Annotated in this window: 201 protein-coding genes, 1 tRNA gene, 1 rRNA gene and 1 riboswitch (1 of these 204 cut by a window edge); of the genes, 117 read left to right on the top strand and 86 right to left on the bottom strand. The window is 69.2% G+C overall.

From position 1 onward, the window contains the following. Window positions 1–397, top strand: the 3' end of a protein-coding gene (locus H0B54_RS07075) for a bactofilin family protein (protein ID WP_188259774.1). Its footprint begins 443 nt before the window's first position; the window shows 397 of its 840 coding nt (coding positions 444–840); its start codon lies beyond the left edge, outside the window; it ends in the stop codon at window positions 395–397. 98 nt (window positions 398–495) lie between these two features. On the opposite strand, the gene nth is transcribed toward H0B54_RS07075, so the two are convergent. Further along, a complete protein-coding gene (gene nth / locus H0B54_RS07080; protein WP_246472389.1) occupies window positions 496–1155 on the bottom strand; it encodes an endonuclease III in 660 nt (219 codons plus the stop codon). Between the two features lie 93 nt (window positions 1156–1248). Here nth and H0B54_RS07085 point away from each other — a divergent pair, with 93 nt between their 5' ends. Continuing rightward, window positions 1249–1761, top strand: a complete 513-nt coding sequence (locus H0B54_RS07085) for a DUF2244 domain-containing protein (RefSeq protein ID WP_246472390.1) — start codon at window positions 1249–1251, stop codon at window positions 1759–1761. 89 nt (window positions 1762–1850) lie between these two features. Further along, entirely contained in the window at window positions 1851–2753 is a 903-nt protein-coding gene (locus H0B54_RS07090) for a methylated-DNA--[protein]-cysteine S-methyltransferase (protein ID WP_188259776.1), read from the top strand. A gap of 19 nt (window positions 2754–2772) precedes the next feature. Here the strand turns inward: H0B54_RS07090 and dapB are convergent, their stop codons facing one another. Continuing rightward, window positions 2773–3570 (bottom strand): 4-hydroxy-tetrahydrodipicolinate reductase, encoded by a 798-nt coding sequence (dapB, locus tag H0B54_RS07095; protein WP_094301416.1) that lies wholly within the window; start codon window positions 3568–3570, stop codon window positions 2773–2775. A gap of 71 nt (window positions 3571–3641) precedes the next feature. After that, window positions 3642–4619, bottom strand: coding sequence for a zinc ABC transporter substrate-binding protein ZnuA (gene znuA / locus H0B54_RS07100; protein WP_188259777.1), 978 nt, complete (start codon window positions 4617–4619; stop codon window positions 3642–3644). An 89-nt stretch (window positions 4620–4708) separates the two neighbouring features. Between znuA and znuC the strand changes: the two genes are divergently transcribed. Both znuC and znuB read left to right on the top strand, forming a co-directional pair. After that, window positions 4709–5521 (top strand): zinc ABC transporter ATP-binding protein ZnuC, encoded by an 813-nt coding sequence (znuC, locus tag H0B54_RS07105; protein WP_211109237.1) that lies wholly within the window; start codon window positions 4709–4711, stop codon window positions 5519–5521. Then, entirely contained in the window at window positions 5514–6302 is a 789-nt protein-coding gene (gene znuB / locus H0B54_RS07110) for a zinc ABC transporter permease subunit ZnuB (protein WP_094301414.1), read from the top strand. Before znuC ends, znuB begins: the two co-directional genes overlap by 8 nt. A 3-nt stretch (window positions 6303–6305) precedes the next feature. Here the strand turns inward: znuB and H0B54_RS07115 are convergent, their stop codons facing one another. After that, window positions 6306–7190 carry a LysR family transcriptional regulator ArgP gene (locus tag H0B54_RS07115; protein ID WP_188259778.1) on the bottom strand — a complete coding sequence of 295 codons (885 nt, stop codon included), beginning with the start codon at window positions 7188–7190 and terminating at the stop codon, window positions 6306–6308. Window positions 7191–7297: 107 nt separating this feature from the next. Between H0B54_RS07115 and H0B54_RS07120 the strand changes: the two genes are divergently transcribed. Beyond that, window positions 7298–7897, top strand: a complete 600-nt coding sequence (locus H0B54_RS07120; protein ID WP_188259779.1) for a LysE/ArgO family amino acid transporter — start codon at window positions 7298–7300, stop codon at window positions 7895–7897. Between the two features lie 60 nt (window positions 7898–7957). On the opposite strand, the gene H0B54_RS30175 is transcribed toward H0B54_RS07120, so the two are convergent. Beyond that, on the bottom strand, window positions 7958–9262 hold the full coding sequence (locus H0B54_RS30175; RefSeq protein WP_188259780.1) for a methyl-accepting chemotaxis protein: 1305 nt from the start codon (window positions 9260–9262) through the stop codon (window positions 7958–7960). Between the two features lie 348 nt (window positions 9263–9610). Between H0B54_RS30175 and H0B54_RS07130 the strand changes: the two genes are divergently transcribed. The 6 genes from H0B54_RS07130 (at window position 9611) to H0B54_RS07155 (ending at window position 15347) form a co-directional block, all read left to right on the top strand. Then, a complete protein-coding gene (locus H0B54_RS07130; protein WP_188259781.1) occupies window positions 9611–10381 on the top strand; it encodes a (Fe-S)-binding protein in 771 nt (256 codons plus the stop codon). A 4-nt stretch (window positions 10382–10385) separates the two neighbouring features. Continuing rightward, window positions 10386–11822, top strand: coding sequence for a LutB/LldF family L-lactate oxidation iron-sulfur protein (locus H0B54_RS07135; RefSeq protein ID WP_188259782.1), 1437 nt, complete (start codon window positions 10386–10388; stop codon window positions 11820–11822). A gap of 2 nt (window positions 11823–11824) precedes the next feature. Beyond that, a complete protein-coding gene (locus H0B54_RS07140; RefSeq protein WP_188259783.1) occupies window positions 11825–12511 on the top strand; it encodes a LutC/YkgG family protein in 687 nt (228 codons plus the stop codon). A 138-nt stretch (window positions 12512–12649) separates the two neighbouring features. Then, window positions 12650–13222 carry a Smr/MutS family protein gene (locus H0B54_RS07145; RefSeq protein WP_188259784.1) on the top strand — a complete coding sequence of 191 codons (573 nt, stop codon included), beginning with the start codon at window positions 12650–12652 and terminating at the stop codon, window positions 13220–13222. 12 nt (window positions 13223–13234) lie between these two features. After that, window positions 13235–13639: a helix-turn-helix domain-containing protein gene (locus H0B54_RS07150; protein ID WP_188259785.1), complete on the top strand. Its 405-nt coding sequence runs from the start codon at window positions 13235–13237 to the stop codon at window positions 13637–13639. Window positions 13640–13805: 166 nt separating this feature from the next. Continuing rightward, complete coding sequence (locus H0B54_RS07155; RefSeq protein ID WP_188259786.1) at window positions 13806–15347, top strand: PAS domain S-box protein; 1542 nt, start codon at window positions 13806–13808, stop codon at window positions 15345–15347. 10 nt (window positions 15348–15357) lie between these two features. Here the strand turns inward: H0B54_RS07155 and H0B54_RS07160 are convergent, their stop codons facing one another. From H0B54_RS07160 to H0B54_RS07175, 4 genes are all read right to left on the bottom strand, one after another. Then, on the bottom strand, window positions 15358–16179 hold the full coding sequence (locus H0B54_RS07160) for a shikimate 5-dehydrogenase (RefSeq protein ID WP_094301404.1): 822 nt from the start codon (window positions 16177–16179) through the stop codon (window positions 15358–15360). A 28-nt stretch (window positions 16180–16207) separates the two neighbouring features. Beyond that, window positions 16208–17545: an ATP-dependent protease ATPase subunit HslU gene (gene hslU, locus H0B54_RS07165; protein ID WP_188259787.1), complete on the bottom strand. Its 1338-nt coding sequence runs from the start codon at window positions 17543–17545 to the stop codon at window positions 16208–16210. A gap of 22 nt (window positions 17546–17567) precedes the next feature. Next, window positions 17568–18116 (bottom strand): ATP-dependent protease subunit HslV, encoded by a 549-nt coding sequence (gene hslV / locus H0B54_RS07170; RefSeq protein ID WP_094301402.1) that lies wholly within the window; start codon window positions 18114–18116, stop codon window positions 17568–17570. 84 nt (window positions 18117–18200) lie between these two features. Beyond that, window positions 18201–19757, bottom strand: coding sequence for a serine protease (locus H0B54_RS07175; RefSeq protein WP_188259788.1), 1557 nt, complete (start codon window positions 19755–19757; stop codon window positions 18201–18203). 148 nt (window positions 19758–19905) lie between these two features. Between H0B54_RS07175 and hisB the strand changes: the two genes are divergently transcribed. The 7 genes from hisB (at window position 19906) to H0B54_RS07210 (ending at window position 24110) form a co-directional block, all read left to right on the top strand. Further along, entirely contained in the window at window positions 19906–20529 is a 624-nt protein-coding gene (hisB, locus tag H0B54_RS07180) for an imidazoleglycerol-phosphate dehydratase HisB (protein WP_149165385.1), read from the top strand. 51 nt (window positions 20530–20580) lie between these two features. Continuing rightward, the gene (gene hisH / locus H0B54_RS07185) at window positions 20581–21225 is read left to right on the top strand and encodes an imidazole glycerol phosphate synthase subunit HisH (RefSeq protein WP_188259789.1); all 645 of its coding nucleotides are present in this window, start codon (window positions 20581–20583) and stop codon (window positions 21223–21225) included. 2 nt (window positions 21226–21227) lie between these two features. Next, the gene (locus H0B54_RS07190; protein ID WP_094301400.1) at window positions 21228–21770 is read left to right on the top strand and encodes a GNAT family N-acetyltransferase; all 543 of its coding nucleotides are present in this window, start codon (window positions 21228–21230) and stop codon (window positions 21768–21770) included. Between the two features lie 14 nt (window positions 21771–21784). Then, the gene (gene hisA, locus H0B54_RS07195; RefSeq protein WP_188259790.1) at window positions 21785–22534 is read left to right on the top strand and encodes a 1-(5-phosphoribosyl)-5-[(5-phosphoribosylamino)methylideneamino]imidazole-4-carboxamide isomerase; all 750 of its coding nucleotides are present in this window, start codon (window positions 21785–21787) and stop codon (window positions 22532–22534) included. Next, window positions 22534–23331 (top strand): imidazole glycerol phosphate synthase subunit HisF, encoded by a 798-nt coding sequence (gene hisF, locus H0B54_RS07200; RefSeq protein WP_188259791.1) that lies wholly within the window; start codon window positions 22534–22536, stop codon window positions 23329–23331. The genes hisA and hisF overlap by 1 nt, the downstream gene beginning before the upstream one ends. A gap of 7 nt (window positions 23332–23338) precedes the next feature. Further along, a complete protein-coding gene (locus tag H0B54_RS07205; protein WP_188259912.1) occupies window positions 23339–23680 on the top strand; it encodes a phosphoribosyl-ATP diphosphatase in 342 nt (113 codons plus the stop codon). A 61-nt stretch (window positions 23681–23741) separates the two neighbouring features. Further along, window positions 23742–24110 (top strand): histidine triad nucleotide-binding protein, encoded by a 369-nt coding sequence (locus H0B54_RS07210; RefSeq protein ID WP_014238910.1) that lies wholly within the window; start codon window positions 23742–23744, stop codon window positions 24108–24110. A 124-nt stretch (window positions 24111–24234) separates the two neighbouring features. Here H0B54_RS07210 and H0B54_RS07215 read toward each other — a convergent pair whose 3' ends face one another. The 3 genes from H0B54_RS07215 to H0B54_RS07225 form a co-directional block, all read right to left on the bottom strand. Next, a complete protein-coding gene (locus H0B54_RS07215; protein ID WP_188259792.1) occupies window positions 24235–25077 on the bottom strand; it encodes a DUF1206 domain-containing protein in 843 nt (280 codons plus the stop codon). Between the two features lie 103 nt (window positions 25078–25180). Then, on the bottom strand, window positions 25181–26386 hold the full coding sequence (gene mltA / locus H0B54_RS07220) for a murein transglycosylase A (protein WP_188259793.1): 1206 nt from the start codon (window positions 26384–26386) through the stop codon (window positions 25181–25183). Between the two features lie 13 nt (window positions 26387–26399). Next, window positions 26400–27074, bottom strand: a complete 675-nt coding sequence (locus tag H0B54_RS07225) for a Tim44/TimA family putative adaptor protein (protein ID WP_172428310.1) — start codon at window positions 27072–27074, stop codon at window positions 26400–26402. Between the two features lie 243 nt (window positions 27075–27317). Between H0B54_RS07225 and H0B54_RS07230 the strand changes: the two genes are divergently transcribed. Continuing rightward, window positions 27318–27926 carry an FxsA family protein gene (locus tag H0B54_RS07230; RefSeq protein WP_188259794.1) on the top strand — a complete coding sequence of 203 codons (609 nt, stop codon included), beginning with the start codon at window positions 27318–27320 and terminating at the stop codon, window positions 27924–27926. Window positions 27927–28026: 100 nt separating this feature from the next. Next, window positions 28027–28524: a protein-export chaperone SecB gene (gene secB, locus H0B54_RS07235; RefSeq protein ID WP_035670309.1), complete on the top strand. Its 498-nt coding sequence runs from the start codon at window positions 28027–28029 to the stop codon at window positions 28522–28524. A gap of 155 nt (window positions 28525–28679) precedes the next feature. Here the strand turns inward: secB and rho are convergent, their stop codons facing one another. Continuing rightward, window positions 28680–29936: a transcription termination factor Rho gene (gene rho / locus H0B54_RS07240; RefSeq protein WP_094301393.1), complete on the bottom strand. Its 1257-nt coding sequence runs from the start codon at window positions 29934–29936 to the stop codon at window positions 28680–28682. 360 nt (window positions 29937–30296) lie between these two features. Here rho and H0B54_RS07245 point away from each other — a divergent pair, with 360 nt between their 5' ends. Beyond that, window positions 30297–33068: a cation-transporting P-type ATPase gene (locus tag H0B54_RS07245; protein ID WP_188259795.1), complete on the top strand. Its 2772-nt coding sequence runs from the start codon at window positions 30297–30299 to the stop codon at window positions 33066–33068. Window positions 33069–33084: 16 nt separating this feature from the next. Here H0B54_RS07245 and hemJ read toward each other — a convergent pair whose 3' ends face one another. Then, window positions 33085–33513 (bottom strand): protoporphyrinogen oxidase HemJ, encoded by a 429-nt coding sequence (hemJ, locus tag H0B54_RS07250; RefSeq protein ID WP_188259796.1) that lies wholly within the window; start codon window positions 33511–33513, stop codon window positions 33085–33087. Between the two features lie 49 nt (window positions 33514–33562). Further along, window positions 33563–34588: a uroporphyrinogen decarboxylase gene (gene hemE, locus H0B54_RS07255; protein WP_188259913.1), complete on the bottom strand. Its 1026-nt coding sequence runs from the start codon at window positions 34586–34588 to the stop codon at window positions 33563–33565. A gap of 448 nt (window positions 34589–35036) precedes the next feature. Between hemE and H0B54_RS07260 the strand changes: the two genes are divergently transcribed. Genes H0B54_RS07260 through dnaQ form a run of 5 tightly spaced genes read left to right on the top strand, consistent with a single transcriptional unit; the run spans window position 35037 to window position 38650 of the window. Then, a complete protein-coding gene (locus H0B54_RS07260) occupies window positions 35037–35885 on the top strand; it encodes a pyruvate, water dikinase regulatory protein (RefSeq protein WP_188259797.1) in 849 nt (282 codons plus the stop codon). Next, the gene (locus H0B54_RS07265; RefSeq protein ID WP_188259798.1) at window positions 35882–36490 is read left to right on the top strand and encodes a Maf family protein; all 609 of its coding nucleotides are present in this window, start codon (window positions 35882–35884) and stop codon (window positions 36488–36490) included. The genes H0B54_RS07260 and H0B54_RS07265 overlap by 4 nt, the downstream gene beginning before the upstream one ends. Then, on the top strand, window positions 36487–37326 hold the full coding sequence (locus tag H0B54_RS07270; RefSeq protein WP_188259799.1) for a shikimate dehydrogenase: 840 nt from the start codon (window positions 36487–36489) through the stop codon (window positions 37324–37326). Before H0B54_RS07265 ends, H0B54_RS07270 begins: the two co-directional genes overlap by 4 nt. Window positions 37327–37335: 9 nt before the next feature. Then, on the top strand, window positions 37336–37980 hold the full coding sequence (coaE, locus tag H0B54_RS07275; protein WP_188259800.1) for a dephospho-CoA kinase: 645 nt from the start codon (window positions 37336–37338) through the stop codon (window positions 37978–37980). Beyond that, window positions 37973–38650: a DNA polymerase III subunit epsilon gene (gene dnaQ, locus H0B54_RS07280; protein WP_094301386.1), complete on the top strand. Its 678-nt coding sequence runs from the start codon at window positions 37973–37975 to the stop codon at window positions 38648–38650. The genes coaE and dnaQ overlap by 8 nt, the downstream gene beginning before the upstream one ends. 151 nt (window positions 38651–38801) lie before the next feature. Here dnaQ and H0B54_RS07285 read toward each other — a convergent pair whose 3' ends face one another. Genes H0B54_RS07285 through H0B54_RS07295 form a run of 3 tightly spaced genes read right to left on the bottom strand, consistent with a single transcriptional unit; the run spans window position 38802 to window position 42327 of the window. Continuing rightward, window positions 38802–39776: a quinone oxidoreductase family protein gene (locus H0B54_RS07285; protein WP_188259801.1), complete on the bottom strand. Its 975-nt coding sequence runs from the start codon at window positions 39774–39776 to the stop codon at window positions 38802–38804. A 21-nt stretch (window positions 39777–39797) separates the two neighbouring features. Continuing rightward, window positions 39798–40304 (bottom strand): methylated-DNA--[protein]-cysteine S-methyltransferase, encoded by a 507-nt coding sequence (locus tag H0B54_RS07290; RefSeq protein WP_188259802.1) that lies wholly within the window; start codon window positions 40302–40304, stop codon window positions 39798–39800. Between the two features lie 4 nt (window positions 40305–40308). Continuing rightward, window positions 40309–42327, bottom strand: a complete 2019-nt coding sequence (locus H0B54_RS07295) for a thioredoxin domain-containing protein (protein WP_188259803.1) — start codon at window positions 42325–42327, stop codon at window positions 40309–40311. Window positions 42328–42481: 154 nt separating this feature from the next. Between H0B54_RS07295 and H0B54_RS07300 the strand changes: the two genes are divergently transcribed. The 8 genes from H0B54_RS07300 (at window position 42482) to H0B54_RS07335 (ending at window position 50296) form a co-directional block, all read left to right on the top strand. Next, the gene (locus tag H0B54_RS07300) at window positions 42482–42733 is read left to right on the top strand and encodes a DUF6489 family protein (RefSeq protein ID WP_014238933.1); all 252 of its coding nucleotides are present in this window, start codon (window positions 42482–42484) and stop codon (window positions 42731–42733) included. Further along, window positions 42730–43089 (top strand): (2Fe-2S) ferredoxin domain-containing protein, encoded by a 360-nt coding sequence (locus H0B54_RS07305; RefSeq protein ID WP_094301382.1) that lies wholly within the window; start codon window positions 42730–42732, stop codon window positions 43087–43089. Before H0B54_RS07300 ends, H0B54_RS07305 begins: the two co-directional genes overlap by 4 nt. 34 nt (window positions 43090–43123) lie before the next feature. Next, window positions 43124–44455, top strand: coding sequence for a tRNA uridine-5-carboxymethylaminomethyl(34) synthesis GTPase MnmE (gene mnmE, locus H0B54_RS07310; protein WP_188259914.1), 1332 nt, complete (start codon window positions 43124–43126; stop codon window positions 44453–44455). Between the two features lie 109 nt (window positions 44456–44564). Beyond that, window positions 44565–46433, top strand: a complete 1869-nt coding sequence (gene mnmG / locus H0B54_RS07315; protein WP_188259804.1) for a tRNA uridine-5-carboxymethylaminomethyl(34) synthesis enzyme MnmG — start codon at window positions 44565–44567, stop codon at window positions 46431–46433. Next, window positions 46433–47047, top strand: a complete 615-nt coding sequence (gene rsmG / locus H0B54_RS07320) for a 16S rRNA (guanine(527)-N(7))-methyltransferase RsmG (protein WP_188259805.1) — start codon at window positions 46433–46435, stop codon at window positions 47045–47047. Before mnmG ends, rsmG begins: the two co-directional genes overlap by 1 nt. A gap of 49 nt (window positions 47048–47096) precedes the next feature. Continuing rightward, window positions 47097–47891 carry a ParA family protein gene (locus H0B54_RS07325; RefSeq protein ID WP_094301379.1) on the top strand — a complete coding sequence of 265 codons (795 nt, stop codon included), beginning with the start codon at window positions 47097–47099 and terminating at the stop codon, window positions 47889–47891. After that, window positions 47891–48802 (top strand): ParB/RepB/Spo0J family partition protein, encoded by a 912-nt coding sequence (locus H0B54_RS07330; RefSeq protein ID WP_188259806.1) that lies wholly within the window; start codon window positions 47891–47893, stop codon window positions 48800–48802. Before H0B54_RS07325 ends, H0B54_RS07330 begins: the two co-directional genes overlap by 1 nt. Before the next feature lie 114 nt (window positions 48803–48916). After that, a complete protein-coding gene (locus H0B54_RS07335; protein ID WP_188259807.1) occupies window positions 48917–50296 on the top strand; it encodes an esterase-like activity of phytase family protein in 1380 nt (459 codons plus the stop codon). A 23-nt stretch (window positions 50297–50319) separates the two neighbouring features. Here the strand turns inward: H0B54_RS07335 and holA are convergent, their stop codons facing one another. The 4 genes from holA to H0B54_RS07355 form a co-directional block, all read right to left on the bottom strand. Further along, a complete protein-coding gene (gene holA / locus H0B54_RS07340; protein ID WP_188259808.1) occupies window positions 50320–51342 on the bottom strand; it encodes a DNA polymerase III subunit delta in 1023 nt (340 codons plus the stop codon). Between the two features lie 48 nt (window positions 51343–51390). Continuing rightward, window positions 51391–51825 (bottom strand): LPS assembly lipoprotein LptE, encoded by a 435-nt coding sequence (gene lptE / locus H0B54_RS07345; RefSeq protein ID WP_246472391.1) that lies wholly within the window; start codon window positions 51823–51825, stop codon window positions 51391–51393. A 130-nt stretch (window positions 51826–51955) separates the two neighbouring features. After that, window positions 51956–54526: a leucine--tRNA ligase gene (leuS, locus tag H0B54_RS07350; RefSeq protein WP_188259810.1), complete on the bottom strand. Its 2571-nt coding sequence runs from the start codon at window positions 54524–54526 to the stop codon at window positions 51956–51958. A 124-nt stretch (window positions 54527–54650) separates the two neighbouring features. Further along, window positions 54651–55190, bottom strand: coding sequence for a DUF3576 domain-containing protein (locus H0B54_RS07355; protein ID WP_014238944.1), 540 nt, complete (start codon window positions 55188–55190; stop codon window positions 54651–54653). A gap of 343 nt (window positions 55191–55533) precedes the next feature. On the opposite strand from H0B54_RS07355, the gene H0B54_RS07360 reads away from it, so the two are divergent. Further along, a complete protein-coding gene (locus H0B54_RS07360; protein ID WP_188259811.1) occupies window positions 55534–56706 on the top strand; it encodes a porin in 1173 nt (390 codons plus the stop codon). A 386-nt stretch (window positions 56707–57092) separates the two neighbouring features. Beyond that, entirely contained in the window at window positions 57093–58250 is a 1158-nt protein-coding gene (locus tag H0B54_RS07365) for a porin (protein ID WP_188259812.1), read from the top strand. 116 nt (window positions 58251–58366) lie between these two features. Here the strand turns inward: H0B54_RS07365 and H0B54_RS07370 are convergent, their stop codons facing one another. Continuing rightward, a complete protein-coding gene (locus H0B54_RS07370; RefSeq protein WP_188259813.1) occupies window positions 58367–58903 on the bottom strand; it encodes a hypothetical protein in 537 nt (178 codons plus the stop codon). Between the two features lie 111 nt (window positions 58904–59014). On the opposite strand from H0B54_RS07370, the gene H0B54_RS07375 reads away from it, so the two are divergent. Next, window positions 59015–59722 (top strand): YggS family pyridoxal phosphate-dependent enzyme, encoded by a 708-nt coding sequence (locus tag H0B54_RS07375; RefSeq protein WP_188259814.1) that lies wholly within the window; start codon window positions 59015–59017, stop codon window positions 59720–59722. Window positions 59723–59741: 19 nt separating this feature from the next. On the opposite strand, the gene H0B54_RS07380 is transcribed toward H0B54_RS07375, so the two are convergent. From H0B54_RS07380 to ribA, 3 genes are all read right to left on the bottom strand, one after another. Then, on the bottom strand, window positions 59742–60263 hold the full coding sequence (locus H0B54_RS07380; protein WP_188259815.1) for a L,D-transpeptidase family protein: 522 nt from the start codon (window positions 60261–60263) through the stop codon (window positions 59742–59744). Between the two features lie 35 nt (window positions 60264–60298). Next, window positions 60299–61294, bottom strand: a complete 996-nt coding sequence (locus H0B54_RS07385; protein ID WP_188259816.1) for a hypothetical protein — start codon at window positions 61292–61294, stop codon at window positions 60299–60301. A gap of 165 nt (window positions 61295–61459) precedes the next feature. Continuing rightward, on the bottom strand, window positions 61460–62617 hold the full coding sequence (ribA, locus tag H0B54_RS07390; RefSeq protein WP_172428287.1) for a GTP cyclohydrolase II: 1158 nt from the start codon (window positions 62615–62617) through the stop codon (window positions 61460–61462). A 227-nt stretch (window positions 62618–62844) separates the two neighbouring features. Here ribA and H0B54_RS30180 point away from each other — a divergent pair, with 227 nt between their 5' ends. The 4 genes from H0B54_RS30180 (at window position 62845) to H0B54_RS07410 (ending at window position 66036) form a co-directional block, all read left to right on the top strand. Beyond that, entirely contained in the window at window positions 62845–63348 is a 504-nt protein-coding gene (locus H0B54_RS30180) for a glycosyl transferase (RefSeq protein WP_188259817.1), read from the top strand. A gap of 94 nt (window positions 63349–63442) precedes the next feature. Next, window positions 63443–64132 (top strand): response regulator transcription factor, encoded by a 690-nt coding sequence (locus H0B54_RS07400; RefSeq protein ID WP_188259818.1) that lies wholly within the window; start codon window positions 63443–63445, stop codon window positions 64130–64132. Window positions 64133–64237: 105 nt separating this feature from the next. Further along, window positions 64238–64681 carry a DUF2231 domain-containing protein gene (locus H0B54_RS07405; RefSeq protein WP_211109239.1) on the top strand — a complete coding sequence of 148 codons (444 nt, stop codon included), beginning with the start codon at window positions 64238–64240 and terminating at the stop codon, window positions 64679–64681. Then, entirely contained in the window at window positions 64678–66036 is a 1359-nt protein-coding gene (locus H0B54_RS07410) for a PQQ-dependent sugar dehydrogenase (RefSeq protein WP_188259819.1), read from the top strand. Before H0B54_RS07405 ends, H0B54_RS07410 begins: the two co-directional genes overlap by 4 nt. Window positions 66037–66051: 15 nt before the next feature. Here H0B54_RS07410 and H0B54_RS07415 read toward each other — a convergent pair whose 3' ends face one another. Next, complete coding sequence (locus H0B54_RS07415; RefSeq protein WP_246472392.1) at window positions 66052–66783, bottom strand: hypothetical protein; 732 nt, start codon at window positions 66781–66783, stop codon at window positions 66052–66054. 257 nt (window positions 66784–67040) lie between these two features. Between H0B54_RS07415 and H0B54_RS07420 the strand changes: the two genes are divergently transcribed. Beyond that, window positions 67041–67916 carry an MBL fold metallo-hydrolase gene (locus H0B54_RS07420; RefSeq protein ID WP_188259820.1) on the top strand — a complete coding sequence of 292 codons (876 nt, stop codon included), beginning with the start codon at window positions 67041–67043 and terminating at the stop codon, window positions 67914–67916. A 147-nt stretch (window positions 67917–68063) separates the two neighbouring features. Beyond that, entirely contained in the window at window positions 68064–68879 is an 816-nt protein-coding gene (locus tag H0B54_RS07425; protein WP_188259821.1) for a YcbK family protein, read from the top strand. A 3-nt stretch (window positions 68880–68882) separates the two neighbouring features. Here H0B54_RS07425 and H0B54_RS07430 read toward each other — a convergent pair whose 3' ends face one another. The 9 genes from H0B54_RS07430 to H0B54_RS07470 all read right to left on the bottom strand — a co-directional run bounded on the left by H0B54_RS07430 (window position 68883) and on the right by H0B54_RS07470 (window position 80755). Continuing rightward, window positions 68883–70052, bottom strand: coding sequence for an ABC transporter permease (locus H0B54_RS07430; RefSeq protein WP_094301361.1), 1170 nt, complete (start codon window positions 70050–70052; stop codon window positions 68883–68885). Then, window positions 70049–71047, bottom strand: a complete 999-nt coding sequence (locus H0B54_RS07435; RefSeq protein ID WP_119507538.1) for an ABC transporter permease — start codon at window positions 71045–71047, stop codon at window positions 70049–70051. Before H0B54_RS07435 ends, H0B54_RS07430 begins: the two co-directional genes overlap by 4 nt. 4 nt (window positions 71048–71051) lie before the next feature. Further along, entirely contained in the window at window positions 71052–72944 is a 1893-nt protein-coding gene (locus H0B54_RS07440; protein WP_211109240.1) for an ABC transporter substrate-binding protein, read from the bottom strand. After that, complete coding sequence (locus H0B54_RS07445; protein ID WP_188259823.1) at window positions 72944–74842, bottom strand: ABC transporter ATP-binding protein; 1899 nt, start codon at window positions 74840–74842, stop codon at window positions 72944–72946. The genes H0B54_RS07440 and H0B54_RS07445 overlap by 1 nt, the downstream gene beginning before the upstream one ends. Further along, on the bottom strand, window positions 74839–75411 hold the full coding sequence (locus H0B54_RS07450; RefSeq protein ID WP_188259824.1) for a hypothetical protein: 573 nt from the start codon (window positions 75409–75411) through the stop codon (window positions 74839–74841). The genes H0B54_RS07445 and H0B54_RS07450 overlap by 4 nt, the downstream gene beginning before the upstream one ends. A 3-nt stretch (window positions 75412–75414) precedes the next feature. Then, complete coding sequence (locus tag H0B54_RS07455; protein WP_211109241.1) at window positions 75415–76221, bottom strand: polysaccharide deacetylase family protein; 807 nt, start codon at window positions 76219–76221, stop codon at window positions 75415–75417. A 202-nt stretch (window positions 76222–76423) separates the two neighbouring features. Beyond that, entirely contained in the window at window positions 76424–77593 is a 1170-nt protein-coding gene (locus H0B54_RS07460) for a glycosyltransferase family protein (RefSeq protein ID WP_188259825.1), read from the bottom strand. A gap of 38 nt (window positions 77594–77631) precedes the next feature. After that, a complete protein-coding gene (locus tag H0B54_RS07465) occupies window positions 77632–78087 on the bottom strand; it encodes a cyclic nucleotide-binding domain-containing protein (protein ID WP_014238969.1) in 456 nt (151 codons plus the stop codon). 28 nt (window positions 78088–78115) lie between these two features. Next, on the bottom strand, window positions 78116–80755 hold the full coding sequence (locus H0B54_RS07470; RefSeq protein WP_188259826.1) for an ABC transporter ATP-binding protein: 2640 nt from the start codon (window positions 80753–80755) through the stop codon (window positions 78116–78118). Window positions 80756–80948: 193 nt separating this feature from the next. Between H0B54_RS07470 and H0B54_RS07475 the strand changes: the two genes are divergently transcribed. From H0B54_RS07475 to H0B54_RS07495, 5 genes are read left to right on the top strand one after another with little or no spacing between them, the layout of a single operon-like run. Further along, window positions 80949–82205, top strand: coding sequence for a glycosyltransferase family protein (locus H0B54_RS07475; RefSeq protein ID WP_246472393.1), 1257 nt, complete (start codon window positions 80949–80951; stop codon window positions 82203–82205). Beyond that, window positions 82202–83476, top strand: coding sequence for a glycosyltransferase (locus tag H0B54_RS07480; protein ID WP_188259827.1), 1275 nt, complete (start codon window positions 82202–82204; stop codon window positions 83474–83476). Before H0B54_RS07475 ends, H0B54_RS07480 begins: the two co-directional genes overlap by 4 nt. A gap of 41 nt (window positions 83477–83517) precedes the next feature. Beyond that, window positions 83518–84498, top strand: a complete 981-nt coding sequence (locus H0B54_RS07485) for a sensor domain-containing diguanylate cyclase (RefSeq protein WP_188259828.1) — start codon at window positions 83518–83520, stop codon at window positions 84496–84498. Between the two features lie 31 nt (window positions 84499–84529). Beyond that, a complete protein-coding gene (locus H0B54_RS07490) occupies window positions 84530–85732 on the top strand; it encodes a glycosyltransferase family 4 protein (RefSeq protein WP_188259829.1) in 1203 nt (400 codons plus the stop codon). Further along, entirely contained in the window at window positions 85729–86313 is a 585-nt protein-coding gene (locus H0B54_RS07495; protein WP_188259830.1) for a histidine phosphatase family protein, read from the top strand. The genes H0B54_RS07490 and H0B54_RS07495 overlap by 4 nt, the downstream gene beginning before the upstream one ends. 9 nt (window positions 86314–86322) lie before the next feature. Here H0B54_RS07495 and xth read toward each other — a convergent pair whose 3' ends face one another. Both xth and H0B54_RS07505 read right to left on the bottom strand, forming a co-directional pair. After that, window positions 86323–87117 carry an exodeoxyribonuclease III gene (gene xth / locus H0B54_RS07500; protein ID WP_188259831.1) on the bottom strand — a complete coding sequence of 265 codons (795 nt, stop codon included), beginning with the start codon at window positions 87115–87117 and terminating at the stop codon, window positions 86323–86325. A gap of 41 nt (window positions 87118–87158) precedes the next feature. Next, window positions 87159–87842: a fumarylacetoacetate hydrolase family protein gene (locus H0B54_RS07505; protein WP_094301350.1), complete on the bottom strand. Its 684-nt coding sequence runs from the start codon at window positions 87840–87842 to the stop codon at window positions 87159–87161. Window positions 87843–88240: 398 nt separating this feature from the next. Between H0B54_RS07505 and H0B54_RS07510 the strand changes: the two genes are divergently transcribed. Next, window positions 88241–88735 carry a MarR family winged helix-turn-helix transcriptional regulator gene (locus H0B54_RS07510; RefSeq protein ID WP_094301349.1) on the top strand — a complete coding sequence of 165 codons (495 nt, stop codon included), beginning with the start codon at window positions 88241–88243 and terminating at the stop codon, window positions 88733–88735. Between the two features lie 88 nt (window positions 88736–88823). Here H0B54_RS07510 and H0B54_RS07515 read toward each other — a convergent pair whose 3' ends face one another. Beyond that, window positions 88824–89585 (bottom strand): gamma-glutamyl-gamma-aminobutyrate hydrolase family protein, encoded by a 762-nt coding sequence (locus H0B54_RS07515; RefSeq protein WP_094301348.1) that lies wholly within the window; start codon window positions 89583–89585, stop codon window positions 88824–88826. A 305-nt stretch (window positions 89586–89890) separates the two neighbouring features. Between H0B54_RS07515 and speD the strand changes: the two genes are divergently transcribed. Then, window positions 89891–90304 (top strand): adenosylmethionine decarboxylase, encoded by a 414-nt coding sequence (gene speD / locus H0B54_RS07520; RefSeq protein WP_425490020.1) that lies wholly within the window; start codon window positions 89891–89893, stop codon window positions 90302–90304. After that, the gene (gene speE, locus H0B54_RS07525; RefSeq protein WP_188259832.1) at window positions 90301–91167 is read left to right on the top strand and encodes a polyamine aminopropyltransferase; all 867 of its coding nucleotides are present in this window, start codon (window positions 90301–90303) and stop codon (window positions 91165–91167) included. Before speD ends, speE begins: the two co-directional genes overlap by 4 nt. 12 nt (window positions 91168–91179) lie before the next feature. On the opposite strand, the gene H0B54_RS07530 is transcribed toward speE, so the two are convergent. Both H0B54_RS07530 and H0B54_RS07535 read right to left on the bottom strand, forming a co-directional pair. Beyond that, window positions 91180–92685, bottom strand: a complete 1506-nt coding sequence (locus H0B54_RS07530) for an alpha/beta fold hydrolase (protein WP_188259833.1) — start codon at window positions 92683–92685, stop codon at window positions 91180–91182. 339 nt (window positions 92686–93024) lie between these two features. Next, window positions 93025–93777 (bottom strand): SDR family NAD(P)-dependent oxidoreductase, encoded by a 753-nt coding sequence (locus H0B54_RS07535; RefSeq protein WP_211109243.1) that lies wholly within the window; start codon window positions 93775–93777, stop codon window positions 93025–93027. A gap of 149 nt (window positions 93778–93926) precedes the next feature. Between H0B54_RS07535 and H0B54_RS07540 the strand changes: the two genes are divergently transcribed. Continuing rightward, window positions 93927–94604 (top strand): TetR/AcrR family transcriptional regulator, encoded by a 678-nt coding sequence (locus H0B54_RS07540; RefSeq protein ID WP_188259834.1) that lies wholly within the window; start codon window positions 93927–93929, stop codon window positions 94602–94604. A 79-nt stretch (window positions 94605–94683) separates the two neighbouring features. Here the strand turns inward: H0B54_RS07540 and catB are convergent, their stop codons facing one another. Next, entirely contained in the window at window positions 94684–95319 is a 636-nt protein-coding gene (catB, locus tag H0B54_RS07545; protein WP_188259835.1) for a type B chloramphenicol O-acetyltransferase, read from the bottom strand. 319 nt (window positions 95320–95638) lie between these two features. On the opposite strand from catB, the gene H0B54_RS07550 reads away from it, so the two are divergent. The 4 genes from H0B54_RS07550 to H0B54_RS07565 all read left to right on the top strand — a co-directional run bounded on the left by H0B54_RS07550 (window position 95639) and on the right by H0B54_RS07565 (window position 97995). Continuing rightward, complete coding sequence (locus H0B54_RS07550) at window positions 95639–95839, top strand: hypothetical protein (RefSeq protein ID WP_137139539.1); 201 nt, start codon at window positions 95639–95641, stop codon at window positions 95837–95839. Window positions 95840–96233: 394 nt separating this feature from the next. Then, window positions 96234–96635, top strand: a complete 402-nt coding sequence (locus tag H0B54_RS07555) for a MarR family winged helix-turn-helix transcriptional regulator (RefSeq protein WP_188259836.1) — start codon at window positions 96234–96236, stop codon at window positions 96633–96635. Window positions 96636–96732: 97 nt separating this feature from the next. Continuing rightward, window positions 96733–97212 carry a YchJ family protein gene (locus H0B54_RS07560; RefSeq protein ID WP_188259837.1) on the top strand — a complete coding sequence of 160 codons (480 nt, stop codon included), beginning with the start codon at window positions 96733–96735 and terminating at the stop codon, window positions 97210–97212. A 21-nt stretch (window positions 97213–97233) separates the two neighbouring features. Next, the gene (locus H0B54_RS07565) at window positions 97234–97995 is read left to right on the top strand and encodes a YkgJ family cysteine cluster protein (protein WP_188259838.1); all 762 of its coding nucleotides are present in this window, start codon (window positions 97234–97236) and stop codon (window positions 97993–97995) included. 1034 nt (window positions 97996–99029) lie between these two features. Here H0B54_RS07565 and H0B54_RS07570 read toward each other — a convergent pair. From H0B54_RS07570 to murJ, 3 genes are all read right to left on the bottom strand, one after another. Continuing rightward, window positions 99030–99647: a pyroglutamyl-peptidase I family protein gene (locus tag H0B54_RS07570; RefSeq protein WP_188259839.1), complete on the bottom strand. Its 618-nt coding sequence runs from the start codon at window positions 99645–99647 to the stop codon at window positions 99030–99032. Window positions 99648–99672: 25 nt separating this feature from the next. Further along, on the bottom strand, window positions 99673–100671 hold the full coding sequence (gene trpS, locus H0B54_RS07575) for a tryptophan--tRNA ligase (protein ID WP_149649978.1): 999 nt from the start codon (window positions 100669–100671) through the stop codon (window positions 99673–99675). A 61-nt stretch (window positions 100672–100732) separates the two neighbouring features. After that, window positions 100733–102307 (bottom strand): murein biosynthesis integral membrane protein MurJ, encoded by a 1575-nt coding sequence (gene murJ / locus H0B54_RS07580; protein ID WP_188259840.1) that lies wholly within the window; start codon window positions 102305–102307, stop codon window positions 100733–100735. A gap of 194 nt (window positions 102308–102501) precedes the next feature. Here murJ and H0B54_RS07585 point away from each other — a divergent pair, with 194 nt between their 5' ends. From H0B54_RS07585 to H0B54_RS07595, 3 genes are all read left to right on the top strand, one after another. Beyond that, window positions 102502–104997, top strand: coding sequence for an ATP-binding protein (locus H0B54_RS07585; RefSeq protein ID WP_188259841.1), 2496 nt, complete (start codon window positions 102502–102504; stop codon window positions 104995–104997). Window positions 104998–105179: 182 nt separating this feature from the next. Beyond that, entirely contained in the window at window positions 105180–106292 is a 1113-nt protein-coding gene (locus tag H0B54_RS07590) for an ABC transporter substrate-binding protein (RefSeq protein WP_094301335.1), read from the top strand. 212 nt (window positions 106293–106504) lie between these two features. Further along, window positions 106505–106906, top strand: a complete 402-nt coding sequence (locus tag H0B54_RS07595; RefSeq protein WP_188259842.1) for a hypothetical protein — start codon at window positions 106505–106507, stop codon at window positions 106904–106906. A gap of 66 nt (window positions 106907–106972) precedes the next feature. On the opposite strand, the gene H0B54_RS07600 is transcribed toward H0B54_RS07595, so the two are convergent. Next, a complete protein-coding gene (locus H0B54_RS07600) occupies window positions 106973–107905 on the bottom strand; it encodes a replication protein RepA (RefSeq protein WP_014238998.1) in 933 nt (310 codons plus the stop codon). 663 nt (window positions 107906–108568) lie between these two features. Here H0B54_RS07600 and H0B54_RS07605 point away from each other — a divergent pair. Further along, window positions 108569–109147, top strand: a complete 579-nt coding sequence (locus tag H0B54_RS07605; protein ID WP_188259843.1) for a phosphatase PAP2 family protein — start codon at window positions 108569–108571, stop codon at window positions 109145–109147. A gap of 10 nt (window positions 109148–109157) precedes the next feature. On the opposite strand, the gene H0B54_RS07610 is transcribed toward H0B54_RS07605, so the two are convergent. After that, the gene (locus H0B54_RS07610; protein WP_188259844.1) at window positions 109158–111959 is read right to left on the bottom strand and encodes a [protein-PII] uridylyltransferase; all 2802 of its coding nucleotides are present in this window, start codon (window positions 111957–111959) and stop codon (window positions 109158–109160) included. Between the two features lie 238 nt (window positions 111960–112197). Between H0B54_RS07610 and H0B54_RS07615 the strand changes: the two genes are divergently transcribed. Then, window positions 112198–112518, top strand: coding sequence for a hypothetical protein (locus H0B54_RS07615; protein ID WP_094301331.1), 321 nt, complete (start codon window positions 112198–112200; stop codon window positions 112516–112518). A 22-nt stretch (window positions 112519–112540) separates the two neighbouring features. Here the strand turns inward: H0B54_RS07615 and H0B54_RS07620 are convergent, their stop codons facing one another. Further along, entirely contained in the window at window positions 112541–113077 is a 537-nt protein-coding gene (locus tag H0B54_RS07620; RefSeq protein WP_172428283.1) for a hypothetical protein, read from the bottom strand. A gap of 210 nt (window positions 113078–113287) precedes the next feature. On the opposite strand from H0B54_RS07620, the gene mutS reads away from it, so the two are divergent. Beyond that, window positions 113288–115930: a DNA mismatch repair protein MutS gene (gene mutS / locus H0B54_RS07625; RefSeq protein ID WP_188259918.1), complete on the top strand. Its 2643-nt coding sequence runs from the start codon at window positions 113288–113290 to the stop codon at window positions 115928–115930. A gap of 198 nt (window positions 115931–116128) precedes the next feature. On the opposite strand, the gene H0B54_RS07630 is transcribed toward mutS, so the two are convergent. Together H0B54_RS07630 and H0B54_RS07635 are read right to left on the bottom strand one after the other, a co-directional pair. Beyond that, window positions 116129–116311, bottom strand: a complete 183-nt coding sequence (locus tag H0B54_RS07630) for a hypothetical protein (protein ID WP_188259845.1) — start codon at window positions 116309–116311, stop codon at window positions 116129–116131. 76 nt (window positions 116312–116387) lie between these two features. Next, window positions 116388–116915 (bottom strand): STAS domain-containing protein, encoded by a 528-nt coding sequence (locus H0B54_RS07635; protein ID WP_188259846.1) that lies wholly within the window; start codon window positions 116913–116915, stop codon window positions 116388–116390. Between the two features lie 128 nt (window positions 116916–117043). Then, a riboswitch (SAM riboswitch) is annotated at window positions 117044–117123 on the top strand. A 76-nt stretch (window positions 117124–117199) separates the two neighbouring features. On the opposite strand from H0B54_RS07635, the gene metZ reads away from it, so the two are divergent. Further along, window positions 117200–118408, top strand: a complete 1209-nt coding sequence (metZ, locus tag H0B54_RS07640) for an O-succinylhomoserine sulfhydrylase (protein WP_188259847.1) — start codon at window positions 117200–117202, stop codon at window positions 118406–118408. 111 nt (window positions 118409–118519) lie between these two features. Further along, window positions 118520–119035 (top strand): phasin family protein, encoded by a 516-nt coding sequence (locus H0B54_RS07645; RefSeq protein ID WP_094301327.1) that lies wholly within the window; start codon window positions 118520–118522, stop codon window positions 119033–119035. Between the two features lie 93 nt (window positions 119036–119128). Here the strand turns inward: H0B54_RS07645 and H0B54_RS07650 are convergent, their stop codons facing one another. Continuing rightward, complete coding sequence (locus tag H0B54_RS07650; protein ID WP_188259848.1) at window positions 119129–120319, bottom strand: penicillin-binding protein activator; 1191 nt, start codon at window positions 120317–120319, stop codon at window positions 119129–119131. Between H0B54_RS07650 and rsmI the strand changes: the two genes are divergently transcribed. The 4 genes from rsmI to gshB are packed head-to-tail and all read left to right on the top strand — an operon-like array spanning window position 120313 to window position 123478. Then, window positions 120313–121254 carry a 16S rRNA (cytidine(1402)-2'-O)-methyltransferase gene (gene rsmI / locus H0B54_RS07655; RefSeq protein ID WP_425490021.1) on the top strand — a complete coding sequence of 314 codons (942 nt, stop codon included), beginning with the start codon at window positions 120313–120315 and terminating at the stop codon, window positions 121252–121254. The two genes, H0B54_RS07650 and rsmI, sit on opposite strands and share 7 nt — an antisense overlap. Further along, the gene (locus tag H0B54_RS07660) at window positions 121251–121619 is read left to right on the top strand and encodes a YraN family protein (RefSeq protein WP_059399012.1); all 369 of its coding nucleotides are present in this window, start codon (window positions 121251–121253) and stop codon (window positions 121617–121619) included. The genes rsmI and H0B54_RS07660 overlap by 4 nt, the downstream gene beginning before the upstream one ends. Window positions 121620–121652: 33 nt before the next feature. Then, window positions 121653–122486: a transglutaminase family protein gene (locus H0B54_RS07665; protein WP_188259850.1), complete on the top strand. Its 834-nt coding sequence runs from the start codon at window positions 121653–121655 to the stop codon at window positions 122484–122486. Between the two features lie 35 nt (window positions 122487–122521). Next, window positions 122522–123478 (top strand): glutathione synthase, encoded by a 957-nt coding sequence (gshB, locus tag H0B54_RS07670; protein ID WP_188259851.1) that lies wholly within the window; start codon window positions 122522–122524, stop codon window positions 123476–123478. 34 nt (window positions 123479–123512) lie between these two features. Here gshB and H0B54_RS07675 read toward each other — a convergent pair whose 3' ends face one another. Then, entirely contained in the window at window positions 123513–124406 is an 894-nt protein-coding gene (locus tag H0B54_RS07675) for an SDR family oxidoreductase (protein ID WP_188259852.1), read from the bottom strand. Window positions 124407–124516: 110 nt separating this feature from the next. Between H0B54_RS07675 and H0B54_RS07680 the strand changes: the two genes are divergently transcribed. Beyond that, the gene (locus tag H0B54_RS07680; RefSeq protein WP_188259853.1) at window positions 124517–125356 is read left to right on the top strand and encodes a helix-turn-helix transcriptional regulator; all 840 of its coding nucleotides are present in this window, start codon (window positions 124517–124519) and stop codon (window positions 125354–125356) included. A 4-nt stretch (window positions 125357–125360) separates the two neighbouring features. On the opposite strand, the gene H0B54_RS07685 is transcribed toward H0B54_RS07680, so the two are convergent. The 5 genes from H0B54_RS07685 to rph all read right to left on the bottom strand — a co-directional run bounded on the left by H0B54_RS07685 (window position 125361) and on the right by rph (window position 130400). After that, window positions 125361–125867: a dihydrofolate reductase gene (locus tag H0B54_RS07685; RefSeq protein ID WP_188259854.1), complete on the bottom strand. Its 507-nt coding sequence runs from the start codon at window positions 125865–125867 to the stop codon at window positions 125361–125363. Window positions 125868–125899: 32 nt separating this feature from the next. Continuing rightward, window positions 125900–127591: a methyl-accepting chemotaxis protein gene (locus H0B54_RS07690; protein ID WP_188259855.1), complete on the bottom strand. Its 1692-nt coding sequence runs from the start codon at window positions 127589–127591 to the stop codon at window positions 125900–125902. A 188-nt stretch (window positions 127592–127779) separates the two neighbouring features. Then, the gene (gene hemW / locus H0B54_RS07695) at window positions 127780–128946 is read right to left on the bottom strand and encodes a radical SAM family heme chaperone HemW (protein ID WP_188259856.1); all 1167 of its coding nucleotides are present in this window, start codon (window positions 128944–128946) and stop codon (window positions 127780–127782) included. Next, on the bottom strand, window positions 128934–129536 hold the full coding sequence (gene rdgB / locus H0B54_RS07700; RefSeq protein WP_188259857.1) for an RdgB/HAM1 family non-canonical purine NTP pyrophosphatase: 603 nt from the start codon (window positions 129534–129536) through the stop codon (window positions 128934–128936). Before rdgB ends, hemW begins: the two co-directional genes overlap by 13 nt. Window positions 129537–129680: 144 nt before the next feature. Further along, window positions 129681–130400, bottom strand: coding sequence for a ribonuclease PH (rph, locus tag H0B54_RS07705; RefSeq protein WP_094301317.1), 720 nt, complete (start codon window positions 130398–130400; stop codon window positions 129681–129683). 163 nt (window positions 130401–130563) lie between these two features. On the opposite strand from rph, the gene hrcA reads away from it, so the two are divergent. From hrcA to H0B54_RS07720, 3 genes are all read left to right on the top strand, one after another. After that, complete coding sequence (gene hrcA, locus H0B54_RS07710) at window positions 130564–131604, top strand: heat-inducible transcriptional repressor HrcA (RefSeq protein WP_094301316.1); 1041 nt, start codon at window positions 130564–130566, stop codon at window positions 131602–131604. Between the two features lie 64 nt (window positions 131605–131668). Beyond that, complete coding sequence (gene grpE / locus H0B54_RS07715) at window positions 131669–132277, top strand: nucleotide exchange factor GrpE (protein WP_094301315.1); 609 nt, start codon at window positions 131669–131671, stop codon at window positions 132275–132277. A gap of 269 nt (window positions 132278–132546) precedes the next feature. Next, the gene (locus tag H0B54_RS07720; RefSeq protein ID WP_014239024.1) at window positions 132547–132912 is read left to right on the top strand and encodes a response regulator; all 366 of its coding nucleotides are present in this window, start codon (window positions 132547–132549) and stop codon (window positions 132910–132912) included. A 35-nt stretch (window positions 132913–132947) separates the two neighbouring features. Here H0B54_RS07720 and H0B54_RS07725 read toward each other — a convergent pair whose 3' ends face one another. Beyond that, entirely contained in the window at window positions 132948–133844 is an 897-nt protein-coding gene (locus H0B54_RS07725; protein ID WP_188259858.1) for a DUF1848 domain-containing protein, read from the bottom strand. A gap of 93 nt (window positions 133845–133937) precedes the next feature. Between H0B54_RS07725 and H0B54_RS07730 the strand changes: the two genes are divergently transcribed. Further along, window positions 133938–134453 (top strand): hypothetical protein, encoded by a 516-nt coding sequence (locus H0B54_RS07730; RefSeq protein WP_094301313.1) that lies wholly within the window; start codon window positions 133938–133940, stop codon window positions 134451–134453. A 212-nt stretch (window positions 134454–134665) separates the two neighbouring features. Here the strand turns inward: H0B54_RS07730 and H0B54_RS07735 are convergent, their stop codons facing one another. Continuing rightward, the gene (locus tag H0B54_RS07735) at window positions 134666–134869 is read right to left on the bottom strand and encodes a hypothetical protein (protein ID WP_014239027.1); all 204 of its coding nucleotides are present in this window, start codon (window positions 134867–134869) and stop codon (window positions 134666–134668) included. Between the two features lie 400 nt (window positions 134870–135269). On the opposite strand from H0B54_RS07735, the gene dnaK reads away from it, so the two are divergent. The 3 genes from dnaK to H0B54_RS07750 all read left to right on the top strand — a co-directional run bounded on the left by dnaK (window position 135270) and on the right by H0B54_RS07750 (window position 140080). After that, window positions 135270–137339 (top strand): molecular chaperone DnaK, encoded by a 2070-nt coding sequence (gene dnaK / locus H0B54_RS07740; RefSeq protein WP_281389995.1) that lies wholly within the window; start codon window positions 135270–135272, stop codon window positions 137337–137339. A 161-nt stretch (window positions 137340–137500) separates the two neighbouring features. Next, complete coding sequence (gene dnaJ / locus H0B54_RS07745; RefSeq protein ID WP_188259860.1) at window positions 137501–138643, top strand: molecular chaperone DnaJ; 1143 nt, start codon at window positions 137501–137503, stop codon at window positions 138641–138643. Window positions 138644–138952: 309 nt separating this feature from the next. Beyond that, entirely contained in the window at window positions 138953–140080 is a 1128-nt protein-coding gene (locus H0B54_RS07750) for a diguanylate cyclase (protein WP_188259861.1), read from the top strand. A gap of 9 nt (window positions 140081–140089) precedes the next feature. On the opposite strand, the gene H0B54_RS07755 is transcribed toward H0B54_RS07750, so the two are convergent. Beyond that, window positions 140090–142615, bottom strand: coding sequence for an ABC transporter permease (locus tag H0B54_RS07755; RefSeq protein WP_188259862.1), 2526 nt, complete (start codon window positions 142613–142615; stop codon window positions 140090–140092). 162 nt (window positions 142616–142777) lie between these two features. After that, window positions 142778–143512, bottom strand: coding sequence for an ABC transporter ATP-binding protein (locus H0B54_RS07760; RefSeq protein ID WP_188259863.1), 735 nt, complete (start codon window positions 143510–143512; stop codon window positions 142778–142780). 4 nt (window positions 143513–143516) lie between these two features. Here H0B54_RS07760 and H0B54_RS07765 point away from each other — a divergent pair, with 4 nt between their 5' ends. From H0B54_RS07765 to thpR, 4 genes are read left to right on the top strand one after another with little or no spacing between them, the layout of a single operon-like run. Beyond that, a complete protein-coding gene (locus H0B54_RS07765) occupies window positions 143517–144254 on the top strand; it encodes an arylesterase (protein ID WP_246472395.1) in 738 nt (245 codons plus the stop codon). 6 nt (window positions 144255–144260) lie between these two features. Further along, entirely contained in the window at window positions 144261–145436 is a 1176-nt protein-coding gene (locus tag H0B54_RS07770; protein WP_188259864.1) for an FIST signal transduction protein, read from the top strand. 13 nt (window positions 145437–145449) lie between these two features. Then, entirely contained in the window at window positions 145450–146493 is a 1044-nt protein-coding gene (locus H0B54_RS07775) for an NADP(H)-dependent aldo-keto reductase (protein ID WP_188259865.1), read from the top strand. 16 nt (window positions 146494–146509) lie between these two features. Then, window positions 146510–147046 carry an RNA 2',3'-cyclic phosphodiesterase gene (thpR, locus tag H0B54_RS07780; RefSeq protein WP_188259866.1) on the top strand — a complete coding sequence of 179 codons (537 nt, stop codon included), beginning with the start codon at window positions 146510–146512 and terminating at the stop codon, window positions 147044–147046. A gap of 15 nt (window positions 147047–147061) precedes the next feature. Here thpR and H0B54_RS07785 read toward each other — a convergent pair whose 3' ends face one another. After that, window positions 147062–148312, bottom strand: a complete 1251-nt coding sequence (locus H0B54_RS07785) for a UbiH/UbiF/VisC/COQ6 family ubiquinone biosynthesis hydroxylase (protein ID WP_188259867.1) — start codon at window positions 148310–148312, stop codon at window positions 147062–147064. Between the two features lie 319 nt (window positions 148313–148631). Between H0B54_RS07785 and glnK the strand changes: the two genes are divergently transcribed. The 5 genes from glnK (at window position 148632) to H0B54_RS07810 (ending at window position 154753) form a co-directional block, all read left to right on the top strand. Continuing rightward, window positions 148632–148970, top strand: a complete 339-nt coding sequence (gene glnK / locus H0B54_RS07790; RefSeq protein ID WP_035670687.1) for a P-II family nitrogen regulator — start codon at window positions 148632–148634, stop codon at window positions 148968–148970. 351 nt (window positions 148971–149321) lie between these two features. Continuing rightward, window positions 149322–150554, top strand: a complete 1233-nt coding sequence (locus H0B54_RS07795; RefSeq protein WP_246472396.1) for an aminotransferase class I/II-fold pyridoxal phosphate-dependent enzyme — start codon at window positions 149322–149324, stop codon at window positions 150552–150554. Window positions 150555–150640: 86 nt separating this feature from the next. After that, window positions 150641–153163, top strand: coding sequence for a DNA translocase FtsK (locus H0B54_RS07800; protein ID WP_188259869.1), 2523 nt, complete (start codon window positions 150641–150643; stop codon window positions 153161–153163). A gap of 156 nt (window positions 153164–153319) precedes the next feature. Continuing rightward, entirely contained in the window at window positions 153320–153982 is a 663-nt protein-coding gene (locus H0B54_RS07805) for a LolA family protein (RefSeq protein ID WP_188259870.1), read from the top strand. Between the two features lie 150 nt (window positions 153983–154132). After that, the gene (locus tag H0B54_RS07810; protein ID WP_188259871.1) at window positions 154133–154753 is read left to right on the top strand and encodes an HdeD family acid-resistance protein; all 621 of its coding nucleotides are present in this window, start codon (window positions 154133–154135) and stop codon (window positions 154751–154753) included. Window positions 154754–154757: 4 nt separating this feature from the next. Here the strand turns inward: H0B54_RS07810 and H0B54_RS07815 are convergent, their stop codons facing one another. Then, window positions 154758–156290, bottom strand: a complete 1533-nt coding sequence (locus H0B54_RS07815) for a YifB family Mg chelatase-like AAA ATPase (protein ID WP_188259872.1) — start codon at window positions 156288–156290, stop codon at window positions 154758–154760. Window positions 156291–156852: 562 nt separating this feature from the next. Then, complete coding sequence (locus H0B54_RS07820; protein ID WP_188259873.1) at window positions 156853–157407, bottom strand: hypothetical protein; 555 nt, start codon at window positions 157405–157407, stop codon at window positions 156853–156855. Window positions 157408–157662: 255 nt separating this feature from the next. On the opposite strand from H0B54_RS07820, the gene H0B54_RS07825 reads away from it, so the two are divergent. From H0B54_RS07825 to H0B54_RS07840, 4 genes are all read left to right on the top strand, one after another. Beyond that, a complete protein-coding gene (locus H0B54_RS07825) occupies window positions 157663–158409 on the top strand; it encodes a creatininase family protein (RefSeq protein WP_188259874.1) in 747 nt (248 codons plus the stop codon). Between the two features lie 100 nt (window positions 158410–158509). After that, window positions 158510–160021, top strand: coding sequence for an ABC transporter substrate-binding protein (locus tag H0B54_RS07830; protein ID WP_188259875.1), 1512 nt, complete (start codon window positions 158510–158512; stop codon window positions 160019–160021). Between the two features lie 40 nt (window positions 160022–160061). Continuing rightward, window positions 160062–161009, top strand: a complete 948-nt coding sequence (locus H0B54_RS07835) for an ABC transporter permease subunit (RefSeq protein ID WP_188259876.1) — start codon at window positions 160062–160064, stop codon at window positions 161007–161009. Then, window positions 161006–161851: an ABC transporter permease gene (locus H0B54_RS07840; protein WP_246472397.1), complete on the top strand. Its 846-nt coding sequence runs from the start codon at window positions 161006–161008 to the stop codon at window positions 161849–161851. The genes H0B54_RS07835 and H0B54_RS07840 overlap by 4 nt, the downstream gene beginning before the upstream one ends. 72 nt (window positions 161852–161923) lie before the next feature. On the opposite strand, the gene gpt is transcribed toward H0B54_RS07840, so the two are convergent. Further along, the gene (gene gpt, locus H0B54_RS07845; RefSeq protein WP_094301294.1) at window positions 161924–162424 is read right to left on the bottom strand and encodes a xanthine phosphoribosyltransferase; all 501 of its coding nucleotides are present in this window, start codon (window positions 162422–162424) and stop codon (window positions 161924–161926) included. 170 nt (window positions 162425–162594) lie between these two features. On the opposite strand from gpt, the gene H0B54_RS07850 reads away from it, so the two are divergent. Then, window positions 162595–162671, top strand: a tRNA-Arg gene (locus H0B54_RS07850). Between the two features lie 77 nt (window positions 162672–162748). Here H0B54_RS07850 and H0B54_RS07855 read toward each other — a convergent pair. Continuing rightward, the gene (locus H0B54_RS07855; protein ID WP_094301293.1) at window positions 162749–162928 is read right to left on the bottom strand and encodes a hypothetical protein; all 180 of its coding nucleotides are present in this window, start codon (window positions 162926–162928) and stop codon (window positions 162749–162751) included. Between the two features lie 657 nt (window positions 162929–163585). Here H0B54_RS07855 and H0B54_RS07860 point away from each other — a divergent pair. Further along, window positions 163586–164137 (top strand): YgjV family protein, encoded by a 552-nt coding sequence (locus H0B54_RS07860; RefSeq protein WP_188259878.1) that lies wholly within the window; start codon window positions 163586–163588, stop codon window positions 164135–164137. 57 nt (window positions 164138–164194) lie between these two features. Here H0B54_RS07860 and H0B54_RS07865 read toward each other — a convergent pair whose 3' ends face one another. Next, window positions 164195–164710, bottom strand: a complete 516-nt coding sequence (locus H0B54_RS07865) for a YciE/YciF ferroxidase family protein (RefSeq protein ID WP_014239055.1) — start codon at window positions 164708–164710, stop codon at window positions 164195–164197. A gap of 211 nt (window positions 164711–164921) precedes the next feature. Between H0B54_RS07865 and H0B54_RS07870 the strand changes: the two genes are divergently transcribed. Continuing rightward, window positions 164922–165368 carry a PA2169 family four-helix-bundle protein gene (locus H0B54_RS07870; RefSeq protein ID WP_246472398.1) on the top strand — a complete coding sequence of 149 codons (447 nt, stop codon included), beginning with the start codon at window positions 164922–164924 and terminating at the stop codon, window positions 165366–165368. A 24-nt stretch (window positions 165369–165392) separates the two neighbouring features. On the opposite strand, the gene H0B54_RS07875 is transcribed toward H0B54_RS07870, so the two are convergent. The 5 genes from H0B54_RS07875 to H0B54_RS07895 form a co-directional block, all read right to left on the bottom strand. Then, window positions 165393–165599 carry a DUF1289 domain-containing protein gene (locus H0B54_RS07875; protein WP_188259880.1) on the bottom strand — a complete coding sequence of 69 codons (207 nt, stop codon included), beginning with the start codon at window positions 165597–165599 and terminating at the stop codon, window positions 165393–165395. A gap of 99 nt (window positions 165600–165698) precedes the next feature. Beyond that, window positions 165699–166232 (bottom strand): ferritin-like domain-containing protein, encoded by a 534-nt coding sequence (locus tag H0B54_RS07880; protein WP_188259881.1) that lies wholly within the window; start codon window positions 166230–166232, stop codon window positions 165699–165701. After that, a complete protein-coding gene (locus H0B54_RS07885; protein ID WP_014239059.1) occupies window positions 166229–167071 on the bottom strand; it encodes a 2-oxoacid:ferredoxin oxidoreductase subunit beta in 843 nt (280 codons plus the stop codon). Before H0B54_RS07885 ends, H0B54_RS07880 begins: the two co-directional genes overlap by 4 nt. A 20-nt stretch (window positions 167072–167091) precedes the next feature. After that, window positions 167092–168813 (bottom strand): 2-oxoacid:acceptor oxidoreductase subunit alpha, encoded by a 1722-nt coding sequence (locus H0B54_RS07890; RefSeq protein WP_188259882.1) that lies wholly within the window; start codon window positions 168811–168813, stop codon window positions 167092–167094. A gap of 226 nt (window positions 168814–169039) precedes the next feature. After that, window positions 169040–169732: a sulfite oxidase-like oxidoreductase gene (locus H0B54_RS07895; protein WP_188259883.1), complete on the bottom strand. Its 693-nt coding sequence runs from the start codon at window positions 169730–169732 to the stop codon at window positions 169040–169042. Between the two features lie 338 nt (window positions 169733–170070). Here H0B54_RS07895 and H0B54_RS07900 point away from each other — a divergent pair, with 338 nt between their 5' ends. Continuing rightward, the gene (locus tag H0B54_RS07900; protein ID WP_188259884.1) at window positions 170071–171948 is read left to right on the top strand and encodes a sensor histidine kinase; all 1878 of its coding nucleotides are present in this window, start codon (window positions 170071–170073) and stop codon (window positions 171946–171948) included. A gap of 136 nt (window positions 171949–172084) precedes the next feature. On the opposite strand, the gene H0B54_RS07905 is transcribed toward H0B54_RS07900, so the two are convergent. Both H0B54_RS07905 and aceA read right to left on the bottom strand, forming a co-directional pair. Continuing rightward, window positions 172085–172648, bottom strand: coding sequence for a DJ-1/PfpI family protein (locus H0B54_RS07905; RefSeq protein WP_188259885.1), 564 nt, complete (start codon window positions 172646–172648; stop codon window positions 172085–172087). 666 nt (window positions 172649–173314) lie between these two features. Then, entirely contained in the window at window positions 173315–174592 is a 1278-nt protein-coding gene (gene aceA / locus H0B54_RS07910) for an isocitrate lyase (protein ID WP_094301284.1), read from the bottom strand. Between the two features lie 188 nt (window positions 174593–174780). Between aceA and H0B54_RS07915 the strand changes: the two genes are divergently transcribed. From H0B54_RS07915 to H0B54_RS07925, 3 genes are all read left to right on the top strand, one after another. Next, window positions 174781–176223, top strand: coding sequence for a helix-turn-helix domain-containing protein (locus tag H0B54_RS07915; RefSeq protein WP_188259886.1), 1443 nt, complete (start codon window positions 174781–174783; stop codon window positions 176221–176223). 182 nt (window positions 176224–176405) lie between these two features. Continuing rightward, complete coding sequence (locus H0B54_RS07920; protein WP_103040096.1) at window positions 176406–177179, top strand: ferredoxin--NADP reductase; 774 nt, start codon at window positions 176406–176408, stop codon at window positions 177177–177179. 189 nt (window positions 177180–177368) lie between these two features. Next, window positions 177369–179180 (top strand): glycoside hydrolase family 17 protein, encoded by a 1812-nt coding sequence (locus tag H0B54_RS07925; RefSeq protein WP_188259887.1) that lies wholly within the window; start codon window positions 177369–177371, stop codon window positions 179178–179180. Window positions 179181–179227: 47 nt separating this feature from the next. On the opposite strand, the gene H0B54_RS07930 is transcribed toward H0B54_RS07925, so the two are convergent. Further along, entirely contained in the window at window positions 179228–179938 is a 711-nt protein-coding gene (locus H0B54_RS07930; RefSeq protein ID WP_188259888.1) for an orotate phosphoribosyltransferase, read from the bottom strand. A 269-nt stretch (window positions 179939–180207) separates the two neighbouring features. Here H0B54_RS07930 and H0B54_RS07935 point away from each other — a divergent pair, with 269 nt between their 5' ends. Continuing rightward, complete coding sequence (locus H0B54_RS07935) at window positions 180208–181842, top strand: response regulator (RefSeq protein ID WP_188259889.1); 1635 nt, start codon at window positions 180208–180210, stop codon at window positions 181840–181842. A 62-nt stretch (window positions 181843–181904) separates the two neighbouring features. Here the strand turns inward: H0B54_RS07935 and H0B54_RS07940 are convergent, their stop codons facing one another. The 4 genes from H0B54_RS07940 to H0B54_RS07955 all read right to left on the bottom strand — a co-directional run bounded on the left by H0B54_RS07940 (window position 181905) and on the right by H0B54_RS07955 (window position 187602). Continuing rightward, window positions 181905–184205 (bottom strand): mechanosensitive ion channel family protein, encoded by a 2301-nt coding sequence (locus H0B54_RS07940; protein ID WP_246472399.1) that lies wholly within the window; start codon window positions 184203–184205, stop codon window positions 181905–181907. 186 nt (window positions 184206–184391) lie between these two features. Further along, on the bottom strand, window positions 184392–186098 hold the full coding sequence (locus H0B54_RS07945; protein ID WP_188259891.1) for an oligopeptide/dipeptide ABC transporter ATP-binding protein: 1707 nt from the start codon (window positions 186096–186098) through the stop codon (window positions 184392–184394). After that, window positions 186095–186895 (bottom strand): ABC transporter permease subunit, encoded by an 801-nt coding sequence (locus H0B54_RS07950; RefSeq protein WP_188259892.1) that lies wholly within the window; start codon window positions 186893–186895, stop codon window positions 186095–186097. Before H0B54_RS07950 ends, H0B54_RS07945 begins: the two co-directional genes overlap by 4 nt. Continuing rightward, window positions 186895–187602 carry an ABC transporter permease gene (locus H0B54_RS07955; RefSeq protein WP_188259893.1) on the bottom strand — a complete coding sequence of 236 codons (708 nt, stop codon included), beginning with the start codon at window positions 187600–187602 and terminating at the stop codon, window positions 186895–186897. The genes H0B54_RS07950 and H0B54_RS07955 overlap by 1 nt, the downstream gene beginning before the upstream one ends. Before the next feature lie 384 nt (window positions 187603–187986). Between H0B54_RS07955 and H0B54_RS07960 the strand changes: the two genes are divergently transcribed. From H0B54_RS07960 to H0B54_RS07970, 3 genes are all read left to right on the top strand, one after another. After that, window positions 187987–190296, top strand: a complete 2310-nt coding sequence (locus H0B54_RS07960) for a VTT domain-containing protein (RefSeq protein ID WP_343068913.1) — start codon at window positions 187987–187989, stop codon at window positions 190294–190296. Further along, window positions 190293–191105, top strand: a complete 813-nt coding sequence (locus H0B54_RS07965; RefSeq protein ID WP_172428774.1) for an endonuclease/exonuclease/phosphatase family protein — start codon at window positions 190293–190295, stop codon at window positions 191103–191105. Before H0B54_RS07960 ends, H0B54_RS07965 begins: the two co-directional genes overlap by 4 nt. A gap of 293 nt (window positions 191106–191398) precedes the next feature. Beyond that, a complete protein-coding gene (locus tag H0B54_RS07970) occupies window positions 191399–192619 on the top strand; it encodes a polyhydroxyalkanoate depolymerase (protein WP_188259895.1) in 1221 nt (406 codons plus the stop codon). Between the two features lie 48 nt (window positions 192620–192667). Here the strand turns inward: H0B54_RS07970 and H0B54_RS07975 are convergent, their stop codons facing one another. Further along, window positions 192668–193753: a COX15/CtaA family protein gene (locus tag H0B54_RS07975; RefSeq protein ID WP_188259896.1), complete on the bottom strand. Its 1086-nt coding sequence runs from the start codon at window positions 193751–193753 to the stop codon at window positions 192668–192670. A gap of 193 nt (window positions 193754–193946) precedes the next feature. Between H0B54_RS07975 and H0B54_RS07980 the strand changes: the two genes are divergently transcribed. After that, window positions 193947–197441, top strand: a complete 3495-nt coding sequence (locus tag H0B54_RS07980; RefSeq protein ID WP_188259897.1) for a pyridine nucleotide-disulfide oxidoreductase — start codon at window positions 193947–193949, stop codon at window positions 197439–197441. 138 nt (window positions 197442–197579) lie between these two features. On the opposite strand, the gene H0B54_RS07985 is transcribed toward H0B54_RS07980, so the two are convergent. Next, the gene (locus H0B54_RS07985) at window positions 197580–198071 is read right to left on the bottom strand and encodes a lysozyme (RefSeq protein ID WP_188259898.1); all 492 of its coding nucleotides are present in this window, start codon (window positions 198069–198071) and stop codon (window positions 197580–197582) included. 139 nt (window positions 198072–198210) lie between these two features. Next, window positions 198211–198474 (bottom strand): usg protein, encoded by a 264-nt coding sequence (locus tag H0B54_RS07990; protein ID WP_094307191.1) that lies wholly within the window; start codon window positions 198472–198474, stop codon window positions 198211–198213. 297 nt (window positions 198475–198771) lie between these two features. Here H0B54_RS07990 and groES point away from each other — a divergent pair, with 297 nt between their 5' ends. From groES to H0B54_RS08025, 7 genes are all read left to right on the top strand, one after another. Further along, entirely contained in the window at window positions 198772–199062 is a 291-nt protein-coding gene (groES, locus tag H0B54_RS07995; RefSeq protein WP_014239088.1) for a co-chaperone GroES, read from the top strand. A 52-nt stretch (window positions 199063–199114) separates the two neighbouring features. Next, window positions 199115–200758: a chaperonin GroEL gene (groL, locus tag H0B54_RS08000; RefSeq protein WP_094307190.1), complete on the top strand. Its 1644-nt coding sequence runs from the start codon at window positions 199115–199117 to the stop codon at window positions 200756–200758. 210 nt (window positions 200759–200968) lie between these two features. Continuing rightward, the gene (locus H0B54_RS08005; protein WP_188259899.1) at window positions 200969–202660 is read left to right on the top strand and encodes a catalase; all 1692 of its coding nucleotides are present in this window, start codon (window positions 200969–200971) and stop codon (window positions 202658–202660) included. 237 nt (window positions 202661–202897) lie between these two features. Next, complete coding sequence (locus tag H0B54_RS08010) at window positions 202898–203902, top strand: cytochrome-c peroxidase (protein ID WP_281389996.1); 1005 nt, start codon at window positions 202898–202900, stop codon at window positions 203900–203902. A gap of 83 nt (window positions 203903–203985) precedes the next feature. Further along, a complete protein-coding gene (locus tag H0B54_RS08015; RefSeq protein WP_188259900.1) occupies window positions 203986–205134 on the top strand; it encodes a NapC/NirT family cytochrome c in 1149 nt (382 codons plus the stop codon). A 109-nt stretch (window positions 205135–205243) separates the two neighbouring features. Then, on the top strand, window positions 205244–205507 hold the full coding sequence (locus H0B54_RS08020) for a hypothetical protein (protein ID WP_035670820.1): 264 nt from the start codon (window positions 205244–205246) through the stop codon (window positions 205505–205507). Between the two features lie 123 nt (window positions 205508–205630). Next, a complete protein-coding gene (locus H0B54_RS08025; RefSeq protein ID WP_188259901.1) occupies window positions 205631–206863 on the top strand; it encodes a BaiN/RdsA family NAD(P)/FAD-dependent oxidoreductase in 1233 nt (410 codons plus the stop codon). Between the two features lie 152 nt (window positions 206864–207015). On the opposite strand, the gene H0B54_RS08030 is transcribed toward H0B54_RS08025, so the two are convergent. Beyond that, window positions 207016–209208, bottom strand: coding sequence for a PBP1A family penicillin-binding protein (locus H0B54_RS08030; protein WP_188259902.1), 2193 nt, complete (start codon window positions 209206–209208; stop codon window positions 207016–207018). A 207-nt stretch (window positions 209209–209415) separates the two neighbouring features. Here H0B54_RS08030 and H0B54_RS08035 point away from each other — a divergent pair, with 207 nt between their 5' ends. After that, a complete protein-coding gene (locus H0B54_RS08035) occupies window positions 209416–209727 on the top strand; it encodes a polyhydroxyalkanoic acid system family protein (protein WP_014239097.1) in 312 nt (103 codons plus the stop codon). A 6-nt stretch (window positions 209728–209733) separates the two neighbouring features. On the opposite strand, the gene pspF is transcribed toward H0B54_RS08035, so the two are convergent. Further along, complete coding sequence (gene pspF / locus H0B54_RS08040; RefSeq protein ID WP_188259903.1) at window positions 209734–210735, bottom strand: phage shock protein operon transcriptional activator; 1002 nt, start codon at window positions 210733–210735, stop codon at window positions 209734–209736. 164 nt (window positions 210736–210899) lie between these two features. Between pspF and H0B54_RS08045 the strand changes: the two genes are divergently transcribed. The 4 genes from H0B54_RS08045 (at window position 210900) to pspC (ending at window position 212549) form a co-directional block, all read left to right on the top strand. Beyond that, window positions 210900–211046, top strand: coding sequence for a hypothetical protein (locus H0B54_RS08045; protein WP_014239099.1), 147 nt, complete (start codon window positions 210900–210902; stop codon window positions 211044–211046). A 46-nt stretch (window positions 211047–211092) separates the two neighbouring features. Continuing rightward, window positions 211093–211764, top strand: a complete 672-nt coding sequence (gene pspA, locus H0B54_RS08050; RefSeq protein ID WP_094307184.1) for a phage shock protein PspA — start codon at window positions 211093–211095, stop codon at window positions 211762–211764. 110 nt (window positions 211765–211874) lie between these two features. Further along, window positions 211875–212102, top strand: coding sequence for an envelope stress response membrane protein PspB (pspB, locus tag H0B54_RS08055; RefSeq protein ID WP_094307183.1), 228 nt, complete (start codon window positions 211875–211877; stop codon window positions 212100–212102). A gap of 45 nt (window positions 212103–212147) precedes the next feature. Beyond that, entirely contained in the window at window positions 212148–212549 is a 402-nt protein-coding gene (gene pspC, locus H0B54_RS08060; RefSeq protein ID WP_094307182.1) for an envelope stress response membrane protein PspC, read from the top strand. Between the two features lie 72 nt (window positions 212550–212621). On the opposite strand, the gene H0B54_RS30185 is transcribed toward pspC, so the two are convergent. Continuing rightward, window positions 212622–212744 carry a hypothetical protein gene (locus H0B54_RS30185; RefSeq protein WP_014239103.1) on the bottom strand — a complete coding sequence of 41 codons (123 nt, stop codon included), beginning with the start codon at window positions 212742–212744 and terminating at the stop codon, window positions 212622–212624. 420 nt (window positions 212745–213164) lie between these two features. Then, on the bottom strand, window positions 213165–214718 hold the full coding sequence (locus H0B54_RS08065) for a diguanylate cyclase (protein ID WP_188259904.1): 1554 nt from the start codon (window positions 214716–214718) through the stop codon (window positions 213165–213167). Between the two features lie 334 nt (window positions 214719–215052). On the opposite strand from H0B54_RS08065, the gene H0B54_RS08070 reads away from it, so the two are divergent. The 3 genes from H0B54_RS08070 to H0B54_RS08080 form a co-directional block, all read left to right on the top strand. Beyond that, window positions 215053–215523, top strand: coding sequence for a DUF411 domain-containing protein (locus tag H0B54_RS08070; RefSeq protein WP_188259905.1), 471 nt, complete (start codon window positions 215053–215055; stop codon window positions 215521–215523). A 113-nt stretch (window positions 215524–215636) separates the two neighbouring features. After that, window positions 215637–216341, top strand: a complete 705-nt coding sequence (locus H0B54_RS08075; protein ID WP_188259906.1) for a phosphatase PAP2 family protein — start codon at window positions 215637–215639, stop codon at window positions 216339–216341. A gap of 494 nt (window positions 216342–216835) precedes the next feature. After that, a 16S ribosomal RNA gene (locus H0B54_RS08080) occupies window positions 216836–217096 on the top strand; the annotation flags it as partial.

Raw genomic sequence — 217096 nt, forward strand, 5'->3', positions numbered from 1 at the left:
CCTGATCGTCGGCCGCGACATCTCGCTGAACGGTGAGATCGGGTCCTGCGACGTGCTGGTCGTGGAAGGCACGGTGGAGGCCAAGCTGCGCGACGGCCGGTCCATCGAGATCGCCGAGACCGGCCTGTTCAAGGGCGCGGTGGAGATCGACGAGGCCGACATCGGCGGCCGCTTCGAGGGCGACATCATCGTGCGCGGCCGCCTGACCGTGCGCTCCACCGGCAAGATCAACGGCTCGATCAAGTACGGCGAGCTGGCGGTGGAGGCCGGCGCCCTGCTGAACGGCGAGATCGGCAAATACACTCCGGCGGCCAAGCCGGCCGTGGCCCCCGCCGCCCCGGCGGAAGCGGCCGCCCCGGCTCCGGCGGCGCTGGACCCCATCGTGGTGGACGGCTAAACGCCGTTAAACACGGTTTCACGATCAAGCCCGGCGGGGATCGCTCCCTCGCCGGGCTTTTTCTTTTTCCAGTTATCGCGGGCGTTTCACGGGAAACATCACACCACGGCGGGCGGCAGCACCTTGTCCTTGAAGCCGCACAGGTCGCTGACCGGGCAGACGAGGCAGTCGGGCTTGCGGGCCTTGCAGACGTAGCGGCCGTGCAGGATCAGCCAGTGATGGGCGTGCCGGCGGTAGGCCTTGGGAACCACCTTCAGCAGCTTCGCCTCCACCGCGTCGGGCGTCTTGCCGGGGGCGAGGCCGGTGCGGTTGCCGACGCGGAAGATGTGGGTGTCCACCGCGATGGTCTCCTCGCCGAAGGCGACGTTCAGCACCACGTTGGCGGTCTTGCGCCCGACGCCGGGCAGGGTTTCCAACGCCTCGCGGTCGCGCGGCACTTCGCCGCCATACTGGGCGACCAGGATCTCCGACAGCTTGATGACGTTCTTGGCCTTGGTGTTGAACAGGCCGATGGTCTTGATGTAGCCGCGCAGCCGCTCCTCCCCCAGCTCCACCATCTGCTGCGGCGTGGTGACGATCCGGAACAGCGGACCGGTGGCCTTGTTGACCCCCACATCGGTGGCCTGGGCCGACAAGACGACGGCGACCAGCAGGGTGTAGGGGTTGATGTATTCCAGCTCGCTCTTCGGCTCCGGGTTGGCGGCGCTGAGGCGGCGGAAGAATTCCTGAACGGCGGCGGGCTTCATGGCGCGCAGCATAGCGGGACCCTGGCGGTCCATGCAAACATGGCGAATGGGCCGACACGCCGGGTGGAACGCGCGCCCGAGCCACACCAGTTTGTGTCCATGACCATGGCCCGTCATACCCTGCCCCCGGCTCCCCGCGTCTTCTTCGACGCGATCCTGCACCCCCACCGCAGCCTGGGGCGGCACGGCTTCCGCGTTCTGATGGGGGTGGTGATCCTTGTCAACCTGCTGATCGCCGGGATCTTCGCCGCCAACGGGGCGTGGCCGGTGGTTCCCTTCTGCGGGCTGGACGTGTTGATCCTCTGGCTGGCCTTCCGCGTCAACAACCGCTCCGCCCGGCTGTACGAGCGGGTGCGCCTGACCGACACCGACCTGACCGTCCAGCGCGTCGCCTGGAACAAGCCGGAGCGGCGCTGGAGCTTCCAGCCCAACTGGCTGCGCGTCACCATGGACGACCCGCCCCGGCACGGCAGCCAAGTGACCCTCACCTCGCACGGGCAGTCGGTGACCGTCGGCGCCTTCCTGACGCCGGACGAGCGGGCGGACTTCGCCAAGGCGCTGCGCGGCGCGCTGGCGCGGTGGCGCAGCACCCCCTGCCGTCCCGAACCGGTGCCCTGACCGCCTGTAGGATTGCGCAAGAAACGGGTTGGTCGGCCCGCTCCGGCGGCGCATCCTGCGCCGGTCATGGAGCCTGGGAGAGAACCGCCATGCCGTGCCTGAACCCCGCCGAAGATCCAGTCGACGCGCGGCGCCACCGCGCCATCGCCGCCGCCATCCGCCACCTCGTGGACCACTGGCAGGACCAGCCGGGACTGGACGAGCTGGCCGCGGTCGCCGGCATGAGCCCCTTCCACTTCCAGCGGCTGTTCACCCAATGGGCGGGGATCAGCCCGAAGCGGTTCCTGCAGTTCCTGACGCTGGACAACGCTAAGCGCTTGCTCGCCGCGAACCAGAGCGTGCTGGACGTGGCGCTGGACGTCGGGCTGTCCGGCCCGTCGCGGCTGCACGACCTGTTCGTCGCCTGCGAGGCGATGACGCCGGGCGAGTACAAGGCGCTCGGCGGCGGGCTGACCATCCGCTGGGGCCTGCACCCCACCCCCTTCGGCCCGTCGCTGGTCGCCGCCACCGAGCGCGGCGTCTGCTGGCTGAGCTTCGCCGAGGAAGAGGACGGGAGCGACGCGCTGGCCGAGATGGCTGCCGCCTGGCCCGCCGCCCGTCTGGTCGAGGATGCCGACGCCACCCGCCCGGTCGCCGCCCGCGCCTTCCGCTGGGACGGCGCCCCAAGAAACGGCGGAGCAGGGGGTGAACCGCTGCGTCTGCTGATGAAGGGCACCAATTTCCAGATCAAGGTGTGGGAGGCGCTGCTGCGCATCCCTTCGGGCGCCGTCGTGTCCTACGAGGACGTGGCCCGCGCCATCGGCCAGCCGACCGCCATGCGGGCGGTGGGGGCGGCGGTGGGGCGCAACCCGGTCTGCGTGCTGATCCCCTGCCACCGGGTGATCCAGAAGTCGGGGATCATCCACAACTACCGCTACGGCGTTCCCCGCAAGCGCGCCCTGCTCGCCTGGGAGCAGGGGCACGCCCTGCCGGAGGACGAGGCCGCGGCTTAAGGACCGCGGCCTGAGGGGATCACATCCCCAGCACGTCCTTCATGCTGTAGAGGCCGGGCTGCTTGTCGTTGGCCCACAGCGCCGCGCGGACGGCGCCCTTGGCGTAGATCTGGCGGCCCGACGCCTTGTGGGTCAGCTCGATCCGCTCTCCGTCGGCGGCGAAGACCACCGTGTGGTCGCCGATCACGTCACCGCCGCGCAGCGTGGCGAAGCCGATCTCGCCGCGCGGACGGACGCCGGTGTGGCCGTCGCGGACCTTCTGCCAGACATCCTCCAGCGCCACCCCGCGCCCCGCCGCCGCCGCCCGGCCGAGGCCGAGCGCGGTGCCCGAGGGGGCGTCCACCTTGTTGCGGTGGTGCATCTCCAGGATGTCGATGTCGTAGTCGTCGCCCAGCGCGCGGCCCACCTGCTCGACCAGCGCCAGCAGCAGGTTGACGCCCAGCGACATGTTCGGCGACTGGACGATGGGCGTGTGGGTGGCGGCCTGGGCGATGGCCTCCTGCTGGGCCGGGCCGATGCCGGTCGTGCCGATGACCAGCACCGTTTCCGACTGGGCGGCCAGCGCCGCGTGGCGGACGCTGGCGTCGGGGCTGGTGAAGTCGATCACCGCGTCGGCCTCGGCGAACAGCGCCGCCGCGTCGTCGATGGCGGTGACGCCCAGCGGCTCGAGGCCGGCGAGAACGCCGATGTCCTTGCCGAGCGCCGGGCCGCCCACCCGCTCCGTGCCGCCGGCTAGCGTGCAGCCCGGCGTGGCGGCGATCTCGCGCACCAGCATCTGCCCCATGCGCCCCGCGCACCCGACGACCCCGATCTTCATGCCTGCCTCCCTGGGAGAATTCCGACACGGGTCTAGCACAGCCGGGGGCAAGGCTTAAGCGCCGAGAAGCATCAGGACCCCAGGCAGTCCTTCAGCGACGCGGCGATGCTGCGCATCAGCGCGGGGTAGAGGCCGGGGCCGTCCTTCAGATCCGCCCCTTCGGGGTCGAGCACGCCCTTCTTCGCCGGGGTGCCCTCGACGATGGTGTTGACCAGGGCCGGTTCGAACTGCGGTTCGGCGAAGACGCAGGCGGCACCGAGGCCGCCGATCTTGGCGCGGATCTCCGACAGCCGCTTGGCCGAGGGGCGGCGTTCCGGGTTGACGGTGATGGCGCCGACGCCATTCAGGCCGTACTGCGCCTCGAAATACTGGTAGGCGTCGTGGAAGACGACGAAGGGCTTGCCGGCCACCGGCGCCAGCGCCGCCTTCAGCTCCGCGTCCAGCGCGTCGATGGAGCGGGCGGTGCGCTCGGCGTTGGCGGTGTAGGCGGCGGCGTTGGCCGGGTCCTTGGCCGACAACGCCTCGGCGATCGCCGCGACCATGGCGCGGGCGTTGGCGGGGGAGAGCCAGATGTGGGTGTTCACCTCGTCATGCCCGTGCTCGTCCTTATGGCCGTGCTTGTCGTCATGCTTATGGTCGTGGTCGTGCTTGTGTTCATGCCCATGGTCGTGGGCCTCCCAGGCGCCGCCCTCGCGGGCGTCGAGCAGGGTGACGCCCGGCGCCTCCAGCAGCGCGACAGATGTCGCCTTCTTCGCGTTCGCCGTCACCGGCTTGTCGAGGAAACCCTCCAGTTCCGGCCCGATCCAGAAGACGAGATCGGCGGCGGCCAGCGCCTTCGCGTCCGACGGCTTCATGGCGTAGGTGTGGGGGGACGCGGCGCCACGCACGATCAGCGCCGGCTCCGCCACCCCCTCCATCACCGCGGCGACCAGGGAATGGACCGGCTTGATCGAGGCGACGACCTTCGGCGCCTCGGCCAGCGCCGGAAACGCGGCGCCCAGGGTGGCAACAAGGGCAAGGAGCGGCAGGGGACGCATCGCGGCGCGCATGGGTGGGTTCCTCATCGTCTGACTGGACAGCCGGGTCTTTCCGGCGCATAGCTGTCTTCGTTTCCAGCAATGTCACGTTATAACATAACATGTCAATCCATCACGCGGCCCCCCACGCGGTGCGATCGCCGGTCCTGTCCCTGGCCCCTCCCCTGATCGGCACGAAGGGACTGACGGTGCGGCTGGGCGGGCGGACGATCCTCGACCGCGTGGACCTGGAGGTGCGGCCTGGAGAGATCGTCACGCTGATCGGCCCCAACGGCGCCGGCAAGACGACTCTGGTGCGCGCCGTGCTGGGCCTCGTCCGCGCCTCGTCCGGGGTGGTGGAGCGGCGCCGGAGCCTGCGCATCGGCTACATGCCGCAGCGCCTGACCGTCGACGCGACCCTGCCGCTGACGGTCCGCCGATTCCTGGCGCTGTGGCGTCCGGTGACCGAGGCGCGCATCACCGCGGCGCTGGAGGAGGCCGGCGTCTCCCACCTCGCCGCCAGCCCGGTCCAGACGGTGTCCGGCGGCGAAATGCAGCGGGTGCTGCTGGCCCGCGCCCTGCTCGGCGATCCCGAGCTTCTCGTGCTCGACGAGCCCGACCAGGCGGTGGACGTCCATGGGCAGGCCGAGCTGTTCGGGCGGATCGAGACGCTGCGCCGCACCCGCGGCTGCGGCGTGCTTCTGGTCAGCCACGACCTGCACACGGTGATGGCCCGCACCGACCGCGTGCTCTGCCTGAACGGCCATGTCTGCTGCCAGGGCGCGCCGGAGGACGTGCGGCGCCACCCGGAATACCGCGCCCTGTTCGGGGGTCACGCCGACGCGCTGGCCGTCTATGTCCACCACCACGACCACGCGCACGCCACCGACGGCGCCGTGGTGCCCGGCCATGACGGGGACTGCTGCCATGGATGACTTCGTTCTGCGCGCGCTGGCCGCTGGCTGCGGCATCGCGCTGGTCGCCGGCCCGCTGGGCTCCTTCGTGGTGTGGCGGCGCATGGCCTATTTCGGCGACACGCTGGCCCATTCCGCCCTGCTGGGGGTGGCGCTGGGCTTCCTTCTGGGCGTCAACCCGCTGATCGGCGTGGTCGGGGTCTGCGTCGCGCTGGCGCTGGCGCTGGTTGGGCTGCAGCGGCGCCGGGCGCTGGCCTCGGACACGGTGCTGGGCATCCTGTCGCATTCGTCGCTGTCGCTGGGCCTCGTCGCCATCGCCTTCCTGGAGACGCTGCGCGTCGATCTGGTCGCCTATCTGTTCGGCGACATCCTGAGCGTCACCACGGCCGATCTGGCCTGGATCTACGCGGGCGGCGCCGCGGCGCTGGGCGGGCTGCTGCTGCTGTGGCGCCGGCTGCTGGCGGTGACGGTGGACGAGGATCTGGCGCGGGTGGAGGGCATGCCGGTCGAGGCGCTGCGGCTGGCCTTCATGTTGCTGATCGCGCTGGTGATCGCGGCGGCGATGAAGATCGTCGGCATCCTGCTGATCACCTCGCTCCTCATCATCCCGGCGGCCGCCGCCCGCCGCTTCTCCCGCACGCCGGAGGCGATGGCCGCCCTGGCCTCGGTCTTCGGGATCGCCGCGGTGCTGGGCGGCCTGCTCTCCTCGCTGAACTGGGACCTGCCGGGCGGGCCGAGCATCGTGGTCGCCGCCGCCGCCCTCTTCCTGGCGAGCATGATGGTGCCGGTGGCGAACCGGTAAGCGTCAGACTTGCGTCAAGCGGGCGCGCGCTGTCGTCAACACCGAGCGCGTGATGTCGGCCAGGGTGCGGCTGGCGATGCGGCTGCGCTGCCAGAACAGCGGCACGTCGAGCGGCTGGTCCGGCACCAGCGCCACCAGCCGCCCGTCGCGCAAAGCGCCGGCGACCAGCGGCTCCGGATTCATGCCCCAGCCGAGCCCGGCCAGCGCCGCGTCCACGAAGGCGTGGGTGGAGGGCATCCAGTGAGTCGGCGAGGCGATCTCCACCCCGAAGGCCTGCCGGGTCCACTGCGTCTGAAGCCGGTCCTTGCTGTTGTAGGTGAGGCGCGGCGCGCGGGCCAGCGACGCCGCCTCCACCCCATCCGGAAAATGCCGCCGCAGGAAGTCCGGGCTGGCCGTCGCCACGTAGCGCAAGGCACCCAGCGGGGTGCTGTCGCAGCCTTGCACCGGCTGGGCGCCGGACGTCACCGCCGCCAGCACCTCCCCCCGGCGCAGCCAGTCCGCGCTGTGCTCCTGGTCGTCGAGGACGAGGTCGAACAGCACGTCCGGCGTCCCGGCCATCGCCGCGACGAACCATGTGGCGAGGCTGTCGGCGTTGACCGCCATGCGCACCGTCACCGCCGGCCCATCCTGCGGCACGCCGGGAAGCCCGTCCCGCAGCTCGCTCTCCAGCAGGGCCACCCGCTCCGCGTGCTGGCTCAGCCGCAGGCCGGCGGGGGTGCCGGTGCAGGGCGATCCGCGCACCACCAGGATCGTCCCCATCCGCTCCTCCAGCAGCTTCACCCGCTGCGACACGGCGGAGGGGGTGACGTGGAGCTGCGCCGCCGCCCGCTCGAAACTGCCGGTGCGGACGACCGCGGCCAGCGCAGCGAGCAGGGCGTAGTCCAGCATGGATTAGCGTTCCTTAATCAGCATAAGGGACTTTAGTTATTCTAATCCGGGCGGCGATGGTAGGGGAACGGCCTCCGCCAACGATGTCGCCACCCTGTGAGGCCGCCATGCTCTCCGCCTTCCTTCCCGGCCTTCTGCTGGGTCTCAGCCTGATCGTCGCCATCGGCGCGCAGAACGCCTTCGTGCTGCGCCAGGGCCTGCGCGGGGAGCATGTGCTGGCCGTCTGCGCGACCTGCGCGGTGTCGGACGCCCTGCTGATCCTGGCCGGAGTCGGCGGCTTCGCCCAGGCCGCCCAATGGCTGCCCTGGCTGGAGACGGCGACCCGCTACGCCGGGGCGGCCTTCCTGCTGGTCTACGGGCTGCGCAGCTTCCGCTCGGCTTGGCGGGCGGGCGGCGCGCTGGACCCGGCGGCGGCGGTCCCGGCGGGCCTCGGCGCGACGCTGGCGACCTGCCTGGCGCTGACCTGGCTGAACCCGCACGTCTATCTGGACACGGTGGTGCTGGTCGGGTCGGTGTCCACCCAGTTCGCCGAGGGCAAGCACGCCTTCGCGCTGGGGGCGATGACCGCGTCCCTTCTGTTCTTCTTCGCGCTGGGCTACGGCGCGCGCCTGCTGCGGCCCGTCTTCGCCCGGCCCGGCGCGTGGCGGGCGCTCGACACCGGCATCGGCGTCGTCATGTGCACGATCGCGGTGACTCTGGTGGCCTGAGCCGAAGCATCGTTCCCAAGGGGCCGGCGCAGGGACCCCCTTCCCCGCGCCGGATGTCCATCAGGACGCCTTCAGCGCCTGCAGGAAGGTCTCGACCTGATGTTTCAGGCTGTCGGACTGACCGGACAGGTCGGACGAGGAGCGGATGACGAGGGTGGAGGCCTGCGCCGTCTCGTTCGCCGCCACGCTGACCGCCTCGATGCTGCGGGCGATCTCGTCGGTGCCGCGGGCGGCCTGGGCGACGTTGTTGGAAATCTCCTGCGTCGCCGCCGCCTGCTCCTGCACGGCCGAGGCGATGGTGGTGGAGATCTCGTTGATCGACCGGATCGTCTCGCCGATGCCCTGGATGGCGCCGATCGTCTGGTTGGTCGCCGCCTGGATGCCGGCGATCTGGGCGGAGATGTCCTCGGTCGCCTTGGCGGTCTGGTTGGCGAGGCTCTTGACCTCGCTCGCCACCACGGCGAAGCCCTTGCCGGCCTCTCCGGCCCGCGCCGCCTCGATGGTGGCGTTGAGCGCCAGCAGGTTCGTCTGGCCGGCGATGCCCTGGATCAGCTTCACCACGTCGCCGATGAGCTGCGCCGACTGGGCGAGGCTGTCGGCGGTGCCGCCGATCTGCTCGGTGCGCGACACCGCCTCGCGGGCGATGGCGACCGACCGCTCGACCTGCTGGCCGATTTCCCCGATGGAGGCGGAGAGCTGCTCCGCCGCCGCGGCCACCGCCTGGACGTTGGACGCCGCCTGGGCGGTGGCGCTGGCCGCCTCCGCGCTCTGGCGGGTCGACCGTTCCGACAGCGCGCCGAGCTGGCGCGACACGCCCTGCATCTCGGTCGAGCTGCCGGACACCGCCTGCACCACGCTCTTGACCTTGGCGTCGAAGTCGGCGGCGAGGGAGCCGGCGCGCTGGCGCATCTCCTCTTCCTCCTGGACGTCGATCAGCGAGCCGCAGGCGCGCAGTGCCACGCCCGCCGCGTTGCGCCGGCAGCCGCCGATGGCGCGGAACCAGCGGTAGGAGCCGTCGCGCATCTTCACGCGGTAGCGCACGTTGAAGGGCGTGCGGCCGCTGGCGTCGCCCAGGAAGGCGCCGAAGGCGGCGAAGGTCGGTCCGCTGTCGTCCGGGTGCAGGCGGTCCGACCAGGAGGTCATCAGGTTCGGGAAGTCCTGCTCCCCCTCGAAGCCGAGCAGGCGGCGGAACTGCCCGGACCAGGTCCAGCGGCTCTGCGGATGCGCCGGGTCGCCGTTGTGGAACACCGCATCCCACAGGCCGACGCCGGCGTGGTTGCCATAGAGGTCGAGCGCTTCGGTCAGCTCGGCCAGTTCAGCGCCGCGCCCGTTGCCGCCAGCGGACCCACCCCGGAAAAAACTCATCAGACTCATCGCCTTGCCCCCTCCCCCTCGCACGATAACTGGTACAACCATTAGCAGAGCCCCATGACCGCCACCATCGGACGGCCTGTTCTCCTATACGGAAAATAAGTGAATTTAGATTTCATTTTGGTAAAAACTTTTCCCATGTTCTCCAAAATAGAAAGCATGTTTGTCGTATTGTTTGCTTCAATTTCTATTTGATTTGCTTTTCTTCTTGGCTGCACAACCCTCGGCTGTTTCGCGGCGTGGCGCGACCGGACACCGCCGGTCCGGCCCGTTGCCATCCCCAACAGGACGACCTACAGTCGCCAGCGTGAGGGGATCAGCACACAAGAAGAACAGGACACCATGGCCGACACCCGCCCCGCCCCCAAAGTGGGGCTGTTCGTCACCTGCCTCGTCGATGTCTACCGTCCGACGGTCGGCTTCGCCGCGGTGAAGCTGCTGGAGGACGCCGGCTGCACGGTCGAGGTGCCGGCCTCCCAGACCTGCTGCGGCCAGCCCGCCTTCAACGCCGGCGACCGGGCCACCGCGCGGGATCTCGCCCGCAGCACCATCGCCGCCTTCGAGGGGTTCGATCACGTGGTCGTCCCCTCCGGCTCCTGCGCCGGGCAGATCCGCAAGCATTACCCGGAGCTTCTGGCCGACGACCCGGCCTGGGCGGCGCGCGCCCGGCACCTGTCGGCGCGCACGCACGAGCTGGTGTCCTTCCTGACCGACGTGCTGGGGGTGACGGACACCGGCGCGCGCTACGACGGCACGATCACCTACCACGACAGCTGCTCCGGCCTGCGCGAGCTGGGCATCAAGGAGCAGCCGCGCCGCCTGCTGGCCAAGGTCGAGGGGCTGACGCTGAACGAGCTTCCGGGGGCGGAGGTCTGCTGCGGCTTCGGCGGCACCTTCTGCGTCAAGTACCCCGACATCTCCAACCGCATGGTCGAGGCCAAGACCGCGGACATCAAGGAGACGAAGGCCGACACGCTGCTGGCCGGCGACATGGGCTGCCTGCTGAACATGGCGGGCAAGCTGAAGCGCGAGGGCTCCGCCATCCGCGTGCGCCATGTCGCGGAGGTGCTGGCCGGCGTCACCGACACCCCTCCCATCGGTGAGAAGGCATAAATCCATGCAGCCGACCACCCACGCCTTCCCCGAGAACGCCCGCAAGGCGCTGAGCGACGAACGGCTTCAGAAGGTCCTGGCCATCGCGCCCGCCGGTTTCGTCAACCGCCGCAAACAGGCCGCCGACCGGCTGCCGGAGTTCGAGGCGCTCCGTGACCAAGGCCGCGACCTGAAGAACCACGTGCTGGCCAACCTCGACACCTATCTGGAGGCTTTCGAGAGCAAGGTCACCGAGCAGGGCGGCCATGTGCACTGGTGCCGCACCGACCAGGAGGCGCGCGACGCCATCCTGGGCATCTGCCGCAAGGTCGGGGCGAAGACCGTCACCAAGGGCAAGTCGATGATCTCCGAGGAAATCGGGATCAACGACTACCTGGAATCCAACGGCCTGACCCCCATCGAGACGGACCTCGGCGAATACATCATCCAGCTCCGCCGCGAGCCGCCCAGCCACATCATCGCCCCGGCCTTCCACCTGTCCAAGGCGGACGTGGAGGGCACCTTCCGCCAGGCCCACACCGACCTGCCGGCGGACCGCGTGCTGGACGAGCCCAAGGTGCTGATCGCCGAGGCGCGGCAGGTGCTGCGCCGCAAGTTCCAGCAGGCCGACGTCGGCATCACCGGAGCCAACATCATGGTGGCGGAGACGGGCTCGACCGTCATCGTCACCAACGAGGGCAACGGCGACCTGACGCAGACCCTGCCGCGCGTCCATGTGGTGATCGCCACGATCGACAAGGTGGTGCCGACGCTGGAGGACGCGGCGCTTGTGCTGCGCCTGCTGGCGCGCTCCGCCACCGGGCAGGAGGCGTCGGCCTACACCACCTTCTCCACCGGGCCGCGCCGCCCCGGCGACCTCGACGGGCCGGAGGAGTTCCACGTCGTTCTGCTCGACAACGGGCGGTCGGCGCTTCTGGGCACCGAGTTCCAGGACGTGCTGCGCTGCATCCGCTGCGGCGCCTGCATGAACCATTGCCCGGTCTACGGCTCGGTCGGCGGCCACGCCTACGGCTGGGTCTATCCGGGGCCGATCGGGTCGGTGATGCAGCCGGCCCTGCTCGGCGTGAAGGAGGCCGGGCATCTGCCCAACGCCTCCACCTTCTGCGGGCGGTGCGAGGCGGTCTGCCCGATGCGCATCCCCCTGCCCAAGATGATGCGCCACTGGCGGGAGAAGGAGTTCGAGCAGAATCTCCAGCCCGCCGCGATGCGCCGGGGGCTGGCCCTCTGGGGCTGGTTCGCGCGGCGCCCGGCGCTGTACCACGCCGCCACCCGCATGGCGGTGCGGGCGCTGGGGGCGCTGGGCCGCGGCAAGGGACGTTTCGCCAGCCTGCCGCTGGCCCAGGGCTGGACGCAGCACCGTGACATGCCGGCGCCGGAGGGCAAGACCTTCCAGCAGATGTGGGCCGAGAAGAAGCTGGCCGAAAAGAAGGGAAAGCGCTGACCATGGCCGACACCGGCTCCGCCCGCGCCCAGATCCTGGGCGGCATCCGCAAGGCGCTGAACTCCGCCGAGGGGTCCGAGGAGGCGCGCCGGAGGCTCGCCACCCACCCGCGCAACCTGATCCCGGCCCGCGCCCAGCTTCCCCACGACCGGCAGGTCGAGCTGTTCGCCGCCATGGCGACGGAGGTCTCCGCGACGGTGGAGCTGCTGGGCGGGATGGCCGAGGTGCCGGCGGCTGTGGCCGACTATCTGGCCGGGCTGAACCTGCCCGCCGAGGTCCGCGTCGCCCCGGACGCCGCGCTGGACCCCATCCCCTGGGACCAGCGCCCCACCCTGACCGTGACCAAGGGGCGCGCCCGCGACAGCGACGGCGCGTCGCTGACCGGCGCCTTCGCCGGGGTGGCGGAAACCGGCACGCTGATGCTGTTGTCCGGAGCCGAGCGGCCGACCACGCTGAACTTCCTGCCCGACACCCACATCGTCGTGCTGAAGCGCGGCCAGATCGTCGGCACCATGGAGGATGCCTGGGACCGCCTGCGCGCCGCCGGGGGGGCGGATGGCGGGAGGGGAGCCCTGCCCCGCACCGTCAACTTCATCACCGGGCCGTCGCGGACCGGCGACATCGAGATGCGGATCGAGCTGGGCGCCCACGGGCCGCGGCGCCTTCACATTCTGCTGGTGGAGGATTGACACGGCTGAGCGTTCAAGGGTTTATCGCTGAGTAACCCGCGCCGGAACCCGTGTTTAGCCGTGCCCCTGCATAACCGTGCTTGACCCGACCCGCCCTTCGACCCGCGCGCCCGGACGGGCCGCGCCGAGGTCCCTGTCATGAGCCGCCGCCGCTCGGTCTCCACCGAGGAACGGCGGCTGTGGCGGATCGCCATGCGCGATGCGGAACCGATGCCGGGCCGGACCATTGAAGACCCCGATCCCCCTGCCGTCCCCGCGGGCGAGCCGGAACCGGTCGCCACCACCGCCTCCCCTCCCCCCACCCTGCCGCCGCGCGGCGGCGTGCCGAAGGGCGGGCGCCCGTCGCAGCCGCCGCTGAAGGTCGGCAACCTCGACAACATCGACCGCCGCACCGCCGACCGTTTCTCGCGCGGCGAGATGGAGATCGACGGGCGCATCGACCTGCACGGGATGAGTCAGGCCCAGGCCCACGGCGCCCTGTCCGGCTTCGTCCACCGCGCCTGGCACGAGGGGCGGCGCTGCGTGCTGGTCATCACCGGAAAGGGCACTTATACCGGCGGGGCCGGCGTGCTGCGCCAGTCGGTGCCGCGCTGGCTGGCCGACGCCTCCCTGCGCCCGATGGTTCTGGCGGTGCGCCCGGCGCAGCCCCGGCACGGCGGCGAGGGGGCGCTGTACGTCCTCGTCAAGCGGCGGCGCGACCATCACCGATAGGATGGGGCCGCGATGACACCCTTCGGCGAACGGGTCCGCGCCCTGCGCGAGGGCAAGAGCGTGACGCTCAAGCAGATGGCCGCGGACCTGCACATCTCCTCGGCCTATCTGTCGGCGCTGGAGCATGGCAAGCGCGGCCAGCCCTCCGCCCAGCTCGTCCGGCAGATCTGCGCCTATTTCGGCATCATCTGGGACGAGGCGGAGGAGCTGGAGCGGCTGGCCGACCTGTCGCACCCGCGCGTGACGGTGGACACCGCCGGACTCACCCCCAAGGCGACCAAGCTGGCGAACCGGCTGGCCGAACGCATCCACGACCTGGACGATGGAACGCTGGACCGGCTGCTCCTTCTGCTGGACGAGGCGCCGGCCCGTGGCGGCGCGGCGGTGCGGCGGCGGGCGGTTCCACGGCGGCGGTAGAACGGTCGGCGGGAGCGTCGCAACGCCCCGATTTGCCTTGTGGGTTAATCAGTCGCACCTTCGGCATCGGCGACCGGACGTTTCGCGTTCGCTTTCGCCGCACCGAATCCCTTACCATCCGGCCCGGGTTGCCCCGAAGCCAGGCTTGACCAGACGGGATTATCGTATGACCGCCGAGGTCGGGTCCGTGATGCCGCAGGATGGCGTGACGGACGCCCTGTTCCGCACCATCTTCGACAGCGCGTCGGTCGGCATGGTCGTGGCCGCGCCGGACGGGCGGATCCTGGCCGTGAACCCCGCCTTCGCCAGCAGCCTCGGTTACCGGCCGGAAGACATCGCCGGACGGCATCTGGCCGACATCACCCACCCGGAGGACTGGGCCTGGGAAAGCCTGCGCTTCGGCCGGGTGGTGCGGGGCGAAGCGGCGCCGGGCCCTTTCGAGAAGCGGTTCCTGCGCGCCGACGGCGGGGCGATGTGCGCCGCCGTGCGACCGTCCTGCCTGCACGGCCCCGACGGGCGGGTGCGGGCGCTGGCGGCGGTCATGGAGGACGTGACGACCGTCCGCGCCGCCGACGAGGAACTCCAGCGCAGCGAGGCGCGCAACCGCGCCATCGTGGAACAGGCGGTCGAAACCATTCTGACCGTGGACTCCCGCGGCGTCATCCTGGCCGCCAACCAGGCCGCGGAACAGCTTCTCGGCTACGATCCGGATGAGCTGACCGGCCAGCACATCACGATCCTGATGCCGCCGGAGGAAGCCGCGAAGCACGCCGGCTACATGCGCCGTTATAACGAGACGGGGGTGCGGCAGGTCATCGGCGTCGGGCGGGAAGTGACCGCCCTCAGGCGGGACGGCACCGCCATGGTCGTCTGGCTGTCCCTGTCGGAGATCGACCTGCCGGGCTTCCACGTCTTCGTCGCGATGCTGCGCGACCTCAGCGCCTTCAAGGCCGCCGAGCGGGCGCTGATCGAGGCCAAGGAGGCGGCGGAGCTGGCCAACCGCGCCAAGACCGCCTTCCTCGCGAACATGAGCCACGAGCTGCGCACGCCGCTGAACGGCATTCTGGGCTTCGCCGACGTGATCCACCAGCAGATGCTGGGGTCCCTGGAAAACCCCATGTACGTCAACTTCGCGGCGGAGATCAAACGGTCGGGCGAGCTGCTGCTGGCCAACATCAACGACCTGCTGGAGATGGCCACCATCGAGGCCGGTCAGGTCGATCTGGAGGAGGCGCTCTGCGACTTCCGCGACGTGGTGGTGTCCTGCGTCCGTCTGGTCGCCAAGCGGGCGGAGCGCGGCAAGCTCCATGTCGAGGCCGACATCGCCAGCGAACTGCCGCCCCTGCTCGCCGATCCGCGGGCGCTGAAGCAGGTGCTGCTGCACCTTTTGTCCAACGCCATCAAGTTCACGCCGGAAGGTGGGCGCATCGGCGTGTCGGCCCGCGTGGATTCCACGGGCGCCCTGGTGGCGGAGGTGTTCGACAGCGGCGTCGGCATCCCGGACGACCGTCTGGAAACCGTCTTCCAGCCCTTCTTCCAGGGCGATTCCTCCCTGGCCCGCCGGTTCGAGGGCATCGGGCTGGGCCTGTCCATCGCCAAGTCGCTGGTGGAACGGCACGGCGGCCGGCTGGAGATCCGTTCGCTGGAGGGGATCGGCACGTCGGTGGTCATCCACCTGCCGAAGGACCGCTTCCTGACGGACTGGTGAGCGGGCGCGCCTATCCCGCCCGCGAATAGGCGGCGGCCGCCGCGACCTGCGCGTCGCTCGGACGCACCCCGGTGTAGAGCACGAACTGCTCGAGCGCCTGCAACGCGATGACCTCCGCCCCGGTGATGACCGGCTTGCCGGCGGCGCGCGCGGCGCGGATCAGCGGCGTTTCCGCGGGCATCGCCACCACGTCGAACACCCAGGCGGCGGACCCGATCAGCGCCGGGTCGAAGGCCAGCGCCTCCGCGTCGGGGCCGTTGGCCATGCCGAGCGGCGTCACGTTGACCAGCAGGCCCGGGGTGAGGCCGGTGGTGTCGGCTTGCCAGCGCACGCCATACTCGTCGGCCAGCCGGCGCCCCGTCACGTCGTTGCGGGCGACCACCGTGCCGTCGGCAAAGCCGGCGTCGCGCAGCGCGCACAGCACCGCCCGCGCCATGCCGCCGCTGCCCCGCAGCGCGAAGGTCAGGTCCCGCGGCACGGCGTGGCTGTCGACCAGGGAACGCACCGCCCGGTAGTCGGTGTTGTGGCCGGTCAGCCGCCCGCCGTCGTTGACGAGGGTGTTGACCGATTGCAGCCCCGCCGCCGACGGGTCCAGCGCGTCGAGGAAGGGGATGCAGGCCTCCTTGAAGGGCATGGACACGCCGCAGCCGCGGATGCCCAGCGCCCGGATGCCGGCGATGGCACCGGGCAGGTCGTCGGTCGTGAAGGCCTTGTAGAGAAAGTTCAGGCCGAGCGCTTCGTACAGGTGGTTGTGAAAGCGCGTCCCGATGTTGCTGGGCCGCCCCGACAAGGAGATGCAGAGGCGCGTGTCCTTGTCGACGGCGTGAGGCATGGTGGCCCGCTTCCTTACAGAATGATCCTTAGAGGATGAACTTGGACAGGTCGGCGTTCTTGGCGAGGCCGCCCACCTGGGCGCGGACGGTCTCCGCGTCGATGGTGACGGTCTGGCCGGCCTTGTCGCTGGCGGTGAAGCTGATGTCCTCCAGCAGCCGTTCCAGGACGGTGTGCAGGCGCCGCGCCCCGATGTTCTCCACCGTCGCGTTGATCTCGGTGGCGAGGCGGGCCAGTTCGTCGATGGAGTCGTCGGTGAAGACGAGATCGACCTCCTCGGTCTTCAGCAGCGCCTTGTACTGCTTGATCAGGCTGGCTTCCGGCTCGGTCAGGATGCGGCGGAAATCCTCCTGCTCCAGCGCCTTCAGCTCGACGCGGATCGGCAGGCGGCCCTGCAGCTCCGGCAGCAGGTCCGACGGCTTGGACAGGTGGAAGGCGCCCGACGCGATGAACAGGATGTGGTCGGTCTTCACCGCGCCATGCTTGGTGCTGACGGTCGTGCCCTCGATCAGCGGCAGCAGGTCGCGCTGCACGCCCTCGCGGCTGACGTCGGCGCCGCCCTTGTAGTCGGAACGGGCGGAGATCTTGTCGATCTCGTCAAGGAAGACGATGCCGTTCTGCTCCACGGCCTGGATCGCTTCCGAAACGACCTTTTCCTGGTCGAGCAGCTTGTCCGACTCTTCCGCCATCAGAACGGTGTAGCTCTCGGCGACGGTCATGCGCCGGGACTTGGTGCGCCCGCCCAGCGCCTTGCCGAAGATGTCGTTCAGGTTGAGCATGCCCATCTGGGCGCCCGGCATGCCGGGGATGTCGAAGGTCGGCAAGCCGCCGGCGGTGTCGGCCACCTGGATCTCGATCTCGCGGTCGTTCAGCGTGCCCTCGCGCAGCATCTTGCGGAACTTCTGCCGCGTCTCCGGGCTGGCGTTCTCGCCGCACAGCGCGTCCACCACGCGCTCCTCCGCGCGCAGCTCCGCCTTGGCGGCGACCTCCTTGCGCAGCCGCTCCTTGGTCAGGCCGATGGCGGCCTCCACCAGATCGCGGACGATCTGCTCGACGTCGCGGCCGACATAGCCAACCTCGGTGAACTTGGTCGCCTCGACCTTCAGGAAGGGCGCCTGGGCCAGCTTCGCCAGGCGGCGGGCGATTTCCGTCTTGCCGACGCCGGTCGGGCCGATCATCAGGATGTTCTTGGGCAGAACCTCCTCGCGCAGCCCCTCGGGGAGCTGCTGGCGACGCCAGCGGTTGCGCAGCGCGATGGCGACCGCGCGCTTGGCCTCGTGCTGGCCGACGATGTAGCGGTCGAGTTCGGAGACGATCTCGCGCGGGCTGAAGGCGGCGGTGGCGGCGGCGATGCTGGGGGCGGACATGGCGTGGGACCCGGTCTGAGGGTTAGAGCTTTTCGAGCGTGACGTTCTCGTTGGTGTAGACGCAGATGCCGGCGGCGATCTTCATCGCCTTGCGGGCCACGGCCTCCGCGTCCAGACCATCGATGTCGACCAGCGCGCGCGCCGCCGACAGGGCGTAGGCGCCGCCGGAGCCGATGCCGATCAGCCCGTCCTCCGGTTCCAGCACGTCGCCGTTGCCGGTCAGGATCAGGCTGACGTTGCGGTCGGCCACGGCCATCATGGCCTCCAGCCGGCGCAGGTAGCGGTCGGTGCGCCAGTCCTTGGCCATCTCGACGCAGGCGCGCAGCAGCTGGCCGGGGTGCTTCTCCAGCTTGGTCTCCAGCCGCTCGAACAGGGTCAGCGCGTCGGCGGTGGCGCCGGCGAAGCCGCCCATCACCGTGCCGCCGGCGAGCCAGCGCACCTTGCGGGCGTTCGATTTCATGACCGTCTGGCCGACGGACACCTGGCCGTCGCCGGCAATGACCACCTGCCCGTTCTTGCGGACCGAGAGGATGGTGGTGCCGTGCCACTGGATGGGATCGTGGGAAGTCATCGGGACCGTGGTCTAAGGAAGAAGCGCCCGTGCCCGAACGGTCCGGCGTAACGCCGGCCGACATAGGCACATCGGAACACGGGTCTATGTGGGGGGACGGCGGGTCCCGTCAAGTCTGCCGTCACGGGGCGGTATCCCACGGGACGGAATTGGCCGGGGAGCGAGCTGCGTGACCTCCACCCCCAGGCGGGCCAGCGCTTCCATCACCGGGACGAAGGCGGACAGGCCATGCGCGGCACCCGGCAGCGGACCGGAACGGGCGACGCCCAGCAGGTTGCCCGCCTCGTCCACCAGCGGATCGCCCGGCGCCGGGTCCGGCCCGGTCAGGTCGGCCTGGAGCAGCGTGGCCTCCTCCCCCGGCGCGGCGTCCGGATCGGCGCGCCGGGCCGCCAGGAGCCCAGCCGCCGCGTCGTCGCCGCGGTTCAGCACCGCCATCACCGGCTCGCTGACCGCCGGAGCGTCCAGACGCAGCGGGGCCGCGCGCAGCCGGGCCGGCACGCGGACCAGGGCGATTCCGCCGGACCGGTCCCGCGCCATCACCGTGCCGTCCAGCGACACCGCGCGGGACGGCGCCACGGTGACGGTCACGTCCAGCCCGGCGTCGAGCGTCAGCAGAAGCGACTGGCCGTCCAGTTCCCCCAGCACGATCCCCCGGCCCTTGCGCTCTTCCGGTCCGACGCGAACCGTGGCGGCGGACACGCGGGCGGCGGGATCGTCGGCGTATCCTTGGAGCGGGTCGGCGATGCGCAGAATCAGGGTCGGGAGACGCGTTTCCTCCAGGAAAGGAGCCGGCCCGCTGGAGGCGCCGCCGGGATCGACCGTCGCGGTTGACACCACAGCCGGTCCGGTTGACACCGGCGGAGCGGCACTTGACACTCCCGCCACCCCACTTGACACTACCGGGGCCGCACTTGACGCTCCTGAGGGTCCGGTTGACACTCCCCCCCGGCCACTTGACACTATGGCGGGGCCACTTGACGCTATCGCCCCGCCCCGCGACACCGCGGCGCGGAAGCCGGGGTCGGCGCCCAGCGCCTCCACCGCCGTTGCGAAGGCCTCCTCGATCAGCAGAACGTCGCCCTGCGGCACGCCGCTGTCCTTGCGGGCCACCCCCGTGGTGGTGACGCGGTGGACGAGCCGCCCCGTCACGGCGTCGTAGACCGCCCAGTCCACCCGCAGGCTGCCGATGCCGGACACCCCCTCGCTGCCCCCCGTCAGCCAGCTCCGGCGGCGGCACAGATCGCTGTTCACCGCGCGCAGGTCGCCGCGCAGGATGTAGCGGGCGCGCTTGCGGTCGAACTCCGCCTCGTAGTCGCTGCCCTGGACGCCCGCCACGTCGTAGCCGGCGTCGGCCAGAACCTCGGCGAAGCGTTCCTGGAAGGTGGAATTCTCGTGCAGGCTGCGCCCGCTGGTCCAATAGACGTCCTCATAGGGCGGCCAGCACTCCAGCGCCCAGACATAGCGCCCCGTCACCATGCCCCGCCGCATGGAGCCGAGCGACAGGCCGTCGAAGCGAACCGGCTCCGTCGAACCGCGGGCGACGGGCGGTGCCTTGCGGGTCTGCGGCAGTTCCCCGCCCATGCAGGCGGCCAGCCCCAGCAGGGCGGCGAGGGACAGGAAAAGGAGTCCGGGCGTCGGCATGTCCGGTGGCATATCCCATTATGCGCGTTGAGCGTGCACAAAATCATGAACACACACGCATTATGCGGCATCTCCACCGACGGTCATAGGCGTTTTCGGAGGCTGCGCCTCTGGCGCGCCCGCGCGCTTCCTGATAAAACCCGGACTCATGGACCAGAGCCTTGCCAATGGCGTCCGCCGCGCCTCGATCGAGCGGAACACCACCGAAACCCGGATCCGGGTCGCCGTGAATCTGGACGGCACCGGCGTCTATGACGTGAAGACCGGCGTCGGCTTCCTCGACCACATGCTGGAGCAGCTGTCGCGCCACAGCCTGATGGACCTGTCGGTGGCGGCGGAGGGCGACCTGCACATCGACGCCCATCACACGACCGAGGACAGCGGCATCGCCATCGGTCAGGCGGTGGCGAAGGCGCTGGGCGACCGCAAGGGCATCCAGCGTTACGGCCACGCCTACATCCCGATGGACGAGACGCTGACCCGCGTCGCGCTGGACTTCTCCAACCGGCCCTACCTGATCTGGAAGGTGTCCTTCAGCCGCGACAAGATCGGCGACATGGACACCGAGCTGTTCCGCGAATGGTTCCAGGCCTTCGCCATGGCCGCGGGCGTGACGCTGCACGTCGAATGCCTCTATGGCGAGAACAACCACCACATCGTGGAAAGCTGCTACAAGGCGCTTGCCCGCGCGCTGCGGGCCGGGATCGACATCGACCCGCGCAAGCGCGACGCCGTGCCCTCCACCAAGGGGACGCTGGGCGGCTCCCTCTAAAAAACCGGCGGCTTCGACAAGGCCGGCGCTCTGTCACAAGGTCCTCGTTTCATGGAAACCGTTGCGCTGATCGATTACGGCTCCGGCAACCTGCGTTCCGCCGCCAAGGCTCTGGAGCGCGCGGCGGCGGGGTGCCACGCCTCCTTCCAGGTCCTGGTGACCTCCGACGCCGACGCCGTGCGCAAGGCCGACCGCGTCGTCCTGCCGGGCGTGGGCGCCTTCGCCGACTGCAAGCGCGGCCTGTCGGAGGTCCCCGGCATGCTCGACGCGCTGGACGAGGTGGTGCACGGCAAGGGCCGTCCCTTCCTGGGCATCTGCGTCGGCATGCAGCTGATGGCGGAGCGCGGGCGCGAATACGGCGTGACCGAGGGGCTGGGCTGGATCAAGGGCGAGGTGGTCAAGCTGGAGCCCGCCGACCCGACGCTGAAGATTCCGCACATGGGCTGGAACGAGCTGGACATCCGCCGGGAGCACCCGCTGCTGGCCGGATTGCCGGACCGCGCGCACGCCTATTTCGTCCACTCCTACCGCTTCGCCGTGGAGCGGCCGGAGGACGTGATCGCCAGCGCGGATTACGGCGGCCCCTTCGCCGCGGTGGTCGGGCGCGACAATCTGGTCGGCACCCAGTTCCACCCGGAAAAGAGCCAGGAGACCGGCCTCACCCTGGTCGCCAATTTCCTGACCTGGCGGGTCTGACCATGGCCGACGTCTCGGTCGAACGCATCGACACGCTGAAGACGGGCGACCTGCACGACCTGTGCGACGCCGCCGACGACGCCATCAAGGCGGGCGGCGGCTTCGGCTGGGTCGAGCCGCCCGCCCGCGAGATCATGGAACGCTTTTGGAAAGGCGTTCTGGTGGTTCCGGAGCGCATTCTGTTCGTCGGCCGGCTGGACGGCGTCATCGCCGGCTCCGCCCAGCTGATCAAGCCGGCCCGCAACAACGAGGCGCAGGCCCACGCCGCCACCCTGACCACCAGCTTCGTCGCCCCCTGGGCGCGCGGCCATGGCCTCGCCCGCCGGCTGACCGTGGCGGTCGAGGAGGAGGCGCGGGCGTCCGGCTTCCGCGTGCTGAACCTCGACGTGCGCGAGACCCAGACCGCGGCCATCGCGCTCTACGAGGATCTGGGCTTCAAACGCTGGGGCACGCATCCCTTCTATGCGCTGGTGGACGGCAAAAGGCTGGCCGGACATTTCTATGTGAAAGACCTTACCCCCGACACGCTTCACGACACGCCATAGGACGAGACACCGCGATGATCATCTATCCCGCCATCGACCTCAAAGACGGTGCCTGCGTTCGGCTGCTGCGCGGCGAGATGAGCCAGGCGACCGTCTTCAACACCGAACCCGCCGACCAGGCCCGCCTGTTCGAAAGCCAGGGCTTCGAATGGCTGCATCTGGTCGATCTGAACGGCGCCTTCGAGGGCAAGCCGGTCAACGGCAAGGCGGTCGAGAGCATCCTGGGCGCCGTGACCATTCCGGTGCAGCTGGGCGGCGGCATCCGCGACCTGAAGACCATCGCCATGTGGCTGGAGAAGGGCGTCAGCCGCGTCATTCTGGGCACCGTCGCCCTGCGCGAGCCGGAGCTGGTCCGCGAAGCCTGCAAGGAGTTCCCCGGCAAGGTCGCCGTGGGCATCGACGCGCGGGAAGGTTACGTGGCCGTCGCCGGCTGGGCCGAGACCTCGACCATCAAGGCGCTGGATCTGGCGCTGAAGTTCGAGGACAGCGGCGTCGCCGCCATCATCTACACCGACATCAACCGCGACGGCGCCATGGGCGGCGTGAACGTCGAGGCGACCTCCGACCTCGCCTTCCACCTGACCACGCCGGTGATCGCGTCGGGCGGCGTCTCCTCCATCGACGATCTGATCGCGCTGAAGAAGGAGGAGGACACCGGCATCCAGGGCGTCATCTGCGGCCGCGCGCTCTACGACGGGCGCATCGATCCGAAGACCGCGCTGGATCTGCTCTCCGCAACTCCCGTCACCGGAAAGGCCGGCTGATGCTCAAGATGCGCGTCATCCCCTGCCTGGACGTCAAGGACGGGCGGGTCGTCAAGGGGGTCAACTTCGTCGATCTGATCGACGCCGGCGACCCTGTGGAGCAGGCCCGCGTCTATGACCGGGAGGGGGCGGACGAGCTGACCTTCCTCGACATCACGGCCAGCCACGAGAACCGCGACACCATCTACGACGTGGTGCGCCGCACCGCCGAGCAGGTGTTCATGCCGCTGACCGTCGGCGGCGGCGTGCGCACGGTGGAGGACATCCGCAAGCTGCTGCTGGCCGGCGCCGACAAGGTGTCGATCAACACCGCGGCCATCCACCGTCCGGAGTTCGTGCAGGAGGCGGCGGAGAAGTTCGGCGCCCAGTGCATCGTCGTCGCCATCGACGCCAAGCAGGTCGAGCCGGGCCGCTGGGAGATCTTCACCCACGGCGGGCGCAAGGCCACGGGCATCGACGCCGTGGAGTGGGCCAAGCGCATGGAGTCCTACGGCGCCGGCGAGATCCTGCTGACCTCGATGGACCGCGACGGCACCAAGAGCGGCTTCGACCTCGCCTTGACCCGCAAGGTGGCCGACGGCCTGCGCATCCCGGTGATCGCGTCGGGCGGCGTCGGCACGCTGGACCATCTGGTGGAGGGCATCCGCGAGGGCCACGCCACGGCGGTGCTGGCGGCTTCCATCTTCCATTTCGGCACCTACACCATCGGGCAGGCCAAGGCGGCGCTCGCCGCCGCCGGCATCCCGGTGCGTCCGGCGCGGGCCGTGTCCTCCACGGCGGAGGCCGCTCATGTCTGACGACAAGATGTCCGACGACAAGGCGGCCGCCACCGCCGCGGTTCTGGACCGGCTCTACGCCACCGTCCAGGCGCGCAAGGGTGCCGATCCGGAGACCTCCTACACCGCCAAGCTGTTCCACCGCGGCACCGCCAAGATCGCCCAGAAGGTCGGCGAGGAGGCGGTGGAGACGGTCATCGAGGCGGTGCGCGGCGACAAAGCCGCGGTGGCCTCGGAATCGGCGGACCTGCTCTATCACCTTGTGGTGCTGTGGGCCGACGCCGGGCTGGAGCCCGCCGCGGTGTGGGAGAAGCTGGCCCAGCGCGAGGGCACCAGCGGAATCGCCGAGAAGAAGGCGCGCCAAGCCTAAATCGATCAAGCCTAAATCGATCAAGCATCAACGAGATAAAGGCGGAAGGGGAAACGACGCGATGGCCAAGACCTACGATCCGAACAACGTCTTCGCCCGCATCCTGCGCGGCGAGATCCCGTGCAAGAAGGTCCTGGAGACCGAGCACGCGCTGGCCTTCCACGACATCAACCCGCAGGCCCCGACGCACATCCTGGTGATCCCGAAGGGCGCCTACGTCGACATGGACGACTTCAGCGCCCGTGCCACGGAGGCGGAGATCGCCGGCCTGTTCCGCGCGGTCGGCGAGGTGGCGCGCGGCGCCGGTGCCGCCGAGCCCGGTTACCGCATCCTGTCCAACTGCGGCGAGGACGCGAACCAGGAGGTTCCGCACCTGCACATCCATGTCTTCGCCGGCCGCCGCCTGGGCCCGATGATCACCAAGGGATAAGCTTCGGCACGACGATCCACGTGAAACATCGGCCCGAAACATCAGCCTGAAACAGAAGGGCGCCGGGGAAACCCTCGGCGCCCTTCTCATTTTGCTCCAGTCCCTTTTTGGTTCGGTGCTGTGTTCACACCACGGCGCGGATCTGCCGCTCCGCCGCTTCACCGTCGATGCGGCGGTAGACGGCCTGGACGACGCTGAAGGCGCCGAAGGCGAACAGCCCGGCCGCCACAACGCCGAGCAGCCAGGGGCCGTAGGGCTGCTGCTGGAGGAACTGCAACGCCTTGAGCAGCCCGCCGGATTCCGACGAATCCGACTGCCACGCGGCCACCATGAAGAAGCTGCCGACCAGCGCGAAGACCAGAGCCTTGGCCGCGAAGCCGAAGCGGCCGATCGGACAGATCACCTTCATGGTGTTCGGATCGGCGTCCAGTTCACGGCGGAAGCTGGCCTTGTAGGCCTTGATGGCATGGGCGACGGCCGCGCCGATGATGACGGCGCCGACCGCGGCGACCAGGACGCGGCCCATCGGCTTGGCCAGCAGCCACGCCGTCCAGTCATGGGCCGCCGCCTCGCCATCGCCGCTGCCCCCGCCGCGCCCGGCCAGGAGCTTGATGGCGAAGATCGCCAGACCGGCGTGGATCACCCCGGCGACGACGAAGCCGGCGCGGACCACCAGCCCCTTGGGCGAGGTCCCGATATGGTCGACGTCCAGCACCGCCTGCATGACCCGCCACAGCGCGTAACCGGCCAGACCGAGCGCGGTCAGCGCCAGCAGGACCGAGCCGAAGGGGTTCTGGAACAGCTCGACCAGCGCGCCCTTGGTGTCGGTCGGCCGGTTGCTGCCATAGGCCGCCGTCACGGCGAACCAGCCGACGATCAGATAGACGAGGCCGCGCGCGGCGTAGCCGAGCCGCGCCAGCCCTTCGATTTCGTTGAGCCTGTCGATTTGGCGCTTGAGCGGGGTCATGGCCCCCTCCCCCCGTGTGTCAACCAGAGCCGCCGTCATCGGCGCTGGTTGACACAACCGAAACCGCTGCGCTTCGGTTCCTCAGCGGGGAAACAGGCGGCGGTCAGCTCGCCGGGGCGACGGTCTTCGGCAGCAGGACGTAATACTCCCCGGCGCTTTTCATCACGCCGGCCTTCTCCTCCGCCTCCGGACCGTGGCCCCAGAAGACGTCACCGCGGACCGGGCCGCGGATGGCGCCGCCGGTGTCCTGGGCGATCAGCAGGCGGCGCAGCCGCGTCCGGGCGTCCAGCGGGTCCTCGGCGTCCAGCCAGACCGGCACGCCGTAGGGCAGGAACTTGGAATCGACGGCGAGGCTGCGTCCCGGCGTCAGGGCGACGTTCTGAGCGCCGTTCGGCCCCTCCCCCTTCAGCTCCTGGAAGAAGACGTAGGAAGGGTTCTTGTTCATCAGCGCCGCCGCCTCACCGGGGTTGGCCTGGAGCCAAGCGCGGATGGTCTGCAGCGACACCTCCTCGCGCTTCAGGGCGCCGCGGTCGATCAGCTCCCGCCCGATGGCGACGTATTTGTGGCCGTTCTGGGCGGCGTAGCCGACGCGCGTCTCGGTCCCGTCGGGGAAGCTGACGCGGCCCGACCCCTGGATGTGCAGGAAGAAGGTGGCGATGGGGTCCTGCAGCCAGACCAGCTCCAGCCCCTTCCCGCTCAGCGCCCCGGCCTCGATGGCGGCGCGGTCCTCGAAGGGCTTCAGCCGGCCCGCCGTCACCCGCCCGGCGATGCGCTCACCCTTCCAGCGGTCGGCGAACTCGCCGAGATCGACCATCACCAGATCGGCGGGACGCTTGTAGAGCGGCACCGGAAAGGCCGGGTCCGGCGTCCGGCTGCCCTTCAGCTCGACCTCGTAATAGCCGGTGAAGAGGCCGCGCCGCTCGGCGTTGTTGGCCGCGGCGTAGGGGGTGAACCACGTCTCGAAATAGGCGCGGGCCGCCGCGTCGTCGCCAAGCGGCAGCTTGGCCAGCTCGGCGCAGGGTCCCTGCCAGTCCGCCGCCTTGCCGCCGACCCCGTCCGGGCCGATGGAGCGGTCGGCGGCCAGCGCCTTGACCTTCGCGCAGGAGCGCTGGAAAGCCGGAATGGCCTCCGCGACGCGGTCGGCGCTCCAGCCGGGCAGCGCCGTGAAGGCGACCGGGGTGAGGACCAGCTTTTCGGGCGGCGGGGGCGGCGGCGCCTTGGCCTCCTCCTCCTTGCGCTCGCAGCCAATGAGAAACGCCGCGGCAAGGACTGCCGCGGCGCTGAGACGAACAACCGGATGAGAGAGCATCAGAACCGATCGGTCATTGAGGGGTGCGGGTTTCGACGAGCGCCCAGTTCGGGTCGCTGGCACGGGTGTTGCGGGCGAAGGTCCAGATGTCCACAGCCTCGACCACGGCGTTCGGATCACCGTCCACCACGGCCCCGGCGCTGTTGCGCACGACGTTCATCTGCTCCGACACGAACTTCACCGTGACCAGCGCGGTGCGGCCGTCCATGCGGGCCTCCACCACGTCGGCGTCGGTGATCGTCTCGATGCGGGTCTCCAGCGTCTCGCCCGCCGACTGGCGCTCGCGCACCGCACGGGCGAAGTTGTCGTAGACCTCGTCCGACAGCAGCGGGCGCAGGGTCGCCGTGTCGCCCTTGGCGAAGGCCTCCACGATCATCTGGAAGGCGCCGCGGGCGCCCTGCAGGAAGTACTTCTCGTCGAAGCTGGGGTCGGCGGCCTTGATCTGCTCCAGCGCGGTGGCCAGCGACACCGGCTCGTCGGGCGACGGGGCGGCGTTCGGCAGGGGCCGCTCGCGGTTGGGCATAGCGACCACGTTGTCGGGCTGGTTGTTGGGGCGGGCCGTGAAGGGATTGGGCCGCTGACGTTCCTCACCGGTGCGGCGGCCGAGCACGCTGCGCAGCCGGTACACGAGAAACGCCGCGATCATCGCGAAGATTAGGATCTCGACGAACACAAACCCATCTCCCATCATCCATCCTTCCGGGTGACTGAAGGCCGGCCCCGAAATCACCGGCCCCGCTTGATCCACTACTGGATCCTCCGGCGGGTGAGCATTAAGTGTACCGGAACGCTGCCGGGACCAGCTCCCAGCTCGCCCTCTCCGCCGAGGATTTCACCCGATGACCCGTGCCGGAGCTGTTCTTCCAACCAAAGATCGGGTGACGTACCCTGGTGTAGATAGGCCCTCGGGGTTGAAAGAGCAAGGACGGCCATGAATCCACTGTTGCTGTTGTTCCTTTTGCTGCCGATTGCGGAAATCGCGACCTTCATCGAGGTCGGAGACTGGATTGGCGCCGGCCCGACGGTCGGGCTGGTGATCCTCTCCGCCATCCTCGGGTCCGTACTGCTCCGTTGGCAGGGCCTGTCCGTCCTGAAGCGCGCGCAGGAGGCGGCGGAGCGTGGCGAGAGCCCGGTCGGCGCCGTGTTCGAGGGATTCTGCGTCGTCGTTGCCGGTCTGCTGCTGATCATCCCCGGCTTCCTGACGGACATCGTCGGGATTCTGCTGTTCGTGCGCCCGGTCCGCAACGCCTTGGGCCGCTGGCTGTTCGACCGTATGAAAGGCGCCGCCTCCTTCCAGATGCACGGCCGTATGGGCGGCCAAGGCTGGAGCAGCGGCCGCAATCCGAACGGCCCTCACGGCGGCCCGCGCAACCGCCCGCCGCCGGGCGTGATCGACGTCGATTACCAGGAGGTCGACCCCGACGGCGGCCATCCGGGAAGCGCCGGTCCGGCGGACCGCGACGGGCCGGACGACACGCCCAAGCTCGGTGACTCCCGCTGGGCGCCGCCCGGCTCGCCCTACCGCAACGACCGCGGGTGAAACGCACCGGTTTCACTTTGTGGAGCCCGCGGTTCCGTGCTAGCCAGCGGGTCTTGAAGACCTTTCCATCGTGATGCCGCCCCGCGGCCAGGAGTTGTCCATGTCCGATCAGCAGATCAACGGTCAAGATCAGGAAGCCGCCTCGTCGCTGCCGATGCATGTGCTGGCGCAGTATGTGAAGGACCTGTCCTTCGAGAACCCCAACGCCCCGCAGAGCCTGCTGCCCGGCCAGCCGCAGCCGCAGGTCAACATCGGCGTGGACGTGCAGGTTCAGCCGATGGGCGAGGACGTCTACGAGGTCGTGCTGAAGCTGCATTGCGAGGCCAAGCAAGCCGAGGCGACCGCCTTCCTGGTCGAGGTCGCCTATGGCGGCCTGTTCCAGCTTCCGGGCCTGCCGCAGGAGCATCACCGCCCGGTGCTGCTGATCGAGGCGCCGCGGATGCTGTTCCCCTTCGCCCGCGCCATCGTCGCCGGTTGCACCCAGGACGGCGGCTTCCCGCCGCTGATGATCAACCCGATCGACTTCGTCGATCTGTACCGCCGTCAGACCGCCGGCCAGCAGGCCCAGGCCGAAGAGGCGCCGCAGTCGCCGTTCTGATGCCGCCGTTCTGATGCCGCCGTTCTGATAGCTCCGTTCTGATCCGGGCCATCGGTTTCGGACAAACAAAAAGGCGGGAGGCTCCACCGGGGCCTCCCGCCTTTTTTCGTGCCCACCCCCGCCCTTGAACCGGACGGGGGTGAGAAAACCGCCAACTACTGATTCATGGACTCGAAGAACTCCGAGTTCGATTTCGTGTGCTTCAGCTTGTCGACCAGGAAGTCCACCGCGTCGGTCACGCCCATCGGCATCAGGATGCGGCGCAGGATCCACATCTTGGAGATGGTGCCCTTGTCCACCAGCAGTTCCTCCTTGCGGGTGCCCGACTTGGAGATGTCGATGGCCGGGAAGGTGCGCTTGTCGGAGAGCTTGCGGTCCAGCACGATCTCAGAGTTGCCGGTGCCCTTGAACTCTTCGAAGATCACCTCGTCCATGCGGCTGCCGGTGTCGATCAGCGCGGTCGCGATGATGGTCAGCGAGCCGCCCTCCTCGATGTTGCGGGCGGCACCGAAGAAGCGCTTCGGGCGCTGCAGCGCGTTGGCGTCGACACCGCCGGTCAGCACCTTGCCCGATGAGGGAACGACGGTGTTGTAGGCGCGGGCCAGACGGGTGATGGAGTCCAGCAGGATCACCACGTCGCGCTTGTGCTCGACCAGCCGCTTGGCCTTCTCGATGACCATCTCGGCGACCTGGACGTGGCGCGTCGCCGGCTCGTCGAAGGTGGAGCTGATGACCTCGCCCCGCACGGAGCGGGCCATGTCGGTCACCTCTTCCGGACGCTCGTCGATCAGCAGGACGATCAGATAGGCTTCCGGGTGGTTGGTGGCGATGGAATGGGCGATGTTCTGCAGCATCACCGTCTTGCCGGTGCGCGGCGGGGCGACGATCAGCCCGCGCTGGCCTTTGCCCAGCGGCGCCACGAGGTCGATGATGCGGCCCGTGAAGTTCTTCTTGGTCGGGTCGTCGACTTCCATGCGCAGCCGCTCTTCCGGATAGAGCGGGGTCAGATTGTCGAAGTTAATGCGGTGGCGGACCTTGTCCGGCGCATCGAAATTGATCGTGTTGACCTTGAGAAGGGCGAAATAGCGCTCGCCATCCTTGGGCGCGCGGATCTGCCCCTCGACCGTGTCGCCGGTGCGCAGGCCGAAGCGGCGCACCTGGCTGGGGCTGACATAGATGTCGTCGGGGCCGGGAAGATAGTTGGCCTCCGGCGAGCGCAGGAATCCGAAGCCGTCCTGAAGAACCTCGAGCACGCCGTCGCCGTAGATCGGAACATCGTTTTCCGCCAGCTGCTTGAGGATGGCGAACATCATGTCCTGCTTGCGCAGCGTGCTGGCGTTCTCGATCTGCAGTTCCTCCGCGAACGCCAGCAGTTCGGCGGGGCTCTTGCACTTCAGCTCTTGGAGATGCATGGGGGTGCCTTAAGGGAATCGGTCATGCGAGGGGGAGTGCCAGAGGTCCCGGGCCGGCGCAGGGTGCGTCGGTTGAGCGTCGGACGGCGCTGAAGGCTGGGAATGCCTGTCGGACGTCGCGCCCAGATCGTTGGGGAGGGACGGAACGGCGGATGTAGGATGGGTGCCCGCGAGGCTTGCCGCCCCGTGGTGGGAAAGATGGTTAGCGGAACGCCGTCTGCAAGTCAAATGAAAGCGAATTCTTGGAAACGGAGCGGAATCGCGCGCGTCTTCGTCCGGGTCACGATGCCGCATCCCCTGTTATCCAGGCAACCGGGGCACGACCTGGACGTTCAAGACAGAAGCGGTTTGGTTGACATCATGAGCCCGCATGACCGTTCCGGATCCGGAACCATCGTTGCTCCCGAAGCCTCCACCGATCCCCTGCCCTGGCACGCCCAACCGCCGGACCAGGCCTTGGCCGCGCTGGACAGCCCCGACGACGGGCTGACGCCCGACGAGGCGGCGGAGCGCCGGCGCCGACACGGCCCCAACCGGCTGACCCCTCCGCCCCGCCGGTCGGCGCTGATGCGCTTCCTGGCGCAGTTCGACAACCTGCTGATCTATGTGCTGATCGGTGCCGGACTCGTCACGGTCGTGCTGGGCGAGTTCGTGGACGCCGCGGTGATCGCCGGCGTGGTGCTGATCAATGCGGCCATCGGCTACGTCCAGGAAGGCAAGGCGGAGCAGGCATTGGACGCCATCCGCAACATGCTGTCGCCGCAGGCGGTGGTTCTGCGCGGCGGCCATCAGGTGACCGTGCCGGCGGAGGATCTGGTCCCCGGCGACCGGGTGCTGCTGGCCTCGGGCGACAAGGTGCCGGCGGACCTGCGGCTGGTCCGCGTCAAGGGCCTGCGCGTGCAGGAAGCGGCGCTGACCGGGGAATCCGTGCCGGTCGCCAAGTCCGCCGACGCGGTGGCCGTGGACGCTCCCCTGGCGGAGCGCGGCGGCATGGCCTATTCCGGCACGCTGGTGGCCCAGGGACAGGCCACGGGCGTCGTGGTGGCCACGGGTGACAAGACGGAGCTGGGCCGCATCGGCACGCTTCTGGCGGGCGTGGAGGAGCTGACCACGCCGCTGCTCGCCCAGATGGCCGTCTTCGGGCGCTGGCTGACCATCGGCATCCTGGCGCTGACCGCGCTGACCTTCCTCTACGGCTCGCTGGTGCGGGGGGAGCATTGGGCGGACATGGTGATGGCCGCGGTCGGTCTGGCGGTGGCGGCGATCCCCGAAGGGCTGCCCGCGGTGATGACGATCACGCTGGCCATCGGCGTCACCCGCATGGCCCGGCGCAACGCGATCATCCGCCGTCTGCCGGCGGTGGAGACGCTGGGCTCGGTCGGGATCATCTGCTCCGACAAGACCGGCACGCTGACCCGCAACGAGCTGGTCGTGCAGACCGTGGTGACCGCCGCGGGCGATTGCGCGGTGACCGGCACCGGCTACCGCCCCGAAGGCGAGTTCCGGCGCGACGGCAAGGCCCTGGACCCCGGCGCCGATCCCGTGCTGACCGAGCTGGCCCGCGCCGCCCTGCTGTGCAACGACGCGGAGCTTCAGCGCGAGGAGGACGGCGGCGATGGCAAGGGCGATGGTAGCGGCGGCTGGACGGTGGCCGGCGACCCGACCGACGGCGCGCTGCTGGCGCTGGGCGTGAAGGCCGGACTGGACGCGCGGGAGGAGGCCGCCCGTTGCCCGCGTACGGACGTCATCCCCTTCGAGTCCGAACACAAGTACATGGCCACCCTGCACCACGACCATGAGGGGCACGGGGTGCTGTACGTCAAGGGCGCGCCGGAGCGCGTTCTGTCCATGTGCGCGCACGTACGGGCCGCGGACGGCGGCAGCGCGCCGCTGGACGCCGGCCATTGGCTGGCGCGGGTGGAAGATCTCGCGGCGCGCGGCCAGCGCGTCCTGGCGCTCGCCGCCCGCCCCGCACGGACCGGCCAGACCGTGCTCGACATGGACGACGTGCGGGAGGGGCTGACCCTGCTCGGGCTGTGCGGCTTCATCGACCCGGCGCGGGAGGAGGCCGTGGCGGCGGTGGCCCAGTGCCAGGCGGCCGGAATCCGCGTCAAGATGATCACCGGCGACCACGCCGGCACCGCCCAGGCCATCGGGCGGCAGTTCAATCTGTCGGGCGACGCGGTGTCGGGAAGCGAGCTGGACCGGCTGGACGACGCGGCGCTGGTCGACGTGGCGCGCGACGCCGACGTCTTCGCCCGCACCACGCCGGAGCACAAGCTGCGCCTCGTCCGCGCGCTCCAGACGGCCGGCCACACGGTCGCCATGACCGGCGACGGGGTGAACGACGCCCCCGCCCTGAAGCGCGCCGACGTCGGCGTCGCCATGGGCTGCAAGGGGACGGAGGCCGCGAAGGAGGCCGCCAGCATGGTGCTGGCCGACGACAACTTCGCCTCCATCGCCCACGCCGTGGAGGAAGGAAGGACCGTCTACGACAATCTGCGCAAGACGATCCTGTTCATGCTGCCGACCAACGGCGCCCAGGCGCTGGTGATCCTGGTCGCCGTGCTGGCCGGCTACACCCTGCCGATCACCCCGGTCCAGATTCTCTGGGTCAACATGGTCACGGCGGTGACGCTTGGCTTGGCGCTGGCCTTCGAACCGCCGGAGGCCGCGGTGATGAAGCGCCCGCCCCGCCCGCAGGACGAACCGATCCTGCCCGGCTTCCTGATCGGGCGCATGGTGCTGGCGATGGCGCTCCTGGTCGCCGCCAGCTTCGGATTCTTCCTGCTGCACGAAGGGCACGGCGACCCGACGCCGGTCGCCCGCACCATGGCCGTCAACGCGCTGGTGATGGGGGAGATCTTCTTCCTGCTGAACGCCCGGGCGGTCACCGCCTCGGTGCTGAACCGGCAGGGGCTGTTCGGCAGCCGTCCGGTGTGGATCTCCATCGGGCTGATGCTGGTCTTCCAGCTCGCCTTCACCTACGCCCCGCCCCTGCAGAGCCTGTTCGGCACGGCGGCGGTGGACTGGACCCAGTGGGTGGCGATGACGGCGGCCGGTCTGGCGATCTTCCTGGCGGTGGAGGCGGAGAAGGCGGTCACCCGCCGGGTGATGGGGCGGCGGGGCTGACCGCCGCCCCGTCCCCTCAGAACGGCTTCACGATCACGAAGATGACGATGCCGATCATCAGCAGGGTCGGCGCCTCGTTCCACATGCGGAAGAAGCGCTGCGGGCGGGTGTTGCGGTCCGCCTCGAAGTCCTTGCGCCAACGCGCCATCATCATGTGCGTGCCGGTCAGGGCCAGGACGAACAGCAGCTTGGCGTGCAGCCAGCCCTGCTTCATCCAGGCCGGCTCCATCACGATCATCGTGATTCCGAAGAGATAGGCGGCGCCCATCGCCGGATTCATGATGGCGCGCAGCAGGCGGCGCTCCATCACCTTGAACCGGTCCGAGGATTCGGAACCCGGCGCCGTCTCGCAATGGTAGACGAACAGCCGCGGCAGATAGAGAAGCCCGGCCATCCAGGCGATGATGCTGATGACGTGCAGAGCCTTGACCCAGAGATAAAGCACCGGTCTTCCCTTCCCTTCCTGTTGCGCGCTTTTTTAATCCACCAGGGCCTCAGCCGCGGTTCGGCCAGTCCTTGATCAGACGGGCCAGCTCGGCGACATGGTCCGGCGGCGTGGTCTGAATCACGCCGTGGCCCAGGTTGAACACGAAGGGCTTGCCGGCGAGCGTCTCCAGAATCTCCGATGCGGCACCGCGCAGGGCTTCGCCACCGGCGGCGAGCATGATCGGGTCGAGGTTGCCCTGCACCGGCAATTTGGATTGCAGATTCCCGGCCGCCCAAGCCACTGGGACGGTGGTGTCGAGCCCGACCGCATCCACCCCACTGCCCGTGACGTAAGCCTCATAGGAGAGGCCCGCACCGCGCGGGAAACCGATGACCGGAATCGAGGGGTGGCGCGCCTTGACCCGATCCACGATCCGCCGCGTCGGCTCGATCACCCACCGGCGGAATTCGCCGGCCGGCAGGACGCCTGCCCAGCTGTCGAAGAGCTGGACCACCTCGGCACCGGCCTCGATCTGGGCGCACAGGTAATCGGCGGTCACCTCGACCAGCAGATCCATCAGCGCGCCGAATCCGGCGGGATCGCCGTAGGCCCAGCGCTTGACATGGGCGTACTCCTTGGACCCCGCCCCTTCGACCATGTAGCAGGCGATGGTCCAGGGCGCCCCGGCAAAGCCGATCAGCGTGGTGTGCGCCGGAATCGCGCTGGAGAGGCGGCGGACGGTCTCGTAGACCGGCTCCAGCCGCTCGTGGAAGCGGTGCCGCGACAGGCGCTTGAGGTCGTCCACGCTTCTCACAGGGTCGAGCTTCGGCCCCTCGCCTTCCTGGAAGGCCAGAGGCTGGCCCAGGGCGTGCGGCACCACCAGGATGTCGGAGAACAGAATCGCCGCGTCCATGTCGTAGCGGCGCAGCGGCTGCAGGGTCACCTCGACCGCGTGGTCGGGGTTGTAGCACATGTCCAGGAAGCTGCCGGCCTTGGCGCGCAATTCCCGATATTCCGGCAGGTAACGGCCGGCCTGGCGCATCAGCCAGAAGGGCGGGCGCTGACGCACCTCGCCGGCAAGGGCTGCGAGCATCGGCTTGGCAATTTCGGACACGGCCTCGGACACGGCGGATCGTTCCCCTGTAAGTGAATCGGGTCTGCGGGTTGTCTCCCTCCTACTCAGTATTCTTTTTAAGAAGAGAAAGGAAGAAGGGGTGGTGGGAGCCTGTGGAAAACGGGAATCCCCGCTTTGCGTGGAATCGTCCACAGGCCGGACGGCGCGCTGTGGACGAAAATCGGATTCTGTGGACGACTCCGGACGCTTTCGCCGGAAACGGCGGAAATGCTATATTGGGAAGCCTGGGAATCCCGTGGATAACATGGTCCGCGGGAGTCATTGTACCCATGTTCCGGAGAGGGCGCGCGGATTGTCCCGAAGGGGGCGCCAGCGGGGGCGACGAGTCCCGCCCGGAGGGACAGAATCCAGGAGATCCCCGTTGTCCACAGATTCGGACGGGTTCTCCACAACACGTTGGGGACGGATGAGACAGTTCCATCTGCATCTTGTGTCGGACGCGACCGGCGAGACGATCAACAGCGTCGCCCGCGCCTGCGTCATCCAGTTCGACGATGTTCGCCCGGTCGAGCATTTCTGGAACCTCGTGCGGACCGAGCGTCAGCTCGACATGGTTCTGGAGGGCGTTCAGGAGAATCGCGGCCTCGTCATGTTCACGCTGGTGGACGAGAAGCTGCGCCGCCGCCTCCAGGATTTCTGCCGCGAGGTGCAGGTCCCCTGCATCCCGGTGCTCGACCCGCTGATCAACGCGCTGGCCGCCTTCCTCGGTGTGGAATCGCAGCGCCAGCCCGGCCGCCAGCACGCCTTGGACGCCGAGTATTTCGGGCGCATGGACGCGATGGACTTCGCGCTGGCGCACGACGACGGCCAGTCGAGCTGGGACCTGCACGAGGCCGACGTGATCCTGATGGGCGTGTCGCGCACGTCGAAGACGCCGACCTGCATCTATCTGGCGAACCGCGGCATCAAGGCGGCGAACATCCCGATCGTCCCGGGTTGCCCGATGCCGCCGGAGATCGAGAAGCTGACCCGGCCGCTGGTCGTCGGCCTGACCAAGGACCCGGACCGCCTGGTGCAGATCCGCCGCAACCGGCTGAAGCTGCTGAACCAGAACGAGTCCTCGACCTACGTCGATCCCGAGGTGGTGCGCGCCGAGGTCACCGACGCCCGGCGCATGTTCACCCGGCGCGGCTGGCCGGTGATCGACGTGTCGCGCCGCTCCATCGAGGAGACGGCGGCCGAGATCATGATGCTGCTCGCCCGCCGCCAGACCGGGGGCCTGCCCGGCGTCGTTCCCGAAGGGCCGGTGACGTGAGCGGAGCGGTTCCCACCGTCGTCCTCGCCTCCGGTTCCCGCACGCGGGCCGAGATGCTGGAGCGCGCCGGGGTGCGCGTCACCCTCGCCCCCGCCGCGGTGGACGAGGAGGAGATCAAGCTGGCCGCCCGCGCTGAGGGCGCCCCGGTCGAGGATGTGGCCGAGGCGCTGGCCGAGCTGAAGGCGCAGCGCGTCACCCGCAAGCACCCCGGCGCGCTGGTGATCGGCGCCGACCAGATGCTGGAGTGCGAGGGCCGCTGGTTCGACAAGCCGGCCGACCGCGATGCCGCGCGGGTCCAGCTGCAGGACCTGCGCGGCAAGACGCACCGGTTGGTGAGCTGCGCCGTGGTGATCCGCGACGGCGAGCGGCTGTGGCACCATGTGGACCGCGCCCGCCTGGCCATGCGTCCCTTCAGCGACGTCTTTCTGGACTCCTATCTGAACGCGGCGGGCGACGACGTTCTGGGGTCGGTCGGCGCCTATCACCTGGAGGGGTTGGGTGCGCAGCTCTTCCACCGGGTGGACGGCGACTTCTTCACGATCCTCGGGCTGCCGCTGCTGCCGCTGCTCGGGTTCCTGCGGGTGCATGGGGTGATAGCGGAATGACGATCAGCGGCAAGGCGACGCTGGCCGGGGTGATGGGCTGGCCGATCGGTCATTCGCGCTCGCCCCGGCTGCACGGCTATTGGTTGGAGCATTACGGCATCGACGGCGCCTATGTGCCGCTGGCCGTTCCGCCCGACCGGATCGAGCAGGCCATACGCGCCCTGCCCGCGCTGGGCTTCCGCGGCTGCAACGTGACGGTGCCGCACAAGGAGGCCGCTTACCGCACGGTGGATCGGCTGGACGCCACGGCCAAGCGGATGGGCGCCGTCAACACCATCGTGGTCGGAGAGGACGGGTCGCTGGAGGGCCGCAACACCGACGGCTTCGGTTTCATCGAGAACCTGAAGAGCGGCGCACCGGGCTGGAAGGCCGCGGACGGGCCGGCGCTGGTCATCGGAGCCGGTGGTGCGGCGCGCGCCGTCGTCGCCTCGCTCCTCGACGAAGGGGCGCCGCGGGTCTGGCTGGTCAACCGCACGCGGGCGCGGGCGGAGGAATTGGCGGCCGACATCGGCGGCAACATTGAAACCGCCGATTGGGTTTCACGTGAAACCCTCCTCGAAGGGGCGGCGCTGGTGGTGAACACGACGACCCAGGGCATGACGGGCCAGCCGCCGCTGGAGCTGAACCTGCGCGCCCTGCCCGGCTCCGCCGTCGTCACCGACATCGTCTACACGCCCCTGTTGACTCCACTTCTGACCGCCGCGCAGGCCCGCGGCAACCGCGTGGTGGACGGCGTCGGCATGCTGCTCCACCAGGCCCGCCCCGGCTTCGCCGCCTGGTTCGGCCGGGAGCCGGAGGTGACCGAGGGGCTGAAGGCCGCCGTTCTCCAGGGCTGAGGTCGCGCGATGATCGTCTTGGGACTGACCGGCTCCATCGGCATGGGCAAGAGCACGGCGGCGCGCATGCTGAAGCGCATGGGCGCGCCGGTCTGCGACAGCGACGCGGTCGTCCATGGGCTGATGGGGCGGCGCGGCGCGGCGGTGCCGGCCATCGAGGCGGCCTTCCCCGGTGTGGTTGTGAATGGTGCCGTGGACCGGCGGGCGCTGGGCACCGCGGTCTTCGGCAACCCGGCGGCGCTGAAGCGGCTGGAGGCGATCCTCCACCCGGCGGTGCAGGCGGCACAGCGGCGCTTTCTGAGGCAGGCGGCGCGCCGCCGCGTCCGCGTGGCGGTGCTCGACATCCCCCTGCTGTTCGAGACCGGCGGGGAGCGCAAGGTGGACCGCACCGTGGTGGTCACCGCCCCCTTCCTGGTGCAGAAGTCACGGGTGCTGGCGCGGCCGGGCATGACGGCGGAGAAGTTCGCCGCTATTCTGGCCCGGCAGATGCCCGACGCGGAGAAGCGGCGGCGCGCCGACCATGTCGTCAACACCGGCGACGGGCGGCGGGCCACCCGGCGGGCGCTGCGCAACATCCTCGCCGACGTGAAGCGGCGCCGCGGACGGCAATGGCCGCCGCGGGGATACCAGCCCGGACAGGTGGTTCATGCGTGAGATCGTCCTCGACACGGAAACAACCGGCTTCAAGCCCGAGGAAGGGCACCGGCTGATCGAAATCGGCTGCGTCGAGCTGCACAACCACGTCGCCACCGGCAAGACCTTCCACTGCTACGTCAACCCGGAACGCGACGTGCCGCCGGACGCCGTGGCGGTGCACGGGCTGACGACGGAGTTCCTGTCGGACAAGCCGCTGTTCAACGACGTGGTGGCGGAGTTCGTGGCCTTCATCGGCGACGCGCCGCTGGTGATCCACAACGCGGCCTTCGACATGCACTTCCTGAACTGGGAACTGCGGATCGCCGGCTATCCAGTGATGCCGAAGGACCGGGCCATCGACACGCTGCTGATGGCGCGGCAGAAGTTCCCCGGCGCGCCGGCCACCCTGGACGCGCTCTGCAAGCGCTTCGGCGTCGACAATTCCAGCCGCACCTACCACGGCGCGCTCCTCGACGCCCAGCTTCTGGCCGAGGTGTATCTGGAGCTGCGCGGTGGGCGTCAGGCCGGTCTGGCGCTGGCCTCCGGCCCGGCGGCGGGCGGTCCCGCGGCGATCCGCATCGACCGCCCCTACCGCGCCCCGCGCGCCCATGCCCCCAGCGAAGAGGAACTGGCGGCCCATGCGGAGCTTCTCAAGAAGCTGAAGAACCCGCTCTGGGCCGCCGAGTGAGTTGTTCCCTCTCCCGTCCCGGGAGAGGGTGGCCCGAAGGGCCGGGTGAGGGTCGCACGAGGATCAAGGCACCGATCCTTGCCAATACCCTCACCCTCCCACGCTCACGCGTGGGTCCCTCCCTCTCCCGGGGCGGGAGAGGGCTTCAAAATTACGGCAGCAGCACCGTGGACCCGGTCGTCGCGCGGGACTCCAGCGCCCGGTGGGCCTCGGCTGCGTCGCGCAGCGCGAAGGTCTGGCCGACGTTGATGGTCACTCCGCCGGAATGCACCACCTCGAACAGGTCGGCGGCGCTGGCCATCAGGTCGTCGCGCTTGGCGACGTAGCTGAACAAGGTCGGGCGCGTGACGTAGAGCGAGCCCTTGGCCGCCAGCACCTGGAGGTCCAGCGGCGGGACCGGGCCGGACGCCGCGCCGAACAGCACCATGAAGCCGCGGGGACGCAGGCAGTCCAGGCTGTCCATGAAGGTCGTCTTGCCGACGCCGTCATAGACCACCGGCACGCCCTGCCCATCTGTCAGGTCCTTCACGCGGTTCACGAAATTCTCGCGCGTGTAGACGATGGGATGGTCGCAGCCGGCGGCGCGGGCCAGCTCCGCCTTCTCGTCGCTGCTGACCGTGCCGATCACGGTGGCGCCCAGATGCTTCGCCCACTGACAGAGGATCTGGCCGACGCCTCCCGCGGCGGCCTGGACCAGGATGGTGTCGCCCGGCTGCACCGCGTAGGTGGAGCGCAGGAGGAACTGCGCGGTCATGCCCTGGAGCAGCATGGCGGCGGCCTGCCGGTCCTCGATCCAGCTCGGCAGCGGGATCAGCCGGTCGGCGGGGGCGAGGCGGGATTCGGCGTAGGCCCCGATCAGCGGCGCGTAGCCGACCCGGTCGCCGGGCTTCAGCGTCGTCACGTCCGGTCCCACCGCCTCGACCACGCCGGCGCCCTCGGTCCCGATGATGGCGGGAAGCTGCGGCAGCTTGTAGGCGCCGGAGCGGTGATAGGTGTCGATGTAGTTCAGCCCGACGGCGGTCTGGCGCAGGCGCACCTGACCGGGGCCGGGGTCGCCCACCTCGATCTCGTCCCAGCGCAGCGCTTCGGGTCCGCCGTAGTCGTGGATGCGGATCGCGTGAACCATGGTGGTTGGTCCCTTCCCTTTTTATAGAAGCTGAAGCTCCAGCGTATCGCCGGCCTGTTCCGCTGTCACCCGGTACCGCCGTTCGTGGCGGAGCAGCCAATCCTTGGTCCGCAAGCCGCCCAGGCCGGAATAGCCGCCAGGCGCGCCGCCGCCCCCGACGATGCGGTGGCAGGGGATGATCACCGGGATCGGGTTGGCTCCGCAGGCTCCACCCACGGCGCGCGGCGCCGTGTCCAGCATCCGCGCGACGTCGCCGTAGGTCAGCACGCCGCCATAGGGGATGGCCTGCATGGCCGCCCAGACCTTTTGCCGGAAGGCCGTCCCGCGGGGGGACAGCGGCAGGTCGAAATCCAACCGCGTCCCCGCGAAATAGTCGCGGAGCTGGCGCGCCGCCTCCTCCAACACGGGGTCCGGCCGGTCGTCGCCCAGCCGTCCCCAGTCGAGCGCCACGATGGCACCGGCTGAGCTGGCGACGGTCAGCAGGCCCAGCGGGCTGTCGATGGTCAGGCTGCCGGATGACTGCGCCATGGATTCATCTCCGGCTCAGGGCGTCGGCCAGCGCGTCGGGCGCGGTCACCGGGGGGGAGCAGGTCATGCCGGTGCAGACATAGGCGGTCGCCGCCCCGCCCTGCATGCCCTTGCCGTGGGCCGGATGCCCGGCGGGCAGATCGGTTCCCGGCGGCAGGACGGTGAGGATGCGGTCGGGAAGCGGACGGTCGAGCACCGCGCGGCGCAGCGTCGCGGTGTCCAACCCCTGCGGGTCGCCGACGATGACGATCTGCAGGGCCTTCTGGAGAAGCTCCGCCGCGTTCAGATAGGTCGGCAACGGGAAGAAATTGCGGCTCAGCTCGCCGGAGAAGGCGGCGGCCAAGGCGTCCGCCCGCTCCCGATAGGCGGCCTCGCCGGTGCGGTGGTGCAGCGTCGCCAGCACGGCCAGCATGGTGCCGTTGCCGCTGGGGGTCGCCGCGTCGCCGGCCGACTTCGTGCGGACGATCAGGTCATCGGCGTCGTCCGCCGTGTAGAAATAGCCGCCGGCCTGGGCGTCCCAGAAATGCGCGTCGAGCACCCGCACCCAGGCCCGCGCCTGCTCCAGGGCGCCGGTGTCGCCGGTCGCCTCGTGCAGGGCGAGCGCGCCGCGCGCCATGTGGGCGTAGTCGTCCAGCGTCGCCCGGTGCTTGAGCTGCCCGGCCCGCCAGCTGTGCAGCAGCCGCCCGTCCTCGGTCATGCGGTCGCGGACGAAGGCGTAGGCGCGCTGCGCGGCCGCGATCCATTCCGGCTCGTCGAAGACCATGCCGGCCTGGGCGAGGGCCGCGATCATCAGGCCGTTCCAGTCGGCCAGCACCTTGTCGTCCCAGCCCGGCTTGATCCGCTTTTCGCGCTCCCGCCAGAGGATCGCCCGCTGTTCGGCCAGCGTCGCCTCGGTCTCGGCGTCCAGCGCCTCGATGCGGTGCAGCCGGTTGAGGATGGTCGCCCCCTCCCAGTTGCCCTGCGGCGTGACGCCGTAGGCGCGCTTGAAGACCTCGGCGCCGGGGCCGAGCAGCCGGTCGATCTCCTCCTCGTTCCAGATGTAGAAGAGTCCCTCCTCGCCCTCGCTGTCGGCGTCCTGGGTCGCCGCGAAGCCGCCGCCCTCGGCGATCATCTCGCGCAGCACCCAGCCCACCGTTTCACGGATGCGCGTCTCGAACAGCGGCTCCCGCTCCGCCTGCCAGACCAGCGTCATCAGGTCGAGAAGCTGGGCGTTGTCGTAGAGCATCTTCTCGAAATGCGGCACCAGCCACATCTCGTCCACCGAATAGCGGGCGAAGCCGCCGCCCAGATGGTCGTAGATTCCGCCCTGGCACATGTGGGCCAGCGTGTTGGTGACCGCCTCGCGGTAGGGCTCCTTGCCGGTGCGCAGCCAAGCCCGCCACAGCAGCGTGAAGATCGGCACCTGGGGGAATTTCGGGGCGTGGCCGATGCCGCCGTGGAAGGGATCGACCTCGCGGACCAGCCGGTCGGCGATCTGGTCCAGCATGGCGAGGTCGACCTCCCCCGCCGCCCGGTTCTCGGCCAGCTTGCCCAGCGCGTCCTTCAGCGCGGCGACGTTGCGGGTCACGTTCTCCGGCTTGTTGCGGTAGGTCTCCGCCACGCCGCGCAGCACGTCGGGGAAGCCGGGACGCCCGTAGCGCGACGCCGGCGGGAAGTAGGTGCCGCCCCAGAAGGGCTCGGCCTCCGGGGTCAGGAACATGGTCAGTGGCCAGCCGCCCTGCTGCCCCAGCATGGCCAGGGCCGACTGGTAGATCTGGTCGACGTCCGGCCGCTCCTCCCGGTCCACCTTGATGTTGACGAACAGCTCGTTCATCAGCGCGGCGATCTCCGGGTTCTCGAAGCTTTCGTGCGCCATCACGTGGCACCAGTGGCAGGCGGCGTAGCCGACCGACAGCAGCACCGGCTTGTTCTCGCGCTTGGCCCGTTCAAAGGCGTCGCGACCCCAGGCCACCCAATGGACGGGGTTGTCCTTGTGCTGAAGCAGGTAGGGGCTGGTCTCCCGGCCAAGCAGGTTCGCGGGCATGAGAAGCGTTTCCGGTCTGTGGCGTGATTGAGAATAAACTGGCGCGGCGGTGCCGTTGCGCCAGGGCTTCCTATCTGTATAGTGGGGCATGAGCCGAAGCGGCGCTCAACCCTTAATTTCCTGCGTACCGCGCGCTTTCCAAGGGAATGGGGCCATGAAGATCACCATCGACATCGACTGCACACCCGAAGAGGCGCGCCACTTCCTGGGCCTTCCCGATGTGAAGCCCATGCAGGACGCGATGATGCAGGAGATCCAGGATCGGATGCAGGCCTCCCTGCTCGCCATGGACCCTGAGACAATGATGAAGACGTGGCTGCCGGCGGGAATTCAGGGCATGGAGCAGCTTCAGAAAATGTTTTGGTCCCAGATGGCCGCCGCCATGGGACAGGATGGACGCAAGTGACCGATCCGAAGCCGTACTTCGAAGCCCATGTTTTCTCCTGCACCAACCGCCGCCCCGATGGTCACAAGCGCGGCTCCTGCGCCGCCCGCGGTTCCGAAAAGCTCCGCGACTACATGAAGGCCCGTGCCCGCGAGCTGGGCTTGGACGGCCGGGTGCGGATCAACGCCGCCGGTTGCCTGGACCGTTGCGAGTTGGGTCCGGTGCTGGTCGTCTACCCGGAGGGTGTCTGGTACACCTACCGTTCCTTCGCCGACGTGGACGCGATCCTGGAGACGCATCTGGTTGGTGGTGACCGTGTGGAGCGGCTCATGCTGAGGCCAGAACAAAAGGAATTGTTGCCGGAACAGGTCGGATGATCGTTCCGGATCCGGCACGATGACAGTTGGTACGATGATCCCGACCATTTTCGCCCTCGCCACCGCCCCCGGCCGCGCCGGTGTGGCGGTGGTTCGCGTTTCGGGCCCGGTCTCCGGCGACGCGCTCGCTGCCCTCACCGGCAAGCCCCTGCCCGCACCCCGCATGGCCACGCTCGTCCGGCTGCGCGATCCCAAGACCGGGGAAGCGTTGGATGACGCGCTGGTCCTGCGCTTCACCGCCCCCCGCAGCTTCACGGGCGAGGATGTGGTGGAGCTGCATCTGCATGGCGGGCGCGCCGTGGTCGCTGGCGTGGTCGAGGCGCTGTCCACCCTGCCCGGCCTGCGCGTCGCCGAACCCGGCGAGTTCACCCGCCGCGCCTTCGAGAACGGCAAGCTCGACTTGACCGAGGCCGAGGCGGTCGCCGATCTGGTGGACGCCGAAACCTCGGCCCAGCGCCGCCAGGCTCTGCGCCAGATGGAAGGCGCGCTCGGCGCGCTCTATGATGGCTGGCGGGAGCGGCTGACCCGGTCGCTCGCCCACATCGAGGCTGACATCGACTTCCCCGACGAGGATCTGCCTTCCGGTGTGTCGGACGCCGCGCGTCCCGTGCTGGACGCCCTCGCCGCCGAGATCGACGCCCATCTTGACGACCGGGGCCGCGGGGAACGGCTGCGCGAGGGGCTGCACATCGCCATCGTCGGCGCGCCCAACGCTGGCAAGTCGAGCCTGCTGAACGCCCTCGCCCGTCGGGAGGCCGCCATCGTCTCGGCCCGCGCTGGCACCACCCGCGACGTGATCGAGGTCCATCTCGACCTCGGCGGCTACCCGGTGGTTCTGGCCGACACCGCGGGTTTGCGCGAGGCGGCCGCCGACGAGGTGGAAGAAGAAGGCATCCGTCGCGCGCTCGACCGCGCCGCCCGTGCCGACGTGAAGGTCGCCGTGTTCGATGCCACCGCCATTCCCGCGTTCGACCCGGCGACGGTCGCCCTGCTCGACAAGGACACGGTCGTGGTCCTGAACAAGACGGATGTCGTCGAAGCCGGAGTGCCGATGGTCGGCGACTGGGAGGCGGTTGCGGTCTCGGCCCGGACCGGTGCCGGCCTGCCGGAGCTGGAGCGCCGTTTGACAGCCTTTACCGCCGACCGGCTGGCGGGCAGCGGCGCCCCGGCTCTGACGCGCGCCCGGCACCGGTCCGCTCTCGAAGAGTGCCGGGATGCCCTGCGCCGAGCCCTGACCGCCCCACTGCCGGAGTTGATGGCGGAGGATGTGCGTCTGGCGAGCCGCGCCCTCGGCCGCATCACCGGGCGGGTCGATGTCGAAGACCTGCTGGACGTGATCTTCCGGGATTTCTGCGTCGGCAAATGAGCCGAAGATGGCGTGACAAAGGCGCCGCGCCGCTCTGTTTCACGTGAAACACGGGCTGCGCGGCGTCGCGGCGCTTGGCGTCCGGCGCTGACTCGGCTATGGTCCGGCCATGCGAACGTTCGACGTCATTGTTGTCGGCGGAGGCCACGCCGGTTGCGAGGCTGCCGCCGCTGCGGCGCGCATGGGTGCGCGCACCCTGCTGCTCACCCACAAGCTGGACACCATCGGTGAGATGTCCTGCAACCCGGCCATCGGCGGGTTGGCCAAAGGGCATCTGGTGCGCGAGATCGACGCGCTCGACGGTGTCATGGCCCGCGCCATCGACCGCGGCGGCATCCAGTTCCGTATTCTGAACCGCAGCAAGGGACCCGCCGTCCGCGGCCCGCGCGCCCAGGCCGACCGCAAGCTCTACCGGCAGGCGGTGCAGGCGATCCTCGCGGAGCAGCCGAACCTGTCCATCGAGGCTGGCGGCGCCGAAGACCTGACCATCGGCGACGACGGGCGGGTGACCGGTGTGGTCACCGGTGCCGGCGAGACCCTCGCCGCGGGAGCCGTGGTGCTGACCACCGGCACCTTCCTGCGCGGCCTGATCCACATCGGCGAGGAGACGACCCCGGCGGGCCGCGTCGGCGAGGCTCCGTCCATCGGTCTGTCCGACACGCTGGCGCGTTTGGGCTTCCCGCTCGGGCGCTTGAAGACCGGCACCCCGCCGCGGCTCGACGGCAAGACCATCGATTGGGACGCGCTGGAGAAGCAGCCCGGCGACACGCCGCCCCCGCCCTTCTCCTATCTGACCGACCGCATCGACACGCCGCAGATCGACTGCGCGATCACCTGGACGACGCCGGAGATGCACGCGCTGATCCGCGGCAACCTCCACCGCGCGCCGATGTATTCCGGGCAGATCCAGAGCACCGGCCCGCGCTACTGCCCATCCATCGAGGACAAGGTGGTGCGCTTTGCCGACAAGGAGCGCCACCAGATCTTCCTGGAGCCGGAAGGGCTGGACGACGACACGGTCTACCCGAACGGCATCTCGACCTCCCTGCCCCGCGACGTCCAGCTCGGCTTCCTGAAGACGATGCCGGGGCTGGAGCGCGCGGTGATGATCCGACCCGGCTACGCCATCGAATACGACTTCGTGGACCCGCGTGAGCTGAAGCCGACACTGGAAACCCGCCGGAGCCCCGGCTTGTTCTTCGCCGGCCAGATCAACGGCACCACCGGCTATGAGGAAGCGGCGGCGCAGGGATTGATGGCCGGCATCAACGCGGCCCTGTTGGCTGGCGGCTCGGCGGAGGGCTTCGTGCTCGATCGCGCCGACGCCTACATCGGGGTACTGGTCGACGACCTGATCACACGGGGCACCAACGAGCCCTACCGGATGTTCACCTCGCGCGCCGAGTACCGGTTGATCCTGCGCGCCGACAACGCCGACCAGCGGCTGACGCCGAAAGGCCTCGCGATCGGCTGCATCGGGTCGGCGCGGCGTGATGCCTTCACGGCGAAGGCCGAGGCGCTGTCCGCCGGCCGCACTCTGGTGCGCGCCCTCCAGGCTACCCCGGCGGAGTTGCAGCGGCAGGGCATCGCCGTCAATCAGGACGGCGTGCGCCGGACCGCTGCCGATCTGCTGCGCTATCCCGACCTCGATCTCGCCACCCTCGCCCGGCTGTGGCCGGAGCTGTCGGCGATCCCCGCCGACGTCGTCGAGCAGCTGGAGATCGATGGGAAATACGCCGGCTATCTCGACCGGCAGGAAGCCGACATCCGCGCCTTCCGCAAGGACGAAGCCCTGGAGCTTCCCGACGATCTCGATCCCGACACCATCGGCAGCCTGTCGGCGGAGATCCGGCAGAAGCTGCGGCAAGCCCGCCCGGCAACTCTGGGCGCTGCGGCCCGCATTCCGGGCATGACTCCGGCGGCGCTGGTTGCCCTGCTCCGCCATGTGAAACGGCGCGACGTGAAGGTGGCCGTCTGATGAGCCTGTTCGATGCCGCGGCCTTTCAGGCGGAAACCGGTGTTTCACGTGAAACGCTGGATCGGCTCGCCGCTTATGAGGCGACGCTGCGCAAGTGGCAACCGAAGATCAATCTGGTCGGTCCCTCCACCCTGCCCGACGCTTGGCGTCGGCACTTCCTCGACTCCGCCCAACTTTATCCGCTCCTTCCCGAAGGGGCTCGGGTGCTGGTCGATCTCGGCAGCGGCGCCGGCTTCCCCGGCTTGGTCCTGGCCATCATGGGCGTGCCGGAGGTCCATCTGGTCGAGAGCGACTCCCGCAAATGCGCATTCCTGCGCGAAGCGGCGCGCGTCGCCGGCGCGTCGGTCACCGTGCACAACAAGCGGATCGAGGCGGCGCCGCCGATCTCCGCCGACGTGGTGACCGCCCGCGCCCTGGCGCCGCTGAACGATCTGCTGAATTGGGCCTATCCCTTCCTGCAGGACCGGGGTGCGGCACTGTTTCCCAAGGGGCAAAATGTGGCGGACGAATTGACCGATACCACCAAACATTGGAAGATGCGGACCGAGCGCTTCGACAGCCGCACCGACCCCACCGGAACCATCCTGCGTGTGAGTGGTATCGCCCGTGTCTAAGACCGCGACTCTGATGCATTCCCGCTCCGAGGCTTCCCGAGAGGCTGACATGCCCTCTGCCCTTCCTTCCGCTCGCGTCATTTCGATTGCCAATCAGAAAGGCGGCGTGGGCAAGACCACGACCACCATCAATCTGGCAACCGCCCTGGCCGCCATCGGCAAGCGCGTTCTGGTGATCGACCTTGATCCCCAGGGCAACGCCTCCACTGGCCTCGGCATCCCGCGCGCCGACCGGCGCGTCGGCATCTACGACGTGCTGTTCGACGGCATGCCGCTGGAGGATGCCGCGACGGTGTCGACGGTGCCGAACCTGTCGATCATCACCTCCTCCGTCGATCTGTCCGGCGCCGAGGTCGAGTTGGTCACCTCCGAGCGGCGGGAGTTCCGGCTGCGCGAGGCGGTGGACAAGAGCGCGCTGGAATACGACTACGTGCTGATCGACTGCCCTCCGGCGCTCGGCCTGCTGACGCTGAACGCGCTGGTCGCCTCCCACGCCGTGATGGTGCCGCTGCAGTGCGAGTTCTACGCGCTGGAGGGCCTCAGCCACCTCGTCCGCACCATCGAGCGGGTGAAGCGCGCCTTCAACCCAGACCTCGACATCCACGGCGTCGTGCTGACCATGTTCGACAAGCGCAACAATCTGTCCGACATGGTGGCCGCCGACGTTCGTGGCTTCTTCGGGGAGAAGGTCTACGACACCGTCATCCCGCGGAACGTGAAGGTGTCGGAGGCGCCGTCCCACGGCAAGCCGGTGCTGATCTACGACATGCGCTGCCCCGGGTCGCAGGCATACATCCATCTGGCCGGCGAGGTGCTGCGCCGTGAGAAGAGGCTGAGCGCGTGATGGAGGATACCAAACGTTCGGACGGCGGTGCCCGCCGCGCCAGCCTGGGCCGCGGCCTCTCCGCCCTGTTCGGCGAGGCGGCGGAGGACTATTCGGCGCTCGACAAGGTGCGCCAGTCCAAGCAGGTGCCTATTGAGTTCATCCATCCCGGCAAGTACCAGCCGCGCCGCACCTTCGACGATGAGGCGCTGCAGGGGCTGGTCGAGTCGATCCGCGACAAGGGCATCCTCCAGCCTCTGCTCGTCCGTCGAGACCCGGAGACGACCAACTCCTATGAGTTGATCGCCGGCGAACGCCGCTGGCGAGCCGCACAGATCGCCGGCCTGCACGAGGTGCCGGTCGTCATCCGTGAGCTGTCGGACCGTGAGGCGCTGGAAATCGCGCTGATCGAGAACATCCAGCGCCAGGACCTGACGCCTCTCGAAGAGGCCGAGGGTTACAAGCGTCTGATGGAGGAGTTCGAACACACACAGGAGGATCTGGCGCGCTCGGTCGGCAAGAGCCGCAGCCACGTTGCCAACATGATGCGCCTGCTCGCCCTGCCCGACCCGGTCAAGGGCATGGTGCAGGAGGGGGCGCTCAGCGCCGGCCATGCCCGCGCGCTGCTCACCTCCTCCGATCCCGTGTCGGTGGCGCGTGAGGTGGTCAAGCGTGGCCTGAACGTCCGCCAGACTGAAGACCTGATGCGCGGCAGTGCGCCGGTCAAGACCAAGAAGGCTGGCGGACGTGGCGGTGCCACCACCGACCCGACGCTCAAGGACGTCGATCTGGTGAACCTGGAGGAGGAGATCTCCGCCCGCATCGGGCTGAAGGTCGCGATCACCCCGCAGGGCAAGGGCGGCTCCATCACCATCCATTATCAGACGCTCGACCAACTCGACGACGTGCTGCGCCGCCTCGGCGGTGAGTAGGCGGTCGCGGAACCAAACTGTCACTTTAGTGAAACGACACTAACATGAACTCCCCCTAAACAGGGTCGTCCGGCCGCATCGGCGCGGCCGGAGCCGACACAGAGGGGGAGATTCATGAAGCCCATCCACGGCCTGTGCCTTGCCGGCCTTACCGCGGCCCTGATTGCGGGGCCGGCTTTTGCGGACCAGAAATTCCCGGCGGAGCTGACCGGGCACGGCATCATCGACGCCGCGACCTTCGTCGCCCCGCCTGCCGACGCGCCGGACCTGTTCCGTACCTCCGGCAAGTTCACCGCCGCCGACCGCAAGCGCGTCGACCAAACCCGCAGCATCGAAGGCATGTCCTTCCTGTCCGCTCCCGGCGCGGCGCGCGGCACCGGCATGGCGCTGCCCTTCGACGGTCAGCCGGTTCAGGGCTTCTCCGGCATCAAGGCGCTGGGCGACGGGACCTTCATGGTGCTGACCGACAACGGATTCGGCAGCAAGGGCAACTCCGCCGACGCCATGCTGAGCGTGCACAAGCTGACCATTGATTGGAAGACCGGCAAGGCGGCGGTGGCCGAGACGCTGTTCCTGCGCGATCCGGACCGCAAGGTCCCCTTCCCCATCGTTACCGAGGCGACCAAGGAACGCTATCTGACCGGCGCCGACTTCGACGTCGAGAGCCTGCAGATCGTCGGCGACCGGATGTATTTCGGCGACGAGTTCGGCCCCTACATCCTGGTGACCGACCGGACCGGCAAGCTGCTGTCCCTGCATGAGAGCAAGGTGGATGGCAAGCCCGTGCGCTCCCCCGACCATTACGCGGTGTCCACCCCGGCGGTGCCCGGCGCCGTCGGCTTCGAGGTGCGCCGCTCGCGGGGCTTCGAAGGAATGGCCGCTTCCAAGGACGGCAAGTTCCTCTACCCGCTGTTCGAAGGCCCGCTGTTCAACGCCCAGCTCGGGACCGGCGGTGCGTGGGAGACCAAGGACGGGCGGGAGTATCTGCGCATCGCCGAATTCGACGTCGCCAAGGGTGACTTCACGGGCCGCAGCTTCAAGTATCGGCTGGAAGCCAATGGCAACAACATCGGCGACTTCAACATGATCGACGCCACCACCGGCCTGATCATCGAGCGCGACAACGGCGAGGGCAACCCGGCCCAGGGCTGCACCGGCCAACCCACCCCGGATTGCTTCAACGTCCCGGCCCAGTTCAAGCGCGTCTACAAGATCGACTTCGCCCAGGTCGATGCAGAGGGCTTCGTGAAGAAGGTGGGCTATGTCGACCTGATGGACATCGACGATCCGAAGGGCGTTGCCCAGCTCGGCGGTGACAAGGGCAAGTTCACCTTTCCCTTTGTGACCATCGAGAATGTCGATGTGGTGGACGCTGAACACATCGTCGTCGGCAACGACAACAACCTCCCCTACTCCTCGGGCCGCGCGCTGGGCAAGCAGGACCACAACGAGCTGATCCTGCTGCGCGTGCCGCAGTTCCTGGCCGTGAAATAAAGGTCGGCGAAAGAACGAAAACCTCAGCGCCGCGCCAGCGAGGCGAGCTGGAAGAGGACGCGGGCGCAGAGCGTTTGGTCGGGCATGTTGGTGCGTTTGCAGTCCGCTTCGGCCTCGACCAGCCGGTCCAGCGCCTGCCGCACCAGCGGCGCGGGCCAGCGGCGGGCCTGACCGGTCAGCCGCGGCTTCATCTTGAAGAACACCGGCGGGCGCAGCGCCTCCACCGCGGCGTCCGCCGACTTGCCCGCCGCCACCTGCCCGGCGACCAGCTGCAGACGCTGGAAATGACGCTGGGCGGCGCGCAGGATCGGCACTGGGGACATGCCCTCGGCGAACAGCCGGGCCAGCGAGCGGTCGAGCGTGGCGAAGTCACCCTCCGCCGCCGCCCAGATCGGCTCGTCCAGCGATAGGGCCGCGCTGTCGCCGACGCAGGCCTGGGCGTCCTCCAGCCGGACGCGCGTTTCCGTGCCCATGTAGAGCGCCAGCTTCTCCATCTCGCCGCGCGCCACCATGCGGTCGCCGACCAGATTGCCGGCGAGGAAGGACAGGGCGTCGGGGTCGGCGGTCAGGCCGTGGCCGTGCAGGATGTCGGCGATGACCCGGCCAAGCGCGGCCTCCTCCTCCACATAGCAGGGAATGGCGACGGCACCGTCCGCTCCTTCGAACAGGGTGCGCAGCTTCGATCGGTTGCCGAGGTCGCCGGCTTCGACGAGGACGAGGCTGTCGCCGGGCGGTAGGTCGGCCAGAAAGGCGGTGAAGGCGGCGGTGACATTGTCCTCCGCCTCGCGCACGCGGATCAGGCGGCGGCCCCCGGTGAAGGACAGGGCGGCGGCCTCGTCGGCCAGACGTGCCGGATCGTCGGCGACGGCGCGGCCCAGCATCTCCGTCACGCGGAAGGGATCGGACAGGTCGGCGACCACGGTGCGGCCCAGCCCCATGGCGCGGTCGCGCACCAGACCGGTGTCCGGGCCATAGAGCAGGACCGCGCGGATCTTGGGATCGGGGCTGCGCAGGAAGCCGTCGATCGCCCGGGCTTGCAGCTTCACGAAGACACCGTCGGTGGTGGAGGACCGACCTCCGTTATCCAGTGCGGATCAGGATTTGCGGCCGAGTTCGGCGGCCACGCGGGTGGTGATCTCGTTGGAGATTTCCAGGATCGCGCGGTCGTAGGCGTTCTCGACCGTGGCGAGGGCGCCATACTGCTGCTCCAGCACGTTGTAGCTGATGAAGGAGCGCGCGTTGGCCTGGAACAGGATCTTTCCCGTCGCCGCGTCGATGAGCTGGTAGGGAGCGTTCACGACGAGCTGGGCGCGGGTGGCGGTGGCGTCCTTCTGGAGGGACAGCTTTTGCTCCGACGCGGTCAGCGTGGTCTGCAGCCGGTAGAGCGGGGCGGCGGGACGGCCGTCGGCGTAGAAGCGGTCGATCAGGTGGTTGCGCAGCTTCTGGCCATAGCGGTCCGGGATGAGCCCGATGTCCACCTGCTGAAGCTCGGCGGCGCCGATGCTGTTGGCCCCGACGGTCCCATACATGGGCTGGAAACCGCAGGCCGCCGTGGCGAGCACCGCCGGCGCGAGCAGGGCAAGGGTTAGAAGCCCCCGCCGCCGGACGCCGGCTCTCCCGTTATGACCGTTGTCGTTATGGCCATTGTCGTTATGGAGGTCAGACGACGACATTGATCACCCGGTTCGGGACGACGATGACCTTGCGCACCGGCTTGCCCTCCAGGGCGCGCTGGACGTTCGGGTCGGCCAGGGCGGCCTGCTCCGCGGCGTCTTTCGCCATGTCGCGCGGCAGTTCCAGCGTGGCGCGCAGCTTGCCGTTGACCTGGACCGCCATGGTGACCGAATCCTCGACCACCAGGGCGGCGTCGGCCTGCGGCCAGGGCTGATTCACCAGCAGCGTGTCGTGGCCGAGCTGCGCCCACAGCTCCTCGGCCAGATGGGGCATCATCGGGGCGATCAGGCGGACGGTGGCCTCGAACCCTTCGCGCAGGACCCAGGCTTCGCCCTCGCCCGTGCCGTCCAGCTCGGCCAGGGCGTTGGACAGCTCGCGCACGCGGGCCACCGCCTTGTTGAAGCGGAACTTCTCCAAGTCCTCCGAGATGCCGGCGATGGCCTTGTGCACTTGGCGGCGGGTGGCCTCGGCCTTGGCGCTGAACGCTTCCGGCTTCGGCGCACCGGCGTCCGGCAGAGCGACCGGCGATTCCGTCACCATCCGCCACAGGCGGTTGATGTAGCGCCAGGCGCCGTCGATGCCGGCTTCCGTCCATTCCAGGTCGCGCTCCGGCGGGCTGTCGGACAGCATGAACAGGCGGGCGGCGTCGGCGCCGTAGGTGCCGATGATGTGCGCCGGGTCCACCACGTTCTTCTTGGACTTCGACATCTTCTCGACGCGGCCGACGGTCACCGGGCCGTCGTTGTCGTTGCGGATGTAGTCGCCGAGATCGTTCTTCCGGATGTCGGTCGGAGCCAGCCAGGCGCCGGTGCCGGCGTCCTTATAGGTCTCGTGGTTGACCATGCCCTGGGTGAAGAGGCCGGCGAAGGGCTCCTCCACGTTCAGGTAGCCGCACTGCTTCATCGCCCGCGTCCAGAAGCGGGAATAGAGCAGGTGCAGCACGGCATGCTCGATGCCGCCGATGTACTGGTCCACGGACAGCCAGTAGTCCACCGCCTCGCGCGTGAAGGCGACGTCCTCGGCCTTGGGCGAGCAGAAGCGGGCGAAGTACCAGCTCGACTCGATGAAGGTGTCGAAGGTGTCCGTCTCGCGCACCGCCGGCTTGCCGCAGGTCGGGCAGCTCGTGTGCTTCCAGGTCGGGTGGTGGTCCAGCGGGTTGCCGGGCTTGTCGAAGGTCACGTCGTCCGGCAGAACGACCGGCAGATCCTGCTGCGGGACCGGGACGATGCCGCAGCTCTCGCAGTGGATGACCGGGATCGGGCAGCCCCAGTAACGCTGGCGGGAGACGCCCCAGTCGCGCAGACGGTACTGGGTGGTGCGCTCGCCCTGCCCCTGCTCCTCCAGCCGCTTGCCGACCTCCTGCTTGGCCGGCTCGACCTCCAGCCCGTCGAGGAAGCGGGAGTTGCGCAGCAGGCCGGGGCCGGTGTAGGCCTCGTCGCCGACCGTGAAGGCGGCGGGATCGGCGTCCGCCGGAATGACCACCGGCTTGACCGGCAGGCCGTACTTGCGGGCGAAATCCAGGTCGCGCTGGTCATGGGCCGGGCAGCCGAAGATGGCGCCCGTGCCGTATTCCATCAGCACGAAGTTGGCGACGTAGACCGGCAGCTCCCAGGACGGGTCGAAGGGATGCTTCACCCGCAGTCCGGTGTCGAAGCCGCGCTTCTCGGCGGTTTCGATCGCCTCCTCGCTGGTGCCCAGACGGTTGCACTCGGCGATGAACTCGGCCAGCGCGGGGTTGCCGGCGGCCAGCTCGGCGGCGAGCGGATGGTTGGCGGAGATCGCCGCGAAGGAGGCGCCGAACAGCGTGTCGGGCCGGGTCGTGAAGACCTCCAGCTTGTCCGGCCGTCCGACGAGGTCGAAGCGGAAGCGCACGCCGGTGGACTTGCCGATCCAGTTCTCCTGCATCAGGCGCACGCGCTCCGGCCAGCGGTCCAGCGTGTCCAGCCCCTTCAGCAGCTCCTCGGCGTAGGCGGTGATCTTGAGGAACCACTGGGACAGCTTGCGCTTCTCGACCAGCGCCCCGGTGCGCCAGCCGCGGCCGTCGATCACCTGCTCATTGGCCAGGACCGTGTTGTCGACCGGATCCCAGTTGACCCAGGACTCCTTGCGGTAGGCCAGGCCTTCCTTGAGGAAATCCAGGAACATCTTCTGCTCGTGGCGGTAATACTCCACGTCGCAGGTGGCGATCTCGCGGTCCCAGTCGATCGACAGGCCCATCGTCTTCAGCTGGGCGCGCATGGCCGCGATGTTCTCGCGGGTCCATTTGGCCGGGTGGGTCTTCTTCTCCAGCGCGGCGTTCTCCGCCGGCAGGCCGAAGGCGTCCCAGCCCATCGGGTGCAGCACGTTGAAGCCGCGGGCGCGCTTGTAGCGCGCGATCACGTCGCCGATGGTGTAGTTGCGGACATGCCCCATATGGATGCGCCCCGACGGGTAGGGGAACATCTCCAGGACATAGTACTTCTCACGGGAAGCGTCCTCGCGCGCGGTGAAGCAGCCCTGCCGCTCCCACTCGCCCTGCCACTTCGCTTCGGTTTCCTTGACATTGTAACGCGACATGACCGCAGACGCCGTTCCGTGAATTTCGTGGGTCTTGATAAATAAGGCGCCGTTGGCCGGGTGACAGGCGGCGGCGCGATAACCGCGCCCTGCCCCGCCCCGCTTGCCCGGCCGGCGCCCGCGCTCAGCGCGCCGCGGCCTGCTGCGCGACGCGGATCTGGCGGGCGCGGGTCAGCACCGCGTCCTCCAGCGTCGTCGCCGTCTCCGGACCGACCGCGCTGTCGCGCCAGTCCGACCCGGCGCGCTGCTGCTTGAACACCGACACCCGCACGCCGTCGGCGCGGAGCTGGCGGTCCATGATGTACAGGTTGACCTTGAAGCGCTCGTTCGGGGTGTCCGGCGGCGTGTACCAGTCGGTCAGGATGACGCCGCCGAACGGATCGGCGGAGACGATCGGCATGAAGGACAGCGTGTCCAGCGAGGCTCGCCACAGGAAGCTGTTGACGCCGATCCCGTTGGGATCGCCCTGCTCGGCGCCGTTGCGCTTGTTCTTGCCGAACAGGCTGAAGCCGCCGTCGGTGCCGAGAAGGCTGCCGAACTTGTATTCCTTCTTGATCTGCTCATCGACGGTTTCCGTCTGGCCGCCCCAGCTGGAGCAACCGGCCACGGCGAGCGACGCCGCGAGCACGACGGGGGCAAGGCGAAGGACACGGGAACGGCGCATGGTCGGAACCTGGATCAATAAATTCGGGGTACCGCGCACGAGACCGCGGCGGATGCCGGTGAAAAGACCATAAAAGCCCGCCCGCGGCAACAGCCGATGCGGAGCGCAGCCTGTGCCTTTGCTGTGTCCGGGGCGATGCCGGAGCCCTGCGGAGGGGACAGCGCGGGCGGCGGAATTTCAACGGCGGTGCACAATCAAGGTGTGTTCCGTCGGACACACTGTTCCTTCATTGCTGCAACTTTGCGATTTCCGGCTTGCTGGCGTCCCCGCATCTGCGTACCACAGAGCCAGCCAGGACGTTAACCGGGCTGAAAATTCTGCTGCCAGGATGGAGGCAACAATCATGAACCGTTATCTGCTCGCGGGCTGCGCCGCTGCCGCTCTGGCTCTGGGTGCCGGCGCCGCCAACGCTCAGGCCAAGTTTGAAGTCAAGGTCGGCGGCGACGCCTACTTCGAAGGCGGCTACGTCAACGAGGACCGCGACGAGGGTGCCCGTTCGGTTGACTTCCGCAACCGCTTCCGCGTCATCGTGACCCCGACCGCCAAGGCCGACAACGGCCTGGAGTACGGCGGCCGCATCCGTATGCGTGCCAACTCGGGCGCCAACAACGCCCGCACGATGGACGCCGACCGCGGCTACATCTTCGCGCAGGGCGCCTTCGGTCAGGTCCAGATGGGCGTGACCAACTCCTTCAACGACGCCACCTACGTCACCGCTCCGCAGGATTACCTGCAGCTCGGCATCTATGACGGCGTCGCCGCCTGGATCGGCCAGACCTCGGACATCGGTGGCGGCCTCGCCGGTCTGAACGGCTCGCTCCTGAGCCAGTCGCTGGTCGTCGAGAACAACGCGACCAAGATCGTGTACTTCTCGCCGCGCTTCGCCGGCCTGCAGGTGGGCGCCAGCTACACCCCGCGCAACGACGACTCGCACGCCTCGGTCAACCGCGCTGACCTGACCCCGGTCACCGCCACCGGCCGCGGCTTCTCGACCACGTTCGAGGACCTCGTCGAAGTCGGCGCCAACTACAGCAACACCTTCGGCGGCGTTTCGCTGAAGGCCAGCGCTGGCTACTACTGGGGCAGCGCCGCCGGCACGACCACGGTCGGCGCCAGCGTCGAGGACCTGAACGCCTGGCAGGTTGGCGCCCAGGTCGGCTACGCCGGCTTCTCGCTCGGCGGTTCGTACACCGACTTCGGTGAGTCGGGCCAGATCCAGACCGCGACCTCGGACAACGAGAAGAGCCGCCTCTGGGTTGTCGGCGCTCAGTACACCGCCGGCCCGATCGTCGTCGGCGCCAACTACAAGAACGGCAAGGACGCCGGCAGCCTCTACACCGCTGGCGACCGCACCCTCGAAGTCTACGAGTTCGGCGCCGGCTACACCGTCGCTCCGGGCCTGACCCTGCAGGCTCAGTACGACTACTTCAAGGCCGAGAGCGACCTGAGCTCGGCTGCTGTGGACCTGGACAACGACGGTCACGTCGTCCTGCTCCGTACGGTCCTGGCGTTCTAATCTGCGGTCATCCGTGGATGGAGAAGGGCGGTGGCTTCGGCCACCGCCCTTTTTCTTTGCCCATGCGTCCTGCCGTCACGCTGCGCCTTTACCGTGCACTTTTCGCCGCCGGTCCGTCGTTCGCTATGGCGCGTTTCGGTGCGTAAAGTTTGTTCACAGCGCCCAAAATCTGGCCAAGCAATGTGCTATATTTACGGCATACGGGAAAAACCGTTTGTCTACAGATACTTATGACTGTGTCTGAATGGCAACTGTGTTACAGTTGCACTGTTGTCCCTGTCGAATCGCTCTTGCCGGGTAAGCGAACGGGTGGCTTAGTCATTGATGGGAAGCACAACCGCACGGCTCCGGTCTCCTTGGGAGCCTGCTAGAAGGATGGACCATCAATGAAGCGTTCTCTTGTTACGGGCTGCGCAGCCATCGCGATCATCGCCTGCAGCGGCATGGCTTCCGCCCAGACCAAGTTCGAGGTCAAGATCGGCGGCGACGCTTTCTTCCAGGGCGCCTATGTCGAGCAGGACCGTGACGAAGGCACCCGCTCCACGGAGTTCGCCAACCGCTTCCGCGTGACCGTCACGCCGGTCGCCACCGCCGACAACGGCCTGGAGTACGGCGGCCGCGTCCGCATGCGCGCCGCCAACGGCGCCGGCAACGTCCGCACGATGGACGCCGACCGCGCCTTCATCTTCGTGAACAGCGGCTTCGGCACCCTGCAGGCCGGCACGATCAACGGCCTGTCGGACGAGTTCGGCCTCATCGGCCCGAACGTCGAAGGCATCGCCGGCGGCCCGGACAACAACACGGTGGAGTTCCTGGGCGGGTCGCAGACCTACTCGCTGCTGCCGACCACCACCAACAACTTCCGCGCCTTCGCGTCGGGCGACGTCGGCACCAAGGTCATTTACCTGACTCCGACCTTCGCGGGCATCCAGGGCGGCATCTCCTACACGCCGCGCACGGGCGACTCGCACACCTCGATCAACCGTCGCCAGGACAACGGCGGCTTCCAGGACGTCGTGGAAGTCGGCGGCACCTACACCAACGAGTTCGGTGGTTTCACCGTCGGTGCCAGCGCCTTCTACCAGTTCGGCGATGCGGTCGATGACGGCACCGGCGCCGGTGCCACCCGCTTCGAGGAGCTCAACTCCTACCATGTCGGCCTGAACGTCGGCTTCGGTGACTTCAAGATCGGCGGCAGCTACGCCTACAGCGGCGAGAGCGGCTACGACAAGTCGCTGACCGTGAAGGAGAAGCAGGACATCTGGATCGTCGGCGCCCAGTACACCGCCGGCCCGTTCATCCTGGCCGCCAACTACTCGCAGTCGCGTTCGAACGGCACCAGCCCGAACACCGGCCTCGTCGCCCCGGTCAAGGCCGAACTGTATCAGGCCGGCGTGACCTACACCATCGCGCCCGGCCTGACCACGGGCCTGGAGTACAGCTACCTCGACCTCGACTCGAAGCTGTCGACGGTGGACAATGGCGGCATCAGCCCCGACGACCGTGCGCACATCATCATGATCGACACCCGCCTGGCCTTCTGATCGGCTTTGCGGCACAGCTGACGAAAACGGCGGCGGATACCCATCCCCCTCCGTTTGACTTTGTGTGCCCCGTGGGTGTGGCCCCGGTGTGGGTCCGGGCCGGGCTGTGATCGGCCTTACTTCTTGGTGGCTTGCGCGGCTTCGGTTTCGCAAAGCAGCATGATCGCCGCGTCCTCCATCGGCGTCCAGACGGCCAGCAGGCGCTTCTTGGCTTTTTCGGCGGTGTAGGCGGTGGTCCCCGGATCGCGGATGCTGCGGACCTTCACCTCCCCCATCTTCCAGCCGGCCTTGCGGAAGCCACTCAAGGTGGAATCCAGGATCTGGTCGCGGCGGGCGTCGTCGCCCTTCTTGAACTCCCACCCATAGCTTTCCAGCTTGGTGCAGCGCCGGTTGATGTCGGCGGCGGCCACACCCATGAACTCCTTGTAGGTGCCGTCGTCCTGCAACGGGAAAGGCTGGTCGGAGAAAGACACCTGGGCGATGGCCGATCCCGCCACCTTCTTCGGGGCCTCCTTTCCAGCGGCTTCCTTTCCAGGGGCGGGCTTGCCGGAATTCTGGGCTCCGGTGCCTTGGGCAAGGGCGCTGCCGGCCGTGAACGGCGCGGCCCCCAGCATCAGCGCCGACAGGATCAGGGGACGCATCCAACCACGCATGCCGTGTTCTCCTCGGGGTGCTTGCGTTTCGTCGGTCCGTCCGTTACCACGCCCTCCGGTCCCTGTACAGGCAGGCGCCGCAGAAGGGGCCGCACAAGGGGGAGGACCGGCATGTCCGCTTCGCACACTCATACACCAGACGGCACCGTCACGGCCCGGCTGGACACTGTCCGCCGCTCCATCCTGGAGGGCTGCGCCGCCAGCGGGCGCGCTCCCGGCGCGGTGACCCTGGTCGCCGTCTCCAAGACCCACCCGGTCGAGGCGGTGGAGGAGGCCCTGGCCGCCGGCCAGCGCGTCTTCGGCGAGAACCGCGTGCAGGAGGCCAAGGCGAAGTTCCCCGCTCTGCGCGAGCGTTTTCCGGATTTGGAACTGCACCTGATCGGTCCGCTCCAGACCAACAAGGTCAAGGACGCGGTGGCCCTGTTCGACGTGATCCAGACGGTGGACCGGCCCAAGCTGGCCGAGGCCTTGGCCGAGGAGATGGCGCGCAGCGGGCGCCGCCCGCGCTGCCTGATCGAGGTCAACACCGGCGAGGAGCCGCAGAAGGCCGGCATTCCGCCGGCGGAGCTGGACGCCTTCCTGGCCGCCTGCCGGGACAGCTGGAACCTGCCGGTGACCGGCCTGATGTGCATCCCGCCGGTGGACGAGGAACCGGCGATGCATTTCGCCCTGCTCGCCGACATGGCGCGCCGCGCCGGCCTGCCCGAGGTCAGCATGGGGATGAGCGGCGATTACGAGACGGCGATCCGCTTCGGCGCCACCCATGTGCGGGTCGGCACGGCGATCTTCGGGGCGCGCGCCTACCCCGCCGCCGGATAACGGCGTTTCGGCCGCACCTCTATTCCGCGGTGTCCGCCACGGTCAGCGTGGTGCCCGGCGCGCAATCCTTGAGAAGCCGCAGCAGGTCCGGCAGGGGCAAAGCGACGCAGCCCGCCGTGGGCACGCGGTCGGGCCGCGCCACGTGCATGAACACGGCGCTTCCCAGTCCCGGCACCACCGGATCGTCGTTGTGTCCCATCACCACGATGACGTCGTAGACGTGGTCATCACGCCACAACTCCTCGTGACTGGCGGCGTAGGGGCGTTTGACCGGGCGGTTGTAGGCGGCGTCCGCGGGGTCGTCGCACCAGCCGTCTTCGGGTGAGATGGGAGACACCGGCAGGCCCGTCTCGGGCCGCGCCAGCCGGTCGTCGCGCCACAGCACGCGGCGCAGCGCGAAGCGGCCGACCGGGGTGGCGCCGTCGCCTTCCCGCTTGTCGGACCGGATGCCGCCGCGGCCCAGGACGCACCGGAACGAACCGCCCGGCCAGTCGAGGCGACCTTCGGCCGGCGGGTTCTCAAGACGAACCGTGATCTCCATCGCCCTTTCCTCACCCGCTTCCGGGGTCATCGCGCTCAGCCCGACACCCGCAGGCTGGGCGCCGGGGCCTGCGCGGCCCGCCGGCCCTGCTCGTACTTGGCCAGATTGCGCATCATCGTCTCAGACAGCATGTCCGGTGTCACGGGCGCGAAGGCGTTGCTGTTGGCGGCCGTTGGGGTGGCTTTTGCCGGGGCGGCGTTCGCCTGTGCTGGCGCGTTGGGCGACGCGTTCGCGGCCCCGGTTCCGGCCGTGGCATCCGGTTGGGCCGCGGGCGCCTGGGCCTCCGTGGTCTTCCTGGCGCCGGAGGGAGCCGCCGTTGCGGCAAAACCGATGGTGGAGGGATGCGGCTTGGCGGCGGCGTATTTGGCCATCAGGCTGCTCGCCAGCGGGGTGTCGCGCGCCGGCATGCGCGAGGGATGCGGCGTGCCGGACTCCGCCAGGCCATCGCGCCCGGACCCGGTCACCGCCGCCCCAACCCCATGCGACGGTGCGGTGGAACGCTTGGCGTCCGGCAACTCCGCCGTGACGGTGCGGGCCGGTTGGGCGGCCGGCGCCGCAGCGGCCATGGCCGGCGCCGAGGTGCCGGCCATGGCGTCCGGCAGGGCCGCGACCGCGGTGGCTCCGGCGGTGCCGGCGGGCGCATGGCCGGCCTCCTCGCCGCCGAAGCCGAGCGACGCCATGATCTGTCCGCCGATGTCCTTGCCCTGGGCCTGTTCCACCACCGCGTTGGCGATGGACGCCATGCCGCCCAGCGGGCCGCCGAACAGGATGCCGCCGATGACCTTCGACGACGGCTTGATCGTGTCGCCGGTGACCTCACGATAGACGGTGTTGACGAGGGGGATGTGCTGAAGCGGGTTGATGATGTCCAGGAAGTCGCCGAAGGACATCTCGGCGTCGGCCTCGTACCGGTCGGGGCTGTCCCGGCTTTCCATCACCGTGAGGGCGGGAGTCGCTTGGGCCGGCGACCGCTCGCGCTGCACCGGCCGCGAAGCGGCGGCGGCGTCGATGGTGGTGGCGTCGATGGCCATGGGCGGTCTCCCGTCGCGGTGTCCAGCCCTACCCTAAGCAACCGGCGTGCCAGCCTCTTGGGCTGAAATTCCGCCTCCTCGGGCGCGTTCGGGCTCGGATCCGGGCCGCGCCCCGGCAAGAGCTGCCGGGCGGGAGGCGTTTCCTGCCCCCTGAAGACTCGATTCTCAGAACATGTGCCCGCTGCGCTCCGCCTTGGTGCGCAGATAGCCTTCGTTGTGGCCGTTGGACGGGAAGATGTGGGGAACGCGCTCGACCACCTCGATCCCGCAGCGGGCGAGTTGGCGCAGCTTCTCCGGGTTGTTGGTCATCAGCCGCACGGCGGTGAAGCCCAACTGCCGCAGCATTTCCGCCGCCGGCAGATAGACCCGCTCGTCGGCCTCGAAGCCCAGGATCTCGTTGGCGTCCACCGTGTCGAAGCCGCGGTCCTGGATGCGGTAGGCGCGCAGCTTGTTGACGAGCCCGATCCCCCGCCCCTCCTGCGCCAGATAGAGCAGGACGCCGCTGCCCTGCCGGGCGATCTCGGCGATGGCGCCGCGCAGCTGCTGGCCGCAGTCGCAGCGCAAACTGCCCAGAAGGTCGCCGGTGAAGCATTCCGAATGCAGGCGGGCCAGCACCGGCTCGCCCTCCACCGGGTTGCCGACGATGATCGCCAGATGCTCCGGCCCGCCGTCGATGGGGCGGAAGGCGGCGATGCTGGTGTTCTCGGCGCCGGACAGCGGGACGCGCGCCTCGGCCACCCGGCGCAGCGTGCGCACCACATGGACGCGGTAATCGGCGATGTCGCGGGCGCGGACCAGCAGCAGGTCGTGCTTCGCCGCCCATTCCGCGGCGCTGCCGGTGTGGCCGGTGGCCGGGGCGACGATGGCCGCCGGCAGCAGACGCGCCAGCCGGGCGAGGTCCACCGCCGCGGTTTCCCGCGAACCGGGGTCCATGGCCGTGGCGGTCAGCCCCTCCGGCATCGCCCCATCCGGGCGGTGTTCGGGGTCGGCCAGCGCGTGGGCCTCGTCCGCGGTCAGGCAGCGGGGAAGCGACAGGGCGACGACGCCCGTCCCCTCGCCCATCAGCTTCAGCACCGTGGCGCGGCGGCGGGTGACGGCCAGGACCGGCGAGGCGCCGGTCAGCTGCACCAGCCGCTGCACGGCGTCGATCGCCACGGATTCCACCGACACCGCGGCGCCGACGCTGCCGTCGGCGGTCTCGATGGCGACGGCCTCGCCCCGGCGCAGGGCGGCCGTCGCCCGGTCCACCGCGCGCATGGCGGCTTCGTCCATCGGCAGGACGGCTTCGGGCGGGGCGGAGTCGGAAGGGGCGTCGGCGTACATAACGGAGGCTTCGCGTGCTGCGCCCCGAAGGGCGAAAGATCCCGACATGGGTCGGAGAGCGCCGGAAGCAAAGCGCAGGTGGCGCACCCCTGTCCAGCAAATCCCGCGCGCCACACCGTTGCCGGGGGTGCAACGATGGCGCAAACCGCCACCGATGCGGGCGAAACCGCGTTGCGCTATGCTCGCCGCCCCTCTCCTTCCCTCCCTTGCACGCGAGCCCCATCGCCATGGCGGACCAGCCGGCCCTGCACGTCCTCTTTCCCGCCAACCGGGCGCCGGACGGCTACGCGGAGCGCATGGCGCTGGCGCTGGAGGCGCAGGGGCAAAAGGTCTTGCGGCATGCCCTGCCGGGCGACTACCCGTGGCTCGACCCCTCGGCGGTGCTGGCGGCGGACATCGCGCTGTCGCGCCTGCCGGACGGCGCGCGGGTGCTGGTGGACGGCGGTGCCCTGCCCGGCCTCGCCGCCGCCCTGGCGATGGACAGCCGGCGCCTGAGGCTCGTTGCGCTGGTGGAACGGCTGCTCTGGCGGGAGCCCGGCCTGACGGAGGGGGCCGCCGTCGCCCACCGCCATCTGGAGCAGGGCGCGCTGGCGCTGATGCGCGCCGTCGCGGTGCCGGACGCGGCGTCGGCGCGGGCGGTGGCGGACCTTGGCCTCGCCCCGGAGACGGCGGTCGTCCTTTCCCCGGACGCCGCCGGGGCGGCCCGGCTGGACAGCCTGTGGGACGCCTGACGATCCGCACGGGAGACCCTTCCGATAAGGCTAGGGCAATCCTGCGCGGGCCATGATAAGTTCCGCGGCCGGAGACACCGGTGAACGCCCCCGCATGACGCTTGCGAAACGCATCCTTCTGATCGACGACGACACCGCCCTCCGGCAGTCCCTCGCCGAGCAGCTCCAGCTTCTGGAGGAATTCGAGACGGTGGAGGCCGGGGACGGCGCCTCGGCCCTGGCCGTGGCGCGGGAGGGCGGTTTCGCCGCCATCCTGCTCGACGTGGGGCTGCCGGACATGGACGGGCGCGACCTGTGCCGCCTGCTGCGGCGCGAGGGGGTGCGCTGCCCGGTCATCATGCTGACCGCGGCGGCGTCCGACGCCGACACCATCCTCGGACTCGATTCCGGGGCCAGCGACTATGTCACCAAGCCCTTCCGCATGGGGGTCCTGCTGGCCCGGCTGCGCGCCCAGCTCCGCGCCCACGAGCAGAGCGAGGACGCCGTCTTCGCCATCGGCCCCTACAGCTTCCGCCCGGCGGGCAAGCTGCTGCTGGCGGATGGCGGCGCCCGCAAGATCCGCCTGACCGAGAAGGAAACGGCGATCCTGAAATACCTGTACCGGGCCGGCGGCGCGGTCATCGGGCGGGAGACGCTGCTGGGCGAGGTGTGGGGCTACAACGCCGGGGTGACCACCCACACGCTGGAAACCCACGTCTATCGCCTGCGCCAGAAGATCGAGCGCGATCCGTCCAACGCCGAAATCCTGGTTACGGAGCCCGGAGGCTACCGGCTGGTGCCATGATCGCCGGTCTGCTGCGGCGCGGAACCATCCTCATCCCTGCCCATTGAAAAGATTGATTTCCGGGCCGCCGCGGCACGGACCCCAGTCGGGCAAGGAGATAACGTCTTGGTAGCCATCGTCGATCACGGCAGACCGGCAAGGGCCATCCATCCCCTGCACGCGGTGCTGCTCGCGGCCTCCCTTCCGCTGTTCCTGGGGGGCCTGCTCTGCGACATGGCCTATTCCAGGAGCTTCGAGATCCAGTGGAGCAACTTCGCCGCCTGGCTGATCGCCGGCGGCATGGTTTTCGCCGGCTTTTCGCTCCTCTGGGCCTTCATCGATCTGTTCCGCGCCGGCCGGCGCCGTGGCCGCGGGCTCGTCTATTTCGTCCTGCTGCTCATCACCTTCGCGCTCGGCCTCGTCAACGCCTTCGTGCACGCACGGGACGCCTGGGGAATCATGCCGGACGGCCTGATCCTGTCGGCGGCCGTCGCCGTGACCGCCGCCTTGGCGACTTGGTTCGGCTTCTCCAGCCTCCGCATTGGCGCCCGCATGGGAGAGACGCGATGAAACGCTCCAGCCTGCTGGCCGCGGCGGGGATCGTCGTTCTGCTGGCCGCCTGCGACGACAACCCGTCGCCGCCCGTCTATGGCGCCAACCCGCCTCTGCCGGAGCAGCAGTACGGTCTGCTGCCCAGCATGAAGATCGCCAATCCCGCTTCCTGGGGCGACCACAAACCGACCGTGCCGGAGGGTTTCACCGTCACGGCGATCGCCACCGACCTCGGCATCCCGCGTCAGACCCTGGTCCTTCCCAACGGCGACATCCTGGTCGCCGAAGGCCGGGGCGGCTCGGCTCCGCCGCTGCGGCCCAAGGACTTCATCGCCGGCATCATCAAGGCCAAGGGAACGACCCCGGTCCCCAGCGGCAACCGCATCACCCTGCTGCGCGACGCCGACGGCGACGGCCGGTACGAGGAGCGCACGGTCTTTGCCGACCATCTGAACGCGCCCTACGGGCTGGCCTTCGTGAATGGCCAGATCTACGTCGCGAACCAGGACGCGCTGGTGCGTTTCCCCTACCGCGAGGGGCAGACCCGCGCCGAGGGGCCGCCGGAGAAGGTCACCGACCTGCCCTCCTACATCAACCATCACTGGACCAAGTCGCTGGCCGCCAGCACGGACGGGCGGTTCCTCTATGTCGGCATCGGCTCCAACAGCAACATCACGGAACGCGGAATGCCCGCCGAGGCCGACCGCGCGATGGTCTGGGAGATCGATGCCCAAACCGGCGCGCACCGGCCCTACGCCACCGGCCTGCGCAACCCAACCGCGCTGGCCGTCCAGCCGGGAACGGGCACGCTGTGGGCGGTGGTGAACGAGCGCGACGAGCTTGGCCCCAACCTCGTCCCCGATTACCTGACCTCGGTCCGCGAGGGCGGCTTCTACGGATGGCCCTACAGCTATTGGGGCCAGAACGTCGACCCGCGCGCCCAGCCGCAGAAGCCCGAGATGGTCGCCGCGGCGATCAAGCCGGACTACAGCCTGGGATCGCACGTCGCGGCCCTCGGCGTCGCCTTCTCCTCGCCGGTGATGGGCGAGCGCTTCGCCGAAGGCGTGTTCGTCGGCGAGCATGGCAGCTGGAACCGCAGCGTGCCCAGCGGCTACAAGGTGATTTTCGTCCCCTTCCGCGACGGAGCCCCCTCCGGCTCCCCGGTCGAGGTCGTGACCGGCTTCATGGGCGAGGACGGCAAGACCTACGGCCGGCCGGTCGGCGTCACGGTGGACCCGAAGGGCGCCCTGATCGTCGCGGACGACCTGTCGAACACGGTCTGGCGCGTCGCGGTGACGGATCGCTCGCCCAGCGCGCAGGCACCGGCGGACATGGGCAGCACGACGACCGATGGGAACGGCTCGTCCAACTGAAACGGGAACGCCGTGTCAGGGCCGCTTGCCGGGCGGTCCTGACCGGTCCGAGATGGTGACGGCGACCGGATAGCCCATCCAGCGCTGGCGCTTGTTCTCCAGGGCCGCGCCGCCGCGGGCCGGACCGGCCGGACGTCCGCCGCCCCACAGGCCACGGCCGCGCGGCACCACGGGCAGCAGGCGGATCTTCCGCCCAACGATGGCCAGGCGGCGGCGCCAATGGGCGACCAGTTTGGTCGAGGTGCCGACCCGCCGCGCGATCTCGTGATCGGCCAGCAGGGCGCTGCCGGGGTCCTGCAGCAGATCGAGGATGGCGCGGCGCTTGTCCAGACTGGTGTGATGGCTGTGCTTGCGCTCCAGCGCCTTGCCGAGATCCCAGAGCTTTTCGGCGGTCTCGCGGGCGAGGCCGCGCCAGCGGTCGGCCTCCTCCCGTTGGCGCTCCATGTCGCCGTTGCTCTTTTCAAGCTGCCGCTTCAGCCCGGCGACCTCCAACTCCAGATCGCGCACTTGGCGGCGCAAGCCCTGGACGAGCTGGTCGGGGGGTGGCGGACGGTCGGGCGGCGGGGCGCTGGCGGCGGGCGGCGGTTCCGGGGTGGCGGACAGCGGACGGGCGCCGCGGGCAAGATCGCGGAACGACAGGCCGGCCCTCGACAGCATGATGCGCGCGGCGCGCAGAGCGGACTGGGCCTCACCCTGATGCTCCGACTCGGCCATGGCGAGGACTTTGGCGAGTTTGTCTGGGTCCATCCGAGGGGTCGGGGTCCGGAGGCGATTTTTCGCGTCGATGAGCGAACGGGCGCAAACTACCACATCTTATTGGATTGGGCATCTCCGCATCTCGGCGGTGCGGCACGCCTTTTCCTCCTAACCCGGTCTCGTGTCGTTTCCCCTTCCATCGAGGCGGATCGGCCGGCGGACCGGCTTATGGACGAGCCGGAGGGTCGTTTCGTGAAACAACCTTTTCACTCGACTCGCGAGGGTCCTACCGCCAAATTGTCGGTACCATGACGGCACGAACCGTTTCCGACGCCTGTTCCGGTGCGCCCGACACCCCGCCGGACTTCACCGTCCGCTTCTGGGGCGTGCGCGGCAGCATCGCTTCCCCAGGACCGGACACGGTCCGCTACGGCGGCAACACCCCCTGCGTCGAGCTGCGCTGCGGGGACGCGCTTCTGGTTCTCGATGCTGGCACCGGCCTGCGCCCGCTGGGCGAGGCGCTGATGCGCCAGGGGGAGCCGGTGGACCTCGATCTGCTGCTGACCCACAGCCATCTCGACCACATCTGCGGCCTGCCCTTCTTCGCGCCGGCCTTCGACGCGGCCAGCCGCGTGCGGATCAGGGCCGGCCATCTGGAGCGGGAGCGGACGATGCGCTCCGTCCTGGAATGCATGATGTCGGCGCCGCTGTTCCCGGTCCCGGTGGAGATCTTCCGGGCCGACTGCACCTTCCACGATTTCGTCAGCGGCGAGACGCTGGCGGTGAAGCCGGGCGTCACCGTGCGCACCGCCCCGCTGAACCACCCGGACGGGGCCACCGGCTACCGCGTGGAGTTCGCAGGCCGCAGCCTGTGCTACGTGACCGACACCGAGCACCCCGCCGACGGGCGCGACCCCGCCGTGATGGAGCTGGTGCGCGGCAGCGACCTGCTGATCTACGACTGCACCTACACCGACGCCGAATACGCCGCCCGCGTCGGCTGGGGGCATTCGACATGGGAGGAGTGCCTGCGCATCGCCGACGAGGCGGGGGTGAAGCGCGCGGTCATCTTCCATCACGACCCCCGGCGCACCGACGCCGACCTGGACGTCATCGCCGCCGCCGCCGAGGCCCGGCGCCCCGGAACGCTGGTCGCCCGCGAAGGCATGGCCCTTCCCCTCTGACGTGACACCTATCCCGTTGGACAGTGATGCGCCGAGGACACGGCCAAGCCTCCGTTCGCGTCCCGTGGCCCGTTGTCACTGCCGGATCGTGTGACAATTATGGTATGAAAACCGCCTGCAACCGCAGAGAGAACTCTGGGGAGACGCATGCGGCATCTTCTGCGCTTATCGTTGCTGGGCCTGCTCGCCGGCGGAACGCTCGCCGGCTGCGCTTCCACTCCGACTCCCCAGGCCTCGTTCGATGGCGGACCCCGCTCGATCGTCCTGCACCATCCCGCCAGCGGCGAGACGGTCAGCGTCACCTACCGCCGCGCCGACGGCTATGATCCTCAAGCTCTGGACCGCATCGCCAGCCTGTTCCGCGACCGCCGCACCGGCGAAACGGTGCCCGTCGATCCGACCCTGGTCGAGCTTCTCGCCGACCTGCGGGACCGCTGCGGCGTCGGCGCCGACACGCCGGTCCACATCACCTCGGGCTACCGCTCGCCGCTGACCAACGTCACGCTGGCCCGCAGCAACCCGAACGTGGCGGAAAACAGCTATCACCTGCGCGGGCAGGCGGCCGACATTGCCATCCCCGGCGTCCCGCCCCGCCGCCTCGCCGACGAGGCCGCGGCCCTGCAGCGCGGCGGCTACGCGCTCTACCCCCACACCGGCCACGTCCATGTGGACACCGGCCCGGTCCGCACCTGGAGCCCGAAGGGCGGCGACCCCCGCATCCTGGAGGCCAGGGCGACCCCCGCGAAGGCGTCGTCGGGCACGGCGGTCGCCATGAAGCCCACTCCCGCCGCCCCGCGGACGCAGGTCGCGGCGGCGGAGCCCACCCCGTCGAAGCGCCCCCCGGCCAAGGCCGCGCCCGCCTCCGCCCCGGCGAAGGGCGGCGACGGCGACCTCGCCCGCGTGCGCATGGTGCTGGCCTCCCTCAAGGAGCAGCCGGAGGCGGCGGCGAAGAAGAAGCCCTGAGGGCTAGCGGTACGGGTCCGCCGCGTCCCGCAGGCCGTCGCCGAGGAAGTTGAAGCTCAGCACGGTCACGATCACCGGCAGCACCGGCAGCATCAACCAGGGGTACAGCGCCACCACGTTGATGTTCTGCGCCTCGGTCAGCAGCACCCCCCAGCTGGTGATCGGCGGGCGCAGGCCGAGGCCGAGGAAGCTCAGCGCCGTCTCGCCCAGGATCATGCCGGGGATGGCCAGCGTCGCCGAGGCGATCAGGTGGCTCATGAAGCTGGGCAGCAGATGCCGCCCGATGATGCGCGCCGGGCTGGCGCCCATCAGCTGGGCGGCGGTGGTGAAGTCCTCCTCGCGCAGGGCCAGCAGCTTCGACCGCACGGCGCGGGCGAGGCCCGTCCATTCCAGAAGGCCGAGGATCACCGTGATCCCGAAATAGATGAAGATCGGGTTCCAGGTGACGGGTAGGGCGGCGGACAGGGCCATCCACAACGGCAGCTCGGGGAAGGAGCGGATGATCTCGATCAGCCGCTGGATCAGGTTGTCCACCCAGCCGCCGTAATAGCCGGCGATGCCGCCGATCACGATCCCCAGCACGAAGCTGACCGCGACCCCGATCAGCCCGATGGTCAGCGAGATGCGCGTCCCGTAGATCATCCGCGACAGCAGATCGCGCCCCAGCCGGTCGGTGCCCATGAGGAACAGCGTCCCGCCCTCCGCCGGGCAGGCGAGGTGCCAGTCGCTCTCCACCAGCCCCCAGAACTCGTAGCGGTCGCCGCGGCAGAGGAAGCGGATCGGCTGCACCTTCGCCGGGTCGGGCGTGTAGTCCCGCTTCAGGATCTCCATGTCCAGGCGGTAGGTGTAGCCGTAGACGAAGGGGCCGACGAATTGCCCCTCGTGGAACAGGTGCACGGCCTGCGGCGGGGCGTGGATGAAGTGGGAATTGCGGCTGTCCACCGCGTAGGGGGCCAGGACCTCGCTGACCAGGGTCGAGGCGTAGAGCAGAAGCAGCACGATTCCCGACGCCACCGCCAGCTTGTGCCGCCGCAGCTTCCACCAGACCATTCGCCATTGCGAGGCGGTGGTGAAGCGCTCCTGCTCCGGCGACAGCCGCTCGACCTCGTCCGGGTCCCAGGGGGCGGTGTCGACGGTGTGGGGCAGGGGCGTCTGGGTCGGAAGGGCGCTCATCGGCTGGCTCCTCCGCTCAGGCGGATTCGTGGGTCGAGCGCGGCCAGCGCCAGATCGGACAGGAAGACCCCGATCACCGTCAGCACCGCCAGGAACATCAGGAAGGACCCGGCCAGATACATGTCCTGGCTGCGCAGCGCCTGGAGCAGCATCGGCCCCGTCGTCGGCAGCGACATCACCACCGACACGATGGCGGCGCCGGAGACGACCTGCGGCAGCAGGTTGCCGATGTCGGACACGAAGGGGTTCAGCGCCACGCGCAGCGGATACTTCACCAGCGCCCGGCCCGGCGGCAGGCCCTTGGCCCGCGCGGTGACGACGTAGGGCTTGTGCAGCTCGTCCAGCAGGTTGGCGCGCAGGCGGCGGATCATCGCGGCGGTGCCGGCGGTGCCGATGACGATCACCGGAATCCACATGTGCTCGAACACGCTCATCGCCTTGCCCCAGCTCCAGGGCTGGCCGATGTAGCGCGGGTCCATCAGCCCGCCGATCGAGGTGCCGAACCACACGTTGGCGAAATACAGCATCACCAGCGCCAGCAGGAAGCTCGGCGTCGCCAGCCCCAGGAAGCCGAGGAAGGTCAGGACGTAGTCGCCCAGGCTGTACTGCCGAGTCGCCGAATAGATGCCGATGGGGAAAGACACCACCCAGATGAACAGGATGGTCGCGAAGGACACGATGGCGGTCAGCGACAGCCGGTCGCCCACGACGTCCGATACCGGCAGATTGTATTCGAAGGAATAGCCGAAGTCGCCGCGCAGCATGCCGGCCAGCCACAGCGCGTACTGCTCGTACATCGGCCGGTCGAGCCCGTAGGTCTCGCGCAGCATGGCCAGCCGGCCCTGGTCCATGCTCTCGCCCCGGCTCTGCATCTCGTTGACCAGCGTGGTCAGATAGTCGCCGGGGGGAAGCTGGATGATGACGAAGGTGATGACGCTGATCGCCAGCAGCGTCGGGATCATGATGAGGATGCGGCGGATCACGTAGCCCAGCATGGCCTCACCCCTTCCCGTCGAACCAGAAGCCGTCGGGCCGGTACAGCCCGAAATGCGCGCCGGGGTCGTAGTTGAACAGACCCTCCTCCGGCACGTTGCGCAGGGTGCGGCGCGCCACCACCGGCTGCGGCACCCCGGCCACCGTTCCGATGGTGAAGACCTGTTCGGCGTTGAGCGTCAGGATGCGGGTCCAGGCCGCCGCCCGCCCCGCCTCGTCCGGCGCGTCGCGCCAGGCGCGGAAGGCCTCCAGGAGGTCACGCGCCTCGGGCATGTCGGGGCGCTCGCCGTCCTTGCCCATGGTCTGGAAGAACTGGCCCCATTTCGGCCACTGGTACTTGGCCTGATCGACCGGCACCAGCTCCGCGGGACTCATGTCGGCGGTGGCGATGCCGTTGTCCAGCCCGCGTGAGATGGACATGCAGGTGTCGCCGGCGAAGATGCGGTTGCGGAACACGTCGAGCTGCGAGGAGCGGATGTAGAGCCGCGCCCCGATGCGCCGCCAGCCGTCGGCGATCAGTTCCAGCGCGTCGGTTTCCTCCGTGCTCTCCCCGGCGGTTTCCACCACGATCTCCAGCGGACGGCCGTCGGGCAGCAGGCGGACGCCGTTGACGTCGCGCTTGGTCAGACCGATCTCGTCGAGCAGCCGGTTGGCCTGCCGGACGTCGAACTGCGCCCAGCGGTCGCGGTAGGCCGGCACCCAGAGAGGCGAGACCTCCAGCAGCGTGTTGTTGGTCGGGATGGCGAGGCCGTAATAGATAACCTGGTTCATCTCCTCGCGGTCGATGGCCAGCGACAGGGCGCGGCGGTAGCGCACGTCGCGGTTCAGCGCGCGCCACACCGGGTCGTTGCAGTTCAGGTTGGGAAACAGCGCCATCTGCGCCCCGATGCCGGTGCGCCACAGCGTGACCCGTTGGTCGTTGCGCTTCGCCCCCTGCTTCAGGAAGGTGTAATTGTCGAACCGCAGGTAGCGCGCCTGGAGGTCGCTCTCGCCCGCCCCCGTCTTGGCCGGGATGATCTTGGCGTCGGCCACCGTCATGATGACCCGGTCGATGTAGGGCAACTGCCGCCCCGCCGGGTCGACCCGATGGAAATAGGGGTTCCTTACGAAGATGAAACGGTCCGCGGGCGGAGCGGTCGTCGGCACCCAGGGCTGCAGGGTCGGCAGGTCCGGGTTGTCGAACTCCGTCAGGTTGTCCTTGCGGTTGTGAAGCTGCTGCCAGCTTTTCTGGCGCTCCGCCTCCACCCGCTGCTTCAGCTCCAGCGGCTCGGTGAAGCGGGGGTGGAAGCGCCGCAGGTAATGGGCGGGCGCGTAGATCTCCACCGGCTTGGCCCCGGCCAGCATGGGCAGGAAGAAGGGGTTGGGGCGGGTCCATGTGTAGCGCACCGCCGCCGCGTCCAGCAGCTCGAACTTCGGCGCCTCCCCGGCCACCAGCATCTCCGGCGGCGGCCCGCCGGGGTAGCGCTTGGGGTTGTTCGCCATGTCTTCCCACCAGTAGCGGAAGTCCTCCGCCGTGAAGGGATGGCCGTCCGACCAGCGGTGGCCGCGGCGCAGCGTGAAGGTGAAGATCCGCCCTTCCTCCACATCCACCCGCTCCAGGATGTCGGGCACGATGCGCAGGTTCGGCGTCAGCGCGACCAGCCGGGCGTAGCTGTAGACGTACATCAGCCGCGTGTCCTTGGTCCGCGCCATCAGCAGGCGCAGGTCGCCGCCATGGCGTCCCGGCGTCTGCCCGGGCCGGTCCATCGCCTCCACCAGCGGGGTGAGCGGCAGCCGCTTCTCCACCGGCGGCAGCGACCCGGAGCCGACCGCGTTCTCCAGCATCGGCGTCTCGACCGTATCGAAGGCGCTGAGTGCCAGGAAGGCGAGAAGGAGCAGGGCGGGGCGGGCCAGCCTCATCACGCCACCTCCCGCACGCGGATGGAGGCGTCGGCGCGCACGCAGTGGCCGCCGCCGAGATCGACCAGATGGGGCTGGTGGTCTTCGTCGATGGTGAAGGGGGCGGGCCAGCGCGCGGGATCGGAGGCGCGGCCCTCCTCCAGGTCGGTCAGCGACAGCGGACGGCTGGGGTCCGGCTCCGGCACGGCGGCCAGCAGGGCGCGGGTGTAGGGATGGACCGGGTTGCGGAACAGCGCTTCCCGCGGGGCCGACTCGACGATCCGCCCACGGCACATCACCAGGATGCGGTCGGCCATGTAATCCACCACCGCCAGATTGTGGCTGACGAACAGGTAGGTCAGCCCGAGCCGTTCCTTCAGGTCCTTGAGCAGATTGAGCACCTGCGCCTGGATCGACACGTCGAGCGCCGACACCGGCTCGTCGAGCAGAAGAAGCTCGGGCCGCAGGGCCAGCGCGCGGGCGATGCCGATGCGCTGACGCTGGCCGCCGGAGAAGCTGTGCGGGTAGCGGCGCAGATGACGCGCGTCCAGCCCGACCAGCCCCATCAGTTCCTTCACCCGCTCGGCGCGCTCTGCCTCGTCGCCGATGCCGTGGATGACCAGCGGTTCGGCGATGATGTCGAAGACGGTCATCCGCGGGTTCAGGGAACCGAAGGGGTCCTGGAAGACGAACTGCACCTTGCGGCGGAAGGCGGTCAGGGCCGCACCCTCCAGCCCCAGCACGTCGACGATCCGGCCATGGTCGTTGAAGCGCACGCTGCCCGCGTCCGGGGTCAGGGCACGCATCAGGATCTTCGACAGGGTGGTCTTGCCGCAGCCCGACTCACCGACCAGCCCGACGCATTCGCCGCGCGCGATGGCGAAGCTGACGTCGTCCACCGCCAGCGTGCCCGCCCCGGCCTTGGCGCCGAACCAGCCGGCCTTGCGCGCGCCGTAGCGCTTGCGCACCCCCTCCACCTCCAGCAGCGGCCCCGCCGCGTCGGCGCCGGGTGGCCAGGGCTGGTGGTCCTTCTCCAGCAGGCTGCCGCCTTCCGACGTGATGGAGCGGATCGGCACCAGCCGTTCCCCCGGCGCCATGTGGAAGCGCGGAACGGCGCGCAGCAGCGCCTTCAGGTAAGGGTGGCGGGGATCGGCGAAGATGTCCTCGCGCGTGCCGGATTCCATGACCCGCCCGCGGTGCATCACCACAACCTCGTCGGCGAGGTTGGCAACCACCCCCAGATCGTGGGTGATGAGCAGCACGGCCATCCCGAGATCGGCCTGGAGGTCCTTGATCAGCTTCAGGATCTGCGCCTGGATGGTGACGTCCAGCGCGGTCGTCGGCTCGTCGGCGATCAGCAGGGCAGGGCGGCAGACCAGAGCCATGGCGATCATCGCGCGCTGGCGCAGGCCGCCCGACAGTTCGAACGGGTAGGTGTCCAGCGCCCGCTTCGGGTCGGGGAAGCGCACCCGGCGCAGCATGTCCTCGGCTTGCACGCGGGCCTGCCGGGCGGTCACCCGCTGGTGCAGCCGCACCGCCTCGCTTACCTGATCGCCCACCGTGTGCAGGGGCGACAGCGAGGTCATCGGTTCCTGGAAGATGATCGAAATGCGGCCGCCGCGCAGCGCCCGCATCGCCGTGCCGTCGGCCTTCAGCCCGGCGATGTCGACGGGACCGGCGCCCTCGTTGACGATTCCGTCGTCGAACAGGATTTTCCCGTCCGCGATGGTGGCGTTGCGGGGCAGGATGCGCAGGATCGACTGCGCCGCCACCGACTTGCCCGACCCGGATTCCCCGACCAGGGCGACGGTGGACCCCGCCCGCACCCGGAAGGACACGCCGCGCACCGCGTGGACCACGCCGCCCGGCACCTGGAAATCGACCTTCAGGTCCTCCACCCGGAGCAGCGTGCGGCTCATGGCGCCGGCCTCTTCTCGTTGGGGTCTTCCTCGTTGGTGTCTTCGGGCGGCTCGATGCCCAGAGCGATCAGGTTGTCCACGGTCACCGGGCTCAGCGCCACGCCGTTGCGCCCGGCGGCGAGGGCGGCCCGTTCGATCACCGCGTCGAAGCCCTCCAGGTTGCTGTCGAAGCGGATGGTCCTGCCGCCGCCGGTCAGCGCCGCCTGCATCCAACCGTCGTCGCGCCCCCGCTTGGTTGCGTAGTAGCGCAGCTTCAGGCCGGACAGCTCGTCCCAGCGGATGGCGCCGCCCAGCGGTCCGTCGGCCCGCAAGCCCTCGCCGTCCATGGTCAGGCGGGTCAGCTGGCGTTGCAGGGTGCGCGCCGCGAAGACGGCGAACAGCACCGCGCAGGCCCCCAGCGGCACGGCGATCCAGGGGGTGACGGGCAGGAAGGCCAGCGGCAGCACCGTCAGCGCCAGCCCGGCCCCGGCCCGCGCGTAGTCGCCGGCCAGTGCGCCGGCGGGGTAGCGCATCGCCGCGACGGTCGGCGTCTCCCCGGTCGAGGGTTGGGCCATGGGCAGCTCGGCCATATCTCAGCGATGTCCTTCTGCGGCGAACAGGGTGTCAGCGGGTAGCCAGCGGGCCGCCGGGTGGCGGCGGGTCACGGTCAGGAAACGCGCGGTGAAGGCCCAGGTTTCGCCGTCCATCACCAAATGATGCGTCAGCAGGCCGGTCGGCTCCTCCGCGTCGACCGCGCCCAGCCTTCGGGCGCGCAGATGGGTGACCGCCATGCCCAGCGCCTCCGCGTCGCCCAGGAAGCGCTTGCCGTCCTTCCAGGCCACCGGGTCGATGTGCGTATTGACACACATCATGTTGACGGTTGACACACGTCGCGGCCCGAAAACGGACAGGCCGTTAAAGCCCGCGCCGGGCAGCCCCGCCGCCACGCCGGGCGCGATGCGGTTCCAGGGCGGAACCAGAACGGGCAGGGCGCGCGGACCGAACAGGTGGTCCAGCACGGTCCGTCCCTCGGCCAGCTCGGCCAGCACGGTGGCGGTGGGCCGGTCCGCGCCAAGCTCCGCCTTCTTCGCCGGGGGAGCGGCGTGGTTGGCGTGCGACCAGCCGTGTTGGAGCACCGTGACGCCGGGGGCCGCGTCGACAACGGGGGCGAGGGCGTCGGTGACGCCGGCCGGAATGACCGCCAGGGCCAGCGGCGCGGCGGTTTCGATCGACAGGGCGATCATCCGGTCGAGCGCTGGCGTCGGCTCGATGGCGTCGTCGTCGCGCCACCAGAGGCTGGCGGTGCGCCCGGCGGCGGCCCAGGCGTCCAGCTCGGCGGTCAGCGCGTCCCAACCGGCGCGCGGCGGGCTGTCGGAAGGGGCGGTGGCGGTCACGGTCATCGTCGGTTCTGTTCCCTCTCCCCTCCGGGGAGAGGGTTAGGGTGAGGGGGTTGCGCGTGTCGTTACGTCCGGCACACGCACAACCCCCTCACCGGCCCTCCGGGCCACCCTCTCCCCAGGGGGGAGAGGGTTAAGAAAGCGTGCGCGATGGCCGTCATCAGCATGGCCCCCGCACTGGAAAAATCCAAGCGTCCTGATTGGTTTAGCGCCGGTGGCCCGGATCGTTGCCTTGGCGGTCGGCCACCGCGTCCCGCAGCAGACGGGCGGTGGCGGCGGCGCCGTCGAGGCGCAGCGGAATGGCGGGCGGCGGGGGCAGGGCGAGCGCCTTGGCCACGCCCGCGGCCAGGGTGTCCGGGGTCAGGGTGGCTTCGTCGACCACGGCCAGCCGACCCCGCTCCTCCAGCAGGTGGGCGCGGGTGGCTTGTTCCGTCTCGCTGCCTGCGGCGAAGGGGACGACCACCGCCCGGCAGCCGGCCTGAAGCACGTCCAGCACGGTGTTGTAACCGGCTTGGCTGATCGACAGGCGGCAGCGGCGGAGCAGAGCGGGGAAATCGGGGCGCGCACGCTCCACGACGGTGCCCGGCGGGGCAGCGGCGGCGAGCGCGCGGAAATCCTCCTCCGGCACGTCCGGCCCGGCCAGCAGGCGCCATGGTGCGTCAAGTCCGGCCAGAGTTGACGCACGCACCGCCAGCGCCGCCCGCAGCAGCGGCAGGCCCACCGCCCCGCCGCCCACCGACACGATCACCTCGCCGGTGCCGTCGGCGCTCTTCCCCTCAGCGCCTTGCGGGGCCGCGACATAACCGGTGTAGCGGATCCGGTCGGCGATCCGCGCCGCGGCGGGAAAGGTGGCCTCGAAGGGAATCAAATCCGGGTCGCCATGGACCAGCACATGGTCGAACAGCCGTTCCACCGTCGAAACGGTTTCCTCCAGCCGCTCCGGCTTGGCCTTGGTCACCAGGATGTCGCGCACCGACGCGGCGGTGACCGCCCCGCCGGCCTTGGCGGCTTCCAGCAGCGGCAGAAGCTCGAACCGGAAGGCGCGGCGGCCGAAGGGGAAGGACTCGACCAGCAGCGCGTCGGGCCGCACCCGGTCATGGGTTTCCAGAACCGCGGCACGGCGCCGGGCCCGCCACGCGTCGTCGATGGGCCGGTCATGCTCGTCCAACAGCGTCTTGAAGCTGCTGTCGGCGGCGCGCGCTGGGGGAAGCTGGACGATCTCCGCCGCCGGACCGTAATCGATTCCCGGCACCGGATGCCCGCCGCGCAGCACCGTGACGGCGACGCCCGCCTCGGCCAGCCCGCGGGTGATCAGCGCGGCGCGCCGGTCGTGGCCGATGCCCAGCAGATGCTGGACATGGAAGAGAACATGCATGGGGTGTCCGGTCGCCAAAAGGTCAGGTTGCCAAATCTTCAGATCGCCTGGGCGGCCAGCACCTCGCGCAGGCGCGTGGTCGTCTGCTCCAGGCGGTGGGCCAGGGAGCGCATGATCTCCAGCCCCATCTGGGGGAAGTCGGCGATCATCTGAAGGAAATGGTCCTTCGGCACGCACAGCGCCTCCAGATCGGAGCTGGCGCGGACGGTGGCGGTGCGCGGCACGTCGCACAGGATGGCGATCTCGCCGACGATTTCGTTGGAGCCCAGCGTCGCGACGGTCAGCGGCCCGCCGGGGCCGGTCACGATCACCTCGGCTTCTCCGCGCAGCAGGATGTAGGCACAGGTGCCCATCTCGTCCTGCTCGAACAGGATGTCGCCCGACCGGAAGCTCAGCCGTTCGCTGGTGAAGGCGAGAAGCTTGAGCTTGGAAGTGTCGATGTTGGCGAACAGGGGAATCCTGCGCAGGCAATTGACTTCTTCGGCGATGCTCATGCCGTCTGCCTCCTCAACGTCGCCGGCTTTATTCGGCGGACACCAATTCATGCAACAACGTGCCGGGCCTGTTCAACTCATCGAAGCGGCCATGCTCGGCGATTCGACCGTCCTTCATCACAATGACTCGCTCGAACGCCCGTGCCAAGCCGGCACGCTGCAGAACCCACACAAGACCACATCCTTTGCGTTCCCCCAGGATCGCGGAATGCACCTTGCTCTGGCTGCTGGTGTCCAGCCCGCTCGTCGCCTCGCTCAGCACGAGCAGGTCCGGGCGCTTCAGCAGGGCGCGGGCCAGCGCCGCCTTCTGGCGCTGCGCGGCGGACAGGCGCGACCCGGCCACCCCCACCGGGTGTTCCAGCCCGACCTCCACGATGGTGTCGCGCAGGTGAAGCTGGTCCACCAGCTCCGCCACGATGCGGCCCACCTTGGATTGCACCTGCGCCTGCCCGTAGACCATCTTGCCGAACAGGATGTTGTCCTGGATGCTGGCCGCCGCGTTGTAGGCGTCCGGGTCGAAGAAGGCGACGGCGTGCTTCAGGTCGGCCGGCAGATCGCTGGCGAAGAGATGCCGCGCCTGCAGAAGCTTCTTTTCCAGGTCCGGCGTCATCAGGCCCAGACGGTGACGGGCGCCGATCAGCTTGAAGGGCAGGGTCATCAGCCGAGTCCGCTCCTCGGGCCGCAGCGCCCCCAGCCCCTCCTTCGCGGTGCGCGCCAGGATGGCCTGGTACTCCGGCAGCTCGGCGAAGCCGATGAAGGAGAAGCGCTCGAAGAACTCGTGGCCGGGCGGCAGGCCGGCGAACAGCTCGACCATGGTCTCCGCCACCTTGTGGCCGGTCTCCAGGATGGTGTCGGTCAGCCCCACCTTGTCCAGCACATGCAACATATAGGGATTCGACGCCAGCGCGTCGGTCTGGAAGATCGGCCCCACCGGCGTGCCGAACAGCAGATTCTCCGCCAGCGTGGCGTTCGCGGCGTAGCGGTCGGGGTCGAAGCGCTCCACCAGCCGCCCCAGATCCGGGTTGTTCAGCATCATGGCGCGCATGGCGTCGCGCGCCTCCATCACACGGGCGGCCACGTCGGGGCGACGCTCCGGATCGACGGTGCGGTTGAGGCCCATGCCGTACACGTCGTCCTGGAGTGACACCATCGTCACCACGCGCAGGATGCGGGCCTTCAAATCCTCCGGCCCGTCGCAGCCGGCGGCGGCGTAGTCGATCCAGTCGGCGTGCACGTCGTCGGTGGCGTTGCCGGACAGCACCGACTCGGTCATCCGCCTCTTGCGATGCTCTGCCGCTTCCTCGCTCTCGCCATTCTCACGCAGCGGCCGGTGGCGCAGCCCATAGACGAGGTTGTCATAGAGCGAGGCCGAGAACAGGTAGGGAGCGGCCCCGACATAGGCGGCGCGCCGCCCGGTCACGCTCTCCGGCAGTTCCGCATAATCATGCTCGCCCAGCCGGATCTGCCCCGACGAGGGCAGCAGCACGCGCGCGGCGAGCTGTGCCAGCTCGTCCCGCCCGGAGCCGACGCCGATCAGCGCGGTGTGGGAGTCCAGCGGGATGTCGCAGGTCACCCCCTCCAGGATGGGCGAGCCGCCGTCCTCCCCGAACCCGACGTTGCGGAAGGACAGGCTGCCCTTGAACGGGACGTCCTCCTCCTCGCGCAGCAGGCGTTCGGCCAGCAGATCGGGGACGTGGAACTGCTCCACCACCTGCTCGTACTTGATCCGGTTGTCCTCCTTCTGCTGGTACCAGTCGAGGAGTTCCTTCCAAGGGGCGGCCAAGTCCTTGTAGGCGGCCAGCACGGCGACCAGCGCGCCGAAGGAGAGCTGGCCATGGATCACCAGATAACCGCCGATCGAATAGAAAAAGAACGGGGTCAGCTGGTTTATGAAATTGTTCAGAAATTTGACAAAAAACTTTCTTTGGTAAATCTCGAAACGGATGCGGTACACGTCGCCCAGGCGGTGGCTGAGATCGGCGAGATGCCAGGACGCCGTGTTGTGGGTGTGCACCTCCTGGATGCCGGACACCGTCTCGCCGATGCGGTCGGCGATCTGGCGCATGGCACGTACGCGCTGTTTGCCAAGTTGATTGACCTTGCGCTGAAGCCGTGGGATGAGCCAGCCTTGGAACGGGTACAGCGACACCGCCGCTGCCCCCAGCACCGGATCCTGGACGAAGATGAAGGCGATGTAGACCAGCAGGGTGCCGCCCTGGAACACCGGGATGGCGATGGCGTCTCCGATGAAGCCGCCCAGCGGTTCGACCTCCGCCGTGATCATGGGGATGATCTCCCCGGACGACATCTTCCGGAAGCGGGGCAGGGGGAAGCGCAGGACGCGCACGTACAGTTCGTACCGCAGGCGGCGCAGCATCCGCTCGCCCAGGCGTCCCTTGTAGGTGTTTATGACATACTTGAACGCGCCGTTGACCAGCACCAAAGTCAGGAACAGTCCGCATAGGACGAACAGGTAAGTCACCTGATCGAGATGGAAGCCGAGGAAGGATTCAGGCAGCTTCTTCCCGGCAATCGCCTCGTTGACGATCCGCTTCGGAAGGTCGAGCGAGGCGTAGAGGAAGGGGAAGGACGCCAGGGTCATCAGGGTCAGCACGATCTGCTGACGGACGCTGTGCCGAAGGATGAATCGGAAGATGCTGGATTCCATAGCGCCATTCTACGCAAGGGGACGCCGGTGCCGGGAGCAGGCAGAAACCTTACCCCCTCTGCCGCTTGGCCGCTGAGGATATGGTGAGCCCGCAAGCGGTCCGCCGCCAATCCGGCGGCGGCACGACGCACACCCGTTCATCGGCCAAGCCGCGGCCGGACACAAGAGGCCAATCGGGAGAGGTAGGAAGTCTATGAGCGAACGTCCGACCTCGGGCCGCGTGCTCATCTACAGCCATGACACGTTCGGGCTCGGCCATCTCCGCCGCTGCCGGGCCATCGCTCATGCGCTGGTGGAGCGCTACAGCAACCTGTCCGTGCTGATCCTGTCCGGCTCGCCGATCGTCGGCAGCTTCGACTTCCGCACGCGGGTGGACTTCGTGCGCATCCCCGGCGTCATCAAGCTGCGCAACGGGGAATACACGGCGCTGAACCTGCATCTGGACATCGACGAGATCCTGTCCATGCGGGCCTCGCTGATCCGCCACACCGCGGAGATCTACCAGCCCGACCTGTTCATCGTGGACAAGGAACCGCTCGGCCTGCGCGGCGAGGTGCGGGAGACGCTGGAGCTTCTGAAGAGCCGCGGCGTGCCGCTGGTGCTGGGGCTGCGCGACGTGATGGACGAGCCGGCCCTGCTCGCCCCGGAGTGGGAGCGCAAGAAGGTCCTGCCGGCTCTGGAGAACCTGTACGACGAGCTGTGGGTCTACGGCCTGCCGCAGATCTGCGACCCGCTGGAGGGCATCGACATGCCCCGGTCGGTGCGCGACAAGATGGTCTACACCGGCTACCTGCACCGCACCGTGCCGCCGGCGGTCCCGCACGGCCCCGGCCTGCCCGACGAGCCCTACATCCTGGTCACCCCCGGCGGCGGCGGCGATGGCGAGGCGCTGGTCGACTGGGTGCTGCGCGCCTACGAGAGCGATCCCGGCATCCCCTACCGCGCCGTGCTGGTGTTCGGCCCCTTCATGCAGCCGGACCTCCAGGCCGAGTTCCTGGCCCGCGCCGAGGCCCTGCCCAACGTCGAGGCCACCGCCTTCGAGGCGCGGATCGAGCGGCTGATGCAGGGGGCGGTGGGAGTGGTCGCCATGGGCGGCTACAACACCTTCTGCGAGATCCTTTCCTTCGACAAGAAGGCGCTGATCGTCCCGCGCGAGGTGCCGCGGCGCGAGCAGACCATCCGCGCCGCCCGCGCGCAGGAGCTGGGTCTGGTCTCCGTCCTGATGGACGACGGGGTGCGCGACGCCGCGGCGATGGCGGCGGCGCTGCGCCGGCTGCCCTGGCAGGCGCCGCCCTCCTCGGTGGTGGTGCCGGGCCTGCTCGGCGGATTGGAGAGCGTCAACCGCCTGTCGGCGCGCTACCTCCCGGACTCGGTCTCGGCCCCGACCCCGGGTCCGTCGCAGCCCCCTTGCGCGCCCGAGCGCCAGATGGCCGCCGGGGGCATCGCGTGACCGTTGCCGTCATCGTGAAGGGCTGGCCCCGCCTGTCGGAAACCTTCATCGCGCAGGAGATCCTGGGGCTGGAACGGCGGGGGTTGCGTCAACTGATCGTCAGCCTGCGTCAACCGACCGACAAGGCGGTGCACGAGCTGAACCGCCGCGTCACCGCCCCGGTGACCTATCTGCCCGAATATCTGCACGACGCGCCCGCCCGCGTGCTGCGCGCCCTTGCCGCGGCGCGGCGGCGCCCCGGCTGGTCGGCGGCGCGGGCCGCCTGGCTGGCCGACCTGCGGCGCGACCCCAGCCGCAACCGCGTGCGCCGCTTCGGCCAAGCCTGCGTGCTGGCGGCGGAGCTGCCGGCGGACGTCACCTGGCTGCACACCCACTTCCTGCACACCCCGGCCAGCGTCGCGCGCTACGCGGCACTGCTGACCGGCCTGCCCTGGAGCTTTTCCGCCCACGCCAAGGACATTTGGACCTCCCCGGACTGGGACCTGCGGGACAAGCTGGCCGAGGCGCGCTGGGGCGTCACCTGCACCGCGCTCGGCCTCGCCCGCCTGCGCGCCCTGGCGCCGGAGCCGGACCGGGTGGAGCTGCTGTACCACGGCCTGGACTTCAGCCGCTTCCCCGGCCCGCCGGACGCGCGCCCGGCGCGCGACGGATCCGACCCCGCCGATCCCGTGCGGCTGCTGTCGGTCGGGCGGGCGGTGGAGAAGAAGGGCTTCGACCTGCTGCTCGACGCGCTGGCGCGCCTGCCGGCCGGGCTGCACTGGCGCTGGACCCACATCGGCGGCGGCGACCGGCTGGCGGCGCTGAAGGCGCAGGCGGCGGCGCTGGGGCTGGAGGGGCGGATCGACTGGCAGGGGGCGAAGGCCCAGGACGCGGTGATCGCCCAATACCGCCGCGCCGACCTGTTCGTCCTGCCCTGCCGCACCGCGCGCGACGGCGACCGCGACGGGCTGCCCAACGTGCTGATGGAGGCGCAGAGCCAGGGGCTGGCCTGTCTGTCCACGCGCGCCGCGGCGGTGGCGGAGCTGATCGAGGATGGGGTCACCGGCACGCTGGTGGACCCCGAAGACCCCGTCGCGCTGTCCGGCGCGCTCGAGTCGCTGATCCGCGAACCGGCCCGCCGCGCGGCGCTGGGTGCGGCGGGCGCCGCGCGGGTGCGGCGCGACTTCGGCAGCGACTCGGGCATCGGCCGGCTGCACGATCGTTTCACAATCGGAAATAGCCCGACGACTCTTGTGCCATTCGGAGGATGCTGTGCATTGCACGGCGGCTGACGACGGGATAGAGTGCGGCTTTGCTCCACCTTTGCGACGTCATGTCGAGTCTGTACGCCTCTTCCGAACCGGACGCCCTCTCCTTCATCGACTTCGACGACGACAGGGACGCCGTGGCGACCAGCCACGAGCTGTCGCTGACGCGCAGCAAGCTGGGCGACATGCTCGATCTGCTGCCCGCCGGGCTGCTGATCCATCAGGAAATGGGCATCGTCTTCGCCAACCAGGAGGCGGCACGCATTCTGGGTCAGAGCGGCGACGCCCTGGTCGGACGCCACTTCCTGGATTTCGTCGAGGAATCGGGCATCGAGGACCAGCGGGACGCCTTCCTGCGTTGCCTGCGCAAACGCGAGCTGGTGCGGTCGCAGGACGGGGTGATGATGTCCGCCGACGGGCAGCGCACCTGCGTTCAGGTCAGCATGTCGCCCCTGCCTTGGGACGGGCTGCCGGTCATCTATGTCCTGATCAACGACGTGACGGCGCTGAAGGAGTCGGAGGAGCGTCTGCGCCGGCTCTCGATCACCGACCCGCTGACCGGCGTGTCCAACCGCCGCCACTTCGTCGAGGCGGCGGAGCAGGAGCTGGCCCGCGCCCGCCGTTATGGCCGGCCGGTCACCCTGCTGATGCTCGACCTCGACCATTTCAAGAGCATCAACGACAGCCATGGCCACGCCGTGGGGGACGAGGCGTTGCGGACCTTCACCGCCGCCTGCCGTGCCCTGCTGCGGGAAAACGACCTGCTGGGCCGCACCGGAGGGGAGGAGTTCGCCATCCTGCTGCCGGAGACCGACATCGCCGGGGCGCGCATGGTGGCGGAGCGCATCCGCCGCCGCACGGCGGAACTGACCGTCCCAGCGGGGGACGAGGCGGTGCGCTTCACCGTGTCGATCGGCGTGGCCTGCTGCGCGGCGGGGACGCGCGACGTGGACGCCATGCTGTCCAGCGCGGACGAGGCGCTGTACCGCGCCAAGGCCGCCGGACGGAACCGGGTGGTCTGCGCGCGGGAACCGACCCCCTTCTGAGTTTCCTTTCCATCACGACGCCGGGGCCGCGATGCGCATCGCCTTCTACGCCCCGCTGAAATCCCCGACCCACCCGGTGCCCTCGGGCGACCGCCGCATGGCCCGGCTGCTGATGGCCGCGCTGGAGGGGGCCGGGCACAGGGTGACCCTGGCCAGCACCCTGCGCAGTTGGGACGACGGGCGCCGTCCGGGCCGGGCGGAGCGTCTGGCCGCGCTGGGCGCGCGCTGCGCCGACCGCCTGACGGCGCGCTGGCGGGACGACCCGCCGGACCTCTGGTTCACCTACCACCTGTACCACAAGGCGCCGGACTGGATCGGCCCGGCGGTCAGCCGCCGCTTCGGCATTCCCTATGTGGTGGCGGAGGCGTCCTTCGCGGCCAAGCGCGCCATCGGCCCCTTCGCCGCCGGTCACCGCGCCGCCGAGGCGGCGATCCGGCAGGCCGCCGCCGTCGTCAACCTCGCCGGCCACGACGCGGAGGGGGTGCTGCCGCTGCTGCGGTCGCCGGACCGGCTGGTGCGGCTGCGCCCCTTTCTCGACACGCGCCCCTTCGCCGCCGCCGCCGTGGAGCGCGACCGGCACCGGGCGGCGCTGGCCGAGCGTTACGGTTTGAACCCGGACGTCCCGTGGCTGCTGGCTGTCGGCATGATGCGCAGCGGCGACAAGGAACGCTCCTACGAAATTCTGGCAAAAGCCCTCTCTCCCTCCCCCGCCCAGCGGGGGAGGGCCGTGGTGGGGGCAAGCGGTCCGCATCTGCTGATCGCCGGCGACGGCCCCGCTCGCCCTCGGATCGAGGCGTTGTTCGGGGGAGGCGCACTTGCCCCCACCCCAACCCTCCCCCGCCTTGCAGGGGAGGGAGTTGTGTTCCTTGGCCAGCAGGGTTCGGACGCCCTCACCGCGCTCTACGCCGCCGCCGACCTGATGGTCTGGCCGGCGGTGAACGAGGCCTACGGCATGGCCCTGCTGGAGGCCCAGGCCGCCGGGCTGCCGGTCGTGGCGGGACGGACCGGAGGGGTACCGGACGTGGTGCGCGACGGGGTGACCGGCCTCCTGCCGCCGGTGGGCGACGCGGAGGCCTTCGCCGCCGCCGTCCGGGCGCTGCTCGACGACCCCGGGAAACGCCGCCACTTCGGCGAGGCGGCGCACCGCATCGCCGCGGCGGAGCACGATCTGACCAACGCGGTGAAGGTCCTGGACGGAGTCGTCCGGCGCGCCGCGCGGAAAGGGAGCCCATGACCGACCTCATCATCCTGCGCCACGGGCCGACCGCCTGGAACGCCGCGCACCGTCTCCAGGGCGGCATCGACGAGCCGCTGTCCGACGAGGGCCGGGCCCGAGTCGCGACCTGGAGGCTGCCGCCGGACGTGTTGGGCTATCGTTGGGTCGCCAGCCCGAAGCGGCGGGCCTGGGAGACCGCCCGGCTGCTCGGCCTCGACCCGGCGCCGGAACCGCGTCTGGTCGAGATGGGCTGGGGGGAATGGGAAGGCCGCCTGCTGGAGGAGCTGCGGGCGAGCGGCGCCCTGACCGCGGACCGCGAGCGGATGGGCCTCGACTTCCGGGCGCCGGGCGGGGAGAGCCCGCGCGACGTGCAGAGCCGGTTGATTCCCTGGCTGGCCGAGGTGGGCGCCGGAGGCGTGCCGACCGGGGCGGTGGCCCACAACGGGGTGATGCGGGCGCTCTACGCGCTGGCCACCGGCTGGGACATGGTGGGCAAGCCCGCCCACCGCCTGACCGACGGCTGCGCCCACCGCTTTCGGGTGGCGGAGGACGGGACGCCGTCGGTCGTGGCGATGAACGTGCCGCTGGCGGCGCGGTGACTCAGCGGGTCACACGTCGAGATCGACCATCACCGGAACATGGTCGGAGGGCTTGGGCTCCCAGCCGCGGGCCTCGCGCAGGACGCGGTGGCCGGTCAGCGCCTCCTTCAGCGGCGGGGTGACCCAGATGTGGTCCAGGCGCCGGCCACGGTCAGAGGCCGCCCAATCCTTCGCGCGGTAGCTCCACCAGGTGTAGAGCTTTTCCGTGGGCGGAACGAAATGGCGCAGCGCGTCGACCCAGCCGATGGACGCCTGCATCGCCGTCAGCTTCGCCACCTCCACCGGGGTGTGGGAGACGATCTTCAGAAGCTCCTTGTGGCTCCAGACGTCGTTCTCCAGCGGCGCGATGTTCAGGTCGCCGACCATGACCATGCGGCGGTCCGGGCTGCGCCGGGTCGTCCACCACTCGGTCATTTCGTCCACGAACTGAAGCTTGTGGGCGAACTTGTCATTCTGTTCCGGGTCCGGAATGTCCCCGCCCGCCGGAATGTAGACGCTGTGCAGCTCGATCCCGCCGGGCAGTTCGGCGAAGACGTGGCGGCAATCCTGCTTGCCGCACCAGTGCTGCACGTCGCACGACGTGAAGGGCAGCTTCGACAGGATGGCGACGCCGTTGTAGCTCTTCATCCCGTGGATGTGGGCGTGGACGTATCCCTTCTCGGCCAGCGGGGCCATCGGGAAGTCGGTGTCGACGACCTTGGTTTCCTGAAGGCAGATGACGTCCGGCTGCGCCTCGTCGATGAGGCGCAGCAGCAGGTCCATCCGCATGCGGACGGAGTTGATGTTCCAGGTGGCGATACGCATAGCCTAGTGTTTCCTGTTGCCGGTGATCCGTGTTGCCGGCGTCAGGCGATGGTGACGGCGATGGAGCCGACGCCCTCGACCGCGCCCTCCAGCCGGTCGCCGGCGACCACCGGGCCGACGCCCTCCGGCGTGCCGGTGTAGATCAGGTCGCCCGGCTGAAGCTCGACTAGGCCTGACAGGTAGGCGATGGTCTCGGACACCGACCAGATCAGGTCCGCCAGGTCGCCCTTCTGGCGCAGCTCGCCGTTGACCGACAGCGTCACCGACCCCTTGTCGGGATGGCCGATGTCGGCGGCGCGGCGCAGCGTGCCGCAGGGGGCGGACTGGTCGAAACCCTTGCCCATGTCCCAGGGCTTGCCTTCCTTCTTCGCCGCGTTCTGCAGGTCGCGGCGGGTCATGTCCAGACCCACGCCATAGCCGTAGACATGGTCCAGCGCGCGCTCCACCGGGATGTCGCGCCCGCCGGTGCCGATGGCCACGACCAGCTCGATCTCATGGTGCAGGTTGGCGGTCCGGGGCGGGTAGGGGATGGCGGTGCCGTCGGCGACGATGGCGTCGGCGGGCTTCATGAAGAAGAACGGCGGCTCGCGGTCCGGATCGGCGCCCATCTCGCGCGCGTGGGCGGCGTAGTTGCGGCCGACGCAGTAGATGCGGCGGACCGGAAAGGGATCGCCGCCGGCGACCGGAACGGTGGGCTGGGGCCACAGGGGAATGGCGTAGGCCATGGCGCGCCTTTCTTTCGGAGGGGGTGCGGTTCGGGCAACCACCCTACCGGAAAGAGCACCAGAAAAAAGCCCCAGCCGTCAGGCCGGGGCTTTTGCGCGAAGACGCCCGGTCTGGGGGGGACCGGGCGACGGAAGCTCCGTTGTTGGAACCCGTCTGCGGCAGGGGAATGAACCGTCGGCGGGCAACCGCACCGGCATGCCTGTTTCCGGGGGGTCCGGGGTCAAGAGCGCGGTCACTTCATAGGGCTAGAGGTGGAGCCGCTTCCGGGCGGAACCAATGCGTAGCGGGAATGGGTGCTATGCATTCGAAGCGGATTGTGTGGTTCTTGCTGACAAAATCGGCACCTGCCTGCATTTTACACGACCAATAGACTAGTCAATAAACGACGGCTTTTACGTTGACCGACATCGACCGCCCCACCCCCTCGGACCGGCGCACCCGCCAGCGTCCGAGCAAGACCGGAAAGATGGCCCTCGGCCCTCTGCCGGAGCTCGTCGGCTACAATCTGCGCAAGGCGCAGGTGGCCGTGTTCCAGAGCTTCCAGAACGCCGTGGCGCCCCACGACATGACGCCGGGGCAATTCGGCGTCCTGATCATGATCAAGGAGAACGAGGGCTTGTCCCAGTCCGACCTGGGCTCGGCGGTGGGCATCGATCGTTCGACCATGGTCGCGGTCATCGACCGGCTCGAGTCGCGCGGTCTGGTCATCCGGGCGCCCTCGCCCAACGACCGCCGCTCCTACGCGCTCCGCCTGTCCCCGGAAGGGGAGAAGCTGCTGGACGAGCTGATCCCGCGCATCCAGGCCCATGACAAGGCCATGGTGAAGGATCTCTCGACCGAGGAGCAGGCGCAGCTCATCGACTTCCTGCGCCGCATCTCGCGGGCCGGCTGACGCCGATGGGGTAAGGGCGGCGTGCCCAATTTCTGGGCACGCGGCACCCGCCAATTGTTGACCTAATCTATTGTCCTGAAACCATCTTTCAGGAAAGGCGCCGCCGCGCCCGGTCGGCGGCGGCGCTTCCGAAGGCGCGCAGGATCGCCGCCGACAGCGGGTTCTCCCAGAACCGCCATTCCGGGTGCCACTGCACGGCCAGCGCGAAGGCCGGCGCCCCGGCCACCCGCACCGCTTCGACCAGCCCATCCTCGGCCATCGCCTCGACGATCAGCCCGTCGGCCAGCCGGTCGATCCCCTGACCGTGCAGGGAGTTGACGGTCGCCGCCGCCTCGCCGCCGGCCAGCCTTTCCAGCACGCCGCCGGGGGTTAGCCGGACGTCGTGCGACGGCCCGTACTGCACGGCCAGCGGCGCCTCCTTGTCCTCCCGGTGGTTGGCGTAGCCCGGCACCTCGTGCACCCGCTGGTGCAGTGTGCCGCCCAGCGCCACGTTCAGCTCCTGGAAGCCGCGGCAGATGCCCAGCAGCGGCACACCCATCTCCAGCGCGGCGCGGATCAGCGGCAGGGTGGTGTCGTCGCGCTCCGGGTCGTGCAGGGTGCCCGGCTCGCTGGACGAGCCGCCGTAGCGGTGCGGCTCGACGTTCGACGGGCTTCCGGTGACCAGCAGCCCGTCGAGCCGACCGGCCACGTCGTCCATGTCCAGCGCCGTCCCCAGGGCCGGGATCAGCAGCGGCATGCCGCCGGCCCCGTCCGACACCGCGCGCACATACTTGTCGCCGACGACGTGGAAGGGATGCTCGCCCATCATGCGGGTGCAGGCGGGAACGCCGATCAGCGGTTTGCGGTTCATGGTGGGGACCTTCAGAGAGGATTTCCGGACCGCTCCGGGAGGCGGCGGACACGCGATTATGCGCCCGCGCCGCGCGCCGCGCCAGAGCGCCGCCGCCAAGCACAAAAGAGATCGAGGGACAGAATTCTGTTGATTCGCATGCGAATTTGTCCCATATGCCGCCCTCCTCCGCGACACCTGCGCGGAACATCTGCTGATGGGGGAGAACGATGGCGAAGACCGCTTCTCTCTTCCAATTGGGGATGGACTTGGGAAGCGATCCAAGGAAAGCCCAAACGGAAGGTCAAATCTCCAACCGGACCAACGTGACTTCTGGTCCTTGGAAGGAGCCTCAAGACGACCGCAAGGACCATTTCATCGTCCGCGATGGCAAGGTCTGCGCCGGCACGCACCTGATCGTCGATCTGTGGGGCGCCGAACGTCTGGACGAGCTGGACCATGTCCGTTCCACGCTGATCGAGTCCGTCGAGGTGGCGGGGGCGACGCTCCTGCACATCCACCTGCACCATTTCACACCGAACGGCGGCATCTCCGGCGTGGCGGTGCTCGCCGAGTCGCACATCAGCATCCACACCTGGCCGGAGCGCGGCTACGCCGCGCTGGACATCTTCATGTGCGGCGACGCCCAGCCCATGAAGGCCATCCCGGTGCTGGAGCGCGCCTTCAAGCCCACCGGCGTGAAGTGCGACGAGCTGCTGCGCGGCGAAACCGGGTCATGAGCGGCTCCGAGTCCGACTCCGGCTGGTACGACGAGACGCTGTACCCGGACGTGGCCCAGCGCCTGCGCATGTGCCGCGTCCTGCACCGCGACCGCACCGGTCTCCAGGATCTGGTGATCTTCGAGAATCCGGTCCTGGGCCGCGTGATGGCGCTCGACGGCGTCATCCAGACCACCGAGGGCGACGAGTTCGTCTATCACGAGATGCTGACCCATGTGCCGATCCTGGCGCATGGGCGCGTCCGCCGCGTCCTGATCGTCGGCGGCGGCGACGGCGGCATGCTGCGCCGCTGCCTGGAGCACAAGGCGGTGGAGCGGGTGACGATGGTGGAGATCGACCGCTCCGTGGTCGACCTGTCCATCGCCCATCTGCCCGCGATCAGCGCCGGCGCCTTCGACGATCCGCGCAGCGATCTGGTGATCGCCGACGGCTGCGCCTTCGTCAAGGAGACCACGGAGCGGTTCGACGTCATCATCGTCGATTCCACCGATCCCCACGGGCCGGGCGCCGTCCTCTTCACCGAGGACTTCTACGCCGACTGCAAGGCCCGGCTGACCCCCGGCGGCGTGCTGGTCACCCAGAACGGCGTGCCCTTCCTCCAGCCGGGCGAGTTGAAGGACAGCCACCGGCGGTTGGGCCGGCTGTTCGGGGACGCCGGTTTCTTCGTGGCGCCGGTGCCCAGCTACTACGGCGGCTTCATGGCCTTCGGCTGGGCCACCGACGACGCGGCGCTGCGCCGCCAGACGGCGGAGGCGATCCGCCCGCGCTTCGCCGCGGCGGGGCTGGCCACCCGCTACTACACGCCCGACATCCACGTCGCCAGCTTCGCCCTGCCGGCCTTCATGCTGGACGCGCTGAAGTAGACTCCCGCCAGATCATGGCGGCTGGAACCCCGGCGGCTTGGCAGCCGCCGGGCAGGCGTTGGCGGGCAGAGTTTCCGAATCCACGAACTGGGTGGCGGCGGCAACGGCGCAGTCGTCCGTCGCGGTGACCAGATGGCCGGCGCTGCGGAAGACCAGATGCCGGCTTTTCGGCAGCGTCGCCGCGGCGCGCTCCGCCCATTCCGGCGGGGTCAGCGGGTCATAGGCGCCGGACAGCAGAAGCACCGGCGCCGGGCTGGCCACCGGCAGCCGCTCCGACGCCTCCTGCGCGGCGGCGGGCCATTGGGCGCAGACGCGCCGGCCGGGATCGTCGGCGGTGACGGCGCCGTAGGGGGCGAAGCGGCGCGCGGCGTCGGCCAGCCGCAGCGGGTCGGCGGGGTTCACCGTCTCCCGGCATTCGATGGAGAAGGCCATGCCCTCCGCCGAGTCGGGGTCGCCCAGCCAGGGGGCGGGCACCCAGTCGGACAGGCGATCGTACCGCCCGCGCCACGCCCGTTCGATCAGGGAGGGCAGGCGGGGCACGCTTTCGCCCTCGGCCATCGCCTCCAGCAGGGCCGTCAGGGCGGCGGCGCTGTCCATCCGCGCCCAGCGCGGAATCTCCGGATCGCCCACCGGCACGTCCACCGGGGCCTTGCCCAGCCGTTCCACCAGCTCCAGAAGATGGCGCTCCAGGTCCGGATAGGCGGCGCGGCACACGCGATTGGCCGCGCAGTCGTCGAACAGCCGCTTGAACGCCCGATGGACGAGCCAGGGCGCCTCCTCCGTCGCGTTGACGTCGGGCGGGTAGATGGAATCGAGCACCGCCGTGCGCACCCGCCCGCCGTGGCGCCGCAGGATCTCCAGCGCCACCCGCGTGCCGTAGGACACGGCGAACAGATTGACCCGCTGCGCGCCCAGCGCCGCGGCGACGTCCATGGCGTCGTCGGCGGCGATGGGGGTGGTGAACATGGCGCCGTCCAGCCCATTGGCGGTGAAGCGGTCGCGGCAGGCGGCGATGGCCGTCCGCTCCAGCGCGGCGCGGCGGTCCCGCGACACCGGGCGCAGGCGGGGCGAGGCGCCCAGCACGTCCAATTCCGGGCAGTCGGTGTCCGGCTCGGCCCGTCCGGCGCCGCGCGGGTCGAACAGCACGACGTGGCGCGACCGGCGGAATCCGGCGGTCAGCGACCACCACACCTCCATCCGCTCCTCCACCGCCTCGCCGCTGCCGAAGGGGGAGGCGCCGGGGCCGCCCTCCAGGAACAGGACCGGGTCGGGGGACGGCTGCTTGGCGGTGGAGAGCAGGACGACGACCGGCAGGCGGAAGGCCCGCGTCGCCGGCCGGTCGCGCCGGTCGGGCACGCCGACGGTCCCGCACAGCGCCGCCTCGCCCTCCGGCACGGAGAACCAGCAGGGGCCGGGCACGAAGCGGGGGTCCGCCTGAACCGGCTGCGGGGCCAGCGTCACCGCCAGCAAGGCGGCGGCAAGGGCTCCGAACCACCGATGATGGGCGCGTCTCGTCACGCGGGTCGATCGTCCTCAGCAGCGAAAGAGGGGCGGGGGAGGGGGCTCGCCACACGGCGGCCCCCGGCCAAGTCCACCACTTTTGATGCTTTCTCTTTGACCCAGCTTGGCGGCGTTGTCCAGGGCAAGGGCGGTTTCGGCCCCGCCGCGCGATCAGGACCCCATCATCACGGGATTGGTCACGAGCAGGACAACGTGCTTCACGTTCGGTCTCCTGATGGAGAGCTGCGGGTGCCTCTCGGCGGGGAACGGCAGCCAGCATGCACCGGGTGGGGTGCGCTGTCAGGCCGGCCCGCCGACCGCCCGGTTGAACACGCCCTTGCGGGAGGAGGCGAGGCCTCAGGCGTTCAGGCCGCCGTCCACCGTCAGCGTGGCCCCGGTGATCTGCCGCGCCGCCGGGCTCGCCAGGAAGGCCACCGCCGCCGCCACGTCTTCCGGCTGGCCGTAGCGGCCGAGCGGAGTCTGCGAGCGCAAGATTTCGGCATGGGCGCCGTCGGCGGGATTCATGTCGGTGTTGGTCGCCCCCGGCTGGACCAGATTCACCGTGATGTCGCGCGGGCCGAGTTCGCGGGCGAGGCCGTGCGTCAGGGCGATCTGCGCCGACTTGGTCATCGAATAGACGGTGACGCCCGGGGCGGTGATGCGGTCGGCGAGGCACGACCCGATGAAGACGATGCGCCCCCCGTCCTTCAGATGCGGGATGGCCGCCTGCGCCACGAGCACCGCCGCGCGCACGTTCACGTTCAGAAGCGCGTCGATGTCGGCGAGGCTCATTTCCGCGACCATGCCCTGGCGGGCGATGCCGGCGTTGTTGACCAGGATGTCGAGGCCGCCGAGCGCCTCCACCGTCCGGCCGACCAGGGCCGCCATGGCCGCCGGATCGGCGCTGTCGGCCTGGATGGCGACCGCGCGCCGGCCCTTCGCCTCGATCGCCCGGACGACCTCGGCGGCGCGCTCGGCCGACCGCTCGTAGGAGACCGCCACATCCGCGCCCTTGTCGGCGAGCGCCAGCGCGATGGCGGCGCCGATGCCGCGCGAACCGCCCGTCACCAGCGCGCGCTTGCCAACCAATTCGCCAATCGGCTCAACCATGATCCAGCCTTTCTGTGTCGTTCGATACAAAAACAGCTAGAGGCGTTCGGCGCTGTGGTCAATGTTTTTTTGTATTGATCAACACAAAAATAGAACGCCGCCACCCGAGGCCATTGCCCCCACGCCGCGGCGGGATTAAATAATGATCGATGCAGAAATCAGGACCGACACCGCCCACCGACGACAGGACCGCGGCACGGCCGCTCGCCCGCGGGCGCGGACGGCCGCGCGCGTTCGACCGCGAGGCCGCCCTGACCCAGGCGACCCGCCTGTTCTGGACCAAGGGCTACGAGGCGACCTCGATCGCCGACCTGACGGAGGCCATGGGGATCGGCTCGCCCAGCCTCTACGCCGCCTTCGGCTCGAAGGAAGCGCTTTATCTCGAAGCGGTGGACCACTACCGCAAAAGCTACGAGGGGCTCGTCTGGGGACGGTTCTTCACCGCCGACACGGCCCGCGAGGCGGTCATGGGCCTGCTGATGGACTCGGCCGCGGCGCTCACCGGCTGCCGCGGCGACATCCCGCGCGGCTGCATGGTGACGCTCTCGGCGGTCGGCAGCGAGGGGCACGCCGAACTGGGCGAAGTGTTGCGGTCGGCGCGCGCCTCGGCGGTCGGCATCTTGACGGAGCGTTTGACGCGGGCCGTGGCCGAGGGGGAGATCCCAGCCTCGGTCGATCTCCACGCGCTCGCCCGTTTCGTGCAGACGGTGCAGGCCGGCATGTCGATCCTCGCCCGCGACGGCGCGGAGCGCGCCGAGCTGGAGGCCGTGGCCGAGGTCGCGATGCTGGGCTGGGACGCCCGCGTCGGCGGCCACCCATCCCCCTGAGCTTTCCAGAGGCGTCCGGCGTCGCTCACGGGGGTTGGCTTCGCCTGCAAGTGAACAGGCGAAGCCGACAAGGTTGCCGTCAGGTGGCTTTGATCACGTCCTGCCAGTGGCGGTGCAGAAGCGCGACGTCGCCGCTGGTCAGGATCGGCATTGCCTCCTGCAACTGGTCGTCGGACCAATCCCACCACCTCATCTCAAGCAGCAACGCGATGAGATCGTCGTCGAAGCGCTTCCGGATCACCCGGGCGGGATTGCCACCCACAATCGCGTAGGGCTCGACGTCCCGCGTCACCAGCGCCCTCGTGCCGATCACCGCGCCGTCACCGATGGTGACGCCGGGCATGACGATGGCCTCCGAACCGATCCAGACGTCATTGCCGATCACCGTGTCGCCGGCAGGCCGATAGCCGTTCCGGGCGCCGGCGAACGCCGGGACCTCGGGCATCCAGAAGAAGGGAAAGGTGCTGATCCAGTCGTTCCTGTGGCCTTGGTTGCCCGCCATGATGAACGCCGCGCCAGACCCGATCGAGCAGAAGCTGCCGATCACCAACCGGTCGACGCCCTCGTCCGGTGGAAGAAAACGGGCGCAGTCGTCGAAGCTGTGGCCATGATAATAGCCGGAATAATAGCTGTATCGGCCAACGACGATGTTCGGGTTGGTGACCTGCTTTTCCAGCAACATGCCCTTGAACGGGCTTTCGAAGACGTTTTCCATGAAGTTACTCACTGCATGTGAGCCGCCGATCCGGCGGCTTATGCCTGCATGCGGGCGCAGACAAACACCGCGGGCTTCCCTCCGGGTCGCGCGCGTTTTGGCTCTCCGCGTCGGACGCGTCAGAGCACGATGCAGGTGGTACTTGGGCTCGCCTTCATGACGGGAATCTATACGGCGGGAAAAGCGGATCGCCAAGGGCGAACGCGGAGCAACCCAACCGCTTGGTCCGGCAGACGGAAATCGGCTTTGACGGAAATCGGCCTTGACGGAAATCATCCGATAGCGGATTAATTGCTCCTCTGCACCAAGGAGAGGAGTCATGCAGACCTTGTGGAACGCCCTGCTGCGGCAGTGGCTGGACCGCGACGGCGACGATGCCGGCGTGGAGACGCTGAGCGCGCATCTACGGCGCGACATCGGGCTGGACGGAACCGAAGCGGGATATGTCCCGGCCCAACACATCCGGGAGCGGAACCTTTCGGATGCCCGGTCATTTTTGACGTTGCAAGCGTATCGCTGACAGGCGATACCCGATCCTGCGGTTTCCCTTCGGGGCCGCGCCTTCCTTCAACCCCTGCCTTTCTTCAACCCACGGAGACCACGATGAAAGCCATCGTACCCACCACCCCGAATCGCCGACAGGGCGATTGGTCCAACCATACCGCCCGGCGAGCTAACGGCTCCCTTCTTCAACCCAGCGCATTGGAACGCGAATTCCGGATATCGAGAGGAAGCCATGTGTGTCTTTTTGGGGTTTTGCGGTCGTTCGGTCTTCGTTGAGCACGCCCACTGGGCCTCTCCGGATCGTTTTTTCGACGCCCGGCGGGATAACGGGGAATTCGTGATATGGCTTGGACGCCTGAACATCATCTACACACCGGCCCGATGGGGTCCTCGCTCGGGGAGGGTCGCTGATGCCGACCCCTGTTCGCGCTGACGGGGTTCGCCCTGACGAGGTGACCACCGTCGTCCATGTGCTCGAGGCGTTTCGCAAGCTCGATCCCGACCTGCCGATCCAGTACGCGCTGTCCTTCATGACGATCGCGCAGAACGAAGGGATGTCCATCGGCGAGCTTGCGGAACGCCTGGGCATCGCCCAATCCTCCGCGTCGCGCAACGTCGCGGCCCTCAGCCGCTGGCACAGCTTCGGGAAGGCCGGACTCGACCTCGTCCAGGCCCAGGAAGACCCGCGCGAACGCCGCCGCAAGATCGTCACGCTCACCGACACCGGCCGCGCCTTCCTCGAAGAGCTGCGCGCCATCGTGAAGCCGACCGTACACACCCCGTCCGAACCGCGCCGCGCCCGTTCGGCCTGACCTCACCTGTCCGTCCGTTGTGTTTGGTCCGCAGCGCTTGACCGGGGTGGCCCATCCTGCCACACCAGCCCCGGACCCACCGACGGACCCGCGCGCCATGACTTCCTCCGCCTGCCCCTGCTGTTCGGGCCTTTCCTTCGACTCCTGCTGCGGCCCGATCCTGGCCGGCGCGCCCGCCGCGACGGCGGAGGCGCTGATGCGGTCGCGCTACACCGCCTTCGTGCGCCACGACCTCGACCATGTGGAGCGCACCCACGCGCCGGAGATCCGCGAGGACTTCAACCGCGCCGAGGCGGAGCGGGTGGCCGACGAGTGCGACTGGCAGCGGCTCGACGTGCTGCGCGCGACGGAGGAGGGCGACGAGGGCACCGTCGAGTTCCTGATCCAGTTCCGCCGCGACGGTCAGGACATGCGCCATCACGAGCGGGCCTCCTTCCGCCGCATCGACGGCCAGTGGCTCTACAGCGCCGGCGAGGTGAACCCGAAGGGCGAGCCGCGGCGGGTCGTCAAGGTGGGCCGCAACGAGCCCTGCCCCTGCGGGTCGGGGAAGAAGTTCAAGGCCTGCTGCGGCCGCTGAGGGCGGACGGGGACTCGAAGAATGGAACCGCGCTTCGCCTGCACCGCCTGCGGAAAATGCTGCCACGGGCTGCTGCCGCTGACGCTCACGGACGCGGTGGCCCACGCCGTCCGCTTCCCGCTGGCGCTGGTTTGGACGGTGGTACGGTCGAACGCCAAATCCTACGACCTCGCCGCCCGGCTGGGCACCAGCGTGCGGCTGCCCAACCGCAAGACGGTGGCGGTGCTGATCCAGCCCACCGCCTACCTGCCGAACCATTTCCCCTGCCCGGCGCTCCAGGCCGACAACCTCTGCGGCATCCACGCCGACAAGCCGTCGCGCTGCCGGACCATGCCCTTCTACCCCTACCGCGAGGAAAAGGATCAGGCCGACCTGCTGGTCCCGCGCAAGGGCTGGGAGTGCGACGTCTCGGCGGAGGCACCGGTCGTCTATCGCAACCACGCCATCCTCGACCGCAAGGACTTCGACCGCGAGCGCGCCGACCTGCTGGAGCAGGCGCCGGTCATGCGCACCTACGCCGACTATGTGCTGAAATACATGCCCTGGATCGTCAACGATCTGGCGAAGATGGCGGCGGCCCCGGCGGGGGGAAAGCTGGTCACCAGCCTGTCGTCCTTCCTGACGGCGACCCGGCGGACCGACGCGCGGGAACTGGCGGCGGCCCAGGCGCCGCTGATGCAGGCGATGGCCGAGCGCACCCGGACCGACCCGGCGCTGGCGGATTTCCACAAGAACTACGCGGGCTGGGCGAAGGAGATGGAGCGGCTGGCGCAGCGGGGGTGATGAGGTGTCCGCTTCTTCACTGAGTACCCTATGCGCTTCCTCTGGCGGAGATAAGTCGTGGCCTCGTACTCAGAGAACGTAGTTTATGGCCCGAGTCGCAGAGATAGGCTGCTCGATTCGCCATAAAGACGGGAATCGGTCTAGACCGAACTGTCTAAAGAAGGGGTTGCTTTCCGCAGTTGGCGTTCCAGTACGGGGATAAATTTTCAGAAGTTGAAACACAAGTGTTTTGCGTCTTCTGTATGATGGTCAGTTTGAAAGTCCATGAACCCATTGAAATCTATGTATTATTTCGGTTTCAGAACGAACTCATCAAAGCCCGAGGAAGCCTCTTAATCAACAGATTGGGTCTGAGGCGGCCTCCCTTGCACAATTAGATGTGTCCGGAGAGGCTTGACACGCCCCCTGACGATGGCTCAGGTAGAGGTATGAACTCTTCATCACGACCGCTATATCTCCGCTTTTTGCTTTGCGGAATAGCGTCATCCCCCCTAAAGAAGCATGGAGGCCAAGAAGGCCAGACCGCCCTAACTCTGTCCGGCGTACGAAACGTAGCTTGCTGAGCGGCTGCGTGGACACTCCCCGATCATGGTGTTCCACCACCGAGATCGGGGAGAGCCACTTGGGAAATACCGCGACACTTGGCACTGGCGCGGCGAGTGCTTTCTCATAAAAAGCGTGTTTACGCTAACGCACGTGCTCGCCCTTTTCAAGCGCCAAGTGTTCTCTTCTCATAAATAGGAGCACTTGTATGCGTACTTTCGGCCCGCGTTTTGCCAACTTCATCAAAGCTTGTCATGTCCTGTGGCTTGTCAAAGTTAAAGGTGAGACACAGACAGAAGCAGCAATACAGACCAAGTTGAATGTCGGAACTGTGAATCACATAGTGCATGGGCGACGTTTTAAAAACGCGTATCCGGTATGCCCGCCAGGATTTGAAAGTTAAGCCTGAGTTACTTGGACTGTGTCTGCGGATCGACCACGCCCTCGGGCTGGGCGATCCGCAAGTTCGTAAGAAATCAGCGTCGCTTCAATCAGGCGGCGATCCCCAGCCCCTGGCGCAGCAGCCCGACCAGCGCGCGCACCGCCCGCTCCTGCTGGTCCAGCGGCAGGCCGGAGCGACCCGTCTGGCCGGCGACCTGCTCCGGCAGCGGCGGCAGGTGGACGAAGCCCATGGGCACGTCCAGATCCGCCGTCTCGATCATGTGGCGGGCGCGGTAGAACAGGTGGTTGCAGACGAAGCCGCCGGCATGGTCGCTGAAGGTCACCGGCAGGCCGGCGATGGCCAGCTCGCGGACCAGCATGGGGACGGGCAGGGTGGAGCCGTAGGCGGTCGGCCCGTCCGGCTCGATGGCGTCGTCGGTGCGCACCACCCCGGCGTTGTCGGCCTGCTCGCTCTCGTCGCGGTTCCAGGCCAGCCGCTCGATCTTGATGTATTCGGACCCGGCGGCCAGCCCGAAGCACAGGGCGGCGGCGGGCTGGTGCTCCTCCAGCAGCGCGGCGAAGGCCGCGCCGCAGGCGTCGTATTCGACCGGCAGGACCGCGGTGACGATCCCCGGCTCGCCGGCCAGCCGCTCCATGAGGAGCGCCGTCGGGTTGACGGCGTGATCCCCGAAGGGCTGGAACCCGGTGAGCAGAATGGGAGCCGTCACGGCGGACGCCTTTCGGTCGGAGGATTTAGGGACGCAGAAGGCCGATGATGTCCTTCACGCCGTTCAGGTTCGTCTCGGCGATGGCCGCCGCGCGTTCGCCGCCGCGGCGCAGCAGGCGGTCGATCTCCGCCTTGTCGTCCAGCAGCTCCTTCATGCGAGTGGTCATCGGGGCGAGCTTGGCGACCGACAGATCGACCAGCGCCGCCTTGAAGCCGGAGAACTGGGCGCCCGCGAACTGCTGCACCGTCTGCTCACGCGTCTGGCCGGACAGGGCGGCGTAGATGGTCACGAGGTTGTCGGCCTCCGGACGCTTCTCCAGGTCGGCCACATTGTCCGGCAGCGGCTCCGGATCGGTCTTGGCCTTGCGGATCTTCGTCGCGATGGTGTCGGCGTCGTCGGTCATGTTGATGCGCGAATATTCGGACTCGTCCGACTTGCTCATCTTCTTGGTGCCGTCGCGCAAGGACATCACGCGCGTCGCCTCGCCGAGGATCTGCGGCTCGGGCAGCGGGAAGAACTCGGTGTCGTAGCGGCGGTTGAAGGCGCCGGCGATGTCGCGGGCCAGCTCCAGATGCTGCTTCTGGTCCTCGCCCACCGGGACGTGGGTGGCCTTGTAGAGCAGGATGTCCGCGGCCATCAGCACCGGGTAGGAGTAGAGGCCGAGGTTCGCCATGTCCTTCTGCTTGCCGGCCTTCTCCTTGAACTGCGTCATGCGGTTCAGCCAGCCGAGCGGCGTGTGGCAGGAGAGGATCCAGGCCAGCTCCGAATGGGCCGGGACGAAGGACTGGTTGAAGAGGATGTTCTTCTCCGGGTCGATGCCGGCGGCGATGTAGGCCGCGGTGACCTCGCGGATGTTGTTGCGCAGGACCTCCGCGTCCTGGTCGATGGTCAGCGCGTGCAGGTCGACGACGCAGAAGATGCACTCGTAGCTGTTCTGCAGCTCGACCCAGTTGCGCAGCGCCCCCAGATAGTTGCCGAGGTGAAGCTGCCGGGTCGGCTGCATGCCGGAGAAGATGCGGTTCACGGGAGGACTCTCGCTCGAAACTTCTGGAAGGCGGCTGTTATCGCGCCGGAACCGGGCGGGGTCAAGACACGGGCGGCTCCAATTCCGGAGTGCCCTTGCGCAGGAAGCCCTTCAGGTCGGCCAGATCGGTGGCGCCGGTCAGCTGCGCCAGCGCCCCGAACACCGCCACGCCGCCGCCGACCAGCAGGGCCAGCGCCCCGAAGCGGACCAGCGTGGAGGCCGCCTCCAGGCCGGGGGCCAGGAGCGACGCGCCGACCAGAAGCGCCGCCCCCATGCCCAACGCCGCCGAGGCGATGCGCGGCGCGCGGCCGAGGAACCGCTCGTCCAGCTGCAGGAACCCCCGGCGGCGCAGCGCGTGGGCCAGCAAAGCGAGGTTCAACCAGGCGGTCAGCCCCGTCGCCAGCGCGATCCCCACATGCCCCAGCACCGGCATCAGCGCGATGCCCAGCGCCAGGTTGGCCACCGTCACCACCACGGCGACGCGCACCGGGGTCGCCGTGTCCTGGCGGGCGAAGAAGGCGGCGTTCAGCGCTTTTACGATCACATGGGCGGGGATGCCGATGGCGTAGGCGGCCAGCGCCCAGGCCGTCGCCTGCGCCTCCGCCGGGCCGAAGGCGCCGCGCTCGAACAGCACCGACACGATGGGCGTCCCGGCCACCCCCAGCGCCACCGCCGCCGGCAGGCCGAGCAGCAGGCTGAATTCCAGGGCACGGCTGAGGTAATGGCGGACCATCCGCTCGTCCCCCGCCGCGGCGTGGCGGGCGAGCACGGGCAGGAGTGCGGTGCCTATGGCGATGCCGATGACGCCCAGCGGCATCTGGTTCAGCCGGTCGGCGTAATAGAGGAAGGACACCGCGCCCGACGGCAGCAGCGAGGCCAGAACGACGTTCAGAAACAGGTTGATCTGCATGACCCCGGCGCCGATGGCCCCCGGCCCGACCAGCCGGAACAGGCGGCGCATCCCCTCGGTCATCCGCGGCAGGGTCAGCCGCAGCGTCACCCCCGCCGCCCGGCAGGCCCAGCCCATCCAGACCAGCTGCACGACGCCCGACAGCGTCACCGCCGCGGCCATCGCCCGCCCCGGTTCCAGCCCCAGCCGCGGCGCGGTCAGCAAGGCGGCGATCAGCGTCAGGTTGAAGGCGATCGGCGCGGCGGCGAAGGGACCGAAGCGGTCCAGCGCGTTCAGCACGCCGCCCAGCAACGCCACCAGGGAAATCAGCGTCAGATAGGGAAAGGTCAGCCGCGCCATGTCCACGGCCAGCGCGAACTTCGCCGGCTCGTCAACGAAACCCGGCGCCAGGACGTGCATCAGGGCGGGCATCGCCAGGATGGCCAGCGCGGTGAAGGGCAGCAGCACGGACAGCAGGATGGCCAGCGCCTGCTCGGCGAAGGCCACGGCGGCGGCCCGGCCGTTGCGCTGCAGCTCCGCCGCGAACAGCGGGACGAAGGCGACGCTGAAGGCCCCCTCCGCGAACAGGCGGCGGAAGAAGTTCGGCAGCTTCAGCGCCACGAAGAAGGCGTCGGCCACCGGCCCGGCGCCGAGCACCGCCGCGGTCAGGATGTCGCGGGCGAAGCCGGCCAGCCGGCTCAGCAGGGTCAGGCTGCCGACGGTGGCGATGGCGCGGGCGAAACTCATCCGTCAAAGGCCCGATTGGCCGCCCAACCCCGCGCCGACCATCGAGAAAAACCCGCAAAAGTTTGATTGTTTTCTACTTCTTGTATCATTGGTCGCTGGCTTGTCCATTGAAGGAGGAAGTCGTCTGGCGCATAATGCCCGCCGGGCAGTGTTCGAGGTCGGCAGTGCGACGATGGATCGCTTTTCCGCGGGGGATGGAGGCTCGTCTCGTTCTTCCCGCCGTTGCGGTCGCCGTCGCCATCGTGGCCCTGTGGTGGACACTGCTGACCCGCATCGACCGCGAGGAACGCTTCCTCGACCAGACGACCCGCCAGCACACGGCGGCGATGGCGCAGCTGGTCGAGGAACAGGCCATCGCCACCTTCCGCCGGCTGGACGATCTTCTGATCGACGTGGCCTCCCATGTCGAAAAGGACATTCCGCTCCTGATTCCCACCCGGCGGTCGTTCGAGGAAGGCTTGGCCGCCTCCATCCGGATTTACGATGTGAACGGCTGGCTGTCCATGGGCTTGGGGCGGACCACCACCCGCAACCCCGTGCTGGAGTGGGAGGAGTTCGCCCGGCATAAGTCGAACGCCCACCGGAAGGGGACACAGAAGGGCTTCGTCATCGGCCTGCCCTTCGTCAGCCCGGGCACGTCGGACGTGTTCATCCCGGTGTCGCGCCGGCTGGAGGGGATGGACGGGACGTTCCGCGGCGTCGCCGTGATCGACATCCCGGCGGAGATCTTCTCCCGCTTCTACGGGCGGCTGGACCTGCCGCGCGACAGCTCGGTCGCCATCGCCCGCGCGGATGGCCCCCTGCTGGCCCGCCAGGCCCTTCAGGACCAGGTGTTCGGGCGCAACTTCCGCGGCTCCGGTCTGTGGCCGGAGGCCGGCAGCGGAACCGTCCGGCACCACCGCGTGGTCAGCCCGGTGGACGGGGTGGAGCGCATCTACGCCTTCCGCGCCTCCGCCGACTACCCGCTCATGACGGTGGTCGGGGAGTCGGTGGAAACGGTGTTCGGGGCGTGGCGGCAGAACCGCTTCGTCTCGATCGTCTGGGCCGCCGCCACCACCGCGGTGATCCTGCTGTTCACCACCGCTTTCCTGGTGGAGCTTCAGCGCCGCCGCCATGGCGACCGCGCGCTGCGCATCCGCAACCGGGCCATGGAATGGAGCGGCGACGGCATCCTGATCGCCGACGCCACCCGGCCGGGCGTGCCGGTGGTCTACACCAACCCCGCCTTCGCCCGGCTGATGGGGATCGGCCAGGGCGCCGCCGACGGGCGCACCGCGCGGGACGTTCTGGCCGGCCTGATGGGGGATGAGACGGGGCTGTGCCCGCTGTGCGACGGGGCCGAGGACGCCGGGGACATGCGCGCGGAATTCCTGCGTCCAGGCACCGGTGTGGGAGGCGGTGCGCCGGAGGTCTGGCTGGAGCTGCGCGCCTCGCCGGTGCGCGGCGCCGGAGGGAGGCTGGTCAGCGTGATCGCCACCGTCCGCGACATCACCGAGCACAAGACCGCCCAGGCCGCTCTGGCCGAGGCGCGGCGCGAGGCCGACCGCGCCAACATCGGCAAGTCGAAGTTCCTGGCGGCGGCCAGCCACGATCTGCGCCAGCCCGTGCAGTCGCTGATGCTGCTGATGGAGGCGCTGTCCGCACGCGCCACCGATCCCGCCACGCGCAAGATCCTCACCACCATGGACCGCGCGCTGGGCGCCCTGAAGATGCTGCTCGACGGGCTGCTGGACGTGTCGCGTCTGGAGGCCGGGGCGGTGGAGCCGAAGCGGACGGTCTTCCCGGTGAGCGAACTGCTGGACCGCATCGCCGCCAACAGCCGCCCGGTGGCGGTGCGCAAGGGGCTGCTGCTGCACATCATACCCTGCGGCGCCCATGTGGACAGCGACCCGATGCTGCTCGGCCGCATCCTGCAGAATTTCGTGGAGAACGCGCTGCGCTACACCAACCGTGGCCGCATCCTGGTCGGCTGCCGGCGGCGCGGCGCGGTGCTGCGGATCGAAGTGTGGGACACCGGCATCGGCATCCCGACCGACCGGCAGGAGGACATCTTCCAGGAATTCGTGCAGGTCGGGAACGCCAGCCGCGACCGCGACCAGGGGCTCGGCCTCGGCCTCGCCGTGGTGCGCCGGCTGGCCGGCATGCTGGACCACCCGGTCAGCCTGCGCTCCGAACCGGGGCGGGGATCGGTGTTCCGGGTGGAGGTGCCGCTCGCCGATGCTCCGGCCCCGGCCGAGACCCTGCCGGGCGACTTTCCCGTCACCGCCCGCATGCGGGCCGGCGCCCGCGTGCTGGTGGTCGAGGACGACCCCATCGTCCGCGAGGGGCTGTGCGCGATGATCCAGCAATGGGGGCACGAGGCGTTTCCCGCCGACAGCTTCGGCGAGGCGGTGGAAATTCTGCGTCGCCACCCCGATCCGGACGTGATCATCGCGGATTACCGGCTAAGCGAGGGGCACACCGGCACCGAGACCATCCGCGAGGTGCGGCGCCGGTCGAAGCGCCCGATCCCCGGCATCCTGGTGACCGGCGACACCACCCCGGAACGTCTGGCGGAGGCCGAAGCCGGCAAGTTCAGCATCCTCCACAAGCCCGTCCTGGCCGACGACCTGCGCCGGGCCATTGCCCTGGCCCTGGCCCCGGACACCCTGACGCCCCCCGGCGCCGCGCAACGCGAACTGGTTGATTGAATCGGATCTTCGCCATCCCGAAGGCCGTGTCATGCGCCGGGCGTGCGGCAGCCCGTGCCTGTTTGCCCATTGCGCCGAACCCGCCCCTTTGCTTGTTTGCCTGTTTCGGAGGCAGCGTCCGCGGTCTCCGACCCGAAAGCGTTCGATAAAAAGAACCTGTTCCCGGAGAGAGGAATCCACCCATGATCCGTGCGAAGCTGGCTGTGACCGCCGCCGCCGTCGCCCTGGGGACCGGCCTGTGGGCCGGGGCCGCCCAGGCCGACATCACCATCGCGCTGGCCGGCCCGATGACCGGCGCCGCCGCCGCCTATGGCGAGCAGACCCGCGCCGGCGTCGAGGCCGCCGTGGCCGACATCAACGCCAAGGGCGGGCTGCTGGGGCAGAAGCTGGTCCTGACCATCGCCGACGACGCCTGCGACGCCAAGCAGGCGGTGGCCGCCGCCAACAAGCTGGTGAGCCAGAACGTCGCCGCGGTGATCGGCCATGTCTGCTCCGGCGCCTCCATCGCCGCCTCCAACGTCTATGGCGAGGAGGGGATCGTGATGATCTCCCCCACCGCGACCAGCCCGCAGCTCACCGACCGCGGCCTGAAGAACGTCTTCCGCGTCTGCGGCCGCGACGACCAGCAGGGCGAGGTGGCGGCCAAGCTGATCGCCGACCGCTACAAGGGCAAGAAGGTCGCCATCGTCCACGACAAGCAGGCCTACGGCCAGGGCCTCGCCGACGACGTGAAGCGCCGCCTGAACGCCGCCGGCATCACCGAGGCCGCCTTCACCAGCATCACCGCCGGCGAGAAGGACTATTCCGCCCTCGTCACCCGGCTGAAGTCGGACGGGGTGGACGTGCTCTATTACGGCGGCTACGACCAGGAGCTGGGGCTGATCGCCCGTCAGGCGGCCGATCAGCAGTTCCGCCCGCAGATCATCGGCGCCGACGGCATCCAGCCGCAGTCCTACTGGAACATCGCGGGCGACACGGCGGAAGGCACGCTGTTCACCTTCTCGCCCGACCCGCAGCGCAACCCCGCCGCCAAGCCGGTGGTGGAGGCCCTGCAGGCCAAGAACATCCGGACCGACGGCTTCACGCTGTTCGCCTACGCCGCGGTGCAGACCTACGCCGAGGCCGTGCAGAAGGCCAACAGCGCCAAGTCCGCCGATGTGGCGAAGGCGCTGCGCGCCGGCCCGTCCTTCGACACGGTGGTCGGTTCGCTGTCCTTCGACGACAAGGGCGATCTGAAGCAGCCGGGCTATGTGTTCTGGGCCTGGAAGAACGGCGAGAAGGTTCAGGTGGACTGAGTCCATCCGGCCGATTCGCAGGAAAGGAAGGCGGGGCCGCTGTGCCCCGCCTTTTTTCTGTCTGCTTGATTCCTGGCCCGCCTGATTCTCGATGGTCGGCGATTGCCAAGAGCCGGCGCGAACCTTTTTCCCCGTTCCGGTGTTTGCGCTGGGGTAACCACACACCGTCACGAACACCGCCACCAACAGCGCCATTGGGCAGGGAGGCCGCGATGCATCGCCACGCCGGACGCCGTTCGCGCAATCGCAGGACCGCCGGGATCATCCTGTGCGCCGGCCTACTCGGTCTCGGCGCCTGCGCCTCGATGGGGCCGCCGCGCACCGCGGAGCCGGCGCCCGGAGCTGTGGAGGCGCTGGACGGCATGGTGAAAGGCTCCTGCAACCGTGCCGTCGCATCGGTCCTGGCCGGGGAGGGGATTCCGGTGGGGCAGTTCCGGACCGCGCTCTACAGCGAGTCGCGCACCGGGCCGAGCTCGCGGGTGTCGCAGTACGAGATGTGGCTCTATCCGCGCGACAAGGCCGGCGTCCTCATCGTCAAGACGGACGAGACCTGCCGCCCGATGGAGATCTACACGCGGGAAGGCGGCAACCTGCAGGCCTTCAAGGCGGGGTAGGCAAGCCGTTGGCAATCGCCGACTCCGGCTCCGATTCCGGGGCCGGACGGCTTGGCAATCGCCGACTTACCCGCGCGCGGCGGGGAGGATCTTGCGTTCCGGAATCGGCGGGGGCGACGGGTAGAGCAGCACCCCGGTGTCGGAGAATTCCACCCGTGCCGCCTCGTAGACGGCCAGCGCCAGATCGAGCGCCACGCGGAACTCCGGCTTGAAGTGCTTCAACTCCTTGTAGCCGCCGCCGAATTGGGTGAAGAGCGCCTTCCAGGTCACCGGAATCGGGTCGCGCAGCACGTGCAGCCGGTAGGCCAGCCAGACATAGACGTCGATCGCCATGGAACAGCCGCCGATGTGGCGGATCGCCGGCTCCCAGATCGGGACGGGGGAGCGCTTCAGCGCGGCGAAGAAGGTTTCCGACAGCTGCACCGTCTCGCGCCACAGCGTGCCCTGGCCGTCGTCGTCGCGCAGGCGGATGCCGCCGTTGACGATGTTCTCCTTGGCGAAGCCCTCCGCCCCGTCCTTGTCCCAGAAGAAGGTCAGGCGGCACAGGTTGATGCGGGTCGCCTGCTCCTGCACCGCCTTGTAGGTGGAGCCGCCCGCCGAGACGCCCATGCGGTCGAGCCAGTCGTTCATCGAGCGGCCAAGCTCGATCTCGCGGCTGTTGTCCTGGATCGCGCGGGTCTGGAGATAGAGCAGGATCAGCCGCGCCTTGGCGCCGTAGGGGACGCCGACCGGCATCAGGCTGCCGTCGCGCTTGCGCTCCTTGCCCGGTTCGACCAGCAGGGTGACGCGGCCCTGGTCGCGGCGCCATTCGGCGTCCGGCGCCAGCTTCCGGTGGGGCAGGCTGGTCAGGCAGAAGCCGGAATAGGTGATGCCCAGCGCGTTGGACTCGTCCTCCAGCACCGCCGCCGCGACATCGACGACGCTGGCGCGCTTCGGGTCCACGAGGTTCCGCGCCTCGCGCCGGCCATGCGTCATGATGAGTTGGTGCACGTCGCCCATAGGTCCCCCCGTCCATTCTGCCTGCAGTCGACCATGCACCGCCGGGAGAGTCCATTTGGCGATCGCCGACGAGGCTAATTGAGACCTAATTGCTGGAGTCTATTTGCTAGGTCGGCGATTGCCTGGGGACGACTCGGGGGTGCGTCGGCGATTGCCAGAAGACTCGTCGGCGTTCGCCAAGGGACCTTGTGGGAATCATCGGTGACTCGGGACGACTCGGGCATTGGTCGGCGATTGCCAAGGCGGGGTGGAGTGGGCGAGTCGCGACTCGGGATTTCATGGGATGGTCTTGCCGATGTCTGGGCCGGCGGTCGGCGATTGCCAAGGCCGGCGGGGCGGACCGGTTTGGCAATCGCCGACTCCTCCCTCTCCCGACCCGGGAGAGGGAAGGGGCCCACGCGCAGCGTGGGAAGGGTGAGGGTGCGGGCAAGGATCGGCTCGTTGATCCTCGAACGACCCTCACCCGGCGCTTTCAGCGCCACCCTCTCCCGGGGCGGGAGAGGGATTGTGTGGCCGATGTTGGCATGGTCGGCGATTGCCAAGGCGGCCCCCCTCATGCCGGGCACCCCTGCCTTGCGGGACCATGCAGGCACGAAACGCCAGCGCGGCTGTTTTACGCTTGGCCTCCGCGGCGACGGGGGCGTGCTTTGGGAGATCCGCGACATGAGCGACGAGGGCTTCACGGACCGCGTGCTTGACGGCGTGAACGGGCTGGATGGCACCGCCCGCCGCAAGGCCGTCGCCCTGGGCGCGGAGGTGCCGGCCCTGCGCGACGGGCTCCAGGTGCCCAGCTCCCGCATGGTGCTGATGCCGGCGCTGGGCGCGCTGTGGGCCGCCGGGCTCGGCATGGAGAAGCCGGGCTGGTCGCGCCTCGCCCGGCAGGGGTTGCTCGCCATCGCGCTGGGGACGGTGGCCGGCAAGGGGATCAAGCGTGTCGTCTGCCGCGCCCGCCCGAACGAGGGCCGCGACCCCCGCCGCTGGGGCAAGGCGGACGGCAAGCACGCCTCCTTTCCCTCCGGCCACGCCATCAACGTGTCGGCGCTGACCACGGCGGTCGGGCTGAACCGCGGCCTCTCCCCGGCGACCATGGTCAGCCTGGGCTTCGCCGCGGCGGTGGGCTGGTCGAGCCTCGCCACCGAACGGCACTGGGCGTCCGACTACGCCGCCGGCATGGCGACCGGCGTGCTGGCCGGTCTGGCCGCCAAGGCGCTGGACGGCTGGGCGGAGGACCAGCTGTCCTAAGAGGCGAGCGTCACCCCGCCGGATCGGCGAGCGCGTGCAGCAGCCGTTCGCGGATCTGGGCCAGCTTGCTCTCGTGGGTGACCTTCAGGCCGAAAACGTCCTTCACATAGAAGACGTCGATGGCCTTCTCCCCGTAGGTGGAGATCTTCGCCGACGAGATCTGCAGCGTCAGATTGGTCAGCGCGCGGGTCAGGTCGTAGAGCAGGCCGGGGCGGTCGCGCCCGTTCACCTCGATTACCGTGTGGGTGGTGGAGGCGTTGTTGTCGATCAGCACGCGCGGCGGCACGTGGAAGACGCGGGTGCGGCTGGCGTGCGGGGCCTTGCGCTTGGTCAGGTCGTGCAGCGGCTTCAACTGGCCGGACAGCACCTTCTCGATCATCACCGACAGCTTGGCGAGCTTGTCACCGCTCTCGAAGGCACCGCCGCCCGCCGCGTCCTGCACGGTGAAGACGTCGAGCGCCATGCCGTTGGTCATGGTGAAGATTCGGGCGTCCACGATGTCCGCCCCCGCCGCCGCCAGAGCCCCGGCGAGACGGGAGAACAGGCCGTGGTGGTCGGTGGCGAAGATCGTCACCTCGGTGATCGCCCGGCCGCGGTCGATGCGCGTGTTGACGGTCAGCGGGCGTTCGTCGCGCAGCGCCTCGCGGACCAGCCGCGCCTGCCGGCCCAGCGTCTCCGCGTCGAAGGCCAGCCAGTAGGCGGGATAGCCGAGTGCAAGATGCCGGTCGAAATCGGCGTCGTCGAAGTCGGACAGCTCGGCCCGCAGCGCCGCCTGGGCGGCCTGGATGCGGCGCCCGCGCCCTTCGACCGACAGGCCGCCGGACATCACCTCCTCCGAGCGGTTGTACAGCTCGCGCAGCAGCGTGGCTTTCCAATTGTTCCAGCGCTGCGGCCCGACCGCCCGGATGTCCGCCACCGTCAGCACCAGCAGAAGCCGCAGCCGCTCCGGCGACTGGACGAGCGAGACGAAGTCGCGCACCGTCTTGTCGTCCTCCAGGTCGCGCTTGAAGGCGGTGTAGGACATGGCGAGGTGCCAGCGCACCAGCCAGGCCACCGTCTCCGTCTCCTCCGCCGTCAGGCCGAGGCGCGGGCACAGCTTCTCCGCCACCCGCGCGCCGAGGATGGAATGGTCGCCGCCGCGGCCCTTGGCGATGTCGTGCAGCAGCACGGCGACGTAGAGCGCGCGCCGCGACACCACCTTGTGGATCACCTCCGACGACAGCGGCAGCTCGTCGGTCAGCTCGCCCATCTCGATCTTGTGCAGGATGCCGAGAGCGAACAGCGTGTGCTCGTCCACCGTGTAGACGTGGTACATGTCGTACTGCATCTGCGCGACCACCCGACCGAAGTCGGGGATGAAGCGGGCCAGCACACCGGCTTCGTTCATGCGGCGGAGCGTGATCTCCGGGTCCTTCCGGCCGGTCAGGATCTCCAAGAACAGCCGGTTGGCCTCCAGGTCGGCGCGCAGCTTCGGCCCCACCACCGACAGCGAGCGCGTGATGGCGCGCAGCGCGTTTGGGTGGATGTCGATGTCGTTCTGCTGGGCGGTGTGGAACAGCCGGATCATGTCCAGCGGCTCGTCCTTGAACTGGCGGTCGCTGCGGACGTTCAGCCGCTCGCCGTCCACCACGAAGCCGTCCACGTCCTTGCGGCGGGCGAGTGCTGCCAGCCGCAGGATGTTGAACTTGGGCGGGCGCTTCGATTCCGCCTCCAGCGCCGCGCAGAAGATGCGGGTCAGGTCGCCGACGTCCTTGGCGACCAGGAAGTAATGTTTCATGAAGCGTTCCACGCCCTTGGTCCCGGCGTGGTCGGTGTAGCCCATGCGGTTGCCGATCGACGTCTGCACGTCGAAGGTCAGCCGGTCCTCCATGCGCCCGGTCAGGTAGTGCAGGTGGCAGCGCGCGGTCCACAGGAAGTTCTGCGCCTTGGCGAAGCGCTGCGCCTCCTCCGGCAGCAGCACCTTCTTGCCGACCAGATCGTCGACGTCCTCCACCCGGTACAGGTACTTGGCGATCCAGAACAGGGTCTGCAGGTCGCGCAGGCCGCCCTTGCCGTCTTTCAGGTTGGGTTCCAGCACATAGCGGCTGTCGCCCAGCTTCAGGTGGCGGTTGTCGCGCTCGGCCAGCTTGGCCTCGACGAACTCCGGTCCGGTGCCGGCCACCACCTCGCGGTCGAAGCGGCGGCGCAGCTCGGTGAACAGCTTGCGCGGACCCCAGAGGTAGCGGGATTCCAGAATGGCGGTGCGGATGGTGACGTCGGCCTTGGACTGGCGGATGCAGTCGTCGACGCTGCGCACCGCGTGGCCGACCTTCAGCCCGAGGTCCCACAGGATGTAGAGCATGTACTCCACCACCTGCTCCACCCGCGGGGTGCGCTTGTAGGGCAGCAGGAACAGCAGGTCGATGTCGGAGAAGGGCGCCAGCTCGCCCCGGCCGTAGCCGCCGGTGGCCACGATGTCGAACACCTCGCCGGAGGTCGGGTTGGGGGTTGGGAAGATGTGGGTGACCGTGAGGTCGGCCAGCGAGCGCACCACCCCGTCGGCGAGGTAGCAGTTCTGCCTCACGCAGTCCTCGCCCGATCCCTTGGCCTCGAAGCGGGCGCGCACCTCCGCCCGTCCGTCGTTCAGCGCGCCGCGCAGCCGGGCGATCAGGGCGGGGCGCAGCTTGTCGCCGGTCCCATGCTCCGCCACCAGCGTCTCCAGGTCCTCCGCCAGCTTGCGCCGGGACAGGATCGCGCGCTTGTTGGGGATGTTGGCGACGCCGGCGTCCTTGGCGTCGGACGCGTCGGCTGAGGCGGCGCGGGTGGAGAGCATCGGCAAAACGTGAGCCTTCCCAGGAATGCGAGGGGTGCGACAAACCGTGCGGCGTCCCGACTATAACGGGAAAGACGATAATTCGCACGCGGCACACCAAAAGAGGCTGCCGTCTGTTTCCTGCATGATCCCGTTGGGGGCGCCGCAATGACGGCAATGCTGTGACGGCCGTCACTGACGCGCTCCATTCCAAAGAGGTAAGGAGTCACCAGTGAGACACGCGCGAGGGAGGCCATTGATGATCCCGAACCCCGGAACGGCACGGCGGGAGCTGGCGAACCTCGGGAACGCCCTGACCCTGGCGGAGCGCGGCCTGCCGCGTCACACCCCGGCCGAGCTGATGGCCTGGCTGGTGCACGCCCTGGCGCTGTGCCCGGGCTCCATCGGCGACGCGCTTCTGTTCGAGATCTGCGGCACCGCCACCGACGCCAGGGCTTCCGACGCCGTCAAGATCGCCCAGATCCGCAAGGGCTGGGCCGCCGTGGTGAGGGCGCAATTCCGCCTGCGCGGCCTGACCGTCGTCGGCGGCGGAGGCGAATGGCGCGCCCGCGCCGCCTGACGAACGGCGTTTCCTTCTCCGCTTACTCCTCGCGCACCGACAGGTGGATGTTGGCGCCGCCGTTGCGCTCCAGGATGTCCGCGGCCTCCACCTCGTCCTCGACGTCGGCGGCGCGCACCCACAGGATGACGCCGCCGGCCTCCAGCGCGCGGCCGAACTCGTCCGTGTCGGGGTGGCTGGTCAGCTCGTCCAGGTAATCCTTGATGGCGACACCGCCCAGCCCGGCGGCGACGATGGCCGCCAGCGGCGCGGCGATGGGACCGCCGACGATGGCGAGAAGCCCGGCGGTGGTCAGGGGGAAGGCGTATTTCAGCTCGCCCACCAGACCGGTCAGGGCCTCGTCCGACGGGGCCTGCGGGCGCTGGTCGGCGGCCTCCAGCGAGGTGTGGCTGGCCAGCACCGACAGGTCGTCGCGGTCGAAACCGGCGTCCAGAAGGGCGGCCACGGCCTTGTCGAACGCCTCGCGGGTCTTGAACAGGGCGACGACCTCGCGCACCTCCCGGACGGTGTCCTGGCCATCGGTGATCCGGCCATCGGTGTTGTCGGGCGCTTGCGTCACGGCGGTCTCCTTCAGCTTCGGCTTGCTCGTTCTGCTTGCTCGTTCTACGGGCATCGAACAGTCTAACGAAGCGGTCATCGCGGCACCAGCGCGGGCGTGCTAGGGTGCCGGCCCGACCTTGCCCGTCACAACGCAACCGGTTGAAGACCCGTGTCCGACGCGCCCGCCGCCACTTCGCCCGCCGCCATCATTCCTCCCGACGCCACCCCGATGATGGCGCAGTATCTGGAGATCAAGCAGGCCCATCCCGACTGCCTGCTGTTCTACCGGATGGGCGATTTCTACGAGATGTTCTTCGAGGACGCGGTGAACGCCGCCCGGACGCTGGACATCGCGCTGACCAAGCGCGGTCAGCATCTGGGCGAGGACATCCCGATGTGCGGCGTCCCGGTCCACAGCCACGAATCCTACCTGCAGCGCCTGATCCGCCAGGGCTTCCGCGTCGCCATCTGCGAGCAGATGGAGGACCCGGCGGAGGCCAAGAAGCGCGGCTCCAAGTCGGTGGTGAAGCGCGGCGTCATCCGCATCGTCACCCCCGGCACGCTGACCGAGGACAGCCTGCTCGACTCCCGCGCCTCCAACTGGCTGGCCGCGGTGGCGGAAGCGGCGGGCGGCCTCGGGCTGGCCTGGCTGGAGCTGTCCACCGGCGAGCTGGTCGTGCAGCCGGTGGAGCGCGCCGGGCTGGGCGCCGCCCTCGGCCGCCTCGACCCGCAGGAGGTGCTGGTCTCCGAGAAGCTGTGCCAGAGCCCGGACCTCTACGAGCTGTGGGGCGAATGGAAGTCCCGCCTGACCGTGCAGCCGACCCCGCGCTTCGACAGCGAGAACGGGCGGCAGCGGCTGCTCGCCCTCTACGGCGTCGGCACGCTGGACGCCTACGGCCAGTTCTCCCGCGCCGAGGTGGCGGCGGCCGGCGCTCTGGTCGCCTATGTGGAGCTGACGCAGAAGGGCCGCGTGCCGCGCCTGTCGCCGCCGCGCCGGCTCGGCCCCGGCGCCGTCATGGAGATCGACGCGGCGACCCGCCGCAACCTGGAGCTGACCCGCACCCTGACCGGCGAACGGCGCGGCAGCCTGCTCGCCACCATCGACCGCACGGTGACCGGGGCGGGGGCGCGCCTGCTCGCCGCCCAGCTCTCGGCGCCGCTGACCAACCCCGCGGCCATCGCCAAGCGGCTGGACATGGTCGAATTCGCGCTGAACGAGGAGCGGCTGCGTGCCGACCTGCGCGAGGCGCTGCGCCGCTGCCCGGATCTGGAGCGCGCCCTGTCCCGCCTGACGCTGGGGCGCGGCGGCCCGCGCGATCTCGCGGCCGTGCGCGACGGTCTGGTCCAGGCCTCGGCCATCCGCCTGCTGCTCAACGGCCATCCCGGCGGCCCGCTGCCCGACGGGCTGGGCGCCGTGGCCAAGGGGCTGGGCGAGCACAGCGAGCTGGTCAATCAGTTGACGCAGGCGTTGGCGCCGGAGCTGCCGCTGCTCGCCCGCGACGGCGGCTTCATCGCGCGCGACTATTCCTACGCGCTTGATGAGCTGGTGACTCTGCGCGACGAGAGCCGGCGGCTGATCGCCGGGCTCCAGGTCAAATACGCCGGCATCGCCGGGGTGCCGGCGCTGAAGATCAAGCACAACAACGTGCTCGGCTACCACATCGAGGTGACGGCGACCCACGCGGACAAGCTGATGTCCGAGAAGGGGCGCGAGGTCTTCATGCACCGCCAGACCATGGCGAACGCCGTGCGCTTCGGCACGGTCGAGCTGTCGGACCTGGAGCGCCGCATCTCCGAGGCGGCCGACAAGGCGCTGGCCGTGGAGCTGGAGCTGTTCAACGACCTCGTGGAGGAGGTGACCAGCCGCGCCGAGGCCATCGCCCAGGCCGCCCACGCGCTGGCCGCGCTGGACGTCGCCGCCTCGCTGGGGGAGCTGGCGGCGGAGCGGCGCTACAGCCGGCCGGTGGTGGACGGCAGCCTCGCCTTCTCGATCAAAGGCGGGCGGCACCCGGTGGTGGAGGCGGTGCTCGACGCCGGCAACGCCGGTCCCTTCGTCGCCAACGACTGCGACCTCGCCCCGGACAACCGGCTGTGGCTGCTGACCGGCCCGAACATGGCGGGTAAGTCCACCTTCCTGCGCCAGAACGCGCTGATCGCCGTGCTGGCCCAGATGGGCAGCTTCGTGCCGGTGGAGAGCGCGCACATCGGGGTGGTGGACCGGCTCTACAGCCGCGTGGGTGCCGCCGACGATCTGGCGCGGGGCCGCTCGACCTTCATGGTGGAGATGGTGGAGACCGCCGCCATCCTGAACCAGTCCGGCGACCGCGCGCTGGTCATCCTGGACGAGATCGGGCGCGGCACCGCGACCTTCGATGGCCTGTCCATCGCCTGGGCCTGCGTGGAGCATCTGCACGACGTCAACCGCTGCCGCGCGCTGTTCGCCACCCACTACCACGAGCTGACCATGCTGGCCGGCAAGCTGCCGGGCCTGTCCTGCCACACCATGCGCATCAAGGAATGGCAGGGCGACGTGGTGTTCCTGCACGAGGTGACGGCGGGGGCGGCGGACCGCAGCTACGGCATCCATGTGGCGAAGCTGGCCGGCCTGCCCGGCGCCGTGGTGGGCCGCGCCGAGGAGGTGCTGACCATCCTGGAATCGGGCGACCAGAACGCCGCCATCCACCGTCTGGCCGAGGATCTGCCGCTGTTCAGCGCCGCCCTGAAGCGCCCCCCGCCGGCCCCGGCGGCGTCCCCCGCCGCCCCGCCGGAGCCGTCGCGGGTGGAGGAGGCGCTGAAGTCCATCGACCCGGACAGCCTGACACCGCGGCAGGCGCTCGACGAGTTGTACCGTCTGCGGGGATTGCTCTCTTAAACGGAAGTCATCTTCCCTCTCCCGCCCCGGGAGAGGGAAGGGGCCCGCGCGAAGCGTGGGAAGGGTGAGGGTGCTGCCGAGGATTGGTGCGCTGATCCTCGTGCGACCCTCACCCGCCCGCTGCGCGGGCACCCTCTCCCGGGGCGGGAGAGGGTCGAGATGCCAAATGCCGTGGCTTTGGCTCAAACCAGGTTAGAATTACGCCCGTTCCACCGCGTCCTCGTCCAACGGGGCGCCGCGGTCGCGGATAGGGGTGACGTGACGCTGCGCGTGGCGCAGTTTCTCCTCCACCGCCTCGTTCACGAACTGGTCGAGCGAACGGCCCTCCCGCGCGGCGGCCTTGGACGCTTCGGATTCCAGCGACTTGTGCAGATGAACCATTCGGTGCCTCCCCCAACGCGGAACGGGATCTGTCGAAAGCTTCAGATGGGAAGCCCGCGCCAGCCCTGCGAGCGGCCTATCCGGAAGCGCCGTCCCGGTCGGGAGCATCCCTGTTGGATTCGTCCGGCGGCACGACCGCGGGCGGCAGGACCGGCTTGGCGTGAAGCGCGCGGGCGGCGACGGCCAACGGGTCCTCGTCCGGCGCGCAGGGGTGGGTGGCGGCCAGCAGGGCCTCGGGCACGCTGGCGGCGAGGTAGTCGGCCACCGTCTCGTGCACCGGGATGATCATGGCGATGCGGGTCAGGTCCACCACCTTGCGCACCTGCCCGGAGGCGCAGAGCAGGGACAGCGCCTTGCCCGCCGTCAGGGCCTCGCCGTTCATCACCAGCAGCAGGCCGATGCCGGCGCTGTCGATGAACTCCAGCCCGGTCAGGTCGAGGAGGTGGCGGCGCTCCGTCCCATTCTTCACGTCGGCGATGGCCTGCCGCACCGGGCCGGCGTCCTGGCTGGTGAAGCGCCCGGTGAGCACCAGACGGGTGAAATGCCGCTCCTGCTCCTTGCGATACTGCACGGCCCGCACCCCTTCCTGACGTCCGGCGTGCATGATCCGGTGCCGGGCACAGGCTGGGCAAGCGGGCGGCGGCATCGGGTGCTGCGCGATGTTGACGCAGGGCGTCCCCTTTTTGTCACGGGCTGCTTGTCCCTTGACGGCGCGCCGCGGCGGTCCTAAAAGCGAGGGCACGTGGTGATTTGGTCGACCGGCTTGCGGGCCACGTAAAACAACCCGCTAAAAAGGTCCGAGCCGCGTCCGCGCCTCGACCCGATCGGTCGGGGCGTTTTTTGTTTTGCCGGTCTGCCCCGCCGGCGGACAGAGGAGACAAAGCGGCCATGGCGCGCACCGATCATCGCAATCCGAACGTCGCGGGGCTTCGCCCGCGCTCCCGTCTGGTCCATGGCGGCGTCCGCCGCTCGTCCTTCGACGAGACCTGCGAGGCGCTCTACCAGACCTCCGGCTTCGTCTACGGCTCGGCGGAGGAGGCGGAGAGCGCCTTCGTCAACGACGGCTCCCGCCACGTCTATTCGCGCTTCCGCAACCCGACCACGGCGATGTTCGAGGACCGGCTGTGCGAGTACGAGGGGGCGGCCTGGGCCTACGCCACGACCAGCGGCATGGCCGCGGTGCACGGCGCCCTGTGGTCGAACCTGCGCACCGGCGACCGCATCGTGGCGCCGCGCTCGCTGTTCATCTCCTGCTACTGGGTGATCAAGGAGTTGTCGGCCCGCTTCGGGGTCGAGGCGGTCTTCGTCGACGGCACCGACCTGTCCCAGTGGGAGGAGGCGCTGGCCAAGCCGACCAAGGTCGTCTTCCTGGAGACGCCCAGCAACCCGGGGCTGGAGGTCGTCGACCTGCGCGCCGTCAGCGATCTGGCCCACAAGGCCGGGGCCAAGGTGGTGGTGGACAACGCCTTCGCCACGCCGGTGCTGCAGCGCCCGTTCGAGATGGGGGCCGATGTCGTCGTTTACTCGGCGACCAAGCACATCGACGGCCAGGGCCGCTGTCTGGGTGGCATCATCCTGACCAGCGACAAGCAGTACGGGTCGGAGGTGATCCACCCCTATCTGCGCCACACCGGCCCGACCATCTCGCCCTTCAACGCCTGGCTTCTGCTGAAGGGGCTGGAGACGCTGGAGCTGCGCGTGTCGGCGCAGAGCGCGTCGGCCCTGACGGTGGCGGAGTTCCTGGAAGGCCACGCGAAGGTGGAGCGGGTGCTCTATCCGGGCCTGCCCAGCCACCCGCAGCACGATCTCGTCCGCAGCCAGATGACCGGCGGCGGCACCATGCTGTCGATCTTCCTGAAGGGCGGCAAGGAGGAGGCCTTCCGCGCCTTGAACGATCTGCGGATGGTGATGATCTCCAACAACCTGGGCGACTCCAAGAGCCTGGTCACCCACCCCGACACCACCACCCATTCCAAGCTGTCGGTGGAGGAGAAGGCGGCGGCGAACATCCGTCCGAACCTGCTCCGCCTGTCCGTCGGGCTGGAGGACGCCCAGGACATCGTTGAAGATCTCGACCGCGCGCTCGCTTCCCTGTAAAGACTGGGCCCGGAACCAAATGCTGCAGTGCAGCGTTGGCGTCCGGGTCACGGTTTTTTTGGCCCGGCCGGGGCTTTTGGTCCGGTCGGGCCCTTTGGTGAGGTGGAGCGAATGGCGAGACGCAAGGCCGGCAACGGCGAACCGACGCAACGCTTTCTGACGGTGGCGGGCGATCTGACCCGGACCGGCGTCAAGACGGGCGAGATGGGGGTGGCGGCGGCCCAGACGATCGGCTACCGCACCGCGATGATGGCGGCGGCGATGAACAACCCCATCGACCTCGCCAACCCGGAGTTTGTCCGCATGGGCTCCGAGAAGGTGGAGGCGATGGTGGAGGCCACCCACGCCGTCGCCAAGGGCATCGAGGAAATGCAGCAGGCCTGGATGACCCTGATGCAGGGCCAGCTTCAGGCCGCCATGGTGGTGGTGACCGGCCTCGGCCAGTGCCGCACCCCCGCCGACCTGATGGAGTTGCAGCGCCGCACCGTCACCGAGCAGGTGGAGGCCGGCATCCACGCCGCGCTCTACATGGTGGAGTCGGCGACGGCCCTGACCCAGGCCGGCATGACCCCGGCCTACCGCACCGTCCGCGCCAACGCCCGCCGTCTGGCGAAGCTGCACGGATAAGTTCGCGGTTCACCACGGAGGCACAAAGACACGAACTCCTTCGTGCTTTTGTGCCCTTGTGGTTAAGAACTTTCCTGTTTCAGCGCTTTGCGATCACTGCCCCAGCACTTCGAAGCTGGACGGGGCGGGATCGAGCACGCGGGGGCCGCTCGGGGAGACCTCCAGCACGGCCAGACCGCGCTCCACGACGCCGTCGGCGCGCAGGCGGAAGATGCCGTCCATGCCTTCGAAGCCGTTGGGGTTGTTCAGCGCCGCGCGGTCGAAGCGGCCCGACGCGTCCGGCATCTTGGCCAGCACCGCGGCGATGGCCGTGGCGTCGTAGGACAGGGTGGCGATGCGCGGCGGCTTGCGCCCATAGGTCCTTTCGAAGCGCGCCTCGAAGTCGGCGCGGCTCTGCGGGGCCGGGGCGGCGAACCAGGCGCCGGCCAGGGCGGGTTCCTGGCCCAGGCCGGGCTCGTCCCAAAGGCCGGTGCCGAGCAGCTTGACCTGCTGGGTGTTCAGCCCGTTGGCCGACAGCGCCGACGCCAGACCCTGGGCGCGCGGCCCGCCTTCGGCCAGCATGACCGCCTGCGGCTGCACGCCGGCCTGGGTCACCTGCCGCGCCGGCTGGGCGAGGTCGGTCACCGCCGGGTCGTAGCGCTCGACCTGCGCCACCTGCCCGCCGAACTGGCGCGAGGCGGCCTGCACGGCGTTGACCACGGCGTCGCCGTAAGCGGTGCGCGGGGCCAGCGCGACGTAGCGCGTGGCACCGCGCGAGCGGGCGAAGCCGATCACGCGGGTGACCTGATCGGCGGGCACGAAGCCCAGCACATAGGTGCCGTTGCCGGCCTGGGTCCAGTCGTTGGTGAAGGCCAGAACGTCCACGCCCGCGGACTGGGCGACCGGCTTCACCGCCGCCACGTCGGCGGCGAACAGCGGGCCGAGGATCAGGCTCGCCCCCTCGGCGATCGCCTGCCGCGCCGCGTCGGCGGCGCCGGTGGGCGTGCCCTTGGTGTCGCGGGGCAGCAGCTCGAAGCGGTCGCCGGCCAGATCGAACAGCGCCATCTGCGCCGACTCCAGCATAGCCTGCCCGATGGCGGCGCTGGACCCGGACAGCGGCAGCAGGATCGCCACCTTCAAGGTCTGCGGGGCGGCCGGAACGGCGGCGACGGGCGCTTGCGGCGCTTGAGTCGGTGGCGCCGGGGCCTTTACAGTCGAGCAGGCCGAAAGCGTGCCGACAACCAACAGGGCGGCGGCAGCCCGCTGCCCCCAAGCGCGCGAGAAAGGTGTCGTCAAGCGTGCCACCAACGATCTCCACATCCGGTCCGGCGCCCGAGCCCGTTTCCGGGCCCGGCGTCTCTGGTGACGCTGAAGGTAGCGAGCCGAGGGCCGCAAGTAAACTCGGCGCCGGCCTTTATGTGGTCGCCACCCCCATCGGCAACGCCGCCGACATCACGCTGCGCGCGCTCGACACGCTGCGCCGCGCCGACGCCATCGCCTGCGAGGACACGCGGGTGACGGCGAAGCTGATGGGCATCCATGGCATCCACACGCCCTTCGTCTCCTATCATGAACACAACGCGGCGAAGATGCGTCCGGTCCTCATCGGCCGCATGAAAGCGGGCGAATCCATCGCGCTGGTCACCGACGCCGGCACGCCGCTGGTCTCCGACCCCGGCTACAAGCTGGTGCGGGAGTGCGTGGCGGAGGGGGTGGCGGTCACCACGCTGCCCGGCGCCTCCGCCCCGCTGGTGGCGCTGGTGCTGTCCGGCCTGCCGACCGACCGCTTCCTGTTCGCCGGCTTCCTGCCCAACAAGAGCAGCGCGCGCCGCGCCGCCGCCGGGGAGCTGAAGGGCGTCCCCGCCACGCTGGTCTTCTTCGAGTCGCCGCAGCGCCTGCCCGAGTCGCTGGCCGACCTCGCCGACATCCTCGGCGCGCGGGAGGCCGCGGTGGCGCGGGAACTGACCAAGCTCTACGAGGAGGTGCGGCGCGGCACCCTGCCGGAGCTGGCCGCCCATTACGCCGAGGCCGGCCCGCCGAAGGGTGAGGTCGTGCTGGTCATCGGCCCGCCCGGCGAGGAGGCCACCCCGACCGAGGCCGACGTCGACGCCCTGCTGCGCGAGGCGCTGACCCGCCTGTCGGTCCGCGACGCCGCCGCCGACGTGGCCGCCCGCACCGGCCAGAACAAGCGGACCGTCTACGCCCGCGCGCTGGAGCTGTCGCGGGAGGGGAAACCATGAGCGCGCCGGGCGCGCTGCGCCGCCGGGCCGAGAATTACGGCCGCTACGCCGAGCAGCTCTGCCGGCTGGCGCTGCGGCTGAAGGGTTACCGCATCCTGGAAAGCCGCCTGCGCACACCCATGGGAGAGATCGACATCGTGGCCCGGCGGGGCGACACTCTGGCGATCGTCGAGGTCAAGGCCCGCGGCGACTGGGACACCGCGAACGAGGCGGTCAACGCCCGCCAGCGGGGCCGTCTCGCCCGCGCCGCCCACGCCTATCTGGGGGCCAACCCCCACTATGCCGGCTATGTCTTGCGCTTCGACGTCATGCTCGTTACCCCTTGGTCCTGGCCGCGCCACGTCCCGGACGCGTGGCGGGCCTGACGCGAAGGCTGATGAAGAGGAAGGACGCCGCCCGTGACCAGCCGCGCCGAGGCCCGTGACATCCTGCGCCGCGTGGGGCAGCAGCCGGACGAGCAGATCGATCTGGCCGAAGCCGCCCTGGCGCTGGGCGCGCTGGAGGTGCCGGGCGCCGCGCTGGCCGACTACCGCCGTCACCTCGCCGACATCGCCCACGATCTGGCGGAGCGCGTCTCGCCCACCCTCGACGGGCTGGAGGCCCGCATCTCCTGGCTGCACGAGGTCATCGTGGAGCGGCACGGCTACGCCGGTGACCAGGAAACCTACGACGATCTGCAGAACGCCAACCTGCTCCGCGTCATCGACCGCCGCCGCGGCCTGCCGGTGGCGCTGGGCATCCTGTACCTGCACGCCGCCCGCTCGCAGGGCTGGACGATGCTGGGGCTGAACTTCCCCGGCCATTTCCTGGTGCGGCTGGAGGCCGACGGCGCCCGCGCCATCCTCGACCCCTTCAACGAGGGGCAGGTGCGCACCGCCGTGGACCTGCGCGACCTGCTGAAGGCCACCGCCGGCAGCGCCGCGGAGCTGGAGCCCGGCCATTACCAGACGGTGTCCAACCGCGAGATTCTGCTGCGCCTCCAGAACAACATCAAGCTGCGCCACCTCTCCGCCCGCGACGTGCCGCGCGCGCTGGAGGTGCTGGAGGCGATGCGGCTGTTCGCGCCGGGCGAGGCGTCGCTGTGGCGGGAGACCGGCCTTCTGGAGGCCCACAACGGCAACCTCGCCGCCGCCATCGCCGCGCTGGAAAGCTTCCTGGAGCTGACCGCCAGCGAACGGCATCGCCATCAGGTCGCCGCGCTGATCCAGCAGCTCAAGAACCAACTGAACTGACCCCACTTCAAAAGCCCGTTTCGGAGACCCGCAGGATGAGCCTCGCCGTCGCCTTCCAGATGGACCCCATCGAGTCCATCAACATCGACACCGACTCGAGCTTCATGATGGCGCTTGAGGCGCAGAAGCGCGGGCACACGCTCTACCACTACCACCCGCGCGACCTCAGCCTGACCGGCAACGTGCTGACCGCGCGCGTGCGCGAGATGACCGTGGTCCGCCAGAAGGGCGCCCACTACACGCTGGGCGAGCCGCGGATCGTCGATCTGTCGACCATGGACGTGGTGCTGATGCGCCAGGACCCGCCCTTCGACATGGCCTACATCACCGCCACCCACATGCTGGAGCACATCCAGCCCAAGGTGCTGGTGCTGAACGACCCGGCGGAGGTGCGCAACGCGCCGGAGAAGCTGTTCGTCACCCATTTCCCCGACCTGATGCCGCCGACGCTGATCACCAGCGACAAGCAGGCCGTCCTCGACTTCCGGGCGCAGCACAAGGACATCATCGTCAAGCCGCTGTTCGGCAACGGCGGGGCCGGCGTCTTCCACCTGAAGCCGGACGACGAAAACCTGGGCTCGCTGCTGGAGCTGTTCACCCAGCTCTACCGCGAGCCGGTGATCGTGCAGAAGTATCTGCCGGAGATCCGCCAGGGCGACAAGCGCATCATCCTGATCGACGGCGAGCCCGCCGGCGCCGTCAGCCGCATGCCCCAGGAGGGCGAGGCCCGCGCCAACTTCCACGCCGGCGGCAGCGCCAAGAAGACGGAGCTGACCCTGCGCGAGCAGGAGATCTGCAAGGCCATCGGCCCGGTGCTGCGCGCGAAGGGTCTGGTCTTCGTCGGGATCGACGTGATCGGCGACTACATGACCGAGATCAACGTGACCTCGCCCACCGGCATCCAGGAGATCAACCGACTCGACGGGTCGGCGCTGGAGGCCACCCTGTGGGACGCCATCGAGCGCCGCCACCGCGAGAACAAGGGGGCCTGAGAGCCGAAGCCCCTAGCAATCCCCCGCCGGCCGGTCACTCGGTGAAGTAGCCGGGCTGGCCAAGGTCGGCGACGAGGCCGGTCTCGCGCGGCTCCCACCCCAGCAGGGCGCGGGTGTGGGCGCTGGAGGTCGGGCAATCGATGCCGGCGAAGAAGGCGAACCACCCGAAATGGGCGGCCGCCTCGTCCGGCGTCTTCGAGACCACCGGCAGGCCCAGCCGCGCGCCGATGGCTTCGGCAACGCGGCGCAGCGGCACGCCCTCCTCGGCGATGGCGTGGAACGGGCCGCCCTGCGCCCCGGCCTCCAGGGCCAGCCGGTACAGCCGCGCCGCATCCCGGCGGTGCACCGCCGCCCAGCGGTTCCCACCGTCGCCGATGTAGGCCGAGACTTCCGTCCTACGGGCGATGTCGTGCAGGATGCGCGCGAAGCCATGGTCGCCCACGCCATGGGTCGAGGGCGGCAGGCGTATGACGCCGACCCGGATGCCGCGGGCGGCCAGTTCCGCGGCGGCGACTTCGGTGCGGCGGGGCAGGGCGTCGGTCGGCGGCCGGTGCGGATCGCTCTCCACCGCCACCGGCCCGCGCGCGGCCACGACCGCGCCGGCCGTCACCAGCAGAGGGCGGTCGCTGCCCTCCAGCGCCTCGCCCAGCGCCAGGATCGCCTGATGGTCCTCCCGACAGTTGTCGACGAAGCGCGAAAAGTCATGGTTGAAGGCGGTGTGGATCACGCCGTCGGCCGCGGAGGCCCCGGCGCGCAGGCTCTCCAGGTCGTCGAGGGAGCCGCGGTGGACCTCCGCCCCGACCGCTGCCAGGGCCGCCGCCGAAGCGTCGGAGCGGGCGAGGCCGAGAACGTGGTGCCCGTTGGCGAGGAGGTCCTGAACGATGGCCGAACCGACGAAGCCGGTGGCACCGGTGACGAAGACACGCATGGGGAAACCTCTTCCGATCAGGGTCGCAGGCCACTGTCGGCGAGGGGCTTATCCTGGTAAAGTCGTGACGTTATCGGGGTATAATGACCAACAGGACGGGCCGGCGCGTCATGACGGAGAACGGTTCCGCGCAACACCGCTCCGGTGAGAGCCGCTTGGGCGCCTATCTGAAGGACCGCCGGGCGAGGCTCGATCCCGCGGCCTTCGGCTTTTCCGCGGAGCGTCGGCGCACCCGCGGCCTGCGCCGCGAGGAGGTCGCCCAGCGCGCCAACATCAGCACCACCTGGTACACCTGGCTGGAACAGGGGCGTGGCGGAGCGCCGTCCGCCGACGTGCTGGAGCGCATCGCCCGCGCCCTGATGCTCACCGACGCCGAGCGCGAGCATCTCTTCCTCCTCGGCCTCAACCGCTTGCCGACCGTGCGCTATCCGGTGGGGGAGGCGGTCACGCCGCGCCTGCAGCGCGTGCTGGACGCGCTGAACCCCAGCCCCGCCCTGCTCAAGACGGCGACCTGGGACGTCGTCGCCTGGAACCGCGCCGCCGCCGCGGTGCTGACCGATTACGGCGCCCTGCCGGCGGCCCGGCGCAACATCCTGCGGCTCATCTTCTGCGACCCGCGCGTGCGGGCCGCCCAGTTCGATTGGGAGGGCGTGGCGCGCTTCGTCGTCGGCGCCTTCCGCGCCGATGCGGCGCGTGCCGGTGCCGACGACGCGGTGAAAGCCCTGGTCGAGGATCTGTCGCGCCAGAGTCCCGAATTCGCCGCCCTGTGGACCGCGAACGACGTGAGCCATTTCGGGGAAGGCGTCAAACGCCTGCGCCACCCCACGCTGGGCACGCTGGAGCTGGAATATTCGGCCTTCGCCGTGGACGGGCGCCCGGACCTGACGATGCTCGTCTACAACCCGGCGTCTCCGGAGGACGCCGAGCGGGTGCGGGCGCTGCTGGGCTGACCCGTTATGGGCCGGCCCCGACGGAGCGCCGTACGAGGTCCACGTACCGGTAATCCAGACCATTTTCGCTCAACAACGGGCCGCGCTCCGTCTCCACCCACTCCGGCCCCAACGGCGGCATGACGGTGTCGCCCTCGACATCCTGCTCGACGCGGGTCAGGTGGACGATGTCGGCGAGCGGCAGGGTTTCGCGGAACAGCTCGGCGCCGCCGATCACGCTGATCTCCGGCACAGCGCTGGCGCGGCACCAGTCCAGCGCCGCGTCGAGGCCGCCGAACCAGCGCGCGCCGTCCCGCTCGCCCGGCGGGGCGCTGCGGCTGACCACCAGATTGTCGCGGCCGGGCAGGGGCTTGCGGGGGAGCGACTCCCAGGTGCGCCGGCCCATCAGGACCGGCTTGCCCATCGTCAGCTCCCGGAAGCGCTTCAGGTCGCCGGGCAGGGACCAGGGCAGGGTGCCGTTGCGGCCGATCACGCCGTTGCGCGCCGCGGCCACCACCAGACTGATGCGCATCCCAACCCCTTTCCCGGTCCGTTCACCCCACCTTACGCCGCGCGGAGCTGCTGGAGGAAGCCTCCGACCTCGCGGTGCAGCGTGTCGAGCTGGTGGCCCAACCGCCGCGACATCTCCAACACGTCACGGGCGGTGGCGCCGCTCCGGGTCGCAGCACCGGTGACGCCGGTGATGTTGGCCGATACTTCCTGCGTGCCGCCCGCCGCCTCCTGGACGTTGCGGCTGATCTCGCGGGTCGCCGCCCCCTGCTCCTCGACCGCGGAGGCGATGGAGGTGGCGATCTCGTTCACCCGCAGGATGACCTGGGTCACGCCCTGGATCTCGCCGACCGCGTCGCCGGTCACCGTCTGGATGTTGGCGACCTGGGCGGCGATCTCCTCCGTGGCCTTGGCGGTCTGGTTGGCCAGCGCCTTGACCTCGCTCGCCACCACGGCGAAGCCCTTGCCGGCCTCGCCGGCGCGGGCCGCCTCGATGGTCGCGTTCAGCGCCAGAAGGTTGGTCTGGCTGGCGATGTCGTTGATGAGCTGCACCACGGCGCCGATCTTCTGCACCGCCTCGGCCAGCCCGCCGACCTTGTCGTTGGCCCGCCCGCTGAGGGTCACCGCCTCGCCCGCGATGCGCGACGACTCGGCGACCTGCCGGCTGATCTCCTGAATCGAGCCGGCCAGCTCCTCCGACGCGGCGGCCACGGTCTGCACGTTGGCGGAGGTCTGCTCCGTCGCCGCGGCGACCGAGGTCGCCAGCTCGTCGGTCTGGGCGGCGGCGCGGTTCATCTCGGCCGCGCGCTCCTCCATGGTCGCCGCCGCGTCGGACACGGTGCGGACGACGGCGCCGATGCTCTGCTCGAAGCTGGCGGCCAGCGCCAGCATGGCGCGGCGCTTCTCCTCCTCGGCGCGCTGGGCCGACGCGGCCTGCTCGGCCTCCAGCCGCTGCTTGTCGCGGGCGTTGGTCTGGAAGACCAGCACGGCCTTGGCCATGGCGCCGATCTCGTCGCCGCGCTCCGCCTCCGGAAAGCGGGTGGACAGGTCGCCGTCGGCCAGCGAGCGCATCTTGGCGCCCAGCCCGCGCAGCACCCGGCTGATGTCGGTGCCGACCCAGGCGATCAGGCCGATGGCCGGCACCGCCAGGACCAGGATGACCGCGGCCAGCGTCCACAGCTGGTCCAGAAAGGCGGCGCGGATGTCGTCGATGAAGATGCCGCTGCCGATGAAGATGTTCCACGGCTCGAAGCCGCGGACATAGCCCAGCTTCACCGCCAGATCGCTGCCGCCGACCGTGCGCGGCCAGTCGTATTCCAGCAGGCCGTCGCCGGTGGCGCGGACCATGCGGATGAACTCCACGATCATGTGGACGCCGTTGGCCGACTTCAGCGGCTTGACGTCGGCGCCGATCAGCTTCGCGTTGACGTGGGCGAAGCCGTAGCCGTCCATGGTGTGGGCGAAGAGATACTCCTTGCCGCCGGCGTAGCGGATGCCGGCCACCGCAGCCTTGAAGCGGGCCTGGGCCTCCTCGCGGGTGATCTTGCCGGCGGCGGCCTCCGCCTCCAGCGTGGTGGCCAGGGTGACCCCGGTTTCCACAATGCTGTGCAGCGTCTCCAGCCGGTCGGCGTGCATGCGGCTGTAGTTGAGGTAAAGGCCGGCGCCGGCGATGGCGAAGGATGCGACCGAAGCCGCGACGACGAGCGTCCACAGCTTGGCCCGAATGGAAAGCCTTGTGAGGATCATGGGATGTCTGCCTGAAACTGTCTGCCCTTCCCTGTGTCCCGGCAAGCGGCAATTGTTTGCCCTTGTCCTTCGCCAGGACTTCAAGGATGGCCGACAGTCACAGGAAACTATAAACGGACGTATAAAAATGCGGGGTGCGCCGGGGACTGGGCGCCTTTGTCACACCACGTTTCCGGGTATTAGCGCGGTCAGGCCAGAAGAGCCCCCAGCACGGCGTTCAACCGTTGCCGTCCCTCGTGCGTGGCGCGCAACGTGTCCTTGCCGACCTCCAGGAAACCGCCGGCCACCAGACGCTCCAGAGCGCCGGAATCAACCAGCCCGTCGATGTCGCGGCCGGTCTCCTCGACCAGCCGGGCGCGGGCCACCCCCTCGCGCAGGCGCAGCCCCATCATCAGCAGCTCCGACCCGCGGGACTCGCGGGCGACCGGTTCGGGCGCGGCGGCGCCGTGGCCGTCGCGCTCCACCCGCTCCAGCCAGATCTCCGGGGCGCGGTGGGCGCGGGTGGCGAATTTCTCGCCGTCCAGCGTCAGCCGGCCATGGGCGCCGGGACCGACGCCGACGTAATCGCCGTAGCGCCAGTAGGTCAGGTTGTGGCGGCTCTCCTCGCCGGGGCGGGCGTGGTTGGAGATCTCGTAGGCGGGCAGCCCGGCGCGGTCCAACAGGCTCTGCGTCGCCTCGTAGAGGTCGCCGGCCAGATCCTCGTCGGGCAGCACCAGATCGCCCCGCGCGTGCAGGGGGAAGAAGGCCGTGCCCTCCTCGATGGTCAGCTGATAGACCGAGAGGTGACCGACCGCGTGGTCGAGCGCGCGGGTCAGCTCCGCCTCCCACGCCGCGACGGACTGGCCGGGGCGGGCGTAGATCAGGTCGAAGCTGAAGCGGGGGAAGGTGCGGGCGGCCAGAGCGATGGCGCCGGTCGCCTCGGCCGCGCTGTGCTGGCGGCCGAGGAACTTCAGCGCGGCGTCGTCCAGCGCCTGGATGCCCATCGACAGGCGGTTGACTCCGGCGGCGCGGAAGGCGCGGAACTTGTCGGCCTCGACCGAGGTCGGGTTGGCCTCGAGCGACACTTCCAAATCGCTGCCCACCGTCCAGCGGGCGGCGATGCGCTCCAGCACGGCGCCGACCGTCGCCGGCTCCATCAGCGACGGCGTGCCGCCCCCGAAGAAGACCGAGGTGACCCGGCGGCCGGGTGTTGCGTCCGCGTAATGATCCAGCTCCCGCACCAGCGCGGCGCGCCAGCGGTCATGCTCGACCCGGTCGCGGACGTGGCTGTTGAAGTCGCAGTACGGGCACTTCGCCTTGCAGAAGGGCCAGTGGATGTAGATCCCGAAGCCAGGATCAGGAATCACTTGAAGCATCGCTCCACAAGCTGGCGGAAGGCGTCGGCCCGGTGGCTCATCTCGTGCTTCTTGGCCGGGTCCATCTCGCCGAAGGTGATGTCGTAGCCGTCCGGCTTGAACATCGGATCGTAACCGAAACCATGCTCGCCGCGCGGCGGCCAGACCAGGGTGCCGGGGCAGCGGCCCTCGACCGTCTCGACATGGCCATCCGGCCAGGCGAGTGACAGGGCGCAGACGAAATAGGCGCTGCGGTCGGCCTGGCCCTTCAGCCCGTCCTCGACCTTGCCCATGGCCATTTGGAAGTCCTTGGCCGGACCGGCCCAGCGGGCGGAGTAGATGCCGGGATCGCCGTTCAGCGCCGGCACCACCAGCCCGCTGTCGTCAGCCAGCGCGACGTGCCCTGCCTTGGCGGCGGCCAGGGCCTTCAGCTCGGCGTTCGCGACGAAGCTGGAGCCCGTCTCCTCCGGCTCCGGCAGGCCAAGCTCGCCCGCGGACACGAAGGAGGCGGCGTAGGGGCCGAGCAGCTCCGCGATCTCGCGGACCTTGCCCTTGTTGTGGCTGGCGATCACCAGCGTGCCGCCCGTGAAGCGGCGGGGAGGCGTGGTCATGGGGAGTTCCTTCTGTCACATACCTTTGCCCCCACCCTGACCCTCCCCCGCTCTCGCAGGGGAGGGGAAATCGTCCCTCCCCTGCGAGAGCGGGGGAGGGAGGGGCCCGCGAAGCGGGAGGGTGGGGGCAAGCGCAACCGCGCCTTACTTCACCGCGATCGCCGCCTTCTGCAAGGCCACCAGCTCGTTGATGCCCTTGCGGGCGAGCGCCAGCAATTCCATGAACTGCGGCTCGCTGAAGGGGCGCTCCTCGGCGGTGCCCTGCACCTCGACGATGCCGCCGTTGCCGGTCAGGACGAAGTTGGCGTCGGCCTGCGCCGTCGAATCCTCGGCGTAGTCGAGGTCGAGGACGCTGGCGTCCTTGTAGATGCCGCAGGAGACGGCGGCCACATGGTCGGTCAGCGGCATGGTCTTGAGGGCGCCGATCTGCATCAGATGCTGGAAGGCCAGATGCAGGGCGACGAAGCTGCCGGTGATGGCGGCGGTGCGGGTGCCGCCGTCGGCCTGGATGACGTCGCAGTCGATCTTGATCTGCTTCTCGCCCATGGCGGCGCGGTCGGTGACGGCGCGCAGCGCGCGGCCGATCAGGCGCTGGATCTCCTGGGTGCGGCCCGACTGCTTGCCCTTGGCGGCCTCGCGGTCGGTGCGGCTGTGGGTGGAGCGCGGCAGCATGCCGTATTCGGCGGTGACCCAGCCGAGGCCCGTGTTCTTCAGGAAGCGCGGAACGCCCTCGTCCACGCTGGCGGTGCACAGGACGTGCGTGTCGCCGAAACGCACCAGGCAGGACCCCTCGGCGTGCTTGCTGAAATGGGGCTCAAGGGAAATGGTGCGCAACTGGTCGTGGGCGCGGCCGGAGGGACGCATCGGGCATGATCCGCAAATCTGTTGAAAACGGCGGCAAGCTAGCGCCCGCTGCCCCCGCCGTCCAGCGCGCAACCGGGGCGCACGTTGATTCGGCGGTGACACCTGCCTAAATTCGGGACGCCCCTTCCGCGCCTCAACAGCATCGTCCGGTTCCCGCCCCGCCATGATCACCGAGCTGAACCAACGGTCCCGCGAGATCTTCCGGCTGATCGTCGACGCCTATGTGGCGACCGGCGAGCCGGTGGGCTCGCGCACGATTTCGCGGAGGCTCGGCATGGCCCTGTCGCCCGCGACCATCCGCAACGTCATGGCCGACTTGGAAGAGCAGGGGCTGCTCTACGCCCCCCACACCTCCGCCGGCCGCATCCCGACCGAGGCAGGGCTGCGCCTGTTCGTCAACGGCCTGCTGGAGATCGGCAGCCTGACCGAGGATGAGCGCGGCTCCATCGAGGCGAAATGCGCCTCCTCCGGGCGGTCGCTGCAGGACGTGCTGGGCGAGGCGTCCACCCTGCTGTCCGGCCTGTCGCACTGCGCCGGGCTGGTGGTGGCGCCGAAGACCGACCGGCCGCTGAAGCACATCGAGTTCGTCTCGCTGGCCCCTGGCCGCGCGCTGGTCGTGCTGGTCAACGAGGACGGGCTGGTCGAGAACCGCGTCATCGAGGTGCCGGTGGGCGTTCCCGCCGCGACGCTCCAGATGGTGTCGAACTTCCTCAGCGCGAAGCTGGTCGGCCGCACGCTGGACGAGGCGCGGCAGGCCGTGCTGCGCGAGATCGAGGATCAGAAGACCGAACTGGACGAACTGTCGCAGCGCGTGGTCTCCGCCGGCCTTGCCACCTGGGCGGGCAGCGGCGGGCAGAACAGCGGCCAGCTCATCGTGCGCGGCCAGGCGAAGCTGCTGGAGGACGTCACCGCCCTGTCGGACCTGGAGCGCGTGCGCGCCCTGTTCGAGGCGCTGGAGACCAAGGAGACCATGCTGCGCCTGCTCGACGCCACCGGGAAGGGGGACGGGGTGCAGATCTTCATTGGCGCGGAGAATGTGCTGTTCGGCCATTCCGGCTGTTCGCTGATCATCTCGCCCTTCCAGAACAGCCGCGAGCAGGTGATCGGCGCCATCGGTGTGATCGGCCCGACCCGCATCAATTATGCCCGGATCATCCCGCTTGTGGATTATACAGCCAAGGTCATCAGCCGCCTTGTCGGGTGACGCCCTTGGCAATGCTTCACCCATCCCCCACCAGACGACGACCCAAGACGACAACGAGAGAGCCATGAGCGAAGAGCAGAACAAGCCCGCCGAAGCCGAGGTGGAGCAGACCGAAGCCGTCCAGGACAAGGCCGCCCAGGACAAGGCCGCGGACGCCGGTGCCGGGGATCGCGTGGCCCAGCTTGAGGCCGAGGTCGCCAGCCTGAAGGACCAGCTCCTGCGCCAGATGGCCGAGGTGGAGAACACCCGCCGCCGCGCCCAGCGCGACCGCGAGGACGCCAGCAAGTTCGCCGTGTCCAGCTTCGCCAAGGAGCTGGTGACGGTGGCCGACAACCTGCGCCGCGCGCTGGAGGCCGTCCCCGCCGAGGGCCGCGAGAACGACGAGGTGCTGAAGGGCCTCTCCGTCGGCGTGGAGGCGACGGAGCGCCAGCTCATCTCCGCCTTCGAGCGTGCGGGCATCAAGAAGATCGACCCGACCGGCGAGTTGTTCGACCCGAACTTCCATCAGGTGATGTTCGAGATCGAGAACACCGGCAAGCCCGCCGGCACCGTCGTCCAGGTGCTCCAGCCCGGCTACACCATCCATGGCCGCCTGCTGCGCGAGGCCATGGTGGGCGTCGCCAAGGCCGGTCCTCACGAGATGGGCGGCCAGCACGTCGATACGAAAGCCTGACCGTCCTCGGGACGGATGGCCTGACCGTCCTCCGGACGGCAGGCGGCACGTCTCTCGCGGCGGCGCGGCGGCATGGTCCGGCGCGCCGCTTTTTTTTCGTCCAGCCGCCTCACGAAGGGCGTCCGCCCGCGATCCTTTGCGTACCGAAGGGCTTGCGCCGGGAGAGTCCTTCGCCTATTCGCATCGGAACCCCGGTTCGCGTCGGGGAGTCTCGCGGCGCCCCAGGAATTGCCCGTTCCGGGCGGCCGCTCATTCAGGGAACCGGACCCGTGGCCAAGACCATCCTGACCGTCGACGACTCCAAGACCATCCGCGACATGGTCGCCTTCACGCTGCGCAACGCCGGCTATGGCGTCACCGAGGCGGCGGACGGCACCGCCGGCCTGGCGGAGGTCAACCGGCAGAAGTTCGACTGCATCATCACCGACCTGAACATGCCGGGCATGGACGGTCTGGCCCTGACCCGGGCCATCCGCGGCAGCGCGCTCAACCGCGCGACCCCCGTCCTGCTGCTGACCACCGAGGCCGACCCCGCCAAGAAGACCGCCGGCCGCGAGGCCGGGGCCACCGGCTGGCTGGTCAAGCCCTTCAACCCGGACAAGCTGGTCGAGACCGTGAAGAAGGTCTGCCCGTAACCGGGAAGGCGCCGAGACGGCGGGCTGGGGGGCCCTTACCCCGCCCGTTCCCGCGTGAACAGGAACTCTCCCGCCGGGTCGTGGGCGGCGAAGCGTCGCTGCGCGGTGGCGCGGTTGGCGACGGCGTAGCAATAGACGCAGCCGTGCGGGCAGGTGTCGTAATCGCCGATGTCGCGGCTTTCCGCGCACAGGCAGCCGGGGCGGTTGCCCTTCTCTTTGGCGGCGACGGCCCGCCCGGCGACGTCGGACAGCCGCTGCGCGTCGACGCAGCGGGCCGGCGCCGTGCCGGGGACACCGGCCAGCTCCGGCTGGGTGCACAGCGTCAGCGCCATGCCGTGCTCCGCGGCGATGCCGGCGAGGTCGGCCAGCAGGGCGCGCTTCTCCTCCGGGTCCGGGTCGCGCCAGGGCACACCGGCGGCGTCCAGGTTGCGCGCCGTCTTGCGGTAGGGCTGGAGGAAGGACACCACCGCCTCGTCGGTCAGGCCGCGCATCCGGCCGGCCAGCCGGGCGAAGGTCTCGCGGTGCCAGGACGGCGGCGTGGCGTCTGCCTCCACGATGGGCGCCGTCACGATGGGGTCGTAGCGCCAGACGGCGGCGCGCGGCCCCCAGCGGTCGCGCAGCCGGGCCATATGCTCCACCGCGCGCTCCGCGTCGGGGACGGAGCGCTCCAGCGCGCCCGGCAGGCCGGTGATGCTGTACTGGACGACGAAGGGAAAGCCACGCCCGGACACCTCCTCCAGCGCCGGCAGGAAGGGGCCGAGATTCTTGGTCCAGAAGACGAAGCCGTCGACCTCCGCGCGGGTCAGGCCGATGCGGTAGGTCTGGCCGCCGTAGGGGTTGACCATGCGGCAGTGTCCGGCCTCCAGCCGGTTCAGGAACCAGCGCCCGTAGAAGGCGGGAATGTCCGTCTTGTAGCTGGCGGAAACGATCATCGCCGAACCATGGTGGCTCTGTGGGCCGCGATCAAGGCTGGATTCGCCGACGGTTCGGCCTAAAGTGCCGGCACAGGATCAGGGGAGGATGCCGTGACGGGCGGACAGGACGGCCACAGCGCCGGCAACGATGCAGGCCACAGCGTGGAATGGGAAGGGGTGGTGCGGTTCCGGCTGCCGGACGGCTGGCGCGCGGAGGTGGAGGAGCATGAGGGCCACGCCGTGGCCGCCTTCCACCCGCCGGCCCCTGCGGGGGGCGTGCTGCGGCTGGTCACCGACCGGGTGGCGCCCAAGGACGGGCCGGACGGCGCCGTGGCGGTGCTGCGCGAGATGGCGCTGCGCTTCGTGCGCCCCGACGACCAGCGCGCCAGCGACCGGATCGTCGAGCCCTGGGGCGACGACGGCGTGCTGGCCCAGGCGGTGATGATGACGGAGGAGGACGGCGGCACCGACGCCCATTACCTCTGGCTGGTCGGGGCGGAGCGGGACGGCAAGGCGGCGGCGGCCATGTTCAGCTACCGCCTGCCCATGGTCATGGATGGGGACGAGTCCTGCGCCGGCACGCTGGCCCTGCTCGACGGGGCGATCCGCGCGGCGGAGATTCTGTAAAAGGCTGAGGGATTGCCTCCGGAAACAGGAAAGCCGCCCCGTCGAGGGCGGCTTTTTCTTTGGCGGCCTGATGTTCTTTGGCGGCCTGATGTCTTGCGAGCCCGAAGTCTCCGGCGTTCCCGCGCCGGTTCGGGCGTTCAGCGCTCAGGCAATCAAGATTCCGGCAATCAAGATTCCGGCAATCAAGATTCCGGCAATCAAGATTCCGGTGGTCAGCAGTGGCCGGCGCCGCCGGACATCAGGGCCTTCAACTGCGCCGCCTTCGGATCGAAGGCCATGGCCGCCTCCTCCGCCGCCAGGGCGGCCAGGCTGATGAAGCGCGCCAGATCGTCCAAGTCGCACTTCGTCGCGTCGTCCATAAGGCTGTCGAGGCAGGACTTGATGGCCAGAGCCATGTCGCGCCGTTCGTCCATCATCTTGATCCCCCTATGGAATGCTGCACACGGTCCCGCTTCGGAAAGCCATATCTGCGAGCAAGAGCGGCCCCCTGACCAGTGAGGGATATATCATATTTCCTTCGATTCTCCACTATTAGAATCTTCGGACAACAAAGAAACAAGGCAACCGGCAATTGATTGTGCGCAATAATGCACACCATTACTTGTTAATGAAAAGTTAACATGGCTGGGTTGCGGGGGTTTTGTTTGTGTTAAAGCCCTGTAACAGACCGCTTTCGGCGCGGTGGGGGGACAAAGGAAGCCCGCTGCACGCCTTATGCTTCTGAATACCCCGGTATTCACTTGCGACGCGAAGCCGCAGGCGTGACGATATGCCCCGGCGTGCGCGTCACCTTTTGGCCTTTTGACGGTTGGCGGAATGACCAGGACGTTGCAGCCCGAAACGCACCTGCCTATATCTCCGGCGACAGACGTGAATCCACCCAACCGTTCCACCGACCCCAAGGGGATCGCGGCGGTGCCGGACCATACGGGCCGCCACGCATCTGCCGAACAACAGAGGCTGAACATGAGCAAAGTCATTGGCATCGACCTCGGCACCACGAACTCCTGCGTGGCCGTCATGGAAGGCTCCAGCGCCAAGGTGATCGAGAACGCCGAAGGCACGCGGACCACGCCCTCCATGGTCGCCTTCGCGCAGAACGCGGAGCGTCTGGTCGGCCAGCCGGCCAAGCGTCAGGCGGTGACGAACCCCGAGAACACCCTCTTCGCGATCAAGCGTCTGATCGGCCGCCGCTACGACGATCCGCTGACCAAGAAGGACCAGGGCCTCGTCCCCTACAAGATCATCTCCGGCGACAACGGCGACGCCTGGGTGGAGGCCGTCGGCAAGAAGTACAGCCCGTCGCAGATCAGCGCCTTCATTCTGCAGAAGATGAAGGAGACGGCGGAGAACTATCTGGGCGAGAAGGTGACCCAGGCGGTCATCACCGTTCCGGCCTACTTCAACGACAGCCAGCGCCAGGCGACCAAGGACGCCGGCAAGATCGCCGGCCTGGAAGTGCTGCGCATCATCAACGAGCCGACGGCGGCCGCTCTGGCCTACGGCATGGAGAAGAAGGGCGCCGGCACCATCGCGGTCTACGACCTGGGCGGCGGCACCTTCGACGTCTCGGTGCTGGAGATCGGCGACGGCGTGTTCGAGGTGAAGTCGACCAACGGCGACACCTTCCTCGGCGGTGAGGACTTCGACGCCCGCATCATCGACTACCTCGCCGACGAGTTCCAGAAGGAGCAGGGCATCGACCTGCGCAAGGACCGCCTGGCCCTGCAGCGCCTGAAGGAAGCCGCGGAGAAGGCGAAGATCGAGCTGTCCTCGGCCATGCAGACCGAGGTCAACCTGCCCTTCATCACGGCCGACCAGTCCGGCCCGAAGCACCTGAACGTCAAGCTGACCCGCGCCAAGCTGGAAGCCCTGGTGGACGAGCTGGTCCAGCGCACGATCGAGCCCTGCAAGGCCGCCCTGCGCGACGCCGGCCTGAAGGCCAACGAGATCGACGAGGTGATCCTGGTCGGCGGCATGACCCGCATGCCCAAGGTCATCGAGGCGGTGAAGCAGTTCTTCGGCCGTGAGCCGCACCGCGGCGTGAACCCGGACGAGGTGGTCGCCATCGGCGCCGCCATCCAGGGCGGCGTGCTGAAGGGCGAGGTGAAGGACGTCCTGCTGCTCGACGTGACCCCGCTCAGCCTGGGCATCGAGACGCTGGGCGGCGTGTTCACCCGCCTGATCGACCGCAACACGACGATCCCGACCAAGAAGTCCCAGACCTTCTCGACCGCCGAGGACAACCAGAACGCGGTGACCATCCGCGTCTTCCAGGGCGAGCGCGAGATGGCCGCGGACAACAAGCTGCTCGGCCAGTTCGACCTCGTCGGCATCCCGCCGGCACCGCGCGGCGTGCCGCAGGTCGAGGTGACCTTCGACATCGACGCCAACGGCATCGTCAGCGTCACGGCGAAGGACAAGGCCACCGGCAAGGAGCAGCAGATCCGCATCCAGGCGTCGGGCGGCCTGTCGGACGCCGACATCAACAAGATGGTGAAGGACGCCGAAGCCCACGCCGCGGACGACAAGAAGCGGCGCGAGTTGGTGGACGCCCGCAACCACGCCGATGCCCTGATCCACACCACCGAGCGGACGATCAAGGAGAACGGCGACAAGATCCCGGCCGCCGACAAGACCGCCGCCGAGGCCGCCGTGGCCGAGCTGAAGTCGGTCATGGACGGCGAGGACGTGGAGGCCGTGAAGGCGAAGACCGAGGCCCTGGCCCAGGTGTCGATGAAGCTGGGCGAGGCCATGTACAAGGCCGGCCAGGGCGAGGCCCCCGGCGCCGGTGCCGCCGGTGCTTCGGGCGCCGCCCCGAACGAGCCGGGCGTGGTCGACGCCGACTTCGAGGAAGTGGACGACGACAAGAAGAAGTCGGCGTAAGCGTTCGGAACCGGAGGCAATCGTTGGGCAGCCGCCCGTTGCCTCCGGTGTCACAGCCGGGAGAACCCGGCGCCATGCAGTATCGTCCGGCCCGTCATCCGTCCTGCGGTGGCGGGCCGGAGATACGATTGGTCTATTGTATGTGAAGGCGGTCGGGGCCCATGGCGAAACAGGACTATTACGAGCTGCTCGGGGTGGCGAAGGGCGCCAGCGCGGACGAGATCAAAAAAGCGTACCGCAAGATGGCGATGCAGTATCACCCGGACCGCAACCAGGGTGATAAGGACGCCGAGCACAAGTTCAAGGAAATCAACGAAGCCTACGACGTCCTGAAGGACGAGCAGAAGCGCGCGGCATACGACCGCTTCGGCCACGGCGCCTTCGAGAACGGGCGTGGTGGCGGCGGCGGCTTCGGCGGCTTCGATTTCGGCGGCGGCGGCGGCGGCTTCGCCGACATCTTCGACGAGATGTTTGGGGAGTTCATGGGCGGGCGCCGCGGCGGCGGTGCCGCGTCGGGCCGCGGCCAGGATCTGCGCTACAATCTGGAGATCGGGCTGGAGGAGGCCTTCAAGGGCACCACGGCCAATGTCCGCGTTCCCTCCACCGTCGCCTGCGATTCCTGCAGCGGCTCCGGTGCGGCGGCGGGGACCCAGCCGGTCACCTGCCCGACCTGCCAGGGCCACGGCAAGGTGCGCGCCCAGCAGGGCTTCTTCACCATCGAGCGCACCTGCCCGGCCTGCCACGGCCAGGGCCGCGTCATCAAGGACCCCTGCAAGAGCTGCGGCGGTGCCGGGCGCCTGCGCAAGGAGAAGACCCTCCAGGTCAACATCCCCGCGGGCGTGGAGGACGGCACCCGCATCCGTCTGGCCGGCGAGGGCGAGGCGGGCTTGCGCGGCGCGCCGCCGGGCGACCTCTACATCTTCCTGGCCATCGCGCCGCACCCGATCTTCCAGCGCGACGGCGCCAACATCCACTGCCGGGTGCCGATCCCGATGACCACCGCGGCGCTGGGCGGCACCGTGGAGGTGCCGACCATCGAGGGCAGCCGCACCAAGGTGACGGTCCCGCCCGGCACCCAGTCCGGCCACCAGTTCCGCATCAAGGGCAAGGGCATGTCGGTGCTGCGCAGCCAGCAGCGCGGCGACATGTACATCCAGGCCGTCGTCGAGACTCCGGTCAACCTGACCAAGAAGCAGCAGGAGCTTCTGCGCGAGTTCGACAACGCCGGCAAGGAAGGCTCCCACCCGCAGTCCGAAGGCTTCTTCGCCAAGGTGAAGGAGCTTTGGGAAGACCTGAAGGACTGACCGGTTTCCCGCCCTTCCGACCGTAGGAAAAGGCCCGGCCCCCAGCCGGGCCTTTTTTCATGCCGGGCCATTTTTCATACGCACCGCGTGCTTTTGCCCCAGTGGTATGACCAATCCAGCGTTGACAGCGGCGGGCGGCGGGAAGACTGTCCCGGCAAATCACGTACAAATGCGCTGACGCCACAGGCCGCGCCGCATACGCACGTATCCCTGGAAATCACAGCAATTGCCGTTGCCGATGGGGGGCATCGCGTGTATCAACAAGCGCTTAATCTCCTCAGACGGTTCGCGGAGAGGGCATTCCAGGCGGTGAGCGGCGATCTCTCCTTCGAGCAGTTGCGCGACCTGATGCATCCGGGGGGGCACACCCCGATCATCCAGCGTCGCCGGGCCGTGCTGATCCATTCCCGCGTCCGCATGGTCGCGGCGGTCTTCGCCGTGCTGACGCCGCTGTGGATCGTCATCGACGTCTTCATCTTCCCCTGGCCGTTGTGGGGCTATCTGGCCGGCCTGCGGCTGGTCTCCAGCTTCGCCTTCGGCGCGCTGGCGCTCGGCTACCGGATCTGCGACGACATGGGCAGCGCGTGGCGGGGGCTGGCCCTGCTGCTGTCGGTGCCGACGGTGTTCTTCCTCGCCTCGCACCCCATGCTGAACGAGGACATGATCGCGGGAAGCGCGCTGGCGGTGGCCGCCGGCTACGCCTTCCTGCCCTTCGTGATGGTGGCGGGGCTCAGCGTCTTCCCGCTGACCGCGCTGGAGGGGCTGGCCTTCGCGACGCCGATGCTGGCGGCCCACATGCTGGCCGGGGTCTACGGCTCGCTGGTCTTCCCCTTCCCCTCCTATCTGGGCGCCCTGTGGCTGCTGGTGCTCATCATGGTGGTGGCGACGCTGGCGGCGATGAGCCAACTGCATTTCATGATGGCTCTGGTCGATCAGGCGTCCCACGACGGCCTGACCGGCGCCTTCTCCCGCCGCATCGGGGAGGAGCTTCTGCGGCTGCAGTTCGCCCACGCCCAGCGCTCGGACCATCCGCTGTCGGTGATCTTCTTCGACCTGGACAATTTCAAGTCGATCAACGACCGGTTCGGCCACGACCAGGGCGACAAGCAGCTGGGGCGGTCGGCGGAGGCGATCCGCGCCATGCTGCGCCAGTCCGACGTGCTGGTCCGCTGGGGCGGGGAGGAGTTCGTGGTCATCATGCCCAACACCGGCCGTCAGGGTGCCCTGACCGCGGTGGAGCGGTTGCACGAGCGCGGGCTGGGCAAACGCTCGGACGGCACCCTGCAGACCGCCAGCATCGGCGTCGCCGAATACCTCCACGACCGCCCGGTGGATTGGGAAAGGCTGGTCGATCTGGCCGACCAGCGCATGTACGCGGCCAAGCAGTCCGGCAAGAACCGGATCGTCGCCGACGACCGCGTCCCTGAACCGGCCTGACCGCTCCCGTCAGTCGTTGCGCAGCAGCGGGGCGGAGGGCTGGCCGAGCGCCCGCCACGTCCCGAGAAAGCCGAAGGCCAGCGTGATCGCCGTGCTGAGCAGCGCCGTGGTCAGCACGGCCGACGGCAGGAAGGTCCAGTCCCAGCGCATCAGGAAGGTCATCACCGCCCAGGCCGTGATGGTGCCGATGACCCCGGCGATGGCCGCGGTCAGGATGCCGAGCAGCCCGTATTCCAGCAGGAACGCCTTCAGCACGTCGGCCCGCGTGGCGCCCAGCACCTTCAGCACCACCGCGTCGTAGACCCGGCGGCGGTGCCCGGCGGCGACCGCGCCGGCCAGCACCAGCGTGCCGGCGGCCAGCGTGATGCCCGCGGTGATGCGCACCGCCGTGCCGATGTGGCCCAGCATGGTGCCCACCGTGTCGAGCGCGTCCTTCACCCGCACCAGCGTGACGTTGGGGAAGCGCTGCAGGACGGAGCGCTGCACCTCCGGCTCCGCTTGCGGGGTGCTGCGGATGGTGGCGATCCAGGTCTGCGGCGCGCGTTCCAGCGTGCCCGGCGCGAAGACCATGGTGAAGTTGATGGCCAGCGTCGAGAAGTCGGCGGCGCGGACGTTGGCGACCTTGGCCTCGATGGTCCGGCCCAGGATGTTGACGCCCAGCGTGGCGCCGGGGCCGATGCCGAAGGCGTTCGCCACATTCTGGTGGATGGAGATCAGCGGCGTGCCCCTGTAATCCTCCGGCCACCAGGAGCCGGCGACGATCTCCGAATGCTCGGGCAGCTTGGCGGAGTAGGTCACGCCGCGGTCGCCGGACAGCACCCAGGACTGCTCCGGGTTGATCAGCGCCTTCTCCGCCGGCCTGCCGTCCACCGTCTCGATCCGCCCGCGCAAGGACGGCACCGCCTCGAACCCGCTGGTGCCGGGCAGGGCGGTGAGCGTCTGCTTCAACGGCTCGAACTGGTCGGGCTGGATGTCCACGAAGAAGAAGCTGGGCGCGTCCTTCGGGATCGTCTCGTTGACCCGGCGGGAGAAGTTGCCCTCGATCAGCGCGATGGCGACCAGCACGGTCAGGCCGAGGCCGAGCGACAGCACCACCGCCCCGGTCGGGTTGCCCGGCCGGTGCAGGTTGGCGAGCGCCAGCCGCAGCCCCGGACGGCGCGGCCGTCCCGCCGCCGCCGCCCCGCGCACCACCAGCCAGGCGGCCACGCGGAAGGCGATGAAGGTAGCGATCGAGCCGCCGACGAACCAGGCGGCGAACATCCTGTTGTGGGCGGTGGCGACGGCCAGCCCGGCCAGCGCCGCGACGGTCAGCACCATCGCCGCCAGATAGACGGCGCGCGGGCGGCCCCCGGCGGGGGCGACCACGTCGCGGAACTGCGCCGCCGCCGGCACCTCCCGCGCGCGGCCCAGCGGCCACAGCGAGAAGGTCAGGGCGGTCAGCAGGCCGTAGAGCGCGGCGAGCGCCAGGGCGCTCGGGTAGACGCCGATCCGGGTGGGCACCGGCAGCACCGAGTCGAGCAGTGAGCCCAGACCCAGCGGCGCCACCGCGCCGAGCAGCAGCCCCAGCAGGATGCCCAGCCCGGACAAAGCGAGGATCTGCAGCAGATAGACCTGGAAGACCAGATCGCCCGGCGCGCCCAGGCATTTCAGCGTGGCGATGGTGCGGGCGCGCGAATCGAGATGGCTGCGCACCGCGTTGCCAACCCCGACCCCGCCGACCAGCAGGGCGGTCAGCCCGACCAGCGTCAGGAACAGCGTCATGCGGTCGATGAAGCGCTCGATCTGCGGGGAGGCGTTGGTGAAATCGCGGACCCGCCAGCCGGCGTCGGGGAAGCGCGCCGTCAGCGCCTTCTGCCATGCCGCCACGTCGGTGCCCGGCGGCAGGGCCAGCTTGGCGGTCCAGTAGACGATGCTGCCGGGCTGGAGCAGGCCGGTGCCCTCCAGCGACGGCAGGCCGATCATCACCCGCGGCCCCAGCGAGAAGGCGCCGTTGGACGCGCGGTCCGGCTCCCGCGTCAGGACACCGCGCACGGCGAACTCGCCCTCGCCCAGCCGCAGCGTGTCGCCGGTCTTCAGCCCCAGCCGGTCGAGCAGCCCGTCCTCGACCAGCGCGCCCCAGCGCCCGTCGCGGTTGGCCAGCGCCGTGTGCAGGTCGCCCTCCGGCGCCAGGGCCACGGAGCCGTAGAGCGGGTAGACGCCGTCCACCGCCTTCAGCTCGACCAGCGTGGAGCGCGAGTCGTCGGCGGACCGCGCCATGGCGCGCATTTCCACCGATTGCGACAGGCGCCCAGCCTGTTCCAGCCAGGCGCGCTGCGTGTCGGTCGGCGGTGCGTAGATCTGCCGCAGTGCGACGTCGCCGCCCAGGATGGCCCGCCCGTCCGCCTGCAGACCGGACAGCACGCCGCCGGACACGGAATTGACCGCGGCGATGGCCGCGACGCCGAGCGTCAGGCAGGCCAGAAAGATGCGGAACCCTTTTAGTCCCCCGCGCAGCTCGCGGCGGGCCAGACGGAAGGCGAGGGCGAGGTTGGTCATGGGGGCGTCCGGTGGGGGTGTGGATTGGTGGTGGGGAATGGTCGCGTCGGGCCCCCACCCAACCCTCCCCCGCTTTCGCAGGGGAGGGCTTATCTCCTCCCCCTGCGAAGCGGGGGGAGGCCGGGAGGGGGGCACCAAAGCGACCGCTCCCCAAAGAAACGTTCAGTCCCCCGCCACGCGGACGCGCTCGGCGCGGGCGGCCATGCCGTCGTCGACGATGCGCCCGTCGGTCAGGCGCACGGTCCGGTCGCAGCGGTCGGCCAGGGATGGGTCGTGGGTGATCAGCACCAGCGTCGTGCCGCGCCGCTCGGCGAGGTCGAACAAAAGCTCCACGATGGTGGCGCCGGTGCCGATGTCCAGGTTGCCGGTCGGCTCGTCGGCCAGCAGAAGCGACGGCTCCGCGACGAAGGCGCGGGCCAGGGCGACGCGTTGCTGTTCGCCGCCGGACAACTGGCCCGGATAATGGCTCAGCCGGTGGCCCAGCCCGACCGCTTCCAGCCCCTGCCGCGCGCGGTCGAAGGCGTCGGCGGCCCCGGCGAATTCCAGGGGTATGGCGACGTTCTCCAGCGCGGTCATCGTCGGCACGAGGTGGAAAGCCTGGAAGACGATCCCCACATGGTCGCGGCGGAAGCGCGCAAGCCCGTCCTCGTCCAGCCGGCCCAGATCCTGTCCGGCAACGCGCACGGTCCCGCCCGTGGGGCGTTCCAGCCCGGCCATGACCATCATCATGGTCGATTTGCCGGAGCCCGACGGGCCGACCACGCCGACCCGTTCACCGGGCTGGATGCGGAGATTCAAGCCTCTCAGGATGTTGACGGGTCCGGCCGCGCTGTCCAATCTCAGATGCACCTCGTCGAGATCGACGATGGCAGAGGCAACGGAATCGGGTCGGGACATTGGCATGCGTCTCTGGAACGGGCGGGGGAACGGGCGGGAAAACCTCACGCCATATGGCATGGTGCGCCGCCATTTCAACATGGCCCTCCTTCGGTCGGGGCTGGCCGCGCTCGCCGTCCTTGCGGGACTCGGCATGACCGTTCCCGCGTTCGCCCAGGGTGGTTCGGGGAAGGGGCCTTACACCCTGCTCGCGCTCGGCGACAGCCTGACCGCCGGCTATGGCCTTCCCGAAGCGCAGGCATTCACCGTGCAGTTGCAGGCGGCGCTGCGGGCGAAGGGCTACGACGTCGCCGTCGTCAACGCCGGCGTGTCGGGCGACACCACGGCGGGCGGGCTGTCGCGGCTTGACTGGGCGCTGGCCGACAAGCCGGACGCCGTGCTGGTGGAGCTGGGGGCGAACGACATGCTGCGCGGACTCGACCCCGCCGCGGCGCGCGCCAACCTCGACGCCATCCTGAAGCGGCTGACCGGCGAGAAGCTGCCCGTGCTGCTGGCCGGCATGTACGCGTCGCCCAGCCTTGGACGTGCGTACGGGGACCGCTTCAACGCCATCTACCCGGATCTGGCGAAGACGTACGACGTACAGCTCTACCCGTTCTTCCTGGACGGCGTGGCGGCCGACGCCGCGCTGAACCAGCCTGACGGCATCCATCCCAACGCGGCCGGCGTGAAGGTGATCGTGGAGCGCATCACGCCCCATGTCGCCCGCCTTCTGGACGGCATCGCCAAAAACGGAGGCTGAAGACCCATGGCGACCCTGGCCGGCGACACCGCCACCACCGAAAGCTACTTCAAGGCCGCATCGGCCACCGGCACCGAATGGGGCGCCGTCGTCAAGTCCTGCCTGGACGAACTGGGGGCGGTGGAGGGCTGCAACCTCGGCTTCCTCTACATCACCGACGCGCTGGCCGAGCACGCGACGAGCATGGTCACGCTGCTGCGCGGCGTCACCGGCATCCGCGACTGGGTGGGCACGGTCGGCATCGGCATCTGCGCCAACGACGAGGAAATCTTCGACAAGCCGGGCATCGCCGTGATGGTGGCCCGCCTGCCGCCGGAGGGCTTCCGCCTGTTCCCGGTGGTGTCGGGCGACATGGAGCCGCTGCGCCGCATGGCCGGCGGCTGGCTGGACAAGCACGGCGCCATGCTGGCGCTCGCCCACGCCGACCCACGCCACCAGGACTTGGCCGGGCTGGTCGTTTCGCTGGCGGAATCAACCGGGGCCTTCCTGGTCGGCGGCCTATCGGCCTCCCGCTCGGAGTTCCCGCAATTCACCATCCCCGGCAACACCGCCACGATGACCGCCGGGCCGGTGGCCGACGGCGGCGTGTCGGGCGTGCTGTTCGCGCCGCAGGTGCCGGTCGCCACCGGCCTCAGCCAGGGCTGCACGCCCATCGGCCCGGTGCGCACCATCACCGCGGCGGACGACAACGTCGTCCTTGAGATCGACGGGCGCCCGGCGCTGGAGGTCTTCAAGGAGGACATTGGCGAACTGCTGGCCCGCGACCTCAAACGGGTGTCCGGCTACATCTTCGCCGGCCTGCCCATCGCCGGGAGCGACACCGCGGATTATCTGGTCCGCGACCTGATCGCCATCGACCCGCGCGCCGGCTGGATCGCCGTCGCCCACCATGTGCAGAGCGGCCAGCCCATCCTGTTCACCCGCCGCGACCAGCAGAGCGCCGAGGCCGACATGCGCCGCATGCTGGCCAATCTGAAGAAGCGCGTGAAGACCCCCCCGAAGGGCGCGCTCTATGTCAGCTGCATCGCCCGCGGCCCCAGCCTGTTCGGCGAGGGCAGCCAGGAACTGGCGCTGATCCGCGAAACCTTCGGCGACATCCCGCTGGCCGGATTCTTCGCCAGCGGCGAGATCTCCAACGCCCGCCTGTATGGATACACAGGCGTGCTCACCCTGTTCCTTTAAGGATCATAGCCAAATGCAATACCGTCCGCTCGGCCGCACCGGCCTGTCGGTCAGCGCCATCGGCCTGGGCACCATGACCTGGGGCCGCCAGAACAGCGAGGCCGAGGGCCACGCCCAGATGGATTACGCGCTCGGCGAGGGCGTGAATTTCTGGGACACGGCGGAGATGTACGCCATCCCCCCGACCGCCGACACGTACGGACGTACGGAGGAGGTGATCGGCAGCTGGTTCAAGGCGACCGGCAAGCGCGACCAGGTGATCCTGGCGAGCAAGGTCGTCGGGGCCACCGACGGCGGCTTCGCCTGGGTGCGCAACGGCGAGGCGAAGCTCGACCGCGCCAACATCTTCGCGGCGGTCGAGGCCAGCCTGCGCCGGCTCCAGACCGACTACATCGATCTGTACCAGCTCCACTGGCCCGACCGTTCCACCAACCGCTTCGGCGCGCGCAACTACGTCCACCGGCCGGAGAAGGACGGCACGCCCATCGAGGAGACTCTGGCGGCGCTCGACGAGCTGGTCAAGTCCGGCAAGGTCCGCCACATCGGCGTCTCGAACGAGTCGCCCTGGGGGGTGATGCAGTTCCTCAAGCTGGCGGAGGACAAGGGCCTGCCGCGCATCGCCTCGATCCAGAACGCCTACAACCTGCTGAACCGCACCTTCGAGCAAGGTCTGGCCGAGGTGTCGCTGCGCGAGGATGTCGGGCTTCTCGCCTATTCGCCGCTGGCCGCCGGCACGCTGTCGGGCAAGTATCTGGACGGCGCCGTGCCCGCCGGCACCCGCCGCGCGCTGGATCACCGCAAGTCGCGCTACGCCACCGTCAACGCCGACGTGGCCACCAAAGAGTATCTGGATGTCGCCCGGCGCCACGGCCTGTCGCCGACCCAGATGGCCATCGCCTTCACCCTGCGGCAGCCCTTCGTCGCGTCCTCGCTGATCGGCGCGACGACCCTGGAGGACCTGAAGTCCAACATCGCGGCGGTGGACCTCACGCTGTCGGACGAGGTGCTGAAGGACATCGAGGCGGTCAACGCCCGCTATCCCGACCCCTGCCCGTAACCGTTCCGGAAAGCCAATGATCCGTCTCTTCGTCGCCCTCGATTTTCCGGAGGATGTGCGCCGGCGCCTGGCGGGGCTGGGCGGCGGCGTGCCCGGCGCCCGCTGGACCGACGCGGACAACCTGCACCTGACGCTCCGCTTCATCGGCGAGGTGCCGGAGGATCAGGCGGCGGAGATCGACGAGGCGCTGGCGCAAATCGCGGCGCCGGCCTTCGATCTGGTTCTGGACGGCGTGGGCGTGTACGGCAGCGGCCGCAACGCCCGCGTCCTCTGGGCCGGGGTGGAGCGCAGCGACGCCTTGTCGCACCTCCAGTCCAAGGTCGAGTCGGCGCTGGTCCGCTGCGGCCTGCCGGCGGAGGAGCGCAAATTTTCGCCCCACGTCACGCTCGCCCGGCTGAAGGACGCGCCGAAGGACCGGATCGGGCGCTTCGTCGAGGAGCGCGGGATGTTCCGCGCCGGTCCGATCCGGGTGGAGCACTTCACGCTCTACCGCAGCCACCTGGGCAAGGGGGCCGCGGTGTACGAGGCGCTGTCGGAATTCGGGTTGGGGTGACGGACGGGCGGCGTCTTACAGCGGCACGCCCTTGATCATCCGCGGCAGTTCGCCGACCACGCCCATCGCGTGCCGCATGAAGAAGCGCTTCAGCGGCGGCAGGCGATTGACCACGGCCATGCCGACGTCGCGGGCCAGCTTGATCGGCGGGATGTTGTTGGAGAACAGGTGCACCAGGCCGTCGCACACCGCGGCCAGCAGCACCGTGTCGAAGCGGCGCCAGCGCTGGAAGCGGGCCAGCACCTCCGGCGAGCCGACGTCCAGCCCCAGCCGGTGGGCGTCCACGATCACCTCGGCCAGGGCCGCCACGTCGCGCAGGCCCAGGTTCAGCCCCTGCCCGGCGATGGGATGGATGGCGTGGGCCGCCTCGCCGATCAGGGCCACGCGCTCGGCGATGAAACGCTCGGCCAGCAGCACCGACAGCGGCCAGGCGTCGCGCCGGGTCACCAGCTCGATGTCGCCCAGATAGCCGCCCGACCGCCGGGTCAGCTCGTCGATGAACTGGTCCTCCGGCAGCTTCAGGTACATGTCGACCAGCGACCGCTTTTCGCTCCACACGATGGAGGAGCGGTTCTCGGTCATCGGCAGCACGGCGAAGGGGCCGTTGGGCAGGAAATGCTCCACCGCCACGCCGTTGTGCGGCTCCGAATGGCGGATCGTGCAAATGATCGCGGTCTGGTCGTAGGCCCAGGTGCGCAGCTTGATCCCGGCGCTCTCCCGTGCCAGCGAGCGGCGCCCGTCGGCTCCGACGACCAGCCGCGCCTTGACCACCCGCCCGTCGGCCAGCGTCACCGTGGCGCCGGCGCGGGTGCGCTCGATCGACACGGCCTGGGCCGGGGCCAGATGGTTCAGGCCGGGCAGTTCCTTCGCGCGGGCGAACAGGGCGCGGCGCATGTCCTTGTTGTCGAGAATCCAGCCGAAGGGCTGGTTCTTGCCGTCCCAGGTCAGGTCCTTGTGGTCGTAATGGACGAACAGGGGCGAGAACTGGTCGGCCACCCGGATGTCCAGGATCGGGCCGGCGTAGGGCTCCATGTGCTTCCACACGCCCGCCCCCTCCAGCACCTTCATCGAGGCGTAGGCGACCGCCGTGGTGCGGATGTCGAAGTCGTCCCCCGCCTGCCGGTCCGGGCTGTCGCGGTCGATGCAGACCACCGGAACGCCCGCGGTGGCCAGCGCCGCCGCCATGCTGAGTCCGGCCAGTCCGCCGCCCAACACGACGACGTCGGTCGTGATCTCCTGCGCTGCGGTGGTGCCCGATTCGGTCATGATGGCGCTGCCCTTCGATCAGTGTAGACGGGTACGAACAATCGTTCCGCTTGGTCCGGATGTCCAGCGGCGCGGCGTCGCGGTCCCCGAATTGCGTAATTCTTGGGCATGACCTGCCCAATCGATCGGCGAAACAGCCAAAAACCGCTGAAAAGGGCCGATTCTGCAACCGGCACGATTTTTGAAGACATTGATTTTTATGGTCGAGGCGAACACGCTCGAGTCACGTTCGGAAAACCCGCCGCCACGGCGGGATCGGCCGAGGGGGGACCGGGCGACCGCAAGGGCCCGCAAACACGCATACCCAAGGGGAAGCCACATGAAACTGGTTATGGCCATCATCAAGCCGTTCAAGCTCGACGAAGTGCGCGAGGCGCTGACGTCGCTCGGGATTCAGGGCCTGACGGTGAGCGAGGTCAAGGGCTTCGGACGCCAGAAGGGTCAGACCGAGATCTACCGCGGCGCCGAGTATTCCGTGAGCTTCCTGCCCAAGGTGAAGGTCGAGGTCGCGGTGTCCGACGACCAGTACGAGCAGGTGGTCGAGGCGATCCAGAAGGCCGCCAACACCGGCCGCATCGGCGACGGCAAGATCTTCGTGCTGGACATCGCCCAGGCCGTGCGCATCCGCACCGGCGAGACCAACACCGAAGCTCTCTGAGGCGTCCTGGAGGAAGCGGACAGGGCGGGGCGTCACGGCCCGGCCCCTCCCGCAAGGGGCGACGGCACGTCCGCTTTTTCTTGCCGCAGGGCATCGATGATCTGCCCGGTGACTTGAGGCCGGGCGCGCCAGTCTTTCCACCGTGGCGTCAAGGCCGCCGGAACGGGCGGCGTATGCTTTCCCTTGACCGGGCCTTGTCCGGTTTTGTGCCCTTGTGCCGGGACTCCACCGCCGGTAGGATCGTTTCCGTTTCGTATCGGGCAGAGGCCCCCAGAGGCCCCTGACGGGCCGCGCCCCTCGGGGCCGGCCCGGCCTTTTCGGGCCGTCCTCATGGAAAGGATCTTCGGCGGCATGTCGCTCCCGGACCTCGGCACCTTCGCTCTCGTCAACGACCGGCTCGACCGGCTGTCCGACTACCCCTTCACCCGGCTGGCGGCCCTGCTGTCCGGGGTGACGCCGCGCGCCAACGCCGAGCCGATCATGATGTCGGTGGGTGAGCCGCAGCACCAGCCGCCGGCCATCATCGACGAGACGCTGCGCGCCAACGCCCATCTGTGGGGCAAGTATCCGCCGGTCGGCGGCACGCCGGAGTTCCGCGAGGCGGTGGGCGCCTGGCTGACCCGCCGCTACGCCCTGCCGGACGGTCTGTTCGACGCGGAGAGGTCCGTCCTGCCGGTGTCCGGCACGCGCGAGGCGCTGTTCCTGCTGGCCCTGCTGGCCGTGCCGCCGAGCAAGGCGGGCCGTCAGCCGGCGGTGCTGATGCCCAACCCCTTCTACGCGCCCTACGAGGGAGCGGCCCTGCTCGCCGGGGCCGAGCCGGTGTTCCTGCCCTCCACCCGCGAAACCGGCTTTCTGCCCGACCTCGACGCGCTGACGCCGGAGCTGCTGGAGCGCACGGCGCTGTTCTACCTCTGCACCCCGGCCAACCCGCAGGGGGCGGCGGCGGACGCTGCCTATCTGGAGCGGGCGATCGGGCTGGCGCGGCGCTACGGCTTCATCCTGGCGGTGGACGAGTGCTACGCCGAGATCTACCTGGACACGCCGCCGGTCGGCGCGCTCCAGGTGGCGTCGGGCCTCAACCATGACGGGAAGCCCTGGGCGAACATCCTGGTCTTCCATTCCCTGTCCAAGCGGTCGAGCGCCGCCGGGCTGCGGTCGGGCTTCGTGGCCGGCGATCCGGAGCTGATGTCCCGCTTCACCCGCCTGCGCAGCTACTCCAACGCCGGAATGCCGCTGCCGGTGCTGGCGGCCAGCGCCGCCCTGTGGCGGGACGAGGCGCATGTCGAGGAGAACCGCGCGCTCTACCGCGCCAAGTTCGACGCGGCGGAGGCTTCGCTGAAGGGGCGCTACGGCTACTACCGGCCGGACGGCGGCTTCTTCCTGTGGCTGGAGGTCGGCGACGGCGAGGAGGCGACGCGCCGCCTGTGGGCGGAGGGCGGCATCCGCGTTCTGCCCGGCGCCTATCTGACCCGCTGCAACCCCGGCGAGGCCAATCCCGGCGCTCCCTTCATCCGCATCGCGCTGGTGAACGACGCCGAGACGGTCGCCCACGCCTGCGCCACCATCGCCCGCATTCTGGGATAAGGGCCGCCCGTTTCGGCTCACGTCACCCCGGTCTTTCGCCCCGAAGGACGGGTCCGGTTCAGCACGTTCTTGAGGACCTTCTGCCCATGGCACGACCCGCAAGCCCCCGCAGCGGAAGCGGCAAAAGCGCCGGAGCGCGGCCCGCCGGAGCACGGCCGGAGAAGCCGCCCTTCTTCTCGCCCGCCACGCGCGCCTTCGTGGTGGCGCGGGCGCGCGAGCTGGCGGGCTTCGCGCTGGGCGTGGTCGGTCTGGTGCTGATGGTCATCCTGGGCAGCTACAACCCGGCCGACCCCTCGTGGAACGCGGTTCCGGCGGCGAACACCCACATCCACAACCTGTTCGGCCGATTCGGCGCCCATCTGGCCGACGTCCTGATCCAGTCGCTGGGCTGGGCCGCCTATTTGCTGGCTCTGGTGCCGATGATGTGGGGCTGGCGGCTCAGCCTGCAGAAGAGCATCCGCCACCCGCTGTTCCGCAGCGTGCTGGCGGTGTGGGGCGTGCTTCTGGTCGCCATGTTCCTGGCCGGGATGGGCGGCGGGGGCGAGGACCCGCTGAACGGCCATCCCGGCGGCAGCTTCGGCATCGTGCTGCTGGACGGGGTCAGCAAGCTGCTGTTCGGCGGCCCCGGCAATCCGCTGGTCGGCACCGTGGCCGGCGTGGCTGGCGGGCTGATCCTGTTCGTCGCCATGGGCCTGTCGATCCGCGAATGGGCGGCCAGCCTGCGCGAGACCGCCGCCGGCCTCGCCCGCCTCGGGCGGGGCGCGCGGGCCGGTGTGTCCTTCATGCGCGACAAGGGCGCGGAGGCCGCCCGCAACGCCGCCCGCCAGACCGGCGACCTGCTGCGCCGGGAGCCCAGCCTCGCCACCACGGACAAGAAGGCCGTCGAGCCGACGCTGGACGACGCGCCCGACGAGGAGAGCGCCGCCATCACCCTGCGCGCCGCGCCGCGCGGCCGCCTGTCCGATTCCATCAGCGTCGAACCGCGCGTGGAGGCCAAGACCCGCGCCGTTCCGGTGGTCACCCCGCCCACCGGCGGCAAGAAGGCCGCCGACCAGGGGCGCCCGTCCAAGCAGGCCGCCCTCAATCTGGAGGAGGCGGACGGCTACGAGCTGCCGCCGCTCGACCTGCTCCAGATCGTCCCGACCAGCGTGCGCGGTGAGAAGGTGGACGAGGCGGCGCTGCGCGAGAACGCGGTGAAGCTGGAAGGCGTGCTGTCCGACTTCGGCGTGCGCGGCGAGGTGCAGAAGGTCCATCCCGGCCCGGTCGTCACCCTCTACGAGCTGGAGCCGGCCCCCGGCACCAAGTCGTCCCGCGTCATCGGCCTGGCCGACGACATCGCCCGCTCGATGAGCGCGGTGTCGGTGCGCGTCGCCGTGGTGCCGGGCCGCAACGTCATCGGCATCGAACTGCCCAACGCCAAGCGCGAAACGGTGCTGCTGCGCGAGCTGCTGGCCGGCGACGTCTTCGACAAGACGGCGGGCAAGCTTCTGCTGGCGCTGGGCAAGGACATCGGCGGCCAGTCGGTGGTGGCCGACCTCGCCCGCTTCCCGCATCTGCTGGTCGCCGGCACGACGGGCTCGGGCAAGTCGGTGGCGATCAACACGATGATCCTGTCGCTGCTCTACCGTCTGCCGCCCGACCGCTGCCGCTTCATCATGATCGACCCCAAGATGCTGGAGCTGTCGGTCTATGAGGGCATCCCCCATCTGCTGACGCCGGTCGTCACCGACCCGAAGAAAGCGGTCGTCGCCCTGAAATGGACGGTGCGGGAGATGGAGGACCGCTACCGCAACATGTCCAAGCTGGGCGTGCGCAACATCGAGGGCTACAACGCCCGCCTGCGCGAGGCCCGCGCCGACGGCGAGCTGCTGACCCGCCGCGTCCAGACCGGCTTCGATCCCGACACCGGCAAGCCGATCTTCGAGGAGCAGCCGCTCGACCTGAAGGAGCTGCCCTACATCGTGGTCATCGTGGACGAGATGGCCGACCTGATGCTGGTCGCCGGCAAGGACATCGAGGCGGCGATCCAGCGGCTGGCCCAGATGGCGCGGGCCGCCGGCATCCACCTGATCATGGCGACGCAGCGCCCGTCGGTGGACGTCATCACCGGCACCATCAAGGCCAACTTCCCGACCCGCATCAGCTTCCAGGTCACCAGCAAGATCGACAGCCGCACCATCCTCGGCGAGCAGGGGGCGGAGCAGCTTCTCGGCCAGGGCGACATGCTCTACATGGCCGGCGGCGGCCGCATCACCCGCGTCCACGGCCCCTTCGTCGCCGACGGCGAGGTCGAGCAGGTGGTGAAGTTCCTCAAGACGCAGGGCGAGCCCAGCTACGTCGACGCCATCACCGAGGAGGACGACGAGGACGGCGCCTCCTTCGACGACGGGTCGGGAGCCGGCGGCGGGTCGGGCGACGACCTCTACGACAAGGCGGTGGCGGTGGTCTGCCGCGAGCGCAAGGCGTCGACCAGCTTCATCCAGCGGCAGCTCCGCATCGGCTACAACTCCGCCGCCCGCCTGATCGAGCGGATGGAGACCGAAGGCGTGGTCAGCAAGCCCAACCACGCCGGCAAGCGCGAGGTCCTGGCCCGCAACATCGAGGAGTGAGTAGGTGCTTGCCCCCACCCCGTCCCTCTCCCTCTGGGCGGGGGAGGGTTAGGGTGGGGGGCACCGTCAGCGGTGTGGCGAATGCGCTTTAATCCTTGGAACCACCGCCGCCGCGCCCCATTTCCGCCCGGAACGTCCGGTTACCTAGCAGGCATCATGAAGACCGTGTTCCGCCGCATCCTGGCCGCCGCCGCTCTCTCCGCTTCCGTTGCCGTGTCCGGCGCGTTTCCCGCGCCGACCCTGGCCGCGCCACGCGCCGCCGCCCTGTCCGCCCAGGACCAGACGCTGGTGTCCCAGGCGGAAAGCTACCTGAACGGCATCGGCACCCTGCAATCGAAGTTCGTGCAGGTCGCCCCGAACGGCCATCAGACCGCCGGCACCTTCTACCTCGCGCGTCCCGGCCGGATGCGGCTGGAGTACGACCCGCCGGTGAAGGACTTCGTCGTCGCCGACGGTGCCTTCATCTTCTATTGGGACGGGGAGATGCGGCAGCAGTCCAGCGCCCCCATCGGCAGCACGCTGGCCGACTTCATCCTGCGCAAGAACATCCGGCTGTCCGGGGACGTGACGGTGACCGGCGTCTATCAGGCGCCGGGGCTGGTGGAGATCAGCCTGACCGAGACCAAGGATCCCGGCAAGGGCACCCTGACGCTGGTCTTCGAGGACCGGCCCTTCCAGCTTCGCAAATGGCGGGTGCTGGACGCCCAGGGGCTGACCACCGAGGTGGCGCTGATGAACCCGCGCGAGGGCATGCAGTTCGACTCGAAGCTCTTCTACTTCATCGAACCCAGCAAGGGCGACTACGGTCGCAACAACTGACCTGCCCAACGAATTTGCACGGAAGTCGCGCGAATCCCGCCGCTGCAACAACCCGCCGCCGCAACGAAGTCCTCCTGATCCTGTTGCCGTGATGTATCGGACGCGTTCACCCGCGCCCGATGCACTCGAACGGATGAGGGGAGACGAGACATGGCAACGGAGGCGATGCACGAGGCCCGGCGGGTCCAGGGTATGAACGATCTGCTGGCGCGCAACTGGTGGGCGCTGGCGTTGCGCGGTGCCGCGGCGGTGATGCTCGGCCTGCTGGCTTTCCTTCTGCCGGGGGCAACGGTCGCCACCCTGGCGGTTCTGCTCGCGGCCTACCTGCTGATGGACGGGCTGTTCGCCATCGTCGGCGGCGTCCGCGCCGCCCAGGCGCAGGAGCGCAGCCTGCCTTTCATCCTCGACGGCGTGGTCAGTCTGGTGGCGGGCGCCGTGGCCCTGCTGTGGCCGGAGGCGAGCCTGTTCGCGCTGATCTTCGTGATCGCTGCCTGGTCGGTCATCACCGGCTTCGCCAAGATCATGACGGCGTGGCGCATGCACCGCACCCACGGCAAATGGGCCTGGGGCCTGGCCGGCGCCCTGTCGGTTCTGTTCGGCTTCGGCATGTGGGTCCTGCCGTCGCTGGGCCTGCTGGCCGTGGCGCTGGGTGTCGGCAGCTATCTGATCGCCTATGGCGCGCTGGCCATCATCACCGCCTTCCGCCTGCGCCGTTGCCTGCACAACCGGAATCATCATTCCAACCACGGCAACGCCGTGGCGGCGGAGTAAACCTTCATCGTCCGGGGGCGATGCGGCGGTAGCCGAGCGCCTCCGCGATGTGCGGGCGGCGCACGCCGCCCCCGCCGTCCAGATCGGCCAACGTGCGGGCGACGCGCATGACGCGGTGATAGCCGCGGGCGGACAGCTTCAGCCGCTCCGCCGCCTCGGTCAGCAGGGCGCGGCCCGGTTGGTCGGGGGCGGCGGCCTTTTCCAGAAGCTCGCCGTCCGCCTCGGCGTTGGTGCGCACCGCCCGGCCCTCGGGAAAGGGGCCGAAACCGGCGTAACGCTCCGCCTGGACGGCGCGGGCCAGCGCCACGCGGGCGGCCACGTCGGCGCTGCCCTCGGCGGGCGGCGGCAGGCTGAGGTCGGCGGGGCTGACGGCGGGCACGTCGATGTGCAGGTCGATGCGGTCGAACAGCGGTCCGCTGATCTTCGACTGGTAGTCGGCGGCGCATTTCGGCGCGCGGGCGCAGGCCAGCGACGGGTCGTCGAGATGGCCGCAGCGGCAGGGGTTCATCGCCGCGATCAACTGCACCCGCGCTGGGTAGGTGACGTGGTGGTTCGCCCGGCTGACCACCGCCTTGCCGGTTTCCAGCGGCTGGCGCAGCGCCTCCAGGGTTCCACGCGGAAATTCAGGAAACTCGTCCAGGAACAGCACGCCCTTGTGGGCCAGGGAAATCTCGCCGGGCTTGGCGCGCGAGCCGCCGCCGACCAGGGCGGGCAGGCTGGCCGACTGGTGCGGCGATCGGTAGGGGCGCTGGCGCAGCAGCCGGCCGCCTTCCAGCAGCCCGGCGACGCTGTGGATCATCGACACCTCCAACGCCTCCGCCGGGTCGAGCGGCGGCAGCAGGCCCGGCAGCCTCGCCGCCAGCATCGACTTGCCGGAGCCGGGCGGCCCGATCATCAGCAAATTGTGTGATCCGGCGGCGGCGACCTCCAGGGCGCGCTTGGCCGTCTCGTTGCCCTTCACGTCGCGCAGGTCGAGCGGTGCCTCGGCGCTCTCCTGGATGCGCGGACGGGGGCGGGTCAGCACCTGCTGGCCGCGGAAATGGTTGATGAGGGCGAGCAGCGTGGCGGGCGCCAACACGTCCAGCCCCTCGCCCGCCCAAGCGGCCTCGCCGCCGCAGGCCTCCGGGCAGATCAGCCCGCGGTCGTGGGCCAGCGCGTTGATCGCCGCCGGCAGCACTCCGGCAACCGGGGTCAGCGCCCCGTCCAGCGCCAGTTCGCCCAGCGCGCAATAGCGGCTCATCTCCAGATCGGGCAGCACGCCCATGACGGTCAGCAGGGCGAGCGCGATGGGCAGGTCGAAATGGCTGCCCTCCTTCAGCACGTCCGCCGGAGCGAGGTTGACGGTGATTCGCTTGGCCGGCAGGGCGAGGCCGAGCGCGTGCAGCGCCGCCCGCACCCGTTCCCGGCTCTCGGCCACCGCCTTGTCGGGCAAGCCGACCACGGTGAAGGCGACGATGCCGCCGGACATCTGCACCTGAACGTCGATGTCCAGAACCTCGATGCCCTGGAACGCAACCGTGTTGATCCGCGCAACCATGTCAGACGCCATGCTTTGAGAAATGCACGCGAGTGTATGAAAGCTTCCGGAAACATGCTAGCGCGACGGGTGTGCTTATGGCGCTGCTGCACCCAAAGTCAGTGTGTTTCGGCCGGACGTCTGGAGAGTTGGCCGCTGCTTCGCAGTCAGGCAGGAATCCGGTCCAAGGGCACCGGCGTAGCTTATCCGCGCCCAATCAAATGTCTTCACCGCTGCGACGTCTTCGCCGTGAAAGTACACCAGTCCCCAAGTGCTCTCGTCGAACGGCTTGCAGAATCCATCGCCGCCCCAACCGTCACAGTAGGGTCCGACCGCGCACACCCGGTCCCATCGGACCGCCGTCAACAGTGTTGCGTCAACCGGTCCGTTGATTGACGCACGCTTGTGTAGCTTTTCCACCTCGGACGGGAGAAGAAGAAAGGCGGCCAGCCCGACCAGGCCGGCAACCGGTACCAGCAAGGCAAGTCCAACGCGAGCCCACGGAAAGGAAAGCGAATTCGTGTTGCGCCATCCATCCATGCTCTGATTCCCGGAATATCCTGGAGGTGCGATCGCATGACGTTCATTCGGCTTTCCCGTTCGCCGTGTCCGATGCGATGTGCCAAAGCAAATTCGGGACATGGATCTTCAGAACGCGCCGAAGGTCTTTTCCCGATGCGGTGGAGCCGACGCTGCTGAGCCTCAGATGACGCCGTGTGTAGGCGCTGGCAAGACTTGGCCGAAGATGATTCCTGCCGGTCTCCGCGACCTTCAATATGTATGTGGTCGGAACATCCGGCGTGCTCAACGCCATCCCGTGGTCGGCGGATGAAATGTTCTCCCAGGGCACCGGCTGCATGGTCTGTCCATAAATGAACAACCCGTTTTTGTTCGCTTTGATCGTCGGCCCCTTGTGGAACAGAAAGGATATGATTTCCGCCGATCCAATGATAGAAACGATGATTATGATAACACCCAACCATGCACCGAGTGCCAAAATCTCGGACACCTTGAACAGATAAAGCCCCCAAGTGGCTGCAAGAACGTGCAATGACAGAGCAAATATTTGCCATCGCCATGAAGCGTAGGCGACGAGTACGTCATCGTCGCTTGCGGCGGTTTTCGACTTGGCGTCCATGTCGTTGACCTTTGGGTTCCGGTTGGGCCGGGTGGTGTGGGAATGGTCGATGTGATGTGCTGATATGGTGAATTGCTCAACCCCGGATGCCGCGTGATTGTAGGACGAAGCGGAGTACACCTCAACGCTGTATGGCGCAGGGGGAATTCCACGCGATCCGGCTTCGCAGCCGGGAGCGCCGGCAACGGACTTTTGGGAAGCCAACCGATCTGCCCTATCTTTGGCGGAGAACACACCGAACAAGGAACCGGGACCGTGCAACTTCTTCTCAGCACCTGGGCCGAGGCCGAGGCCTATCTGAAGACGTCCAAGGGCATCATCATGCCCATCGGCTCCACCGAGCAGCATGGGCCGAACGGCCTGATCGGCACCGACGCCATCTGTGCCGAGGTCGTGGCCCGCGGCGTCGGCGACGCCACCGGGGCCATGGTCGGGCCGACCATCCCGGTGGGCATGGCCGTGCACCACATGGACTTTGCCGGCTCCATGACGCTGAAGCCCTCCACCCTGATCGCCCTGTTGCGCGACTACGTGATGTCGCTGGCCGAGCATGGGTTCGAGCGCTTCTTCTTCGTCAACGGCCATGGCGGCAACGTCGCGTCGGTCCGCGCCGCCTTCTACGAGATCTACGCGGAGAACCGCGCCCTGCGCGGCCGGCAGGCGCCGGAGCTGCGCTGCACCCTGGTCAACTGGTGGGAGAACCAGGAGATCGGCCGCCTGTCGCGGGAGCTGTTCGGCGGCAAGGAGGGCTCCCACGCCACGCCCAGCGAGGTCTCGCTGACCCAGTACGCCTATCCCGAGTCGATCAAGACGGCGGCGATGGACCCGGAGACCGCGTCGCCCGGCGGCTTCTACGACGCCCGCGACTTCCGGCGCCGCCACCCGGACGGGCGCATCGGCTCCGCCCCCGGCCTCGCCTCGCCGGAGCATGGCAAGCGGCTGTTCGAGACGGCGGTGGAGGCGATTTCCCGCCAGTACGGCGCCTTCCTGGCGGAGGCCTGAGCGGAAAAGCGAGCGGAAAAGCCTGCTTGCGGCCTTGAACTCGGGCGGGGCTTCACCGCATCATCCCGCGCCGAGACAACGATTGGGGGAAACAGCCGTCATGCCGAACCGCCAGAGGCGCGCCGCGCTCGCCATCACCATGGGAGCGGTTCTCGGGCTGGCCGGTGCGCTGGCCGCCGGTCCGGTCCTCGCGCAGGCTGCCCTCCGGACCGACTTGGTGGTCGGGATGCGGCTGGAGCCGCCGCACCTCGACCCCACGGCGGGCGCGGCGGCGGCGATCGACGAGGTGACCTATGCCAACCTGTTCGAGCCGCTGACCCGCATTGACGCCGAAGGCAAGGTGGTGCCGGGCCTCGCCGAAAAATGGGAGGTGTCAGCGGACGGGCTGACCTACACCTTCCACCTGCGCAAGGGAGCGAAGTTCCACGACGGCACGGACGCCGATTCGGCGGACGTCAAGTTCTCGCTCGACCGCGCGCGTGGCGCCGAGTCGGTCAACGCGCAGAAGGGCTATTTCGCCGCCATTGCCGGGGTCGAGGCGCCGGACGCGCGGACCGTGGTGGTCACCCTGTCGCGGCCGGACGGGCTGTTCCTCTTCCACATGGCGTCGGGCGACGCCGCCATCGTTGCGCCGGAGTCGGCGGGCGCCAACAAGCAGACCCCGGTCGGCACCGGCCCCTTCAAGTTCGAGCGCTGGGTGGCCGGCGACCGGGTGGTGCTGGTGCGCAACCCCGACTATGACGGGGCGAAGCCGGCGCTGGAGCGCGTGACCTTCCGCTTCATCAGCGACCCGGCGGCCCAGGTCGCCGCGCTGAAGGCCGGCGACATCGACAGCTTCCCGCAGTTCGACACCTACGAGGCGCTGCCCCAGTTCCGCGACGACGGGGCCTTCACCGTCATGGTCGGCACGACGGAGGGGGAGACGATCCTCGGCACCAACAACGCCCGCAAGCCCTTCGACGACCTGCGGGTCCGCCGGGCCATGGCCCACGCCATCGACCGCAAGACGCTGATCGATGGGGTGCTGTTCGGCAATGGTGCTGCCATCGGCAGCCACTTTCCGCCGCACCGCGCCGGCTATGTCGACCTGACCGGCCTCTACCCCTACGACCCGGACAAAACCAAGGCGCTGCTCGCCGAGGCCGGCCTTCCGGACGGGTTCGAGACGACGCTGCGTCTGCCGCCGCCGATCTACGCCCGCCGCTCCGGCGAGCTGATCGCCGCCATGCTGGCCGAGGTCGGCATCCGCGTGAAGGTCGAGCCGATGGAATGGGCGCCCTGGCTGGAGCAGGTGTTCAAGGGCAAGGATTACGACCTGACCCTGATCGCCCACACCGAGCCGCTGGACATCGACATCTACGGGCGCCCCGACTACTACTTCAACTACCGCAGCGAGCGCTTCAACGCCGTGGGGGCGGAACTGGACCGCACTCAGGACAGTGCCAAGCGCAACGCCCTTTACGGCGAGCAGCAGCGTATCCTGGCCGAGGACGCGGTAAACGGCTTTCTCTTCATGCTGCCTTCGGCCACTGTGCAGAAGTCGGCGGTGCAGGGCATGTGGGTCAACCGCCCGATCCAGGCCAACGACGTGACGGGCGTCCGGTGGAAGTGATCCGGCGCGGCCGGGCCGGACCCAGCGGGGGCTGACCCGCGTGCTCGCCTTTCTGGTGCGCCGTCTGCTGACCCTGGCGCTGACGGCGTGGCTGGCCACGCTGGTGGTCTTCGCCGTGCTGGAGGCGATCCCGGGCGACCCCGCCCTGGTGATGCTGGGCACCAGCGCGCAGCCCGAGGCGGTGGCGGCCCTGCGCGCCCAGATGGGGCTCGACCGGCCCTGGCCCGTCCGCTACGCCGGCTGGGTCGGCGGCATGCTTCATGGGGATTTCGGGACCAGCCTGACCTACGCGCGCCCGGTCGCCGGGCTGGTCGCCGACCGGCTGGCCATCACCCTGCCGCTGGCCGGGCTGGCGCTGCTCCTCTCGGCGGGAATCGCCATTCCGCTCGGCCTGTTCGCCGCTGGGCGGCAGGGGCGGGCGGGGGACTGGGCGGTCATGGCCTTCGGGCAGATGGGCATCGCGGTGCCCGGCTTCTGGTTCGCCATCCTGTTGATTCTGCTGTTTTCCGTGCGGCTGGGCTGGTTCTCCGCCGGCGGTTTTCCGGGGTGGGAGGCCGGGGCGGGGCCGGCGCTGAAGGCGCTGCTGCTGCCCGCCGTGGCGCTGGCCCTGCCGGAGGCGGCGATCCTGGCGCGCATCACCCGAACCGCAGCGCTCGACACGCTGCGCGAGGAGTATGTGCGCACGGCGGTCGCCAAGGGCCTGCCGCGCCGGGTGGTCCTGCGGCGCCATGTGCTGCCGAACGCGCTCATTCCGGTGGCGACCATCCTCGGCCTGCAATTCTCCTTCCTCGTCGCCGGGGCGGTGGTGGTGGAGAACGTCTTCACCCTGCCGGGGCTGGGCCGCCTGCTCTATCAGGCCATCGGCCAGCACGACCTGATCGTGGTGCAGAGCGTCGTCGTGCTGCTGGCGGTGACGGTGGTGGCGGTCAACGCCCTGGTCGACATCGCCTGCGCCGCCATCGACCCGCGCCCGCGGGTGCAGGCATGACAGGGTTCATGAAACGGCTGCGGCGCCTGCCGGTCAGCCTGCTGCTGGGCGGGCTGCTCACCGCGCTGGTGGTGGGGGCGGCGCTGCTGTCGCTGGTCTGGACGCCCTTTCCGGCGGAGCAGGTTCGGGTGGTCGCCCGGCTGCGCCCGCCGGGGCCGGTCCATTGGCTGGGCACCGACCATTTCGGGCGGGATGCGCTGTCGATGATCCTGGTCGGCGCCCGCAACTCGCTGGCCGTCGGGGCGGCGGCGGTGGCGCTGGGCGCCCTGCTGGGTGTGCCGCTGGGGCTGGCCGCCTCGGCCTGGGGGCGCTGGGGGGACGAGGCGGTGGCCCGGCTGGGCGACCTGCTGTTCGCCTTTCCCGCGGTGCTGACCGCGATCCTGCTGACGGCGGCGCTGGGGGCGGGGGCGGTGAACGTCGTGCTGGCGCTCGGCCTGTTCAACGCCGCGGTCTTCGCGCGGGTGGCGCGCGGGGCGGCGCTGGCCGTCTGGCGGCGGGACTTCGTGCGCGCCGCGCTGGCGCTGGGGCGGGGGCCGCTGTCGGTGACGCTGGTGCATGTGCTGCCCAACATCGCCGGGGTGGTGATCGTCCAAGGGACGGTGCTGTTCGCCGTGGCGGTGCTGAACGAGGCGGCGCTGAGTTATCTGGGGCTGGGCATCCAGCCGCCCTCGCCCTCCTGGGGCAAGATGCTGGGCGACGCCCAGACCTTCCTGTTCACCGCCCCCCTTCAGGCAATCTTTCCGGGGGCGGCCATCGCGGTGACGGTTCTGGGGCTGAACCTGCTGGGCGACGGGCTGCGCGACGCGCTCGACCCGCGCCACCGCTCGGCGGGGCTGCTGTAGAGTTGACACAAGACGGTTGGGCTTGTGTCAACTGGCATGGCGTCCCCTCTCCCCAGAGGGGAGAGGGAAATTTCAAGCGCCGCGGTGCTGCTTGGCGATCGGCTGGGAGAATTGCAGCTCGATGTCCCAGGGGAAGTGAATCCAGGTGTCCTGGCTCACCTCGGTGATGAAGGTGTCGACCAGCGGACGGCCCAGCGGCTTGGCGTAGACGGTGGCGAAATGCGCCTTGGGCAGCATCTTGCGCACGATCACCGCGGTTTTGCCGGTGTCGACCAGATCGTCGATGATCAGCCAGCCTTCGCCTTCCCCGGCGTTGGCGCCCTCCACGCCCTTCAGCACCATCGCCTCGCGCTGGTTCTGGTGGTCGTAGCTGGAGACGCAGACGGTGTCGATCATGCGCAGCTCCAGCTCGCGCGCGATGATCGCCGCCGGGACGAGACCGCCGCGGGTGATGGCGATGATGCCCTTCCAGGGACCCTTGTCGATCAGGCGCCAGGCCAACGCCTTGGCGTTGCGGTGAAGCTCCTCCCACGACACCGGGAAGTGCTTGTTGAACGGAACGGCTTCTGGCACGGCTATGGACTCCGAAAGAAACGTGCGCCGCTTATACCGCAAGCCCCAGCGCCGGGCAATCGACCGCGTGAAAAGGCGAAAAAAGGTCTTGCAGCCCGGAATCCTTTTGAGTAAGTTGCGCGCCTCGACGACGGACGGTTACCGCCGCCGCCGGGAAGACAAACAGGAATGCGCCCGTAGCTCAGCTGGATAGAGCACCAGACTACGAATCTGGGGGTCAGGAGTTCGAATCTCTTCGGGCGCGCCATTCCTTCCAGTCTGCACAAGAAAGCCGCCCTAGGGCGGCTTTTGTGCTTTCTGGTGTTTGCCTCACTGGCGTTCGCCTCAGCGGCTTTTCTTTTTCCGTGCCGTGCGCTTCGCCTTGGGCGGTTTGGTCATGGCGTTGAACAGGGCGGTCTGGTTGCGCCGGGCGGCGGCGTTGAACACGCCGCTCCAGAAACCGATCGCCTGGCTGGCCGACCGGTTGGCCATGGACAGCCAGAGGCTTTGCGGTGTCCCCTTCATGCTTTCCCCCTTTGGAAGCCCTGCCGATGGATCTCGGCCAGGGGTCAACAGCGCGGCGCGGTCAAACTCCCGCAACGATTGCGCGGCGATGGCGCACCCGCGTCCAGGACATGGTCAGGCCGACCCGTTCGGCGCAGCCATAGTGCCAGGGGCGATTGTCGGCATCGCCGGCCCAATGCGGTTCCCCGGCCCGCAACGGTTTCCCGCAATGGCAACAGGTGGGTGGTGCGGGAAGACGTGCGGCGTCCCGTTTCGTCAGCTGGGTCATAGGGCATCTCATCCAGAGCGTCTTATTCCAGAGGCGTCTCAGGCACGGCGTTTCGGGAAGGCACGGCGTCGAGAGCGTGTGTTTTTGAGCGTGTCATCTTGCGGTGCGAAGAATGACCGCCCGGCCGTTCCAGGGAAACGTCGCAAAGGTGAAATGCCCATGGGGTGCCCCCGACCACAGGGGTATGCCCATGGTCAGGCCATAGGTCGCGAGATCGTTGGTATTAAACGCTTTTTGCCCTTATCGCGAATCGGCCCGGCGGGGCGGCGCGCCCACTCTTGATCACACCCCGATTCACAGCCGGTTAACCATCCGCGCCTAGCGTCCGCCCCCTTCGCCGCGGCTTTTTGCTGCGGCGCAGCATTTTTCGAAGGGTGAAGGCGTTATCCATGGTTTTCCTGTTGCACTACCTGCCGTCCCTGTCGCTGGTCGCGGTGAGCGGGCTTGCCGGTCTGGCGTTGGGCGTCCTGTCCACGCTGCTGCAGGACCGGCGGGCGATCCTGACCGCGCAGGCCGGAGCCGGCGTGCTGTTCGTCCTCCACTTCTTCGCTCTGGGTGCCCATACGGGCATGCTGATGTGCGCGCTCGGCCTCGTGCAGATGGCCGCCGCCTATCCGGAACGGCGGCCGCGCTGGCTGGGCGTCCTGTTCGCCCTGACCGTGCCTGCGGCGCTGGCCGTCGCGGCGGCGACGTGGCAGGGACCGATGTCCGCCCTGTCGGCGGCGGGCTTCGTCCTGGGCACGATTGGGCGCTGGCAGAGCACGGTCGGGCGGATGCGGCTGTTCTTCCTGTCCTCGACGGTGGTCGGAGCCGGCCACAACGCTCTTGCCGGCTCGGCCTTCGGGCTGGCGTCGGACGCGATGACCCTGTCGGGCCATCTGCTCAGCCTGTGGCGCGCCCGCCCGGCGGTTCGCCGGCGGTCGGTGCTGGCTCTGCATTGACGGATGGAAACCGCGCCGGGGACGATGCCCCGGCGCGGCGTTGGGGATGTGTTGGGATCAGCGCTTCGCCTCGGCGGTGCCGGCGGTCTCACGGCGTTCCAGATAGGTCTTGGTGAGCTGCGGCAGGCGCTGTTCCAGCCACGCCGCCATTTCCAGCTCCTCGTCCAGGCTCGGCTGGAGCATGCGGGCGATCTCCGGCTCCCCGGCCTGCTCCGCGGCGGAAATTAGGGCGCGGTAGTTGGCGATCTCGAAATGCTCGAAGGAATAGTCGAAGATCGACGCCTTCACGATTTCATCGGACGCCACGACACCGGACAGCGACTGGGCGTTGCCGATCAGCATGGCGACGCCGGTCTTGATGGCCGAGGTGTCGGTGCCCAGACGCTGCAGGCACTGCTTCAGCCGGTCGGCCTGCCGGTTCGACACCTCGATGTGCTCCTGCACCTTGGCGAGGACGTCCGGGTAGTTCTTGATGCGCTCCGCCTGCCGCTCCAGCATCTCGACGGCTTGGCTTTCCATGGCATGGGCGTCGCGGAGCCAGTCGATCAGGGTTTCCTTGGTGGTGTTGGCCACAGGTCCTCTCCCTCGTTGCGTTATCGGACAGTCCGTTGGGGATGGACCGACAACAGGCGGGGCGGCGGTTCGTCACCATCGGACGACGCAGCCTGACCAACCGGAGCACCCTTCGGATGCATCAAGGAACCTTCACCGGAGCGGGAGGTTTTCCAAGCGGATGGGCAGCCTGCCAGGGGAGGGAGAGGCCATGTCGGCAAATGAACCGGCCATGATGGGAAAAGACCAGATCGTCGACACCCTCAACGATCTGATCCGCATCGTCGAGGACAGCCACGAAGCCTACCGCCAGGCTGCGGGAGCCTTGGAAGACGAGGATCTGAAGGCCCTGTTCAACGATCTGGCGGCCCAGCGCGGCGCCATCGTGCGCGAGGTGCAGCGCCTCGTCGCCGAACAGGGCGGGGCGCCGGACATGGGCGGCACCGTGATGGGCGGCGCGCACCGCTTCTTCCTGGAACTCAAGAACAACGTGCTGGGCCAGGACCGCGAGGCGATCCTGGCCGAGGTGCAGCGCGGCGAGGGCGAATGCGTCCGCGCCTATGAGGAGGCGCTGGCCAAGGAACTGCCCCTGCCGATCACTGCGGTGGCGGTGCAGCATCTCGACCGCATCCGCGCCGACCGCGACCGCATGACCCTGCTGCGCGGCGCCGCGGCCTGACGAAAGACACCGATCGAGGAACGGTCACTCCGCGGCGGCGGCCCGCCGGTTTTCCAGATCGGCCAGCAGGGCGCGCTTCTGACCGGCGTCCATGTGCTTCCAGCCGCGGATTTCCTCCAGAGTGCGCAGGCAGCCGATGCAATAGGCGCGGTCGGCAGTCAGCTTGCACACGCTGACGCAGGGGGACTGGACGAGGACGGCGGGCGCGGTGTCGGGGATTCCGGTGGTCATTACCAAAGGCCAAAAGGAAACGGGACGGCGCTGGGCCGTCCCGTCCTTACCATCCGGTAGCGTCCGGTCTCAATCCTAAAGGCCTTTTGCCCAATCGTTTCAGTCGGAAATGTTGGGCGGGTCTGGATCGTCCGACCAGTCGTCCTTCGGGGCCGGGTAGCGCTCCAGCCATTTGCGGACCAGGGCGACGTGGCCGGCCTCCTCCTCCGCGAACTCGCGGGCGAGGCGGGCGACCTCCGGGTCCTTCGTCTCGGCGGCGACCGAGGCGTAGTAGTTGTTGCCCTGATGCTCGCTCAGCAGCGCCATCTTCAGCGCGTGGTGCGGCTTCATCAGGTAATGGGCGTTCTCGAAGGCCGCGGACTCCGGGGACTCGGTGGTGGCGTCCCACTGGAACTCCCAGGGGGCGACCTTGGGCAGCGGGCCGTGCTCCCGGGCGATCTGCTTCACCTCCTCGGCGTGCTTGCCCGAATAGGTGGCCAGATCGCGGAACAGCTTGGCGACCTCCACATTGTTGTGGGCCTCCATGCTGTCGGCCAGCTCGGTGTAGCGCTCCGCCGCCTCGATCTCCAGCGCCAGCGCGTGGGCGAGGAACAGGCCGACGTTGGCGGCCCCGTTCAGCACTTTCGTCTTCATACCGCGAACCCCTCTTCGATCTGGGCGATGCTGCGGGTGGCCGCCGATTCCGGCTGGAACGGACGGCGGTTGCCGGCGAGGAAGATGCCGAGGCCGAACCCGTCGTCCTCAAGGACGGCGCGCATCGCCTCGTTCGGGTCGTCCGTCGGCTCGCGGCCGTAGGGATGGACCGTGCTCTTCCAATTGCGCTGCTCGGGGCGGAAGGTGACGCAGGGGGACAGGATGTGGATGACCGAGAAGCCGGGGTGCCGCACGCCCTCCACGATCAGGCGCGCGACCTCGTTCGGGTTGTTGGAGAAGCCGCGGGCGACGAAGTTCGCGCCGCAGGCCAGAGCCAGCGCGACCGGCTGGATCGGGTTGACGCCCGGCCCTTCCGGGGTCAGCTTCGATTCGCACCAGTCCGCCTCGGTGGTCGGCGAAGCCTGGCCCTTGGTCATGCCGTAGACCTGGTTGTCCATGACGATGTAGGTCATGTCGACGTTGCGGCGGCAGGCGTGCAGGAAGTGGTTGCCGCCGATCGAGAAGCCGTCGCCGTCGCCGCCGAAGATCAGCACGTTCAGCTCCGGCCGGGCCAGCTTCACGCCGGACGCCACGGCCAGCGAGCGGCCGTGCACCGTGTGGTAGCCGTAGACGCTGGTGTAGGCGGGGATGCGCGACGAGCAGCCGATGCCCGACACCACGACAGTGTCGTGGCGCTCCAGCCCCATGGTCGCCATGGCGCGGGTGATGCCGGCCAGCACGGAATAGTCGCCGCAGCCGGGGCACCAGATGGGCTTCACGTCGGATTTGTAGTCGCCGGGCAGCGGGCCCACGACATCGTCGGTCAGATGGGTATCCATGGATTTCGTGCTCCGGCCGGTCAGATCAGGGAAAGAAGCGTCTCGTGCACCTCGCGGGCGCGGATCGGCAACGGGCCGGGGCGGCTGAACACCGACACCGCGCCCGGCAGGTCGTAATGCCCACGCAGGAACTTGTGGAACTGGGCGCCGTGCGTCTGCTCGACGACCAGGACCTTGGTGACGCCCTCCAGCGCCGCGGCCAGCTTGGCCGGCTGGACCGGGGAGATCAGGCGGATGGCGACCAGCCGGGCCTTGGTGCCGGCGGCCTCCAGCCGGCGCACCGCCTCGCGCGACGGGCCGGTGGCGGAGCCCCAGGTGACGACGGCGATCTCGCCCTCGCCCTCGACGTCGGCCCAGGCGTCGCCGTAGTCGTAGCTGGTCAGCTTGCGCAGCCGCTTGTCGAGCTGCTTCTGGTGATCGGACGCCTGCGAGGAGGGCAGGGCGTTCTCCGCATGCTCCAGACCGTCGGCGGTGTGCTCGCCACCCGGCATGCCGGGGATGGCGGCGGGGGAGACGCCCGATTCGGTGTTGGCGTAGCGCTTGTACTTGCCCTCGCCGCCGAGGTCGGTGGCGAGCAGCCGGTTGGCCTTGTGGGGGGCGTCGGCCGGCTTGTCGACGATGGCGCGGGACTGGCCCATCGCCTGGTCGGACAGCACGATGGCCGGGGTCTGCAGCGCCTCGGCCAGATGCACCGCCCACTGGGTGGTGAACAGGCAGTCGGCGATGGAGGTCGGGCCAACCACCAGATGCGGGGCGTCGCCGTGCAGGCCGTAGACGGCGATGTTCAGGTCGGACTGTTCGGACTTGGTCGGGATGCCGGTGGAGGGGCCGCCGCGCTGCACGTCGACGATCACCACCGGGGTTTCGGAGGCCACACCCAGGCCGATGCATTCGGTCATCAGCGACAGGCCGGGGCCGGCGGTCGCGGTGATCGAAGGCACGCCGCTGAAGGAGGCGCCCAGGCACATGGCGATGGAGGCCAGCTCATCCTCCGCCTGGACCAGCTTGCCGCCGGTCTTGGCAAGGTTGGGGGCCAGCCATTCCAGGATCTCGGTGGCGGGGGTGATCGGGTAGGCGGCGCAGAACTTCACCCCGCCCTTCAGCGCGCCCAGCCCGGCGGCCTCGTTGCCGGAGATGTTCCAGCGGACGGCGCCGTCCTTGTTGGGGGCGGCCAGCTCCAGGCCGAGGTTCCAGCCGGCGGCCTCCTTGGACCCGGCGTCGATGCCGGCGTTGGACGCCTGGATGGCGGCGTCGCCCTTCTTGCCCAGCGCCTTCTGGATCACCGCGTCGATCCCGGCGCGCGGCAGGCCGACGATCGCCATGACGGCGCCCAGGCCCACCATGTTGACGCGCCCGCCGGGGATGCGCCCGGCCAGTTCCTTGATCGGCAGCTCGACCTGTTTGGCGCCGCTGGCGGCCAGGACCGCGGGCACCTCGCCCTGGCTGGGGTCGGTGATGATGACGCTCTTCTCCGACAGGGGAAGCTCGGCCGCGAAGCGCTCCACATTCTGCCAGTCGAAGGCGATGATGATGTCGAAACGGTCCCCCGGACCATGAACGGGTGTCGGCGACAGGCGAACGAGGGCGGCGGCCTCGCCACCACGGATCTGCGGGCCGGTCGACCGCGACATCAATCCGTACCATCCCACGTTGGCGGCGGCATCCAGCAGCATCTGTCCGGCGGTCATCGCGCCGGCGCCACCGCTGCCCACCAGGGCAATCGTGACCGAGTCCACTGTCATTGGTTAATCCCTTGCGTCCGAATGTGAGTCGCCCGACCTCCGTACGGCTACGTCAGCATTGCGGAACAGGGGAATGATCTGGCGCAAATCGGACGAAAGACGTCACGATTTTACGAAGTCGCGCCATGGACTGGTCCGGCCAAAACTTGTCCGTTAACCGGCCATCCCTTTGCGCCGATTGTTGCCGGGATTGTTTCTGGACCGGAATGGCAAGCGCCTTTGCGGGTTACTCGCTGTAGCGTTCTTCCCGCCAGGGGTCGGCGTCATTGTGATAACCGCGGACCTCCCAATAGCCGCGGCGATCCTCCGCCAGAAACTCGATTCGCTTCACCCATTTGGCGCTCTTCCAGAAATAGAGCTTCGGCACGACGACTCGGACGGGGCCGCCATGGTCGCGGCTGATCGGCTGGCCCTCCCAGCCGGTGGCGAGCAGCGCGTCCTCCGCCGCGAAGGCCTCCAGCGGCAGGTTGGTGGTGTAGCCGTCCGAGGAGTGGCAGAGGACGAAGCGCGCCTCCGGCCGCGGCTGGACGACCGACAGCAGATGCCGCGTGGACACCCCGTCCCATTGGTTGTCGTAGCGCGACCAGGTGGTGACGCAATGGATGTCGGAGACGACGCGCTCCCGCGGTTGAGCCTGAAGATCGCTCCAGGTCCAGGTGACGGGGTTGTCGACCAGCCCGTCCACCGCCAGGGTCCAGTTCGCCTCGCTCACCCGCGGCAGGATGCCGAGATCGAGCACCGGCCAAGTCTCCACCAAGCGCTGGCCCGGCGGCAGGCGGTCGCGCGACGGGTCGGCGGTCTCCCCGGTCAGGCCCCGGCCCTCCCGCGCCCATTGCTCCTTGGTGGCGATCAGCTTGTCACGGATTTGGCCGTCCTGCGGGATGTCCTGAGGGCCGTTTTGAGGGATGTCGTCCGCCATGGGAGTCCTCCGAAGGGGTGGATCGGCAGCGATGTCTCTGGTGAGCGCTATGGATTTATGCACGGATGGGCGCCGCTGTCAGCGCCGCCGCCATGGTTTCTTGCGGTGCGAAAGGCAGATCCGCTGCGCCTCCGTTCCATTTCCGCGGTTGGAGCGGAAATAGACGGTTCGGACGATTGCCCTGGCTCTGTTCACGCCCTGCCTTGCTCTGATAGCATGTCCGCTATGCACTACCTGCCATGTTGCCGCTCATGACCAACGCCTTGCCCGTCGCCCCGCACTCTGATGCGGTGCCTTCCGGGCTGGACAAAGCCGGGCTGGATAAGGCTGGTTTGGACATGGCTCGGGAGGATGTGGCTGGACTGGCGTGGCTGGACGCGCTCGCCACGCCGCTGTGGCTGCTCCATCCCGATGGCCTGACCTTTTGGCTGAACGCTGCCGCCCGCGCGCTGAGCGGCTTGGAGCGCGACGCGCCTGCCGCCGCCGTCCGGGTCACCCTGTCCAGCCGATTCCCCGCTGCACTCCAGCAGGCCGCAGCGGGGCGGACGGTGGAAGCGCGGGCGACCATCCACGCCCCCCTGACTTTGCCGTTTGAGGTGGATCTCCGGCTGGTTCCGGCGCCGCGTCCGAGTGGGCTGGTCCTGGCTGAAGCCCCCGCCGACAGCGGCGCCCGGCAGGAGATGATGCGGCTGAACGAGCAGCTCATCGCGCTGTCCTACGCCTATCCCGACATCCGCTTCGAACTGCTGCGCGACGGCACCATCCTCGACTTCGCCGCCGCCAGCCCCGGCGACCTGAACGTGCCCGCCGAGCGCTTCCTGGCGCACCGGGTGCAGGAGGTGCTGCCCGATCCTGCCGCCGGGATGCTGGCTGCGGCGCTCGGCCGGCTGAACGAGGGGCAGACGGTCATCGGCCTGGACTTCTCCCTGCCGCCGCCTCCTGGTCAGGCGGGGGCCATCAAATTCTTCGAGGCGCGGCTGGTCGCGCTGCCTGACAGCGACCGCGTGATGTGCAGCATCCGCAACGTCACGGAGCGGGTGGAGGCGGAAGGCGCGGCCCGGCGCGCCCATCACCTGCTGTCCGACGCCATCGAATGCATCACCGAGGGCTTCGTGCTGTACGACGCCCAGGACCGGTTGGTGCTGTGCAACGGACGTTACCGGGAGTTGTTCTCCGCCAACACCGACCTCATCACGCCGGGTGCCAGCTTCGAGGAGGTGTTGCGCGGCGGGGTCGAGCGGGGCGTCTATCGGGTGCCGCACGGCGATCTGGAGGGCTGGATCGCGCGGCGCATCGAGCAGCACCGCAGCGCCGGCCCGCCCATGGAGATGCAACTCCACGACGGGCGCTGGATTCGCATTGAGGAATGGCGGACCTACGAGGGCGGCACCGTCGGCATCCGCGCCGACATCACCGACCTCAAAGCCCGCGAGGCCGAGCTGAGCGCCGCCCGCGACGAGGCCGAACAGGCCAACCAGCGCAAGTCCGATTACGTCCACCATCTGAGCCACGAGCTGCGCACGCCGTTGAACGCCGTGCTCGGCTTCGCCCAGATCATCCATGACGAGATGATGGGGCCGAACAACCCGCGCTACCGCGACTACGCCGGGCAGATCGCGGCGGCCGGCGTCTACATGCTGGACCTCATCAACAACCTTCTCGACCTCGCGCGGATCGAGGCGGGGCGGATGGACCTGCACGAGGAGGCCTGCAGCCTTTCCCTGCTGGTCGACCTGACCTTCGGCATGATGCAGCCGCGGGCGCGCGAGGCGGCGGTGGCGCTGTGCATGGAGATTCCCGACGATCTGCCGAGCCTGCACGCCGACGCCTCGCAGATCCGCCAGATGCTGACCAACCTGATCGGCAACGCCATCAAATTCTCGCCGCCCAAGGACGGGTGCGTGCGGGTGCGGGCGGAGCGGACGGAGGACGGCGGCATCGCGCTGACCGTCGCCGACAACGGCATCGGCATGCGGCCCGAACAAATACCGGTGGCGCTGGACGCCTTCGGGCAGGTCCATGGCCGAAACCAGGGCCACAACCAGGGCCGCGACCGGACGGCGGAGCGCGGCTCCGGCCTGGGGCTGCCGCTGACCCGCGCGCTCATCGCGCTGCACGGCGGCACCTTCCACATCGACAGCCGGGTCGGGGCGGGGACGACCGTGCGCCTGACCTTCCCGCCCTGCCGGGTCGGCGGGGCGATGCAACGCCTCTGAAAGCCGGAAACGACCCCCAAAACGCGCACCCCAAAACGCGCAACGGCCGCGCGCGCTGGAAGCGCGGCGGCCGTGAACTCACAAGACGAAACCCGCAGGAAAGACGGGCAGCCTGTCGAGGCGCGCTGGCTTGGCCTCAGGCGGCCTTGCGGACAGCGGCGGCCTCGGAGAAGACCTTGACGACCTGCTCGACGAAGGCGGCCAACTCGTCATGGCCCAGCGCCGTGATGGTCACGTTGTCCACCACCAGGGCCTCGTCGCTGATCTTGCCGCCGGCGGCTTCCAGATCGGCGCGGACGGCCTCGGGGGCGGCCAGCGTGCGGCCCTTCAGCTTGCCCGGGATGGCCAGGAGCTGGATGCCCTGGTCGATCGCGGCGATCGGCTTGCCGGCGTCCAGGAAATGGCCGACGATGCGGCGGGTGTGGGCGCTCTGCTGGAGCTTGGTGACGCTGCGCTCGCCACCCGGCAGCAGCAGCATGTCATAGTCGGCACCCAGAACCTCGCCGACCTGCTTGTCCACCGGGAAGTAATGGCCCCAGGACTTGCCGTGCCAGCCGTTCACCAGACCCTGCTCGGGCGAAATCGTACGAAGAGTAGCGCCGGTCTTGAGGAGAGCCCGTTGCGGCTCCGTCATCTCCAGTTCCTCAAAGCCGTTGGCGACGAGAATGGCAATGCTCTTTCCTGCGAGGGGTTGATCCATACTGTCTTGTCCTTTCATCGTTCAACCAGTGTGCGCGGGCCATCACCGAGGAATGCGCCGTCGGGGAAAAGAAACGGCGCACGCCGCGCAAGGTCTTGCGCGGCGATGGGACCCGCAGCCGGCCCTCGTCACGTGAGGTCCGGCGGGGGGGCGGTCACGCCCCTGATCGGTTTGTGGTGAGCATGGAACACAAGTGGCGGCAACGAGGTCCCAAGTCAATGGCTTATTCCGCACTGCAACGCAGCTTCCCCACCGCAGGGCAGGGCAACCGACGCGGCAATTTCGCGGTCGCGCTCAAGACTTAATCACGATTTCCCGAGTATGACGGTTGGGGTGGCGCAGGTCAGCCATGCCGTCATGGCGCGGCTGTGACAAGGAGGGGGCGCAAAAAAACGGCCGGGGGTCGCCCCCGGCCGTTCGAAGTCAATAGCGTCAGCCGTTCGAAGAGATCCGGCTCGCACACCGGATCGGGAACCACCGGTCACCGGGACGGCGGGCCGAAGCCAACCGTCCGAGGATCGGCGCAAACCGGTCATACGGCCCGAGCCGGGGAGGCTGCCGCGATGGGCGGCCGTATGACCCTTTCACACTTTGCGGGGGCAAAGTGCTGTCTCGTTCGAGGCGGGCGCGTCCGGCGGATGGCACCGGGCGCGCCCTGCTGTTGGATCAATGGAACTGATCGGCCTCGGTGGAGTCCTTGTAGGCGGTGGTGGAGGACTGGCCGCCCGAGATCGCCGTGGCGACCGCGTCGAAGTAGCCGGTGCCGACCTCGCGCTGGTGCTTGGTCGCGGTGTAGCCTTCGGCCTCCGCCGCGAATTCCGCCTCCTGAAGCTCCGAGTAGGCGGCCATGCCGCGCGCCGCGTAGCCCTTGGCCAGCTTGAAGGCCGAGTAGTTCAGGCTGTGGAAGCCGGCCAGCGTCACGAACTGGAACTTGTAGCCCATGGCGCCGATCTCGCGCTGGAACTTGGCGATGTCCGCCTCGTCCAGGTTGGCCTTCCAGTTGAAGCTCGGCGAGCAGTTGTAGGCCAGCAGCTTGTTCGGGAACTCCTTGCGGATCGCCTCGGCGAAGCGCTTGGCCTCCTCCAGGTTCGGACGGGAGGTCTCCCACCACAGCAGGTCGGAGTAGGGGGCGTAGGACAGGCCGCGGGCGATGCAGTGGTCGACACCCGTGCCCTTCTTCAGGCGGAAGAAGCCCTCCGAGGTGCGGCCGGCGTCGAAGTCGATGAAGGGATGGTCGCGCTCATCGACGTCCGAGGTGATGAGCTGCGCCGACTCCGCGTCGGTGCGGCAGAGCACGATCGTCGAGGTGCCCATGGTGTCGGCGGCCAGACGGGCGGCGTTCAGCGTGCGGATGTGCTGCTGCGTGGGGATCAGCACCTTGCCGCCGAGATGGCCGCACTTCTTCTCCGACGCGAGCTGGTCCTCGAAGTGGACGCCCGCGGCGCCGGCCTTGATCATCGCCTTCATCAGCTCGAAGACGTTCAGCGGGCCGCCGAAGCCGGCCTCGGCATCCGCGATGATCGGCGCGAACCAGTAGGTGTCGCCCTTGCCCTCGGCGGTCTGGATCTCGTCGGCGCGCTTGAAGGTGTTGTTGATGCGCTCGACCACCGCTGGCACCGAGTTGGCCGGGTACAGGCTCTGGTCCGGGTACATTTGGCCGGCCAGGTTGGCGTCGCCGGCGACCTGCCAGCCCGACAGGTAGATGGCCTTCAGGCCGGCCTTCACCGCCTGCATCGCCTGGTTGCCGGTCAGGGCGCCCAGCGTGTTGATGTACGGCTCGGTGTTCAGCAGTTCCCACAGGCGCTGCGCGCCCAGTTCCGCCAGCGTGTACTCGATCTTGACCGAGCCGCTGAGGCGCTTCACGTCGTCCTGGGTGTAATCGCGCTTGATGCCTTCGAAGCGCGCGGCGCGGAGAGCGGCCTTGGTCTTTTCATCGAGCGACATGGTCGTTTTCCTTCTTTTCGTCACCGTTGCGCTGCTTTTGAGCGCTGCCCTGACAAAACAACTAAAACGGCCTTCGCTGCCTTGCAACATGCCCTTGTTTGTAAAAGGGTCTGTTTGTAAACTGCCGTCGGAAAAGTTCTGTAAATCAGTAAATATTGTAAATCAGCTCAGCTGGAGTTCGGGTGGTCATGGACAAGAAGGCGATGCTGGGTCCGAAGGTGCGTCGGCTGCGCCGCGACCACGGGCTGACCCAGGCCCAAATGGCCGAGCAGCTGGGCATCTCCCCCAGCTATTTGAACCTGATCGAGCACAACCAGCGCCCGGTCACCGTGCCGCTGCTGCTGAAGCTGGGCCAGAATTTCGGGGTGGACCTGCAGAGCTTCGCGGAGGACGAGGAAAGCCGCCTCGTCGCCGGCCTGCGCGAGGTCTTCGCCGACCCGCTGTTCGACGGCTCCGACATCAAGAACCAGGACTTCCGCGAACTGGCGGCGGTCGCCCCGACGCTTGGGCAGGCGGTGGTGGCGCTCTACCGCGCCTTCCGCACCAGCCGTGACGACCTGCAGACCCTGTCGGAACGGGTCGCCGACCGCGAGAAGCTGCATCTGGTCCAGACCTCCTCCTTCCCGCAGGACGAGGTGCGCGACCTCTTCCAGGCCCATTCCAACCACTTCGCCGAGCTGGAGGCGGCGGCGGAGGAGCTGTGGCAGGAGGGCCGGCTGGAGAAGGGTGACCTCTACCGGGGCCTGACCGACTATCTGCTGAACAACCACAGCGTCCGGGTCCGGCTGCTGCCCTCCGACATCATGGGCTATGCGGTCCGCCGGTTCGACCGGCACGGGCGGCGCATCCTGCTGTCGGAGATGCTGGCGCCGTCCGGGCGCAACTTCCAGCTCGCCTGCCAGATCGCCCTGCTGCGCCACCGCGACCTGCTGAACCACATTGTCGACTCGTCGGGCCTGACGGGGGACGAGGCGCGGCGCTTGGCCCGCATCGGGCTGGCCAACTATTTCGCGGCGGCCGTGCTGATGCCCTACGCCCGCTTCTGGGAGGCGGCCAATCAGGTTCGATACGACATCGAAATATTGCGGCGCCGGTTCGACGCCTCGTTCGAGCAGGTCTGCCAGCGGCTGACCACTCTGCAGCGTCCGGGGGCAAAGGGCGTTCCCTTCTTCCTGATGCGGGTGGACAGCGCCGGCAACGTGTCCAAGCGCTTTTCCGGGGCCGGCTTCCATCTGGCCCGTTTTGGCGGCGGCTGCGCCCGCTGGATCGTCTACGAGGCCTTCCGCACGCCGGGAAAAATCCACAGCCAGCTGGCCCAGATGCCCGACGGCACCACCTACTTCTCCATCGCCCGCACGGTGGTGAAGGCCGGCGGCGGCTTCCGCAGCCCGCCGCAGCAATTCGCCATCGCGCTGGGTTGCGATCTCCAGCACGCGGCGCAGATCACCTATGCGGATGGTGTGGATCTCGAAAACACCGAGGCGGCGACGCCCATCGGTGTGAATTGCCGGCTCTGTCCACGGCTGGATTGCTCGCAGCGCGCCTTCCCGCCGCTGAACCACCGCCTGATTGTCGATGAGAATCTGCGCGGTTTGTCGCCTTATCTCTTCGCCCCACCGGCGGGAGAGTAAGGCCGCTTATTTTGCGATATCGTCTTGTGGTAACCAAAAAGCCACAACAAAATTGTTGGTATAAATTAGTGGTCTGTTGACGAATTTATTGTTAAAGAGATGTGCTGCAATGCGGCACGGCTTGGCTTCTGAAACGACACCGGCCACAGCATGCCGGTCACCGAAACGGACCTGCGGATTCCATGAGCAATCTGATTCATGAGCGCGTCCTGCGCGTTCACCACTGGACGGACACGCTGTTCAGCTTCACCACCACGCGCGATCCCTCGTTCCGTTTCGATCCCGGACAGTTCACCATGATCGGCCTGGAGGTGAACGGCCGGCCGCTGCTTCGCGCGTACAGCCTGGTCAGCGCCAGCTACGAGGAGACGCTGGAGTTCTTCTCGATCAAGGTGCAGGACGGCCCGCTGACCTCGCGCCTCCAGCATCTGAAGGAAGGCGACACGCTGCTGGTCAACCGCAAGGCGACGGGCACGCTGGTCACCGACAACCTGCTGCCGGGCCGCAACCTGTACCTTCTCAGCACCGGCACCGGCCTTGCCCCGTTCCTCAGCATCATCAAAGACCCGGAGATGTACGCCCGGTTCGACAAGGTGATCCTGACCCACACGACGCGTACGGTGGGCGAGCTGGCGTACGGCGACATCATCAACAGCGTCCTGCCGGAGAACGAGTTCTTCGGCGAGGACGTGAAGCAGAAGCTGATCTATTACCCGACCGTGACGCGCGAGCCCTTCCGCAACCAGGGCCGCATCACCGACCTGATCCGCAACGGCAAGCTGTTCTCGGACGTCGGGCTGGCCCCCTTCGACCGCGAGGTCGATCGGGTGATGATCTGCGGCAGCCCGGCCATGCTGGACGAGACCAGCGGCATCATGAACGAGCTGGGCTTCTCCATGGGCCACAACGGCGAACCCGGTCATTACGTGATCGAAAAGGCTTTTGTGGAACGCTGAGCGGAATCGCTGGAATAAAGCGGGCCGTGGTTCGTTGATGGATCGTGACGATGGCACGTCATCAACTCCAGTCGGCCCGATCGGGCCAGACCGGTCCTTGACGGGCGCGCCTCCCTTCCGGGGGCGCGCCCGTTTTCCTTTTCGCCAGACCGTTTTGCCGATCCCGCATTTGGTGTAGACATCCCCTCCATGCGCCTCATCACGATCCTCGCCGTGCTGCTCGTGGCCGGCCTCGCGAATTTTGCCGTCTGGTCGCTGCCGAACCAGCCGGTGCCGCTCGACCCGCCGCCCGGCGGCAAGCTGAAAAGCGTGTCCTTCGCGCCCTTCCGCGACGGACAGAGCCCGCTGACGCAGACCTTCCCCAGTGTGGAGCAGATCGACGAGGATCTGGCGGCACTCGCCCCGCAGGTGGCGGGGGTGCGCACCTACACCTCGCTGGAAGGGCTGGAGGTGGTGCCGGAGCTGGCCCGTCGGCATGGCATCCAGGTGACCATGGGGGCGTGGCTGTCGTCGCGGCTGGACAAGAACGAGAAGGAGGTCGCCTCCCTCATCGACCTCGCCAACCGCTACCCGGACGTCATCACCCGCGTGATCGTCGGCAACGAGGTGCTGCTGCGCCGCGAGCTGACGCCGGAGCAGGTGGCCGGCTACATCGACCGCGTGAAGGCGGCGGTGAAGCAGCCGGTGTCCTACGCCGACGTGTGGGAATGGTGGCTGAAATACCCGCAGATCGCGGATCACGTGGATTACCTGACCATCCACCTGCTGCCCTACTGGGAAGACGTGCCGACCGACGTGGCCGGCGCCATGGAGCGCATCCGCGGCAGCTACCGCACGATCGCCCAGCGTTTCCCCGGCAAGCCGATCCTGGTCGGCGAGACCGGCTGGCCGACGGAGGGCCGGTCGCGCGGCGCCGCGGTCACCGGGCTGGTCAACAAGGCCAAGTTCGTCAATGGCTTCGTCCGCCTCGCCGAGCAGGAGGGCTTCGACTACAACGTGATCGAGGCCTTCGACCAGGGCTGGAAGGCCAAGCTGGAAGGCACGGTGGGCGGTCACTGGGGCCTCTACACCGCCGACCGTCAGGCAAAGTTCGCCCTGGCCGGGCCGGTGGTGGAGAACCGCCAATGGCCCGTGCTGTTCGGCGTCTCCTCCGGCCTCGCGCTGGTGCTCGTCATTGGGCTGACGCTGCGGGGCCGTCCGCTGACCGCCGGAGCCTTCGCCGCCCTGGCCTTCCTGACCCAGGCGCTGTCCACCCTGTTCGTTCACGCCGTCTGGGGCGCCCTGCACGGCAAGCACTACCCGCAGGACGTGGCGCTGTCGGTCGTCATGCTGGCCGCGACCGCCGTCCTGTCGATGGCCGTTCTGCTGGCCGCCCGGCGGGCGCTGGGCAGCGGCGGTCTGGCGCTGGAGCCGCTGGCCCCGCTGCGTGGCCGTCCGGCGCTGTCGCGGCTGGAGACGGTGGGCAAGGCGACCGCCGTGGTCCTCGCCCTGCTGGGGATCGCCTGGAGCTTCCTGATCGTGTTCGACGGGCGCTACCGCGACTTCCCCAACTGGTACTTCGCCCTGCCGGCGCTCGGCCTGCTGGCGCTCGGCCCCATGCGCGCCGCGCGCCGCCCGGAGGGGGTGGGGGCGCTGGCCGCCTGGGGGATCGGCGGGCTGTTCCGCCCCGCCGTCCCGGTGGCCGATACCCCGGCGAGCGGCCTGTGCGGCGCCGTCCGCCGCCTGCCGCTGGAGTCGGCGCTGGCCGTCCTGCTGCTGCTCGGCGCGCTGTTGACCGTGCTGGCGGAAGGCGTGGTGCCGATGGAGTCGCTGATCTACGGGCAGCTTCCCGTCATGGAGGCCCTGCACGAGGTGGTGTGGACCAGCCCGAACTGGGAAGCGCTGTCCTGGGCGGGTCTTCAGCTTCTGCTGGCGGTGCCCTACGCCGCCGCGGTTCTGGCCGCCCGCTGCGGCGAGACCGCCCGCGCCGGCCATCAGTGGGTCCGCATCGCAGGGCAGTGATCGGTTCCCCCTCTCCCGCTTGACGTGGGAGAGGGGCCCGCCCCGCCTCAGGCCGCCTTCTCGCTCTTGCGGCGGCCCTGATGCTCGGCGGTCCAGCGCCGCGGGTCCTGCAGGAAGGCGTGGATTTCGCCCTGCGCCTGGGCGTCCAGATAATGGCCGCGGTTCGCCACCTCCAGCACGTCCCACCAGGTCGCCAGCGCGTGCATCGTGATGCCCAGCGGCGCCAGATGCTCCTGGATCTCGTCGAAGATCCCATACTGGAACAGCACGAACAGGTCGCGCACGTCGCAGCCCGCCTCCTTCAGCGGTTGGGCGAAGCGGGCCTTGCGGTGGCCGTCGGCGGCGATCTGCTCGACCAGGAGCACGCGCCAGCCCCGCTCCACCCGACCCTCGATCCGGTGCTTGTAGCCCTGCTGGCCCTCCGGCGCCTCCTTGCGCACGAAGACGAGGGGAAGGTTCATCCGGTCGGCGATCAGCGCGGCCCAGGGCACGCCGGCCCCCTCGGCGGCGGCGATGGCGTCCAGTTCGCTGTCGCCGATCTCCTGCCCGATCATCCGCAGGGCGAAGTCGAGCACTTGGTCGCGCACCGCGGGGTAGGAGAGCAGCCGCCGGCCCTCCAGATGGATCGGGCTGACCAGCCCCGACCCATGCTGGCACAGATGGTCCGGGTCGTACCGGACGCAGCCGGTCTCGATCAGATGGCGGGCCACGCTGATGGCCCCTTCACGCAGTTCGATGTCCCAAGCGTCCGGTATCATGGCCTTCCCCCATCCTTTTCGCGTTGTTTTCAGCCTCACGCCTTTCTCCCGATGATCCCCCGTTCGGGGCGGGCCGCAACCCCTCCACACGCGCCGGGAGGGGCGCTTTGGCGGTAGCCGAAATGGGGAAGGACAAAGCGTCGCAGCCACCCTCCGCCTGCAGCCGTGTGTGGGGGGCGCCGGGGCGGTTGACACGAACCGCGACAAACGTTGAAAAAGAGAATCGAATTGTGGCCATGCAGCTTGGCAGAGCGGGGCGGAGAGCGGCGATGTCGGACATCCAGGGCTGGAGCCAGGACGATGACGACGACCTGTTGTTCGCCGACGAGGACGCTCCGGACCCGTCGTCCGCGACGTCCGGCGCTGCCGCCGCGCCCTGGAAGCTGCTGATCGTCGACGACGATCCGGAGGTGCACGCGATCACCCGCGTGGTGCTGAACGACGTGACCTTCGACGGGCGGCGCCTGCATTTCCTGTCCGCCCATTCAGGAGGCGAGGCGCGGGCGATCCTGAACGACCATCCCGACATCGCCGCCGTCCTGCTGGACGTGGTGATGGAAACGGAGGACGCCGGCCTGCGGCTGGTCCATCACATCCGCGAGGTGCTGGGCAACCGGCGGGTCCGCATCATCCTGCGCACCGGCCAGCCCGGACAGGCGCCGGAGCGGCAGGTGATCGTCAGCTACGACATCAACGACTACAAGGCCAAGAGCGAGCTGACCGCCCAGAAGCTGTTCACCACCACGGTGGCCGCCCTGCGCTCCTACCAGCACATCGACGCGATCGAGCGCAACCGGCAGGGGCTGGAGACGATCGTCGACGCCGCCGGCACCCTGTTCGAGCAGCGCTCCATGGACCGCTTCGCCGTCGGCGTGGTGGAGCGGGTCGCCGCCCTGCTGCCGCGGGCGGCGGGCGCCTTCCTGTGCGCGGTGCCGCCCGGCCTAAATCCGGAAGGCCCAAATCCGGAAGGCCCGGCGCCGGACGGCCGGTTCCGGGAGGCGGTGGTGCTGTGCGGAACCGGCGTTTTCGCCGCCGCGGCCGGCCGGCCGGTCAGCGCCGTGCTGTCCGAGGCGGCCTGCGCCGACATCGCCGCCGCCCTGGCCCGGGGCCGCAGCCTGCATCGCGACGACCACAGCGTCGCGCTGTTCCAGACCCAGAGCCCCGGCCCCGGCGCGCTGTTCATCGGCGGGCACGGCGGCCTGCCGGACGTCGAGCGGCGGCTGGTGGAGATCTTCTGCTCCCGGATGTCGGTCGGGTTCGACAACGTGTCCCTCTACGAACAGCTCCGCCTCGCCCAGATCGCCACCGTGCACGCCCTGGGCAAGCTGGCCGAATACAAGGACGAGGTCACCGGGGAGCATGTCCGCCGCATCGGGCGCTGGGCCACCGCCATCGCACGGGAACTCCAGGCGCGGGGCACCGGCGGGGACGACGCCGACGACCGCTTCTGCGAACTGATCGGGCTGGCCAGCATGCTGCACGACGTCGGCAAGGTCGCCATCCCCGACCAGATCCTGCGAAAGCCCGGCAAGCTGGATCCCGAGGAGATGGCCCAGATGCGTGAGCACGCCACCATCGGCGGGCGCATCCTGCGCGACGCCTCCAGCCCTGTCGGTGGGCGCAGCTACCTGTCGATGGGGGCGGAGATCGCGGAGAGCCATCACGAGAAGTTCGACGGCACCGGCTATCCCCACGGGCTGGCGGGCGACGCCATCCCACTGTCGGGCCGCATCGTGGCGGTCGCCGACGTCTACGACGCCCTGCTGCACCGCCGCCCCTACAAGGAGGCGTGGGAGCTGGCGGCGGTGGTCGATCTGATCCGAGCCGAGTCGGGCCGGCATTTCGACCCGCGCGTCGTCGACGCCTTCGTCGCGGTTCTGGAGCGCGGCGGGCCGGAGGCGTAGATCCTCCGGCCGCACCGTTCCATTTTACGAGCCTTGGCCTTTTTCAAGAGCCCTGGCCTTTTTCAAGAGCCTTGGCTGAGCGCCTCGGCCAGCGCGCGGTCGGGGTGGTTCCCGCCGACGATGAGCTGCATGGAGCCGGTCGGCACCTCCACCCCCAGCTCCTCGAAGCGCTTCTTCATGCGGCGGTTGAACTCGCGCGACACGCCCCATTGCTTGGTCGGGCGGGTCTTGAAGCGCGCGGTGATCAGCTGGGTCGAGTCGGGCTGGAACTTGTCCAGGCCCATCACCTCCAGCGGCGCCATGATGTCGGGCGCGAACAGGGCGTCGGACTGCAGGCCGGTGCCGATCTCCTTCAGCAGCTCGATCACGCGGTCCGGATCCTCGCGGTAGGCGACCCGCACCTCGAACAGGGCGTAGGAGAAGTCCTTCGACATGTTCTTGACGGTGCTGACCGAGTTGAAGGGCACCGTGTGGATGGCGCCCGACCCGTCGCGCAGCCGGATGGAGCGGATGGAGATGGCCTCGACCACGCCGGAATGACCGCCGCCCACATCCACCACGTCGCCGATGGAGATGCTGTCCTCGAACAGGATGAACAGGCCGGTGATGATGTCTTTGACCAGGGTCTGCGACCCGAAACCGACGGCCAGACCGACCACACCGGCACCGGCCAGCAGCGGCGCGATGTTGACGCCCAGCTCCGACAGGGTGATCAGCGACACCATGGTCACCAGCACCACCAGGAAGGCGTTGCGCAGCAGCGGCAGCAGGGTCCGCACCCGCGCGCTGCGCTCGATCCGCGTGCCGTTGCGGTCGGTGGAGGCCAGGAAGCGCTCGATCATCGCGCTCACCACCTCCCAGGCGACGATGGAACCGGCCAGCAGAAGGCCGATGGTGACCGTGCTGCGCAGGATGCGCTGGCCCAGCCGGGTGTCCGTCCAGGCCAGCGTGTCGAAGCCCCAGCCGTAGAGGATCATCATCGCGGCACCGACCCAGATCACCGTCTTCACCACCCGGTGCAGGAAGGGCAGGTACAGGGAGGCGCGGTCCTTCAGCGGCGGCAGCGCGCCCTGGCTGTCCGGAACCATGCGCAGGCCCCGGCGCAGGCCGCGGTTGATGCCGTTGACCAGCAGCCGGGCGATGACCGCAACGAGGATGGTGATTCCGGTGGCGCGGGCCAGATACTCGAACCCGCCATAGACGTTCAGCACCCAGACGCCGAAGGTCACCACCACGTAGATGATCGCCAGAACGTGCCAGACGTCGGCGAAGCGGCGGCGGGCGGAGCGCAGGACGGCGCCTTGGCCCTCCGATTCGCGCTCCGCGGTGGCCGCCGGGTCGCCGTCGCCGGACAACGGGTTGCCGTGCATCCAGTCGGCCACGATGCGGCGGTTCTGCAGGATCAGCGCGATCAGCATGCCGGCGATCGCCAGCCCCAGCAGCTTCAGCAGCGCGCCGTAGGCTCCGAGCGGCAGGCCCAGAACATAGGCGCCTTCGGCCAGGAAATAGCCGTAGACGCCGACCGCGGCCAGCCGGCGGAGCCAGCGGTAGAGGCGCAGCGCGTTGGCGTCGCCCACCCGCACCATGCGCAGGGAGGGCGCGAAGGGCGAGATCAGGATGCGGGCCGCGACCAGCAGGATCTGCAGGATGACGGTGGCGTTGATGACGGCCAGCGCGACCAGACGGACGCGCGGCCCCGGCTCGCTGACCGACAGGATGGCGTAGCCGACGACGATGAAGGCGGCGATGGGCGCCAGCTCCAGCAGCGCGCGGCCGAGCAGCAGCGGAAGGCGCACCAGCACCGTGGTGCCCCGGCGGGCGGCCAGCGCATTGCGCGGGCGGGCGAGCAGCCAGCCGACGAAGCGCCCGATCGCCAGACCGGCGGTGAGGATCATCGTCAGCTGGATGGCGATCTGCACCCAGCGGTCGCGGGCCGACGGGTCGACCATCTGCCGGTTCGCCCACTCGATGGCGCCGGGCAGTTCCTTGAAGACGTTGCCGACCTGGACAAGCTGGCGGCTCAGCACGTCCATGCGCTCGGCCAGGAAGGACAGGGCGCTGGCGCCGATGGTCTCGGGCAGGGTGCTGGCCGCCGGGGCCTCCTCGGCCTTGGCCTGCTCCAGCCCCTTCTGCGCGGCGACCAGCGCCTTCAACTGCTCGACCAGCCGGGCGCGGGCCGCCGGGTCCTCCAGCGTCGTGATCATCGCCTGCATCTGCTCGGGCGTCGGATCGGGCGAGGCGGCGGCTTCCCCGGGGGCCGCGGCGGCGGGGGCCGGCATGGCGGCGCCCGGAACGGGGCCGGCGGCCAGCGATGGCGCGGCGAGGCCGGCGAGAAGCAGCAGAAGGACGGCGAGTGCGCCCATGCAGGGGACCGTCCACCGGGTGCGTGCGCGAAGCATCCCTGTCCTTTTCCGTGATTTCAGCAATGCGGGCGTGAAGGCCGGGGACGTTATCCCGTGCCCGCCTTCTTGCCAACCCGCGCAGTTTCAGACCTTTTTGAGACGGAATTGCGGCCACGCCCAAGGCGTCGGGCGCCCCCGGCGAGCGGGCTAGGGGGCTTTTCCACCAACCTGAGCGTCGTTTTGCGCGTCGTCCTGCGCGACATGGCAGGCGACTCGGTGGCCCGGCGCCACGGGGTCCAGCGTCGGGGGGACCTGGGCGCAGCCGTCATGGGCGAGCGGACAGCGCAGCCGCAGGGCGCAGCCGGTCGGCGGGCGCAGGGGGGACGGCGGATCGCCGTGCAGCGCCGGGGGGGCCAAGCCGGCCGCCGCGATCAGCGCGCGGCTGTAGGGGTGCCGTGCCCCGGCCGTCAGAATCGCGCTGTCCGCCGACTCGACGATCCGGCCGAGCAGAAGCACCAGCGCCCGCCGCCCGATCCGCAAGCCCTCCGCCGCGTCCTGGGTGGCGTAGAGCAGGGCCAGCCGGCGGCGGCGGCGGATCGCCTGCAGCAGGGCGAGGAAGTCCGCACGCTCCGACCCGTCGAGCGTCGCCGCCGGCTCGTCGCAGACCAGCAGGCGCGGCTCCGGCAGCAGGGCGCGGGCCAGCCCGGCGCGCGCCGCCTCCGCCGGAAGGAGCGCGCCGGGATGGAGGTCGAGAACCGCCGCGGGCAACCCGACCTCCTCCAGCGCGTCGGCCAGCCGCGCGGCGCTGTTGGCTGGAGACCGGGAAGGATGCAGCGACTCCAGCGTTTCGGCGAGCTGCGCGCCGATGGTCATCAGCGGGTCGAAGGCCGCCAGCGGGTCTGGGAAGAGGATTTGCAGGTCCCGCCGGGCCCGGCGCATCGTCTCCGGCGGGGCGGCGGCGAGGTCGGTCCCCAGCCAGGTGACCTGACCGCCGACCGGCGGCACCAGCCGCAGGATGGCGCGGGCCAGCACCGACTTGCCGCTGCCCGTCTCGCCGAGCAGGGCCAGCGTCTCGCCCTCGGCCAGCTCGATCGACAGGCCGTCCACGACGGTCAGCCAGCGCTCCTCGCCGCGCCAGTTCCGCCCCAGGGGGAAGGCGACGCGCAGGTCGCGCACCGACAGCACGGGCGGGCCGGAGGGCGCCGGCTCCGCCGGGGACGGGGCGGGGGTGGGCTCCGCCGGTGGGACCTCCAGGCGCCCTTGGGCGAGGACCAGCCGGCGGTCGGCCAGATTGGAGCGGGCCAGACCGGAGCGAATGGGGTCGGCCTGGGGGCGTCCGGCGAGCAGCAGCGCCGTCCCGGCCTCCCGTGTCCAGGCGGCGAGGTCGCTCAGCAGGCGGACGCGCTGGGTGGGGTCGAGCGCGGCGGCGGGAGCGTCGGCGAGAAGCAGCGCCGGCTCCGCCGCCATGGCCAGCGCCAGCGCGGCCCGCCAGCGCATCGCCTCGCCCAGCTCGTGCGGATGGAGCGCCAGCCGGCGCGCGGCGGCGGGCACCTGGAAACGCTCCAGCGCCTCGGCGGCACGGCGCAGGGCGGTGCGTTCGTCCAGCCCGGACTGTCGGGACAGCAACTCCGCGAACTGGGCGCCGAGCGTGCGAAACGGGTCCAGGGCGCCGTCCTGGGTGACCAGGAGGCGCCGCCCTCGGATGTGGATGTCCCCCAGCACCGTGACGCCTTTCGGGGCCAGCCCGGCCAGCGCCCGCAGCAGCAGCGTCTTGCCCGCCCCGGCGCCGCCCGACAGGGCCAGCACCTCGCCGGCCTCGATGGCGAAGCTCAGCCGGTCGAGCAGGATGTCGCGGCTGGTCAGGAGGGACAGGCCCTCCACCCGCAACGGGGCGCGGTCGTCCGGTCGGCTCACCGGCGCCCCCCCGGGGTGGAGGCCGTGAAGGCCAGCCGCATCCCGTCGCCCACCCCGTGCAGCGCCCACAGCGTCAGCGCCAGCAGCAGCGCCGGCCCGGCCAGCGCCACGGCGTCGCCCGCACGCGCCGCGGCGCCGATGGCGGTTCCCCAGCCGGTCACCCCCTCCGGCAGGCCGAGGCCGAGCAGGCTGGCGAGGCTTTCCGCCATCAGGGCGCGGGGAAGGGCGGTCCAGGCCGCCGCGGCGAGCGGCAGGACGGTGTTGGGCAGGATGTGGCGGCGCAGCCGGCGTCCGTTGGGAATCCCGGCGGCCTGGACGGCGCTCAGGAACTCCCGCCGCAGCAGGGCGCGCAGTTCGTCCCGCGCGATGACGGCCACCGCCGGGGCGGCGATCAGGGCGGCCACCACGGCCATCGGCGCCAGCCCGCGCTCCGGACCCAGCAATCCGCCGGCCAGCGGCAGGGCCAGCGCCAGGGGCAGGCCGGTCAGGGCGGCGGCGGGTGTCATCATCATCCGCTCCGCCCGCTCGCCCAGGGCCACCGCGGCGCCTCCCCAGAGCAGGCCGAGCGCCGCCCCACCCAGCCCGGCGAGCAGCGCGAAGGACAGGCTCTGGTGCCCGGCGGCCAGCGCCGCCCCAACCGGGCCGCCCCCGGCGACGAGGCCCGCCGCCACCGCCAGCATCAGCGCCGCGAGAACGGTCAGCCCCGCCGCGGCGGGCCGGTGTGCGGTCAGCCGCTGCCCGGCCTTCTGCCAGGGGCCGTCGCGCCAGTGTGGATCGGTGCCGGCGGGTTCGTGCATCAGGCCATCCGGGCGCGCGGGTCGATCCAGCCGTGCAGCGCGCGGCCCAGCGCCCCCAGCAGCACGGCGAGGCCGCACAGCCCGGCGAGCGCGGCGACGGCCATGCCGGCATCCCCGGCGCGCGCCGCCTCGACGAACAGCCGCCCGGCTCCTGAAAAGCCGGTCCCGGACAGGTTTTCCACCGCCACGGCCGCGGTCACCGTTCCCGCCACGGCGCTGCGCAGGCCGCCCATCGCCGCCGACAGCCCCAGCGGCAGGGCGAGCCGCCACAGCAGGGCGGAGCCGTCCATCCCCCGCCCGCGCGCCGCCAGCAGAACCGTGTCCTCCGCCCCGGCCCGCGCCCGGCCGGCGAGCGTCGTGGCCTGGGCGGCGGCGGGCAGGGCGAGGGCGGCGAGGCCCAGCAGGACGGGCGCCTTCGCCAGCGTGGCGGCGAAGACCGCGGCCAGCAGAAAGCCCGGCATGGCCGGACCCACCCAGCCCAGGACGGCGCCCGCTCCGCCCATGACACCGAGCAGGGCGCCGAGCCCGGTCCCCAGCGCCAGCGCCGGAAGAACCAGCGCCAGCGTCGCCGGCAAGGCGGCCAGCGCGGCGCCCAATGCCTGCGTCCAGCCGGGTCCCGCCAGCGCGGCCACCACGGCGGCGGCGAGCGCGAGGCCCAGCAGGGCCGGCACCACGGCCAGCACCCGGCGCAGGACGAGGCTCAGCATCGGCCCCGCCGGGAGCGGGCGGCCGTGACGGGCGGAGTCGACGGGGGAGCGGACAAGCGGATCACAACAGGCGGGTCATCCGACAATGGCGGACACGAATGGAGTCCTCCTGACGGTACCCAGGTCCCGGCCGGTCGGGCAATGGAATTTCGCCTCTCGGCGGGGGTCGGGGAGGGTTGGGCGGCTGCGGTGTTGTTCGGGCATTCGCCTTCCTGGCCGGTCGCAGCCCGTCCCGAACGCACCATATGTGAAACCCCGATGCCGATCTCCGCAGGAACCCCGGTCCAGCCGCGTCCAATGCCCGACCAGCCGTCCCTCCCCACGCCGCCGGACCCAAAGCTCACTGGGGCGCTCACTGGGGCGCTCACTGGGGTGCTCTCCACGGTGGCCGCGGACCCTCTGCTGGTGCCGGGCCGCACCTGCTGGCGGGTGGAGCGGGCGGAGCGGGTCGGGGTCATCGTCGATGCCGAGGACTACTTCGCGCTCGCCAAGGCGGCGATGCGGCAGGCGCGGCGCAGCATCTATCTGACCGCCTGGGACTTCGACGCCCGCATCCGGCTGACCCCGCAGATGCGCCATCCGCGCCGCCCCGACAAGCTGGGCAACCTGCTGAACTGGCTGGCCGCAACCCGCCCGGACCTGACCATCCACGTGCTGAAGTGGGACTATGCGGAGCTGTTCGATCTGGCCCGCTGGTCGCAGCCGCTGTTCCTGCGCGGCTGGCTCAGCCATCCGCGGCTCCAGTACCGGCTGGACGGCGACCATCCCGCCGGGGCCTGCCACCATCAGAAGATGCTGGTGGTCGACGACCGGCTGGCCTTCTGCGGCGGGCTGGACATCACCGCCAACCGCTGGGACACCCGCGCCCACCGTGCCGACGAGCCGTTGCGCCGCCAGCCGGACGGCACCCCCTATGAGCCCTTCCACGACGTGATGATGGCGGTGGACGGCGACGCCGCCCGCGCGCTGGGCGACCTGTTCCGCGAACGTTGGCGCCGCGCCACCGGCTGCGTGCTGTCGCCGCCCGCCATGGACGTGCTTGGTGGCGGCGGCGGCCTTTCCGACGGCAAGCGCCCCCGGCGGCTGCGGCTGAAGGCGCGCCGGGCCGGGCCGGACAGCCCCGACCCCTGGCCGCAACAGCTCGTCCCGCTGCTCAAGGATATGCCGGTCGGCATCGCCCGCACCGAACCCGGCTACAACGGGCGCGCCGAGGTGCGGGAGGTGGAGGCGCTCTACACCGCCGCCATCGCCGCGGCCGAGCGCTTCATCTACATGGAGAGCCAGTATTTCGCTTCGGTCGCCGTGGCCGAGGCGCTGAAGGCGCGGCTGGCCGAGCCGGACGGGCCGGAAATCGTCGTCGTCAACTCCGCCCGCACGTCGAGCTGGCTGGAGAACACCGTGATGCTCGGCGCCCGCGCCCGGCTGGTGAAGGAGTTGCGGGAGGCCGACCGGGACGGGCGCTTCCGCTTCTACATCGCGAAGACCGGCGAGGCGAAGACCGGCGAGGCGAAGACCGGTGAGGCGAAATCCGGCAGTGTCGGCATCACCATCCACGCCAAGGTGATGGTGGTGGACGACCGGCTTCTGCGCATCGGCTCGGCCAACCTGAACAACCGGTCGATGGGGCTGGACACCGAATGCGATCTGGCGCTGGAGGCGCCGCACGGGCGCGCGGAGGGGCGCGAGGCCCGGCAGGCCATCGCCGGGGTGCGCGACGACCTGATCGCCGAGCATCTCGGGGTGGCGCCGGAAAGCGTGACGGCGGAGCTGCGCCGCTCCGGCTCGCTCATCCGCACGGTGGAGGCGCTGCGCCGGCCCGGCGGACGGACGCTGGAGCCGCTGGAGGATGCCGACCCCGGCCTGCTGGCCGCCGCCGTCGCCGACTCCATGCTCTTCGACCCGGAACGCCCGGTGGGTGCGGCGGACATCGTGTGGCGCGTCCTGCCGTCGCGCATCCCGCGGCGTCATCACTGGCTGGCGCTGGCGGTCGTCCTGGCGGTGGTCGGCGCCGTCTGGGGCTTGTGGAACCACACGCCGCTGCGCGACTGGGCGACGCTGGACGCCGTTCTGGGGGCGTTCGAGCGCCTGCGCGAATCGGCCCTCGGGCCGCTGTGGCTGATCCTGCTCTATGTCGCCGGGGGCTTCGTGCTGTTTCCGGTGCTGCTGCTGATCGCGGCGACGGCCATCGCGCTGGGGCCGTGGATGGGCTTCCCGACCGCGCTGGCCGGGGTGCTGGCCTCCGCCGCGGCGCTGTTCTGGGTGGGGCGGCTCACCGGCCAGCGTCCCATCGAGCGCTACGGCGGCGCGGTGGTGCGGCGGGCCAGCGCCGCGCTCGGCGAGCGCGGCGTGCTGGCCATGGCGGCGCTGCGGGTGGTTCCGGTGGCCCCCTTCACTGTGGTGAACCTCGTCGCGGGGGCTTCCCGCATCCGGTTTCCCGACTATCTGTTCGGGACAATCCTGGGAATGGCGCCGGGAATCCTGGTCTTCAACCTGCTCGGGCACCAGCTTGAGCGTGTGTTGACGGAACCGACGACCACCGACATGGTTCTTCTGGGTCTGGCGGCGGTGACCGCGCTGGGGCTCGGCTGGGCCGGCAATCGGCTGGTGCGGGCTCTGGGGGCGAGGCGGCCGACCACCGGGCTGACCACCGGGCCGGCCACCGGAGAAACAGCGAAGGGAGACCAACAGCGGTGATCCGATTCAGCCGAGAGCGTGTGGAGCGGATCGCCTCCGCGCTGCGCGCCGCCCGCGTCCGCCGTCCGAAACGCCGCGTCGACAGCCGCAGCGGCCCGGTGCCGGAGGGCATGGCGCCGCTGCGCGTGGCGACCTGGAACATCCACAGCTGCGTCGGGCTGGACGCGCGCTTCGCGCCGGACCGCATCGCCGAGGTCATCAAGGAGCTGGACGTCGATCTGGTCGGGCTCCAGGAGGTCGGCTGGCACCACCGCGGCGAATCCGGGCTGGATCAGTTCGCCTTCCTGGAACGGGCGACCGGCCTGAAGGCCCACGCCGGCCCGACCAAGCACAACGCCCACGCCCATTACGGCAACGCCATCCTGACCCGGCTGCCGGTCCTGAAATGCGAGCCCATCGACCTCAGCGTCGGGCGGCGGGAGCCGCGCGGCGGCATCGACGTGATCGTCGAGGTGGAGGGGCGCCCGGTGCGCATCATCGTCGCCCATCTCGGCCTCGACCCGTGGGAGCGAGCGCGGCAGGTCGGCGCCATCGTGGACCGGCTGGAGGAACAGCCCGCCCTGCCGACCCTGTTCATGGGCGACCTCAACGAATGGGCACCGAACTCCCCGCGGCTGCGCAAGCTGGCCGAGGCCTTTCCCGACTGGGCCAGCCCGCGCAGCTTCCACGCGCGGATGCCCACGTTGCGGCTCGACCGCATCTATGTGAACAACGGGCTGACCATCCCGTCCTACGAGGTGGTGCGCACAGTGTTGACGCGCCGCGCGTCCGACCATCTTCCGGTGCGCGCCACCGTGGCGGTGCCATAACCGATATTCCTGCTCGGGTATGCCGGACCCTTGACCCATGAAAGGCGCGTGCGCGGTTCCGCGTGCGCGCCTTTCTCTTTTGGTCTGATCCTCCTGACTTGACCCATTTGCAGTGCAGCGTTGCGTGGTCTGTTTCGTGTGGCTGACTGTTTCTCATGTAAGTTTTTTGCCCGAGAACGGGTGTCGGCTATTGACCTTTTGGATAAGGACTGGCCAATCTGTTGGTTGGTCATACGACCAATGACAGCACCCAGCCGACCGGGCGTGGGATCAACCGCCGAAGCGAGGACCTGTTGCTTTACCATCTCTACGATCTGCAGCACGCCGCTCTGCGCCCGATGCGCCTCCTGGCCGAAGCGACCCAACACACCTTCCAGAACCCGTTCAGCCCGGTTTCCTACACCCGCGTCGGGCGCGCCGTGGCCGCCGGCGCGGAACTGCTGGAGCGCACAACCCGCCGCTTCCCCAAGCCGGAGTTCGGCCTGAAGACCACGGTGGTGAACGGCGAGACGGTGGCGGTCACCGAGCGCATCGCCCACCGCAAGCCCTTCTGCAACCTGCTGCACTTCGCCAAGCCGGAGGGCACCCCGGCGCAGCCGCGCGTCCTGCTGGTCGCCCCGATGTCGGGGCACCACGCGACCTTGCTGCGCGGCACGGTGGCGGCGCTGCTGGCCGACCACGACGTCTTCGTCACCGACTGGATCGACGCCCGGCTGGTGCCGCTGGCGCGGGGGCGGTTCGACCTGGACGACTACATCGACACGGTGACGGAGCTGATCCGCTTCCTGGGGCCGCAGACCCACGTCATCGCGGTGTGCCAGCCGGCGGTCCCGGTTCTGGCCGCGGTGTCGCTGATGGCGGCGGGGGACGAGGCGGTGCAGCCGCGCTCCATGACGCTGATGGGCGGTCCCATCGACCCGATGGCCAACCCGACCGTGCCGGTGAAGCTGGCGGCGACCCACCCGCTCTCCTGGTTCGAGCGCAACGTCATCACCACCGTCCCGGCCTACTATCCGGGCGGCTTCCGTCAGGTCTATCCAGGCTTCATCCAGCTCTCCGGCTTCATGTCGATGAACCTGGACCGCCACATCGGGGAGCATGTCGGCCTGTTCCGCCACCTCGTCCGCGGCGACGGCGATTCCGCGGAGCAGCACCGCCGCTTCTACGACGAGTATCTGTCGGTCATGGACCTGTCGGCGGAATTCTACCTGCAGACCATCGAGACGGTGTTCCAGAAGCACGCGCTGGCCAACGGCACCATGGAGTCGCGCGGGCGCAAGGTGGAGCCGGCGGCGATCCGCCGGACCGCCGTGATGACGGTGGAAGGCGAGCTGGACGACATCTCCGCCCCCGGCCAGACCGAGTCGGCGCACCGCCTCTGCGCCTCGCTGCCCGACGGCATGCGCGCCCGCCATTTCCAGAAGGGCGTCGGGCACTACGGCATCTTCAACGGCCGGCGCTGGCGCGAGAGCATCATGCCGGCGGTGCGGGAGTTCATCCGCAAGCACGATTGAGGCCGCTGGAACCCCTCTCCCGCCCTGGGAGAGGGGTTTTCCATAGGATCAGCGCTTCGGAACGCCCACCGGGCGCAGCTCGTGGAGCAGCCAGACCAGCCCGGACACCAGCAGGATCGCCCCCGCCTGATGGGCGGCGCCCAGCGGTATCCACACGAAGCTCAGCAGCGTGGCGATGCCCAGCCCGATCTGCACCAGCACCATCGCCGCGGTCAGCAGCGCCACCCGCCCGGCGCGGCCCGGCAGGCGGGCGACCCGCACCCGGAGAGCCAGCCCGAGCACCACGAGGCCGGTCAGCAGCGCCAGCGCCCGGTGCGTCAGCTGGATGGCCGCGGTGTTCTCGAAAAGGTTGATCCACCAGGGCGTCAGGTTGGCGACTTCCGGCGGGATGACCTGGCCGGCCATCAGCGGGAAGGTGTTGTAGGCCAGCCCGGCATCCGTCCCGGCGACGAAGGCCCCCCAGACGATGGTGACGCCGGTCAGCCCCAGGGCCCAGCGCGCGTGCTTGCGCAGCCGGCCGGACTCGGTCGCCCAGCCGGCCAGCGGCAGCGGGTCGAGAATCCCCAGCGCGGTGCGCAGCAGCAGCCCGTAGATCAGGATCGCCGTGCCGAGATGCAGCGCCAGCCTGTACTGGCTGACGTCGGGCCGGTCGACCAGACCGCTCTTGACCATGTACCAGCCGATCACTCCTTGGAGCCCGCCGAGCAGGAACAGCCCGGCCAGCTTCGGCCACAGGTCGGCGGGGATGCGCCCGTTGACCCAGAAGCGCAGGAAGGGGATCAGGAAGACGAAGCCGATCAGCTGCCCCCAGAAGCGGTGGAACCACTCCCACCAGAAGATCTGCTTGAAGGCCGCCAGATCCATCGCCGAGTTGTAGATGCGGAACTCCGGCGTGGTCTGGTAGAGGCCGAAGACGCGGTTCCATTCCGCTTCCGACAAGGGCGGCAGGATGCCGATCAGCGGCTTCCACTCCACCATCGACAGGCCGGACTCGGTCAGGCGCGTGATGGCGCCGATCACCGCCATGGCAAAGACCATCGCGCAGCAGACGAGAAGCCAATAGGCGATGGGGCGGGTGGAGGCGGGGTCGCGGACGTCTTTCCCGGCGAGGGCGGGGGCGGTGATGTCGGTCACGGACGGGCGGCTCCGGATGATGCGGAAAAGGTCCGGGGGGATAGGGACCTCCGGCTCATGTGGGGTGCGGCAGCGGCTGCGTCAAACGGACACGGGTTACCCCGTGGCCAGCGACACCGGTTTCGGGTGAAGGCGGCGGGTTGCGGGTGTTACAAATATCAGTCTTACCAACGGCTTCGGATGCGGGGCGGCGATGGCGGACCTCACCCTCGGCTTCGGCCTGTCGTTCCACGAGCTTTACGGGCAGGACGGGCTGGCCCGGCTCGACCGCGCCTTCCTCGCCCGGCTGTCCGACACGGATCTGGCGCTCGCCAACCGGCTGCTGTCCGCTCGCGCCCAGCCCGACCGGCTGGAGGCCAAGGCGGAAAGCGACCTTCTGATCGCGCTCGCCCCCCACGCCGAGGATTTCATCGGCGACCTGTTCGGCATCCGCGCCGCGCTCGACGAACTGCGCGCCCGCCACACCGAGCTGGCGCCGCTCTACACCGCCAAGCGCCTGTTCGTTCAGCGCCGCGCCGCCAAGGCGGTGAAGCCGGAGGCGGTCGCCGCCCTCGACGGGGCGGAGCTGGCCGCAAGGCTGGAGGACTGGCTGGGCGGCCCGCTGACCGAGGCCGCCTTTGCCCGGCAGGTGCTGGCCTGGATGGAGGACGAGGCGGCCCACGCCGACCAGCTCGACAGCGCCGCCCAGTACGCCGCCTGGGCGGTCTTCAGCGAGGCCGGGCGCGCCCGGCACGGCGGCGGCGTGCTGTTCCAGGTGCCGCACCGCACCGATCCGCTGCGTCTCGTCCCGGTGGAGACGGTGGAGCTGCACGGCGTCACCATGATGCGCCTGCCCGACGGCGCGTGCCGCGAGCGCCAGGGCTTCCACCTGACCGACCCCGGCACCGATCTGGCCGGGGCGCTGGACGAGGCCAACTACTGCATCTGGTGCCACAACCAGGGCAAGGACAGCTGCTCCAAGGGGCTGCGCGACCGCAAGACGGGGGAGTTCCAGAAGAGCGCCTTCGGCGTCGCGCTGGCCGGCTGCCCCTTGGAAGAGAAGATTTCGGAGATGCACGCGCTGAAGGCCGAGGGCGTGCCGATCGGGGCGCTGGCCGTGGTGGTGGTCGACAACCCGATGTGCGCGGCCACCGGCCACCGCATCTGCAACGACTGCATGAAGGCCTGCATCTACCAGAAACAGGAGCCGGTGGACATCCCGCAGGCGGAGACCCGCACGCTGAAGGACGTGCTGGAGCTGCCCTGGGGCTTCGAGATCTACAGCCTGCTGACCCGCTGGAACCCGCTGGACCTGCGCCGCCCGCTGATGCGGCCGGACAGCGGCTACAAGGTGCTGGTGGCCGGGCTGGGGCCGGCGGGCTTCACGCTGGCGCATCATCTGATGAACGACGGCCACACGGTGGTCGGCATCGACGGGCTGAAGATCGAGCCGCTGCCCGCCGACCTCTCCGGCGTCCTGCCCAGCGGGACGCGGGTGCCCTTCCGGCCGATCCGCGACGTGCGCGACCTCTACGACCGGCTGGACGAGCGGATCATGGCCGGCTTCGGCGGGGTGGCCGAATACGGCATCACCGTGCGCTGGAACAAGAATTTCCTGAAGGTGATCCGGCTGCTTCTGGAGCGCCGGGCGCGCATGACGATCATCGGCGGGGTGCGCTTCGGCGGCACGCTGACCATCGACGGGGCGCTGGAACTGGGCTTCGATCACATCGCGCTGTGCATGGGGGCGGGCAAGCCAACCGTCGTGCCGATGGCGAACGGGCTGGCCCGCGGGGTGCGGCAGGCGTCGGACTTCCTGATGGGGCTGCAACTGACCGGGGCGGCCAAGCCGGACAGCATCGCCAACCTCCAGGTCCGGCTGCCCATCGTGGTGATCGGCGGCGGGCTGACCGCCATCGACACGGCGACGGAGGCGCTGGCTTACTACCCCGTCCAGGTCGAGAAGTTCCTCTCCCGCTACGAGGTCCTGGCGGCCGAACGGGGGGAGGCGGCGGTGCGCGCCCGCTGGACGCCCGACGAGGCCGAGCTGGCCGACGAGTTCCTGGCCCACGCCCGCGCGATCCGGGCGGAGCGTCTCGAAGCGGGGGAGCAGGGGCGCGAGCCGCGAGTCGCGGCGCTGCTGCAATCCTGGGGCGGTTCGACCATCGCCTATCGCCGCCGCCTGATCGACAGCCCCAGCTACACGCTGAACCACGAGGAGGTGGCGCACGGGCTGGCCGAGGGCATCCGTTTCCTGGAATGCGCCGCCCCGTGCGGGGTGGAGATCGACGAGACGGGAGCCGCGCGGGCCATTCACCTTGCCATCAACCCGGTCGGGCCGGACGGGGTGGTGGCCCCCGCCGCCGTGGACGCGCGGCTCCCCGCCCGCACCATCCTGGTCGCCGCCGGCACCCAGCCGAACACCGTCCTGGCCCGCGAGGAGCCGAAGTGGGTCGAGCTGGACGGACGCTGCTTCCGCGCCATTGACGAGGACGGCCGGCCGGTGACCCCGGAGCGGCAGGCCAAGCCGGCCCAGGCGCATGTGCTGATGGCGCGGGCGCCGGATGGGCGGTTCCTCAGCTTCTTCGGCGACCTGCACCCGTCCTTCGCCGGCAATGTGGTGAAGGCGATGGGCGGGGCGAAGCGCGGCTACCCGGTGGTCAGCCGCGCGCTGGCCCGCCGGGCGCCCACCGCGATCACGCCGGAGGCGCTGGTGCGGCGTCTGAACGCCGACCTGCGGCCCCTGGTTCACGGCGTCACCCGCCTGACCCCGACCATCGTGGAGGTGGTGGTGAAGGCCCCGGCCGCCGCGCGCCGTTTCGAACCCGGACAGTTCTACCGGCTCCAGAATTTCGAAACGCTGGCGCAACGGATCGGCCGGACCACGCTGGCGATGGAAGGGCTGGCCCTGACCGGGGCCTGGGTGGACAAGGAGGCGGGGCTGCTCTCCCTGATCGTTCTGGAGATGGGCGGCTCGTCCGACCTCTGCGCCCTGCTGAAGCCCGGCGACCCGGTGGTGGTGATGGGGCCGACCGGCGCCCCGACCGAAATCCCGGAGGGCGAGACGGTGGCGCTGGTCGGCGGCGGGCTGGGCAACGCGGTGCTCTTCTCCATCGGGCAGGCCTGCCGGGCGCGCGGCAACCGCGTCGTCTACTTCGCCGGCTACAAGCGGATGGAGGACCGTTACAAGACCGACCAGATCGAGGCCGCCGCCGACCGCGTCGTCTGGTGCTGCGACGAGGCGCCGGGCTTCACGCCGACGCGCCCCGGCGATCTGAGTTTCGTCGGGAATATCGTAGAGGCCATGCGCGCCTACGCGGCGGGCGGGCTGGGGCCGGCGGATATTCCGCTGGAGACGGTGGACCGCATCGTCGCCATCGGCTCCGATCGCATGATGGCGGCGGTGGGGGCGGCCCGGCACGGCGTGCTGAAGCCCTACTTGAAGCCCGGCCACGCGGCCATCGGTTCCATCAACTCGCCCATGCAATGCATGATGAAGGAGATCTGCGCCCAGTGCCTGCAACGGCACACCGACCCGGCGACCGGCGAGGAAACGGTGGTCTTCTCCTGCTTCAACCAGGACCAGAGCCTGGACCGCGTGGATTTCGCCAACCTGAACCAGCGGCTGCGTCAGAACGCCGCCCAGGAAAAGCTGACCGCCCAATGGATCGACCGCGGCCTGCGGTTGACCGGCCAGCGGAAGGGGTGAAGGGGGTGCTTTCCCTCTCCCGCCCCGGGAGAGGGTGGCGCCGAAGGCGCCGGGTGAGGGTAAGGTCGAGAATCAAGGCGCTGATCCTTGGTATCACCCTCACCCTTCCCTCTCCCGGGGCGGGAGAGGGGGTCTGCGTCACGCGCCCGTGGCGGTGCTGACCGAGGCCTGGGGCAGCGGCGTGGTGGCGCTTTCGAACAGGTCGGCCTCGGCGGCCCGGCGCTTCACCAGACCCGGAAGCTGCGTCTTGACCCCGTTGACCGTGGCGTAGACCCAGCGGCCGAACTGGCCGGCGGCGCCTTCGTAGTCGCCCTGGTTCAGCAGGCGCAGCAGGGTCGAGCATTGCAGGCTGCCGGCCCCCAGGTTGAACACAAAGGAGGCCAGCGCGCCGCGCTGATCGGGGTTCAGCGCGACGGTGACCAGCTTGTCCACCTGGGCGGCGGCGGAGGTCAGGTCCGACTTCAGGAAATCGTCGGCCTGGGCGGAGGTGATGCTCTGCCCCAGCTCGACCCCGGCGGTGTGGCCGTAGCCGATGGTCGGCACACCCGCCGGGCACAGATAGGCGTTGAGGTAAAGACCCTCGAAGTGCTTCACGAGGTTGACCGCTTCTTCGCAAACCGGCGTCGTCATGTTCGTCATTCCCCCAGCTTGTCGTGGACGTGCATCGGCACGGACGGTTCGTGCGGGGAGAAACCTATCGGAAGCGGTAATCACTTAATAATGGTTTATTTTTTCACATTTACCCGCGGTGGGGGAGGTTTGCGGGCCGTCAGTTCCAGCGGAATTCCGCGGCCACCGCGCGGGCCTCCCCCGGCGTGATCAGGCGGTGGGTCGCCAGCTTCACCGAATGCAGCTTGCCGTCCAGGTTGGCCTGCCAGAAATCCAGGAACCGGCGCAGCACCGGGTAGGCGGGGGCGAGGTCCAGATCCTGCCAGAGATAGCTCTGCAGCAGGTGCGGGTGGTCCGGCATGTGGTACAGAATCTCCGCCGTGGTCAGGCGGTAATCGCGAAGCTGAAGCCCCAGACTGGCCATGCTCTGCCTCCCTGATGGTGGAACCGGTGGCGTCCTCGCGCTGTGCCTTCGTGATTCTTTTGTGAAAGTGTGCCGTTCGCGGATGCGGCAGGCAACAAAAATTTTTGTTCCTTTTCAATGCATTAGCAGCAAGACGGGATGACTGCTGCCAGGAATCGCACCGATTGCCTCAACGACCCTCTTGAATCGAAACCGCAGCTCGATTAGCTGTCTGGCACTCGCCGGGGGAGAGTGCTAACAGCCCCGAGCCCGGCGCCAATCCTTTCATCAATAAGCCTTGATCCTGGAGGCATCCCCATGAAGTTCCGTCCGCTGCACGACCGCGTCGTCGTCAAGCGTCTGGAGTCCGACACCAAGACCAAGGGCGGGATCATCATTCCCGACACCGCGAAGGAAAAGCCCCAGGAGGGCCAGGTGGTCGCGGTGGGTCCGGGCGCCCGTGACGAGAGCGGCAAGGTCGTTGCGCTCGACGTGAAGGCCGGCGACCGCATCCTGTTCGGCAAGTGGTCGGGCACCGAGGTGAAGATCGAGGGCGAGGATTTCCTGATCATGAAGGAATCCGACATCATGGGCGTCGTCGAGGCCTGAGCCTCCGCCCGCGCTGAGCGATCCAACCCCCCGAATTTCAAGGAAGTGAGCAATGGCTGCCAAGGAAGTTAAGTTCTCCGCCTCCGCGCGCGAGAAGATGCTGCGCGGTGTGGACATCCTCGCCGACGCCGTGAAGGTGACGCTGGGCCCGAAGGGCCGCAACGTTGTGATCGAGAAGTCCTTCGGCGCTCCGCGCATCACCAAGGACGGCGTCTCGGTCGCCAAGGAAATCGAGCTGTCGGACAAGTTCGAGAACATGGGCGCCCAGATGGTGCGTGAGGTCGCGTCGAAGACGAACGACCTGGCCGGCGACGGCACCACCACGGCGACCGTTCTGGCCCAGGCCATCGTCCGCGAGGGCGTGAAGTCGGTGGCCGCCGGCATGAACCCGATGGATCTGAAGCGCGGCATCGACCTCGCCGTCGAGACCGTCGTGGCCGACATCCGCGGCCGTGCCAAGAAGGTCACGACCAACGACGAGATCGCCCAGGTCGGCACCATCTCCGCCAACGGCGAAGCCGAGATCGGCAAGATGATCGCCCAGGCCATGGAGAAGGTCGGCAACGAGGGCGTCATCACGGTGGAAGAGGCCAAGAGCCTCGAGACCGAGCTGGACGTCGTCGAGGGCATGCAGTTCGACCGCGGCTACCTGTCGCCGTACTTCATCACCAACGCCGACAAGATGATCGCGGACCTCGAGAGCCCGTTCATCCTGCTCCACGAGAAGAAGCTGTCGGGTCTGCAGGCCCTGCTGCCGGTCCTCGAGGCCGTCGTGCAGTCCTCGCGTCCGCTGCTGATCATCGCCGAGGACGTCGAGGGCGAGGCCCTGGCGACCCTGGTCGTGAACAAGCTGCGTGGCGGCCTGAAGGTCGCCGCCGTCAAGGCCCCGGGCTTCGGTGACCGCCGCAAGGCGATGCTGGAGGACATGGCCATCCTGACCGGCGGCCAGGTCATCTCCGAGGATCTCGGCATCAAGCTCGAGAACGTCACCATCGACATGCTGGGCACCGCCAAGAAGGTCGTGATCTCCAAGGAGAACACCACGATCGTCGACGGCGCCGGCTCGGCCGAGGACATCCAGGCCCGCATCGGCCAGATCAAGGCGCAGATCGAGGAGACCACCTCGGACTACGACCGCGAGAAGCTGCAGGAGCGTCTGGCGAAGCTGGCTGGCGGCGTTGCCGTCATCCGCGTCGGCGGCGCCACCGAGGTCGAGGTGAAGGAGCGCAAGGACCGCGTTGACGACGCCATGCACGCCACCCGCGCCGCGGTGGAAGAGGGCATCGTCGCCGGCGGCGGCACCGCCCTGCTGTACGCCACGAAGGCCCTGGAATCCCTGAAGCCGATCAACGACGAGCAGCGCGTCGGCATCGAGATCATCCGCCGCGCCCTGCAGGCCCCGGTCCGTCAGATCGCCTACAACGCGGGCACCGACGGTTCGATCGTGGTCGGCAAGCTGCTGGACCAGAACGACCCGAACTTCGGCTACGACGCTCAGAAGGGTGAGTTCACCAACCTGGTCGCCGCCGGCATCATCGATCCGGTGAAGGTGGTCCGCACCGCCCTGCAGGACGCGGCCTCGATCGCCGGCCTGCTGATCACCACCGAGGCGATGATCGCCGAGAAGCCGGAGAAGAAGGCTGCTCCGGCCGGCATGCCGGGTGGCATGGACGACATGGGCGGCATGGGCTTCTAATAGCTCACGTCGAAAAGCTCACGTCATCCACGACGTTTGCGGAAAGGGCGGTCCTTCGGGGCCGCCCTTTTCCATTTGGGCATCTCCCTGACGGACAGGGTGCCTCCGGCCGGCGCTTTAGATTGGAACGCTTCCAAACTGAGGCCGTTGACCTGCCAACCGGACGCCCCGGGGGTGCGCCGGCACGGCTTGCTGTTCAGGGAGAAAGCGATGGCTGACCAATCGAAGACTCTGACCAACCGTCAGGGCCACCCGATCACCAACAACCAATCCCAGCGCACCGTGGGTGCCCGCGGTCCGGCGACGCTGGAGAACTACCAGTTCCTGGAAAAGATCACCCACTTCGACCGCGAGCGCATTCCGGAGCGCGTGGTCCACGCCCGCGGCTTCGTCTGCTACGGCGAGTTCGAGGCCACCGGCAAGATCGGCGACGAACCGGCGTCCAAATACACCCGCGCCAAGCTGTTCGGCCAAGCCGGCAAGAAGACCCCGCTGGCCATCCGCTTCTCCACCGTCATCGGCGGGCGCGATTCGTCGGAGGTGGCGCGCGACCCGCGCGGCTTCGCGGTGAAGTTCTACACCGAGGACGGGAACTGGGATCTGGTCGGCAACAACCTCGCCGTCTTCTTCATCCGCGACGCCATCAAATTCCCGGACGTCATCCACTCGCTGAAGCCCGATCCGGTGACCTTCCGGCAGGAACCGAACCGCATCTTCGACTTCATGAGCCAGACCCCCGAGTCCATGCACATGCTGACGCATCTGTTCAGCCCGCGCGGGATTCCGGCCAACTACCGGCACATGGAAGGCTTCGGCGTGAACACCTACAAGATGGTGAACGCCAACGGCGACACGGTGCTGGTCAAGTACCACTTCCACCCGCGCTGCGGCGTCGCCTGCCTGACGGCGGAGGAGGCGGCGAAGGTGCAGGGGCAGGATCTCGGCTCCGCCTCCAAGGACCTCTATCAGGCCATCGAGCGCGGCGATCACCCGCAATGGGACATGTACGTCCAGATCATGGAGGACCACGACCATCCCGAACTGGATTGGGACCCGCTGGACGACACCAAGATCTGGCCGGAGTCGGACTTCCCGCTGCGCCACGTCGGCGTCATGACGCTGAACCGCAACGTCGAGGACTTCTTCAACGAGAACGAACAGATCGCTATGGGCACCGGCGTGCTGGTGGACGGGCTGGACTTCTCCGACGACAAGATGCTGGTCGGACGGACCTTCTCCTACTCCGACACGCAACGCTACCGGGTCGGCACCAACTACCTGCAACTGCCGATCAACCAGGCCAAGAACGCCGCGGTCGCCACCAACCTGTCGGGCGGCACCATGTCCTACCGGCGCGACTTGGCGCCGGGGCAGAACCCGCACGTCAATTTCGAGCCGTCCATCCACAACGGCCTGAGCGAAGCCCAGCGGGAGGAACCGAACAACCCGCCGGAAATCCATGGCCGCCTGACCCGCAGCGTGATCGAGCGCCGCAACGACTATGTCCAGGCGCGGGGCCGCTACTGCACCATGATGGACTGGGAGCGCGACGATCTCGTCCTGAACATGGGCACCTTGCTCGGCCAGTGCGAACGCGACGTCCAGGAGCGCATGCTCTGGCACTTCTTCCTGATCCATGACGACTACGGCAGCCGGGTCGCCGGCATGCTGGGCATGACCGCCGCCGACGTCGCCGGCTTGGCCCCCCTGCCCAAGCAGGTGCTGACCGACGAGGACCAGAAGCGGCTGAAGTCGCTGGGCAAGAACGGCGACACGATCGACCCGAAGGCGTGGGGCCAGTGGACCGGTTCCGTGAAGGTCCACCGCGCCACGGCGGACGAGGTGGTGAAGGGCATGCCGTCCGGCGTGCAAGGCGGCATGACCAGTCAGGCTGCCGACTAAACACAACCTAAGATTATCAATCGGTTGGCGTCCCGATGGGGGCGGCGGGTTGTCCCGCCGCCCCTTTTTCATGCCCGCGGCGATGACTGTTTTGATTGGCCACAGTTCGTGTACGGACATGCGGCACGTTGCCGCGCGACACGCCTGTCACTGGTATCACCACAGTGGGGCATGCCACTGTCATTTTGCATCAAGGCATTAGCCAAAATATTAGAACTTCGATAAGGGAGAAGTGCGATGTCCATGCGTGCTGCCGTGTCGTTCGCGGCCATGCTGGCGGCCTCCGTCGCCACCTTCGGCGTGCCCGCGTTCGCCGCCGACGAACCGATTTCGCCGATCGAGCCGGCGAAGGTCACCAATCCCGGATTGGTTGAACTCGGCAAGAAGCTGTACTTCGATCCCCGGCTGTCCAAGTCCGGCTTCATCTCCTGCAACTCGTGCCACAACCTGTCCATGGGCGGCACCGACAACCTGAAGACCTCCATCGGCCACAACTGGCAGCAGGGTCCGATCAACTCGCCGACCGTGCTGAACTCCAGCCTGAACGTGGCGCAGTTCTGGGACGGCCGTGCGCTGACGTTGCAGGAGCAGGCCGGCGGTCCGATCGCCAACCCCGGCGAGATGGGCTCCACCCACGCCCTGGCGGTCGAGGTGCTGCGCTCCATCCCCGAATACCAGAAGGAATTCGGCGAGGTCTTCGGCGAGACCAAGATCACCATCGAGGAGGTGACCAAGGCCATCGCCGCCTTCGAGGAGACGCTGGTCACGCCGAACTCCCGCTTCGACCAGTGGCTGAAGGGCGACAAGAAGGCCCTGACCACCGTCGAGCTGGAAGGCTACGAGCTGTTCAAGGATTCAGGCTGCACCGCCTGCCACAACGGCTCGGCCGTCGGCGGCAACACCTTCCAGAAGATGGGCGTCGTCGAGCCCTACAAGACCAACAACCCCGCCGAGGGCCGCATCGCGGTGACCAAGGAGGAGGCCGACCGCTTCAACTTCAAGGTTCCGACGCTGCGCAACGTCGCGCTGACCTACCCCTACTTCCACGACGGCGAGGCCGCGACCCTGTCCGACGCCGTGGACGTCATGGGCCGCATCCAGTTGGGCAAGAAGTTCTCAACCGACGAGAACGCCAAGATCGTCGCCTTCCTGAAGACGCTGACCGGTGACCAGCCGAGCTTCGCTCTGCCGATCCTGCCGCCGTCCACGGACAAGACGCCGAAGCCGCATCCCTTCGACTGACGGGGTTGGGGGCGGGTGGGGCCGGGCGTCGTTGGGGCGGCCCGGCCCCATTCCTTTTAGAGGATGGTTATCAGGGTATCGACATGCGGTGGGGATGGAAGACGGCGGGCGGCTTCGGGGCGCTCGCGCTGGCCGGTCTGGTGGGCGTCGTCGTGGGGGTGGTCGGCTGGGGCGGTTTCAACACCGCCATGGAGGCCACCAACAGCATGGAATTCTGCATCTCCTGCCACGAGATGCGCGACAACGTGTACGCCGAGTACAAGACCTCCCCGCACTACCGGAACGCCTCCGGCGTGCGGGCCAGCTGCGCCGACTGCCATGTTCCGCGCGACTGGACGCACAAGGTGATCCGCAAGGTGCAGGCGTCCGGCGAGTTGTACCACTGGCTCATCGGTTCGATCGACAGCAAGGAGAAGTTCGAGGCCAAGCGCCACACGCTGGCGCGCCGCGAATGGGACCGCATGCGGGCCACCGACAGCCAGGAATGCCGCAACTGCCATTCCTTCGGCGCCATGGACTTCCACAAGCAGACGCCGAAGGCGGCCAGCGCCATGGAAGGGGCGGAGAAGGCCGGAAAGACCTGCATCGACTGCCACAAGGGCATCGCCCACAGCTTCCCCGACGTCACCGCCGGCCATCGCCAACTCTTCGCCGGCCTGTCGGACCAGGCGAAGGCTTTGGCCCTCAAGCCCGGCGACATCGCCTACGCTCTGACCAGCCTCGCCCTGTACAGCGCGCTGCCGACTCCTGGGAGCGCCGGGGACGGCGAGATCGCCGCGGCAACGCCGGTGAAGGTCCTGGCGGCGGAGAGCGGCGCCCTGCGGGTGGAGATCACCGGCTGGCAGCGCGGAAGCTCCGCCCAGACCCTCTATGCCCAGCCGGGCAAGCGCATCACCACGGTCAAGCTGAACGCCGCGGCCGTGGAGCACGCAGCGGCGCTGCGCACCGTCACCGATCCCGAGACCGGACAGGAGTGGACGGAGGTTCGCCTGACCGCCTGGACCGGGGCGGGCGGCTATGTGGGCACGCTCGGCGCGCTGTGGGATTACGGCGCGCGGGTCTATGACGCCAACTGCTCGCTCTGCCACACGCTTCACCCGCCGGGGGCCTTCGACGCGAACGCCTGGATCGGCAAGATGAACGCCATGAAGCGGCTGACCCGGCTGGACGAGGAGGAGGGCCGCCTGCTGCTGACCTATCTGCAGAGCCATGCGAAAGACGGCGCGCGATGATCGCTGCGGCGAGAACCCGAAGCTGCTAAGAGGGGTTTTCTACCACGGGCCGGTGCTGACCGTGCCGCGCCCGCCGGCAGACGACCACTTGAGAAAGAGGACCCCCGCGATGTCGACCCTGCACAAACAAGCCATGGAAGCGGTGCTTCAGGCCGCCTCTCACGACATCGTCGGCACGCTCCAGGAGCGTGGCGTCACCGACAAGCACAGCGAGGAGGGCGACCTCGCCGTTCTCGACGTCGCGATCCTGCACGCCTACCGCATCTTCATGCGGATCTGCGAGGAGAACGGGCTGGAGGTGGACGCGGGCTATTTCGCCGACATGGCCAACGACCTTGCCGACGAGGTGGCCCAGGAGGACGACGCGGACTGATCCGGTCCCGCGCCGCCGATTCCCGCTTCTTGAGTGCCCCGGTCCCGTCCGACCCTGCTTTTTCCTTCGGCGAAGGCGGTGCGGACGGGACCGGTCGACATCCTTCACCCCTCGGGGGACCCGATGACCGACGCCCCTGACACTGTTTCTTCTCCCGATGTCGCGATCGTCGGCGCCGGCCCGGCCGGGCTGATGGCGGCGGAGGTCATCGCCGCCGCGGGCCGCTCGGTCGCCGTCTATGAACGGATGCCCACCCCGGCGCGCAAGCTGCTGCTGGCCGGGCGCGGCGGGCTGAACCTGACCCACTCCGAACCGCTGGACGCCTTCACCGCCCGCTACGGCGCGCAGGCCCCGCTGTTCGCCGATCTGTTGGCCGGCTTCTCCCCGGCCGACCTGCGCGATTGGGCGGCGGGTCTCGGGATCGAGACCTTCGTCGGCTCCAGCGGGCGCGTCTTCCCGGTGCAGATGAAGGCCTCCACCCTGGTGCGGGCGTGGCTGCGCCGGCTGGAGGGGCTGGGCGTCACCCTGCACACCCGCCACCGCTGGCTGGGCTGGGATGAGCAGGGCGCGCTGCGCTTCCAGCGGGGCGACGGCACCGAAACCACCGTCGCCCCGCGCGCCACGCTGCTGGCGCTGGGCGGGGCGAGTTGGCCGCGCACCGGCTCCGACGGGGCCTGGACCGAGCTGCTGGCGACGCGCGGGGTGGACATCGCGCCGCTGCGCCCGTCCAACATGGGCTTCGAGGTGCCCTGGTCGGATCACCTGCGCGAGCGCTTCGCCGGCCAGCCGGTCAAGAGCGTCGGCCTCGCCTTCGGCGACCGGCGGCTGAAGGGCGAGTTCGTCATCACCGAAACCGGCCTCGAGGGCGGCGCCGTCTACGCGCTGAGCGCCCCGTTGCGCGACGCCATCGAGCGCGAGGGCTGGGCCGCCCTGACCATCGACCTGATGCCGGACACGCCGGAGTCGGCGATCGCCAAACGGCTGCGCCGCCGCGGCGCGGAGTCGCTGTCCACCTTCCTGAAGAAGTCGCTGTCGCTGACCGGTCCGCGCGCCGCCCTGCTGCGCGAGTTCACGCCGGCCTCCGAGCTGTCCGACCCGGCGGCGCTGGCCCGCCAGATCAAGGGCCTGTCGATGGTGCTGACCGGGGTGCGGCCCATCGAGCGCGCCATTTCCACCGCCGGCGGCGTCCGGCTGGGGGAGCTGGACGCTTCGCTGATGCTGACCCGCCTGCCGGGGACCTTCGTCGCCGGGGAAATGCTGGATTGGGAGGCGCCGACCGGCGGCTACCTCCTCCAGGGCTGCTTTGCCATGGGCGCGCGGGTGGGGAAGGGCGTGCTGGGGTATCTGGGGGGCTGATGGACCCTCTTTTCCTTCTCCCCCCTGGGGAGAAGGTCAGGATGAGGGGGCGCCGAAGGCGACCCACTTTGTCAAACAAAGGACTTCTTCTCCGCCCTGCCGGGCGTAAATCCCCCTCACCCAACCCTCTCCCCAGGGGGGCGAGGGCTTTTTCACCGCACCGGATTGCCGTAGTCGTACTGCACCTGGGGCGCGCTGCCCTTGCCGGTCAGGCTTTCGATCAGCGAACCGATGCCGGAGGCCACGCCGCCACCCGACGAACCGCGCGTGGGCGCCGGGGCCGCCGCCGGGGTGGCGCGGGCGGGCTCCGCGATGCCGGACGCGACATAGGCGGGGGCGCCCTCGATCCCCGGCAGGGGGCGGGGCGGGCGTCCGGCGTGGGCGTCCAGCATGAAGCCCTGCCACAGCTTGGCCGGCAGCGAGCCGCCGGTGACCCGCTTCATCTCGGCGTTGTTGTCGTTGCCCAGCCATACCCCGGCCACGAGGTCGGCGGTGAAGCCGACGAACCAGGCGTCGCGGTAATCCTGGGTGGTGCCGGACTTGGCCGCCGCCGGGCGGTCGAGCCTGGCCGACTTGCCGGTGCCGTATTCGATGACGCCGGTCATCATGCGGGTGAGCTGCACCGCGTGCGCCGGGTCCACCACCGGGACGGAGCCGCCGGCCTGCCGCCGGTACAGGACGTTGCCGTCGCGGTCGCGGATCTCGGTGATGGCGTAGGGCCAGACCGGGGCGCCGCGGTTGGCGATGCCGGCGTAACCGCGGGTCAGCTCCAGCAGGTTGACCTCGCTGGTGCCGAGCGCCAACGACAGGTCCTTGCCCAGCGGCGAGTTGATGCCCAGACCCGCGGCCACCCGGCGCACCCGCTCCACCCCGATGCGGTCGATGATGCGCACGGTCGCGGTGTTGGACGAATGGGCCAGCGCGTTGGCCATGGTGACGGTGCCGCGGAACTTGCCGTCGTAGTTGCCGGGGCTCCAGCCGCCGATGCGGACCGGGGCATCCTCGACCGGGCTGTCGGGCGACCAGCCGGCCTCCAGCGCTGCCAGATAGACGAAGGGCTTGAAGGCCGAACCGGGCTGGCGCATCGCCTGGGTGGCGCGGTTGAACTCGCTGTTGTCGTAGTCCCGCCCGCCGACCAGGGCGCGCACCGCGCCGTCGGTGGTCATGGCGACCAGGGCGCCCTGGCGGGCGTTGGCGGCCGCACCGGGGCCGGCCAGGATCTCCTCCAGCCGCTGCTCCGCCGCGCGCTGCAGCTTGAGGTCCAGCGTCGTGCGCACCACCACGTCGCCGTGGCCGGAGCCCACGAAGGCCGAGACCAGCTCCGTCACCCAATCGGCGAAATAGCGCCCGTCGCCGCCCGGCTTGCGCTTGGCGGAGGGCGGGGCGTTGCGCGCCGCCTCCAGCTCCTGCGCGGTGATGAAGCCGGCGTCCACCATGGCGCCCATCACGACGCGCGACCGCTCCGCCGCCTCGTCCGGGTTGGAAGTCGGGGCGTAGCGCGAGGGCGCCTTCAACAGACCGGCGATGATCGCCGATTCCCGCAACTCAAGCTGGGTCGCCGGCTTGCCGAAGTAGGTGCGCGCCGCCGCGTCCACGCCGAAGGTGCCCGCCCCCAGATAGACGCGGTTCAGATAGGCGGTGAGGATCTGGTCCTTGGTGAAGCGGTGCTCCAGCCACAGCGCCAGCATGGCTTCCTGGATCTTGCGCTTCAGCGACTTCTCGGGCGTCAGGAACAGGTTCTTGGCGAGCTGCTGGGTGATGGTGGAGCCGCCCTGCGCCGAACGCCCGGACCGCCAGTTGACGTAGAGCGCGCGGGCCAGACCGATGGGGTCGACGCCGAAATGCGAGTAGAAGCGCCGGTCCTCGATGGCCAGCACGGCATGGATCAGATGCGGCGGCAGGTCGCGCACACCCAGCGTCGTGCCGTGCAGGTCGCCGAAGCGCGCGAACTCCGACCCGTCCGCCGCCAGCACGGTGACCGAGGCGCGCCGCTCGAACTGCGCGACCTTGGAGATGTCCGGCAGGTCCAGCGCGAACCAGGCCAGCACCGCGCCCAGCGCGATGCCGCACCACACCCCCGCGACCGTTCCGGCATAGACCAGCGTGCCGAGGACCGTCCGCCGTCCGCCGCCCCTGGCGGTTTTCGGGGCGGCTTTCCGCGGCGGCGGGGCGGGCTTGCGCGGCTTCTCGGCCCTGGGATTGTCCGGTTTCGGCTTTTCGGGTTTGGCGGGTTTTTCCGGCTTGGGCGCGCGTTTGGGCAGGCGGGGGCGCAGCGCCGGCTCCTCCCCCCGCGTCTGGATGGGGCGCGGCCCCGCAAAGAGTTCGCCCGGTCGATCGTTGCTCACGGCGCGGTCGCGGCCCCCAAGAAATCCATGCCCGATGTAATCTGTGATGGAAAGCTATACGCCGCCGCCCCGTTGCGACGAAAGAGCGCCCTCGAAAGAGATAAGATTTGTCTTAGCACCGTTGCAGATGGATGACGGGGGTGGAAGAAAAGCCGCTGTGGACTGTTGTTTCCATGAATAAGCGTTGACGCAGCGGAGAGCCTGTTCATGTCGAAGCCCCTGACCGTTTCCATTCCCCACAAGCTCGGGCGGGACGAGGCGAAGCGGCGCGTGGCGGAGGGGGTGGGGCAGGCCCGCTCCCACCTCGCCGCGGTCGCCAGCAGCATGGATGACCACTGGACCGACGATCGCGTGGATTTCCGCGTCGTGGCGATGGCCCAGACCGTCACCGGTTTCATCGACGTGCAGGACGACAGCGTCACCGTGGAGGTGCAGCTTCCCTGGGCGCTCGGCCTGCTGGCCAACAAGGTGAAGGACCGGCTTCAGAGCAAGGGCACGCTGCTGCTGGAGAAGAAGTAGCCGTCCTTATTCCGGCTTGCCGATCAGCCCATGCTTCTTCAGAAGCCCGCGAAGCTGGTGATAGCCGAGCCCCAGCGCCTGGGCGGTCTGGCGCTGGTTGAAGCGGTTGCGCTCCAGCGCCGTCTCCAGCAACCCGGATTCGAAGCGCCGCACCTGCTCCTGGAAGTCTCCGGTGGGAAGCGGCGGCTCCTCTTCCCCGGCCGGTGACGGGGCGGATACCGCCGGCGCAATCGGTCGCCAGGCGGAGGCGAAGGGGTCGAGCAGGATCTCCTCCACCGGTCCGTCCGGGTCGGACGCGGCGACGGAGCGTTCCACCGCGTTGCGCAGCTCGCGCACGTTGCCCGGCCAGCCATGGTCCAGAAGCTGTTCCAGCGCCCGTGGGGTGAAGCCGGGGAACAGGGACCGTTCCAGCTCCCGCACCATGCCCAGCGCGAAGTGCTCGGCGAGCACGGGGATGTCCTCGCGCCGGGCGCGCAGCGGCGGCAGGGTCACCACGTCGAAGGCCAGCCGGTCCAGCAGGTCGGCGCGGAATTGCCCGGTTTCGGCCAGCGCCGGCAGGTCGGCGTTGGTCGCCCCGATGACCCGCACATCGACGATCTGGGTCCGCCCGCCGACCCGCTCGATCTCGCCATACTCCACGGCGCGCAGCAGCTTTTCCTGAACGGCGGGGCTGGCTGTGGCGATCTCGTCGAGGAACAGCGTGCCGCTGTCGGCCTGCTCCACCCGCCCGATCTGCCGCCGGATCGCCCCGGTGAACGCCCCGGCCTCGTGCCCGAACAGTTCGGAATCGAGAAGGCTTTCGGTCAGTGCGGCGCAATTCACCTTCACGAAGGGGCGGTCCCAGCGCCGGGACAGATAGTGCAGACGGGCGGCCACCAGTTCCTTGCCGGTCCCGCGCTCCCCGATGACCAGCAGAGGGCGCTCCAGCGACGCCACGCGGGAGACGTGGGCGAGAACCGCATGGAAGGCCGGGGACTCCCCAAGCAGAGGGGGTGGGCTGGGTTGCATGGTCAAAATGGCGAAGAGTTGGCGAATTCCATCATTCTATCGCGAAACAGGCGATTCTCCAACTCCAGCCTCCGACCGCCTGTTCCAGGAAACCCAAGGCTTCGCGGGAATTCCCGGCTTTGGCACGGCCATTGCGAAGAAAGAGGCCAAACAAGGAGACCCGCATGAGCCACTACAGCGACTACCACCGCCGCTACACCCGCGAGGCCCGTCCGTTGGCGGCGCGCATCCGGACCTACCTGACTTCCCGCCCGACCGAAAGCTGGGCGTTCTTCGCCGCCGGCCTGCTGATCGCGACGATCCTCGGCTGACGCCATCAGCGCCCAACCATAAGCGACAAACGAGGGACACATCCCCATGAGCATCTTTTCGCGCCTGACCGACATCGTGCAGTCCAACCTCAACGCGCTGCTCGACCGCGCGGAGGACCCGGAGAAGCTGATCCGGTTGATCATCCAGGAGATGGAGGACACGCTGGTCGAGGTGCGCTCCTCCACGGTGAAGATCATCGCCGAGCGCAAGGAGATCGAGCGCCGCATCGCCGATCTGCACCGCGAGCGCGACTCCTGGGACCGCAAGGCCGAGACCGCCCTGACCCACGACCGCGAGGACCTCGCCAAGCAGGCGCTGCTGGCCAAGTCGCGCGCCGCCGAGGAGGCCGACGTCCTGACCGCCCAGTTGGCCCAGGTCGAGGAGGCCCTGTCCAAGTCCAACGAGGACATCGGCCGCCTTCAGGCCAAGCTGACCGACGCCAAGAACCGCGAGAAGGCGCTGGTCGCCCGCACCAAGACGGCGGCCAACCGCGTGCGCGTCCGCTCCACCCTGCATGACGAGCGGATCAACGACGCCTTCTCCCGCTTCGAGCAGGTGGAGCGCAACCTCGACGAGCTGGAAGGCCGCGTGGAGGCTTACGACGTGGGCCGCACCAAGACGCTGACCGAGGAGATCGCGGAGCTGGAGGCCGACAAGAAGGTCCAGGACGAGCTGGCCGCGCTGAAGGCCCGCGTCGCCGCGCGCCGGGGAAGCTGATCCCACACCGGCGTCAACACTGGCCCTGACACCGGGGTTGGCGTTGAGCCCCCTCTCCCGCCGGTTCGCGGGGGAGGGGCTTCCCAAACAACAAGAAAGGCCGTCCCCCGATGAGCGGTTTCAGCTTCGTCCTCGCGGTGCTCTTCATGACCGTGGTGGCACCGCTTTGGATCATCTTCCACTACATCACCAAATGGCGCGGGCAGCGCGGGCTGTCGGCCCAGGACGAGCGGCTTCTGGCCGAGCTTTGGGACATCTCGAACCGCCTGGAGGGCCGGATCCACGCGCTGGAACGGGTGCTCGACGCGGAGTCGCCCAATTGGCGCGACAAGCTCTGAGCCAGCCTCATTCCACGATCATTCCGACCTGACGGGAGCCCGACGATGGACCGTTCTTCGCCCTACGACTCGCCCAACCCGCACCGGCTCTACCGCGATCCGCAGCGTGGCGTGGTGGGGGGCGTGTGCGCCGGCATCGCCGATTATTTCGGGTTTCGGCCCGGACTGGTGCGGCTGGCTCTGGTGCTGGGCCTGTTCTTCTTCATGCCGCCGGTGATCCTCGCCTACGTGATCGCGGTGCTGGTCCTGCCGGTCAAGCCACCGGCGGTCTACCGCAATCCGGACGAGGAAGCCTTCTGGCGCGGCGTGTCGATCAAGCCCGACCGCACCTTGGCCGGCTTGACGCAACGCTTCCGCGATTTCGAAAAGCGCGTGGGAAACCTGGAAGCGCACGTCGCTTCCAAAGAGTACGAACTCAACCGCGCGATCCGCAACCTGGACCGCTGACGGCAGCCCCGGAGCGCCTCCGGGGCAAGGCCGCCGCCTGACCGCAGCGCCGCCTGTCGCGGCGCCGGTGGGTCAGCGCCGACGGCGGTTCCGGCTGCGCACGCGCACCGGCTTCATGGCCGGGCGGGCGGCAGCGAGACCGGCGAGGGCCGCAGCCATCGCCCCAACGAGCACGACCAGATCGAGATCCATCATGGCTCCTCCGCTTGACCCGATCAGAATGACGCAACTGTGAAGGACATGGTAGCGAAAAGAGGTGACAGCAACCGTCCGTCCGGCAGATGACCGCCACCGGGGATCCCTCGAACGGGGAAGCCTATCCGTCCGGTTCCTCAATCGAGGTGGTGGTTCACCGAAAGAATGGATAAGCCCTTGTGCTCGGGACAGCGGGCGTTGGTCTTCTCGCGCGCCTTCGTCTCGTCCAGTCTCCGGACCAGAAAGCGGCGGCCCCTTTTCCAGCGCTCCAGCGCCGTCTTCTCCAGGCCGCCGGTGACGCGCGCAACTCCCGCGCCTGATCCAGCGCGGAGAAGAGATACGGTATCAATGGATGACCCACGGGGCCCTCAGCTCGCTTCAACGCCTAAGTACAGGGCGAATGAAGTTGGCTGTGGCGGATCAGGGAGCGTCCGGCGCCTTCGGCTCGTCCGCCAGGCACACGCGGTTGCGCCCGGCCAGCTTGGCCTCGTAGAGCGCGGCGTCGGCGCGGCGCAGGGTCAGCTCGATGGAGGGTTCCGCCGCGCTCCACTCGGCCACGCCCAGGCTGGCGGTGATGGGAATGGACCAGCCGTCGGTCATCACCGGGCTGCCGGCGATGGCGGCGCGCACCCGCTCGGCCACGATGCGCGCCCCGGCAAGGTCGGTCTCGGGCAGCAGGGCGACGAATTCCTCCCCGCCGAAGCGGGCGATCTGGTCGGAGGTGCGCAGGGCCTCGCGGGCGCGGACCACCGCCGTGCGCAAGGCCTCGTCCCCGGCGGCGTGGCCGTGGCCATCGTTGACCGCCTTGAAATTGTCGAGGTCGAGCAGGAAGACGCTCAGCCGCCGCCCGTGCCGATGCGCCCGCCCCAACTCCGCCGCGGCGAGGTCCAGGAAATGCCGGCGGTTCCACACGGCGGTCAGCGGATCGACGGTGGCCAGCCGCTCCAGCTTGGCATTCGCCGCTTCCAGCGCGCGGGTGCGTTCGGCGACGCGGGCCTCCAGCGTCTCGTTGGCCTCGCGCAGGCGCTCATACAGGCTGACATTGGCGAAGCTGATGGCGATCTTTGAAGCGAACACTTCGACCAGCCCGCGGTCCACATCATCCAGCGGACGGTCGGTGTGTATCCAGGCCGCCACCTCGTGCCCGTCCGGCACGCGGATGAACAGGGTGGTCTCGTTGGGACCGTAATGGCTCCGGCGGCTGCGGAAGGCGTCGGTGATGCGGTCGGCGAGGGCCGGCGGAATCACCGCTCCGGTTGGCGACGCCGTCTGTCCGGCCGCCTCGGCGTAGCAGCCGGCCCCGGCCAGCACGTAAAAGGCACCATCGGGCATCGGCCGCCCGGCGGCGCCGCGCTGGGCGCACAGGATGGCATCGGGCTTCACCCGCAGGAAGGCGGACAGCTGGGTCAGCACCCCCGCCGCGAACTGCTGCATGCAGCGCAGTTCGAACAGGCGGTCGGTGGACTGGATGATCTGCTGAAGCCCGCGGCGGTTGGTCTCCAACGCCACGATGTCGGCGTAGGCGCGCAGGGCCGCGACGACGGAGGTGAACAGCTTCTTCGCCGTCAGCTCCGCCTTGGACTTGTAATCATTGATGTCGTAGGCGAGGACCACGTCCTCCTCCGGCGCTTGCCCCGGCTGGCCGGTGCGCAGGATGATGCGGATGGCGTGGTTGTTCAGCTCCTCGCGGATGGTGCGGACCAGCCGCAGCCCGGCGTCGTCCGTCTCCATCACCACGTCGAGCAGAATGATGGCGACGTCGGGGGTGCGGCGCAGGATGGCCGCGGCCTCGCCCGCCGACAGGGCGCTGACGAGGGACAGGCGCCGCCCCTTGTAGCGCAGGCCCCCCAGCGCCAACCGGGTGACCGCGTGGACCTCCGGGTCGTCGTCGGCGATCAGCACGATCCACGGCTCCGCCTCGTCCTCGGGCGGCGGCGGCAGGTTGTCGTCTGCGAACAGAAGGTCGGTTTCCATGCTGTGCGTTCCGCCCGTCCTGCCCGTCCGTTCAGCCTGCCCGTCCGTTCGGCCTGTTGCCGGCCAACAACCGGATCCCCGGCGGTGCCGGTCAGGGTTTGCCACGCGGATTGCTGCCATTCAGCCGTAACCGATGCAACTTCACCTGCGCAACGGGTTCGTTGTCCTTATGGAATGAATTTCATCCTTTCGCAACCGTCGGTCCGCGATGCGTCGTTTGACCACGATCAAAGCGGGCGGCGGCGGCGGGCGGCAGACTGCGTTGAAACGGGGTGGCGGCACGCCATCTTTCCGCAAGTCTGTGGAGCGGGTATTGCGAATGTTGGATCGTCGGATGTTTCTCACGGCCATGGGGGCGAGCCTGACGGTGGGCGCCCTGGCCATCGCGGTGCGCAGCTTGGCCGGAACGTCCCCCGCCGCGGCCTCCTCCGCCGCCAAGCCGGAGGTGATGGTGTGGAAATCGCCGAGCTGCGGCTGCTGCGGCGGCTGGGTGGACCATATGCGGGCCGCCGGCTTCCCGGTGACCGTGCAGGAGGTCGACGATGTGGAGCCGGTGAAGATGCGCCTCGGCGTGCCCGCCCGGCTCCAGTCCTGCCACACCGCCCTGGTCGGCGGCTACGCCTTGGAGGGCCATGTGCCCGCCGACAGCGTGCAGCGGCTGCTGCGTGACCGTCCGGCGGCGGTCGGCCTCGCCGTTCCCGGCATGCCGCAGGGTTCGCCGGGCATGGAAACCGGGGTGAAGGACCCCTACGACGTCGTTCTGTTCGGTGGGGCCGGCGGCGACAGCGTGTACGAGCGGCGCTGACTCTTCCGGGATAAATCCGATAATCGGCGCCCTCGGGGCTTGCCCTTCCGTTCCTTGCTTCCAGCGGCTGGCCTTCCCGAGGCCGACCGGCTTGGCGGAACGGAGGGAACGGCGTGACCACGGCATTCGATCTCGTCATCATCGGCTGGCTGAACGGCTACAGCCGTGCCAGCATGGCGGCGGACAAGACCATCTATGTCATCGCCCAAAGCGACCTGCTGAAGGGCGGCGTGCTGATGGCGCTGCTGTGGTGGTGCTGGACCCGGCGCAGCGGGCGGCTGATCGGGCCGGACCTCTACGCCGTGCGCACCATCTTCGGGGCGTTGCTGGCCATCGCCATCGGGCGCGGGATGCAGAACTTCCTGCCGATGCGTTTGCGCCCGGTCCATGATCCGGAACTGGGCTTCGTCGTTCCTTATGATGTGAACGCCTGGGCGGTGGACGGCTGGAGTTCCTTTCCCAGCGATCACGCCGTGCTGTTCTTCGCGCTGGCCACGGCCCTGTGGTGGTCGAACCGGCTCGTCGGGGCCTTCGCCTTCCTGTGGACGCTGGTGGTGATCTGTTTGCCGCGCGTCTATCTGGGGCTTCACTTCCCGACGGACATCCTGGCGGGCGGGGTGGCCGGTGTCCTCATCATGGCGGCCGTGCTGGCCGTTCCGGTGCCGCAGCGGCTGACCCGCCGCGTCCTCCATTGGCAGGAGACGCAGCCGGGGATCGTCTACGCGCTGGCCTTCCTGGTGACCCTTCAGATGGCGACCCTGTTCGCCAACGCACGGCGGCTGGTCGAGGGGGCGATGACCGTCCTTCTGGGGTCGTGACGCGGTGCAGCGAAAAAACGCGCTGGGGTGAAAAAAGCTCTTGCCGGGTTTGGCCGAGGCGCCTATAACCCGGCTCCCACGACGCCGGGGCCGCTGAGAAGCGCGACGGCGGAAGGGAAAAGGCAGAAATGCCGAAGTCGAGACGAAGTAAAGTTCAGCCGGCGTGAAAACAAAGGCTTGACAGACCAAGTCGAAGCTTCTAGATAGAGCGCCCCGACGCGCCGCACCGGATCACGGTGACGCAGCGCGGAGCGGGCGGCGGTCCTCGACGAGGATCGCGGGATCTTGGATATCGTTGATACCGTGTTGTGAGAAGGGATGCGCAGGCGGCGGTTTTGGCCGTTGGCCGCGGACCGGTTCCGGATGGGACTGGCATCGCGGGTCGCTTGAGCATCTCGGTCAAGCAGTAAGAGACTTCAGTTTCGAAAGCTTGGGTGAGGTCGCGTTGAGCGGCCCTGTCAAGGGGATGCGGTCTTCGGATCGCTGTCCAGCTTGAACCTGAGAGTTTGATCCTGGCTCAGAACGAACGCTGGCGGCATGCCTAACACATGCAAGTCGAACGAGGGCTTCGGCCCTAGTGGCGCACGGGTGAGTAACACGTGGGAACCTGCCTTTCGGTTCGGGATAACGTCTGGAAACGGACGCTAACACCGGATACGTCCTTCGGGAGAAAGTTTACGCCGAGAGAGGGGCCCGCGTCCGATTAGGTAGTTGGTGGGGTAATGGCCCACCAAGCCGACGATCGGTAGCTGGTC

Origin of the sequence: Azospirillum tabaci, assembly GCF_014596085.1 — a bacterium.
GTDB classification, from domain to species: Bacteria; Pseudomonadota; Alphaproteobacteria; order Azospirillales; family Azospirillaceae; genus Azospirillum; species Azospirillum tabaci.

Excerpts from the sequence above, each read along its gene's own strand:
- H0B54_RS07210 (WP_014238910.1), top strand. The coding sequence starts at position 23,742 with ATGGCCAAGACCTACGATCCGAACAACGTCTTCGCCCGCATCCTGCGC.
- mutS (WP_188259918.1), top strand. The coding sequence starts at position 113,288 with ATGATGGCGCAGTATCTGGAGATCAAGCAGGCCCATCCCGACTGCCTG.
- H0B54_RS07770 (WP_188259864.1), top strand. The coding sequence starts at position 144,261 with ATGGCGACCCTGGCCGGCGACACCGCCACCACCGAAAGCTACTTCAAG.
- H0B54_RS07490 (WP_188259829.1), top strand. The coding sequence starts at position 84,530 with ATGCGCATCGCCTTCTACGCCCCGCTGAAATCCCCGACCCACCCGGTG.
- H0B54_RS07895 (WP_188259883.1), bottom strand. The coding sequence starts at position 169,732 with ATGGCGGACGACATCCCTCAAAACGGCCCTCAGGACATCCCGCAGGAC.
- H0B54_RS07985 (WP_188259898.1), bottom strand. The coding sequence starts at position 198,071 with ATGACGACGCCGGTTTGCGAAGAAGCGGTCAACCTCGTGAAGCACTTC.
- H0B54_RS08035 (WP_014239097.1), top strand. The coding sequence starts at position 209,416 with ATGTCGAAGCCCCTGACCGTTTCCATTCCCCACAAGCTCGGGCGGGAC.
- H0B54_RS07140 (WP_188259783.1), top strand. The coding sequence starts at position 11,825 with ATGGCCGACACCGGCTCCGCCCGCGCCCAGATCCTGGGCGGCATCCGC.
- H0B54_RS07875 (WP_188259880.1), bottom strand. The coding sequence starts at position 165,599 with ATGACCACCGGAATCCCCGACACCGCGCCCGCCGTCCTCGTCCAGTCC.
- gshB (WP_188259851.1), top strand. The coding sequence starts at position 122,522 with ATGAGCCTCGCCGTCGCCTTCCAGATGGACCCCATCGAGTCCATCAAC.
- H0B54_RS07675 (WP_188259852.1), bottom strand. The coding sequence starts at position 124,406 with ATGCGTGTCTTCGTCACCGGTGCCACCGGCTTCGTCGGTTCGGCCATC.
- H0B54_RS07355 (WP_014238944.1), bottom strand. The coding sequence starts at position 55,190 with ATGCGCCGTTCCCGTGTCCTTCGCCTTGCCCCCGTCGTGCTCGCGGCG.
- H0B54_RS07410 (WP_188259819.1), top strand. The coding sequence starts at position 64,678 with ATGAAACGCTCCAGCCTGCTGGCCGCGGCGGGGATCGTCGTTCTGCTG.
- H0B54_RS08010 (WP_281389996.1), top strand. The coding sequence starts at position 202,898 with ATGTCCATGCGTGCTGCCGTGTCGTTCGCGGCCATGCTGGCGGCCTCC.
- H0B54_RS07930 (WP_188259888.1), bottom strand. The coding sequence starts at position 179,938 with ATGATACCGGACGCTTGGGACATCGAACTGCGTGAAGGGGCCATCAGC.
- znuA (WP_188259777.1), bottom strand. The coding sequence starts at position 4,619 with ATGCGCGCCGCGATGCGTCCCCTGCCGCTCCTTGCCCTTGTTGCCACC.
- H0B54_RS07130 (WP_188259781.1), top strand. The coding sequence starts at position 9,611 with ATGGCCGACACCCGCCCCGCCCCCAAAGTGGGGCTGTTCGTCACCTGC.
- H0B54_RS07485 (WP_188259828.1), top strand. The coding sequence starts at position 83,518 with ATGTCGAGTCTGTACGCCTCTTCCGAACCGGACGCCCTCTCCTTCATC.
- H0B54_RS07550 (WP_137139539.1), top strand. The coding sequence starts at position 95,639 with ATGCAGACCTTGTGGAACGCCCTGCTGCGGCAGTGGCTGGACCGCGAC.
- H0B54_RS07365 (WP_188259812.1), top strand. The coding sequence starts at position 57,093 with ATGAAGCGTTCTCTTGTTACGGGCTGCGCAGCCATCGCGATCATCGCC.
- H0B54_RS08070 (WP_188259905.1), top strand. The coding sequence starts at position 215,053 with ATGTTTCTCACGGCCATGGGGGCGAGCCTGACGGTGGGCGCCCTGGCC.
- groES (WP_014239088.1), top strand. The coding sequence starts at position 198,772 with ATGAAGTTCCGTCCGCTGCACGACCGCGTCGTCGTCAAGCGTCTGGAG.
- H0B54_RS30185 (WP_014239103.1), bottom strand. The coding sequence starts at position 212,744 with ATGATGGATCTCGATCTGGTCGTGCTCGTTGGGGCGATGGCTGCGGCC.
- H0B54_RS07935 (WP_188259889.1), top strand. The coding sequence starts at position 180,208 with ATGTCGGACATCCAGGGCTGGAGCCAGGACGATGACGACGACCTGTTG.
- nth (WP_246472389.1), bottom strand. The coding sequence starts at position 1,155 with ATGCTGCGCGCCATGAAGCCCGCCGCCGTTCAGGAATTCTTCCGCCGC.
- groL (WP_094307190.1), top strand. The coding sequence starts at position 199,115 with ATGGCTGCCAAGGAAGTTAAGTTCTCCGCCTCCGCGCGCGAGAAGATG.
- H0B54_RS07475 (WP_246472393.1), top strand. The coding sequence starts at position 80,949 with ATGAGCGAACGTCCGACCTCGGGCCGCGTGCTCATCTACAGCCATGAC.
- H0B54_RS08005 (WP_188259899.1), top strand. The coding sequence starts at position 200,969 with ATGGCTGACCAATCGAAGACTCTGACCAACCGTCAGGGCCACCCGATC.
- H0B54_RS07560 (WP_188259837.1), top strand. The coding sequence starts at position 96,733 with ATGACTTCCTCCGCCTGCCCCTGCTGTTCGGGCCTTTCCTTCGACTCC.
- H0B54_RS07245 (WP_188259795.1), top strand. The coding sequence starts at position 30,297 with ATGAGCCCGCATGACCGTTCCGGATCCGGAACCATCGTTGCTCCCGAA.
- H0B54_RS07135 (WP_188259782.1), top strand. The coding sequence starts at position 10,386 with ATGCAGCCGACCACCCACGCCTTCCCCGAGAACGCCCGCAAGGCGCTG.
- thpR (WP_188259866.1), top strand. The coding sequence starts at position 146,510 with ATGATCCGTCTCTTCGTCGCCCTCGATTTTCCGGAGGATGTGCGCCGG.
- hslU (WP_188259787.1), bottom strand. The coding sequence starts at position 17,545 with ATGTCCGCCCCCAGCATCGCCGCCGCCACCGCCGCCTTCAGCCCGCGC.
- H0B54_RS07820 (WP_188259873.1), bottom strand. The coding sequence starts at position 157,407 with ATGGACGCCAAGTCGAAAACCGCCGCAAGCGACGATGACGTACTCGTC.
- H0B54_RS07805 (WP_188259870.1), top strand. The coding sequence starts at position 153,320 with ATGAAGACCGTGTTCCGCCGCATCCTGGCCGCCGCCGCTCTCTCCGCT.
- H0B54_RS07160 (WP_094301404.1), bottom strand. The coding sequence starts at position 16,179 with ATGCCTCACGCCGTCGACAAGGACACGCGCCTCTGCATCTCCTTGTCG.
- H0B54_RS07540 (WP_188259834.1), top strand. The coding sequence starts at position 93,927 with ATGCAGAAATCAGGACCGACACCGCCCACCGACGACAGGACCGCGGCA.
- znuB (WP_094301414.1), top strand. The coding sequence starts at position 5,514 with ATGGATGACTTCGTTCTGCGCGCGCTGGCCGCTGGCTGCGGCATCGCG.
- H0B54_RS07300 (WP_014238933.1), top strand. The coding sequence starts at position 42,482 with ATGAAGATCACCATCGACATCGACTGCACACCCGAAGAGGCGCGCCAC.
- hemE (WP_188259913.1), bottom strand. The coding sequence starts at position 34,588 with ATGCTCGCAGCCCTTGCCGGCGAGGTGCGTCAGCGCCCGCCCTTCTGG.
- H0B54_RS07120 (WP_188259779.1), top strand. The coding sequence starts at position 7,298 with ATGCTCTCCGCCTTCCTTCCCGGCCTTCTGCTGGGTCTCAGCCTGATC.
- H0B54_RS07555 (WP_188259836.1), top strand. The coding sequence starts at position 96,234 with ATGCCGACCCCTGTTCGCGCTGACGGGGTTCGCCCTGACGAGGTGACC.
- H0B54_RS07595 (WP_188259842.1), top strand. The coding sequence starts at position 106,505 with ATGCATCGCCACGCCGGACGCCGTTCGCGCAATCGCAGGACCGCCGGG.
- H0B54_RS07385 (WP_188259816.1), bottom strand. The coding sequence starts at position 61,294 with ATGGCCATCGACGCCACCACCATCGACGCCGCCGCCGCTTCGCGGCCG.
- rho (WP_094301393.1), bottom strand. The coding sequence starts at position 29,936 with ATGCATCTCCAAGAGCTGAAGTGCAAGAGCCCCGCCGAACTGCTGGCG.
- H0B54_RS07430 (WP_094301361.1), bottom strand. The coding sequence starts at position 70,052 with ATGAGCGCCCTTCCGACCCAGACGCCCCTGCCCCACACCGTCGACACC.
- H0B54_RS07150 (WP_188259785.1), top strand. The coding sequence starts at position 13,235 with ATGACACCCTTCGGCGAACGGGTCCGCGCCCTGCGCGAGGGCAAGAGC.
- H0B54_RS07810 (WP_188259871.1), top strand. The coding sequence starts at position 154,133 with ATGGCAACGGAGGCGATGCACGAGGCCCGGCGGGTCCAGGGTATGAAC.
- hisH (WP_188259789.1), top strand. The coding sequence starts at position 20,581 with ATGGAAACCGTTGCGCTGATCGATTACGGCTCCGGCAACCTGCGTTCC.
- H0B54_RS07565 (WP_188259838.1), top strand. The coding sequence starts at position 97,234 with ATGGAACCGCGCTTCGCCTGCACCGCCTGCGGAAAATGCTGCCACGGG.
- H0B54_RS07400 (WP_188259818.1), top strand. The coding sequence starts at position 63,443 with ATGACGCTTGCGAAACGCATCCTTCTGATCGACGACGACACCGCCCTC.
- H0B54_RS07725 (WP_188259858.1), bottom strand. The coding sequence starts at position 133,844 with ATGATCGTTTCCGCCAGCTACAAGACGGACATTCCCGCCTTCTACGGG.
- H0B54_RS07435 (WP_119507538.1), bottom strand. The coding sequence starts at position 71,047 with ATGCTGGGCTACGTGATCCGCCGCATCCTCATCATGATCCCGACGCTG.
- H0B54_RS07635 (WP_188259846.1), bottom strand. The coding sequence starts at position 116,915 with ATGCACGCCGGACGTCAGGAAGGGGTGCGGGCCGTGCAGTATCGCAAG.
- H0B54_RS07090 (WP_188259776.1), top strand. The coding sequence starts at position 1,851 with ATGCCGTGCCTGAACCCCGCCGAAGATCCAGTCGACGCGCGGCGCCAC.
- hisB (WP_149165385.1), top strand. The coding sequence starts at position 19,906 with ATGGACCAGAGCCTTGCCAATGGCGTCCGCCGCGCCTCGATCGAGCGG.
- metZ (WP_188259847.1), top strand. The coding sequence starts at position 117,200 with ATGGCGCGCACCGATCATCGCAATCCGAACGTCGCGGGGCTTCGCCCG.
- hemW (WP_188259856.1), bottom strand. The coding sequence starts at position 128,946 with ATGCTTCAAGTGATTCCTGATCCTGGCTTCGGGATCTACATCCACTGG.
- H0B54_RS07325 (WP_094301379.1), top strand. The coding sequence starts at position 47,097 with ATGCCCTCTGCCCTTCCTTCCGCTCGCGTCATTTCGATTGCCAATCAG.
- pspA (WP_094307184.1), top strand. The coding sequence starts at position 211,093 with ATGAGCATCTTTTCGCGCCTGACCGACATCGTGCAGTCCAACCTCAAC.
- H0B54_RS07445 (WP_188259823.1), bottom strand. The coding sequence starts at position 74,842 with ATGAGCCGCACGCTGCTCCGGGTGGAGGACCTGAAGGTCGATTTCCAG.
- hisA (WP_188259790.1), top strand. The coding sequence starts at position 21,785 with ATGATCATCTATCCCGCCATCGACCTCAAAGACGGTGCCTGCGTTCGG.
- H0B54_RS07920 (WP_103040096.1), top strand. The coding sequence starts at position 176,406 with ATGAGCAATCTGATTCATGAGCGCGTCCTGCGCGTTCACCACTGGACG.
- hisF (WP_188259791.1), top strand. The coding sequence starts at position 22,534 with ATGCTCAAGATGCGCGTCATCCCCTGCCTGGACGTCAAGGACGGGCGG.
- H0B54_RS07335 (WP_188259807.1), top strand. The coding sequence starts at position 48,917 with ATGAAGCCCATCCACGGCCTGTGCCTTGCCGGCCTTACCGCGGCCCTG.
- H0B54_RS07470 (WP_188259826.1), bottom strand. The coding sequence starts at position 80,755 with ATGGAATCCAGCATCTTCCGATTCATCCTTCGGCACAGCGTCCGTCAG.
- pspC (WP_094307182.1), top strand. The coding sequence starts at position 212,148 with ATGGACCGTTCTTCGCCCTACGACTCGCCCAACCCGCACCGGCTCTAC.
- H0B54_RS07755 (WP_188259862.1), bottom strand. The coding sequence starts at position 142,615 with ATGACCAACCTCGCCCTCGCCTTCCGTCTGGCCCGCCGCGAGCTGCGC.
- pspB (WP_094307183.1), top strand. The coding sequence starts at position 211,875 with ATGAGCGGTTTCAGCTTCGTCCTCGCGGTGCTCTTCATGACCGTGGTG.
- H0B54_RS07885 (WP_014239059.1), bottom strand. The coding sequence starts at position 167,071 with ATGGATACCCATCTGACCGACGATGTCGTGGGCCCGCTGCCCGGCGAC.
- H0B54_RS07515 (WP_094301348.1), bottom strand. The coding sequence starts at position 89,585 with ATGAACCGCAAACCGCTGATCGGCGTTCCCGCCTGCACCCGCATGATG.
- H0B54_RS08025 (WP_188259901.1), top strand. The coding sequence starts at position 205,631 with ATGACCGACGCCCCTGACACTGTTTCTTCTCCCGATGTCGCGATCGTC.
- H0B54_RS07535 (WP_211109243.1), bottom strand. The coding sequence starts at position 93,777 with ATGGTTGAGCCGATTGGCGAATTGGTTGGCAAGCGCGCGCTGGTGACG.
- H0B54_RS07610 (WP_188259844.1), bottom strand. The coding sequence starts at position 111,959 with ATGCTCTCCACCCGCGCCGCCTCAGCCGACGCGTCCGACGCCAAGGAC.
- H0B54_RS07115 (WP_188259778.1), bottom strand. The coding sequence starts at position 7,190 with ATGCTGGACTACGCCCTGCTCGCTGCGCTGGCCGCGGTCGTCCGCACC.
- H0B54_RS07205 (WP_188259912.1), top strand. The coding sequence starts at position 23,339 with ATGTCCGACGACAAGGCGGCCGCCACCGCCGCGGTTCTGGACCGGCTC.
- H0B54_RS07495 (WP_188259830.1), top strand. The coding sequence starts at position 85,729 with ATGACCGACCTCATCATCCTGCGCCACGGGCCGACCGCCTGGAACGCC.
- H0B54_RS07450 (WP_188259824.1), bottom strand. The coding sequence starts at position 75,411 with ATGGCCGAGCTGCCCATGGCCCAACCCTCGACCGGGGAGACGCCGACC.
- H0B54_RS07760 (WP_188259863.1), bottom strand. The coding sequence starts at position 143,512 with ATGTCCCGACCCGATTCCGTTGCCTCTGCCATCGTCGATCTCGACGAG.
- speE (WP_188259832.1), top strand. The coding sequence starts at position 90,301 with ATGAGCGGCTCCGAGTCCGACTCCGGCTGGTACGACGAGACGCTGTAC.
- H0B54_RS07840 (WP_246472397.1), top strand. The coding sequence starts at position 161,006 with ATGACAGGGTTCATGAAACGGCTGCGGCGCCTGCCGGTCAGCCTGCTG.
- H0B54_RS07370 (WP_188259813.1), bottom strand. The coding sequence starts at position 58,903 with ATGCGTGGTTGGATGCGTCCCCTGATCCTGTCGGCGCTGATGCTGGGG.
- znuC (WP_211109237.1), top strand. The coding sequence starts at position 4,709 with ATGTCAATCCATCACGCGGCCCCCCACGCGGTGCGATCGCCGGTCCTG.
- H0B54_RS07860 (WP_188259878.1), top strand. The coding sequence starts at position 163,586 with ATGGTTTTCCTGTTGCACTACCTGCCGTCCCTGTCGCTGGTCGCGGTG.
- H0B54_RS07455 (WP_211109241.1), bottom strand. The coding sequence starts at position 76,221 with ATGACCGTGACCGCCACCGCCCCTTCCGACAGCCCGCCGCGCGCCGGT.
- dnaQ (WP_094301386.1), top strand. The coding sequence starts at position 37,973 with ATGCGTGAGATCGTCCTCGACACGGAAACAACCGGCTTCAAGCCCGAG.
- H0B54_RS07330 (WP_188259806.1), top strand. The coding sequence starts at position 47,891 with ATGGAGGATACCAAACGTTCGGACGGCGGTGCCCGCCGCGCCAGCCTG.
- H0B54_RS07785 (WP_188259867.1), bottom strand. The coding sequence starts at position 148,312 with ATGACCGAATCGGGCACCACCGCAGCGCAGGAGATCACGACCGACGTC.
- xth (WP_188259831.1), bottom strand. The coding sequence starts at position 87,117 with ATGCGTATCGCCACCTGGAACATCAACTCCGTCCGCATGCGGATGGAC.
- dnaJ (WP_188259860.1), top strand. The coding sequence starts at position 137,501 with ATGGCGAAACAGGACTATTACGAGCTGCTCGGGGTGGCGAAGGGCGCC.
- H0B54_RS08045 (WP_014239099.1), top strand. The coding sequence starts at position 210,900 with ATGAGCCACTACAGCGACTACCACCGCCGCTACACCCGCGAGGCCCGT.
- aceA (WP_094301284.1), bottom strand. The coding sequence starts at position 174,592 with ATGTCGCTCGATGAAAAGACCAAGGCCGCTCTCCGCGCCGCGCGCTTC.
- lptE (WP_246472391.1), bottom strand. The coding sequence starts at position 51,825 with ATGTATGGGACCGTCGGGGCCAACAGCATCGGCGCCGCCGAGCTTCAG.
- H0B54_RS07230 (WP_188259794.1), top strand. The coding sequence starts at position 27,318 with ATGAATCCACTGTTGCTGTTGTTCCTTTTGCTGCCGATTGCGGAAATC.
- H0B54_RS07950 (WP_188259892.1), bottom strand. The coding sequence starts at position 186,895 with ATGCACGAACCCGCCGGCACCGATCCACACTGGCGCGACGGCCCCTGG.
- H0B54_RS07175 (WP_188259788.1), bottom strand. The coding sequence starts at position 19,757 with ATGCCGACGCCCGGACTCCTTTTCCTGTCCCTCGCCGCCCTGCTGGGG.
- mltA (WP_188259793.1), bottom strand. The coding sequence starts at position 26,386 with ATGCTCTCTCATCCGGTTGTTCGTCTCAGCGCCGCGGCAGTCCTTGCC.
- H0B54_RS07680 (WP_188259853.1), top strand. The coding sequence starts at position 124,517 with ATGACGGAGAACGGTTCCGCGCAACACCGCTCCGGTGAGAGCCGCTTG.
- H0B54_RS07735 (WP_014239027.1), bottom strand. The coding sequence starts at position 134,869 with ATGATGGACGAACGGCGCGACATGGCTCTGGCCATCAAGTCCTGCCTC.
- H0B54_RS30180 (WP_188259817.1), top strand. The coding sequence starts at position 62,845 with ATGGCGGACCAGCCGGCCCTGCACGTCCTCTTTCCCGCCAACCGGGCG.
- H0B54_RS07415 (WP_246472392.1), bottom strand. The coding sequence starts at position 66,783 with ATGGACCCAGACAAACTCGCCAAAGTCCTCGCCATGGCCGAGTCGGAG.
- H0B54_RS08065 (WP_188259904.1), bottom strand. The coding sequence starts at position 214,718 with ATGGAAACCGACCTTCTGTTCGCAGACGACAACCTGCCGCCGCCGCCC.
- H0B54_RS07420 (WP_188259820.1), top strand. The coding sequence starts at position 67,041 with ATGACGGCACGAACCGTTTCCGACGCCTGTTCCGGTGCGCCCGACACC.
- glnK (WP_035670687.1), top strand. The coding sequence starts at position 148,632 with ATGAAACTGGTTATGGCCATCATCAAGCCGTTCAAGCTCGACGAAGTG.
- H0B54_RS07155 (WP_188259786.1), top strand. The coding sequence starts at position 13,806 with ATGACCGCCGAGGTCGGGTCCGTGATGCCGCAGGATGGCGTGACGGAC.
- dnaK (WP_281389995.1), top strand. The coding sequence starts at position 135,270 with ATGACCAGGACGTTGCAGCCCGAAACGCACCTGCCTATATCTCCGGCG.
- hrcA (WP_094301316.1), top strand. The coding sequence starts at position 130,564 with ATGATCACCGAGCTGAACCAACGGTCCCGCGAGATCTTCCGGCTGATC.
- ribA (WP_172428287.1), bottom strand. The coding sequence starts at position 62,617 with ATGTACGCCGACGCCCCTTCCGACTCCGCCCCGCCCGAAGCCGTCCTG.
- H0B54_RS07590 (WP_094301335.1), top strand. The coding sequence starts at position 105,180 with ATGATCCGTGCGAAGCTGGCTGTGACCGCCGCCGCCGTCGCCCTGGGG.
- H0B54_RS07425 (WP_188259821.1), top strand. The coding sequence starts at position 68,064 with ATGCGGCATCTTCTGCGCTTATCGTTGCTGGGCCTGCTCGCCGGCGGA.
- H0B54_RS30175 (WP_188259780.1), bottom strand. The coding sequence starts at position 9,262 with ATGAGTTTTTTCCGGGGTGGGTCCGCTGGCGGCAACGGGCGCGGCGCT.
- H0B54_RS08020 (WP_035670820.1), top strand. The coding sequence starts at position 205,244 with ATGTCGACCCTGCACAAACAAGCCATGGAAGCGGTGCTTCAGGCCGCC.
- H0B54_RS07260 (WP_188259797.1), top strand. The coding sequence starts at position 35,037 with ATGAGACAGTTCCATCTGCATCTTGTGTCGGACGCGACCGGCGAGACG.
- H0B54_RS07505 (WP_094301350.1), bottom strand. The coding sequence starts at position 87,842 with ATGGCCTACGCCATTCCCCTGTGGCCCCAGCCCACCGTTCCGGTCGCC.
- H0B54_RS07145 (WP_188259784.1), top strand. The coding sequence starts at position 12,650 with ATGAGCCGCCGCCGCTCGGTCTCCACCGAGGAACGGCGGCTGTGGCGG.
- H0B54_RS07800 (WP_188259869.1), top strand. The coding sequence starts at position 150,641 with ATGGCACGACCCGCAAGCCCCCGCAGCGGAAGCGGCAAAAGCGCCGGA.
- H0B54_RS07465 (WP_014238969.1), bottom strand. The coding sequence starts at position 78,087 with ATGAGCATCGCCGAAGAAGTCAATTGCCTGCGCAGGATTCCCCTGTTC.
- catB (WP_188259835.1), bottom strand. The coding sequence starts at position 95,319 with ATGGAAAACGTCTTCGAAAGCCCGTTCAAGGGCATGTTGCTGGAAAAG.
- H0B54_RS07440 (WP_211109240.1), bottom strand. The coding sequence starts at position 72,944 with ATGAGGCTGGCCCGCCCCGCCCTGCTCCTTCTCGCCTTCCTGGCACTC.
- H0B54_RS07685 (WP_188259854.1), bottom strand. The coding sequence starts at position 125,867 with ATGCGCATCAGTCTGGTGGTGGCCGCGGCGCGCAACGGCGTGATCGGC.
- H0B54_RS07900 (WP_188259884.1), top strand. The coding sequence starts at position 170,071 with ATGGCTCGGGAGGATGTGGCTGGACTGGCGTGGCTGGACGCGCTCGCC.
- H0B54_RS07460 (WP_188259825.1), bottom strand. The coding sequence starts at position 77,593 with ATGCATGTTCTCTTCCATGTCCAGCATCTGCTGGGCATCGGCCACGAC.
- coaE (WP_188259800.1), top strand. The coding sequence starts at position 37,336 with ATGATCGTCTTGGGACTGACCGGCTCCATCGGCATGGGCAAGAGCACG.
- H0B54_RS07870 (WP_246472398.1), top strand. The coding sequence starts at position 164,922 with ATGATGGGAAAAGACCAGATCGTCGACACCCTCAACGATCTGATCCGC.
- H0B54_RS07830 (WP_188259875.1), top strand. The coding sequence starts at position 158,510 with ATGCCGAACCGCCAGAGGCGCGCCGCGCTCGCCATCACCATGGGAGCG.
- H0B54_RS07915 (WP_188259886.1), top strand. The coding sequence starts at position 174,781 with ATGGACAAGAAGGCGATGCTGGGTCCGAAGGTGCGTCGGCTGCGCCGC.
- H0B54_RS07795 (WP_246472396.1), top strand. The coding sequence starts at position 149,322 with ATGTCGCTCCCGGACCTCGGCACCTTCGCTCTCGTCAACGACCGGCTC.
- H0B54_RS07285 (WP_188259801.1), bottom strand. The coding sequence starts at position 39,776 with ATGGTTCACGCGATCCGCATCCACGACTACGGCGGACCCGAAGCGCTG.
- mnmG (WP_188259804.1), top strand. The coding sequence starts at position 44,565 with ATGCGAACGTTCGACGTCATTGTTGTCGGCGGAGGCCACGCCGGTTGC.
- H0B54_RS07940 (WP_246472399.1), bottom strand. The coding sequence starts at position 184,205 with ATGGGCGCACTCGCCGTCCTTCTGCTGCTTCTCGCCGGCCTCGCCGCG.
- H0B54_RS07615 (WP_094301331.1), top strand. The coding sequence starts at position 112,198 with ATGATCCCGAACCCCGGAACGGCACGGCGGGAGCTGGCGAACCTCGGG.
- H0B54_RS07645 (WP_094301327.1), top strand. The coding sequence starts at position 118,520 with ATGGCGAGACGCAAGGCCGGCAACGGCGAACCGACGCAACGCTTTCTG.
- H0B54_RS07585 (WP_188259841.1), top strand. The coding sequence starts at position 102,502 with ATGGAGGCTCGTCTCGTTCTTCCCGCCGTTGCGGTCGCCGTCGCCATC.
- H0B54_RS07855 (WP_094301293.1), bottom strand. The coding sequence starts at position 162,928 with ATGAAGGGGACACCGCAAAGCCTCTGGCTGTCCATGGCCAACCGGTCG.
- rdgB (WP_188259857.1), bottom strand. The coding sequence starts at position 129,536 with ATGACCACGCCTCCCCGCCGCTTCACGGGCGGCACGCTGGTGATCGCC.
- H0B54_RS08015 (WP_188259900.1), top strand. The coding sequence starts at position 203,986 with ATGCGGTGGGGATGGAAGACGGCGGGCGGCTTCGGGGCGCTCGCGCTG.
- H0B54_RS07360 (WP_188259811.1), top strand. The coding sequence starts at position 55,534 with ATGAACCGTTATCTGCTCGCGGGCTGCGCCGCTGCCGCTCTGGCTCTG.
- H0B54_RS07880 (WP_188259881.1), bottom strand. The coding sequence starts at position 166,232 with ATGAAGACGAAAGTGCTGAACGGGGCCGCCAACGTCGGCCTGTTCCTC.
- H0B54_RS07890 (WP_188259882.1), bottom strand. The coding sequence starts at position 168,813 with ATGACAGTGGACTCGGTCACGATTGCCCTGGTGGGCAGCGGTGGCGCC.
- H0B54_RS07990 (WP_094307191.1), bottom strand. The coding sequence starts at position 198,474 with ATGGCCAGTCTGGGGCTTCAGCTTCGCGATTACCGCCTGACCACGGCG.
- dapB (WP_094301416.1), bottom strand. The coding sequence starts at position 3,570 with ATGAAGATCGGGGTCGTCGGGTGCGCGGGGCGCATGGGGCAGATGCTG.
- H0B54_RS07630 (WP_188259845.1), bottom strand. The coding sequence starts at position 116,311 with ATGGTTCATCTGCACAAGTCGCTGGAATCCGAAGCGTCCAAGGCCGCC.
- H0B54_RS07905 (WP_188259885.1), bottom strand. The coding sequence starts at position 172,648 with ATGGATCAACCCCTCGCAGGAAAGAGCATTGCCATTCTCGTCGCCAAC.
- H0B54_RS07190 (WP_094301400.1), top strand. The coding sequence starts at position 21,228 with ATGGCCGACGTCTCGGTCGAACGCATCGACACGCTGAAGACGGGCGAC.
- mnmE (WP_188259914.1), top strand. The coding sequence starts at position 43,124 with ATGATCCCGACCATTTTCGCCCTCGCCACCGCCCCCGGCCGCGCCGGT.
- H0B54_RS07690 (WP_188259855.1), bottom strand. The coding sequence starts at position 127,591 with ATGATCCTCACAAGGCTTTCCATTCGGGCCAAGCTGTGGACGCTCGTC.
- leuS (WP_188259810.1), bottom strand. The coding sequence starts at position 54,526 with ATGTCGCGTTACAATGTCAAGGAAACCGAAGCGAAGTGGCAGGGCGAG.
- grpE (WP_094301315.1), top strand. The coding sequence starts at position 131,669 with ATGAGCGAAGAGCAGAACAAGCCCGCCGAAGCCGAGGTGGAGCAGACC.
- H0B54_RS07660 (WP_059399012.1), top strand. The coding sequence starts at position 121,251 with ATGAGCGCGCCGGGCGCGCTGCGCCGCCGGGCCGAGAATTACGGCCGC.
- H0B54_RS07290 (WP_188259802.1), bottom strand. The coding sequence starts at position 40,304 with ATGGCGCAGTCATCCGGCAGCCTGACCATCGACAGCCCGCTGGGCCTG.
- hslV (WP_094301402.1), bottom strand. The coding sequence starts at position 18,116 with ATGACTTCCCACGATCCCATCCAGTGGCACGGCACCACCATCCTCTCG.
- H0B54_RS07380 (WP_188259815.1), bottom strand. The coding sequence starts at position 60,263 with ATGGAGATCACGGTTCGTCTTGAGAACCCGCCGGCCGAAGGTCGCCTC.
- H0B54_RS07605 (WP_188259843.1), top strand. The coding sequence starts at position 108,569 with ATGAGCGACGAGGGCTTCACGGACCGCGTGCTTGACGGCGTGAACGGG.
- H0B54_RS07215 (WP_188259792.1), bottom strand. The coding sequence starts at position 25,077 with ATGACCCCGCTCAAGCGCCAAATCGACAGGCTCAACGAAATCGAAGGG.
- murJ (WP_188259840.1), bottom strand. The coding sequence starts at position 102,307 with ATGAGTTTCGCCCGCGCCATCGCCACCGTCGGCAGCCTGACCCTGCTG.
- H0B54_RS07815 (WP_188259872.1), bottom strand. The coding sequence starts at position 156,290 with ATGGTTGCGCGGATCAACACGGTTGCGTTCCAGGGCATCGAGGTTCTG.
- H0B54_RS07600 (WP_014238998.1), bottom strand. The coding sequence starts at position 107,905 with ATGGGCGACGTGCACCAACTCATCATGACGCATGGCCGGCGCGAGGCG.
- pspF (WP_188259903.1), bottom strand. The coding sequence starts at position 210,735 with ATGCAACCCAGCCCACCCCCTCTGCTTGGGGAGTCCCCGGCCTTCCAT.
- H0B54_RS07980 (WP_188259897.1), top strand. The coding sequence starts at position 193,947 with ATGGCGGACCTCACCCTCGGCTTCGGCCTGTCGTTCCACGAGCTTTAC.
- H0B54_RS07765 (WP_246472395.1), top strand. The coding sequence starts at position 143,517 with ATGCGTCTCTGGAACGGGCGGGGGAACGGGCGGGAAAACCTCACGCCA.
- H0B54_RS07270 (WP_188259799.1), top strand. The coding sequence starts at position 36,487 with ATGACGATCAGCGGCAAGGCGACGCTGGCCGGGGTGATGGGCTGGCCG.
- H0B54_RS07085 (WP_246472390.1), top strand. The coding sequence starts at position 1,249 with ATGGCCCGTCATACCCTGCCCCCGGCTCCCCGCGTCTTCTTCGACGCG.
- H0B54_RS07295 (WP_188259803.1), bottom strand. The coding sequence starts at position 42,327 with ATGCCCGCGAACCTGCTTGGCCGGGAGACCAGCCCCTACCTGCTTCAG.
- secB (WP_035670309.1), top strand. The coding sequence starts at position 28,027 with ATGTCCGATCAGCAGATCAACGGTCAAGATCAGGAAGCCGCCTCGTCG.
- H0B54_RS07775 (WP_188259865.1), top strand. The coding sequence starts at position 145,450 with ATGCAATACCGTCCGCTCGGCCGCACCGGCCTGTCGGTCAGCGCCATC.
- rsmG (WP_188259805.1), top strand. The coding sequence starts at position 46,433 with ATGAGCCTGTTCGATGCCGCGGCCTTTCAGGCGGAAACCGGTGTTTCA.
- H0B54_RS07925 (WP_188259887.1), top strand. The coding sequence starts at position 177,369 with ATGCGCCTCATCACGATCCTCGCCGTGCTGCTCGTGGCCGGCCTCGCG.
- H0B54_RS07375 (WP_188259814.1), top strand. The coding sequence starts at position 59,015 with ATGTCCGCTTCGCACACTCATACACCAGACGGCACCGTCACGGCCCGG.
- H0B54_RS07225 (WP_172428310.1), bottom strand. The coding sequence starts at position 27,074 with ATGGGAGATGGGTTTGTGTTCGTCGAGATCCTAATCTTCGCGATGATC.
- H0B54_RS07955 (WP_188259893.1), bottom strand. The coding sequence starts at position 187,602 with ATGCTGAGCCTCGTCCTGCGCCGGGTGCTGGCCGTGGTGCCGGCCCTG.
- rph (WP_094301317.1), bottom strand. The coding sequence starts at position 130,400 with ATGCGTCCCTCCGGCCGCGCCCACGACCAGTTGCGCACCATTTCCCTT.